At 46.2% G+C, this 230,686-nt stretch carries 215 protein-coding genes, 4 tRNA genes, 4 pseudogenes and 4 riboswitches (1 of these 227 cut by a window edge); of the genes and pseudogenes, 158 read left to right on the forward strand and 65 right to left on the reverse strand.

The window, feature by feature from the left end; translation table 11 throughout:
• Positions 1 to 229, forward strand: a 229-nt coding sequence (locus BR62_RS0100005; RefSeq protein ID WP_032869240.1) for an IS3 family transposase, incomplete at its 5' end; no start/stop codon positions are given.
• A gap of 60 nt (positions 230 to 289) precedes the next feature.
• On the opposite strand, the gene BR62_RS0100010 is transcribed toward BR62_RS0100005, so the two are convergent.
• Positions 290 to 1,219, reverse strand: a complete 930-nt coding sequence (locus BR62_RS0100010) for a manganese-dependent inorganic pyrophosphatase (RefSeq protein WP_004393053.1) — start codon at positions 1,217 to 1,219, stop codon at positions 290 to 292.
• Between the two features lie 206 nt (positions 1,220 to 1,425).
• Between BR62_RS0100010 and BR62_RS0100015 the strand changes: the two genes are divergently transcribed.
• Positions 1,426 to 1,797: a winged helix-turn-helix transcriptional regulator gene (locus tag BR62_RS0100015; RefSeq protein WP_015240961.1), complete on the forward strand. Its 372-nt coding sequence runs from the start codon at positions 1,426 to 1,428 to the stop codon at positions 1,795 to 1,797.
• A 37-nt stretch (positions 1,798 to 1,834) separates the two neighbouring features.
• Here BR62_RS0100015 and BR62_RS0100020 read toward each other — a convergent pair whose 3' ends face one another.
• Complete coding sequence (locus BR62_RS0100020; protein WP_032866871.1) at positions 1,835 to 2,320, reverse strand: spore coat protein; 486 nt, start codon at positions 2,318 to 2,320, stop codon at positions 1,835 to 1,837.
• Positions 2,321 to 2,453: 133 nt separating this feature from the next.
• Here BR62_RS0100020 and BR62_RS19440 point away from each other — a divergent pair, with 133 nt between their 5' ends.
• The 10 genes from BR62_RS19440 to BR62_RS0100070 all read left to right on the forward strand — a co-directional run bounded on the left by BR62_RS19440 (position 2,454) and on the right by BR62_RS0100070 (position 12,561).
• Positions 2,454 to 2,606, forward strand: coding sequence for a hypothetical protein (locus BR62_RS19440; RefSeq protein WP_004393059.1), 153 nt, complete (start codon positions 2,454 to 2,456; stop codon positions 2,604 to 2,606).
• A gap of 243 nt (positions 2,607 to 2,849) precedes the next feature.
• A complete protein-coding gene (locus tag BR62_RS0100030; protein ID WP_032866869.1) occupies positions 2,850 to 3,785 on the forward strand; it encodes a YybS family protein in 936 nt (311 codons plus the stop codon).
• A gap of 30 nt (positions 3,786 to 3,815) precedes the next feature.
• Entirely contained in the window at positions 3,816 to 5,795 is a 1,980-nt protein-coding gene (locus BR62_RS0100035; RefSeq protein ID WP_007407911.1) for a DHH family phosphoesterase, read from the forward strand.
• Positions 5,792 to 6,241: a 50S ribosomal protein L9 gene (gene rplI, locus BR62_RS0100040; protein WP_007407910.1), complete on the forward strand. Its 450-nt coding sequence runs from the start codon at positions 5,792 to 5,794 to the stop codon at positions 6,239 to 6,241. The genes BR62_RS0100035 and rplI overlap by 4 nt, the downstream gene beginning before the upstream one ends.
• Positions 6,242 to 6,247: 6 nt before the next feature.
• A complete protein-coding gene (locus BR62_RS0100045; protein ID WP_080760387.1) occupies positions 6,248 to 6,946 on the forward strand; it encodes a protein kinase family protein in 699 nt (232 codons plus the stop codon).
• Positions 6,947 to 7,033: 87 nt separating this feature from the next.
• Positions 7,034 to 7,690, forward strand: coding sequence for a PIG-L deacetylase family protein (locus BR62_RS0100050; RefSeq protein ID WP_032869242.1), 657 nt, complete (start codon positions 7,034 to 7,036; stop codon positions 7,688 to 7,690).
• Complete coding sequence (locus BR62_RS0100055; protein WP_007407907.1) at positions 7,687 to 9,021, forward strand: glycosyltransferase family 4 protein; 1,335 nt, start codon at positions 7,687 to 7,689, stop codon at positions 9,019 to 9,021. The genes BR62_RS0100050 and BR62_RS0100055 overlap by 4 nt, the downstream gene beginning before the upstream one ends.
• On the forward strand, positions 9,011 to 10,198 hold the full coding sequence (locus BR62_RS0100060) for a carboxylate--amine ligase (protein WP_007407906.1): 1,188 nt from the start codon (positions 9,011 to 9,013) through the stop codon (positions 10,196 to 10,198). The genes BR62_RS0100055 and BR62_RS0100060 overlap by 11 nt, the downstream gene beginning before the upstream one ends.
• A complete protein-coding gene (locus BR62_RS0100065; RefSeq protein ID WP_007407905.1) occupies positions 10,191 to 11,246 on the forward strand; it encodes a phosphotransferase in 1,056 nt (351 codons plus the stop codon). The genes BR62_RS0100060 and BR62_RS0100065 overlap by 8 nt, the downstream gene beginning before the upstream one ends.
• A 22-nt stretch (positions 11,247 to 11,268) precedes the next feature.
• On the forward strand, positions 11,269 to 12,561 hold the full coding sequence (locus tag BR62_RS0100070; RefSeq protein ID WP_032869243.1) for a glycosyltransferase family 4 protein: 1,293 nt from the start codon (positions 11,269 to 11,271) through the stop codon (positions 12,559 to 12,561).
• A gap of 79 nt (positions 12,562 to 12,640) precedes the next feature.
• On the opposite strand, the pseudogene BR62_RS0100075 reads toward BR62_RS0100070, so the two are convergent.
• Positions 12,641 to 12,889: pseudogene (locus BR62_RS0100075) on the reverse strand (hypothetical protein); the annotation flags it as partial.
• An 89-nt stretch (positions 12,890 to 12,978) separates the two neighbouring features.
• Positions 12,979 to 13,122, reverse strand: a complete 144-nt coding sequence (locus BR62_RS18915) for a YycC family protein (RefSeq protein ID WP_007407902.1) — start codon at positions 13,120 to 13,122, stop codon at positions 12,979 to 12,981.
• 118 nt (positions 13,123 to 13,240) lie between these two features.
• On the opposite strand from BR62_RS18915, the gene BR62_RS0100080 reads away from it, so the two are divergent.
• On the forward strand, positions 13,241 to 13,450 hold the full coding sequence (locus tag BR62_RS0100080) for a hypothetical protein (protein ID WP_032866861.1): 210 nt from the start codon (positions 13,241 to 13,243) through the stop codon (positions 13,448 to 13,450).
• A gap of 30 nt (positions 13,451 to 13,480) precedes the next feature.
• Here BR62_RS0100080 and BR62_RS0100085 read toward each other — a convergent pair whose 3' ends face one another.
• Positions 13,481 to 13,678 (reverse strand): DUF2188 domain-containing protein, encoded by a 198-nt coding sequence (locus BR62_RS0100085; protein ID WP_007407900.1) that lies wholly within the window; start codon positions 13,676 to 13,678, stop codon positions 13,481 to 13,483.
• 170 nt (positions 13,679 to 13,848) lie between these two features.
• On the opposite strand from BR62_RS0100085, the gene dnaB reads away from it, so the two are divergent.
• The 20 genes from dnaB to BR62_RS0100185 all read left to right on the forward strand — a co-directional run bounded on the left by dnaB (position 13,849) and on the right by BR62_RS0100185 (position 33,325).
• Positions 13,849 to 15,213, forward strand: coding sequence for a replicative DNA helicase (gene dnaB, locus BR62_RS0100090; protein ID WP_004393100.1), 1,365 nt, complete (start codon positions 13,849 to 13,851; stop codon positions 15,211 to 15,213).
• Between the two features lie 117 nt (positions 15,214 to 15,330).
• A complete protein-coding gene (locus tag BR62_RS0100095; protein WP_007407899.1) occupies positions 15,331 to 15,744 on the forward strand; it encodes a VOC family protein in 414 nt (137 codons plus the stop codon).
• Positions 15,745 to 15,982: 238 nt separating this feature from the next.
• Entirely contained in the window at positions 15,983 to 17,275 is a 1,293-nt protein-coding gene (gene purA, locus BR62_RS0100100; RefSeq protein ID WP_004393102.1) for an adenylosuccinate synthase, read from the forward strand.
• 202 nt (positions 17,276 to 17,477) lie between these two features.
• Positions 17,478 to 17,553, forward strand: a tRNA-Lys gene (locus BR62_RS0100105).
• Between the two features lie 8 nt (positions 17,554 to 17,561).
• Positions 17,562 to 17,633, forward strand: a tRNA-Glu gene (locus BR62_RS0100110).
• An 84-nt stretch (positions 17,634 to 17,717) separates the two neighbouring features.
• Positions 17,718 to 17,794: transfer RNA gene (locus tag BR62_RS0100115), tRNA-Asp, on the forward strand.
• 36 nt (positions 17,795 to 17,830) lie between these two features.
• Positions 17,831 to 17,903: transfer RNA gene (locus BR62_RS0100120), tRNA-Phe, on the forward strand.
• A 336-nt stretch (positions 17,904 to 18,239) separates the two neighbouring features.
• Positions 18,240 to 18,947, forward strand: a complete 708-nt coding sequence (gene walR, locus BR62_RS0100125; protein WP_004393104.1) for a cell wall metabolism DNA-binding response regulator WalR — start codon at positions 18,240 to 18,242, stop codon at positions 18,945 to 18,947.
• A 6-nt stretch (positions 18,948 to 18,953) separates the two neighbouring features.
• Positions 18,954 to 20,789: a cell wall metabolism sensor histidine kinase WalK gene (walK, locus tag BR62_RS0100130; protein WP_032869246.1), complete on the forward strand. Its 1,836-nt coding sequence runs from the start codon at positions 18,954 to 18,956 to the stop codon at positions 20,787 to 20,789.
• Complete coding sequence (gene yycH, locus BR62_RS0100135; RefSeq protein ID WP_032868124.1) at positions 20,779 to 22,137, forward strand: two-component system activity regulator YycH; 1,359 nt, start codon at positions 20,779 to 20,781, stop codon at positions 22,135 to 22,137. The genes walK and yycH overlap by 11 nt, the downstream gene beginning before the upstream one ends.
• On the forward strand, positions 22,124 to 22,963 hold the full coding sequence (locus tag BR62_RS0100140; protein WP_032869247.1) for a two-component system regulatory protein YycI: 840 nt from the start codon (positions 22,124 to 22,126) through the stop codon (positions 22,961 to 22,963). Before yycH ends, BR62_RS0100140 begins: the two co-directional genes overlap by 14 nt.
• Positions 22,964 to 22,977: 14 nt before the next feature.
• The gene (locus BR62_RS0100145) at positions 22,978 to 23,772 is read left to right on the forward strand and encodes an MBL fold metallo-hydrolase (protein ID WP_007407895.1); all 795 of its coding nucleotides are present in this window, start codon (positions 22,978 to 22,980) and stop codon (positions 23,770 to 23,772) included.
• An 86-nt stretch (positions 23,773 to 23,858) separates the two neighbouring features.
• Positions 23,859 to 25,055 carry a S1C family serine protease gene (locus BR62_RS0100150; RefSeq protein ID WP_007407894.1) on the forward strand — a complete coding sequence of 399 codons (1,197 nt, stop codon included), beginning with the start codon at positions 23,859 to 23,861 and terminating at the stop codon, positions 25,053 to 25,055.
• A gap of 492 nt (positions 25,056 to 25,547) precedes the next feature.
• Complete coding sequence (locus BR62_RS0100155) at positions 25,548 to 25,757, forward strand: winged helix-turn-helix domain-containing protein (protein WP_015240949.1); 210 nt, start codon at positions 25,548 to 25,550, stop codon at positions 25,755 to 25,757.
• Positions 25,754 to 27,172, forward strand: coding sequence for a sensor histidine kinase (locus BR62_RS0100160; RefSeq protein WP_032869249.1), 1,419 nt, complete (start codon positions 25,754 to 25,756; stop codon positions 27,170 to 27,172). Before BR62_RS0100155 ends, BR62_RS0100160 begins: the two co-directional genes overlap by 4 nt.
• Before the next feature lie 231 nt (positions 27,173 to 27,403).
• On the forward strand, positions 27,404 to 28,411 hold the full coding sequence (locus BR62_RS0100165) for a ThiF family adenylyltransferase (RefSeq protein ID WP_032869251.1): 1,008 nt from the start codon (positions 27,404 to 27,406) through the stop codon (positions 28,409 to 28,411).
• Complete coding sequence (locus tag BR62_RS0100170; protein WP_032869253.1) at positions 28,408 to 29,730, forward strand: periplasmic substrate-binding domain-containing protein; 1,323 nt, start codon at positions 28,408 to 28,410, stop codon at positions 29,728 to 29,730. The genes BR62_RS0100165 and BR62_RS0100170 overlap by 4 nt, the downstream gene beginning before the upstream one ends.
• Positions 29,731 to 29,748: 18 nt before the next feature.
• Positions 29,749 to 30,939: an MFS transporter gene (locus BR62_RS0100175; protein ID WP_014306161.1), complete on the forward strand. Its 1,191-nt coding sequence runs from the start codon at positions 29,749 to 29,751 to the stop codon at positions 30,937 to 30,939.
• Between the two features lie 27 nt (positions 30,940 to 30,966).
• A complete protein-coding gene (locus BR62_RS0100180; protein WP_032869255.1) occupies positions 30,967 to 32,592 on the forward strand; it encodes an ABC-F family ATP-binding cassette domain-containing protein in 1,626 nt (541 codons plus the stop codon).
• A 13-nt stretch (positions 32,593 to 32,605) separates the two neighbouring features.
• On the forward strand, positions 32,606 to 33,325 hold the full coding sequence (locus tag BR62_RS0100185; protein ID WP_007407887.1) for a cupin-like domain-containing protein: 720 nt from the start codon (positions 32,606 to 32,608) through the stop codon (positions 33,323 to 33,325).
• Between the two features lie 41 nt (positions 33,326 to 33,366).
• On the opposite strand, the gene BR62_RS0100190 is transcribed toward BR62_RS0100185, so the two are convergent.
• The gene (locus BR62_RS0100190; protein WP_015418605.1) at positions 33,367 to 34,782 is read right to left on the reverse strand and encodes a sigma-54 interaction domain-containing protein; all 1,416 of its coding nucleotides are present in this window, start codon (positions 34,780 to 34,782) and stop codon (positions 33,367 to 33,369) included.
• 174 nt (positions 34,783 to 34,956) lie between these two features.
• On the opposite strand from BR62_RS0100190, the gene BR62_RS0100195 reads away from it, so the two are divergent.
• From BR62_RS0100195 to BR62_RS0100225, 8 genes are all read left to right on the forward strand, one after another.
• Entirely contained in the window at positions 34,957 to 35,244 is a 288-nt protein-coding gene (locus tag BR62_RS0100195; RefSeq protein ID WP_015240946.1) for an autorepressor SdpR family transcription factor, read from the forward strand.
• The gene (locus tag BR62_RS0100200; RefSeq protein WP_032869257.1) at positions 35,241 to 35,876 is read left to right on the forward strand and encodes an SdpI family protein; all 636 of its coding nucleotides are present in this window, start codon (positions 35,241 to 35,243) and stop codon (positions 35,874 to 35,876) included. The genes BR62_RS0100195 and BR62_RS0100200 overlap by 4 nt, the downstream gene beginning before the upstream one ends.
• A gap of 229 nt (positions 35,877 to 36,105) precedes the next feature.
• Positions 36,106 to 37,311 carry an ornithine--oxo-acid transaminase gene (locus BR62_RS0100205; RefSeq protein WP_004393130.1) on the forward strand — a complete coding sequence of 402 codons (1,206 nt, stop codon included), beginning with the start codon at positions 36,106 to 36,108 and terminating at the stop codon, positions 37,309 to 37,311.
• A gap of 223 nt (positions 37,312 to 37,534) precedes the next feature.
• Entirely contained in the window at positions 37,535 to 38,935 is a 1,401-nt protein-coding gene (locus BR62_RS0100210; protein ID WP_020958097.1) for an amino acid permease, read from the forward strand.
• Between the two features lie 73 nt (positions 38,936 to 39,008).
• Positions 39,009 to 39,899, forward strand: coding sequence for an arginase (rocF, locus tag BR62_RS0100215; protein WP_007407883.1), 891 nt, complete (start codon positions 39,009 to 39,011; stop codon positions 39,897 to 39,899).
• A gap of 129 nt (positions 39,900 to 40,028) precedes the next feature.
• Complete coding sequence (locus BR62_RS0100220; protein ID WP_020958096.1) at positions 40,029 to 41,144, forward strand: response regulator aspartate phosphatase; 1,116 nt, start codon at positions 40,029 to 40,031, stop codon at positions 41,142 to 41,144.
• On the forward strand, positions 41,131 to 41,265 hold the full coding sequence (locus BR62_RS19930) for a hypothetical protein (protein WP_007407881.1): 135 nt from the start codon (positions 41,131 to 41,133) through the stop codon (positions 41,263 to 41,265). The genes BR62_RS0100220 and BR62_RS19930 overlap by 14 nt, the downstream gene beginning before the upstream one ends.
• A 47-nt stretch (positions 41,266 to 41,312) precedes the next feature.
• Positions 41,313 to 41,786, forward strand: coding sequence for a GNAT family N-acetyltransferase (locus BR62_RS0100225; RefSeq protein WP_020958095.1), 474 nt, complete (start codon positions 41,313 to 41,315; stop codon positions 41,784 to 41,786).
• Positions 41,787 to 41,815: 29 nt separating this feature from the next.
• Here the strand turns inward: BR62_RS0100225 and BR62_RS0100230 are convergent, their stop codons facing one another.
• Entirely contained in the window at positions 41,816 to 42,796 is a 981-nt protein-coding gene (locus tag BR62_RS0100230; protein ID WP_032869259.1) for an aldo/keto reductase, read from the reverse strand.
• Between the two features lie 182 nt (positions 42,797 to 42,978).
• Here BR62_RS0100230 and BR62_RS0100235 point away from each other — a divergent pair, with 182 nt between their 5' ends.
• From BR62_RS0100235 to BR62_RS0100320, 18 genes are all read left to right on the forward strand, one after another.
• Positions 42,979 to 43,728: a YiiX/YebB-like N1pC/P60 family cysteine hydrolase gene (locus tag BR62_RS0100235; RefSeq protein WP_015240940.1), complete on the forward strand. Its 750-nt coding sequence runs from the start codon at positions 42,979 to 42,981 to the stop codon at positions 43,726 to 43,728.
• A gap of 10 nt (positions 43,729 to 43,738) precedes the next feature.
• Positions 43,739 to 44,902 carry a hypothetical protein gene (locus BR62_RS0100240; RefSeq protein ID WP_032869261.1) on the forward strand — a complete coding sequence of 388 codons (1,164 nt, stop codon included), beginning with the start codon at positions 43,739 to 43,741 and terminating at the stop codon, positions 44,900 to 44,902.
• 319 nt (positions 44,903 to 45,221) lie between these two features.
• Positions 45,222 to 45,392 (forward strand): hypothetical protein, encoded by a 171-nt coding sequence (locus tag BR62_RS19645; RefSeq protein WP_004393146.1) that lies wholly within the window; start codon positions 45,222 to 45,224, stop codon positions 45,390 to 45,392.
• A 153-nt stretch (positions 45,393 to 45,545) separates the two neighbouring features.
• Positions 45,546 to 45,716: a CxxH/CxxC protein gene (locus BR62_RS18925; RefSeq protein WP_004393147.1), complete on the forward strand. Its 171-nt coding sequence runs from the start codon at positions 45,546 to 45,548 to the stop codon at positions 45,714 to 45,716.
• An 80-nt stretch (positions 45,717 to 45,796) separates the two neighbouring features.
• Positions 45,797 to 46,276 carry a 23S rRNA (pseudouridine(1915)-N(3))-methyltransferase RlmH gene (gene rlmH / locus BR62_RS0100250; protein WP_013354196.1) on the forward strand — a complete coding sequence of 160 codons (480 nt, stop codon included), beginning with the start codon at positions 45,797 to 45,799 and terminating at the stop codon, positions 46,274 to 46,276.
• A 232-nt stretch (positions 46,277 to 46,508) separates the two neighbouring features.
• Positions 46,509 to 47,585, forward strand: a complete 1,077-nt coding sequence (locus BR62_RS0100255; protein ID WP_032869262.1) for a Wadjet anti-phage system protein JetD domain-containing protein — start codon at positions 46,509 to 46,511, stop codon at positions 47,583 to 47,585.
• Positions 47,586 to 47,593: 8 nt separating this feature from the next.
• Entirely contained in the window at positions 47,594 to 49,189 is a 1,596-nt protein-coding gene (locus BR62_RS0100260) for a hypothetical protein (protein WP_032869264.1), read from the forward strand.
• Positions 49,161 to 49,913, forward strand: coding sequence for a DUF6063 family protein (locus BR62_RS0100265; RefSeq protein WP_032869266.1), 753 nt, complete (start codon positions 49,161 to 49,163; stop codon positions 49,911 to 49,913). Before BR62_RS0100260 ends, BR62_RS0100265 begins: the two co-directional genes overlap by 29 nt.
• A gap of 4 nt (positions 49,914 to 49,917) precedes the next feature.
• A complete protein-coding gene (locus tag BR62_RS0100270; protein WP_032869268.1) occupies positions 49,918 to 54,294 on the forward strand; it encodes a membrane protein in 4,377 nt (1,458 codons plus the stop codon).
• 434 nt (positions 54,295 to 54,728) lie between these two features.
• A complete protein-coding gene (locus tag BR62_RS18870) occupies positions 54,729 to 54,989 on the forward strand; it encodes a hypothetical protein (RefSeq protein WP_050498168.1) in 261 nt (86 codons plus the stop codon).
• 1,091 nt (positions 54,990 to 56,080) lie between these two features.
• Positions 56,081 to 57,772 (forward strand): DUF6119 family protein, encoded by a 1,692-nt coding sequence (locus BR62_RS0100285; protein WP_032869269.1) that lies wholly within the window; start codon positions 56,081 to 56,083, stop codon positions 57,770 to 57,772.
• A gap of 15 nt (positions 57,773 to 57,787) precedes the next feature.
• Complete coding sequence (locus BR62_RS0100290) at positions 57,788 to 58,291, forward strand: hypothetical protein (protein WP_032869271.1); 504 nt, start codon at positions 57,788 to 57,790, stop codon at positions 58,289 to 58,291.
• A gap of 381 nt (positions 58,292 to 58,672) precedes the next feature.
• Complete coding sequence (locus tag BR62_RS0100295) at positions 58,673 to 59,689, forward strand: FUSC family protein (protein ID WP_032869273.1); 1,017 nt, start codon at positions 58,673 to 58,675, stop codon at positions 59,687 to 59,689.
• 68 nt (positions 59,690 to 59,757) lie between these two features.
• Complete coding sequence (locus tag BR62_RS0100300) at positions 59,758 to 60,774, forward strand: XdhC family protein (RefSeq protein WP_032869275.1); 1,017 nt, start codon at positions 59,758 to 59,760, stop codon at positions 60,772 to 60,774.
• On the forward strand, positions 60,771 to 61,391 hold the full coding sequence (locus BR62_RS0100305; RefSeq protein WP_032869278.1) for an NTP transferase domain-containing protein: 621 nt from the start codon (positions 60,771 to 60,773) through the stop codon (positions 61,389 to 61,391). Before BR62_RS0100300 ends, BR62_RS0100305 begins: the two co-directional genes overlap by 4 nt.
• Before the next feature lie 5 nt (positions 61,392 to 61,396).
• Entirely contained in the window at positions 61,397 to 63,727 is a 2,331-nt protein-coding gene (locus tag BR62_RS0100310; protein WP_032869279.1) for a xanthine dehydrogenase family protein molybdopterin-binding subunit, read from the forward strand.
• The gene (locus BR62_RS0100315) at positions 63,714 to 64,556 is read left to right on the forward strand and encodes an FAD binding domain-containing protein (RefSeq protein ID WP_032869281.1); all 843 of its coding nucleotides are present in this window, start codon (positions 63,714 to 63,716) and stop codon (positions 64,554 to 64,556) included. The genes BR62_RS0100310 and BR62_RS0100315 overlap by 14 nt, the downstream gene beginning before the upstream one ends.
• Positions 64,549 to 65,007, forward strand: a complete 459-nt coding sequence (locus BR62_RS0100320) for a (2Fe-2S)-binding protein (protein ID WP_032869283.1) — start codon at positions 64,549 to 64,551, stop codon at positions 65,005 to 65,007. The genes BR62_RS0100315 and BR62_RS0100320 overlap by 8 nt, the downstream gene beginning before the upstream one ends.
• A 39-nt stretch (positions 65,008 to 65,046) precedes the next feature.
• Here the strand turns inward: BR62_RS0100320 and fbp are convergent, their stop codons facing one another.
• On the reverse strand, positions 65,047 to 66,972 hold the full coding sequence (gene fbp, locus BR62_RS0100325; RefSeq protein WP_032869285.1) for a fructose-1,6-bisphosphatase: 1,926 nt from the start codon (positions 66,970 to 66,972) through the stop codon (positions 65,047 to 65,049).
• 299 nt (positions 66,973 to 67,271) lie between these two features.
• A riboswitch (glycine riboswitch) is annotated at positions 67,272 to 67,352 on the forward strand.
• A gap of 145 nt (positions 67,353 to 67,497) precedes the next feature.
• Between fbp and BR62_RS0100330 the strand changes: the two genes are divergently transcribed.
• Positions 67,498 to 68,844, forward strand: coding sequence for an amino acid permease (locus BR62_RS0100330; RefSeq protein WP_032869287.1), 1,347 nt, complete (start codon positions 67,498 to 67,500; stop codon positions 68,842 to 68,844).
• 140 nt (positions 68,845 to 68,984) lie between these two features.
• Positions 68,985 to 70,217 carry a Fic family protein gene (locus BR62_RS0100335; RefSeq protein WP_015240925.1) on the forward strand — a complete coding sequence of 411 codons (1,233 nt, stop codon included), beginning with the start codon at positions 68,985 to 68,987 and terminating at the stop codon, positions 70,215 to 70,217.
• Positions 70,218 to 70,261: 44 nt separating this feature from the next.
• Here the strand turns inward: BR62_RS0100335 and ahpF are convergent, their stop codons facing one another.
• Together ahpF and ahpC are read right to left on the reverse strand one after the other, a co-directional pair.
• The gene (gene ahpF, locus BR62_RS0100340) at positions 70,262 to 71,791 is read right to left on the reverse strand and encodes an alkyl hydroperoxide reductase subunit F (RefSeq protein WP_007407859.1); all 1,530 of its coding nucleotides are present in this window, start codon (positions 71,789 to 71,791) and stop codon (positions 70,262 to 70,264) included.
• A 13-nt stretch (positions 71,792 to 71,804) separates the two neighbouring features.
• On the reverse strand, positions 71,805 to 72,368 hold the full coding sequence (ahpC, locus tag BR62_RS0100345) for an alkyl hydroperoxide reductase subunit C (RefSeq protein ID WP_004393188.1): 564 nt from the start codon (positions 72,366 to 72,368) through the stop codon (positions 71,805 to 71,807).
• A gap of 574 nt (positions 72,369 to 72,942) precedes the next feature.
• On the opposite strand from ahpC, the gene BR62_RS0100350 reads away from it, so the two are divergent.
• From BR62_RS0100350 to BR62_RS0100360, 3 genes are all read left to right on the forward strand, one after another.
• The gene (locus BR62_RS0100350) at positions 72,943 to 73,854 is read left to right on the forward strand and encodes a restriction endonuclease (protein ID WP_032869289.1); all 912 of its coding nucleotides are present in this window, start codon (positions 72,943 to 72,945) and stop codon (positions 73,852 to 73,854) included.
• A gap of 148 nt (positions 73,855 to 74,002) precedes the next feature.
• The gene (locus tag BR62_RS0100355) at positions 74,003 to 74,893 is read left to right on the forward strand and encodes a M48 family metalloprotease (protein WP_032869291.1); all 891 of its coding nucleotides are present in this window, start codon (positions 74,003 to 74,005) and stop codon (positions 74,891 to 74,893) included.
• Between the two features lie 37 nt (positions 74,894 to 74,930).
• Positions 74,931 to 75,617, forward strand: coding sequence for a VOC family protein (locus tag BR62_RS0100360; RefSeq protein WP_032868067.1), 687 nt, complete (start codon positions 74,931 to 74,933; stop codon positions 75,615 to 75,617).
• 36 nt (positions 75,618 to 75,653) lie between these two features.
• Here BR62_RS0100360 and BR62_RS0100365 read toward each other — a convergent pair whose 3' ends face one another.
• The 3 genes from BR62_RS0100365 to BR62_RS0100375 form a co-directional block, all read right to left on the reverse strand.
• On the reverse strand, positions 75,654 to 76,109 hold the full coding sequence (locus tag BR62_RS0100365) for an RDD family protein (protein ID WP_007407857.1): 456 nt from the start codon (positions 76,107 to 76,109) through the stop codon (positions 75,654 to 75,656).
• Positions 76,110 to 76,178: 69 nt separating this feature from the next.
• Positions 76,179 to 77,345 carry an MFS transporter gene (locus tag BR62_RS0100370; RefSeq protein ID WP_007407856.1) on the reverse strand — a complete coding sequence of 389 codons (1,167 nt, stop codon included), beginning with the start codon at positions 77,343 to 77,345 and terminating at the stop codon, positions 76,179 to 76,181.
• A gap of 78 nt (positions 77,346 to 77,423) precedes the next feature.
• Entirely contained in the window at positions 77,424 to 77,735 is a 312-nt protein-coding gene (locus BR62_RS0100375) for an ArsR/SmtB family transcription factor (RefSeq protein WP_007407855.1), read from the reverse strand.
• Between the two features lie 142 nt (positions 77,736 to 77,877).
• Here BR62_RS0100375 and BR62_RS0100380 point away from each other — a divergent pair, with 142 nt between their 5' ends.
• Positions 77,878 to 78,297, forward strand: coding sequence for a DUF5391 family protein (locus BR62_RS0100380; protein ID WP_007407854.1), 420 nt, complete (start codon positions 77,878 to 77,880; stop codon positions 78,295 to 78,297).
• A gap of 130 nt (positions 78,298 to 78,427) precedes the next feature.
• On the forward strand, positions 78,428 to 79,648 hold the full coding sequence (locus BR62_RS0100385) for an outer membrane protein assembly factor BamB family protein (RefSeq protein WP_096335161.1): 1,221 nt from the start codon (positions 78,428 to 78,430) through the stop codon (positions 79,646 to 79,648).
• Between the two features lie 37 nt (positions 79,649 to 79,685).
• On the opposite strand, the gene BR62_RS0100390 is transcribed toward BR62_RS0100385, so the two are convergent.
• On the reverse strand, positions 79,686 to 81,023 hold the full coding sequence (locus BR62_RS0100390; protein WP_032869294.1) for an aldehyde dehydrogenase family protein: 1,338 nt from the start codon (positions 81,021 to 81,023) through the stop codon (positions 79,686 to 79,688).
• Between the two features lie 141 nt (positions 81,024 to 81,164).
• Between BR62_RS0100390 and BR62_RS0100395 the strand changes: the two genes are divergently transcribed.
• The 4 genes from BR62_RS0100395 (at position 81,165) to BR62_RS0100410 (ending at position 85,472) form a co-directional block, all read left to right on the forward strand.
• Positions 81,165 to 82,322 (forward strand): TetR/AcrR family transcriptional regulator, encoded by a 1,158-nt coding sequence (locus tag BR62_RS0100395; RefSeq protein WP_007407851.1) that lies wholly within the window; start codon positions 81,165 to 81,167, stop codon positions 82,320 to 82,322.
• A gap of 249 nt (positions 82,323 to 82,571) precedes the next feature.
• Complete coding sequence (locus BR62_RS0100400) at positions 82,572 to 83,621, forward strand: Delta(5) desaturase DesA (protein WP_007407850.1); 1,050 nt, start codon at positions 82,572 to 82,574, stop codon at positions 83,619 to 83,621.
• A gap of 118 nt (positions 83,622 to 83,739) precedes the next feature.
• A complete protein-coding gene (locus tag BR62_RS0100405; protein ID WP_032869296.1) occupies positions 83,740 to 84,876 on the forward strand; it encodes a sensor histidine kinase in 1,137 nt (378 codons plus the stop codon).
• Complete coding sequence (locus BR62_RS0100410; RefSeq protein ID WP_007407848.1) at positions 84,873 to 85,472, forward strand: response regulator transcription factor; 600 nt, start codon at positions 84,873 to 84,875, stop codon at positions 85,470 to 85,472. The genes BR62_RS0100405 and BR62_RS0100410 overlap by 4 nt, the downstream gene beginning before the upstream one ends.
• 56 nt (positions 85,473 to 85,528) lie before the next feature.
• Here BR62_RS0100410 and BR62_RS0100415 read toward each other — a convergent pair whose 3' ends face one another.
• Entirely contained in the window at positions 85,529 to 86,350 is an 822-nt protein-coding gene (locus BR62_RS0100415; RefSeq protein ID WP_007407847.1) for an SDR family oxidoreductase, read from the reverse strand.
• Between the two features lie 128 nt (positions 86,351 to 86,478).
• Here BR62_RS0100415 and BR62_RS19795 point away from each other — a divergent pair, with 128 nt between their 5' ends.
• Both BR62_RS19795 and htpG read left to right on the forward strand, forming a co-directional pair.
• Positions 86,479 to 86,727, forward strand: a complete 249-nt coding sequence (locus tag BR62_RS19795) for a hypothetical protein (RefSeq protein WP_032869297.1) — start codon at positions 86,479 to 86,481, stop codon at positions 86,725 to 86,727.
• A gap of 171 nt (positions 86,728 to 86,898) precedes the next feature.
• On the forward strand, positions 86,899 to 88,779 hold the full coding sequence (htpG, locus tag BR62_RS0100425; protein ID WP_032869299.1) for a molecular chaperone HtpG: 1,881 nt from the start codon (positions 86,899 to 86,901) through the stop codon (positions 88,777 to 88,779).
• 42 nt (positions 88,780 to 88,821) lie between these two features.
• On the opposite strand, the gene BR62_RS0100430 is transcribed toward htpG, so the two are convergent.
• From BR62_RS0100430 to BR62_RS0100440, 3 genes are all read right to left on the reverse strand, one after another.
• On the reverse strand, positions 88,822 to 90,210 hold the full coding sequence (locus BR62_RS0100430; protein WP_032869301.1) for a sugar porter family MFS transporter: 1,389 nt from the start codon (positions 90,208 to 90,210) through the stop codon (positions 88,822 to 88,824).
• A 121-nt stretch (positions 90,211 to 90,331) separates the two neighbouring features.
• Positions 90,332 to 91,264 (reverse strand): aldo/keto reductase, encoded by a 933-nt coding sequence (locus BR62_RS0100435; protein ID WP_015240911.1) that lies wholly within the window; start codon positions 91,262 to 91,264, stop codon positions 90,332 to 90,334.
• Positions 91,265 to 91,341: 77 nt separating this feature from the next.
• On the reverse strand, positions 91,342 to 92,097 hold the full coding sequence (locus BR62_RS0100440) for a DeoR/GlpR family DNA-binding transcription regulator (protein WP_007407842.1): 756 nt from the start codon (positions 92,095 to 92,097) through the stop codon (positions 91,342 to 91,344).
• 444 nt (positions 92,098 to 92,541) lie between these two features.
• Between BR62_RS0100440 and iolA the strand changes: the two genes are divergently transcribed.
• From iolA to BR62_RS0100515, 15 genes are all read left to right on the forward strand, one after another.
• On the forward strand, positions 92,542 to 94,005 hold the full coding sequence (gene iolA / locus BR62_RS0100445) for a methylmalonate-semialdehyde dehydrogenase (protein WP_032869303.1): 1,464 nt from the start codon (positions 92,542 to 92,544) through the stop codon (positions 94,003 to 94,005).
• Positions 94,006 to 94,078: 73 nt separating this feature from the next.
• Complete coding sequence (gene iolB, locus BR62_RS0100450; protein WP_012118847.1) at positions 94,079 to 94,894, forward strand: 5-deoxy-glucuronate isomerase; 816 nt, start codon at positions 94,079 to 94,081, stop codon at positions 94,892 to 94,894.
• A 23-nt stretch (positions 94,895 to 94,917) separates the two neighbouring features.
• Entirely contained in the window at positions 94,918 to 95,910 is a 993-nt protein-coding gene (gene iolC, locus BR62_RS0100455; RefSeq protein ID WP_007407838.1) for a 5-dehydro-2-deoxygluconokinase, read from the forward strand.
• Positions 95,911 to 95,934: 24 nt separating this feature from the next.
• Positions 95,935 to 97,848, forward strand: a complete 1,914-nt coding sequence (iolD, locus tag BR62_RS0100460) for a 3D-(3,5/4)-trihydroxycyclohexane-1,2-dione acylhydrolase (decyclizing) (protein ID WP_032869305.1) — start codon at positions 95,935 to 95,937, stop codon at positions 97,846 to 97,848.
• A gap of 15 nt (positions 97,849 to 97,863) precedes the next feature.
• Positions 97,864 to 98,760, forward strand: coding sequence for a myo-inosose-2 dehydratase (iolE, locus tag BR62_RS0100465; RefSeq protein WP_032869307.1), 897 nt, complete (start codon positions 97,864 to 97,866; stop codon positions 98,758 to 98,760).
• Between the two features lie 12 nt (positions 98,761 to 98,772).
• Complete coding sequence (locus BR62_RS0100470) at positions 98,773 to 100,068, forward strand: MFS transporter (RefSeq protein ID WP_020958070.1); 1,296 nt, start codon at positions 98,773 to 98,775, stop codon at positions 100,066 to 100,068.
• 22 nt (positions 100,069 to 100,090) lie between these two features.
• A complete protein-coding gene (locus BR62_RS0100475) occupies positions 100,091 to 101,125 on the forward strand; it encodes a bifunctional inositol 2-dehydrogenase/D-chiro-inositol 1-dehydrogenase (RefSeq protein WP_015418570.1) in 1,035 nt (344 codons plus the stop codon).
• A gap of 19 nt (positions 101,126 to 101,144) precedes the next feature.
• Positions 101,145 to 102,014, forward strand: coding sequence for a sugar phosphate isomerase/epimerase family protein (locus BR62_RS0100480; RefSeq protein WP_007407833.1), 870 nt, complete (start codon positions 101,145 to 101,147; stop codon positions 102,012 to 102,014).
• Between the two features lie 87 nt (positions 102,015 to 102,101).
• The gene (gene iolI / locus BR62_RS0100485) at positions 102,102 to 102,944 is read left to right on the forward strand and encodes a 2-keto-myo-inositol isomerase (RefSeq protein WP_007407832.1); all 843 of its coding nucleotides are present in this window, start codon (positions 102,102 to 102,104) and stop codon (positions 102,942 to 102,944) included.
• A 2-nt stretch (positions 102,945 to 102,946) separates the two neighbouring features.
• A complete protein-coding gene (gene fba, locus BR62_RS0100490; protein ID WP_032869309.1) occupies positions 102,947 to 103,819 on the forward strand; it encodes a class II fructose-1,6-bisphosphate aldolase in 873 nt (290 codons plus the stop codon).
• A gap of 107 nt (positions 103,820 to 103,926) precedes the next feature.
• Entirely contained in the window at positions 103,927 to 104,616 is a 690-nt protein-coding gene (gene yxdJ / locus BR62_RS0100495; RefSeq protein WP_004393241.1) for a two-component system response regulator YxdJ, read from the forward strand.
• Positions 104,613 to 105,590 (forward strand): two-component system sensor histidine kinase YxdK, encoded by a 978-nt coding sequence (yxdK, locus tag BR62_RS0100500; protein ID WP_020958066.1) that lies wholly within the window; start codon positions 104,613 to 104,615, stop codon positions 105,588 to 105,590. The genes yxdJ and yxdK overlap by 4 nt, the downstream gene beginning before the upstream one ends.
• Before the next feature lie 143 nt (positions 105,591 to 105,733).
• The gene (gene yxdL / locus BR62_RS0100505) at positions 105,734 to 106,507 is read left to right on the forward strand and encodes an ABC transporter ATP-binding protein YxdL (protein ID WP_007614823.1); all 774 of its coding nucleotides are present in this window, start codon (positions 105,734 to 105,736) and stop codon (positions 106,505 to 106,507) included.
• A complete protein-coding gene (yxdM, locus tag BR62_RS0100510) occupies positions 106,482 to 108,350 on the forward strand; it encodes an ABC transporter permease YxdM (RefSeq protein ID WP_032869311.1) in 1,869 nt (622 codons plus the stop codon). The genes yxdL and yxdM overlap by 26 nt, the downstream gene beginning before the upstream one ends.
• A gap of 13 nt (positions 108,351 to 108,363) precedes the next feature.
• The gene (locus BR62_RS0100515; protein ID WP_012118831.1) at positions 108,364 to 108,711 is read left to right on the forward strand and encodes a YxeA family protein; all 348 of its coding nucleotides are present in this window, start codon (positions 108,364 to 108,366) and stop codon (positions 108,709 to 108,711) included.
• A gap of 40 nt (positions 108,712 to 108,751) precedes the next feature.
• On the opposite strand, the gene BR62_RS0100520 is transcribed toward BR62_RS0100515, so the two are convergent.
• On the reverse strand, positions 108,752 to 109,714 hold the full coding sequence (locus BR62_RS0100520; protein ID WP_025285529.1) for an iron-hydroxamate ABC transporter substrate-binding protein: 963 nt from the start codon (positions 109,712 to 109,714) through the stop codon (positions 108,752 to 108,754).
• Between the two features lie 129 nt (positions 109,715 to 109,843).
• On the opposite strand from BR62_RS0100520, the pseudogene BR62_RS0100525 reads away from it, so the two are divergent.
• A pseudogene (locus BR62_RS0100525) lies at positions 109,844 to 110,235 on the forward strand (hypothetical protein).
• 50 nt (positions 110,236 to 110,285) lie between these two features.
• On the opposite strand, the gene BR62_RS0100530 reads toward BR62_RS0100525, so the two are convergent.
• Both BR62_RS0100530 and BR62_RS0100535 read right to left on the reverse strand, forming a co-directional pair.
• Entirely contained in the window at positions 110,286 to 110,648 is a 363-nt protein-coding gene (locus BR62_RS0100530) for a hypothetical protein (RefSeq protein WP_007407823.1), read from the reverse strand.
• 160 nt (positions 110,649 to 110,808) lie between these two features.
• Positions 110,809 to 111,195, reverse strand: a complete 387-nt coding sequence (locus BR62_RS0100535) for a hypothetical protein (RefSeq protein WP_007407822.1) — start codon at positions 111,193 to 111,195, stop codon at positions 110,809 to 110,811.
• A gap of 110 nt (positions 111,196 to 111,305) precedes the next feature.
• Here BR62_RS0100535 and BR62_RS0100540 point away from each other — a divergent pair, with 110 nt between their 5' ends.
• The 7 genes from BR62_RS0100540 (at position 111,306) to BR62_RS0100570 (ending at position 117,493) form a co-directional block, all read left to right on the forward strand.
• Positions 111,306 to 111,725: a lipocalin family protein gene (locus tag BR62_RS0100540; protein ID WP_007407821.1), complete on the forward strand. Its 420-nt coding sequence runs from the start codon at positions 111,306 to 111,308 to the stop codon at positions 111,723 to 111,725.
• The gene (locus BR62_RS0100545; RefSeq protein ID WP_007407820.1) at positions 111,715 to 112,239 is read left to right on the forward strand and encodes a hypothetical protein; all 525 of its coding nucleotides are present in this window, start codon (positions 111,715 to 111,717) and stop codon (positions 112,237 to 112,239) included. The genes BR62_RS0100540 and BR62_RS0100545 overlap by 11 nt, the downstream gene beginning before the upstream one ends.
• Before the next feature lie 68 nt (positions 112,240 to 112,307).
• Positions 112,308 to 113,120 carry a sugar-phosphatase gene (gene yidA / locus BR62_RS0100550; protein ID WP_015240895.1) on the forward strand — a complete coding sequence of 271 codons (813 nt, stop codon included), beginning with the start codon at positions 112,308 to 112,310 and terminating at the stop codon, positions 113,118 to 113,120.
• Positions 113,121 to 113,190: 70 nt separating this feature from the next.
• Positions 113,191 to 114,141 (forward strand): sugar-binding transcriptional regulator, encoded by a 951-nt coding sequence (locus BR62_RS0100555; protein ID WP_032869313.1) that lies wholly within the window; start codon positions 113,191 to 113,193, stop codon positions 114,139 to 114,141.
• An 80-nt stretch (positions 114,142 to 114,221) separates the two neighbouring features.
• On the forward strand, positions 114,222 to 114,890 hold the full coding sequence (deoC, locus tag BR62_RS0100560; RefSeq protein WP_004393277.1) for a deoxyribose-phosphate aldolase: 669 nt from the start codon (positions 114,222 to 114,224) through the stop codon (positions 114,888 to 114,890).
• 92 nt (positions 114,891 to 114,982) lie between these two features.
• Positions 114,983 to 116,164, forward strand: a complete 1,182-nt coding sequence (locus BR62_RS0100565; RefSeq protein ID WP_004393280.1) for a NupC/NupG family nucleoside CNT transporter — start codon at positions 114,983 to 114,985, stop codon at positions 116,162 to 116,164.
• A gap of 27 nt (positions 116,165 to 116,191) precedes the next feature.
• Positions 116,192 to 117,493 carry a pyrimidine-nucleoside phosphorylase gene (locus tag BR62_RS0100570; RefSeq protein WP_015240894.1) on the forward strand — a complete coding sequence of 434 codons (1,302 nt, stop codon included), beginning with the start codon at positions 116,192 to 116,194 and terminating at the stop codon, positions 117,491 to 117,493.
• Positions 117,494 to 117,532: 39 nt separating this feature from the next.
• Here BR62_RS0100570 and BR62_RS0100575 read toward each other — a convergent pair whose 3' ends face one another.
• The 6 genes from BR62_RS0100575 to hutP all read right to left on the reverse strand — a co-directional run bounded on the left by BR62_RS0100575 (position 117,533) and on the right by hutP (position 124,990).
• Entirely contained in the window at positions 117,533 to 118,951 is a 1,419-nt protein-coding gene (locus BR62_RS0100575) for an amino acid permease (protein WP_007407815.1), read from the reverse strand.
• A 70-nt stretch (positions 118,952 to 119,021) separates the two neighbouring features.
• Positions 119,022 to 119,972, reverse strand: coding sequence for a formimidoylglutamase (gene hutG, locus BR62_RS0100580; RefSeq protein WP_017418560.1), 951 nt, complete (start codon positions 119,970 to 119,972; stop codon positions 119,022 to 119,024).
• Positions 119,965 to 121,230, reverse strand: a complete 1,266-nt coding sequence (hutI, locus tag BR62_RS0100585) for an imidazolonepropionase (protein ID WP_032869315.1) — start codon at positions 121,228 to 121,230, stop codon at positions 119,965 to 119,967. Before hutI ends, hutG begins: the two co-directional genes overlap by 8 nt.
• Position 121,231: 1 nt before the next feature.
• The gene (gene hutU / locus BR62_RS0100590; protein WP_032869317.1) at positions 121,232 to 122,896 is read right to left on the reverse strand and encodes a urocanate hydratase; all 1,665 of its coding nucleotides are present in this window, start codon (positions 122,894 to 122,896) and stop codon (positions 121,232 to 121,234) included.
• Positions 122,893 to 124,431 (reverse strand): histidine ammonia-lyase, encoded by a 1,539-nt coding sequence (gene hutH / locus BR62_RS0100595; RefSeq protein WP_007407811.1) that lies wholly within the window; start codon positions 124,429 to 124,431, stop codon positions 122,893 to 122,895. The genes hutU and hutH overlap by 4 nt, the downstream gene beginning before the upstream one ends.
• A gap of 112 nt (positions 124,432 to 124,543) precedes the next feature.
• Positions 124,544 to 124,990, reverse strand: a complete 447-nt coding sequence (gene hutP / locus BR62_RS0100600; RefSeq protein ID WP_007407810.1) for a hut operon transcriptional regulator HutP — start codon at positions 124,988 to 124,990, stop codon at positions 124,544 to 124,546.
• A 241-nt stretch (positions 124,991 to 125,231) separates the two neighbouring features.
• Between hutP and BR62_RS0100605 the strand changes: the two genes are divergently transcribed.
• Both BR62_RS0100605 and BR62_RS0100610 read left to right on the forward strand, forming a co-directional pair.
• Complete coding sequence (locus tag BR62_RS0100605) at positions 125,232 to 126,638, forward strand: arabinan endo-1,5-alpha-L-arabinosidase AbnB (RefSeq protein WP_032869319.1); 1,407 nt, start codon at positions 125,232 to 125,234, stop codon at positions 126,636 to 126,638.
• Positions 126,639 to 126,817: 179 nt separating this feature from the next.
• Complete coding sequence (locus tag BR62_RS0100610; RefSeq protein ID WP_032869321.1) at positions 126,818 to 127,207, forward strand: (deoxy)nucleoside triphosphate pyrophosphohydrolase; 390 nt, start codon at positions 126,818 to 126,820, stop codon at positions 127,205 to 127,207.
• Here BR62_RS0100610 and BR62_RS0100615 read toward each other — a convergent pair.
• Complete coding sequence (locus BR62_RS0100615) at positions 127,196 to 130,327, reverse strand: DUF3427 domain-containing protein (protein WP_032869323.1); 3,132 nt, start codon at positions 130,325 to 130,327, stop codon at positions 127,196 to 127,198. The two genes, BR62_RS0100610 and BR62_RS0100615, sit on opposite strands and share 12 nt — an antisense overlap.
• Before the next feature lie 649 nt (positions 130,328 to 130,976).
• Here BR62_RS0100615 and BR62_RS0100625 point away from each other — a divergent pair.
• From BR62_RS0100625 to BR62_RS0100730, 22 genes and pseudogenes are all read left to right on the forward strand, one after another.
• Positions 130,977 to 132,812: a beta-glucoside-specific PTS transporter subunit IIABC gene (locus BR62_RS0100625; RefSeq protein ID WP_032867893.1), complete on the forward strand. Its 1,836-nt coding sequence runs from the start codon at positions 130,977 to 130,979 to the stop codon at positions 132,810 to 132,812.
• Between the two features lie 18 nt (positions 132,813 to 132,830).
• Complete coding sequence (locus tag BR62_RS0100630) at positions 132,831 to 134,228, forward strand: aryl-phospho-beta-d-glucosidase (protein WP_032869325.1); 1,398 nt, start codon at positions 132,831 to 132,833, stop codon at positions 134,226 to 134,228.
• 81 nt (positions 134,229 to 134,309) lie between these two features.
• Entirely contained in the window at positions 134,310 to 134,756 is a 447-nt protein-coding gene (locus tag BR62_RS0100635) for a universal stress protein (protein ID WP_007407802.1), read from the forward strand.
• A 146-nt stretch (positions 134,757 to 134,902) separates the two neighbouring features.
• Positions 134,903 to 135,814 carry a DMT family transporter gene (locus tag BR62_RS0100640; protein ID WP_032869327.1) on the forward strand — a complete coding sequence of 304 codons (912 nt, stop codon included), beginning with the start codon at positions 134,903 to 134,905 and terminating at the stop codon, positions 135,812 to 135,814.
• 141 nt (positions 135,815 to 135,955) lie between these two features.
• On the forward strand, positions 135,956 to 137,020 hold the full coding sequence (locus BR62_RS0100645; RefSeq protein WP_032869329.1) for a polysaccharide lyase family 1 protein: 1,065 nt from the start codon (positions 135,956 to 135,958) through the stop codon (positions 137,018 to 137,020).
• A 161-nt stretch (positions 137,021 to 137,181) separates the two neighbouring features.
• A complete protein-coding gene (locus BR62_RS0100650; RefSeq protein ID WP_032869331.1) occupies positions 137,182 to 144,141 on the forward strand; it encodes a DNRLRE domain-containing protein in 6,960 nt (2,319 codons plus the stop codon).
• Between the two features lie 14 nt (positions 144,142 to 144,155).
• Complete coding sequence (locus BR62_RS0100655) at positions 144,156 to 144,602, forward strand: hypothetical protein (protein WP_032869333.1); 447 nt, start codon at positions 144,156 to 144,158, stop codon at positions 144,600 to 144,602.
• 207 nt (positions 144,603 to 144,809) lie between these two features.
• Complete coding sequence (locus BR62_RS0100660; RefSeq protein WP_032869335.1) at positions 144,810 to 145,220, forward strand: WapI family immunity protein; 411 nt, start codon at positions 144,810 to 144,812, stop codon at positions 145,218 to 145,220.
• A 3-nt stretch (positions 145,221 to 145,223) separates the two neighbouring features.
• Positions 145,224 to 145,631: a YxiG family protein gene (locus BR62_RS0100665; RefSeq protein ID WP_032869337.1), complete on the forward strand. Its 408-nt coding sequence runs from the start codon at positions 145,224 to 145,226 to the stop codon at positions 145,629 to 145,631.
• 67 nt (positions 145,632 to 145,698) lie between these two features.
• Positions 145,699 to 146,178, forward strand: coding sequence for a hypothetical protein (locus BR62_RS0100670; RefSeq protein WP_025285510.1), 480 nt, complete (start codon positions 145,699 to 145,701; stop codon positions 146,176 to 146,178).
• A gap of 42 nt (positions 146,179 to 146,220) precedes the next feature.
• Positions 146,221 to 147,048, forward strand: coding sequence for a hypothetical protein (locus BR62_RS0100675; RefSeq protein ID WP_032869339.1), 828 nt, complete (start codon positions 146,221 to 146,223; stop codon positions 147,046 to 147,048).
• 61 nt (positions 147,049 to 147,109) lie between these two features.
• On the forward strand, positions 147,110 to 147,619 hold the full coding sequence (locus BR62_RS0100680; RefSeq protein WP_015240874.1) for a YxiF family protein: 510 nt from the start codon (positions 147,110 to 147,112) through the stop codon (positions 147,617 to 147,619).
• Positions 147,601 to 148,206, forward strand: coding sequence for a hypothetical protein (locus tag BR62_RS0100685; RefSeq protein ID WP_032869341.1), 606 nt, complete (start codon positions 147,601 to 147,603; stop codon positions 148,204 to 148,206). Before BR62_RS0100680 ends, BR62_RS0100685 begins: the two co-directional genes overlap by 19 nt.
• A 1-nt stretch (position 148,207) precedes the next feature.
• Positions 148,208 to 149,053: a DNA-binding protein gene (locus BR62_RS0100690; RefSeq protein ID WP_032869343.1), complete on the forward strand. Its 846-nt coding sequence runs from the start codon at positions 148,208 to 148,210 to the stop codon at positions 149,051 to 149,053.
• Position 149,054: 1 nt separating this feature from the next.
• A complete protein-coding gene (locus BR62_RS0100695; RefSeq protein ID WP_032869345.1) occupies positions 149,055 to 149,420 on the forward strand; it encodes a YxiJ family protein in 366 nt (121 codons plus the stop codon).
• A gap of 16 nt (positions 149,421 to 149,436) precedes the next feature.
• Positions 149,437 to 149,714: pseudogene (locus tag BR62_RS19800) on the forward strand (DNA-binding protein).
• 53 nt (positions 149,715 to 149,767) lie between these two features.
• The gene (locus tag BR62_RS0100705) at positions 149,768 to 150,571 is read left to right on the forward strand and encodes a hypothetical protein (RefSeq protein ID WP_231559572.1); all 804 of its coding nucleotides are present in this window, start codon (positions 149,768 to 149,770) and stop codon (positions 150,569 to 150,571) included.
• Positions 150,572 to 150,634: 63 nt separating this feature from the next.
• Positions 150,635 to 151,096 (forward strand): DUF2716 domain-containing protein, encoded by a 462-nt coding sequence (locus BR62_RS0100710; protein ID WP_032869350.1) that lies wholly within the window; start codon positions 150,635 to 150,637, stop codon positions 151,094 to 151,096.
• A 50-nt stretch (positions 151,097 to 151,146) separates the two neighbouring features.
• Positions 151,147 to 151,512, forward strand: a complete 366-nt coding sequence (locus BR62_RS0100715; protein ID WP_032869351.1) for an SMI1/KNR4 family protein — start codon at positions 151,147 to 151,149, stop codon at positions 151,510 to 151,512.
• Positions 151,499 to 151,834 carry a hypothetical protein gene (locus BR62_RS0100720; RefSeq protein WP_032869353.1) on the forward strand — a complete coding sequence of 112 codons (336 nt, stop codon included), beginning with the start codon at positions 151,499 to 151,501 and terminating at the stop codon, positions 151,832 to 151,834. The genes BR62_RS0100715 and BR62_RS0100720 overlap by 14 nt, the downstream gene beginning before the upstream one ends.
• On the forward strand, positions 151,815 to 152,189 hold the full coding sequence (locus tag BR62_RS0100725) for a hypothetical protein (protein ID WP_032869354.1): 375 nt from the start codon (positions 151,815 to 151,817) through the stop codon (positions 152,187 to 152,189). Before BR62_RS0100720 ends, BR62_RS0100725 begins: the two co-directional genes overlap by 20 nt.
• 54 nt (positions 152,190 to 152,243) lie before the next feature.
• The gene (locus BR62_RS0100730) at positions 152,244 to 153,683 is read left to right on the forward strand and encodes a DEAD/DEAH box helicase (RefSeq protein WP_015418533.1); all 1,440 of its coding nucleotides are present in this window, start codon (positions 152,244 to 152,246) and stop codon (positions 153,681 to 153,683) included.
• A gap of 30 nt (positions 153,684 to 153,713) precedes the next feature.
• Here the strand turns inward: BR62_RS0100730 and BR62_RS0100735 are convergent, their stop codons facing one another.
• Complete coding sequence (locus BR62_RS0100735; RefSeq protein WP_156097756.1) at positions 153,714 to 154,964, reverse strand: MFS transporter; 1,251 nt, start codon at positions 154,962 to 154,964, stop codon at positions 153,714 to 153,716.
• A gap of 171 nt (positions 154,965 to 155,135) precedes the next feature.
• On the opposite strand from BR62_RS0100735, the gene licT reads away from it, so the two are divergent.
• Entirely contained in the window at positions 155,136 to 155,963 is an 828-nt protein-coding gene (gene licT / locus BR62_RS0100740) for a BglG family transcription antiterminator LicT (protein WP_032869358.1), read from the forward strand.
• A gap of 253 nt (positions 155,964 to 156,216) precedes the next feature.
• Entirely contained in the window at positions 156,217 to 156,948 is a 732-nt protein-coding gene (bglS, locus tag BR62_RS0100745) for a beta-glucanase (protein WP_007407782.1), read from the forward strand.
• A 41-nt stretch (positions 156,949 to 156,989) separates the two neighbouring features.
• Here the strand turns inward: bglS and citH are convergent, their stop codons facing one another.
• Positions 156,990 to 158,270 carry a citrate transporter CitH gene (citH, locus tag BR62_RS0100750; protein ID WP_032869360.1) on the reverse strand — a complete coding sequence of 427 codons (1,281 nt, stop codon included), beginning with the start codon at positions 158,268 to 158,270 and terminating at the stop codon, positions 156,990 to 156,992.
• 200 nt (positions 158,271 to 158,470) lie between these two features.
• On the opposite strand from citH, the gene BR62_RS0100755 reads away from it, so the two are divergent.
• The 3 genes from BR62_RS0100755 (at position 158,471) to BR62_RS0100765 (ending at position 161,906) form a co-directional block, all read left to right on the forward strand.
• Complete coding sequence (locus tag BR62_RS0100755; RefSeq protein ID WP_032867874.1) at positions 158,471 to 160,522, forward strand: catalase; 2,052 nt, start codon at positions 158,471 to 158,473, stop codon at positions 160,520 to 160,522.
• 260 nt (positions 160,523 to 160,782) lie between these two features.
• The gene (locus tag BR62_RS0100760) at positions 160,783 to 161,091 is read left to right on the forward strand and encodes a hypothetical protein (RefSeq protein WP_015418528.1); all 309 of its coding nucleotides are present in this window, start codon (positions 160,783 to 160,785) and stop codon (positions 161,089 to 161,091) included.
• Between the two features lie 140 nt (positions 161,092 to 161,231).
• Positions 161,232 to 161,906, forward strand: a complete 675-nt coding sequence (locus BR62_RS0100765) for a DUF3298 and DUF4163 domain-containing protein (RefSeq protein WP_007407777.1) — start codon at positions 161,232 to 161,234, stop codon at positions 161,904 to 161,906.
• A 45-nt stretch (positions 161,907 to 161,951) separates the two neighbouring features.
• On the opposite strand, the gene BR62_RS0100770 is transcribed toward BR62_RS0100765, so the two are convergent.
• Positions 161,952 to 163,145 carry a NupC/NupG family nucleoside CNT transporter gene (locus tag BR62_RS0100770; RefSeq protein WP_007407776.1) on the reverse strand — a complete coding sequence of 398 codons (1,194 nt, stop codon included), beginning with the start codon at positions 163,143 to 163,145 and terminating at the stop codon, positions 161,952 to 161,954.
• Positions 163,146 to 163,284: 139 nt separating this feature from the next.
• Positions 163,285 to 163,385, reverse strand: a riboswitch (purine riboswitch).
• A 362-nt stretch (positions 163,386 to 163,747) separates the two neighbouring features.
• Between BR62_RS0100770 and BR62_RS0100775 the strand changes: the two genes are divergently transcribed.
• On the forward strand, positions 163,748 to 164,629 hold the full coding sequence (locus BR62_RS0100775; RefSeq protein ID WP_020958043.1) for a methyltransferase domain-containing protein: 882 nt from the start codon (positions 163,748 to 163,750) through the stop codon (positions 164,627 to 164,629).
• 34 nt (positions 164,630 to 164,663) lie between these two features.
• On the opposite strand, the gene BR62_RS0100780 is transcribed toward BR62_RS0100775, so the two are convergent.
• The 4 genes from BR62_RS0100780 to pepT form a co-directional block, all read right to left on the reverse strand.
• On the reverse strand, positions 164,664 to 165,800 hold the full coding sequence (locus BR62_RS0100780; RefSeq protein ID WP_015418525.1) for a 5-methyltetrahydropteroyltriglutamate--homocysteine S-methyltransferase: 1,137 nt from the start codon (positions 165,798 to 165,800) through the stop codon (positions 164,664 to 164,666).
• Between the two features lie 78 nt (positions 165,801 to 165,878).
• Positions 165,879 to 165,965, reverse strand: a riboswitch (SAM riboswitch).
• Between the two features lie 84 nt (positions 165,966 to 166,049).
• The gene (locus BR62_RS0100785) at positions 166,050 to 166,526 is read right to left on the reverse strand and encodes an LURP-one-related/scramblase family protein (RefSeq protein WP_022553977.1); all 477 of its coding nucleotides are present in this window, start codon (positions 166,524 to 166,526) and stop codon (positions 166,050 to 166,052) included.
• Between the two features lie 103 nt (positions 166,527 to 166,629).
• Positions 166,630 to 166,797: a hypothetical protein gene (locus tag BR62_RS19650; RefSeq protein ID WP_164833845.1), complete on the reverse strand. Its 168-nt coding sequence runs from the start codon at positions 166,795 to 166,797 to the stop codon at positions 166,630 to 166,632.
• Between the two features lie 576 nt (positions 166,798 to 167,373).
• Positions 167,374 to 168,606, reverse strand: a complete 1,233-nt coding sequence (gene pepT, locus BR62_RS0100790; protein WP_020958041.1) for a peptidase T — start codon at positions 168,604 to 168,606, stop codon at positions 167,374 to 167,376.
• A 210-nt stretch (positions 168,607 to 168,816) separates the two neighbouring features.
• Here pepT and galE point away from each other — a divergent pair, with 210 nt between their 5' ends.
• Positions 168,817 to 169,833, forward strand: a complete 1,017-nt coding sequence (galE, locus tag BR62_RS0100795; RefSeq protein ID WP_032869362.1) for a UDP-glucose 4-epimerase GalE — start codon at positions 168,817 to 168,819, stop codon at positions 169,831 to 169,833.
• A gap of 45 nt (positions 169,834 to 169,878) precedes the next feature.
• Here the strand turns inward: galE and BR62_RS0100800 are convergent, their stop codons facing one another.
• Entirely contained in the window at positions 169,879 to 170,418 is a 540-nt protein-coding gene (locus BR62_RS0100800) for a DUF4352 domain-containing protein (RefSeq protein ID WP_120655388.1), read from the reverse strand.
• Positions 170,419 to 170,764: 346 nt separating this feature from the next.
• A riboswitch (guanidine-I (ykkC/yxkD leader) is annotated at positions 170,765 to 170,865 on the forward strand.
• 65 nt (positions 170,866 to 170,930) lie between these two features.
• On the opposite strand from BR62_RS0100800, the gene BR62_RS0100810 reads away from it, so the two are divergent.
• The 4 genes from BR62_RS0100810 (at position 170,931) to BR62_RS0100825 (ending at position 174,986) form a co-directional block, all read left to right on the forward strand.
• A complete protein-coding gene (locus BR62_RS0100810; protein WP_003150818.1) occupies positions 170,931 to 171,767 on the forward strand; it encodes a YitT family protein in 837 nt (278 codons plus the stop codon).
• A 166-nt stretch (positions 171,768 to 171,933) separates the two neighbouring features.
• Complete coding sequence (locus BR62_RS0100815) at positions 171,934 to 172,827, forward strand: PucR family transcriptional regulator (RefSeq protein WP_032867864.1); 894 nt, start codon at positions 171,934 to 171,936, stop codon at positions 172,825 to 172,827.
• 116 nt (positions 172,828 to 172,943) lie between these two features.
• On the forward strand, positions 172,944 to 174,044 hold the full coding sequence (locus tag BR62_RS0100820) for an ABC transporter ATP-binding protein (RefSeq protein WP_017418599.1): 1,101 nt from the start codon (positions 172,944 to 172,946) through the stop codon (positions 174,042 to 174,044).
• 99 nt (positions 174,045 to 174,143) lie between these two features.
• Positions 174,144 to 174,986 carry a polysaccharide deacetylase family protein gene (locus tag BR62_RS0100825; RefSeq protein WP_032869364.1) on the forward strand — a complete coding sequence of 281 codons (843 nt, stop codon included), beginning with the start codon at positions 174,144 to 174,146 and terminating at the stop codon, positions 174,984 to 174,986.
• Between the two features lie 34 nt (positions 174,987 to 175,020).
• On the opposite strand, the gene BR62_RS0100830 is transcribed toward BR62_RS0100825, so the two are convergent.
• A complete protein-coding gene (locus tag BR62_RS0100830; RefSeq protein WP_032869366.1) occupies positions 175,021 to 176,364 on the reverse strand; it encodes a citrate/malate transporter CimH in 1,344 nt (447 codons plus the stop codon).
• 502 nt (positions 176,365 to 176,866) lie between these two features.
• On the opposite strand from BR62_RS0100830, the gene BR62_RS0100835 reads away from it, so the two are divergent.
• The 5 genes from BR62_RS0100835 to BR62_RS0100855 all read left to right on the forward strand — a co-directional run bounded on the left by BR62_RS0100835 (position 176,867) and on the right by BR62_RS0100855 (position 183,625).
• Positions 176,867 to 178,273 (forward strand): cytochrome ubiquinol oxidase subunit I, encoded by a 1,407-nt coding sequence (locus BR62_RS0100835; protein ID WP_007407763.1) that lies wholly within the window; start codon positions 176,867 to 176,869, stop codon positions 178,271 to 178,273.
• A complete protein-coding gene (gene cydB / locus BR62_RS0100840; RefSeq protein ID WP_032869368.1) occupies positions 178,257 to 179,273 on the forward strand; it encodes a cytochrome d ubiquinol oxidase subunit II in 1,017 nt (338 codons plus the stop codon). The genes BR62_RS0100835 and cydB overlap by 17 nt, the downstream gene beginning before the upstream one ends.
• On the forward strand, positions 179,273 to 180,976 hold the full coding sequence (cydD, locus tag BR62_RS0100845) for a thiol reductant ABC exporter subunit CydD (RefSeq protein WP_032869369.1): 1,704 nt from the start codon (positions 179,273 to 179,275) through the stop codon (positions 180,974 to 180,976). The genes cydB and cydD overlap by 1 nt, the downstream gene beginning before the upstream one ends.
• Positions 180,973 to 182,703, forward strand: coding sequence for a thiol reductant ABC exporter subunit CydC (gene cydC / locus BR62_RS0100850; protein ID WP_032869371.1), 1,731 nt, complete (start codon positions 180,973 to 180,975; stop codon positions 182,701 to 182,703). Before cydD ends, cydC begins: the two co-directional genes overlap by 4 nt.
• Positions 182,704 to 182,794: 91 nt before the next feature.
• A complete protein-coding gene (locus BR62_RS0100855; protein ID WP_032869373.1) occupies positions 182,795 to 183,625 on the forward strand; it encodes an NAD(P)H-hydrate dehydratase in 831 nt (276 codons plus the stop codon).
• 13 nt (positions 183,626 to 183,638) lie between these two features.
• On the opposite strand, the gene BR62_RS0100860 is transcribed toward BR62_RS0100855, so the two are convergent.
• The gene (locus BR62_RS0100860; RefSeq protein WP_015240847.1) at positions 183,639 to 184,997 is read right to left on the reverse strand and encodes a purine-cytosine permease family protein; all 1,359 of its coding nucleotides are present in this window, start codon (positions 184,995 to 184,997) and stop codon (positions 183,639 to 183,641) included.
• Between the two features lie 316 nt (positions 184,998 to 185,313).
• Between BR62_RS0100860 and BR62_RS0100865 the strand changes: the two genes are divergently transcribed.
• The gene (locus tag BR62_RS0100865) at positions 185,314 to 186,300 is read left to right on the forward strand and encodes a choloylglycine hydrolase family protein (RefSeq protein ID WP_032869375.1); all 987 of its coding nucleotides are present in this window, start codon (positions 185,314 to 185,316) and stop codon (positions 186,298 to 186,300) included.
• A gap of 39 nt (positions 186,301 to 186,339) precedes the next feature.
• On the opposite strand, the gene katX is transcribed toward BR62_RS0100865, so the two are convergent.
• From katX to BR62_RS0100930, 13 genes are all read right to left on the reverse strand, one after another.
• A complete protein-coding gene (katX, locus tag BR62_RS0100870; RefSeq protein ID WP_032869377.1) occupies positions 186,340 to 187,953 on the reverse strand; it encodes a catalase KatX in 1,614 nt (537 codons plus the stop codon).
• Positions 187,954 to 188,030: 77 nt separating this feature from the next.
• Positions 188,031 to 189,113, reverse strand: a complete 1,083-nt coding sequence (locus BR62_RS0100875) for a glycosyl hydrolase (RefSeq protein WP_032869378.1) — start codon at positions 189,111 to 189,113, stop codon at positions 188,031 to 188,033.
• Positions 189,114 to 189,132: 19 nt separating this feature from the next.
• The gene (manA, locus tag BR62_RS0100880; protein WP_032869380.1) at positions 189,133 to 190,077 is read right to left on the reverse strand and encodes a mannose-6-phosphate isomerase, class I; all 945 of its coding nucleotides are present in this window, start codon (positions 190,075 to 190,077) and stop codon (positions 189,133 to 189,135) included.
• Positions 190,074 to 190,955, reverse strand: coding sequence for an ROK family protein (locus BR62_RS0100885; RefSeq protein ID WP_032869382.1), 882 nt, complete (start codon positions 190,953 to 190,955; stop codon positions 190,074 to 190,076). Before BR62_RS0100885 ends, manA begins: the two co-directional genes overlap by 4 nt.
• A gap of 19 nt (positions 190,956 to 190,974) precedes the next feature.
• The gene (locus BR62_RS0100890) at positions 190,975 to 192,375 is read right to left on the reverse strand and encodes a glycoside hydrolase family 1 protein (protein ID WP_032869384.1); all 1,401 of its coding nucleotides are present in this window, start codon (positions 192,373 to 192,375) and stop codon (positions 190,975 to 190,977) included.
• Positions 192,376 to 192,404: 29 nt separating this feature from the next.
• Positions 192,405 to 193,724: a PTS cellobiose transporter subunit IIC gene (gene celB / locus BR62_RS0100895; RefSeq protein WP_007407751.1), complete on the reverse strand. Its 1,320-nt coding sequence runs from the start codon at positions 193,722 to 193,724 to the stop codon at positions 192,405 to 192,407.
• An 18-nt stretch (positions 193,725 to 193,742) separates the two neighbouring features.
• Positions 193,743 to 194,060, reverse strand: coding sequence for a PTS lactose/cellobiose transporter subunit IIA (locus tag BR62_RS0100900; protein WP_020958029.1), 318 nt, complete (start codon positions 194,058 to 194,060; stop codon positions 193,743 to 193,745).
• Between the two features lie 14 nt (positions 194,061 to 194,074).
• Positions 194,075 to 194,386, reverse strand: coding sequence for a PTS sugar transporter subunit IIB (locus BR62_RS0100905; RefSeq protein ID WP_020958028.1), 312 nt, complete (start codon positions 194,384 to 194,386; stop codon positions 194,075 to 194,077).
• 152 nt (positions 194,387 to 194,538) lie between these two features.
• Positions 194,539 to 195,837: an arsenical efflux pump membrane protein ArsB gene (locus tag BR62_RS0100910; protein WP_032869386.1), complete on the reverse strand. Its 1,299-nt coding sequence runs from the start codon at positions 195,835 to 195,837 to the stop codon at positions 194,539 to 194,541.
• A gap of 13 nt (positions 195,838 to 195,850) precedes the next feature.
• Positions 195,851 to 196,201 carry an ArsR/SmtB family transcription factor gene (locus BR62_RS0100915; RefSeq protein ID WP_025285481.1) on the reverse strand — a complete coding sequence of 117 codons (351 nt, stop codon included), beginning with the start codon at positions 196,199 to 196,201 and terminating at the stop codon, positions 195,851 to 195,853.
• A 102-nt stretch (positions 196,202 to 196,303) separates the two neighbouring features.
• Positions 196,304 to 197,200 carry an ABC transporter substrate-binding protein gene (locus BR62_RS0100920; RefSeq protein ID WP_007407746.1) on the reverse strand — a complete coding sequence of 299 codons (897 nt, stop codon included), beginning with the start codon at positions 197,198 to 197,200 and terminating at the stop codon, positions 196,304 to 196,306.
• 16 nt (positions 197,201 to 197,216) lie between these two features.
• Complete coding sequence (locus tag BR62_RS0100925; protein ID WP_007407745.1) at positions 197,217 to 198,230, reverse strand: FecCD family ABC transporter permease; 1,014 nt, start codon at positions 198,228 to 198,230, stop codon at positions 197,217 to 197,219.
• Positions 198,231 to 199,229: a FecCD family ABC transporter permease gene (locus BR62_RS0100930; protein WP_042635747.1), complete on the reverse strand. Its 999-nt coding sequence runs from the start codon at positions 199,227 to 199,229 to the stop codon at positions 198,231 to 198,233.
• 242 nt (positions 199,230 to 199,471) lie between these two features.
• On the opposite strand from BR62_RS0100930, the gene BR62_RS0100935 reads away from it, so the two are divergent.
• From BR62_RS0100935 to licH, 7 genes are all read left to right on the forward strand, one after another.
• The gene (locus BR62_RS0100935) at positions 199,472 to 200,062 is read left to right on the forward strand and encodes a DNA-3-methyladenine glycosylase (RefSeq protein ID WP_007407743.1); all 591 of its coding nucleotides are present in this window, start codon (positions 199,472 to 199,474) and stop codon (positions 200,060 to 200,062) included.
• Positions 200,063 to 200,113: 51 nt separating this feature from the next.
• Positions 200,114 to 200,248, forward strand: a complete 135-nt coding sequence (locus BR62_RS19935; RefSeq protein WP_369719122.1) for a hypothetical protein — start codon at positions 200,114 to 200,116, stop codon at positions 200,246 to 200,248.
• A gap of 146 nt (positions 200,249 to 200,394) precedes the next feature.
• Complete coding sequence (licR, locus tag BR62_RS0100940; protein WP_032867838.1) at positions 200,395 to 202,350, forward strand: transcriptional regulator LicR; 1,956 nt, start codon at positions 200,395 to 200,397, stop codon at positions 202,348 to 202,350.
• Positions 202,351 to 202,448: 98 nt separating this feature from the next.
• Entirely contained in the window at positions 202,449 to 202,757 is a 309-nt protein-coding gene (licB, locus tag BR62_RS0100945) for a PTS lichenan transporter subunit IIB (protein WP_003150863.1), read from the forward strand.
• Between the two features lie 15 nt (positions 202,758 to 202,772).
• Complete coding sequence (gene celB, locus BR62_RS0100950; RefSeq protein ID WP_032869388.1) at positions 202,773 to 204,131, forward strand: PTS cellobiose transporter subunit IIC; 1,359 nt, start codon at positions 202,773 to 202,775, stop codon at positions 204,129 to 204,131.
• Between the two features lie 18 nt (positions 204,132 to 204,149).
• On the forward strand, positions 204,150 to 204,482 hold the full coding sequence (gene licA / locus BR62_RS0100955) for a PTS lichenan transporter subunit IIA (protein WP_003150867.1): 333 nt from the start codon (positions 204,150 to 204,152) through the stop codon (positions 204,480 to 204,482).
• Positions 204,479 to 205,807, forward strand: a complete 1,329-nt coding sequence (licH, locus tag BR62_RS0100960) for a 6-phospho-beta-glucosidase LicH (protein ID WP_014419213.1) — start codon at positions 204,479 to 204,481, stop codon at positions 205,805 to 205,807. Before licA ends, licH begins: the two co-directional genes overlap by 4 nt.
• Before the next feature lie 40 nt (positions 205,808 to 205,847).
• Here licH and BR62_RS0100965 read toward each other — a convergent pair whose 3' ends face one another.
• The 6 genes from BR62_RS0100965 to BR62_RS0100990 all read right to left on the reverse strand — a co-directional run bounded on the left by BR62_RS0100965 (position 205,848) and on the right by BR62_RS0100990 (position 211,415).
• Entirely contained in the window at positions 205,848 to 206,936 is a 1,089-nt protein-coding gene (locus BR62_RS0100965; protein WP_014419212.1) for a branched-chain amino acid aminotransferase, read from the reverse strand.
• Between the two features lie 186 nt (positions 206,937 to 207,122).
• Positions 207,123 to 208,307 carry a D-alanyl-lipoteichoic acid biosynthesis protein DltD gene (gene dltD / locus BR62_RS0100970; protein WP_032869390.1) on the reverse strand — a complete coding sequence of 395 codons (1,185 nt, stop codon included), beginning with the start codon at positions 208,305 to 208,307 and terminating at the stop codon, positions 207,123 to 207,125.
• Positions 208,308 to 208,544: a D-alanine--poly(phosphoribitol) ligase subunit 2 gene (dltC, locus tag BR62_RS0100975; protein ID WP_003150875.1), complete on the reverse strand. Its 237-nt coding sequence runs from the start codon at positions 208,542 to 208,544 to the stop codon at positions 208,308 to 208,310.
• A 16-nt stretch (positions 208,545 to 208,560) separates the two neighbouring features.
• Positions 208,561 to 209,742, reverse strand: coding sequence for a D-alanyl-lipoteichoic acid biosynthesis protein DltB (gene dltB, locus BR62_RS0100980; protein ID WP_012118762.1), 1,182 nt, complete (start codon positions 209,740 to 209,742; stop codon positions 208,561 to 208,563).
• Positions 209,739 to 211,250 (reverse strand): D-alanine--poly(phosphoribitol) ligase subunit DltA, encoded by a 1,512-nt coding sequence (gene dltA, locus BR62_RS0100985; RefSeq protein ID WP_012118761.1) that lies wholly within the window; start codon positions 211,248 to 211,250, stop codon positions 209,739 to 209,741. Before dltA ends, dltB begins: the two co-directional genes overlap by 4 nt.
• Positions 211,251 to 211,265: 15 nt before the next feature.
• A complete protein-coding gene (locus BR62_RS0100990; RefSeq protein WP_003150882.1) occupies positions 211,266 to 211,415 on the reverse strand; it encodes a teichoic acid D-Ala incorporation-associated protein DltX in 150 nt (49 codons plus the stop codon).
• Between the two features lie 443 nt (positions 211,416 to 211,858).
• Here BR62_RS0100990 and BR62_RS0100995 point away from each other — a divergent pair, with 443 nt between their 5' ends.
• From BR62_RS0100995 to BR62_RS0101010, 3 genes are all read left to right on the forward strand, one after another.
• Positions 211,859 to 212,794: a 1,4-dihydroxy-2-naphthoate polyprenyltransferase gene (locus BR62_RS0100995; RefSeq protein WP_007407733.1), complete on the forward strand. Its 936-nt coding sequence runs from the start codon at positions 211,859 to 211,861 to the stop codon at positions 212,792 to 212,794.
• A gap of 131 nt (positions 212,795 to 212,925) precedes the next feature.
• Positions 212,926 to 213,558, forward strand: coding sequence for a GTP pyrophosphokinase YwaC (locus tag BR62_RS0101000; RefSeq protein ID WP_007407732.1), 633 nt, complete (start codon positions 212,926 to 212,928; stop codon positions 213,556 to 213,558).
• Positions 213,559 to 213,817: 259 nt separating this feature from the next.
• Positions 213,818 to 214,678 carry a glycosyltransferase family 8 protein gene (locus BR62_RS0101010; RefSeq protein ID WP_007407730.1) on the forward strand — a complete coding sequence of 287 codons (861 nt, stop codon included), beginning with the start codon at positions 213,818 to 213,820 and terminating at the stop codon, positions 214,676 to 214,678.
• A gap of 54 nt (positions 214,679 to 214,732) precedes the next feature.
• On the opposite strand, the gene BR62_RS0101015 is transcribed toward BR62_RS0101010, so the two are convergent.
• A complete protein-coding gene (locus BR62_RS0101015) occupies positions 214,733 to 216,478 on the reverse strand; it encodes a S8 family peptidase (protein ID WP_032869850.1) in 1,746 nt (581 codons plus the stop codon).
• Positions 216,479 to 216,639: 161 nt separating this feature from the next.
• On the opposite strand from BR62_RS0101015, the gene celB (BR62_RS0101020) reads away from it, so the two are divergent.
• Complete coding sequence (gene celB, locus BR62_RS0101020) at positions 216,640 to 217,974, forward strand: PTS cellobiose transporter subunit IIC (RefSeq protein WP_007407728.1); 1,335 nt, start codon at positions 216,640 to 216,642, stop codon at positions 217,972 to 217,974.
• A 26-nt stretch (positions 217,975 to 218,000) separates the two neighbouring features.
• Here celB (BR62_RS0101020) and BR62_RS0101025 read toward each other — a convergent pair whose 3' ends face one another.
• On the reverse strand, positions 218,001 to 218,384 hold the full coding sequence (locus BR62_RS0101025) for a VOC family protein (protein ID WP_032867832.1): 384 nt from the start codon (positions 218,382 to 218,384) through the stop codon (positions 218,001 to 218,003).
• A gap of 94 nt (positions 218,385 to 218,478) precedes the next feature.
• On the opposite strand from BR62_RS0101025, the gene BR62_RS0101030 reads away from it, so the two are divergent.
• On the forward strand, positions 218,479 to 219,666 hold the full coding sequence (locus BR62_RS0101030) for a class I SAM-dependent rRNA methyltransferase (protein WP_032869391.1): 1,188 nt from the start codon (positions 218,479 to 218,481) through the stop codon (positions 219,664 to 219,666).
• A 34-nt stretch (positions 219,667 to 219,700) separates the two neighbouring features.
• On the opposite strand, the gene BR62_RS0101035 is transcribed toward BR62_RS0101030, so the two are convergent.
• The 3 genes from BR62_RS0101035 to BR62_RS0101045 all read right to left on the reverse strand — a co-directional run bounded on the left by BR62_RS0101035 (position 219,701) and on the right by BR62_RS0101045 (position 221,073).
• A complete protein-coding gene (locus tag BR62_RS0101035) occupies positions 219,701 to 219,895 on the reverse strand; it encodes a YwbE family protein (protein ID WP_003150901.1) in 195 nt (64 codons plus the stop codon).
• A 129-nt stretch (positions 219,896 to 220,024) separates the two neighbouring features.
• Complete coding sequence (locus tag BR62_RS0101040) at positions 220,025 to 220,705, reverse strand: CidB/LrgB family autolysis modulator (protein ID WP_032868290.1); 681 nt, start codon at positions 220,703 to 220,705, stop codon at positions 220,025 to 220,027.
• The gene (locus tag BR62_RS0101045) at positions 220,687 to 221,073 is read right to left on the reverse strand and encodes a CidA/LrgA family holin-like protein (RefSeq protein WP_007407725.1); all 387 of its coding nucleotides are present in this window, start codon (positions 221,071 to 221,073) and stop codon (positions 220,687 to 220,689) included. The genes BR62_RS0101040 and BR62_RS0101045 overlap by 19 nt, the downstream gene beginning before the upstream one ends.
• 106 nt (positions 221,074 to 221,179) lie before the next feature.
• Here BR62_RS0101045 and cidR point away from each other — a divergent pair, with 106 nt between their 5' ends.
• The 6 genes and pseudogenes from cidR (at position 221,180) to BR62_RS0101070 (ending at position 225,938) form a co-directional block, all read left to right on the forward strand.
• Positions 221,180 to 222,088, forward strand: coding sequence for a cidABC operon transcriptional activator CidR (gene cidR, locus BR62_RS0101050; RefSeq protein ID WP_003150908.1), 909 nt, complete (start codon positions 221,180 to 221,182; stop codon positions 222,086 to 222,088).
• Between the two features lie 2 nt (positions 222,089 to 222,090).
• Positions 222,091 to 222,909 carry a hydroxyethylthiazole kinase gene (thiM, locus tag BR62_RS0101055; RefSeq protein ID WP_003150909.1) on the forward strand — a complete coding sequence of 273 codons (819 nt, stop codon included), beginning with the start codon at positions 222,091 to 222,093 and terminating at the stop codon, positions 222,907 to 222,909.
• A complete protein-coding gene (gene thiE, locus BR62_RS0101060) occupies positions 222,906 to 223,580 on the forward strand; it encodes a thiamine phosphate synthase (RefSeq protein ID WP_020958016.1) in 675 nt (224 codons plus the stop codon). The genes thiM and thiE overlap by 4 nt, the downstream gene beginning before the upstream one ends.
• A gap of 75 nt (positions 223,581 to 223,655) precedes the next feature.
• Positions 223,656 to 223,974: pseudogene (locus tag BR62_RS19655) on the forward strand (Efem/EfeO family lipoprotein); the annotation flags it as partial.
• A gap of 18 nt (positions 223,975 to 223,992) precedes the next feature.
• On the forward strand, positions 223,993 to 225,249 hold the full coding sequence (gene efeB, locus BR62_RS0101065) for an iron uptake transporter deferrochelatase/peroxidase subunit (RefSeq protein ID WP_007407721.1): 1,257 nt from the start codon (positions 223,993 to 223,995) through the stop codon (positions 225,247 to 225,249).
• 86 nt (positions 225,250 to 225,335) lie between these two features.
• Positions 225,336 to 225,938 carry a DsbA family oxidoreductase gene (locus BR62_RS0101070; protein ID WP_032869393.1) on the forward strand — a complete coding sequence of 201 codons (603 nt, stop codon included), beginning with the start codon at positions 225,336 to 225,338 and terminating at the stop codon, positions 225,936 to 225,938.
• A gap of 20 nt (positions 225,939 to 225,958) precedes the next feature.
• On the opposite strand, the gene BR62_RS0101075 is transcribed toward BR62_RS0101070, so the two are convergent.
• The 3 genes from BR62_RS0101075 to BR62_RS0101085 all read right to left on the reverse strand — a co-directional run bounded on the left by BR62_RS0101075 (position 225,959) and on the right by BR62_RS0101085 (position 227,691).
• Complete coding sequence (locus BR62_RS0101075) at positions 225,959 to 226,633, reverse strand: glycosyltransferase family protein (RefSeq protein WP_032869395.1); 675 nt, start codon at positions 226,631 to 226,633, stop codon at positions 225,959 to 225,961.
• The gene (locus BR62_RS0101080; protein WP_032869397.1) at positions 226,633 to 227,313 is read right to left on the reverse strand and encodes a class I SAM-dependent methyltransferase; all 681 of its coding nucleotides are present in this window, start codon (positions 227,311 to 227,313) and stop codon (positions 226,633 to 226,635) included. Before BR62_RS0101080 ends, BR62_RS0101075 begins: the two co-directional genes overlap by 1 nt.
• A 216-nt stretch (positions 227,314 to 227,529) precedes the next feature.
• Positions 227,530 to 227,691, reverse strand: a complete 162-nt coding sequence (locus BR62_RS0101085; protein ID WP_003150917.1) for an anti-repressor SinI family protein — start codon at positions 227,689 to 227,691, stop codon at positions 227,530 to 227,532.
• Between the two features lie 335 nt (positions 227,692 to 228,026).
• On the opposite strand from BR62_RS0101085, the gene BR62_RS0101090 reads away from it, so the two are divergent.
• The 4 genes from BR62_RS0101090 to galT form a co-directional block, all read left to right on the forward strand.
• On the forward strand, positions 228,027 to 228,650 hold the full coding sequence (locus BR62_RS0101090; RefSeq protein ID WP_014419191.1) for a TetR/AcrR family transcriptional regulator: 624 nt from the start codon (positions 228,027 to 228,029) through the stop codon (positions 228,648 to 228,650).
• A gap of 79 nt (positions 228,651 to 228,729) precedes the next feature.
• The gene (locus BR62_RS0101095; protein ID WP_032869853.1) at positions 228,730 to 229,116 is read left to right on the forward strand and encodes a GtrA family protein; all 387 of its coding nucleotides are present in this window, start codon (positions 228,730 to 228,732) and stop codon (positions 229,114 to 229,116) included.
• Between the two features lie 51 nt (positions 229,117 to 229,167).
• The gene (locus BR62_RS0101100; protein WP_032869399.1) at positions 229,168 to 230,352 is read left to right on the forward strand and encodes a galactokinase; all 1,185 of its coding nucleotides are present in this window, start codon (positions 229,168 to 229,170) and stop codon (positions 230,350 to 230,352) included.
• A protein-coding gene (gene galT / locus BR62_RS0101105; protein ID WP_025285463.1) for a UDP-glucose--hexose-1-phosphate uridylyltransferase crosses the window boundary here: on the forward strand, positions 230,342 to 230,686 show its 5' end (the start). It continues 1,197 nt past the right edge of the window; the window shows 345 of its 1,542 coding nt (coding positions 1-345); it begins with the start codon at positions 230,342 to 230,344; the stop codon falls past the right edge of the window. Before BR62_RS0101100 ends, galT begins: the two co-directional genes overlap by 11 nt.

Genomic DNA, 230,686 nt, shown 5'->3' on the forward strand with positions numbered 1-230,686 from the left:
CATTACCATGAGCATGTCCCGCAAAGGGACGCCCGCTGATAATGCCTCCATCGAATCGTTTCATTCCTCGCTAAAGTCTGAAACGTTCTATCTTAACAGCATTGATCGAACTACGACTGCCATCGTAGAACGCACTGTCATAGAATACATTCATTATTATAACAATATTCGTATTCAAACCAAACTAAACAACCAATCACCGATAAACTATCGGCAATTGGCTGTTTAAAAGGTGTTTTGACCCCTGTCTCAAAAACGGGGGGCAGTCCCGGTTTCCGGGGTGTTTTTGTTATTCTGCAATCGCGTCTGTTAAAACAGGAACGACTTGTTTCTTTCTGGATACGACGCCTTTTAAAAGAGCCGTGTTGTTTTCTAAAGTCACGTTGAATGCTTTTTCCACTTTTGACGCTTGATCACCGATGGCAAGCGCAAGGGAATCGTTTTCCAGAATATCCGTAATCACGAGAAGGAACAGGTCAAGGTTCTTCTCAGCAATTACTTTTGAAAGAGCCGCTTCTAATTCCGGCTGCCGCTTTTTAACATCTTCAATATCAACTGTGTTGACTTGGGCGATTTCGACTTTTTTGCTGCCGAGCGTGAACTCTTTCGCATCAAGAGAAATCAGTTCTTCCACAGTTTTTTTGCTTAAGTCGGCGCCCGCTTTCAGCATGTTTAAGCCGTACTCTTCCGCATCTACGCCGGCAATTTCAGCAAGCTCTTTTGCCGCTGCGATATCTTGCTCCGTGCAAGTCGGAGATTTAAATAACAGAGAGTCGGAAATGATTGCTGACAGCATGAGGCCCGCAATTTCTTTCTCGATTTTCACGTTATTTTCTTTGTACATTTTGTTTAAGATCGTAGCCGTACAGCCGACCGGCTCAGCACGGTAGTAAAGAGGTTCCGCTGTTTCGAAGTTGGCGATACGGTGGTGGTCGATAACTTCAAGAACCTGAACATCTTCGATATCCTTGATGCTTTGCTGGCGTTCATTGTGGTCAACAAGGATGACGCCGTTTACTTCGTTTGCGGCTGTTTCCACCAAACGCGGGCTTTCCTGCTTGAAATAATCAAGCGCGTATTGTGTTTCGCCGTTGACTTGTCCAAGGCGGACGGGCTCAGCATTGAAGCCGAGTTTATTTTTTAGATCAGCGTAGGCAATGGCAGAGCAAATGGTATCTGTGTCTGGGTTTTGATGTCCGAAAATAAGAATTTTTTCCATAATAACTCCTTGTCCTTTTTTGTAGTGTAAACAATCTTTTTATAGTTTAACACGTCTTGAGGAGGGTGTAATCTTCAAAACCTTAAAAATTGATGTGAAAAAGAAGCATTTTTGTTGAGAGGTGGAGAGGATTGCGAGTAAAATACTGGGTAAGTCAGATGCTAATCAGCATATAGTATCAAAAAAGGTACTATGGAGGATGAAAAATGAACATATATCCGAATAAAGAAGGTTGTCCGGTTGAACTGACGCTTTCCGTTATCGGCGGAAAGTGGAAGGGTATTTTGTTTTATCATATGATCGGCGGAAAAAAGCGGTTTAATGAGTTTCGGCGCATTTGCCCCAGCATTACGCAGCGTATGCTGACGCTTCAGCTTCGCGAGCTTGAGGCGGACGGCATCGTGCATCGCGAGGTATATCAGCAGGTGCCTCCAAAGGTGGAGTATTCTCTTACCGAATTCGGCAGGTCGCTGGAACCGATCGTTTTGCAAATGAAGAAATGGGGAGATGCCAACCGGGAGTTTCTCGAGACATACCGGGATAAAACGTCTCCTCAAGATCAGTCCGCTCAAAAATAAGAAGCAGCAAAGGATTAAATTCCTTGCTGCTTTTTTTTTATTTCATCGCGATGGCCTTTCTGGCGTTGCGCACGTCATTTTTCAGCAATTCGCTCAGGTTGTAAGCCGGATATTGACCGCGTTCTTCCATATACTCAAAGACCATTTGATGCCACTTGATGGCCGCATTTAAGTGCTTGACGAAAACGTGTCTTAATTGAGGTGTGGCCGTCTCTGTAATGGCTCCGGCGTAATTGCGCACAGACGTTTTGGCCATGCTCAGCAGGCCGCCGCTGTAAAAGGAGGAATCAGCGCGCTCTTCTGTTTCATCCTCACGAAAAGCGGGAGCTTCAGGGAAGAAAGGAAGCAGTTCACGCAGATTTTGTTCCAGCGAATGGATGGAAAATCTGTAAAGCTGTTTTAATCTGGCGTCGCTTACGTCCCGCTCTGTTCTTTTTAATTTCACAAGTCCGTTTGCCTGGAAAGCCACTAACTCATGCAGTTCTAACGTTTCATGCCATGCTAATGTTCTCCGCTCAGTCATGGTGTAAGAATCTCCTTTATCCTTCATTTTCACTATCAGCATATGCCCCGGTTCCGATGTTGTTCCTGATGTTTTGAAGTTTCCAGAAAGGGAAAATCAATGTAAAGGAAATACGAAATAGAGGTGAAAATATATGTGGGACATGATAAAGAACTTCTTCCTTTTCAGCAGCGGTGTTTTGCAGGCGACCACTCTCTTACTTATCGTTATCGTCTTGTTATATGTACGAAAAACCAAAAAGAAAAACAGAGATACTTCTGGTTTCATGGATGATCAGGATCACTGATACAACGGGCATTCTTTCACTGGGATGTCCGTTTGTCTGTTTTCATGTTTCACATGGAACATTGCGGCTGTCCGCGCTCATTTTACTTGCGATTTCGACTTATGTTAAAATATATACGTGTATTTTGGAGAGTTTATGGAAAATTCAGGTCTTGAAAGAGACATTGCGGCGTCAAAAGAGCAGTCGTCTAAGCTGCTCTTTTCTATTCGTATGTTCGAATGATACAAGGTTTGAGGTGAGTAAGTGAAAAATACAAGGGCTCTAATAGAAGGCGCCATTTTGATCAGTATTTTTGCAATCATTTCCCTTTTGGTCGTGTACCTCCCTTTACTGGGGGCAATTCTTCTCTTTGCTTTGCCGCTGCCGATCATTCTTTACACCATTCGGCACGGTCTGAAGCCCGGGGTATGGATGGGGCTTGCCAGCCTTCCTGTCAGCTTTATTGTAAGTTCGTTTACCGGGCTTACAGGCGCTTTTACGGCGGCCTGTACGGGAATCGCCATGGGATATTATTTTAAAAAGAAACAGTCCGGCTATGCGGTTGCTGCCGGCGCTATGGCGTATGTGCTGTGCGGCGTCGTTTTTTTTGTGGTCAGCATCGTGTTCCTTAACATGAATGTGGTTGATACCACCATGTCCCAGCTTCGGGAGTCGCTGTCTGTGGCTGATACCATGTCAAAACAGCTGGGTTACGGAGACCAGTTCGGGAAGCAGATCAAGCTGATGGAAAGTCAGCTGAGCACGGTTCAATATCTTTTTCCTACAGTGCTCGTATTGACCGGCATCGTTTTTTCTTTCCTCAGTTATGCTATGGCAAGGCCGCTTTTACGGCGATTTTCCCCTGATCTTCCGAAGATGAAGCCTTTTAGAGAGCTCAAACTCCCGCAAAGCGTTGTCATTCTGTATTTTATTGTGACGATATTAGGGTTTCTGCCTTTAGAAAAAGGGCATATGCTGTATTCGGTTTCATTGAATGGGGGATTTATTCTCAGCTTGCTGATTTGTATTCAAGGATTAGCGTTTATTTTTTTCTATTGCCGCGAAATGGAGATGCCGAAAGCCGTTCCTGTATTAGCAATTGTGCTGGGGGTGCTTTTTCCGCTCATCTTGTCCGTGTATCTCCTCTTAGGCATCATTGACATAGGCTTTAACATAAGAAATAAGGTGACGCGAAATTGAGTGTGACTTACAGGTGGGGGGTTGATAGAAATGCCTAGTTTTTATGAAAAACCGTTGTTTCGGTATCCCATCTATGCATTGATTGCATTGTCAATCATCATAATTCTCATCAGCATTTACTTTAACTGGCTGATAGGAGCCATCGGCGTTGTGCTGCTCGCCGTGATCTTGTTTTTCATTAAGCGTGCGGATTCTCTGATCAGAAAAGAAATTGACGATTATATCTCCACGTTATCGTATAGATTGAAAAAAGTAGGCGAAGAGGCATTAATGGAAATGCCTATCGGGATTATGCTGTTTAATGATCAATATTACATTGAGTGGGCGAATCCGTTTTTGTCTTCCTGTTTTAATGAAAGCACGCTCGTCGGACGCTCGCTGTATGACACATGCGAGGCCGTCGTGCCGCTGATCAAGCAGGAGGTCGATTCGGAAACGATCACCTTGAATGAGCGGAAGTTTAAAGTAGTGATTAAAAGAGATGAGCGCCTGCTTTATTTCTTTGATGTGACAGAACAGATTCAGATTGAAAAGCAGTACGAAAATGAGAGAACCGTGCTGGCATATATCTTCTTAGATAACTATGATGACGTCACACAGGGGCTGGATGACCAAACGAGAAGCACGATGAACAGCCAGGTCACCTCATTATTAAATGCGTGGGCGCAGGAGTACGGCATTTTTCTGAAACGGACGTCCTCGGAGCGGTTTATCGCGGTGTTAAATGAACACATTTTAACGGAGCTTGAAAACGCGAAATTTTCGATTTTGGATGAAATCCGAGAAAAAACATCCGTTCACACTGTATCTTTGACCCTCAGTATCGGGATCGGCGCATCGGTTTCTTCCTTGAAGGAGCTTGGAGATCTGGCGCAGTCCAGCCTCGATTTGGCTCTCGGCCGCGGAGGCGACCAAGTGGCGATCAAAATGCCGAACGGCAAGGTGAAATTTTACGGCGGCAAAACGAATCCGATGGAGAAGCGCACAAGGGTGCGCGCCCGGGTGATTTCTCACGCGCTCAAGGAGATTGTCTCAGAAAGCAGCAATGTCATTATCATGGGGCACAAATTTCCTGATATGGACGCAGTCGGAGCCGCAATCGGAATATTGAAGGTGGCGCAGGCCAACGGCAAAGAAGGCTACATCGTCATTGATCCGAACCAGATCGGATCAAGCGTTCAGCGTCTGATTGAAGAAATTAAAAAATATGAAGAGCTGTGGTCGCGGTTCATCACGCCGGAAGAGGCGATGGAAATTTCAAATGACGACACGCTGCTTGTCGTCGTTGATACACATAAACCATCCCTTGTGATGGAAGAGCGTCTCGTGAACAAAATCGAGCACATCGTTGTGATTGACCACCACCGCAGAGGCGAGGAATTTATTAAAGACCCGCTGCTCGTTTATATGGAGCCATACGCTTCATCCACCGCAGAACTCGTGACGGAGCTGCTTGAATACCAGCCGAAGCGGCTCAAAATCAATATGATTGAAGCGACGGCCCTGTTAGCTGGTATAATAGTGGATACGAAGAGTTTTTCCCTTCGCACGGGCTCGCGGACGTTCGACGCCGCTTCTTATTTGAGAGCGAAAGGCGCAGATACGGTTCTGGTGCAGAAAGTTCTCAAAGAATCGGTCGGTTCTTATATCAAGCGGGCGAAGCTGATCCAGCATACGTCTCTTTATAAAGAACATATCGCGATTGCTTCTCTTCCTGAGAACGAAGAGGAGTACTTTGACCAGGTGCTGATTGCGCAGGCGGCTGATTCCCTCTTATCGATGAGTGAAGTGGAAGCTTCATTTGCGGTAGCCAGACGGGATGAGCATACGGTGTGCATCAGTGCGAGATCGCTGGGCGAGGTCAATGTGCAGATTATTATGGAGGCGCTGGATGGCGGAGGGCATTTAACCAATGCGGCAACCCAGTTATCGGGCATTTCTGTCTCAGAAGCGCTCGTCCGGCTGAAGGAAGCCATTGATGAATATTTTGAGGGAGGCGTTCAGAGATGAAGGTTATTTTCTTACAAGATGTAAAAGGTAAAGGAAAAAAAGGCGAAGTGAAAAACGTAGCAGACGGTTATGCACATAACTTTCTCATTAAAAAAGGCCTCGCTGTCGAAGCAAATGCGACAAACATCAGCGCATTGAAAGGACAGAAAGAAAAAGAGAAAAAAGAAGCGATTGCCGAGCTTGAAAGAGCCAAAGATTTGAAAGAAACGCTTGAACAGCTGACTGTTGAGCTGAGTGCCAAATCCGGTGAAGGCGGCCGTCTATTCGGATCTGTCACAAGCAAACAGATTGCAGAAGCGCTGCAAAAAACGCATAAGATTAAAGTGGATAAACGGAAATTGGAGCTCCAAGACGGTATCCGCACACTGGGATATACAAACGTTCCTGTAAAGCTGCACCCTGAAGTTCAGGCTGTGCTGAAGGTTCACGTAAAAGAAGAAGCGTAATACACAATGAAAAACCCGCCGATCCGGCGGGTTTTTTTCATGTCAGCAGACGGCGCAGCGCAAGAAAATGATGAGATTGTTTCATTTCCGATCATCACCAGATTGCATATTATATTACATCATAACGAAGGATGTGTCGGTATGAAACGATTTTTTTCTGAAACATATTTTAATAATCCGGAGAATAAAAAGGCGCTGGAGCACTATCCGCTGATCGGTGATGGAAAAGACGGGGAAGTCTATCGCTTAACACACAACAAATGCGTAAAATACTTCTTTGAAAAAGGGACATGCAAAAAGGAATTGGCAGCTTTAAAGACCGGACAAGGTTCCCCGGTGATTCCAAGACTGTATGAATACGGAGATCGTTATATTGTGATGGAATATGTCCAAGGCACCTCTCTTGCCCGCCATATCAGAAAAGAAAAATCCCTGTCCGTCAAACTGACTGCTGATATTTTAAATATGCTGGATGAATTAAAAAGAATCGGTTTTACCAGATGGGATGCCGAAATCAGGCACATTCTGATCAACGAACACGGAAATCTTAAGGTCATCGACCATAAAAGAGCTTTTTCCGCCATTACCCGGTTTCCCGTAAAACTATTAAAAGGACTGGACAAATACGGCTTGGCGGATGAGTTTTTGAACACTATAAAAAAATTAAATCCGTCACGTTACCTGGAATGGCAGCCGCACATGTAAGTTTCTGAAAATCCGCACATGTAAGTTTCCTTTTTGTAGGGTCGTCATATGATATTTGTAACATTTGTTTGGTGGAGTGTGGAAAAAATGGCAGAATACATTATGGTTATCGGCGCTCATCCCGATGATGAACTATTGGGATCAGCGGGCACCATAAAACGGCTGATCAATGAAGGATATAAAGTAATTTCCGTTATTACGGCATTAGGAAGAAAAGAAGAAGCTCATCATATTAAACAATTAGGCGAACGCGCGAATCAAGAGCTTGGAATTGAGAAAGTCATCTTTTTGGAGCACACGAATTTAGAGCTGGAATGTATCCCTCTTCATAAGCTTGTCAAAGAATTAGAGCAGCTCATTCGCGTCTATCAGCCTGATAAAATCTTTACACATCATTACGGCGATATCAATATGGACCACCAGAGAACATTCCAAGCAGTTTTAACAGCCGCCAGACCGCTTCCGAATCAAAAGCCTATCGAACTGCTTACGTTTGAAACGCTATCTTCAAGCGAGTGGGAGAGGAATACGGCTGATAAACTTTTCAAGCCTAATTACTTCGTCAATATCACAGACACAATGGATGCCAAACTCGCGGCGCTTCACCACTATGACGTAGAAATGAGGGATTACCCTCATCCCCGTTCATATGAAGGCGTAAAACATTTAGGAAGAGTCAGGGGGATGACGGCGGGTGTGGAATACGCCGAAGCTTTTGAAGTCGTGCGGAGGATCTGGAAATGATCAAGACATTTTCCGTCCCCTATCCGTATATGGTCCAGACGCTTGACCGCTACTACGGGGTCAAAACGCGCCCGCGAAAAAAGGCGGCAGTAAAGACACAGTTGAAACATGAACATCATATTCCGCGGTTATACAGGAAAAAAAAGAAGTTATCCATTTTGATTGCCACGTTTTGGGACTACCCGCACACGGGCGGTTTATCAAACTATATTAAAACGCTTAGTGAAGGACTGAAAAAAAGAGGTCATAAGGTGGATGTCATATCCCCTAATCTGTTTCCGTCCGCACAGGTAAAAGAACTGCGGGCGGCTGTTGTTCCGAAATTAAAAGATTTCTTTAAAGACAGATATGGGGTTTATAACGATCATATTTTGAAAAATAATCGGCTGATGTTTATATACGAGCAAATGCTTCAAAAGATTCATTTGGAAAGATATGATGTGTTCCACGCTCAAGATTTATTTACAGCCAATATGTTAGGCAGGTTCAATCAAATCTATAAAAAACCTTTATTTTTCACACCGCATGGCATGTTTACTTTCAACAGACTTAAATTTCACATCTTTAAAAAAGGCTCGGTAGAAGAGATTTATTATAAAAAATTAGAGATGAAAGCCATTGAATACGCAGATCGCCTGATTATTATCAGCGATACGTTCCGCAGCCCGCTCATGAAGCTCGGAGCCGAACAGGAAGACATGACAACGGTGGTCACAGGAATCGATTACGATGCAAAAACAGGCGGGAAAAGAAAAACCCCGTTACCGAAAAATAAGATCATCATCTCGTGTATTGCAAGATTAGGCCCGAGAAAAGGTCACAAATATTTACTGGACGCACTTTCGAGAATTCCATCTGATGTACTTGAGCATGTTGAAGTGCTGATCGCGGGCGACGGAGAGATGAGGAGCGCCTTAGAGGAACAGGCTCGAAAACTGAATCTATCTATGGTTTCCTTTTTAGGAAAAAGAGATGATGTTCCCGCTATTTTGAATGTGACGGACATATTCGTACTGCCGACCATTAATGATAGTCTGCCTATTTCGATTATTGAAGCGATGTTCAGCGGCTCGGCTATCATCGCGACCGATTGCGGGGGTATTCCGGATCTGATCCGCCATAACAAAACGGGGCTTATTGTCGAGCCGGGAAATGCAAAGGTTCTTGCCCGGGCTTTAGCGTTTTTTATCACTAACAAATCTGCGCGGAAGATAGCTGCTTCAAACGCAAAGGCCTACGCAGAGAAATATTTAAGCAGTGAGACGATGATAAAAAATATCGAATCGATTTATCAAAATACCAACAGCTCGGAGGGAGATCATGAAACATGAACATGCAGCCGTTGTACTTGATTTCAGTGCAAACGGGATTGGGATCATTCGCAGCCTGGCCCGAAGAGGAATCGATGTTTACGCGTTTGACACGGAGGGACCTTATCGTATCGGAAAATCAAGGTTGGCAGATTGCGGGATATGTCCCAGCCCTTTAACACAAGAGGAAGAACTGCTGACATTTCTGACTGATTTCGGGAAGCGATTCCAAGCAAAGCCGGTTCTGTACGCAGGATCTGATGATTATGCGGGATTTATATCTAAATTCCGCGAGACATTAGCCGGCTTTTTTTTGTTTTTGCTCCCGAGCCGCTCTCTGTTAGAAACGGTCTTAGATAAAAGCAAAGCATATGAATTAGCGGTCAAGCATCACATCCCCTGCCCGAAAACCTTTTTTCCGAACAACCGGGATGAGCTGGAAGAGGCCATCGCCAATATTGACTTCCCGTGTATTTTAAAACCGGTGGCCGGCCATGAATACAGAAAAAAAGTAAACAAAAAAGCAATTGTAATGAAGGATGCCGCACAATTGCGCAAGGAGTTCAGCTCCTACAGAGAAAATGGAGAACTGCTCGTGCAGGAGATCATCCCCGGAGACAACCAGTGTTTTTATAAAGTCGCCACTTTTTATGATGACCAAATGAAATTAATGGGCTTATTCTCTCTGCAAAAGAACCATCAATTCCCTGCAGATTTTGGCGCGGGGGCCCACGTCGTCAGCAAACGGCTTCCTGATTTAATCAAGAAGACCCTGCCGTTTTTTGAAGCGATTCAGCTGAAGGGAGTAGGCATGGCGGAATTTAAAAAGGATCCCCGGGACAATGTTTACAAGTTTATCGAAATTAATCCGCGCTTTTGGCTCAGCCATAGCCTGACAGAACCGGCAGGCGTTCATTTCGTTTACATGTACTATCTGTATTTGACCGGACAACATGTGAAGCCCCAGCTCGAACAAAAAGACGGAATCAACTGGATTTATGAGGTGCGTTATTTCTTAACGTTTTTGAAGAAACGAAAAAGAGGAGAAATGACGTTCCGGGATTTTTGGAAAGGGTGTAAAGGAAAAAAAGAGTACGCTCTTTTTGCTTGGAATGACCCGATGCCATTTATCAGAAACACTTGGTCTCATCTCAAAAACAGCTGGAAACGGAAGCGGAAGGAAGATCGGCATGTATGAAAAGGATCTTTTGTATGGCGCATTTCAAAAACTGAGAATTGACGAAAAACTGTCGTATTCGTTCGGTGAAAGGGCTGCGGTGAATCCGGATGACATCACATGCCTGAAATCGACGGACAGAAGCGCCATTTATAAACTGTTTGTAAAGAAAAAATCCGGAACTGTTCCGCTGATATTGAAGGTATATAAATCTTCCCGTGAAAAAAATAAGGTCGAGATTAATATATACGGGAAAGCCCGTTCCGTTTTAGGGGATTTGCTGCCGGACATCTATCTTATAGAAGAAAGTGACCATGAAACGTGGATATTTATGGAGTTTGTCAGCCAGATCAGGGGACAGCTTACATTTCACCCGAAGCATTTCAAGTATATTATTCCGTCTGTCGCAGAATTGCACAGCCGCACCTTTGAAAATAAGAATATTTCTGACGGTAAATGGCGGTCGTGGCTGCCGGTATATGAATCGGAAACCATGAGAAAAGGGCGTAAAAAGCAGATCAAAAAGACAGCGGAATTATTGGATAGAGCTCTTAAAGATGAGCGCACAAAAGATATCGTGAAGCCTCATTATCGGCAAATCACAAACTTGCTTGAGCAGGAGGAGCCGGATTTTTTCCCTGAATTGATACAAAACGGCTCAGCCATCACACACGGTGATCTTCATATGCAGAATATCTGCACCCACGATGCGTCCGGGCATGAACCGTGGGATATTCAATTCATCGATTGGGAATCCGCAAAATACGCGCCGGTTTGGTTTGATATGACGGTGCTGGTTGAAATTCTGCTTGGCTTCAGAAAAGATTGGAGCCGGCACGCAGAAGATATTCGGACGTATTGCGTAAAAGTGTATACGAAAGAAATGAAAAAGCGGGGCATTCATTTTCAGACCCCTCCTATGACGCTTTATAAAATGGCTTATTTGCAGAGAACACTTGAAAAAGGGCTTCATACCCAATTGCGGAGAATCTTCGACAATCGGGGAGGAGAACTGCTGCCGTATCATGTTGACAAAGTGTCAAAATGGGGACGGGAATTAGGATTATAAGTTTGAGAGAGGGGGAGCGGATTTGAAAGAAGAGATCGGCAAGCCGAACGGTCTGGTGCCTCTAGCCTTATTGCGCGTCATGGATCAATTTTACGGGATCGAACATCAAAGTGAGCCAGAGATGCTGTATTCGTTCTGTGCGGAAGGAAAAAGCTCCCCTAAACGAAAAAAGCCATTGCGTATTCTGTACGCAACTTTTCTCCGTTACCCGAATGTCGGAGGGTTGGCGAGTTATATCACATCAATTAAGACGGGTTTTGAGCGCATCGGTCATCAAGCGGATGTCATCTCGCCGCTCCAAATGCCGCCATCTTTTTTTCAGGAAGATATCCCGCGGGCCGCTGACGAGATCAGAGCGTTTCTTGTTGGCAGATACGGCGCCGCAAACGAAAAGTTTGTGAAGAATCTCAGCTATTTACATGTCTTTCAAAGATTTTTGAAGGAGAAAGACTTAGAACAATATGACCTGTTTCACGCGCAGGATTTATTTGCGGTATTTTTGCTGGGATACCTTAATCAAACGTACCAGCGTCCTCTTTTTTTCACGCCGCACGGACATTTTACGAAAAGCCGGATGAAGTTTCATAAAATCCAAAAGGGTTCAATAGAAGAGGCATATTTCAGTGAAATAGAAAGGCAGGGTATTCGGGCTTCGGATAAAATCATTACAATCAGCGACTCCTTTCACGAGCCCTTGCTGGAGTACGGAGCGAAGGAGGCCCAGCTGAAGACTGTTCATACCGGTATTCACATTCAGGATGCCCCTGAGTCAAAACGTGCTGAAAAGCTCGTGATCGCGTGCGTTTCCCGTCTGACCGAGCGAAAAGGACATGATGTGATGCTGGACGCTCTCGCCCGCATCCGGCACCATTTATCCGGAGTTGATATATGGATCATCGGAGACGGAAACATGAGAGGGTTTCTGGAAGAGAAGAGACGGAAACTGGGCCTCTCAAATGTGTTTTTCCTCGGAAAACGACGTGATGTGCCGGCGCTTTTGGCTGAATCATCTATATTTGTCCTGCCGACATTGAATGATAATTTCCCTATAGCGATCATCGAAGCGATGTTCTCAGGTCAAGCCATTGTCGCAACTGACTGCGGAGGAATCCCTGAGATGATCCGGCATGAGGCCACAGGGCTTATTTGTCAGCCCGGCAACAGCCGCGAACTTGCTGATGCTCTCGTAATGCTGATTACGGATCAGTCTCTCAGGGAACGGCTTGGAAAAGAAGCGCGCTCCTATGCCGGCCGGCATCTGCGTCAGGAACTGATGGTTTCAAAAATAGAAAGGATTTATCAATCATTTTTCTGAATGATACCGGCGCCGCATGGCAGGTGCTTCAAGAGCAAAATAAAGAGGCCGGCGTTTAACTATCCAGCCTCTTTCCGAACTATTTTTTCATCTCATACAGAGTCTGCTGACTTTGTCCGCCCGGGCCGCCCGTCATTCCTTTCCGGGCTGAGCTTGTTTTTCCGGTGCTGTATTGGTCAGCTGAGATTTTTGTGCCGTTCTTTTTCCTCCATGAGACAAGCTTTGTGTTGCCTGAATTGTTTCCGGATAATAAGAAATATTTCACTTTTCCTTCGTCAACAAGTTTTTTCAGCTGTGAGACGGTTAAAATCGGATCGGTTCCGTTCAAAGAATGTTTTACCAAAATTTTCTTCGCGAAAAAAAGAGGCGGAAAGCCATCGCTTCCGCCTCCCGCACATATATATGAGAGAGCAGCCTTTATTTGTGATCGTTCTCTTTTTGGACTTCAGCTAATTTGGCAAGCAGAATGTGCTGAGGCATGTGCATGATTCTCTCAAGCGGCATATTCAGTGATTCTGCGAGCTTTTGCGCCGTTTCGGCGGAAATTTGCAGCGGTTTCATGTGATCACTCCTTCCGTTTCTTTATTGTACTAAAATCAGAAATCTATCGTAAGAGGATATGACAAAGGAATGGAGGTTTGAAAAGCGGGGCTTTATAACAGAATGGGGGAGGTTTTTTATGCAATCACCATTGATGTTATTACAGCTGAAGCTGGCTGATTATCAGAAAAAAGCCGCAGAACTGCGGACAATTGACGAATTTATTATACTGAAACAGACATTGCAGGACATGATGAAAGTATTCGCCGCCTGTGAAGAATGGGAGCTGTATCAAAAAACGGCCGATCTCATGTCGCAGACGGTGCTGCACATCCGTTTCATCGAATAAGAAAAGCCCTCGCTCGGGCGAAGGCTTTTCTTAAAAGGACCGTTCTTCTTCAATGTTTTTATGCTGATCATAAATGACAAGCTTAGACGGGCTGTTCTCTTTAGCCGTCTGCTCCGCTTTCTCGATCGCCGCGTCCTTTGATGTATAAAGAGCTGTCGGCGCCACATTTTCCACCTTCACAAACCATCCGTCCGCATCAACACTGGGTGTTACTGCATATGTTTTCATCCTTCTTACCTCCTGGTTTCGATTTATTTATTTGTTTCCCGGCATTCGGAATGGCGAAACACGCAGCCGCTGTTTGACAAATACAGGGAAAGAGATGTTTTTCTATTCTTTTTCTTGAGAAATGGTAAAATGAAGTTTGGATATTTTTTAAGGAGAGGACGGTGCTTAGCATGACAGACCTTCTGAATGATCGGCTGCCGCCGCAAAACATAGAAGCTGAGCAGGCCGTGTTAGGTGCTGTTTTTTTACAGCCGTCTGCGTTAACACTGGCTTCTGAAGTGTTGATTCCGGATGATTTCTACAGAATGTCACACCAAAAAATTTACAATGCCATGCTCGTGCTCGGAGACCGCGGTGAACCGGTTGATTTGGTCACGGTAACGTCAGAGCTTGCGAATACCGATTTGTTAGAAGAGGTGGGAGGCGTCTCTTACCTGACGGACATCGCGAATTCCGTTCCGACAGCGGCTAATATAGAATATTACGCGAAAATCGTTGAGGAAAAATCCATTCTCCGCCGTTTAATCAGAACGGCGACCTCGATCGCTCAAGACGGGTATACGCGCGAGGATGAAGTTGAGGATTTATTAAGCGATGCGGAAAAAACGATTATGGAGGTCGCGCAGCGAAAAAATTCGGGCGCCTTCCAAAATATTAAAGACGTGCTTGTGCAAACATACGACAACATTGAGCAGCTTCACAACCGGAAAGGCGATATAACCGGGATTCCGACTGGTTTTATCGAGCTTGACCGGATGACGGCGGGGTTTCAGCGGAATGATTTGATCATTGTCGCGGCCCGTCCGTCTGTGGGGAAAACGGCATTCGCCTTAAATATTGCGCAAAACGTGGCCACCAAAACGGATGAGAGCGTCGCGATATTCAGTCTTGAGATGGGTGCCGAGCAGCTTGTCATGCGTATGCTCTGCGCTGAAGGGAATATTAATGCCCAAAATCTCAGAACGGGAAATCTGACGGAAGAAGATTGGGGCAAGCTGACGATGGCGATGGGAAGCCTGTCAAACAGCGGTATCTTTATAGATGACACCCCCGGCATCCGCGTCAGCGAAATCCGTTCAAAATGCCGCAGACTGAAGCAGGAGAACGGATTGGGCATGATTTTAATTGACTACTTGCAGCTCATTCAGGGAAGCGGCCGTTCAAGCGACAACCGCCAGCAAGAGGTATCGGAAATTTCACGGGCGCTAAAAGCGCTGGCGCGGGAGCTTGAAGTCCCGGTCATCGCCCTGTCTCAGCTCTCCCGGGGTGTTGAGCAGCGGCAGGATAAACGTCCGATGATGTCAGATATCCGTGAGTCGGGAAGTATTGAGCAGGATGCCGACATCGTCGCCTTCCTGTATCGTGATGATTACTATGATAAAGAATCCGAAAACAAAAACATCATCGAAATCATTATTGCCAAACAGCGTAACGGCCCGGTGGGCACCGTCTCACTGGCTTTTGTGAAAGAATACAATAAGTTCGTAAACCTGGAAAGGCGCTTTGATGACGGCGGTGTTCCGGCAGGTGCGTAAAGCCTCAAGCAATGTCTTGAGGCTTTTTTTCATCCGAAAGAATGAGAGAATGCCGTCCGTTCGGCAGACGAAAAAAAGAAGGCGCTTTTATATAATGGCATTAAGGGAGGGATGATGATGACAATTGAATTTCCGCAATTTCAAGCGGCGCAAATCCGGATTGCCCGGCCGACCGGACAGCTCAAAGAAATCATCAGGTTTTATGAAGAGGGCCTCGGGCTGAAGAGGGTCGGCAGTTTTTCCGGACATGAGGGCTACAGCGGCGTCATGTTCGGCCTGCCCCATACGCAATATCACTTAGAATTCACCGAAGAAACCGGCGCGTCTCAGCCGGCGCCCGTTCCGCACGGCGACAGCCTGCTTGTCTTTTACATCCAGGATCAGCAGGAGGTCATCCGCATCAGCACGAAATTAAAGCAGATGGGATATGAGGAGAAAGCACCCGAAAACCCGTACTGGGAAGAAAAAGGCGTGACCATCGAAGATCCTGACGGCTGGCGGGTCGTCCTGATGAATACAAGCGGCATATAAATGACTGTCTGAAGAACCCTGATTACGGGTTCTTTTTCTTGTTAAAGCATGAAAGTTTCGGGAGTAATAGATAGCAAATGAAAGAGAAAACGCTTTTAATCATGTTTAAGGCGAACAAATATAGATTGATAAGATTTAAATGTTCGGATTTACGATTGACTTTCTGTTTCGGCACTGATACACTTAATTTGTTTGAATGAGATATCGTTTTGAAAGGTTAACGGAGGTGCACGGATATATGTCTTCAGTAGTCGTAGTAGGTACGCAGTGGGGCGATGAAGGAAAAGGTAAAATTACAGATTTCCTATCAGAAAATGCAGAAGTGATCGCACGTTATCAAGGCGGAAACAATGCAGGACATACCATCAAGTTTGATGGCGTCACGTACAAGCTTCATTTAATCCCATCAGGAATTTTTTATAAAGAAAAAGCGTGTGTCATCGGGAACGGAATGGTTGTTGATCCGAAAGCGCTCGTAACGGAGCTTGCGTATCTTCATGAACGCAATGTGAGCACGGATAACTTGAGAATCAGCAACAGAGCCCACGTCATTCTTCCATACCATCTGAAACTGGATGAAGTAGAGGAAGAACGCAAAGGGGCCAATAAGATCGGCACAACGAAAAAAGGCATCGGACCTGCTTATATGGACAAAGCGGCGCGGATCGGCATCCGGATCGCAGACCTGCTAGATCGTGACGTGTTTGCAGAAAAGCTTGAACGGAACCTTGAAGAGAAAAACCGTCTGCTTGAAAAAATGTATGAAACGGAAGGCTTCAAAATTGAAGATATTCTGGATGAGTATTATGAATACGGCCAGCAGATTAAAAAGTATGTATGCGATACATCCGTCGTCTTAAATGACGCGCTGGATGAAGGCCGCCGCGTTTTATTTGAAGGCGCTCAAGGGGTTATGCTTGATATCGACCAAGGGACATACCCGTTTGTCACTTCATCCAACCCGGTCGCCGGAGGGGTGACGATCGGTTCAGGCGTAGGCCCGACAAAAATCCAGCACGTCGTCGGTGTATCTAAAGCGTACACAACCCGTGTCGGTGACGGTCCTTTCCCGACTGAGCTGAAAGATGAAATCGGGGATCAAATCCGTGAAGTCGGACGCGAATACGGCACAACGACAGGCCGTCCGCGCCGTGTCGGCTGGTTTGACAGCGTTGTTGTCCGCCACGCCCGCCGCGTCAGCGGAATCACAGATCTTTCTCTGAACTCAATCGATGTGCTGACTGGCATTGAAACATTGAAAATCTGTGTCGCTTACCGCTACAAAGGTGAAGTGATTGAAGAATTCCCGGCAAGTCTGAAAGCTCTCGCAGAGTGTGAACCGGTATATGAAGAAATGCCTGGCTGGACGGAAGATATCACAGGCGCAAAAACATTAAGCGATCTTCCTGAAAATGCGCGCCATTATCTGGAACGCGTATCTCAGCTGACAGGTATTCCGCTTTCTATTTTCTCTGTCGGTCCCGACCGTTCACAAACGAACGTCATCCGCAGTGTATACCGCGCTAACTAAGAATTTGCAGCAAACAAGCCTCCGGTCACGGAGGCTTGTTTTTTTATGTAGGAAAAAAATAATAGATTTTTTTCAAAAAAGTAGTTGCCACTTTCGAATGTTCTATGATATTATAAATCTCGTTGTTACGGAACAGCTTCAATAGAGTACTGCAAGAAAGCTTTTGTCTGAATGCTCTATGATACATAATCCGACACATCAGGAGCCATTAGCTCAGTTGGTAGAGCATCTGACTTTTAATCAGAGGGTCGAAGGTTCGAGTCCTTCATGGCTCACCACTTTTTATGGCCCGTTGGTCAAGCGGTTAAGACACCGCCCTTTCACGGCGGTAACACGGGTTCGAATCCCGTACGGGTCATTGATTTACTTTAGCGTTATTGCTAACTCCTTATTTGTCCTCGGAGGGCCGCCACGATACGGCTCTCCGGACAAATTACTGTAAGGTCCGGTAGTTCAGTTGGTTAGAATGCCTGCCTGTCACGCAGGAGGTCGCGGGTTCGAGTCCCGTCCGGACCGCCATTTTACTTTACTTTATAGTATAGAAAAGAAACATCTGGCTCGGTAGCTCAGTTGGTAGAGCAACGGACTGAAAATCCGTGTGTCGGCGGTTCGATTCCGTCCCGAGCCACTTACCCAAACGCATCTGCAATAGTAGGTGCGTTTTTTCTTTTGTTATAAAAAAGGGAGAGCCGGCTTTTCAGCCGGCCCAGAAGAAGACGTCAAACACTAGACGGCGTTTTTTTTCGTGAGGTTTCAAAAAAATATTATTTTTTAAAAGAAAATAAAAAACATGACAAAAGGATGGCAGTTCAATACGTTTTTGCGCTGTTCTCTTTAATTTTTTTATCTTTTGACCTGAAACCGTTATAATAGATGGGGAACGTTTTTCACGATCCGAATTGTGATCATCATGAAACATCAATAGATGAAATGAAGTCATTCTGGCAGGAGGAAAATCAAGATGATGGATAAGAAAATCCTTGTAGTCGATGATGAAAAACCGATTGCAGATATATTAGAGTTTAATTTAAGAAAAGAAGGCTATGACGTGCATTGTGCGTACGACGGAAACGAAGCCGTGGAAATGGTGGAGGAGCTTCAGCCTGATTTAATTCTTTTAGATATTATGCTTCCGAATAAAGACGGAGTTGAAGTGTGCCGGGAAGTCCGGAAAAAATATGATATGCCGATTATTATGCTGACGGCAAAAGACTCGGAGATTGACAAGGTCATCGGGCTTGAAATCGGAGCGGATGACTATGTCACGAAGCCTTTCAGCACGCGTGAGCTTCTGGCCCGCGTCAAAGCGAACCTGCGCCGCCAGCTTACGGTTGCGCCGGCTGAGGAAGAATCAGCTTCTAATGACATTCATATCGGTTCTCTCGTCATCTTCCCTGACGCTTATGTCGTATCAAAAAGAGAAGAAACGATCGAGCTGACTCATCGTGAGTTTGAATTGCTTCATTACTTAGCCAAACATATCGGACAGGTTATGACGCGTGAGCATCTGCTGCAGACTGTGTGGGGCTATGACTATTTCGGTGATGTGAGAACGGTGGATGTAACAGTGCGCCGTCTCCGTGAGAAAATCGAGGATAATCCGAGCCATCCGAACTGGATCGTCACAAGACGGGGTGTCGGTTATTACTTGAGAAACCCTGAACAGGACTAACCGGCGATGAATAAGGTTGGTTTTTTTCGGTCGATTCAGTTTAAGATCACGCTGATCTATGTGCTTCTCATTATCATCGCCATGCAGATTATCGGCGTGTACTTTGTGAAACAGGTGGAGAATTCTCTTCTCAAGTCCTATGAATTATCGTTAAATCAGCGGATTGACAATCTATCCTATTATATTGAGCAGGAATATAAAGGAGATAATGACAGCACCGTCATTAAAGATGACGTCAAACGGATTTTGAATGATTTTACGAAGAATAATGAAATACGGGAGATTACATTTGTTGATAAAAGCTATGAGGTCGTCGGTTCCTCGAGGCCTTATGGCGAGGAAATAGCGGGGAAACAGACGACTGACCCGATTTTTAAACGGATTTTCTCAACAAAACAGGCCTATTCAAAAAAATATTATGATCCTAAAAGTAAAAACAGAGTGCTGATTTCAGCAAAACCTGTCGTCACAGAGAATCAGGAAGTTGTCGGCGCGATTTATGTCGTAGCCAGTATGGAAGATACCTTTAACCAGATGAAAACCGTCAACTCGATTCTTGCTTCAGGAACAGGCTTAGCCCTTGTTCTGACGGCTCTTCTCGGTATATTTCTCGCCCGCACCATTACCCATCCGCTGTCGGATATGCGTAAGCAGGCGATGGAACTGGCAAAAGGGAATTTCTCCAGAAAGGTGCGGAAATACGGGCATGATGAAATCGGTCAGCTCGCAACGACGTTCAACCATCTGACGAGAGAGCTTGAAGATGCCCAAGCCATGACGGAAGGGGAGAGAAGAAAGCTGTCTTCCGTTATCGCGTATATGACGGACGGTGTCATCGCTACGAATCGCAACGGGGCTATTATTCTTTTAAACAGCCCTGCGCTTGAGCTGCTGAATGTTTCACGTGAAACGGCGTTAGAGATGCCGATTACGTCTTTATTGGGCATAAAAGAGAACTTTACATTTGAGGATTTAGTAGAACAGCAGGATTCCATGCTGCTGGAGATCGAACGTGACGATGAAACGACTGTACTGCGGGTGAATTTTTCCGTTATTCAGAGAGAGCACGGAAAAATCGACGGTTTAATCGCGGTTCTTTATGATGTCACCGAACAGGAAAAACTCGATCGGGAACGCAGAGAGTTCGTTGCCAACGTGTCTCATGAGCTGCGGACACCGCTGACGACCATGCGAAGCTATTTAGAGGCGCTTGCAGAAGGCGCGTGGGAAAATAAAGATATCGCTCCGCGTTTCCTAATGGTGACTCAAAATGAGACTGAGCGCATGATCAGATTGGTGAACGACCTGCTTCAGCTTTCTAAATTCGACAGCAAAGATTATCAGTTTAATCGAGAGTGGATTCATGTGATCCGCTTTATGTCACTGATTATCGATCGTTTTGAAATGACAAAAGAACAGCATGTCGAATTTATCCGCGAGCTGCCGGACAGAAATCTGTACGTGGAGATTGATCAGGATAAAGTGACGCAGGTTCTCGATAATATCATTTCTAACGCACTGAAATACTCACCGGAAGGCGGACATGTCACTTTCTCAGTCGATGTGAATGAGAAAGAAGAGCTGCTTTATATCAGCGTAAAAGATGAAGGTATCGGCATTCCGAAAAAAGATGTGGAAAAAGTCTTTGACCGTTTCTACAGAGTGGATAAAGCGCGCACGAGAAAACTCGGCGGCACCGGACTCGGCCTTGCGATTGCAAAAGAGATGGTTCAGGCGCACGGCGGAGACATTTGGGCCGACAGTGTAGAAGGCAAAGGAACGAAGATTACATTTACTCTTCCATATAAAGAAGAGCAAGAGGATGATTGGGATGAGGCGTGAAAATATAAAAACAGTCATACTGTCAGTGCTGGTCGTCATTAGTCTTGTTTTAACATGGGGAATTTGGACATTCCAGCCCAATTTTTCAGAAGGCACGGCCTCAACCAAATCGACTGTCCGGGAAAAGCATAAAATTGATAAAACGAGCCAAAAAGTGTCGCAAACGGTAAAACCCCGGGATATGTTTATTCATACAAACGGCTCTCATTACAAAGTGGATGATGAGACGCTCTTTAATGACCTGTGGGCGGATTTGCCGCAATGGGAAGTAAAAGGGATGAAGGATATTTCCGATCAATACGACAAGCTCGGTTTTAAAAATTGGCTTTACGGCAGAAACGGCAATTCGGCAAAGCTCGATCTGCAATTCAATGACACCATTCCGATTGATTTCTTCCAATCGATGTTTAAATGGTCGAATCCGTCAATGGAATACAGCTCATTTGACCATATTGTCATTCCGTTTAATGAGAATAAGACGAATAAGAAGATTTACATGGTCTCATACAGCAAGCAGCTGATTTTGGAAGTGACTGTGGAATCGGCGAATTACCGCAATCTGATGAATGAGCTGTACAGCAAAAAGTCGAGTATGCCGTTATACCACCTCTATTCGGTCGGAAAAAGCAAAGAATTTCTCATGCCGAATGCGCGGTTTAATATGAAGGAAAAAGAATTTATCACTGAAACCATTAAGACGAACCTGTTTAAGCAGACGCTTTTTAATGATCCGAGCACGGTCAGAGAAGACCCGAATTACAATCGGAATGTGCTGACTGACGGAATCAGCCGTCTGGAAATCAATTCGACACAGCGGCAGATTCAATTCCAGCATCGGAACCTGGCACAAAGCGCTTCTTACCAAACGGGTGAGCTGATTAAGAAAAGCTATAAATATTTAGAGGATACGGGAAGCTGGACGGATCATTATCAATTTTTCAATGTGAGTGATAACCAGCAGCTGAGTTTCTACATGTTTAAAGACCAAATGCCTGTGATCAACAGCACGTCTAAGCCTTTCGGATCCGGACCTGTTTTGACCCTGCAATGGGCCAATGACGAGGTTCTCAGCTACAAGCGGCCGAACTATGTTCTCGGACCGAATCCGATTAAAACAAAAGACGTGAAAATGATGAGCGGCAATGAGGTTGTGTCTTTGCTGGAGCAGCAGGTTAAATACGACGTGAATAAAATCGACCAGATCTTCCTGTCCTATCAAATGGTATCTTCGTCAACGAATGATCTTGTTGAACTGGAACCCGTCTGGAGTATGAAAATCAACGGGAAGATCGTCCCGATTACGAAAGATCTGCTGGGGAAGGAGGAGGACGATAATGGAGTGGAATAAGACAAAAACGATCTTCATCATTGCCTTCCTCATCCTCGATATTTTTCTAGGCTATCAGTTTTTTGAAAAACGCTCGAGCAGTGAATACGAAGTGATTAAAAATTCAAATGTGGAAAAAGACATGGAGATGGATCACATCACATTCGGAAACCTGTCTTCTGATTCCGCGACGGGCTACCGGCTGACGGCGGGCCAAAAGGTATTTACCGCTGAAGATATTGATGCTTTGAAGGATCAAAAGCCGTTAATGGAGATGCCGGCGGATGATCACAAGGTCACAACGCTGAAAATGAAATTTACCGATCCGGTCGGTTTATCGAAGCAAAAACCGCAGGAGGATGCGGAATCGCTCGTCAGCTCTAAAGTAACCGGCGGTGAAAAATATAAACTGTGGAAAGTCGACAAGGATCAAAAACAGATCATTTTTTACCAGACGTATGACGGACAGTTTATTTATCAGGATTTTGACTCGTCCACGGATGCGATCGGACAGGTGATTCTGCATCTGAACGATAAAAACGAGGTCGTATCTTACGAGCAGACCATGCTGGAGTCATTCAAGCGGATCCAGACGGAGAGCCTGATTCCTGAGCTGGATGCGGTCGAATTATTGTATTCTCAAAATTACTTAAAAGCGAATTGCGCCGTTAAAAGCGTCAAGTTCGGCTATATTGCCCAATACCCGCTGACAAGTACGCAGGTGCTGGCGCCGGTATGGAGAATTACAATTGAAGATAAGTCAAAAGGGACGAAGAAAAAGACACAGCAAACGTACACTGTGAATGCATTGGAAAGCACAGTCATTGATAACAATCAAAATAAATAATGGAGTGAGACACAATGGGCTTGCAATTTAGCGTGCTTGCGAGCGGGAGTACCGGAAACGCGTTTTATCTGGAGACAGAGGAGCACTCTTTTCTGGTGGATGCCGGCCTGAGCGGTAAAGCGATGGACGGGCTGATGGAGAAAATCGGCCGCAAGATAGACGACGTGGACGGCATCTTTGTCACTCACGAGCACAGCGACCATATTAAAGGGCTCGGCGTCATTGCGAGAAAGTACGGTCTTCCCGTCTACGCCAATGAAAAGACGTGGAAAGCGATGGAGAATCAGATCGGCAAGCTGGATACCGGACAAAAGTTTCTGTTCCCGATGGAAAGCGTAAAATCCTTCGGCGGGCTTGATGTTGAGTCATTCGGCGTCTCTCATGACGCGGCCGAGCCGATGTTTTATGTTTTCCACTACCAAGGCAGAAAGCTCGCACTGATGACGGACACAGGGTATGTGAGCGACAGAATGAAAGGCATTATCCGTTCGGCCAATGTGTTTGTGTTTGAAAGCAACCATGATGTCGGCATGCTGCAAATGGGCAGATACCCATGGAGCATTAAGCGGCGGATTTTAAGCGATGTCGGCCACGTCTCCAATGAAGATGCGGCGCTCGCCATGACTGATGTCATCGGCGACGGCACATCGCGCATCTATTTGGCGCATCTGAGCCAAGACAACAATATGAAGGAACTGGCGAGAATGTCCGTGCAGCAGACATTGGCTGCGAAAGGATTTGTCGCCGGGGAAACGTTTCAGTTATTTGATACCGATCCGAAAATCCCGACGCCGCTGTGCGCCGTGTAATTTTTCCAAATGAATCATGATTATTAATCCGCGATCTGACCCACACTATAAGCAAATCGAGTACTCTTGAAAGGATTTGAGATAGGGTGGATTATAATCGCGATGATGAACAGTACGCCTCCGAACAGCCCCGCCGCAGCAAGAGAGGGTACTTTCTATCAAGTCTGATCGGCGTCATCGTCGGGGCCGCGCTCATGGCTTTCCTGCTGCCGTACTGGACAGGCGGAGACCATGGAGAAAGCAGCAAAAGCACCAGCCAGCGTCTCGGCAGCGAACAGGTGAAAACAGTCAACGTAAATGTCAATGACGCTGTCACGAATATGGTCAGCCGTGTATCAGATTCGGTAGTCGGTGTTCTCAATATTCAAAAGACCGATATTTGGGGAGAGGGCGGCGAAGCGGGAAGCGGGTCGGGCGTCATTTACAAAAAGAACGGAAACACTTCTTATATCGTAACCAATCACCATGTCATTGAAGGTGCGACTGAGATTGAGATCAGCCTGAAGGATGGCTCACGCGTGCCTGCTGAACTAATCGGGAGCGACCGTTTGATGGATCTCGCCGTGCTGAAGGTGAAGTCTGATAAAATCAAATCGGCCGCCCAGTTCGGCAATTCTGATCAGGTCAAAGTCGGAGAACCGGTCATTGCGATCGGAAATCCGCTCGGGCTTGAATTTGCGGGATCAGTGACACAGGGGATCATTTCAGGCACGGAAAGGGCGGTGCCTGTTGACTCAAACGGCGACGGACAGCCGGATTGGAATGCGGAAGTGCTGCAGACCGATGCCGCGATTAACCCCGGCAACAGCGGCGGCGCTTTGATGGATATATCGGGCAAGGTGGTCGGCATCAACTCAATGAAGATCGCTGAATCCGCCGTTGAAGGCATCGGCCTGTCCATCCCGTCAAAGCTTGTCATTCCCGTTATTCAGGATTTAGAAAAATACGGAGAAGTCAGACGGCCTTTCCTCGGTATTGAGATGAAATCCTTAACGGATATTGCGAGCTACCATTGGAGCCAGACGCTGAAACTTCCGAAAGGCATTAAAACCGGGGCGGTCATTATGGGTGTCGACGCGTTTTCACCGGCCGGAAAAGCGGGTTTGAAAAAGCTCGACGTGATTACCGGGTTCGACGGACATAAGGTCAATGACGTTGTGGATCTCCGTGAGCGCCTGTATCGCAAAAAGATCGGTGACCGTGTGAACATCACGTTCTACCGTTCGGGAAAGAAAAAAACAGCGGAAGTCAAACTGACAGAAGCGGATCGATTACAGAAATAAAAAACAGCCCGGACATCCGGGCTGTTTTTTATTGATTTATTTGTTAATATTATACTATTGTGAAGCAGGGAGGTGACACACATGAAAACGGCTGATGTGATCATCGTATTGAATGAAATTGAAGGTGAATGTGAAGGAAGAATTATTTTAGAATGCAGAATTTAAGAACATGAAACATGTCATATCAAACGTCCTTTTTCAGGGCGCTTTTTTTATGCCTTTTTTCAGAAGCCATAAAAAAAGAACTGAACGCGGGTCACAACACGTTCAGTTAAAAATGGGTATATTTAGAAAAAGGCAGACATGAATTTAGAACTGGTGCTGCTGAATTGAAGCGGCAGATAATGATTTTTATTTGCAGATTGCTCCGTTTTCAGCGTTTCCTTTCACCAATTCAGCTTAGATTCCGTTTTGTTTCAGATAAAAGCGAATAATAGAAGGGGAAGCGAAAAAAATAAACACAGGCTGATACATCTAAGGAGAGACTGCATCATGGAAAAGTTGAAAGGCATCAAGCTGAGTGCAGACGGCGAGTCTGCACTCATTGATTCTTTAACGATGGGGCTTCATTACGGAACGGTCCTCGGGGAAGACAATATCGTCGAGGTGTACATCCGTTCTTTGCGCGAAAAGCTGAAGGACAAAGAACACAAGGTGATACGCACGGTTCGGGGCGCCGGGTACATGGTGGATCTGGCATGAAACGGCTGTACAGAACCCTGTGGTTCCAGCTCCTGTTCAGGTCACTGGCGATTTTGGCTTTGCTGTTATGTTTCATCGGCGGCACTCAGTACATGTTTTTGACACGGGCGATGTATGAAAATCAGGCGATCAGCATTCAGAGTGATATCAATTCAATGGATCAAAGCGTATGGAGGTCAATCAAAACCCTTGCCCGTTCCGAAACACCGGCTCATCCGAATTTGATTTACCCCGGGGTGACGGTTGCTTTTATCAATCAATCATACAAGATGTCTGTTTTATCAGAAGACCCGCACGCGGGGGCCGCTCCTTCTTTCCCGAAAAAAGTGTACCGGGATGCGCTGACAGATACAATGGCGCTTCACTATCAGGTGGCTCACAATAAGGCGGGTGAGGAAATCATCGTCGTGTTTCAGGCGATTTCCGTTGACGGAAGGCCGGCGGGAGTTGTGCAGATGAGCACGCTGACCCAGCCTCTGAATGATTCGCTTTTCCGCCAGATCAGCATTTTCGCGGTGCTTTCCTTTGCGGCTTTGGTCATCGGCCTGTTTGTTTTTTTGCCGGTGATCCGGCTCACACTCAAGCCGCTGTCCCGCATTGTGCGCATGATGGGTGACATTCATGCCGGCAGTCTCGATAAACGGCTGCCGATCGATAGGAAGCAGGCCGAAATTGAGTCATTGGGTATCTCCATCAATCAGATGCTGGAACGGATTGAAACCTCTTTTCAGGCGGAAAAAGAAGCGAAGGAGCGCATCCGGCAGTTTGTATCAGACGCATCACATGAGCTGAGAACGCCGCTTACCTCCATTCACGGCTGTATCGAAATTTTAATGCGCGGAGCGGCGGAGAAGCCGGAGCAGAAAGAAAAAGCGCTTCAAAGCATGTACGCGGAATCCGCCAGGGCGAATAAGCTGATAGAGGATCTTCTGTTTCTCGCGCAGATTGACCGGGTGCCGAGCTTTGAAATGAAAAAAGGCGCATTGGGAGACGTCATTTTGGAAATGGAGGCTCAGCTGAAGCTGCTCGCGAGAAACCGGAAGCTCGAGTTCTTTGTTGATCAAAAGATAGAAGCCGTTTTTGACAAAGACAAAATGAAGCAGGCCATTCTCAACCTCTTTTACAATGCGGTGCAGCATACGGATGAAGACACGGGTGTCATCACCGTCTCCCTGCAGAAAGACGGAGGAATCATGCTTATGATTGCGGATAACGGAACGGGAATCGCTCCGGAGCATGTGCCTCATTTGTTTGACCGGTTTTACAGGGCGGAAACCTCCCGATCCCGTCAATCCGGCGGCGCGGGGCTGGGTCTTGCCATTACAAAAACCATTATCGACAGCCATAACGGAACAATTGAAGTGAAAAGTGAGCAGGGAAAAGGCTCCGTGTTCATCATCCGGCTGCCGGGATAAACCGGGCAGAAGGAAGAAAAATCACAGTTTATATATAAATTCTAAATTTTCAAAAAATAACTTGTCCTTTTCCAATATTGGTGATAATATCTAGTTATTGGTAAAGGGGGTGTGTACTGATGAAGATTGAAGAACTTGATCTTGATACAGAAACAGCAAGCTTGGTGCATCGTTGCTAGTAAAGCCGTGACTCCCCTCATTGGGGAGTTATTATCTTTCAGGGGGTATGTCATGATGTCAACGGACTGTAAGCGCTGGAAGTTTAAAGACAGCGTGCAGGTGCTGACCTACACGGCGCATATTATCATTCAATATCGAAAGGCGATTAAGCTTGCGCATACGAGTGAGATCAAAGAGGCGGTTGAACGGCTGACCATCGGCTGTGAAAAACAAGAGCTCTCTGATCTTCTGGGAGAGGAAGCGGGAAACCAGTTTTTCGATGCTTTAATGAAATTGGATGCTTTAATAGAGCCATGGCAAAACGGCCGTGAAGGCCGCATCACTGAAAAGCAGCTGTACCATTTTGAGAAATACAACCAAAACCCCAATCTGATCCAAAACAGATTAGACGGCAGCAGGGCAGCGATCGTGGGTCTGGGGGGCGTCGGAACGATCATTCTTCAAAACCTTTTGGCGGCGGGCATGCAGCATTTTATTCTCATTGATTTCGATGCCGTATCAGTACATAACCTGAACAGACAATTCGTCTATAATAAATCTTCTGTAGGCAAATTAAAGATCTCAGAATGCAGAGATTATATTGCGGGTATCAATCCCCATGCGGACGCAGCACTTTACCATCAGGAAATTACACAGCCGCAGGACCTGCGTGTGTTAGATCCGTATGAAATTGATATCGTCATAAATGCCGCTGACAAACCCCATAACATTTCTGAATGGGTTTACCGGTATTGTAAGGAGCGGAATATCGCGTTTATGACCGGGGGTGTCGGCAGCTTCAGCGGCCAATGGGGGCCTCTGCTCACGCCTGAATCCTATCAATCCGGCGTCACCTATGAAAAAAACATGCCGGCCGGACTTCTGAACTGTTACCCCGATGAACCGATCAAAGGTTCCTTAGGAGCGACAAACGGTATTATATCCTCGTTTATGTCTCATGACATTATCACATACCTTGCAGGCGGAAGCCCGAAATCCCTGAATACCCGCATCGGCCTGGACTTTGACGGCCTTCATATTACAGAAACGAAGCTTTCTCAAAAGGAAAGCGCTTTATGAAGACGATGCATCGTACGGCGAGAAAACCGGGCGACCCTCTAAAAATAGAAATCGACACAAGCCCGATACGCTTGAACCCATTAGATACGCAGGATTACACAAGCAAGATGATTTGCAGCATTATGTATGAAAGTCTGCAGGACGGCTATAACTGCCGGATCATCCGCAAAGATCCCCGCACCTGTCAGGTGGACATTCACCCGGACTATTTAGGCGACGCCGAGGGTGTGGTTCAAACGATCATCTATCATCTGACGAAAGAAAATCAAAGCCCCCATCTCGGCAGTTTCCTGAACATAAAACAGGCCGTTCCGTATGTAAAAGGCCTCGTCTCTTCCGATCAGCTCGGGGTGAACGTAACAGGCGAAAAACGCTTTGAAGTCACCTTGGACGAGCCGTCTGATGAAATAGAAGCCGTTTTGCAGAGCAGCTTTCTGATTCCTGGGACCGCCGGGGGCGATGTGCCGGAAAACGGCCCGTACCGATTCAAGCGCACGTTTGAGAAGGGGCTGGAATTTGAGCGGAATCCGCAATATAAAATGACGCCCGCGGATCACCGCACGGTTCAGACCATCCAATTTATTTTGAATGATGATCTGGAAAAAAGCATCGGGCTGTACGAAGCGAATCAAACGGACGTGACCTGCCACACCCAGTTTCATCATTCAAACATGAGGTATCGGCAGTATGCTGATTTTAAAGAAAATCATTTGCCGATGTTATTTACCTTCAAGGTAAAGGACGACATGCGGAGAACTTTCATTCAGCATTATTTTGATAAACAAAAGCTGGCCGGGGATTTGGGGCATATCATCACACCGACTGATTCACTGATCGGTATATGGGAAAGCGGGAGGACACCGCAGAAAGATCCGCCCCTTTTGACAAGAGAAGAACCGATCCGAATCGTTTATGCCGATTATTATCCCAACGGAGAGATCATTGAAAGGCTGGCTGATTTGTTTCGGCGGGCCGGAGCGGACGTGTCCGTCTCCCGCGTCAGTCATTTCAATGATTATTACCATATGGATAAAAGCGGGTTTGATATTGAGCTCCATTTGTTCCTGCCGGCTTACATGCATGAGCTGAGCTATATCAAATATTTCATCCGCGACATCAGCGATCCAGAGAAGAAAAAAACGATCATTGATGCCATAGGATCTGAAAAAAAGAAGGAACTTTTTGGGTTATTCGAGAATACAACTCATTATTGCCCAATTTGTTTTGGGAAAAGTCTGTATCTGCAAGATCCATGTATAGAGGGTTTTAGTGTAAAGACTGACGGGCTCCTTTCTGTTCATGATGTTAAATGCAGATAGCTGGAAAGGGGTATTCATTTGCGGAATCGAAATTTGCTTTACTTCTCCGGTTTTTTCGGAAACTTCTTTTTCGAACGGGGAATTTGGATTTTATATTTAACAAGTATGAATTATTCATTGTTTCTAGTGGGCATCCTGCAATCGGTCCTGAATTTGGCGATGTTTCTGGCGGAAGTGCCGAGCGGCGTCATCTCGGACAGAATCGGGAGAAAAAAATCGCTCTTGCTCGGCCATTTTATGGTCATTGTCTATTTGGTGATGTTCCTGAGCTTCCATAACTTCATCGCCCTCTTCATCGCCCATATTATATACGGTATCGGGCTGACGTTTATATCAGGAACGGATCACGCCTTTTTGTTTGATTCACTGAAAGAACAAGGGAAAGAAAAGTGGTACGGCAAATCCATCGGAAACTATAACGGACTTGTCATACTCGGTCTTGCGATCGCCATGGGCATCGGCGGCTACTTGCAGGAAATATCATGGTCGTATGTGTTTATCGCCGGGATTGTCACTCAGCTGATTGCAATGGCGGTCATTACACAGCTGACGGAAATCAAATTTGAAAACAGTGAACACGAAACGCAGACGGTCGGTGACATCTTAAAAGAAGTCAAAGATTTCTTCAGGCTGAACAAAGCCTTTAAATATCTGGTGCTGTCACTCTCCGTTTTCTTTGCGATTACATCGGTTTTTTATATGTACGGACAAGATTTGTTAAGTCAGGAAGGGCTGTCCGTGCGCAATATATCCATTATTTTTGCGGGACTGTCCATCTTGCAGGCGCTGTGCTCCATCTTTTCTTCCAAGCCGGCGGAAAAATTCACGCCGAGGCGCGTGCTTCTGCTGACATTCTGCATCATCGGGGCGGCCTACCTGTTTATACCTTCGGGCAGTCTGTACGTGACGATTGCAGCTTTTGTCGTCATTAACGCGCTCTATGATGTGATAGAACCCGTATCCAGTCAGGTGGTGAATAATGAGATTCCGTCCAGAACGAGAGCCACGCTGCTGTCCATTATCAGTTTGATGACCTCGCTCTTCATGTTCATTGCCTTTCCGTTTATCGGATTCTTAACGGACTATTTTGATTCAGCTTTGCTGCTGACCGCAATCGGGGTATTATCCATCTTATTGTCGCTGTTTATGATGCTCAGCTTTTACAAACTGAAAGCGAGCGTCGCCATCCAGAATAAAGTCGAGCTTTGAACCAGAATGACAAAGGGATGATGTGAGTTGCTGAATATTCATAATCTTACGGTAAATTTAGCGGGAGATACCATTTTCAAACAAGTTTCTTTTTTCATCAATGAAGGCGAAAAAGTGCTTGTGGCCGGGCCGAACGGTTCCGGCAAAAGCACGCTGTTCAGGGTGCTTTCCGGAGAGCTTGAGGCAGATGAAGGAACGATTGCGATCAACAAAGGGGCGAAGGTCGGTTTGCTGAAGCAGATCGCTGATCCCCATGAAGATCTGACGTTGTATCAATATCTGGAAAAATCATTTGAAGTTCTCGCGGCGATCCAGAATGAAATGAAGGCCATTGAGCTGAAGCTTTCGGAACCGATGAGTGATGACGAGCTGACTGCTTTATTGGAAAAATACAGTCAATACACGGAAACATTTGAGCGGAACAACGGCTACCAGATGCATGCGATGATTGACGAGGTATGCAACGGGCTCAGCCTCAGCGAATTAAAGGATCAGCCGTTTTCAAAGCTGAGCGGCGGCGAAAAAACAAAAGCCGGCCTTGCCGAAATTTTAATCCGCAACGACGACGTTATACTGCTGGACGAGCCGACCAACCATTTGGATGTCCATGCGATTGAGTGGCTTGAAGGGTTTATTAAAAAATCGAACAAAACCATTCTGTTTACGACCCACGATAAAACGTTTGCCGACCAAACGGCGATGAAGGTGCTCGAGATTGACGATACCGAGGTGAAGATTTGGCCTTACGGATTCAGCGAATACTTGAAAAAGCGGGAAGAATTCATCATCGCCCAGTTTGAGAAATATGAAGAACAGCAGAGAAAAATACAGAAGATGAAGGAATCCATCGCCCAGCTGAGAGATTGGGCCAACCGCTCAAATCCGCCGTCTGTCGGCCTGCACAGACGCGCGAATAATATGGAAAAGGCGCTGAAAAGGATCGAGCTGATCAATAAGCCGGTCCGGACGGAGCAAAAATTAAAAAACGCATTTCAGGAAGCGGGCGCCGGTTCAAAAGATATTGTGTTCATTGAAAACGGAAAGGTGACCAACGGATCTTCCCTTTTATATCAAAATGTGAATCTGCGCATAAAGCATAAAGACAGAATCGGCATCGTCGGCAGAAACGGCGTCGGCAAAACAACGCTGATCCGCTGTATCATCGGGGAAAGAGAACTGTCGGACGGCACCATTAAAGTGGGAGAAAATCTTAAGATAGGCTACATTGATCAAAAGAGCCATGTCGGAGATTCGAGTCAGACGATTCTGCAATTTTTTAAAGAAAATCTGCTGACTGAAGAGGGCATGGCCCGGAATATGCTGGCCAAGTACGGATTTTACGGGTCGTCAGTCTTTAAAAAACTTTCCGTCCTGTCGGGCGGTGAGAGAATCAGGCTGAAGCTGTCCATCTTAATGGAAAAAAAGCTGAATGTCCTGATCCTGGATGAGCCGACCAACCACTTGGATATTGAATCTCAGGAAATTCTCGAAAACAGCCTGATGCAGTTTCAAGGCACCATCATCTGCGTTTCTCATGACAGAAACCTGCTGGAGAAGTTCAACAAGATTTTCTGGCTTGAGAATCAAAACGTCACCATCTTTTCAGGTCCATACAGTTACGCCAAACAAAAAAAACGGCAGATTGCCGAATAAAAGGGGAATGGATATGACCATTGACAGACTGACAATCAATGAGTTATCGTACGATCTTTTTGTAAGCGAGTATGCTGATAAGAAACCTTTTATTTTGACGGGGGCAATGGATCACTGGGAATGCAGGCCGTGGACGCTTGAATACATTGACGAACACTATGGAGACAGAATGGTCACCATCCGGAAATCAGATATCGAAGGGGTCAAAACCTTTAAACAAGTAAAGCTTTCCAACTATATCGAGTACATTGATCAGAATGATGACAAATGGTACTGTGACTGGAATTTTACGCAGCTGAACCAAAATGACTTAGACCTTGTCTATTCCGCACCCGAGTATTTTACAAAAGACACATTGAGAGCGGATGAAGAAACGGGACGGGACTGGAAATGGTTCTTTCTCGGTTCTAAGCAGACAGGCACACCGCTGCATCAGGATTTTAACAACACGCACGCGTGGAACGGCGTCATTTTCGGGGAGAAGGAATGGATCTTCTATCATCCGGACGACTCTCCGTATTTGTACGAAGGAAATATCAATGTCTTTGATGAAAAAGACATTGAGCAAAAACCGCTGGTGCAAAAGGCGTCTCCGATCCGCTTCAGACAAAAGGCGGGAGAAATCATTTACGCGCCGCGCCATTGGTGGCATCAAGTCGAGAATACGGAACATACATTGGCAGTGAGTGAGAACTTTTGGTTTACCGGAGAGCGGCTTGCCAATCAGATATAAACGAAAGGCTGAGGAGCATCTCAGCCTTTTTTTGTATGGATTCATTTCATCCGGTCCAGACCGAATTTTTTCAGGCGGTATTGCAGGCTCTGTCTGCTGATTCCGAGCTCGTTTGCCGTTTTGGATATGTTATTGCCGTGTTTTCTCAGGATCTTTTCGATCATGTATTTTTCGAAGTTTTCCATTTTGTCTTTTAAATCGGTGCCGGGCTGGGTGCTTGCGGCGGCTTTGGTTTCCGTGTCAGCCGGTTTGATTTTCATCCGGTATTGGTAAGGCAGGTGGGCCGCCGTAATCGTCGTTTCATCCGTCATAAAGTTCATGGCGCCTTCAATCATATGTTCAAGCTCGCGAATGTTGCCCGGCCAGTCATATTCCAGGAAGAATCGCTGCACATCGTCACTGATCGAATCGACATGCATTTGAAACAGGTGATTGTTTTTCTGGATAAAGACTTCGGCCAGAGGCAGAATATCCTCCTTGCGCTCCCGGAGCGGGGGAATGATCAGCGTGACAACGCTTAAACGGTAGTATAAATCTTTGCGCAGCCGCTCTTCCGAAATGGCGGTGATCGGGTCTTCATTCATCGTGGCGATGATGCGGACGTCAATCGGTTTGTCCTGCGCTGATCCGATGCGCCTGATTTTCTTTTCCTGAAGGGCGCGGAGCAGTTTTGCCTGCAGGCTGAGATTGAGCGAGTTGATCTCATCAAGGAGCAGGGTTCCTCCCTGCGCCTGCTCAAATAAGCCGGGCTGGTCGATGGCTCCGGTAAAAGCGCCTTTTTTCGTGCCGAATAAAATACTTTCGACCAGGCTATCCGGCAGGGCGGCGCAGTTTTGTGAGATGAACGGGGCGCCTGAGCGCTGGCTGCCGTTGTGAATGCTTTGGGCGAACAGTTCCTTGCCCGTTCCCGTCTCGCCGGCCAAAAGCACCGATGATGATGTGCGGGTTGCCCGTTTCGCGTTTTCGATGACTTCCCGAATGACCGGGCTGTTGCCGAGAATACTGTCAAACGTGTAGCTGTTCTGTTCTTTCCTGTGCATGTTCTCCCTGATCAGCCGTTCGAGCTTGGTGACGTCCTTGGCGATTTCCACGGCTCCCTTGATCTCGCCGTTTTGCACAATCGGGAAGGTGTGGTTGATCGTCGTGATTTCCTGGCCTTTGTTATTGAAATAGCTTTGCTTCACGTTTTTAATCGTTTTGCCTTCTTGAAGGGCCTGAACGAGCGTGCTGTCCTGCTGATTGGAAAACATAAATACATCAGTCAGGTTTTTATGCAGGACGTCCCGTTCATCCATATCTTCAATCTGCATCATTTTCTTATTGTAAATGACGGTGCTGCCCTTTTCGTCCACCACATGCAGCCCGACATCAATCTCTTCCAGAATGCTTTGTAACACGAGTGTGTAAAATTCGCTGGTTGTGTGCAGGTCAATTCCCCCTCTCAATCGTCTTAACATTCATTATTTTAAAATAAATCGAACGGGAAACGCAAAAAAATTTTGCGCTTGGACGATGTTTAAAAATAAATGGAAATTAAGGTAATAAAACCATTGACTTTTTTAGGGAAATGGTTGATATTTAGATATATACTTAAATATCTAAATTATGTATGTATGAGAGGGGGAAAGTTTTTGAATAAAGCTTTTAAAGCACTGGCCGATCCTACAAGGAGAAGAATTTTGGATTTATTAAAGAAACAAGACATGACGGCTGGTGAAATTGCGGAACACTTCGACATGTCAAAACCCAGTATTTCTCATCACCTTACCATATTGAAAAATACTGATTTGGTTCACGATGAGAGGAAAGGCCAATTTATTATGTATTCATTAAATACCACTGTATTACAGGATCTTATAGGCTGGTTCTTTTCTCTGACTGATTCAGAACATGATAATAAGAAAGGCGGGGAATCATGAAAAAATATCTCTTTTCGGCAGGAATCATAGTTTTAACTGTTTTCACATGGGTTTGCACATATTCATCTTTACCGGACAATTTGGCGACACACTGGGGATTAAACGGAAGTGCAAATGATTACCAAACGAAAGCTAATGCGATGATGATGCTTATTGGCATCATGATTATTCTATATATTTTAATGGTTATCATCCCTAAGATTGATCCTAAAAATAACTACAAAACATTTATCCGGCCATATATGGCTATATTTAATACAATGTTTGCGGTTCTGTTTGTCATTAATCTGATTACCATCTTGACCGGTCTGGGATATGATCTCCCTATATCTTATTTAGGAAACTTTATAGTGGGAGTCATTTTCATGGTGTTTGGAAACTTCATTCAGATCGTTAAGCCTAATTTCTTTTTAGGGATAAGAACACCTTGGACGCTGAGCAGTGAAAGCGTTTGGAAGGATACACACAGGGTTAGTTCGAAACTTTTTGTCTTAGCGGGCATGCTCATGATGCTTGCAGCTTTTTTGCCGCCGGTGTATAGAGTGTCAGTCATTTTCATGGCTGCAATCGGCTGTATCATATTATCTTTACTATATTCTTACATTGTATATCAGAGACAATTGAATAAATAACTGTTGAGTAGGAGCAATCTAATTGGATTGCTCCTATTTTGTCAGCGGGAAACGCAAAAAAATTTTGCGCTTGGCTGAAGTTTGCACACAAACTGCCGGAAAATTTTGCGGGAAAAGAAAGAATGTTGGCGAAACATCCCGTTTTTTCGGATTGGCACGGAACTTGCTTTATAAAAAGGGAAAGCAAGATCTAATGTTGAATGATTACAAAACAAGGGGGAATCAGATTATGTCAGCTTTCACAAAATCTCAAGAAATTATCAGCCAAACTTCACATTACGGCGCGAACAACTATCATCCTCTGCCGATTGTTATTTCTGAAGCGCAGGGTGTTTGGGTAAAAGACCCTGAAGGCAATCAATATATGGATATGCTGAGTGCTTATTCTGCGGTGAACCAGGGGCACAGACATCCGAAGATCATTCAGGCGCTGAAGGATCAGGCGGATAAAATCACTCTGACGTCACGCGCGTTCCATAATGATCAGCTCGGTCCGTTTTATGAGAAAACAGCCAAGCTGACCGGAAAAGATATGATTCTGCCGATGAATACGGGGGCGGAAGCCGTTGAATCCGCTGTCAAAGCGGCGAGACGCTGGGCATATGAGGTCAAAGGAGTAGCGGATAATCAGGCGGAAATCATTGCGTGTATCGGCAACTTCCACGGCAGAACGATGCTTGCGGTATCCCTTTCTTCAGAAGATGAGTATAAACGCGGTTTCGGACCTATGCTTCCGGGTATAAAATTAATTCCATACGGAGACGCAGAAGCGCTGCGCAGGGCGATCACGCCGAACACAGCCGCTTTCTTATTCGAACCGATTCAGGGAGAAGCGGGCATCGTCATTCCGCCGGAAGGATTTTTACAAGAAGCGGCCGCCATTTGTAAGGAAGAAAATGTGCTTCTGATCGCTGATGAAATTCAGACGGGACTCGGCCGCACAGGGAAAACATTCGCGGTTGACTGGGAAAATATCGTACCGGATATGTTCATCTTAGGCAAAGCGCTCGGCGGGGGCGTCTTCCCGATTTCGTGCATCGCGGCGAACCGTGACATTCTCGGCGTGTTTAACCCGGGTTCCCACGGCTCGACATTCGGCGGAAACCCGCTCGCTTGCGCGGTATCGCTCGCATCTCTTGAAGTCCTTGAGGAAGAAGGGCTGGCAGAGCGTTCCCTTCAGCTTGGCCGTTATTTTAAAGAAGAGCTTGAGAAAATCGATAACCCGATCATAAAAGACGTGCGCGGACGCGGCCTGTTTATCGGCGTTGAACTGACAGAAGCGGCCCGCCCGTACTGTGAAAAGCTGAAAGGCGAAGGGCTTTTATGCAAAGAAACACATGATACCGTGATCCGTTTTGCACCGCCGTTAATGATTTCCAAGGAAGACTTGGACTGGGCGATCCAAAAGATCACAAACGTGCTTCAAAACGCGTAAAACTTTGATGCGGCAATGCTTTCCCTCGGCTTGTATGGAATTTACAAATAAAAAATTCAGCACACTCTATTTGCGCGGCGACAGTATTTTAGTATAATGTATCTTTATGTACGAAAATGAATTTCATATAACATTCATATACAAATAGAGGCTCTTTGGACAGCAAATCGGTTTCAAAGCACCGGCTTGGTTCCAATACAAGTTGCTGAAGGGGTGCAGAATAGTGAATACAAATCAAAAAGAGAATCAGCTTCAGCGCACAATGAAATCACGCCATTTGTTTATGATTTCTTTGGGCGGAGTGATCGGCACCGGGTTTTTCCTGAGTACCGGATTTACAATTAACCAGGCGGGACCGCTGGGCGCGGTTCTGTCTTATCTGGTCGGCGGTTTTATAATGTTTTTGACAATGCTCTGCTTAGGCGAGCTTGCGGTTGCCCTTCCCGTATCAGGGTCGTTTCAGACGTACGCAACCAAATTCATCAGCCCCGCTTTCGGTTTCGCATTCGGCTGGCTGTACTGGCTCGGCTGGGCGGTGACATGCGCCATTGAGTTTTTATCTGCGGGACAATTGATGCTCCGCTGGTTTCCGCATGTTCCCGTATGGGTGTGGTGCCTCGTGTTTGTCGGCCTGATGTTTCTGTTGAACGCCATTACCACAAAAGCGTTCGCTGAGTCGGAATTTTGGTTTTCCGGTATTAAAATTTTAGTCATTCTGCTGTTTATTATTTTGGGCGGCGCCGCCATGTTCGGCCTGATTGACATGAAACACGGCGAGCAGGCTCCTTTCTTCTCTCATTTTTATGAGGATGGATTGTTTCCGAACGGCATTAAGGCTATGCTTATTACGATGATTACCGTAAACTTCGCGTTCCAGGGAACGGAGCTGATCGGGGTTGCCGCGGGAGAAAGTGAAAATCCTGAGAAAACGATTCCGCGCTCTATCCGGCAGACGGTATGGAGAACGCTTGTCTTTTTCGTTCTCTCCATCATCGTCATTGCCGGGATGATTCCGTGGAGGCAGGCGGGAGTGGTCGAAAGCCCGTTTGTCGTGGTGTTTGAACAAATCGGTATTCCATATGCCGCCGATATTATGAACTTTGTTATCTTAATTGCGCTGCTCTCAGTGGCCAACTCAGGCCTGTTTGCATCGACGCGTATCTTATATGCTATGGCGAACGAAGGACAAGCCTTTAAATCGCTCGGCAAAATAAATAAACGCGGCGTGCCGATGAACGCTCTGATCGTGACGCTGGCCGTCGCCTGCCTGTCACTGCTGTCTAAAGTGGCAGCGCCGGAAACCGTTTATATGTTTCTCTTATCATTAGCCGGACTAAGCGCGCAGGTCGGCTGGATTACGATTTCCCTGTCACAGCTGATGTTCAGACGGAAATACATCCGCGAAGGCGGCAAAGTGGAAGACCTGAAGTTTAAAACACCGCTGTACCCGGTGCTGCCTATTATCGGGCTGACGTTAAACACGGTTGTTCTGATCAGCCTCGCATTTGATTCAGAACAGCGGCTCGCCCTTTATTGCGGCATCCCGTTCATGGCGGTGTGCGTTATCGTCTATCATCTGTATGTAAAAAAGCATAAGCAGTCAGAAAAACAGATAGAGCTTTAAATCTTTTCGTGTCCAAGTCATCTTTGAGAAACCCGCACAGGACAACATACAACATGTTGAGGTGGAAAAACGGATGAACAAGAATATCTCAGTTATTGGAATGCCGATGGATTTAGGACAAGCACGACGCGGAGTGGACATGGGCCCGAGCGCCATCCGCTACGCGCATCTCATTGAACGGTTATCTGACATGGGGTATGCGGTGGAAGACTTAGGCGACATCCCCGTCAATCGTGAAAAACTCAAAAATGATGAAGAGCTGAAAAATCTGAACTCTGTGCTCTCGGGGAACGAGCAGCTCGCCCAAAAGGTGGACAGCGTCATTGAGAATGAGCGGTTCCCTCTCGTCTTGGGCGGCGATCACAGCATCGCGATCGGAACGCTGACAGGAACGGCAAAGCACTATAAACAGCTCGGCGTCATCTGGTACGACGCGCACGGCGACTTAAACACCCTGGAAACATCGCCGTCAGGCAATATTCACGGAATGCCGCTGGCCGTCAGCCTCGGCGTCGGGCACGACACGCTGGTGAACCTGGGCGGGTATGCCCCGAAAATCAAGCCGGAGAACGTCGTCATCATCGGCGCGAGATCGCTTGATGAAGGCGAGCGTGAATACATTAAGGAAACAGGCATGAAGGTCTATACGATGCATGAGATTGACCGCCTCGGCATGACAAAGGTCATTGAAGAAACCATTGACTACTTGTCAGACTGTGACGGCGTTCACCTCAGCCTTGACCTCGACGGCCTTGATCCGAGCGACGCACCCGGCGTAGGCACACCTGTCGTCGGCGGCATCAGCTACCGTGAAAGCCACTTGGCAATGGAAATGCTGTATGATGCCGACATCATCACTTCAGCTGAATTTGTCGAAGTCAACCCGATCCTCGATCACAAAAACAAAACCGGCAAAACAGCGGTCGAGCTGGTAGAATCTTTGTTGGGAAAAAAACTGTTATAAAATATGCGCCTCCGCACCTGCGGAGGTTTTTTGTTGCCACGAGGAAACTAGCGGGCTGCCACCCTCTTTTTGAACCTGTAAATATGATATATTTATTACACAAAATGGGAAAGGGAGGTGTCCTGACAGATGGCTGAGGTGATGGCCCACGAAACAGTTGCGAAAAAAATCAGTGACTGGTATGAGGAAATCAAAAAGCACAACACTGAATCGGCTGAGGCGTTAAGAGAACAACTGCTTACGGATCTGCAAAATATGACACAAAATCAAACGGTGCTCCTTTATTTTAATTTAATTGATTCCCGCTATAAGCTTTTGATGGAAGAGTATGAGAAAACAGACGGCATTTTAAAAACGATCCAGCTGAACGCCGATAAAGAAAAAACAGACCAGATGATTCAATACTATTATTATTTCTTTTCCGGAATGCACGAGTTTTACCGTAAACGGTTTATGAACGCCATTAATTTTTACCGGATTGCTGAAAGCAGGCTCCGGCACATACCGAATGAGATTGAAAGAGCCGAGTTTAATTATCAAGTGGCGATTGCCTACTATGAAATCCGCCAAAACTACTTTGCGATGAACCACGCGGAAAAAGCGTTGGAGATCTACAAAGCCAATGAAATGTACGCGGTCAGAGAAGCACAGTGTTTAATGGTGATCGGCTGTAACAGAATGGACTTGTTTCACTATCAGAAAGCCGAAGAGCTCCTGCAGACGGCGGTTCATCAAGCCGCCAAAGCGGGTGATCCGCATATTGAGGCGCTCGCCCACTTTAACGCAGGCATTTGTTATGAAAGACAGGAAAAGCTTGAGGAGGCGCGGGTCGAGTTTGAAACGGCTCTCGATCAAAAGGAGCATTTGCGATCAGCGTATTCGGTGCGGAGTCTGTACATGCTGGCCAGAGTATTGTTGAAGCAGGAAAAGACGGATGAGGGCCGGTTTTGGCTGCATAAAGCGCTGAATGCCGCTGAAGAAAAAAACGAACCCGTATACACCCAAAAGCTGCGCATCTTACAGCATGTCTTTATTGACCGCAATGAAGAAGCGCTTGAATCAGCTTTCGCCGAGTTAAGAAGGAAAGAGCTGTGGAGTGACGTTTCCGACTTGTCGTATCAGGCCGCGGCGCATTTTAAAAAACAGGAGAATTACAAACTGGCGGCGAAGTATTTTCAAGAATCAATTGATGCCAATGACCAAATTTTGAGATTAACGGAGGGGATTCGTAATGAAAACATGTAAATTCATTGTACTCTCAGCAGCCTTGGCAAGTCTCATTTCGATTGGATTATTTGCGCAAACTGGTTCAACGGCACAAGCCGAACAAATCATAAAACCGGCGGAAAACGGAGCCTTCGGATAATACTTCATGATACCGCTTTCAGTCTGTGTTTTGTAAGGAGTGATTCAATGGCTATCACGCTGCAGCCGATGACAGGACAAGAATTTCAGTCCTATCTCGCTCATTCAGCCAAGCATTACGCTGAAGAAAAGGTAAAAGCGGGAACGTGGCTGCCTGACGAAGCGCCGGAGTTAGCGGAGCTGGCGTTTGAAGACCTGCTTCCTGACGGCTTGGAGACGGCCGATCACTATTTATGGACGCTGACATTGGACGGAAAGGAAAATGCCGGCTGGCTGTGGCTGCACGCCGATCCGGACCACCCGCAGCAGGACGCATTTATTTATGATTTCGGCCTTCATCCGCCTTTCCGCGGCAAAGGCTATGCAAAAGAGGCGCTCGCAAGGCTGGAGGACAAAGCCAAAGACCTGGGTGTCCGCAAGATTTCTCTCCATGTGTTCGCTCATAACGAAACGGCGCGGAAGCTGTATGAGAAGACCGGATTTCTGGAGACGGATGTCATCATGAGCAAAAAGCTGTCATGAAAAGAGGCCCGCACGATGGGCCTCTTTTGTTATTCATCTAACAATGTCATCATGTGTTCCGGATAACGCTCGCCGGCCGCGGTGCCGATCGGAAACATCTCATCCAACCGCGCCTTCACATCCTCGGGAAGCACAATGTCGAGAGCGGCGAGGTTCTCTTCCAAGTAGTGTTTCTTTTTTGTACCCGGGATCGGAATGAGATCATCGCCGTTTGCGAGAACCCATGCGAGCGCAAGCTGAGGAGCAGTGATATTCATTTCCCGGGCAATGGCGGTAAGTTTTTGGACGAGCCCTATATTCACCGCCAAATTGTCTCCCTGGAATCTCGGCGTTCTTCTTCTGTAATCATCGGCATCCAGCTGATCGGCCGACGTCATCTTTCCGGAAAGAAAACCTCTGCCGAGCGGACTGTAAGGCACAAAAGAGATGCCGAGCTCACGGCAGGCGGGCAGCACATGCTCCTCTGCTTCCCTGCTCCATAAAGAATATTCCGATTGAAGCGCGGCAATCGGGTGAATGCGGACGGCGCGCCTGATCGTTTCTGCGGAAGCCTCTGACAATCCGATATATCTCACCTTTCCTTCGTCTATCAGCTCCTTCATGGCGCCGACGGTTTCTTCAATCGGCACCCGCGGATCAACCCGGTGCAGATAATAAAGGTCGATATAATCCGTCCCAAGGCGTTTCAGACTGGCGTCACACGCTTTTTTCACATAATCGGGCCGTCCGTTAATTTCGATAAACTCACCCTTTTCGCTTCGGACATAACCGAATTTCGTCGCGAGGCACAGCTCCTTTCTGAATGGGGCGAGTGCTCTGCCGACAAGCTCTTCATTTGCACCCAATCCATATTGATCAGCCGTATCAAACAAATTCACGCCGAGATGAACGGCATGATGCAGGGTGGAAATCGACTCAACCTCACTCTGGCTGCCGTAGTATTCCGACATGCCCATGCACCCTAACCCCATTGCGGAAACCCGCATCGAACCGATCGTTCTGTCCTTCATATGTCCTCCCCCTTTCTTGTATGATAACCGGATTTCCTGATATTTGAAAATGGTTTATGCATATGATTTACATATTGTTATAAAATTTTTAAAAATCTGTAAATTATCTATTTTTTTATCGCAATTCCGTCATATAATACAAATGTGGAAAAATTATACTCAAAGAAAAGAGGCGAAGTAATATGTGTAAAAAGCTGTTCAAAGCCGTCCTCCCGTTTGCCCTGTCATTCACCATGGTTCTGTCGTTCTCCGGTTTGAATGTAAAAGCGAAAGAAACAGAAACAGCCCGCTACGCAAAAGAAATCGCAGACCTTCAGCAGGGCACGACCCCTCAAGACGTTCTCCAATCCGCAAAAGAGCTTGCCAAACAGAAGCACGTTTCAACAGAAGCAATTCTCAAGCAGTTTCATCAAGAAATCACGGCAGACAAGGTGCAGGGAAATGTAATCGCTTCCAAAGAAGGGCTCTCTGCGATGGGCGGATCGTCAGGAACCAAAAAACTTCCGAAAAGCACAAAAGGCAATATTTATTACACGAACTCATACACCGCTTATTACAACCACGGGCATGTCGGCATGTATTCATCCGCTGATAAAATTGTTGAATCCGTGCCGGGAGACGGCGTCCGCCAGATTGCTTATAACGGCAGAGAAGTCGAAGACAATTCAATCGTTCAGACCGTGAAAGTTACCGATGCCCAAAAACAAGCCGCCGCTGACTGGGCTGTATCAAGAGTGGGTGATGAGTACTCCTTCAACTTCGTCAATAACAGAAATACGGGCCATGAAGGCGCCAAAAACTGCTCAAAACTGCTGTGGTCGGCATTCCTCTTAAAAGCCGGGATTGATATCGACTCTAACGGCGGCTTAGGCGTATATCCGCGCGACATCACAAGCTCGTCCTACACAACCACGATTCTGACCATTCACTAAGGAGAACAACGTGAAAAAAATCATCTGGATACCCTTAGTGATCATCGCCGCCGCAGCGGTCTTATGCTTCTTCTATTTCCGCACGGAAGATCCTGCGGAGGTTGCGAGAGACACATTAAATGACCCTGATTTTCTGAAAGATAAAGAGGCGCTGCTGTATTTCTCCACGGCGGCTGACCAAGACACGTTCGGCGGCGGAAAAAGCTACGCCCTCTTCGCCGATGACAAAGGACGGCTCTCTTCTTATCACATGAAGGGGCTTGAGCTCGGATCGGCCAAAGTGCATGACGGCAGCGTGCTGCTGGAGGACAAAAAAGGAATCTATACCGTTCAGGACGGCCTTCACACGTATAAAAGAGCGTACCAGCATACGGGAGACAGCGCGGGATATATCGAACGGGCGAAAGGCTTTTACACGCTGTATAATTCGGGCTACGACAAGAGCGGCGGCAGCTATCGCTCAGAGCTGTACCGCCAGATTGACGGCAAGTGGAAGCAAAACGTCATCCCGCACTACATCCGCGCTTCAGGCTTTTTTAAAGATCATCTTTTCGCGCTCACGCCGACAGATGACGAAAAAGGCTATCACATCCAAGACATTCAGGCCGATAAAGAAAAGCTCCATACAACATCAATCGCGACATGGACATATAAAGAAGGCACGTCTGTCGAATCCCAGCTCGCCGCCGACGACAGCGCCATCTGCTTTGTCACCAGAGGGGAAAAAGCAGATCACATCTATCAAATGGTGAAAGTCATGAAAAACAGCGGCGCCATCAAAACGTATGACATCGCCGCTTATAAAAATGACGAACAGACGATCTATGACTCCATGCCGTTCAGCTTCAAAAAAAGCTTTTTCATGGAGCAGCGCAGCTTCTATTTCGTTGACGGCTTCGGAAACGTGTACCGCATCAACCCTGAGACCGGAAAAAGCAAAAAAGCCTTCAAGCTCCCCGCATCACGAATGAAAGCCGACTTCAAAGAGCTGACGCATCAAAACGGAAAGCTGTATCTGTTTACGTACAGCTACAAAAAGCCCGCCAAAATCGAATCCTTCGACCTGAAAACGGGCAAAAGGCTGAACGACCTGACCATCCCGAACCTGAAAGATATCGTGACGCCGAAAAGCCATCTCAAGCTGTATGATGTGCAGGTGATGGGTGGGTTTTGAAGAGTATAAACATTTCGGAAGAGCTTACCGCTTTCGGTAAGCTTTTTATAATGAAACGTTATCGCAAGAAAGAAGGTGTTCATTTGAAATCATTCAGTATCTTCTTATTGTTGTCCGTCATTTGTATAACCATTGTTTTTGTCATAATGAATATGTTGATTGGATACCCTGATGTGAGTAACGGGGCATTGTTTATGATTGTATATATCGTTGTGACCCTCATGATAAGGCTATATAGCAAGAAAAAAGCCGACCGAACGTAGAGATAGAGGAATTTGAACCGTAAAAGCAGAAGACAGTCAGATGAAGGAGGGAGCCGATGAAGAAAAAGCTTGCCGCGGTGACCGTAACCATTCTCCTGGTTTCCGTGATAACCAACTCTTTTTTAAACGGCGGAAAGCCGGACTGGATTGATGTATGCTGTACGCTGCTGGCGTGTCTATTAGGAATTCTGTTCGTCCTTCGCTTAGAAAAAAGAGAAAACACGTAAAGAGCCGGATGCTGCAAACGCCGGCTCTTTTTGCGCGTGATTTGCCGAATTGTGGATAAAACTCAGCCCGAAGCACTACTAACATGTGTATAAATAGGTTATATTGAAAAGAGAACAATTGCCGCGTGCAAAAGAAAATCGGAGGATGTAACAATGAAAACCGCTTATTATTCTTGTGAAGAACATATCGAAACCGTGCTGGACATGTACATAGATGATCATGAGCTTCCGCCCGAAATCAGAAAAATCGAACATACTAACAGTTTATCCACAGCCTGTGAATTATGTGGGGACACTGCAACATATCTAGTAGGGAACGAATGATCCTACACAAAATACAGAAAAGATATCCACAATTGTGGACAATATATATGAATAACTTGTTTCTAAAGTGGGGATGACCTGTGAATATCAATATTGTGACCATCGGAAAACTAAAAGAAAAATACCTCAAGCAAGGCATTGAAGAATACAAAAAACGACTCTCAGCCTACGCAAAAATCGACATCATCGAACTCCCGGACGAAAAAGCTCCGGAAAACCTGAGCGACCAAGACATGAAAATCGTCAAAGACAAAGAAGGCGAACGCATCCTGGCCAAAATCAGCCCGGACACCCACGTCATCGCCCTCGCCATCGAAGGAAAAATGAAAACATCCGAAGAACTGGCCGATACAATAGATAAGCTGGCGACTTATGGAAAAAGCAAAATCACCTTCGTCATCGGCGGCTCACTCGGCCTAAGCGACGCCGTTATGAAGCGCGCAGACGACAAACTGTCATTCTCAAAGATGACGTTTCCTCATCAGTTGATGCGTCTCATACTTGTAGAGCAGATTTATCGGGCTTTTCGGATTAATCGTGGGGAGCCTTATCATAAGTGAGTGAGGTTATGTATTAACATTCTAAATAAATTTGGTGGTAAATAAATAGGTGATTAACTCCCGTGTTAGTAATTGTTATTTAGAAAACTCTCCATAATGGAACCGAAAAACTGTTTGCGAATTAGTCATTTATAGTAAAACAATCTCAATGGGATATTAAGGTTGTTTTTTATAAGTGTTATTTAGAATTCTTAAATAAATAATATTTAATACTGCTAATTGAGGTGTTTGAATGAGAAGATGGGAAACATTTATCATGGAATATATGAATACATATAGAAAGACCTTTGTGAAAACGGTGGATATTGAACAATATCTTAAAACAATACTCAAACAAGAATATGATGACGGTGGTGGATATTTTAGATTTTCTTCTACGTTGAAGGATATGGTAGAAGAAGAGAAAATTCAACCAGTAAAAGCAAGAGGGCATAATCATCAGACCCCACCTGTATTTAATGAATATAGATTAGTGAAACAAGAAAGAAGAACGAATCCCACTCATATTAAAAAGTTAATGACCAACTATCCATTGTTCAATATGACTGCTTTTTATGATGAAGCAGAATTTGAAAAATGGAAGTTCTATATAGATCGAGTTCATGCATTTCTTACAAACAACAGTGATACCAAAAAGGAGATGTTTAAAGCAAATGAACGTTCCTTTGAACTATTCAGAAATGAAAAATTCCTTTTAGATAAAGAAGGAATAAAATTTTTAGCCAATTTAGGACTCACTCTATCGGATTTAAACTGTCGAAGAACTTATGAACCTTTTGTAGAGTACCAACCATACCCCTCCAGAAAGCCAAAAATCATTTTGATTATTGAAAATAGAGATACCTTCGATTCTGTAAAAGAGTTAATGATGGATGGTATTAACACATGGAGCGGAATTACCTTTGATATGGTGATATACGGGGAAGGGGATAAGATACAAAGAAGCTACTATTTCTTAGAAGAATACCAGCTAGAAGATTACGAAGTCTATTACTTTGGGGATTTAGATGCAAGAGGGATTCATATTTGTTCCGAATTGATCAAAATAGACAACAGAATAAAACCATTTACTCCTTTTTATATCGAACTGTTAAATTGTTACGGTCATGAACCTTTAACGAGAACCATCGAAAGAAAATTGAAACAAACCATTATTGACGATTCATTAAGATTATTTTCAGTTTTTTTTGAAGGGGCCTATATAGATGAACTCAAAAAATATACCAAAATTATTCAAAATGTTCAAACTTATATTCCGCAAGAAGGATTGAATTTAGCGATTCTCCGTGAATTAGGGGAAAGGAGGTAGGATTCTTTTTGAACATAAACATTGAATCCATGCTAGAAGGTTTTAACGAGCGGATGAAGCATATAGCTATGTTTTCACCCATCCTACGATTGGAACAACCAATGAAGTTTAAAGAATTACCTATTCCTACGGTTGCTCTCTATGTACTTCTTTATATGCTCGAAAACAAACTAGCATTTAATAAAAACACGACAAAAGAAGAATTGCAATATGTCATTTTAGAAGTGGTCCGACGATACTGGAATGAAGATTTTACCAAAGCAGAAGCGGACGAGCTCGAAGATTGGTTGGTTTCTAAAAACCTTCGAAACAGAGGAAAAGCTCACACATTTACGTATTACGATTTCGATAAAAGAGAAGAGAAAACTCATTATTTTCATCTGATTGAATATGGAGAAGGCACGAACGTCTTTAGTGATAGAGAAGATAGCCTAGACGATTTCACACTAACTTCAATGGGGTTGGAGCTGCTTTTCAAAACCAAAGAAGTATTTGGAGAGCTTCGAATTACTATTTCTCAATTATTCTTCAAACGACAATTTGAAAAAGGCCTTTTCACCGATGCTTTAAGAAGAATTCACGAAATGCACACTTTGATAGAGGATGAGAAAAAGCGGATTAGAAAGTTACAGTCTACTATCATCAAAGATGCTCTTGGTGTTTCTCAACGTTCTGAACTTGAAGCTATGATAAAAAGAATAGATGAAACCTTAAAAACAGAAAGAGAGCAATTCAAGGATCTGCAAAATTTGGTTGAAGAAAAAATTGATGAATATCATGAAGGCCGATTAACAGAAAAAGAACAAAAAGGAATTCATATCATCCAAGAAATTGAAGGGAAATTACTTCAGGCAATCAGCCTACACGAATCCTTATTTACCGAAAAACAAAAAACTCAAAATATTATGAGCGAATCACTCGAATCTTCCATTATCCATGCGTTTTCGGTTCATTTAGATTTTGAACAAGAAATTCTAAGAGAACTAATAGAAACTCCTACTACAGTAGAAGTGTTAAATGCAATTTCTAAACCATTTCTTCCATTGAGACATCATAAAATTTTTAACCCATTACTCGCAATATCTCCTCAAAAAAGATACAAACAAAAACAACTAAAAGAGGAAGAAATTGTGGAAGTAGACGAAGAAACAAAGAGAATGCAAGAGCAAGAAGAGACGAGGAAAAAAGAAGAAATTGAAAACAAAGAATATCGATGTATAACCGCTTTATTGAAACACTTGGTGGAAAAGGATAAGTATTTACTAAGTGATGTATTCCAAATGATTGAAACCCAAGATGAAAGTCTTTATGAGGATATTCTATACAATCCAGATCCACTGTTAGGGTTAATTGCAGAACTACATCAGTCCGAATACAATCGTTTTGAAAAAGTGACTTCAGATGTGTGGAAAAACCTCCCTGATGATAAAAAGATTAATCGAATGCTAATAAGATTGTCAAGTGAACTATCAACTTTGCAAGAAATAGGGTCCTTTAGTTTATTAGAAACAGATAAATCCCACTATATCGGAACTATGAAATATAAAGATATGTTAATTACAAGAGGTGACTTTTATGGAGTGGACACAAGATACCGTGAGTAAAGGGTTCGGTTTGTATGTGGCCTTGAGTAAAAAAGGGTTTCTTACAAGCAAAGAAGATGAATATTTTCAGTGGTATGAGGAAAGAGTCGTTCAAGATCTTATACGGAAAGTAATTGAACCTACAGGGAAAGTTATGATTTTTCTGGATGAACAAGATGGCGTTATTCAAATGGTGCCGGAGATCGAGAACGAAACCATGTCTTATACGAATGAGGATTTAAAGAAAGAATTAGTCTTTAAGAACAACAAAGAAATTCATCTATTCTACTTTATTTTGTTCATTTTAATATCAGAGTTAGAGCAACCATATGATATGGAGTTTGCTGACCGGATGTATCTCCCAATGGAAGAACTATTGGATAAAATGAATGGATACATCGAGCAGTATAAACGATTGGGCGAAGATAAATTAGAGGAATTAAGTGATAAATATGATGTAGACGTGGCTGGGATTATAGAAGCTTGGGGCAGAATGGCCGACTTTAAAGAAGGGGCTACAAGCCATATCAAAACAAAAGATAATCGACGGATGTATATTGAAAAGACATTGAGCTTCTTAGAAAAAGAAAAACTTATCAGAATAAGAGAACATACCAATATTTCTGTTACCAATAAAATGAAAAATATTATTAGTCATTATTATCACAATGTCGCGAACAAAAGCAAAATTCATGACCTATTGCTTGTAACAAAAGAAGGCACTGTTGGAGAAGAGGAGGAATGATAAAATGCCACGACTAACGAAAGTAAGAATGACCAATATCCAATTAGATGAAGGGAAGAAAATCATCTCAAACAGCTTGTGGGAACCAAACGCTAAAGATGCTCTATTTATCTTAGAAAACGGTGGAGGAAAAACGAGCTTTATTCAACTAATTACTCAAACCATCCTTCCTAACTCCAATTTAAGTAAACGCTTGTTAAAAGAAGTGGTGTATAAAGGAACAACTGGTTATATTATGACGGAGTGGAAATTGGATGGAGAAAATCTTCCGTATGAATATTTATGTTTGGGGTTTACCTATATGAATGGGGAAACCAAAACAGAAGAATTAAACTATTTCACGTATCTGTTCACCTATAACAGAGGAGACACTTTAAACATCAATACCCTTCCTACCACAGAAGACGGGAAGGTAACAAGATTAAATGAGTACCGGAAATTTTTAAGACAACACGATATTCGTATTTTTGAAGTAAATCGTGATTATAAAAAGGAATTAAAACGATTCCACCTTCTTGAAGAAGAATGGAAGATGATACAAAAGATTAACGGGGATGAAGGTGGGGTAGATAATTACTTCAAAACTGCATCCAGCACGTATGACTTATTAGTAAAACTTCTTATCCCAGAAGTGGAAAACACCATCTTTGACAGCGAAGAAAAGAAAAAAGAAATCCAAACGTACTTTAAAGAATACAGTAAGAACTTATTAAGTATTCCGGATATGAAAAGAGACTTAGAGGATTTCCAAAGGATAAAATATTCTGCAGAAGATATGATAAAAGCAGTGGAAGATTTTCAAGTGAAAAAGAAATCCTTTATGGAAACACAAAAGCATGTAGTTACGCTTAAGAAAAGCATTGAACTTCAAATTTTTGACAAGGAAGAAAAAATCATTTCCTTAATTAAGGATATTAAGAAAAACCAATCTTTAATGAATGAGACGGATTGGAAAATTGATAGTTATAAATCTCATACCTTAAAGCAACAGATCGAAGTAAAAGAAACAGAACTCACTACGGTTGAAAATAAACTCAAAATGAAAACAGCTCAACTAAAGCAAGCGGAATCATTATTAAGACAACTGGAAGCAAAGAAAGAATATGCGGATTATCTGGGTATTCATAAGAAGGTACTACAACTAACAGAAAAATTGTCTGCTTTAGCAGCAAGCGATCCTGAATTGGAAAAAAGAAGAAATGAATCTAAAAAACTCTTAACAGAAGCGCTAAATTTCCTCATTGAAGAACAACAATTTGCTTTAGTTAAGCAGAACAAAAACATTAAATATAACGAAGAAGAAATTAATCTTAAAGATAAAGAACGAAAACAATTAGGAAAGGATAAACAAGATTTATTTAGTGAGTTAAAGGATGCAAACAATCACCTAAATAACTATAAAAAAGAAAAAAAAACACTGGTAGATGAATTAGGAGAAGAAGCTGGGAATCATCCATCAATCGTGTTGAAGTCACTAGATGAACAACAAAAACTATCTTCAGCTACCATTATTAAAAAAGAAGAGGAAGGCAAATTAAACGAACAAGAAATGGCTGAAAAAAGGGGGTTTGTAACGAGTCAAAGTGTAATAATCGAAAGCAAGAAAAACCAAATCTCTTTATTAGAATCTGAACAAGAAAAATTCGAAAGGGAGAAAAAAATTTTACTCTCACTTATTTTAGAGGATGGGAAAAGTACAGAAAACACCTTTGAAGATATCGAGAAGTTTCTTCGTTATTATAAGTATTCGAGAGTGGAAGCAGAACAAAAAATAGATAAAATCAAACAGAATATTCATGACTTAACCAAGAAACTTAACCTATGGGAATCACACAATTTCTTTGTTCCGAATGAAACCTTATTAGAGGTTCAACAACATCTGGAACAAAGAGGTGTCATTACCATGTTAGGTAGTGAATGGCTATCGGAAATTTCTAATGAAGAAATGAAAAATCAGTACCTTGATTCCTATCCATTGCTTCCTTATACGTTATTGGTCGAAGAAGCAAACTTATCTGAGGTCAAAAAAGCCTTGAAAAGTTTGAATAACGAACTGTTAAACTTACCATTACTGTTTTATGTAAAGAGTAAACTTCAACTTCAAACGAAAGCTGTAGTTGCAAATAAAAATAAACTTTTCCCGCTATATAATGAGTTATATCTCTATCATCAGTTAGATGTTCAGTGGTTCGCATCCAGAGCTAAAATCCAAGAAATTATTGAAGGATTAAAAAGAGAGCTTTCTCAATATAAAGAACAATTAACTTTTGCAAAATCCACTCTTGATAATTCCAATAAAATATTAACCACATTAGAAACATTCCATACTAGTTATCCTAGTACATTCCTAGAATCCACCATGCAAGCTGTCCAGGAATTATTGGGCGATATAAAAGATTCTCATCAACGAATTAAAGATACAAACGAACAAATTAAGGTATTAGAAAATGAGAACAAATTAATTAGTGAGTTTATCTTAGATGAAAAAGTAAAACTGACAACAAGAAGGTCTCATATAAAGCATCTTCAAAGCTTTATGGAGCTTTATCCAAATCCCGAAGAGTTAGTTGAAAAAGCAAAAAATCTAAAAGACCAACATGACCAATGTGAGACAAAAATAAATCTTTGTGAAGAAGAATTAATACAGCTACGTGATACATTAGATAGACAGAAGGATAAGAAGCGGAACATTGAATCTGTTATGAGTGGATTTGAAAAAGAAAGAAAACAACACCAATTAAACGAGAATCTCGAACCTTCTGATTGCTATACCAGTGAAGAAAAAGATGAGTACGTGGCCCGTTTTAATGCAGTTCAAAAAGAATACTCTAATAAAGACCAAGCGAAAAGTCTTCTTGAACAAAATCATTTAGACAAAATTAATGAACTTGGTAAATCCGAAAGACGAATCAATAATATCGGATTTACTCTAGAAGAAGTAAAAGGGTTTTATGCTGAAGAAGTTAACCTAGAAGAATCCATTATTAAACAAAAAGATATAGCAAACACACTATCTATCTCCGTAAAGGAAAGTGAGTTTAAACAGAGAGAAGTAAAAGAAAATATTAGACTGAAAACAGAACAATTAGATTCCAATAAGAAAGAAATTGAAGACAAGTATGAAAAAGAAGTATTTCTTTATGATGAGTGGCAGCACAAAGAGGAATTCCATCGCTACAATCAGTCAAAAGAACAACTGGGGACAATCAATAAGGAACTTGGATATAAGAAGACACTATTGGAGAATTCTGTAATAGATGCTGAAAAAGCTATGGTACACATGCAGAGTGAAAATCTTCCTTTGTATCTTGAAAGATTTGGATTAATATCTGAAGAAGAAATCATTGCTAAGTCAAAAACCTATCAAAAATATGCACAAACTCATTCTAATGAGTACTCAACAAAGTTGGAAAAGTTAGAAAAGAGCAAAAAAGGTGTATATCTATCATTTGAAACTTATGTAAATAAGATTCAAGAATCTAATAACCCGAAGACCGAACAATTTGCGAATGGTTTTTCAAAATTGAAAACAAGCGACCAATTATTTGATTTTGATTTTATTTTAGAATCGTTTAATCGCATCTTTGACACCATTAATGCTTTTGAAGAAGACTTATATCGAAAGATTGCAGAATGTGAAAAGGATAAAGTGAAAATAGTAGAATTATGTTTCCAACGTGTAGAATCCATTTATAAAAATGTAACCGAAATACCTAAGTTTTCCAAAGTGGAAGTATTTGGCCATGAATTGCAATTGATTAAAATGAGATGGGAACGTTTAAATGATGAAACCACTCTAGGTAATTTACATTATCATGTTCAAATAACACTTGAAACTTTACAAAGAATGAAACGAGAGAACAAACCAGAAAATGAAATGAATGAGTACCTAGTAGAAAGACTGGACAACGTGGTACTTTTAGATAAAATTGCTCCTATCAAGAAGTGCTTTGTAAGTATCTATAAACCACGAAAAAAATCTCTTATGACAACCAGTGCAGAAAACTGGAAACCTTGGGATGAAGTTTCTAAATGGTCTGGTGGAGAAGAATTTAGTTCTTATATGTCTATGTTTATGATACTTGTAACGTATTTACGTAAAAAGGTAAACGCTAAAGACGATTCCTGGAAAGTCATTATTGCAGATAATCCCTTTGGTAAAGCTTCATCAGAACACGTAGTAAAACCAATAATGGAACTAGCTAGAAAGAGTAAAATACAACTGTTTTGTTTAACGGCTCATAACAACGAAGACATTCGTTCTCGCTTTGAATGTGTTATGAGCAATCGCTATTACAATACAGCTGGTATTGAACTACTTCAAGTGAAACACAAAGAAAAAGGAGTATCACTCGGATTGTATGCTTATGAGCATGATTAATATTTTATGAGGGTCATGTAGGCCTCTTTATATATAGGATTTAGAGGTTTCAAATATGTCGAAAGTAGCCATTAACTTACGAGTAGAACAAGAAATGAAAGAGTGTTGGTGATGGAAACAACTATTCATAAAGAGATAGCGAATTCCCACTCACGGACCTCATGAAGTGTCCGGCACGTGGTACAGGAATGGTCATTGGGCGAATAAAAATAAACTGAAAGACGGGATAAAAAATTTTTAGAGTATTATATTTGTGGGACTTGGGAGAAACAAAAGTTCAACCGATTGTCGCTCAAATCGTGTAAGAACTGACTATGCAGATAAGTATGTAATAAAAAAGTTATTCAATATAGCTAACAATGATGTTCTCACAAATTAAACTGTTGAAAGAGAAGGAGAGAGGTTTCTCACCACTTCAACATGAATACGAGACGTTGAAAAAGGAACTGGAAGCCAATCAGCAAAGAAGAGAAAAAGTCCTTTTGTACGAAGATAATTTGTTTCAAAAAGAAGACCTTGTACAACGTTTATCTACTTGGAATGAAGAAAAAGAACGTCTTGAAGAGAGACTCTCTCCTATTGAATTTCAAAGGGGGGAAAGGCGGTACCTGATATTTTTAATGATGAAACAGGTCATGCAGAACTTCAAAGGTGCTATCAAGAATCATTGGCTGGGGAGCAAAGGAAAAGGCTAAGCATCTACTCGTCCGTCAAACTAACAGCAATGAGAACCGACAGATTAATACAATGCAAATACAACTCAATAAAGAAGTTGCAAACACTTCACCTTAAAGGGGAGAGGATTCATCTATTAGGGATGAGTTTTCTCCCCCTTTTTCTATTTTAATGGACCTATGAAAAGAAGCAAATCAATTATGAGGTTTATTAATGTTTTCAGGAATTATATGGAGGAGCATTACCCACATTTAATATGGAAGGACTGGGAAGCATACGTTAGAACTCTTTCAGTGGATGACATAAGAAACGAAGAGGTTAAGGCTACTTATCCCACAAGAGCACAAACAAGAACTAACTTGTTGGGATTCTTCTATGATGGCAGTGCATCGAACGTTGTATACTTATTAAGGTTAAACAAGGTCAGAAGGATATCGGAATTGGTCTATTGAGAGATGGCTATCTTTCTAAGCCTATTAGCTTTATGGGAATAAGTGGAATTAGGAACAGTAGCACAATCAAATATGTGTTTACATGTCAGAGAGGTTTGCTATAAAAGAGTGTTCGTCTCTTTCTTCGTGTTTGATTTTACGGTAAAGGAGGTGACCCTCATGACACCAATTGACTTGTTTAAAGCAGGAGTGGTGTTTGACCTGTCTATTTACATATATGTGGAGAAAAACACTGAATTAACGGAGTTATCACAAAAAACAAATAGGAGCCATCGATAATAGTATTAATTAAGATATTGGATAATTTTCAAAAAATACAAGGTAATTATCAAGAGAAATTTATAGAATATCAAAATATTGGCGAATAAACAGACAATTTTACCCTCTATAACACCGAGAATATGGTAATATTAGAGAATGAAAGAGAATTGTAAATTTTAAAAAAGAAATTGGGATATAGATTTGTGGATGAGGAGAATTTACAAGACTTAGTTACTCTTAGGATTGGTCTCAGACATGAACATGATATTTAGCTTCATTATTGTTTGAAGAGCATCCAAAGAACAATATGAGCTTCAGTCGGAAACGTTGAACAAGGACGATACCCTTATTATGTGTAACCTGCTAGAAGCTTAATATCAGAGGTAGGGGGAAGAGGAATGGAACTAAGTATCTATAAGCAGGTAGCTGCAAGGGATGATTTTATCCAATATTTACGAGAAAAAGAAATGCATAGAATTGGTGAAAGTAAAACATATACAAGTAGAGTCATGATAAATAAGGAGGAAAAAGTAGAACAAGTTGTTATCGATTTTTTCTTTAAGTTAGATTCTGAGCAGACAGTTGAAATAGAGTGGGCTAACTATTGGAGTGGTTTTTTTGGAGATGAGTCTAAAAAGACAAAAACTGTTGAATCGGCTTTTGGAATGATTATTCTTGAGTTGGATAATCATTTATATGCTATTTCCTTAGGAAGAGGTCATAGCTATGCTAGTAACTTTGCTGATATGGACTTTGGCTTCGATATAGCAGAGATAATTCATGATGAAACTTCTATTGAGGTTAAGTCTGCTAAGTTCTTTAAACAATCAAAGAATAAATCTCTTACTCAGTACAATACAAATTCATACGTGACATCAGAGATTGGAGAAAGTCATGAATTGCTAGTAAGTAAGATTAATATGGACGACAAATATTCAAGCTTCCTGTTATATTCGTATGAGGATAAAATGCGGTTTGGTTCAGCTGTAAAATTAGAAATAAGTGATTATACTCCAGGGAATATTATCGATATTGTCCATGAGTTGCACTATATATATTTATATGAAGAAAAGTCAGGAAGTTTGCCAAGAATGAATTTTCTAAAAAATAATGAAGATAACCAACCTATGATTTCTGATTTAAATCGTATGTTATTAGAAGCAATTAAGTCGAGAGAGCCAAGTGTAAGCCTATCATATTTTATGGAAGATGATGGGGGTATATTAATAGAACCAGCAAAAGATGACAGTGTAGAAATTATTTATGATAGAAGAACTCATCTGCTTGATTCTTACTCAATTGAATCTATAGGTCAAAAAATTGATGAGATTGATTGTACTGATGTATCTAAGGTTTCAATAAGACCGATGTCTGACAAAGGTAGCCAAATTAGCTTACTGAAAATCTTAGACTACAGCACTGAATACCGGAGGAAAGATTATTGTTTATATAGAGGGAAATGGGCAAGTTTCAATAAATCTTATATGGATTTTATTGAGCGAGAAATAGTTAAGGTTAATGAGTGTGCAATCTTTATTCCAGGTTATAACCTTACTGATGATGCATTAGAGAAAGGAAGGGAAATTCAAGCATCAAATATTGAAGAATATGACCAAGTAGCGTATGCGGAATATCCTTTTAACATTTATTTAAAAGATGTTTTTAATTATATTTTACTTGATAGAAAGAAAGGTCAACATTTTTATAAAAGCGTTGAGTTTGCTGACCTTTATGATGTTAAAGAAAATGCTCTGATTCATGTCAAAATTGGAAGTACCCCTGATATTCGTTACTGTATCCAGCAGTCGGTTCATAGTGCTGAAATATTTAATACGCAAAGTGATGCATTAGAAGTTCATGGTATAGATAAAGTTAAAAAAGTATCAATGCTTTTAGTGTTGCAGTCTGAAAATATCATTTTAGAAGATGGAACAATCGATTTCTCAATTAACAAATCAATTTACCTCAAGATAGAAATCATCGAGTGGCTAACAAAAATGAGAATATTAGGATATATCCCTGAGATTTTAATTGCTAAAGATGTCAGAGAAACCAAAATTAAGGCAAAGGAAGAGGTTTCTACCACATAAGGGAGATAATAAGGAATGAATCACCATCAAGTTAGCGTTGCTGCAGAGTCGTTTACTGCCGCACTATTTGCCTGGGCTGGATTCGATATTTCTGTTCAGTATGGTCCCAACCAACCAGAGTATGATTTAGTAGTTGTCAATGGCTCACAAATGCTTAAAGTATCTGTAAAAGGTAGTCGGGACGGTGGTTGGGGGCTTACACAAAGTTATAAAAAAGGTAGAACATATCATGAAGCTGCGGATATGTGGGTTAATAAACATACTGCCAAAACTATAGTAAGCCTTGTACAATTTAAAAATGTTGATATTGTCCGAGGAGAACTACCTAGAGTATATTTGGCTACTCCTCATGAAATTGGGATACGACTTAAAGAAAGTCGGCGAGGGGTTGGAGAAACAATTTTAAAAGAAAAACATACTTGGAAAAGTGGAATAGCAGTAGGACATGTCGATAAAATTCCTGATAGTTGGAAATTTAGTAAAGAGAGAATAAATGACTTGTTAAAGTCGTCACTTTAACAAGTTATTTAATAAAACCTCATTTAGATACACAGCGGTAGGCCGTATCATAAATAAATACTTAAAATTTAATTAGAATAAATATATAAAACGTCTAGAATAAACCTTTTTTATGTAATTAAGTCTTGAACACCAAAAATAGAATTGATTATAGCTCCCATCCCGCCAAACTTGCAGCCTCAAGTTTCCTAAAGCCCCTTTGCTGCAAAGAGTCGTCAATAATGCATCATTTTCCAATATTTGATAACCCTAAAAAGAAGCTGTGATTCAAGAATCCCCCCCCTGAATCACAGCTTCTTTTCGCATTTCCCACATGTCAGTATAAATCCCTTTGCGTCACGGAAACCTAGTGGAAAAGGTTTCTGAAAGGAGGGGCGTATGATGAAGAAAAGTAAAAAAAATCAAAATAAAACATCCTTGGTTTGGAAGATGGCGATTGCCTCTGCGGTTTCTTGGGAAGCGGCAAAACTGGCGGGCTCTGATCACCCCTATTTAGCGCCTCTTTCTGTTATTTTATGTTTGCAGCCAACGATAGATCAGTCGATTCGCTTTTCTTTTCATCGTATTGCGGGAACTGCGATTGGGATCATGTTAACGTCCTATCTTTTCGGTCACTTGCCAATGAATGGCTGGATGCTGGGGCTGTTCCTATTAGGCGGTACTTACATTGCGAAGTGGTTGCGAATAGATGTAACGGTTTTACATCAGGTAGCGCTCACCATTTTGTTGGTCTTTACGTTTGAACGAAACGCTAAAGATTATGCATTCGACCGAATCATCGATACGGTAATCGGCGTCATCATTGCCATTCTGGTTCACATGTTCCTTTTTCCGCCGGACTACACAAAAAAGGCAGCGGACTCTTTTCAAACATTGGCTCGTCAGCTTTCCGGCACACTTTCAGACCTTTCCAAATGGGTTCAATCAGAGTGGGGACAAGGAAAAGGAAACCTCATGGCGTATAGAATGAACAATCTTCTGCAAGAGCTGCATACGGCAAAAGAGATGCTGCAAACAGCCTCTGACAGCTTAAAATTCAACCCCGTCAGAAAAAAACATAAAAACATCATTTCAAGCTATCAAATAGAGATGCAAAAGTTGAACGCCGGATTTGAGTATCTATCAAATATAGTGAAAACGTTAAAAGAATGGGAAAAAGAGGGGGAGTTATCTTCAAGTGACAAAATAGAGCTGGCCAATGATTTACAAGTGCTAAGTGAATACTTTGCGGGTTTTAAAGGAATACAGCAGGGTGAAACAGACAATTGGAAACAGAAGGAACAGAGCGTGTTATTGGAATCTCTCCGTTCCGACATGCTGTCGCACCCGCCGCCCGGTCATAAGGTCTATAAAGACTCTTTTTTTTTAGAAACGAAAAAATTGCTGAAGCGTTTGTAATGTTTTCTGGAAAAAAAGAATATGGATTTACAGATGCAGATATGATCAGGTAAAACGGGGGACATGAAATGGATGATATACACCGGATTTTGGATGTCATCGCCACTTCTAAAAAAGCTAAGGTACTGGCTACCATTATTAAAACAGAGGGGTCCGCTTATAAGAAAGAAGGGGCTTCGATGTTGATTTTAGGGGATAAAACAAGAGTCGGAATGTTATCCGCCGGTTGTCTGGAAGAAGATCTCGTTGAACGGTCAGAACAGGTCTGGGCTGCAGGGGAGCCGTTGATTGTCCGCTTTGATATGAGCGCGGAAGACGATTTATCCTGGGGACAGGGCATTGGCTGTAATGGTGTTTTGACGGTTTTACTTGAGCCTGTAAAAGGGGAATTGGAAAGACATCTGATGACAGTCAAGACATGCTTAGATGAAAAAAAGTCTGTGACCCGAATGAAACGATTCACGGGAACGTTAGAGCCCAAGGAAGATCTGTATATAGCTGAAGACGGCAGCGTGTTTGGAACCGGGGATGTGATGGAACAAGGCCGTATTCAAAAACTGAGACAGACGGAAAAGGGAATCAAGAGGGATGAACATACCTCTGATTTATTTTTTATCCATCAGATGGTGCCAAAACCTTGTTTATATGTCTTCGGAGCAGGGGAAGATGCGAAGCCGTTAGTTTCTTTGGCAGCTGGCACTGGCTTTCATGTGACGGTGATTGACTGGCGTCCCGCTTTATGTCATCACGGCCATTTTCCTGAAGCCGGCCATTTGATAACAGGAGCACCGGAAGAAGTCATGGAAGGCCTGAGCATGACCCAAAGAGATTTTGTTGTCATTATGACACACAGCTTTCAAAAAGATCAGATCATTTTACATACATTAAAAAACGAGAATGTGTTTTATAAAGGTGTATTAGGCCCCAGAAGGCGCACTGAACGGCTATTAGGAGGAGCTGAGATTCCGGAGGATATTCATTCCCCTATCGGACTTCCCATCGGGGCACAGGGCCCTGAAGAGATTGCTGTAAGCATTGTCGGCGAGATGATAAAAAAAATGCGAAAACAAAGGTCTCTCTTATGAAAACAGCAGCCATTTACCTGGCAGCCGGTACAAGCAGACGCATGGGGACGGATAAGCGAAGTTTAGTTCTCAATGGAGTTTCCCTTGGAAGTATGGCTCTTAAAAATGCCTTGTTATCTGAATTAGATCATATTTTCGTTATTACGGGAAAGGGAGATCCGCTGCATTGGCTTTCGGATGTTTTCTTTTTAGATCCCATATCAAATAAGTGGAGTCAGGCAGAATGTGAGCAAGCGGATAAGGGCCAAGGCCATTCTATACAATGCGGTTTACAAAAAGCGGCAGAGTATGAGGCTGACGCCGTTATCATTCTCCTTGCAGATCAGCCGTTTGTCACCGCAGATATCATCAATACGTTAATTGATTCCTATCAAAAGGAGCCCTGTTATTCATTTATCGCCGCTGAAAATCATAATCTTCCTATGCCCCCCATTTTATTCTCAAATCAATGTTTTCCGGTATTGCATCAGTTAAAGGGAGATCAGGGCGCCCGGCATGTCATCCGTGAAAGTATGATCAATACGGGAAAAATGATCAGCTTTCAAGACCCTTTGCTTTTTTATGACGTCGATACAGTTGAAGATTATACGCTGCTGCTGAATAAATTCGGGGAGTGAATGAGTTGGAGTATATCGGGAAGAGTGTCATTCGAAAAGAGGCCCTTGAAAAAGTGACGGGTAAAGCGAAATATACGGATGATTTTCAAGAAACAGGCAGATTACACGCAAAAATGCTGGTCAGTCCATATGCTCATGCCGATATTGTGTCTATGGACTTTTCAGAGGCTTGGAAGATTCCCGGCGTGAGAGCGATATTGGGTGATGAACCTTTTCCGCTTGCAGGTGAAGAAATTAAAGACAGATCGCCGATTGCTTATAAAAGGGTCAGATACCATGGTGAGCCGGTTGCTGTTGTTGTAGCGGAAAATCCAATTACAGCTAAAAAGGCAGCGGATGCCATCAAAGTATCCTATAAACCTCTTCCCGTCGTCAATTCCCCCCGTGAGGCCTTTCAAAAGGATGCGCCGCTCGTCCATGAACATGCGGACCGCTATGAGAAGACAAAAGGTGTATTCCCGGTTCCGAAGACAAATATCGCAAACGTGGATAAGGTTAGAAAAGGAAATATTGAAGACGGGTTTAGGGAAAGTGATGTGACAGCAGAATTCCAGATTTCCTTTAACCCTTCTGATCACGCTGCGATGGAAACAAGATGCTCGATTGTTGAAATTCGGGCGGATGAGGAGATTATCATTACCACATCCTCTCAAGCTCCTTTTGCCATTAAAAAATTAATGCAGTGGTATTTTGGAATTGAACCCGGAAAGGTGATCGTCAAAACGCCTTTAGTAGGCGGGGCGTACGGGGGAAAAGCGGCCGTTCAGTTAGAGGTGATTGCCTATTTGGCATCAAAAGCGGTTGGAGGCCGGCCCGTCAAATTGTTTAATACGAGAGAAGAGGATATGATCACATCTCCCGTTCATGTAGGATTGGATGCCATTGTCAAATTAGGGGCTACAAAGGATGGAATCTTAAAGGCGGCGGACATTCAGCTTTTATTTGATGGCGGAGCGTATTCTGATAAAGGAGTGGACATCAGCCGGGCTGCGGTGGTTGATTGTACGGGTCCGTACGCTATCGATCATATACGGTGTGATTCATATTGTATGTATACGAATCATCCATATCCAAGCGCATTCAGGGGCTACAGCCATGCTGAAGTGTTATTTGCCTTTGAGCGGACGATGGATGTATTGGCGGAAAAGCTGAACATGGACCCATTAGAACTCCGCTATAAAAATGCCATTGGCCCCGGTGACACCACACCGACTCAAGTTCTTCTCAATTCAAGCACGGTCGGAAATGTGCCGAAATGCATTGAAAGATTGAAGGAATTAATGAATTGGTCCGAGGGACAGCGAATTGAAATCGATGGCCGGAAGATACGGGCAAAGGGAATCAGCTGCATTTGGAAAACCTCAACATTTGATACAAATGCAACGTCCGGGGTGATTTTAACCTTTAATCCCGATGGAAGCATTAATTTGATGTCAGGGGTAGTGGAAATTGGAACAGGGACAAAAACAGTGTTAGCCCAAATCTTAGCGGAACGAATGAAAATGGATATAAGCAAAATTCACGTAAAAATGCTTATAGATACACAAACAACACCCGAGCATTGGAAAACCGTGGGGAGCAGAGGGACGTTAATGGCCGGAAGAGCCGTACTGAATGCAGCGGAGGAAGCCATTCGAAAGCTGAAAGACGTGGCATCATGTGTATTGCGGGTTCCTGTCGGGGAATTGGAAGTGGCCGACGGAAAGGTTTATTTTATAGATCATCCTTCTGTACATGTTGAAATAAAAGACATTGCTTACGGATATACGTTTCCAAATGGAAATACCATTGGCGGCCAAATCATTGCGAGCGGCAATTACACATTAACCCGAATGACGAATTTAGACCGGGAAACGGGAAGAGGGAAGCCGGGACCCGAGTGGGCTGTCGGTGCTCAGGGAATTGAAGTTGAGTTGGATAAACGGGATTATACGTATCGAATTACAAAAGCCTATTCTGTTGTGGATATAGGAACAGTATTGAATGAAAAAGCTGCAAGGGGTCAAGTGATGGGGGGGATGAGTATGGGAATCGCATTCGGAGGAAGAGAAACCTTTGTATTTGATCCATATGGAAGAGTATTAAATCCTCAGCTTAGAACATACCGCCCCCTTCATTATGGAGAGCAGCCTGAATATATCATTGAATTTGTTGAAACCCCGCATGTGATTGCGCCTTATGGAGCGCGCGGCGGCGGGGAACACGGACTGTTGGGGATGCCGGCAGCATTGGGAAATTGCCTTTCCGCCGCTTTAGGTGTCCAATTGAATCAACTTCCTCTCATTCCCGAACGATTATGGAGAACGCAAGAGGGGTGGAAAGATGATACCGTTTGATTTCGACTATTTTAAACCGAAGACCATTCAAGAAACAACCCGCCTGTTTCACTCGCTTGCGGCCGAAAAGAAAACACCAATGTATTATTCCGGCGGCACGGAAATTATCACGTTAGGAAGGCTGAATATCATCTATACGGATGCGGTGATAGATATGAACGCGCTTCCGGGATTTCAAACCATCCGCTTTTATGAAAATGATTTGGTGATCGGAGCGGGCGTGTCATTAACGAAACTGGAGGAAGAAAATCCATTTCCGCTATTAAGTAAAACAGTCAGTGAAATAGCCGATCGGACGACTCGAAATAAGATCAGCCTGGGCGGAAACATTTGCGGGGGCATCTATTACCGTGAGGCCGTGCTGCCGTTGCTGATTTCTGATAGTTTGATAGGGATTGCAGGGAGAGCGGGGATTCATTACCGTCCCATAAATAAAGTATTTAACAAGGAAATACAATTGCAAAAAGGTGATTTTTTATTTCATGTCGTTGTCGATCGAGCGTACGTTGATCTGCCATTTGTCAGTATCAAAAGAAGACAGCAGTGGAATGTCGGATATCCATTGGTGACAGTCTGTACGCTGAAAAAAGATGATGAGATCAGAATGGCCTTCAGCGGCGTAAGTCCATTTCCGTTTCGTTCTGCTGAAATGGAGGCTGTGCTTAACGATAAAAACCGATCAGCAGAAGAAAGAGTGCGCAGATCTTTACAGTATGTACCCAAACCCGTTCTTGATGACGCGGAAGGCTCAAGTGAATACCGAATATTTGTCTTGCAAAATACAATTTTAGATGCCTTACGGGAATTAGAAGGAGGTCCAAATGTCTGATCCTATTACGTTGAAAGTAAATGGCGAGGAAAGACAGATTACGGTCAGGCCGGCTGATACTTTGTTATTTGCTCTTCGTCTTCGTCTCGGATTAACTGGTGCAAAGCCGGGCTGCTTAAATGGGGATTGCGGCGCCTGTACGGTATTAACGGACGGGGTGCCGATGAAATCTTGCTTAATGCTTGCGGCAGAAGGGGAAGGAAAGGACATTACGACAATTGAAGGACTGATCAATACGCCGATTCAAAAGGCTTTTATTGAAAAATTCGCGTTTCAATGCGGTTATTGCACACCGGGTTTTCTCATGAATTGTCATGCTTTAGTGAATACTGAGCCGAATGCAAGTGATGACACGATAAAAAATTGGCTGGAGTCCAATATTTGCAGATGTACGGGTTATAGGGAGATTGAAGAAGCGGTTAAATCGATTTTACATACAGGGAAACCGTAAAAAAAGAGCCCAGAGAATCATCCCTGAACTCCATATTCTTCACTTCATATACCGATACTCCCGCAGTTTCTCCAAAATCGCCACTTCTTTCATCAGTTCTTCACCGACGTTTGTTTCTTTCACTTTCTTCCGCTCCAGCTCTTTGTCGACTAATCGTTTCACTGTTAAGACGTCGGTTCCGGTGCTCAGCACTTCGGCCTTGGAGTTAAAGTGTTTATGGGCGACGAGCTGCATGCCGTAGGAGTTGTATAAAAGCGTGTAGCCGGCGATGCCTGTTGTGGATTGGTAGGCTTTGGAGAAGCCGCCGTCGATGACGATCATTTTTCCGTTTGCCTTGATCGGATCTTCGCCTTCGATTTCTTTTACCGGTGTATGGCCGTTGATGATATGGCCGTGATCCGGGTTGAGGCCGAATTCCTTCAGGATGTTTCGGCAGGCTGCCTCGTCTTCACGCAAATAGTAATACGGGTTTTTCTTTTCTTTATGCGTTTCCTTCTCTTTAATGAAATACCGCTCAAAGGTTGTCATGGCGCGTTTTCCAAAGAGGGAGGAGTATTCGCCTGTCCATAAGTACCAAGTCATATCTGTCGCCAGATCATCGGTTTCTTCCGGATGGGCAAACGCTTCCCGTAAGAACCGTTCAAAAACATCTAGCAGCTCACGGCCCGCATAAGCTTTATCCTCTATCATCATCGTTTCCATGCTGCCGTTTTCATCGACGGGAATACAGCCGTGAATCAGCAGGTTGCCGTTATATTTTAAATAAAGGCTGCCTTTTTTCATCATAAAATTCATATGGCGGCCCAGTTTTTCGGAGTTCTGAACAGAGAACAGCAGCTTGTCCATGACTTCTGCTTCTTCCTCTAACAGCTCGTCAGGCTGTTTGGGATTCACCGTCGCAAAGCAGGTGTTTTCCAGTTGATATGTTTTTCCGTTCAGCGTGATTTCATTGCGGTCATAATCGATCTTTTCCAGTAACAGCCGTTCCTCCATATTAAAGTTCGGCCGTCTCTTAATAATCGGGCTCTCAAGCTTAAATTGGATCATCGCAATCGCCTGATGAATTTTTGTGATTTGTTTAATCTCATCTTCCGGTCTGTTTTCGTCCGCTTTCGGGCGGAAAGACGGGTTATCATCGTAATATTTTTCAGCAAGGTTCAATAGCGGTCTCAGATTGATGCCGTAAACGTCTTCAATAATATCCAGATTGTCATAGCGGGCACAGATGCGGATAATGTTTGCCAGGCATACTTTTGAGCCGGAATAAGCGCCTATCCAGAGAACATCATGATTCCCCCATTGAATATCCACTGAATGATAGTTGATCAGTTCTTCCATGATCTTATCCGGCTGCGGTCCGCGGTCGTAAATATCGCCGACAACATGCAGATGGTCGACCACCAAACGCTGCGTGCTGTAGGCAAGGCCGGTGATCAGCTGATCGGCCTGGCCGAGCGCAATGATCTGTTCTATGATTTCGGAGTAGTATTGTTCCTTGTTGGCGGCTTGTTCTGTTTTGTACAGCAGCTCTTCAGAAATATAAGCAAATTGGGCGGGCAGCGCTTTGCGCAATTTGGAGCGGGTGTACTTGGAAGAACAATAAGAAACGAGCTTAATCATCCGGTGAATCGTTTCTTTATACCACTCGTTTAATGCCTCTTTCGTATCAAAGTCATGTTTGATCAGCTGCAGTTTGTCCTCAGGATAATAGACTAAAGCCGTCAGTTCATCAATTTCTCTATCGTAAATGACGCCGCTGAAAATATCGCGGATCTTCTCTTTTACCCTTCCTGAACCGTTCCGCAGCACGTGCTGGAATGCCTGATACTCCCCGTGCAGATCACTGACGAAATGCTCGGTTCCTTTCGGCAGGTTCAGTATCGCTTTCAGATTAATGATTTCCGTGACCACTTTTTCTTCACAATCGTATTTTTGTGCGAGCAGATCTAAATATTTCGTTTCCAATCTCGTCCATCCCCTTTTTATTTACGAGCAATTGTATGATAAAGTGAATTTAAAGTATGACATAATGTTTAAATGATTAGACCTTATATGATAGTACCGCATAACGCCTTTTTGAGACAATGAAAACGGAAAATACGGCGCTTCAGGCATCAAAAATTGGACCGGGATAACGCCGTGCAGCTCATCCCTCTATTGACAATGCATTCAAGTTCCATTAAAATAAAAAGTTAGCTGATAGGTATTTCTATCAGAAACTCAATACGTAGCAGGCTATGATTGCTGTGGGTCGAACTACAGCAGGAGCGGCTTCTGGAGAGACCGCGGGTTTTCCGCGGCGCCGAAGGGTTCACAATCTCAGGCAAAAGGACAGAAGAGTACCGAATATGTATTTGTCATGCTGTTGATTGTCAGCGGCGCAGATATAATTTGATATTCTTATGACCATGAGATTGGAGGGCATCCAATCTCTTTTTTTATTGGCTTTTTTTGCTCGTCGTTCACTAGAGAGGTAAGGAGGAGTCAGATGTGGAGCAGCGAGAGCTAAAGAGGGACTTATCGAATCGGCACGTGCAGCTGATCGCCATTGGCGGCACGATCGGCACCGGATTGTTTTTAGGGTCTGGTAAGGCGATTCAGCTGGCGGGTCCTTCTATCATCTTTGCGTATTTTATTGTAGGTATTGCGCTTTTTTTCGTCATGCGGGCGCTGGGAGAACTGCTGTTATCTAAAGCGGGCTACCAATCATTAACGGATATTGCCGAGGCGTATTTAGGGCCGCGTGCAGCGTTTGTCACCGGCTGGACCTACTGGTTTTGCTGGATGATGACGGCTATGGCGGATGTGATCGCCGTCGGTGTGTATGTGAAATATTGGTTTGATATTCCGCAGTGGATTCCGGCACTTATCTGTTTGCTCATTTTATTAGGGCTTAATCTGTTAACGGTTAAGATTTTTGGAGAATTGGAGTTTTGGTTCGCCTTAATTAAGGTAGTCACGATTCTCGCGTTAATTGTCATCGGTGTGGTTCTGCTGGTGATTGGGTTCAAAACGCATACCGGAACGGTCTCAGCGGCGAATCTGTGGGAGCACGGCGGCTTGTTTCCGAACGGATTTTCAGGCTTTTTGCTTTCGTTCCAGATGGTGATCTTCGCCTATGTCGGTGTGGAATTAGTGGGTGTGTCGGCGGCGGAAACGTCAAACCCGAAAAAAAATATTCCGTCCGCTATCAATAAAATTCCATTGCGGATTTTATTTTTCTACGTCGGGGCATTGCTCATTCTTTTATGTATTAATCCGTGGATGCAGCTGAATGCGGCGGAAAGTCCTTTTGTAAAGACCTTCAGTCTGGTCGGCATTCCGTTAGCCGCGGGAATCATTAATTTTGTCGTATTAACGTCTGCCGCTTCTGCTTGTAACAGCGGGATGTTTTCAACAAGCCGGATTTTGTATAACTTAAGCAAAACGAAACAAGCGCCTGCAAGTTTTGCGAAGCTGAATAAAAATCATGTGCCGAGCCGCGCATTATGGATATCGGTTATTGTGCTGTCAGCTGGCGCTCTTTTAAGCAAATTGATACCGGAAGCGGCCTTTGGCATCGTGACCACCATCAGCGCGATTTGTTTCATTTGGGTGTGGGGCGTGATTCTGGTCTGTCATATCAGATACAGGAAAACCCGTCCGGACTTACATGCAAGCTCGTCTTTCAAGGCGCCGTTTGCGCCGTTTATCAATTACGCCGTGCTGACGCTGTTTGCCGTCATTCTGGTGATTATGCTGTTTGCGGATGCAACGCGCCCGGCTTTGCTGCTGACGCCACTGTGGTTTATTGTATTATTTCTTATCTATCGGGCGAGAGGGAGAAAGACAGATTGAATTGCTTCAGACGGTGTACTGCCATGCAGTATGCCGTTTTTTGTTTTGATTGGAAAGCGAGAATATTTGTTAGAAATCAGGCTATAATGATTGTATAATTTAAAAAAAGTGTGTAATTTTAAATTAAGCGAGGTGATAATATGAAGTATGAGAAGTTATCTAAGCTTTTTTATAAAATGGATGCTGATTCATATGAGAAAGAATTTAAAAAGAGAACAAGCAGCTATGGCAGTTATTCAACATCATTAAACATACGGGGGTTCCGAAAAGGCCGACCCACGGAAGATTCATTTGAGCTATTTTATGTGAATACACATAAACTCATGAAGCTGAATAATGAAGTGTTGTTAAACAGTTCCAAAATTTCATCCCTTATCAGTCAGCTCCCTGAATTTGCTGTCAAACCTTATTTTGATAAATTAATTATTAATGAAGCACAGAGTAATAATGAAATTGAAGGAATCCGCAGTACAAAAAAAGAATTGAAAGAGGCTCTTAAAGCGTTAGAACAATCCGAGCCCTCACATAAGCGGTTTGTCGGATTGATGAAAACATATCAATTTATAGACCGAATTCCGTCGTTTACAAGCATTCATGACTTTAGGGAATTATATGACGAGCTGGTCGCAGATGAAATCGGAACAGAAGATGCGCCGGATGGTGAGCTATTCAGAAAAGGCTATGTTGAAGTGAACGATGGGAACATGACCACCCATATCGGCGTTAATTCTGAACAGAAGATAACAGAAGCGCTTGAGGCTTTAATTGCTTATCTTCATGATGAAACACATCCCCAGCTGTATCGTTACATGACAGCTCATTACTACTATGAATACATTCATCCTTTTTATGACGGCAATGGAAGAACAGGACGCCTTATCGTTGGGAGTTATTTGTCCCGATACTTAGAAAAATATTCAGCCATCACTTTTTCTTACGCAGTTAATAAGAACAAAGATAAGTATTATAAGGCATTAGAGGAAATTCCCGCACCTTTAAACCGGGGAGAGCTGACTTTTTATTTAATGGATATGCTGGAATTGCTTCTGTCAGGACAAAAAGGAATTATTGAGGATCTTGAATTTAATTTAATGAAACTGAAACGAATTAGGAACTATATTGATAGCGATCAATGGGCTGATTATAAAGATGAACGTGATATTTTTAATATCATTATCACGATTAATGTATTTGTAAATGATCAGGTTACGCTGTCGGTGCAAGATTTAATGGAGCTCTCAAATAAATCGAGACATAAAATTAACAGAGTAATGGATTATTTAGAACAGCAAGGATTTGTTGAGCTGGTAAGCAGAAGGCCAAAATCTTATAAAATCAGCGAGGATTGTTTAGAGGAAATACTGCCTTCTTAATTAGTATATTTAAAAAAGCCGCCATTCATATGGCGGCTTTCACATTAATTCCGGATCAAATAATCAAATGCGCCTAAAGCGGCAGTTGCACCTGATCCCATGGAGATAATGATTTGGTTGTACGGGCCGTCTGTGCAGTCCCCTGCGGCGAATAGGCCGGGAATGCTTGTCGCGCCGCTCTTATCGACGATGATTTCGCCGATGCGGTTGCGTTCGACCGTTTCGTCTAACCATTCTGTATTAGGCACGAGGCCGATTTGGACGAATACACCTTGGAGTTCAACGTGTTTTTCTTCGCCTGTTTCACGGTCAACGAACGTAATACCGTTTACGTTTTGGTCGCCTGTGATTTCTTTCGTTTGTGCATTTTTGTGCACAGTGACGTTTGGCAGGCTGTAAAGACGTTTTTGCAGGACTTCGTCTGCTTTCAGTTCAGGCGCGAATTCCAGCACAGTCACGTGATTGACGATACCTGCAAGGTCAATCGCCGCTTCGATTCCGGAGTTTCCGCCGCCGATAACGGCTACGTCTTTGCCTTCAAACAATGGTCCGTCACAGTGCGGGCAGTAAGCGACACCTTTGTTTTTGAACTCTTGCTCACCAGGTACGTTGACATTGCGCCAGCGGGCACCTGTTGAAAGGATCACTGTTTTACTTTTCAGTACAGCGCCGTTTTCAAGTTCAAGTTCGAAGAGGTCTTTTTTCTCAAGGCGTTTCGCGCGCTGAAGGTTCATGACGTCAATATCATAATCTTTCACGTGCTCTTCAAGGCTTGCAGCGAGCTTCGGTCCTTCAGTCGCTTTGACGCTGATGAAGTTTTCGATGCTCATGGTGTCGAGTACCTGGCCGCCGAAGCGTTCAGCGACGACACCGGTGCGGATGCCTTTACGCGCCGTGTAGATCGCCGCGCTTGCGCCGGCAGGTCCGCCGCCGACAACAAGAACGTCAAACGGCTCTTTGTCGGCAAACTCAGACGCATCTGCGCCGCTGCCCATTTTTGCGAGAATCTCTTCGATGGTCATACGGCCGCTTCCGAAAGATTCACCGTTTAAGAATACAGTCGGAACAGCCATAATGTTTTTGCTTTCCACTTCTTCTTTGAATGCCGCGCCGTCAATCATTGTATGAGTGATATTCGGGTTGAGCACGCTCATCATGTTTAATGCTTGGACGACATCAGGGCAGTTGTGGCACGTCAGGCTGATATAAGACTCAAAGCGGTATTCTCCGCTAATGTTCTTAATCTGGTCAATGACCTTTTGATCAGCCTTAGGCGCTCTGCCGCTGACTTGAAGCAATGCCAGCACTAATGATGTAAATTCGTGGCCGAGAGGAACACCGGCGAATGTAACGCCTGTGTCTTCTCCGGTACGATTAACGCTGAAGCTCGGTGTTCTGTTTAATTCAGTTTTTTCAACTGAAATTTTAGATGACATGGAAGCCAGCTCGTCAACGAGAGCCAGCATGTCCTTAGAAGTGTCATCGTCACCGGCGCTTACTTTGAGAACAATGTCGTTCTCAATTAGCTGCATGTATTGATTTAATTGTGCTTTGATATTTGCATCAAGTACCAATGGAATGCACTCCTTAGATTTTACCTACCAAATCAAGGCTAGGTGTAAGTGTTTCGCCGCCTTCTTCCCATTTAGCCGGGCAGACTTCACCTGGGTTTTGACGAACATATTGAGCTGCTTTTACTTTGTTTACAAGGTTGCTTGCGTCACGGCCGATACCGCCTGCATTGATTTCAACTGTTTGGATGACGCCATCAGGATCGATGATGAATGTTCCGCGGTCAGCAAGACCAGTTTCTTCGTCAAGAACGTCGAAGTTGCGGGAGATCGTTTGAGATGGGTCACCGATCATTGCGTAAGTGATTTTGCCGATTTTTTCAGAGCTGTCATGCCAGCCTTTGTGTACGAAGTGAGTATCTGTAGAAACAGAGTATACTTCAACACCTAATTCTTTCAGTGCAGCGTATTGTCCTTGAAGATCTTCAAGTTCAGTCGGGCAAACGAAAGAGAAATCCGCTGGGTAGAAGCAGAAAACGCTCCATTGACCTTTCAAATCTTCGTTTGTTACATCGATGAATTCACCGTTTTTGAAAGCTTTTGCTTCGAATGGCAGTACTTCTTTTCCGATTAAAGACATAATATCTTCCTCCTGAAATGTGATTTGAAATATATTAAAAAGACAAAGCATTCACTTTATCTTTCAATAATAATTCTAATTATATATAGATTATTAAATAACATTTATTTTTTGTCAAGCTATATGGGGTATTATTTTCTGCTTTTTTTGCTTTAGACATTTAAAAACGCCTGGTTTAAGCGGTTTGGCGCTGTTTGTCATGATTAGCGCCGGGCGAAAGGGGGATTCTCAATTGGTGCAGAATAATATCAAGAATCCACCCTCTATATGGTAGTATAAACCAAAGAGGGGACGGTCATGCAAATAAAGTAACTTTGTTCAGGAACACTTTTATGAACGGGTGTTAGGTTTTTTAAAAAAATGATCAGTCCGGTGTTCAGAATTTAAAGATATATATTTGTTTTGAACTTATTCAATTATGGATAGCGGATGTTCTTATATTAGCTTTACCTCATATATCATCATGAGATTTAAGTGTGAAATGAAGATGGTTTTACGCAGGGGTGTTAGGAACGCAAAAATAATATAAATATCAAGCCAGTTTTAACAAAGACGTTAAATAGGAGTGTAGAAGTTGACCATACCAGGATATCAAGAATTTATGTACCCTTTTTTAAAAATTCTTTCAGATAAAAAGGAGCACAGATTACAAGACTTATACGTGAAATTAGCAGAAGAGTTAAACCTGTCAGAGGAAGATGCAGAAAAATTATTACCCAGCGGAAACCAAAAAGTACTTCATAATCGAATCGGTTGGGTAAGAACATATTTAAGTAAAGCCGGTTTAATCGACATTGTTAGACGGGGTGTTTTTCAGATCACCAGCGAAGGCTTAGAAATAATTAATGACCCGAGTGTCGCCAGTATAGATAATAGATTTCTAATGAAGTATAAGAGTTTTCAGAGATTCAAGCAGACGGATAAAGACAGCAATCAACAGGAAAGTGAGCCGTCGATTACTTCAGAGCCCAGAACTCCCAATGAAATTATTGAACAGAATTATAATGCTGTTAAAAATGAGATTAAAGAAGAGTTACTGAACCAAATATACAAATGTTCTCCTGCCTTTTTTGAAAAACTAGTCGTAGAATTGCTTGTTGCTCTTGGATATGGCGGTTCATTAACAGATGCAGGCACGGCTATAGGGAGATCTGGAGATGGCGGCATAGATGGAGTTATCAAAGAAGACATTTTAGGGCTGGATATGATTTATCTTCAAGCCAAGAGGTGGAAAGATTCTGTTTCAAGGCCGGAAATACAAAAATTTGCGGGCAGCCTGGATGGGAAAAAAGCGAAAAAGGGTGTGTTTATTACTACATCTGTATTTACTGATGGCGCAAAAGAATATGTTAAAGTGATCGATAAAAAAATTATATTAATTGATGGAGAGAGGCTAACGGATTTAATGTTCAACTATAATGTCGGCGTTAGTTTAGAGAATACTTTTGTTATCAAGAGAGTTGACCTGGATTATTTTGAAGAGTGATTAAAAAGAGGTGCTGTTAAAAACAGCACCTCTTTTTCGGAAAAAAATGGATGATCATCTTTACAATGCTATTTTCGAAACCGATAATAAAAAGACAGTTTAAGTAGTGGTAAACCATTCAAACATAATAAAAAAAGGGTGATCAAAAATGGAAGTTAGAAAAACAAAGTTCAATTATTTATACATTGTTTGGTCCGGGCTGACAGTTTTGATTTCTATTATGATCTTCAGAAAATTATTTCCTTTGGCGCTTTTTCCAACGGTTCTTCTTTTTTTATCCGTTTACGGATTGTTGTTCTTTATGAATTATGGACTTTTTGGAGACTGGAGAAATAGAATAAGGGCTGGGTTAAGGCGCCCGGCAACCATTGGAGAAAAGGAGTACCTTGAAAGGTTAAACGATGAAGTTTTTGTAAGCGTACAAAGACATTATCCTCATGTGAAAAAAGCGGATCTTTTTTTAATAGATGATGAGGGTATTAATGCATTTGCACTGGGGTTTAAAACGATAGGATTGACTTCGGCGGCTATGAGAAATTTAAGTGATGGTGAGCTAAAAGCGGTACTGGCCCATGAGTATGCGCATCTTGCTTTTAAAGACACATTACACCTTGTGATGTTTAATTCCAGTTTTACTATTTTGAGTATCGCACTGTTGCCGCTGTATGTGATGGGATTCTTTATATGTTTTATTCTGGGGTGTATTGAAGGGCTTCTGAACGGCGGATCAAATCCTTCTGTGTCTGGGGGATTATTAAACATATTCTTCAGGCTGGTCGGATGGTGTTACATAACGTACTGCCGTTTGGGGTTTTATTTTGTGAATATCGGAAGCAGAGATTTTGAATATCGGGCAGATGAAGTAGCTGCGAAAGCGGGTTTCGGAGATGAGCTGTTAGAATTTTTCTATCGGATTGAACGTGAAAATATTGACGTTAGAAAAGGTTTTATCGCTATATTAGCTTCCACTCACCCCTATACCGCTTACCGAATTGAGAATATTGAAACATTTTTGAACGGAGTCAGACAAGAATATTGATATATTCATTGTCTTTATAACCAAAGGGGGTATGATCATGCAAATAAATAACATTACTTTGTACAGTTGTGCGTTGGAGGAGACGAAACACTTCTATGAACGGGTGTTAGGTTTTCCTTTAATTGATGAGTCCGGTGATTCGTTTACCATCAAGGCGGGAGAAAGTGAGTTGGAATTCAGGCGCGCCGATTCTCACTCTCATCCGACGTATCATTTCGCGTTTAACATTCCGAATAATCGTTTTGATGAGGCGAAGGCGTGGATGAAGGATAAAGTCGTTTTTCAAACGGAAGATGGGGAGGATGAGGTGTATTTCTCTCATATTCAGGCGCGTTCCTTTTATTTCAAAGATCCGTCCAACAATCTGGCGGAATTCATCGCGAGAGAAACATCGCCGCCAAGCGCGGAACATTTTTCGATTGAGTCCGTTCTGAATATCGGCGAGGTGAATCTGACGGCTGCCGAAGTCGTATCAACCGGGAGGGAGCTGCAGCGTTTCGGCATTCCGGTGAGAAAGCATGCGCCTCTTAGGGAAAATGGGTTTCATTTTATGGGTGATTACAATGATGGGGCGTTTTTGCTTTTAGGGCCGAGCGGCCGCCGCTGGATTTTTTCTGATCAGCATGCGGAGTTCCATCCGCTGTCTGTTATTGTGAACGGGACGATCCGCATTGAGGCTGACGGAAAGGGCGGCATTGACATCAGGCGGGCACAGCCGTCATAAAAAAGCCCGGGCTCAAAAGGCCCGGACTTGGGGACATTATTTATAGACAACACGGGTGCTGCACATGATGTCGTGCAGCGTTTTTTTCTCTCCGAAGGCGCCCATGATGAATCCGATATAAAGAATGAGCTTAGATATGATATATGCGAAAGCGCGTCCGAAGGCCTGGCCGATGGAAATCCGTCCGCCATCCTCATTGACGACCTTAAGGCCGAGCAATGCTTTTCCCAGTGTCCCCTGCATCTTTGAGGTCGTGAGCAGGCTGAAATATAAGATACTGATCACAAAAGAGCTCACAAGAATCGGGATGACGCCGAACACCAGAAAAGAGATGTTAAACTGATTTTCGGTCATGAAGGGGTCAGCCGCCGCAACGCCTGCCGCAAATAAAAAAGAGACCATAAATTGAATGATAAAAATCGGAATTCCTATGATGATTTGATCAATGACGTAAGCCAGAAACCGAATCCAAAATCCTGCCGGTCTTTCCATGTATCTTTTTCTCTCCCTTGCTTTAATCTGGAATATTATACGTAATCATTCCGGATTTTGCAACGGAGCTTAAGCTTCTGCGAGCAGCCTCTTTCCCAATGCCAAGCGTCCCATGATCAGCCCGAAAGCCAGAAGGGCAAACATGATGCCGCACCACATCAGCTGATGGATTCCCAAATGTGAAATAAACCAGCCGCCCGCCGCCGTTCCGATGGTGATGCCGAGGTTGGAAAAAGAGACAAACAGGCTGTTGCCGAATTCGGGCGCCTCCTTTGCTTCCGCAGTAAGCCATGTCTGGCTGACAATGAGACCGCCGGAATGAACGGCGCCCCATACGAAGACGAGGGCGGCCATCGGCGCGAAAGACGTCCCAAACCCGTATATGAGCAAGTAGGCGGCTGTATAAAGAAGCGGAAACAGGATGACGGTCTTTTTCATATTTTTATATAACAAAGCGCCGAAGACGAAATTACCGGCTATCATAATCACTCCGAAGCTCATCAGCATAAAGCTGACCCATGTGCCGTTCATATGGGACACTCGTCCGAGGTACTCCGCAAAATAGCTGTAGACAGAAAACATGGCCGCAAAGAGACAGGTGACGGCAGCGATATTGAGCCACAAAGCCGGTTTGCGAAGGATGCCGAGCTGACTTCTGAAAGACATTTTTTCTGTGACCGGCATGGATGGCAAAAAGAGAAGAATGCCCGTGAATGCGATGAGACTGATGATAGCGCCGAATAAGAAGGCGGCTTCAAGGGAGAGACGCTCCGCCAGATAAGACGTGAAAGGCACGCCGAACGCAAAGCCGGCGGTGATGCCTGAAAAGACTTTCGTTACGGCTTTTCCGGATTGGCCGGCGGGGACAAGCCGGGCCGCGGCCGCAAGCGCTACAGAAAAGAACACCGGGTGGCATAAAGCCGGAATGATCCGAAACGCCAGCATGACACTGAAATGCGCCGTATACGCGTAGACCGCATTTGAAACGGCAAACATCAGCACCGCCAAAAGCAGAATGACTTTCCGGTTTATGCCTGAAGCAAGCAAGGTCAAAAACGGTCCCGACACAGCGACGATGAACGCGAAAATACTGACAAGCCACCCCGCTTTTGAAGCAGAAATATGAAATCTGTCCGCCACTTGCGGAAGAACCCCGATAATGCCCATCTCGGTCGTAATAATCCCGAAAACCCCTAATGCCAAAAATAGAATGAAGACGGAACTGCTTTTTTTCATTGTTATGTATGCCTCCTTTTATAACTACATATACAGAAAAATAGATATGTTATAACAAAAAAATCCCTCCTTTCATGGTTATAGCTGGTGCTGAACATAGTCAGCAAAGGCTTTAATTTGTTTTTCATTCCTTCTGTAATAGGTCCACTTTCCGATTCGTTCGGATTCCAGCAGGCCGGCTTTTTGCATCGTCAGCAGGTAGCTGGAGATGACGGACTGCGCAAGCCCCGACTTTGCCTGAATATCACCGACGCAAATTCCGGTGCGGAAACTGAGTCCCTGATCAAGATAAGGTCTTTCATCAAAATGGTCTTCCGGGTGTTTAAGCCACGTCATAATATCACTTCGTGTTTTGTTAGATAGCGCTTTATGAATCAATATCGGTTCCATAACGTTTATTATATCTATTTTTCTGGATTTGTAAATTCGTTTTTAACAAAACATTCTCAAAGTAACTAAATATCGTGCTAAAATATAACATATTATCAGATTACCGGTAAAAAAGCCGGGTTATTGTCAGGAGGATATTCACATGAATCAAAAGAAAAAAGGTGCGGTTGCGATGACCTTGCTTTCCGCTCTGCTGTTTTGTTTATTGCCGGTCATCGGCTCGCTTTCTCCGTTTGCAGAAACGGGGCCGAACGCGAATCGTTTTAATTCCGCGGGCATGTGGGCCGCCGTCGGTCAGATCCTTTTTATATATGCGGTCCCGCTCATTATGTATATTCTCGGTGTTCGTGTCATGAAAATCATCATGGCCGTTTTTTGCGGAATCGGGCTTCTCATTTGCGCGGCTGTCTTTTTGGTAACGTTATTGGTCGTAACTTCTTTGGAACAGGAGCTGTCTCTTTATTACGGCCTTCTCGTTTGGTCAGGCGCGGCTTTTATCGTCAATGTGGTGTGGTATATTGCCGCGTTTCGATCATCCCCGAAGCATCAGCAGGCTATGTGACATTTGTTCTATAAATCTGCCGAAAATACAAATATTTCATAGGTTAATTATGGTATGATCGAAGTGATATAGCAGCTTTTAATAGAAACGGGAGGAACTGACATTGAAAAAAAAGACAGCTTCATTGCGAATGAAAACATTGGCGGCCGGCGCTGCGGTTGCTGCGGCTTTATCTGTGGGAGCGGTTTCTGATCTGCCGGGGGCAAAATGGCTGCATCCGGCGGCTGCTCAAGCTGCGGAAACGGTATTTAAACAAAATCATGCGGCATCCGGTTTCTTGGCGGGACGGTATGACGCGCAGGCGATGTCTCCGACGATGTTCAACTGGTCAAGAGAAAGCCGGTTTACAAGCACTGCCGATGGCGCGTTAAAATGGGAAAAGAATGTTCCGGCCAATCCTCAAAACGGTGCGGGAGCCGCGGTTGACAGGGACGGCACCGTATTTATTCAATCAAAAGACGGGAAGCTGACGGCGTATCATCCGGACGGTACTGTGAAATGGGTGACGGAAAACCTCGGGACGACCTATACGCTGACTCCGGTGCTCGGAACAAACGGTGTCATTTATCTTCCTTCTCACGATAAAAAACTATATTTCATCGACAAAGAAACCGGAAACATTTTAACATCGGTTCCGCTGAGCGGAGCGCCTAGTTCCGATGCGGCTATCGGCTCTGACGGCACGCTGTATGTGTCGACGCTGGATAACTATATCTATGCGATTAAACCGACGTCGCCTTCGACATGGACGCAAAAGTGGAAGTTTAAAACAAACGGCGTGGTCGGTTCCGCTCCCGTGTTAGCATCAAACGGAACGCTGTATACGGCAACGTACAATAATATCTTTTACGCGATCAATTCCGGAACGGGCCAAGTGAAATGGTCAAAAACGACGTCCAACGGGTTTAAAGGTTATCCGGTTATTGATAGAGACGGCACCGTTTACGCCGGAAACCAGGACGGCAACTTATACGCCTATACATCAACGGGTGCTGTAAAGTGGACGTTCCCGTTAAACGGTTTCTCCAGCTCTTCATTAGCGATCGACCATAACGGCAATGTGTATATCGGTTCCGGAAGCGGCGAGCTGTTTTCCATCAGCAAAACCGGCAATATGAACTGGTCTTTCTATACGGACGGGCCTGTGAGAACGGCGCCGCTGATTGATGCGGACGGCAATGTGTACTTCGGTTCTGACGATAAAAATGTCTATGCGGTTGACGCTGACGGTAATGAAAAATGGCGCTATCAAACAGACAGCAATGTCATTTCCTCCCCGGTTCTGGCTGAAGACGGCACGCTCTATGTCGGCACTTATACGAAACTGCTCGCATTCGGGGCAAAAAAATAATAAAAAAGAATCCGCGTCATCTGCGCGGATTCTTTTTTTATTTAGAGGCTTGAATAAATACGCCTTTTTCATGAGAAAATTCTTTAAAGCCGTACACACCGTGATATGAACCGATCCCGCTCGTATTGACACCGCCGAACGGAAGGTTGACGTCAGTGAAATGAACGACGACATCATTGACAGAAGCATTGCCGGATGTCGTATGCTGCAGCACATAATCGATCAGCTCCTGATTATGGCTGAATACATACAAGGCAAGCGGCTTGTCCCGTTCAGTGATGTAATCAACGGCTTCACTGATATCTTCGTAATTCATAATCGGCAGAATCGGTGCGAAGATTTCTTCCTGCATGATCTTCATATCAGGCGTGACGTTTGTCAGTACGGTCGGAGAAATCGTGCGGTCATGCGCATCGAATACGCCGCCGAACGCCGTTTTCGCCCCTTTTTCAATGGCGTCATCATACAGGGCTTTGACACGGTTAAAGTTGCGGTCGTTGACAATCTGCGTGAATTTGTTGCGGTCAACCGTATGATCATCCTCCATAAAACCTGCATTGACAATGGTTTGCAGGAGATCTGTAAAGGTGCTCTGCACTTCTTTCTTCATAAGGAGATAGTCAGGTGCGATACATGTTTGCCCCGCATTGACAAATTTGCCGACGGCGATTTTTTTCGCCGCGTCCATCAAATCATAGTCGCTGTCGATGATCGTCGGGCTTTTTCCGCCAAGCTCAAGCGTGACGGACGACAAGTGCTTCGCTGCTGCCGTCATGACGATTTTACCGACATTCGTGCTTCCGGTGAAGAAAATGTGGTCAAACGGCTGGTCGAGCAGTTCTGTGGCGACATCGACCTCACCTTCAAAAATGGCGACTTCTTCTTCGTGAAATGCCTCGCGAATAACTGTCGCGGCGATATGGCTCGTCTCCATTGTAAAATCGGACAGCTTCACAATCGCGCTGTTGCCGGCCGCAATGGCAGCTGCAAGCGGAGCCATCGTCAGCATAAACGGATAATTCCACGGGCCGAGAATTAAGGTAAGGCCTTTTGGCTCGTACATTAATACGCCGTCAGCGTCGGGACTGACGGATGAGCCGACGCGTTTCGGCGCCATCCAGGTGTCGAGATTGTTCATATTATGTTTAATCGCCTTAATCGTTCCCTGCGTTTCCGCTCTTTTTACCTCATGATAAGGCTTGCGGACGTCCCGTCTGATCGCCTCGATGATTTCTTCTTCATGTGCGGTGACGGCATCTAAAAAGCGCTGAAGCTTTTCTCTGCGCTGCCCGGCTGTTGAAGCACGCAGCGTTTTTTGATTTTTTTTCTGAAGCTCAAAGACGCGTTTGATGTCTGCTTTTATATGCTGATCCATCGGTCTTCCTCCTCTGGTTGCTTTTTTGTTTCTTCAGGGCCTATTATAATGTGGTGTGTTTTTGCGGCAAAGACAGCGTAAACACATCTATACGTTACCGTACAAATTGCGGTGATCTGTCTAATGAAAGGAGTGTCTCTTATGCCGGATTCTGTGACAACTGACATCAAACAAGCGCTTTTGGCCATGCTTGGAGAGCGGGATATCCGCCGTGTGACCATGAAGGACATCGCCGAACGGGCGCGTGTGAGCCGGGGGACACTGTACCTTTATTACGAAGATAAATATGCGATTTTAGAGGATATAGAGGAAGAAATGAAAGACGGGCTGAGCGAAGCGCTGTATGATTCACTGAAGAATAAAGATGTGCTTCATTTACATGGCGGATGGCAAAAAGTGCATCCGACCCTGTCTTTTGTTGACCGGCATCGGGTGTTTTTCCAAACGATGATGGATCGCAATAAAATGCCCTATTTTCACTTTCATGCTTTTTTAAAAGATGTGTTCCGGCATGATGTGCTGCTGTCACCGGTCAATTCGGATTTCTCACCGACTGAACAGGATATGTACATTCATTACCGCGCTTTATACACGTATGCCATTGTGTTGTACTGGCTGAATGAGGAGCCCGGGGCATCCCCGGAAGCGATCAGCGGACAGGTGTGGGATTTGATTTCTCAAAAACGGTTTTACTGGCTGTTCGGCCGCCGGGTGCCGGAACAAGAAGAAAAAAAGCCCGCCGACCGCCGGGTGACAAGGACGAGGCAGGCCTTGCAAGAAGCCATGATCGGCTTAATGGCGGAAAAAAAAGAGTACGCGGCAATCACGATTTCCGATATTGCCCGTCAAAGCAACCTCCGCCGTGCCACTTTTTATGACCATTACGCCAACAAAGAAGCATTGCTGAAAACGATCATCCATCAATCATGCCGGGATCTGATCGGATTATTGACGGTAAAAGGAGAGCCTGCCGACTGTTCCATGGAAGAAGCGGAATCCGCGCTCGTCGGTCTCTTTTCGGCGCTGTCGGACGGCCTGCCGCTCGTTCATTTTCTGAGAGAGGGTTCGGGAGTGCCTGACGTCATCCCGGAAATGTTCAGAGCGCTGCAATCGTTTTATCTTCATCAGCCCCTGCACATTCAGGCGGGCAAAAAACTCTATGCATATTATGTCGCGTCCATGCTCGCCGGTTTGATTCAATATCGTCTTCATGAAGGAAAAGACCACGCGCCGGATATGCTGGCCCGGGAGTTTCTGCAGTTTTTGGATGTAAAGAAGTATCGGGTGATTTTGCTGTGAGGATGATGAAAAAGAACTCAGCCGAAAACAGGCCGGGTTCTTTTTTGCTGTTTTCTCTTTGAGAAGCGCCGATATGAAGTGTCCGGCTTTATCCCTTATAAAAAAGATACCTTCCATATGACGCCTGATCAGCATTCTGCCGCCAAACATGACAAATGTCATATTCGGGGCATGATGGCTGCTACTACAAAAGCGTCTGGCGCCCCGTTATACTTGGGATCATAATGAAAAAGAAGGGACATGACATTCATGACCAATCACACCGCAACTCAAAAACAAGCATCTTTAAAAAAGCAGGTTGCCGCATTTTCCGGTGCCGATACAAAGCATAGTGTCAATCAGCTTTTCAACACGTTTGTGCCGTTTTTTGCCCTTTGGTTTCTTGCTTACTTCAGCCTCAATGTCTCCTATCTTCTGACCCTCGCTTTTACTGTTATAGCAGCGGGATTTTTGACAAGAATCTTTATTATTTTCCACGACTGCTGCCATCAATCCTTTTTCAAACAAAAGAAGCTGAACCGGCTGTTCGGGTTTATTTCAGGTGTACTGACACTGTTTCCGTTCCTTCAATGGCAGCGCAGCCACTCCATTCATCATGCGACGAGCAGCAACTTAGATAAACGGGGCACCGGCGATATTTGGATGATGACCGTCAAGGAATACAACGAAGCGTCAGCTTGGACAAAAGTACGCTACAGACTTTATCGCAATCCGTTTATTATGTTTATTCTCGGCCCGATTTACGTATTTCTGATTAAAAACCGTTTCAATGTAAAAGGCGCCCGCCGCAAGGAGCGCTGGAACACCTATTTCACGAACGCGGCGATTGTCTTATTGGCTGCTGCGACGTGCCTGCTTGTCGGCTGGGAAAACTTTTTGCTTGTTCAGGGTCCGATTTTCCTTATTTCGGGGTCAATCGGCGTCTGGCTCTTTTATGTTCAGCACACGTTTGAGGATTCTTATTTTGAAGCCGATGAGCATTGGGATTATGTGCAGGCCGCGGTAGAAGGAAGCTCCTTTTACAAGCTTCCGAAGCTTTTGCAATGGCTGACAGGCAATATCGGCTACCATCATGTTCACCACTTAAGCCCGAAAGTGCCGAACTACAAGCTGGAAGCCGCTCATGAGGGGCACGAGCCTTTAAAAAACGTGCCGACCATTACGCTTAAAACAAGTCTTGAATCCATGAAATTCCGTCTGTGGGATGAGGACGAAAAGCAATTTGTCACCTTTCGGGAGGCGCGGAAAAAACCGGCGCCCCATCCGGTGCCGAAAGAACCTTTGAAGAAAAATGCCTGATATGGCGCGCGGCTCTTTCTCTTATCAGAAAGGGCCTTCTCTTCATGCGTGAGGATGCAATGAAGGCGGTGTTTTGATAAAGTGATGGTAGACACAAGCAGCAGAAGGTGGAATAAGGATGAAGAAATATTTTAAATTTCAAAAACTGAACGGGATTTCTCCTTATATATGGATGATTTTTTTCATCTTGCCTTTTTATTTTATTTTTAAAAGCTCTTCTACCTTTGTCATCGTGGCCGGCATCATTTTCACACTTGTTTTCTTTGGCGCATACCGCTTCGCATTTGTTGCAAAAGGCTGGCCGCTTTACTTATGGGCGCTTCTTCTGATCGGCATTTCGACCGGCTCAGTTATGCTGTTCAGCTATATTTACTTCGCCTTCTTTATCGCCTACTTCATCGGCCATATCCGAGACAAAGTTCCTTTTTACATCTTATATTACATTCATATCATCAGTGCGGCGGTTGCCGTCAACTTCAGCCTTGTTCTGAAAAAAGAGTGGTTTTTGACACAAATACCGTTTATCGTCATTACATTGATCAGTGCCATCCTGCTCCCGCTCAGCATTCGAAGCAGAAAGGCACGGGAGCGCCTTGAAGAGAAATTAGAATATGCAAATGAGCGAATCGCCGATCTTGTGAAGCTGGAAGAAAGGCAGCGAATCGCCCGGGACCTTCACGATACACTTGGACAAAAGCTCTCCTTAATCGGACTGAAAAGCGACCTCGCCCGAAAGCTGATTTACAAGGACCCCGAACAGGCCCGCACTGAGCTGAAAAGCGTGCAGCAGACGGCCCGCACCTCCTTAAATGAGGTCAGAAAAATCGTTTCATCGATGAAAGGCATCCGATTGAAGGATGAGCTCGGCAATGTTCGGCAAATTCTTGAAGCGGCAGGAATTGAATTTGTGTATGAAGAAAAAGAAGCGCCAAAACATATCTCTCTGCTGAACGAAAACATCGTCAGCATGTGCATAAAAGAAGCCGTCACCAATGTCGTGAAGCACAGCGGCGCCAAAGTATGCCGCATCACCATTCAGCAGCTTTGGAAAGAGGTTGTCATTACGGTGGAAGATGACGGCAGCTTTCAATGCAAAGAAGATCGCTTTTTTTCAAAGGGGCACGGCCTGCTTGGAATGAGGGAACGTCTTGAATTCGCAAACGGCAGTTTAGCCATCGATACAGCCGCCGGAACAAAGCTGACCATGAGAATCCCGAATGATTCAAAATCAAAAGAAAAGGATGGTAGCAGATGATCAACATCTTCATTGCCGAGGATCAGCAAATGCTGCTCGGCGCACTCGGTTCACTGTTGAATTTAGAAGAGGATATGACGGTTGTCGGCAAAGGCACAAGCGGCCAGGATGCCATCGATTTCGTGGAAAAACATGCGCCCGACATCTGTCTGATGGATATCGAAATGCCCGGGAAATCAGGTCTTGAAGCGGCAGAAGAACTCAAGGACAGCGGTGTGAAAATCATCATTTTGACGACCTTTGCCCGCTCCGGCTATTTTCAGCGGGCGCTAAAAGCAGGCGTCAGCGGGTACATGCTCAAGGACAGCCCGAGCGATGAGCTCGTCAGCGCCATCCGCAGCGTCATGAAAGGAAGACGCGTCTACGCCCCTGAATTAATGGAGGACATCTATAGTGAAGAAAACCCGCTGACCGAACGGGAAAAAGAGGTGCTCGAGCTTGTCGCAGACGGGAAAAACACGAAAGAAATCGCAAACGCCCTCAGCATCAAAAGCGGCACAGTCCGCAATTACGTTTCGATGATCCTGGATAAATTAGAAGTGAAAAATCGAATTGAAGCCATTACCCGATCAAAAGAAAAGGGCTGGTTTAAGTAACCCGCCCTCAGCTTGTTCAGCCAGTGTTTTTGCACTGGCTTGTTTCTTTTTCGCCGTCACTCCGTCTCTTCCTTCCACTTCTTATCAATCAGCATTTTTCCCGGCCAAGTGTATGCCATGATGCCGCCGTCTGCGGTGATGTCTTCTCCCGTGACGTAAGAGCTGTCGTCTGAAGCGAGGAAGAGCGCGACGGCTGCCATTTCTTCCGGTTTTCCGAGCCGGCCGAGCGGCGTGATCCATTTGTTGGCTTCACGGAACGCTTCGCCCATTTCGTCTTCTGTCGTGCCTGCCAATTTATCAATGAGCGGCGTTTCAATCGTCCCCGGCGATAAGGAATTGACGCGGATTCCGCTTCTGGCGTAATCAATGGCCATCGCTCTCGTCAGGTTCGTGATTCCGCCTTTTGCGGCGTTATAGCCTGAGCGGTCAAGGTCTGCGGCCCGGCCGGACATGGAGGAGGTGTTGATGATGGAGCCTCCTTTTTCGAGCATGAGCGGAATCAGGTATTTGCTGCAAAGAAATGTGCCGCGCAGATCGACGGCGATGATCCGGTCAAACAGGTCGACCGGGTATTCATGGACTTTTCCGCCCTCTTGGTCAACACCAGCATTGTTAAACAGAATATCAATTGTTCCGTACTTTTGCTGAATGCCATCCGCAAAAGACTTTACGTTTTCTTCGTCTGATACATCAAGGTGAAAGGCTTCTGCTTCTCCGCCGTTTTTTCTGATGGCGCTGACGGTTTCATTCAGTTCGCTTTCATTGATGTCACCGCAGATCACGCGGGCGCCTTCATCGGCGAAAACCCGTGCCGTCGCTTGTCCGATGCCTGTCGCGGCCCCTGTGATGATTGCGGTTTTGTCTGTTAATCTTCCCATATTGCGATTCCTCCTTTTTTTATATCTGTTCCCGCTGAATAGGGGGATAAACATACGGAGGTCTGTTTCTAAATACCTATTAAATATGTTAATATTATGTATATACATCATTGGGAGGTTTACATATTTTGAAGATACAGCATAAGAAGGAGATAGCGTTTTATTGTTATGCCATTGTTCCTATGGGATTTGTGATTTACACCGTTATCTCTATTCTATTTCAGGACATCACATTTCCTCTCACTGTAAGAAATGTTCTTCATGAGTCTTTGCGAAACTTGGGATCTCTTATCTTATTTAGTTTGTTTTTCTACCCGTCATACATATGGATGAAGAAGGAATTCGGCAGCCGGAAAGAAGCAGAGAGGAGAGGATGATCAACATTCTCTCTTTTTTATTGATAAAATGGGTGAAATGAATCCATTAACATGTTAAATTTACAATATATGCATCTGCTAATCCTAGTTGACAATTGTCACTGTATATGATAAATAGATGCTGAAAAGATTTTACATAACATCAAAGCATAATTAAAGGAGAGATCTGAAGTGCGGAAAAAAAAGTTTAAAGCAGAATCCAAGCGATTGCTGGACATGATGATTAACTCCATTTACACGCAGAAGGAAATTTTTCTCCGCGAGTTAATTTCCAACGCGAGCGATGCGATTGACAAAATCTATTACAAGGCGTTAACCGATGATTCATTAACGTTTGATCAAGACAATTACTACATAAAAGTGACGGCGGACAAAGAAGCGAGAACGCTCACCGTCACAGATACCGGTATCGGGATGACAAAAGACGAGCTTGAACAGCATCTCGGCACGATTGCGAAAAGCGGTTCACTCGCTTTCAAGCAAGAAAATGACACGAAAGATGGCCATGACATTATCGGCCAGTTCGGCGTCGGATTTTATGCGGCGTTTATGGTGGCTGATAAAGTCACGGTGAAAAGTAAGGCGCTCGGCAGTGACGAGGCGTATGTATGGGAGTCGGAAGGGGCTGCCGGCTACACGATCGCGCCGTGTGACAAGGAAACCGTCGGTACGGAAATCACCTTGAAAATAAAAGAAAACACAGAAGATGAAAGCTATGATGAGTTTTTAGAAAACTACCGCATCAAAGCGATCGTGAAAAAGTACTCTGATTTTATCCGCTACCCGATCAAAATGGAAGAGACGGTCAACAAGCCGAAAGAGGGCAGCGAGAACGAATTTGAAGAAGTTCAGGAAGAACAGACGGTCAACAGCATGGTGCCGATCTGGAGAAAAAATAAAAGCGAGCTGACGGATGAAGATTACGAGGCTTTTTACGCCGAGAAGCATTACGGCTTTGATAAACCGCTGACCCATGTGCATATCAGCGTCGATGGAGCGGTGCGCTACAATTCGATTTTGTTTATTCCGGAAAACATGCCGTTTGACTATTATACGAAGGAATTCGAAAAAGGATTGGAGCTGTATTCCAACGGCGTGCTGATCATGAACAAATGCGCCGACCTGCTTCCGGACCATTTCAGTTTTGTAAAAGGCATGGTCGATTCTGAGGATCTGTCGCTGAACATTTCCAGAGAGATGCTGCAGCACGACCGCCAGCTGAAGCTGATTGCGAAAAACATCAATAAAAAAATCAAAGCCGAGCTGAAGAGCCTGCTGAAGAACAAAAGAGAAAAATATGAATCTTTCTATGAATCTTTCGGCAGACAGCTCAAATTCGGCGTCTATAATGATTTCGGCGCGAATAAAGATGTCTTAAAAGATCTGCTTCTCTTCTATTCATCTAAGGAGAAAAAGCTCGTCACTCTGGACGAATATGTGTCCAGAATGCCTGAGGATCAAAAATATATCTATTACGCGTCCGGCGATTCATATGAGCGGATTGAAAAGCTGCCGCAAACTGAAATGGTGGCGGACAAAGGCTACGAAATTTTATACTTCACGGAAGATATTGATGAATTCGCGATCAAAATGCTGACAAGCTATGAGGAAAAAGAATTCAAATCCGTATCAAGCGCCGACTTAGGCATCGACAGTGATGAGGATGAAAAGCAGACTGAAGCCGAAGAGAACGAATATAAAGACCTGTTCGAAAGCATGAAAGAGATTCTTGCGGATAAAGTAAAGAACGTCAGAGCGTCGAAACGTTTAAAATCCCATCCGGTATGCTTTGCGACAGACGGCGAAGTGACGATCGAAATGGAAAAAGTATTAAACGCCATGCCTGACAGCCAGCAGGTCAAAGCGGAAAAAGTGCTGGAAATCAACCCGAATCACGAAGTGTTTGAGGCGTTAAAGAACGCGCACGGACAAGATCGGGAAAAGCTGGCATTATACACAAATCTTCTCTACAATCAGGCGCTTCTGATTGAAGGGCTGCCGATCCATGATCCGGTCGAATTTACGAATGACATCTGCAAAGTTATGGTATGACGCCAAAAAGGAATCGCCCAGCGGGGGCGATTCCTTTTTTTATTACAGTGTGCGCTGTTTAAGAATTTGATTTTGTTTGCTGCGCTTCTTTAAGGAGAACCGTTTTTTCAAGTGCGTTTCGATTTCTTCTAAACTTCTGCCCTTCGTTTCAGGAACGATGTAAGCGGCGAAGAAGAAGGATGAGAGGCAAATGACTGAGAATATTCCGAATACCCAGCCGATGCCCATAGCGCTCAGCATAAGCGGGAATACCAGTGAAACGATCAGGTTGGTTGCCGACAGGATCAATGTCGTAAATCCGGTTGCGGCTCCGCGTGCGTTTGACGGGAACAGCTCCGGCATCAGAACCCATACGACGGGACCCCAGGTCGCCTGGTAGAAGACGATATAGATGCCGAGAAACAGCACGGTCAGCCATGCTGTTGAAGCTGACAGGCCGGCCAGAAGGAGAATGGCTGATAGTGACGCCAGGCTCAAGGTAATGCCGACGCTTCCCCACATCAGCAGTTTTTTCCGGCCGATCCGGTCAATTAAGATCATGGCGGTGATACACATGATGACGTTTAAGACACCGATGCCCATCGTGCCGAGAACGGACGCCGAAGTGCCGAGTCCGGCCTTTGTAAAGATGGTCGGCGCATAGTAAATCACCGTGTTGATACCGACCGCCTGCTGGAAGATGGCAAGGCCGATCCCGATCAGCAGCATAGGACGGATCCATTTGGCTTTCAGCAAGCCGAGCGTAGATTCTTTTTTCTCGGCTTCTCCTTGTTTCATTTCCGCCAATTCAACGGCGATATCCTCTTTGTCGTGGGTCATTTCCATGACTTGTCTGGCTTCCTTCTCACGGCCGCGTTTGACGAGCCATCTCGGAGATTCCGGCATAAACGCGATTCCGATTAATAAAAGCGCCGCCGGTACTGCGGCGAGACCGACCATCCAGCGCCAAGCTTCAAACGGGGTGAATATGTAATTCACGATATATGCGAGTAAAATTCCGGTTACAATCATTAAGTTATTCAATGTGCCGAGCGTTCCGCGTATTTTCGTCGGCGCCATCTCAGATAGATAAACGGGAACAAGCGCCGTTGAGCCCCCGACGGCTAACCCGAGTATGACACGGGAGATAATCAGCATGGTGACGGTTTGCGAAGCCGCACAGGCAAGCGCGCCGATAATAAAAATGAGTGAAAGGACGAAAACCACTTTTCTCCGGCCCCATCGGTCAGAGCATGTCCCGCTTAATGCGGACCCGAAAATCGCACCGAGCAGCAGCATGCTGACGACCAATCCCTCGGTCAGCGTGTTTAAAGGAATATCATTGTTAATAAATAACAAAGCCCCTGAAATCACACCGGTGTCATAGCCGTAAAGCAGCCCGCCTAATGCTCCGAAAAAGTAAATCAGGTATTTTTTGGTGTTTTTCTTCACAGATGATCCTCCTCATCTTTTGGAACGCATAATAGTTTATTTAGATAACTATTTCATTCCCCGAAGAGAAAAATATAAACATAAAAAAAACACGCCCCTTTTAAAAGGCGTGTTTTTTTTCTTAGGAAAACAGCTTGTCGATAAACGCGATTTCTTCAGCAGATAGCGTAATGGAGGCTGCTTTCATGTTGTCTTTTAATTGATCCGCGCGTTTGGCGCCCGGAATCAGGATATCGATTTCAGGTCTCGCCAAGTACCAGGCAAGCACGATATGCGCCGTATCGGCATTGTGCTTTTCGGCAATCGGTTTGAGCTGGTTGACTTTTTTGATGTTTTCTTTAAACTGCTCCCCTTGGAAATGCGCCTGGTCATTGCGCAGGTCGCCTTCAGGGAAGGTTGTGTTCTCGTCGTATTTGCCGGCCAGCAGTCCGGATACGAGCGGGAAGTACGGAATGAATGAGATGCCGTGTTCTGTCGTATAAGGGAAGAAAGTCTTTTCCGCCTCACGGTTCAGCAGGTTGTATTCTCCTTGAATCACGTCGACTAAGCCGTCTTTATTGGCTTCTTTCAGCTGTTCCAAAGAGAAATTGGATACGCCGATGGAACGGATTTTTCCTTCTTTTTTCAGCTCATTCAATGCTTGAACGGCTTCGTCCTTCGGCGTGTGCTCATCCGGGAAATGGATGTAGAATAAATCGATGTAATCAGTCTGCAGGCGTTTCAGGCTGTCTTCGACCGATTGTTTCAAAAAGGCCGGTGAGTTGTCGAAAACAAAGTCATCGCCTTCTTTTCTGTGAGCGGCTTTTGTGGCGATGAAGACATCCTCGCGTTTGCATTCTTTCAGCACCTCGCCGATTAATTCTTCAGAACGGCCCACACCGTAAATATAGGCAGTATCTAACATGGTAACGCCGCTTTTAATCGCTTCCCGGACCAATTCTTTTCCCGTCTCTTCATTCAGATTCGGGTAGAGATTGTGTCCGCCGACCGCATTTGTTCCCAAACCGATCGGAAATACCTTTAGGTCAGTTTTGCCGATTGTTACTTTGCTCATGTTTTCGCCCCCTGAAAAAATTGGATATCATAGCGGCTGCCGGAAAAATACGGCAGCGTTCTCTATTAACTATAACGCTATGCCAAGTGAATGTCGATTTGATGCTCTTGGCAATACTTCGTATATTCCTCATCGAGCTGCTGAGAAGTGACAATGCTGTGAAGCCGGTCGAAAGGCGCGTATGTCAAAAGCGTGGATTTGCCGAATTTGGAATGATCCGCGAGCAGATACACTTCGTTCGCCTTTTCGGAAATTCTCTTTTTCACCTCGTATTCCAGTAAGTCGGAATTCGTCAGGCCGTGGGTGATCGTTGTCCCGGTAGCGGACATGAACGCCTTGTTAATGTTGTATTTATTGAGTGTGCTCGGATCATCAATGCCGACAAACGACCTTGTCTTCCGCTTGTAATTATTGCCGATGATGATCAGGTCGATATTTTTCATGGATGAAGCAGCGTTAATAATATCAAGGCTGTTCGTCAAAACCGTCACATTCTTATCGGGATCAAGCGTCTCCAGCATCGATTTGGTCGTCGTGCCGGAATCAATAAATACAAGATCGTGATCCTCGATAAACCGTGACGCATAGCGGGCGATTTTGATTTTTTCGTCCTGATGTTGAATGGTGCGGTTCTCAAAAGGGACGAGCACAGATTTTTCGGCTGATGTCACGCCGCCGTACACCTTTTTGATAACCCCTTTTTCCGCAAGCTTATTAATATCGCGTCTGACCGTGTTTTTAGAGACGTTGAATACCTCGCACAGCTCATCCAGCGAAGTGGCTCCGTGTTTGAGAATGTAATCTTCCATCTCCTGAATCCGCATCAGTTTCATAAAAAAACTCCTTCTAGAATTCTTAAAGTAATTAAAATATATAATAAACACCAAGAGTTAATCAATAGTTACTTAACAAATGATAAAAAAGAGGGTTCACGCCGTACGATTCGACACGGTTCTCCAAGTTCCTGTTTTCCCGATCAAAAAAAGTATGATAAAAATAATGAAAAAATTTTGATTTTTTAGATTGACTTGAAGATGTGTTGGGCTTACAATGTAACCAAGAAATGACCAAAACATAACCTGTAAAATCAAAAGTGAAAGATGTAACCGTTTGCTTTTTCCGGTACATGACCAACTTTTACATGGAAAGATTGGGAGTCACCATCATTTTAGCATTTGTAAGCGTTTAATTCATGTCTTTTATATGTAAAAGATGAATATATTCATCCGTTATTATCCAGCTGAACAGGATGTTTACTATTTAAGGAGGCAATGAGAATGGCAGAGATCAGAAAACTGAAAAACTACATCAATGGTGAATGGGTTGAAAGTAAGACAGATCAATATGAAGACGTTGTCAATCCGGCTACAAAAGAAGTGATGTGCCAGGTTCCGATTTCTACGCGGGAGGATGTGGAATACGCCGTCCGCTCAGCGTCAGAGGCATTTCAAACATGGTCAAAGACGGCAGTGCCGCGCCGTGCGAGAATTCTATTTAACTATCAGCAGCTTCTCCAGCAGAACAAAGAAGAGCTTGCCCGTCTGATTACTTTGGAAAACGGTAAAAACACGACGGAGGCACTCGGTGAAGTGGGTCGCGGAATTGAAAACGTCGAATTCGCAGCGGGCGCGCCGTCACTCATGATGGGCGATTCACTTGCCTCTATTGCGACGGATGTAGAGGCGGCGAACTACCGCTATCCGATCGGGGTGGTCGGAGGTATCGCACCGTTCAACTTCCCGATGATGGTCCCGTGCTGGATGTTCCCGATGGCAATTTCGTTAGGAAATACGTTCATTCTGAAGCCGTCTGAGCGCACGCCGCTGTTAACGGAAAAACTGGCAGAGCTGTTTGAACAGGCCGGTCTGCCGAAGGGCGTCTTCAATGTCGTGCACGGCGCGCATGACGTCGTAAACGGCGTTCTTGAACATCCGGATATTAAAGCCATCTCATTCGTCGGTTCAAAACCTGTCGGCGAGTATGTTTTCAAAAAAGGCAGCGAACATTTGAAACGCGTGCAGGCGTTAACGGGCGCGAAAAACCATACGATCGTGCTGAATGACGCCCACCTTGAAGATACGGTCGCAAACATTATCGGCGCGGCATTCGGTTCGGCAGGAGAGCGCTGCATGGCATGCGCGGTTGTGACGGTTGAAGAAGGAATCGCCGATGAGTTTATTTCGAAATTACAGGAAAAAGCAGCGGACATCAAGATCGGAAACGGACTGGATGACGGCGTGTTCTTAGGCCCGGTCATCCGCGAGGACAACAAAAAACGCACGCACAGCTATATTGAAAAAGGCATCGAAGAAGGAGCGAGACTTCTTTGTGACGGGCGTGAAAACGCAACGGAAGACGGCTATTTCGTCGGACCGACGATTTTTGACAACGTGACGACGGATATGACGATCTGGAAAGATGAAATCTTTGCGCCCGTTCTGTCGGTCATCCGCGTGAAAAACTTAAAAGAAGCGGTGGACATCGCCAACCAGTCTGAATTTGCGAACGGCGCGTGTCTGTTCACTTCAAATGCGAACGCGATCCGCTACTTCCGTGAGAATATTGACGCGGGAATGCTCGGCATCAACCTTGGCGTCCCGGCGCCGATGGCATTCTTCCCGTTCTCTGGCTGGAAGTCTTCTTTCTTCGGCACATTGCACGCAAACGGAAAAGACAGCGTCGACTTCTATACACGTAAAAAAGTCGTGACGGCACGATACCCGTCTCCTGACTTCAATTGATCTGACAGCCGGCCCGGACGGCTTTGTGATTCCGTCCGGGTTTTCTTTTACCATCCATTAAGGAGGAATAAACATGAGTCATTTGCTGCGCAAACCGCAGGCCGATGAGATTTCTCAAGGCGTGAACATCATACATGACGTCACTTCAGCCAATTCAGACCTCAAATACGTCGGATTTAAAGTCGTTGACCTCACTCCCGGTTCCGCATATACAGAGGATTTGAAAAAGACGGAGTGCTGCATCGTTGCGGTAACGGGAAAAATCACCGTCACTGATTATGATCAGACATTTGAAAGCATCGGCACCCGTGAAAGCGTATTTGAAAGAAAACCGACGGACAGCGTTTATGTGTCCAATGACCGCTCTTTTGAAATCACAGCGGTCAGCGGGGCGAGGGTCGCGCTGTGCTATTCTCCGTCCGAACACCAGCTTCCGACAAAGCTGATTAAAGCGGAAGACAACGGTGTGGAACATCGCGGCAAGCTGGCAAACAAACGAACCGTTCATAATATTCTCCCCGATTCAGATCCATCGGCAAACAGCCTTCTCGTTGTTGAAGTTTACACGGACAGCGGCAACTGGTCGAGCTACCCGCCTCATAAACATGACCAAGACAATCTGCCGGCTGAATCCTTTTTAGAAGAAACCTATTACCATGAAACGGACCCGCCGCAGGGGTTTGTCTTCCAGCGTGTGTACACGGACGACCGCTCGATTGACGAGACGATGACCGCAGAAAATGAAAACGTTGTCATCGTACCGGCGGGCTATCACCCGGTTGGTGTTCCGGACGGGTATACCTCTTACTACCTGAATGTAATGGCGGGACCGACACGAAAATGGAAGTTTCATAATGATCCGGCCCATGAATGGATCCTGGAACGCTAACAAGTGAGGAGTGGCAGACAACGATGAAATATACGTTTAATGAAGAAAAAGAGTTTGATATTGTCGCGATCGGACGCGCGTGTATTGATTTGAACGCGGCGGAATACAACCGGCCGATGGAAGAAACGATGACGTTTTCTAAATATGTCGGCGGTTCCCCGGCAAATATTGCGATCGGCAGCGCCAAGCTCGGATTAAAAGCCGGTTTTATCGGCAAAATCCCGGACGATCAGCACGGCAGATTCATCGTTTCTTATATGCAGGGAAAGGGCGTTGATACGTCACAAATGACCGTTGACAGAGAAGGACGCAAAGCCGGGCTCGCTTTTACCGAAATTCTCAGTCCCGAAGAGTGCAGCATTCTGATGTACCGGGATGACGTGGCGGATTTGTATCTTGAGCCGTCCGAAGTCAATGAAGGCTACATCGCAAACGCGAAAATGCTGCTCGTATCAGGTACGGCGCTTGCGAAAAGCCCGTCGCGCGAAGCCGTCTTAAAAGCGGTGCATATCGCAAAAAAACATGACGTAAAAGTCGTGTTTGAGCTCGACTACCGTCCGTATACATGGCAATCGGCAGAAGAAACAGCCGTGTACTACACGCTGGTGGCGGAACAATCCGATATCGTCATCGGTACGCGTGACGAATTTGACGTAATGGAAAACCGCAGCGGCGGAAATAACGATGAAACCGTCCGCCATTTGTTTGCGCATTCCGCCGATCTTGTCGTCATTAAGCACGGCGTTGACGGATCATACGCATACAGCAGATCGGGAGAAGTTTTCCGGGCGCATGCCTATAAAACAAAGGTGCTGAAGACCTTCGGAGCGGGTGATTCCTATGCGTCAGCCTTCATCTACGGACTTGTCAGCGGCCGGGATATTGAAACGGCTTTAAAATACGGGAGCGCTTCCGCTTCCATCGTCGTCAGCAAACACAGCTCCTCAGAAGCAATGCCGGCTGCCGGTGAAATCATCGAACTGATTGAAGCGCAGCACAGTCTTAACGGTAAATAGAACGTATAAAAGGTGGGATCGTTTGTGGGTAAGACAATTCGCTTAACGACAGCACAAGCGCTGATTCAATTCTTGAACCGGCAGTACATTCATGTTGACGGAAAAGAAGAGCCGTTCGTTGAGGGCATCTTCACGATTTTCGGCCACGGAAATGTGTTGGGGATCGGGCAGGCGCTTGAGCAGGACGCCGGGCACCTGAAAGTCTATCAAGGCAAAAACGAACAAGGCATGGCGCATGCCGCGATGGCATACAGCAAGCAGATGCTGAGAAGAAAAATTTACGCGGTATCGACATCGGTCGGTCCGGGTGCCGCTAACTTGACGGCTGCCGCGGGTACGGCGCTGGCCAATCATATCCCGGTGCTGCTGCTTCCGGCCGATACCTTTGCGACGAGGCAGCCTGACCCGGTGCTTCAGCAGGTGGAGCAGGAATACAGTGCCGCCGTCACAACAAACGATGCGTTAAAGCCCGTGTCCCGCTATTGGGACCGCATCACCCGCCCCGAGCAGCTGATGAGCAGCTTAATCCGGGCGTTTGAAGTGATGACAGATCCGGCAAAAGCGGGTCCGGCGACCATCTGCATTTCTCAGGATGTAGAGGGAGAAGCATTTGATTTTGATGAAAGCTTCTTTGAAAAACGCGTTCATTACATTGACCGGATGCAGCCGAGCGAGCGTGAACTGAAAGGCGCCGCGGAGAGAATTAAGGAGAGCAGCCGTCCCGTCATTTTAGTGGGCGGAGGCGCAAAGTACTCCGGCGCGCGTGAGGAATTAATCGCGCTTTCTGAAACATACGGCATTCCGCTTGTCGAAACGCAGGCCGGCAAGTCAACGGTTGAAGCCGATTTTGCCAACAATCTGGGCGGCATGGGCATCACGGGCACCCTCGCCGCAAACAAAGCCGCCCGTCAGGCTGATCTGATCATCGGTGTCGGCACACGGTACACGGACTTTGCGACATCCTCGAAAACGGCGTTTGATTTTGACAAAGCAAAATTTTTGAATATCAACGTCAGCCGCATGCAGGCTTACAAGCTTGACGCGTTTCAGGTCGTAGCCGATGCGAAAGTGACGCTCGGCAGGCTGCACGGCTTATTAGACGGATATAAAAGTGCATTCGGCACGGCGATTAAAGACTGGAAAGATGAATGGCTTGCTGAACGGGACCGGCTCGGAAAGGTCACTTTTACACGTGACGCGTTCAAACCGGAAATAAAAAACCATTTCTCACAGGACGTGTTAAACGAGTATGCCGACGCGCTCGGGACTGAGCTGCCGCAGACAACGGCGCTGTTGACCATCAATGACACGATTCCTGAAGACAGCGTCGTCATCAGTTCGGCGGGATCTCTTCCGGGGGATCTGCAGCGGCTGTGGCATTCCAATGTCCCGAATACGTACCACCTCGAGTACGGCTATTCCTGCATGGGGTATGAAGTATCAGGCACGCTCGGCCTCAAGCTGGCCCATCCCGACAAAGAAGTCTATTCACTCGTCGGCGACGGAAGCTTTCTGATGCTGCACTCAGAGCTGATTACCGCGCTTCAATATAACAAAAAAATCAATGTCCTGCTTTTTGACAACTCCGGATTCGGCTGTATCAACAACCTGCAGATGGATCACGGGAGCGGCAGTTATTTCTGCGAGTTCCGCACAGAGGACAATCAGATTTTAAACGTTGATTACGCGAAGGTGGCAGAGGGCTACGGCGCTAAAACATACAGAGCCAATACGGTTGAAGAACTGAAAGCGGCGCTTGAAGATGCGAAAACGCAAGACGTATCCACTTTAATTGAAATGAAGGTTCTGCCGAAAACGATGACGGACGGCTATGACAGCTGGTGGCATGTCGGCGTGGCGGAAGTGTCGGAGCAGGAAAGCGTTCAGCGGGCATACGAAGCGAAAGAGACGAAGCTGAAGTCTGCAAAGCAGTACTAGAGGGGAGGCATCACGATGGGCAAACAAGATATTCTGTGGGGCATCGCTCCCATTGGGTGGCGCAATGACGATATGCCGGAAATCGGAGCCGGGAATACGCTGCAGCATTTGTTAAGCGATATTGTTGTCGCCGGCTTTCAAGGTACGGAAGTGGGAGGGTTTTTCCCTGAACCCTCCGTCCTCAATAAGGAGCTGGCTCTCCGGAACTTGCGGATTGCGGGGAAATGGTTCAGCAGCTTTATCATACAAGACGGTATTGAAAAAACGGCTGAACAATTTACAGAACACTGTGATTATTTGCAGAAAGTCGGAGCGGATGTCGCCATCGTTTCTGAACAGACGTACAGCGTTCAGGGCTTGGACATTGATGTATTTAAGGAAAAACCGCATTTCTCAGATGAAGAATGGGATACGCTGTGCCAAGGCTTGAACCGTCTCGGGAAAATCGCTGACGAATACGGGCTGGACCTCACGTTTCATCATCATCTCGGCACAGGCGTCCAGACGGCGGAAGAAGTTGACCGGCTGATGGATGGAACGGACCCGCGGTATGTCCATTTACTTTATGATACCGGCCATGCCTATATCTCGGACGGAGACTATATGACGATTCTCAACAAGCATATGGATCGGATCAGACACGTTCATTTCAAGGACGCCCGGTTTGACATTATGGAGCGGTGCAGACAGGAAGGCAAGTCATTCAGGCAGTCGTTTTTACAGGGCATTTTTACGGTTCCCGGAGACGGATGCATCGATTTTACCGAAGTATACCGAACGCTCGTCCGTCATGATTATTCAGGCTGGATCGTCATCGAAGCCGAACAAGACCCGGCAGTCGCCAATCCGCTTGAGTACGCGCTGATTGCGAGAAAGTACATCGACAGTGAACTGCTTGATCCTGCAAATTAGAGGGGGACTTATATGAATAGTGCCAAGGCGGAATCAGCTTTCAGCAAAAGGACCATCGCCGCAGCATTAGCAAATTACATTGATGCGGGTTCCATTGTGGCAGGATCAGCGGGTTTATCTATGTGGGTCAGCTATTTGAAGCTGTCCGACAGCCAGATCGGATTGCTCGGCGCTTTCAGCGCAAATGCGATATCAGCGGCCATCGGAGCGCTGCTCGGCGGGTATTTTGCTGATAAGGTCGGCCGAAAAGCTGTATACACAAACAGTATGCTCGTCTACGCCTTAGGAATTTGTTTGGTTTTGTTTGGATTTAACTTTCCCATGCTGTTATGCGGATACATGATTATCGGGATTTCTGTAGGCGCGGATATTACGGCTTCATGGACCATTATCGCGGAAAACGCCCCCGAGAAAAACCGGGCGAGGCATTGCGGAGTGGCGCAGGTGGCGTGGGCCGCAGGAGCCGTTGTGGTTCTGCTGTTATCCGTTTTGGTCGGTGACCTCGGGCTTTTAGGAAATAAAATTGTCTTTGCGCATCTATTGGTGATTGCCCTGATCACATATGTGATAAGAAAGCGTTTACCTGAGTCGGATGCCTGGAAAAACAGTGAAGAGCGGCCTGCCGCCGTGAAAAAAACATCTTATTTTGACCTGCTTCAGCCGAAATTTTTCAAGAACATTTTGTTTTTAATGGGTGTGTTTCTCGTATGGAATCTCGCAGCGGGCGTCATGGGATTCTTCATGCCGTACATCTACCAGCAGGTCGGCGGCGTATCCGCAAATACGGCCAACATTCTTCAGATGGGCCTGTTTATATTCACCGGGCTCGGCGTCGCCTGTATCTTCATGCCTTTTGCAGATAAATATCGGAAAACGGTGTTCGGAATCTGCGCATGTATGGCCGTTGTCGGCTGGTCGCTGTTTTTACTGCCGTTTCAGGGGCTCCCGATGCTGCTTTTGTTTGTCTTAGCGATCGGCATCAATAACGGAGCCGGCCAGCAGGCGAACTACCAGCTGTGGGCAAGCGAGCTGTTCCCGACAGAACACAGAGCGTCAGCACAAGGGCTCATGTTCTTTCTCGTCCGTATTTCAATCGGAATTTGGAGTTTATTTGTGCCGGTCATCATGTCACAATTCGGCATCGGTTTTATGGCCGGTATTCTGCTCATATGTGTGACGGCCAGTATGATCATCGGGCTTGTCTTCGCGCCGAATACGTCCGGCAAGTCGCTTGAACAAATACAGGAGGAACTGTACGGTGCTCCTCAGGACGGCAGCGGGAAAAGAAAGACGAGAACCATTATTTGATTATCAGAAGGAGTGGCGATCAATGAATTTACGTATAGGTGTTATCGGAACCGGTGCTATCGGAAAAGAGCACATCAACCGCATCACAAATAAGCTGTCCGGCGCGGAAATTACCGCTGTCACAGATGTGAATCAGGAGGCCGCGCAGCAGACCGTTCAGGATTTCAATTTGAACGCCTCCGTTTATCCTGATGACGACAGCCTCCTCGCTGCTGAAAATGTGGATGCCGTCTTAGTGACAAGCTGGGGCCCGGCTCACGAGTCCAGCGTTTTGAAAGCGATTCAGCACGGCAAGCACGTGTTTTGTGAAAAGCCGCTTGCGACAACGGCAGAAGGCTGTATGCGCATTGTCGAGGAAGAAATGAAGACGGGAAAACGATTGGTGCAGGTAGGTTTCATGCGCAGGTATGACAGCGGTTACGTTCAGCTGAAAGAAGCGATTGACAACCGCGTGGTCGGCGAGCCGCTCATGATTCACTGTGCGCACCGCAACCCGACAGTCGCATCGAATTATTCAACGGACATGGCCGTCGTCGATACGCTCGTTCATGAAATTGATGTCCTCCACTGGCTCGTCAATGACGACTATGAATCCGTACAGGTGATCTATCCGAAGAAATCAAAAAATGCGCTGCCGCATCTGAAAGATCCGCAGATGGTCATCATCGAAACAAAAGGCGGCATCGTCATCAATGCCGAAATCTACGTGAACTGTAAATACGGCTATGACATTCAATGTGAAATCGTCGGGGAAGACGGCATTATCAAGCTTCCGGAACCGTCAAGCATCAGCTTGAGAAAAGAAGGGAAATTCAGCACCGATATCCTGATGGATTGGCAGCGCCGATTTGTGGCTGCGTATGATGTGGAAATTCAAGACTTCATTGATTCGATCCGGAATAAAGGCGAAGTCAGCGGTCCGACGGCATGGGACGGTTATATTGCCGCGGTGACAACTGACGCGTGCGTAAAAGCTCAGGAATCCGGACAGAAAGAGCCTGTGGCGCTGCAAGAGAAACCGGCATTCTACCAATCATTTACGACTGTGAACAAATAATAGATCGGGAGTGAAAGAAATGAAACTGGCCTTAGATCCCTCCATGTACCGCGATGATTTAACGTTAGAAGAAATGGTCTATAAAACGGCGGAACTCGGATACGAATATATCGAACTGTCCCCGCGCGAGGATTTTTGTCCTTTCTATAAATATCCGAAAGTCGATTCAGCAAAAATCAAACAATTGAAGCGCCTTTTAAAGGATACAGGTGTGAAGCTGTCTTCTCTTCTTCCGCTTTACCACTGGGCGGGTCCTGATGAAGACCGTCGTCAGGCCGCCGTGCGCAACTGGAAACGGGCGATCGAAATTGCGGTTGAACTTGAAGTGGATTTGATGAACAGTGAATTCAGCGGTTCAAAATATGATCCTTTGACAAGTGAAGAAAAATTCATCAAATCCATGGATGAACTGCTGCCCGTCTTTGAAAAAGAAGGCGTTAAACTCAATCTGCAGGCTCATCCATACGATTTTATCGAAACGCACAAAGGGGCGATGGATATGATCCGCGCGCTTGACAAGGATTGGATCAATCTTGTCTACTCGACTGCGCATACGTTCTTCTATGATGACGGAAAAGGCGATATTGCGACCATGTTTGATGAAGCCGGCGACCGCCTCACACATGTTTTATTTGCAGATACTTTTAATCATAAAGCGGCGCATGGCCTGCGCTACATCGTCAACCCGCCTGACGCGAAAGTAACGGTTCACCAGCATTTGGACATCGGGCAAGGCGAGGTTGATTTTGAAACGATTTTCAGAAAGATGAGAGAGATGAAATTCGACGGAATTGCGACGAACGCCGTTTTTGCTTGGGTCGGCGAAAGAGCGGATGAATCAAGCCGGACCACGCTTAAGAAATTAAAGGAAGAATTAGGTATGGCATAAGCTGAGTATGGAGTTCGGCGGAGCGGGGCAAAAAAGCCCTCCAGCCGGACTCCCTTCATATCGAAAACGCGGATGGGAGAGGCTGACATGAAACTTTGCTTTAATGAAGCGACTACGCTGGAGAATTCAAACCTGAAACAGGATTTAGAACTGTGCGAAAAGCACGGCTATGATTATATTGAAATCCGCACAATGGATAAACTGCCGGAATACTTAAAAGACCATTCACTGGCCGATCTGGCGGAATATTTTCGCACCCATCACATTAAACCGCTTGCCCTGAACGCACTGGTTTTCTTCAACAACCGTGATGAGAAGGGCTATAGGGAGATCATTTCGGAATTCAAAAGCATGATGGAAACCTGCAGGACGCTCGGCGTGAAATATGTGGTGGCCGTGCCGCTTGTGACAGAGCGGAAGATCTTGAAAGAAGAGATCAAAAAGAGCAGCATAGAGGTGCTGACTGAGCTTTCGGACATCGCGGAGCCGTACGGCGTAAACATTGCCCTTGAATTTGTCGGCCACCCGCAATGTACGGTCAATACATTTGAACAGGCGTATGACATCGTGAACGCTGTCGGCCGCGATAATGTCGGACTGGTGTTTGACAGCTTCCATTTCCACGCGATGGGCTCCAATATTGAGAGCTTGAAGCAGGCGGACGGAAAGAAAATTTTCATCTATCATATCGACGATACAGAAGACTTTCCGATCGGCTTTTTAACAGATGAAGACCGCGTCTGGCCTGGACAGGGTGCGATTGACTTAGACGCCCATCTGTCAGCGTTAAAAGAAATCGGATTCAATGATGTTGTCTCCGTAGAGCTGTTCAGACCTGAATATTATAAGCTGACTGCGGAGGAAACGATCAAAACGGCAAAGGAAACAACGGAAGCCGTCGTATCAAAATACTTCATGAAGGAGGCGTGAACATGGCTTTTGTCACCATGAAACATCTTCTTGCAGAAGCGAAACGGGAGCATTATGCAGTCGGCCAATTTAATATCAACGGCCTCCAATGGACGAAGGCGATTCTGCAAGCGGCGCAAAAGGAGCAATCGCCGGTCATCGCCGCGGCTTCCGATCGTCTGGTCGACTATTTAGGCGGATTTAAAACGATTTCCGCCATGGTCGGCGCGTTAATGGAAGAAATGGCGATTACCGTTCCCGTCGTGCTCCATCTTGATCACGGAAGCAGTGCGGAACGCTGCAGACAGGCCATTGACGCCGGATTCAGCTCAGTGATGATTGACGGCTCCCATCATCCGATTGATGAGAACATCGCGATGACAAAAGAAGTCGCCGATTATGCAGCTAAGCACGGCGCCTCAGTAGAAGCAGAAGTCGGCACGGTCGGCGGTATGGAAGACGGGCTGGTCGGCGGGGTCCGCTATGCCGATGTCGCCGAATGTGAGCTGATCGTCAAAGAAACCAATATTGACGCGCTGGCCGCCGCCCTCGGCTCCGTCCACGGCAAATATCAAGGTGAACCGAATCTCGGATTTAAAGAAATGGAGGCTATCTCCCGCATGACTGATATTCCCCTCGTTCTCCACGGAGCATCCGGGATTCCGCAGGATCAGATCAAAAAAGCCATCACGCTCGGCCACGCGAAAATCAATATCAACACGGAATGTATGGTAGCCTGGACAGACGAAACACGCCGCATGTTTCAGAAAAACGGTGATCTGTACGAACCGCGCGGCTACATGACACCCGGCATTGAAGCCGTGGAAGAGACGGTGCGAAGCAAAATGAGAGAGTTCGGATCAGCCGGTAAAGCCGTAAAACAGCAGGTCGGCTGATGAGAACGGAAACCGCCAAGATGGCGGTTTTTTTGTGCGGTGTTGCGCCCGTACGCCCGAAACGATTATGATGATGGCAGCAGTGTAAGAAACGGGAGTGGTTCAGTTTGAATAAAATCATGATTGTGGAAGATAGTGAAGACATTCGCGGACTATTGCAGAATTACCTTGAAAAATACGGATATCAAACCGTGGCCGCTGCGGATTTCACGGCTGTTCTTGATGTTTTTTTGCGGGAAAAGCCTGATGTGGTGCTGCTTGATATCAATCTGCCGTCTTATGACGGCTATTATTGGTGCCGCCAGATCCGCCAGCATTCTACAAGCCCGATCATTTTCATCTCAGCCAGAAGCGGGGAAATGGATCAAGTGATGGCGATTGAAAACGGCGGAGATGATTATATCGAAAAACCGTTTTCCTACGATATTGTGCTGGCGAAAATCAAAAGCCAGATCCGCAGGGCATACGGAGAGTACGCCGCCAAGCAGGGAGAGAAAGTGGTTGAATATGCCGGTGTGCAGCTCTTTGTGGAACGGTTTGAACTGCGCTTTCAGGACGAAAAAAGCGAGCTTTCTAAAAAAGAAAGCAAGCTTTTGGAAGTGCTGCTGGAGCGGGGAGAAAAGGTGACGGGAAGAGACCGGCTCATGGAAAAAACGTGGGACACCGACATTTTCGTCGATGATAATACGCTTAACGTGTATATCACGCGGCTCAGAAAAAAACTGCGGGAGCTGAATGCGCCTGTTTCCATTGAATCGGTGCGGGGCGAAGGCTACCAGCTGAGGGCGCTGTCATGAAGCTGTTTCTCCGGTCTCATGCCGTGCTGATTCTGCTTTTTCTCCTTCAAGGGCTGTTTGTTTTCTTTTATTACTGGTTTGCGGGTCTTCATTCTTTTTCCCACCTGTTTTACATATTGGGCGTGCAGCTTCTTATTTTGGCGGGATATCTTGCCTATCGCTGGTACAAAGACCGCGGTGTGTATCATTGGCTCAGCTCGGAGCAGGAAGGGACGGACATCCCGTATCTCGGTTCTTCAGTGTTTTGTTCAGAGCTGTATGAAAAGCAGATGGAGCTGACCCGGATGCAGCACCAGAAGCTCCATGAGACCGAAGCCAAGCTTGACGCGCGGGTGACGTATATGAACCAATGGGTGCACCAAGTAAAAACGCCGCTGTCGGTCATTAATTTAATCATTCAGGAAGAGGATGAGCCCGTCTTTGAACAAATCAAAAAAGAGGTCCGGCAGATTGAATTCGGGCTGGAGACGCTTCTTTATTCTTCAAGGCTCGACCTGTTTGAGCGGGATTTTAAAGTTGAAGCGGTTTCCTTATCAGAGCTTCTCCAATCGGTCATTCAAAGCTATAAACGATTTTTTATTCAATACCGCGTCTATCCGAAAATGGATATTCGCGATGATCATCAGATTTACACCGATGCGAAATGGCTCAAATTTGCGATCGGCCAAGTGGTCACAAATGCGGTCAAGTATTCGGCAGGCAAGAGTGACAGACTTGAGCTGAATGTCTTCCGCGATGAAGACAGGACGGTGCTTGAAGTCAAAGATTACGGTGTCGGCATTCCCTCGCAAGATATCAAGCGGGTGTTTGACCCTTATTACACCGGCGAAAACGGACGGCGTTTCCAAGAATCTACGGGAATCGGCCTTCATCTCGTCAAAGAAATTACGGGCAAGCTTAATCATACGGTGGACATCACTTCGTCCTCCGGTGAAGGGACATCGGTCCGATTTTCATTTCTTACAAAAATGTAAGGCTGCGTTAAGAAAACAACATAGCTCGTTTTGTTTCCCCTTGATAACATGGATTTATGTCAAGGGGATTTTTATGTTAAATGCCCCGGCACTACATGAAAGCAGCCCAGACCAACAAGAATAAAACCATAAGGAGGATTTTCATGGCGAATATGCTTGAAGTCAAACATATAAATAAAACCTATAAAGGACAAGTGTCCTATCAAGCTTTAAAACAAATTTCGTTTTCAATAGAAGAAGGCGGGTTCACGGCGGTGATGGGACCGTCCGGCTCCGGAAAAACAACGCTTTTGAATATCATTTCAACGATCGACCGGCCGGATTCAGGCGATATCCTGATTCACGGAGAAAACCCGCACCGGCTGAAGCGGACAAAGCTCGCTCATTTCCGCCGCAAGCAGCTCGGATTTGTGTTTCAGGATTTCAACCTTCTGGACACACTGACAATCGGTGAAAATATCATGCTGCCGTTAACGCTTGAAAAAGAAGCGCCGTCTGTCATGGAAGAAAAACTGCACGGCATCGCGGCAAAGCTCGGAATTGAAGACCTGCTCAACAAACGGACGTTTGAAGTATCCGGCGGACAGCGCCAGCGGGCCGCCATCGCAAGAGCGGTCATTCATAAGCCGTCACTCATTCTGGCCGATGAACCGACGGGAAACCTTGATTCCAAAGCGTCAAAAGACGTCATGGAAACGATGCAGAGCCTGAATCAGGATGATCATATCACGGCTTTGATGGTGACCCATGATCCGGTTGCGGCAAGCTACTGCCGCCGCGTCATCTTTATAAAAGACGGCGAACTGTTTAATGAGATTTACCGCGGGGAAAACCGCCAAGTCTTTTATGAGCAGATTCTTGATGTGCTGTCTATGCTGGGGGGAAACGCAAATGACCTTTCTTCAGTTCGCTTATAAAAACGTCACGAGAAACAAAAGGGCCTATCTTGCTTTCTTTTTAAGCAGCGCTTTTTCCGTTTTGATTTTCTTTACCTTTGCGATGTTCCTGTTTCATCCGGCACTAAAGGAAGGCTACCTGAATAACATCGCCAGAAAAGGCTTAACCGCTGCGGAATGGATGATCTTTGTTTTTTCTTTCTTATTTGTTCTGTATTCGGTTAACGCATTTTTGAAATCGAGAAATAAAGAATTCGGCATCCTGCTGATGCAGGGTATTACGCCGGTGCAGCTGAGAAAGCTCATTACGGCGGAAAACATGATCATCGGCGTCATGTCGATCGCAGCCGGGATTATCGGAGGCTTCATTTTTTCGAAAACGTTCTTTACGGTCGGCGCTTATATTTTAGAAATGGACGCGCTGCCTCTGTACATGCCTTGGAAAGCGCTCGGCATTACGGCCGGCGGATTTCTGCTCTTATTTTTCCTTTTATCGCAGTTCACGATCCTTTTTGTCAGATCAAATACGGTGATCAAATTAATAAAGGGCACTGACAAGATCAAGCCGGAGCCGAAGCCGTCCGTGCTTCTGTCTATATTCGGCATCGCCTGCCTGTGCGGCGGGTACGGCATGGTTCTGAAAGGCAATGTCCACGGGACTCAACCGTTCATCATTTTACTGCTTACCGTCATCGGCACGTATTTCTTTTTCAGCCAAAGCAGCATCTGGATTCTGCGCGCGCTGAAGAAGTGGAAAACCTTTTATCTGCGCGGGAAAAATGTCATTTGGGTTTCTGACCTTGTCTATCGATTAAAAGACAACGCCCGCCTGTTCTTTATCGTCAGCATTATTTCCGCGGTAGCGTTTACGGCGACGGGCGTGCTCGCGATGTACAAATCGACTGTCGGGGCGGAAGAGTCCGGTTATGAGATGGAGTATTTATCTTACAGCGGCAACCCAAAAGAACAGACTCATTTGAAAAAAATTGACCATGAACTGAAAACACACGGCTTTACGTATAAGAAAGACAAAATAAATGTTTCCTATGTCCGCTATCAGGAAGGAGAAACTGTTCCCCCTGTTTACATGATCAGCAAATCGGATGTGTCAACATACTTCCATGTCAAGCTGAACGGCCTGAAACATGATGAGGCTGTCTATTTCCCGGGCACGTATGACCGCAATTTCAAAAACGAAGCGCCGGATCAGCTGAAGCTGCTGAACCAAAAAGGCAAGCCGTCTGACCAAAAACTGACGGTAAAAGAAGTCGAAAAACCGCTGATTTCATTAAATGCCGTCATTGCGGTGAACGATCAAACCTTTGATCAGCTTAAATCACTCGGTGAAAAAGCGTCATTATACGGCTACAGCTATGATCATTGGAAAGACAGTCTTGGGATCAGCCAATCCTTGAAAAATGAGATTTACGGCAACTATATCGACGTGCATTCTGATTTTATGGCAAAAGCCGGGACGTACTATGATACGGTGCAGCTGCCGAGCCTGAGTTTATTTATCGGCCTGTTTATCGCAATTGTATTCTTTGTCGCGGCAGCAAGTTTCTTATATTTCAGGCTGTTCACTGATTTAGATGAGGACCGGGAGCGCTACCGTTCATTGGCCAAAATCGGTCTGAGTGAGCGTGAAATGGCACAAAGCGTGACGATACAATTGGCGATTCTCTTTTTCTTTCCTTTCGTCATTGCCGTCATGCATACCCTGTTTGCCTTGAGAACATTGGCCGTGGAAGGCTATTCCGATGTAGCGGGGCCGCTCAGTCTGACCATCGGAGGGTTTTTCATTTTTCAGCTTCTGTTCTTCCTCACAGTGCGGTCAAGCTATTTGAAAAAAATGAACAAGTAAGGGGAGTGCAAAGATGAAAAAAGCATTGGCAATCCTGGCCGTCTTGGCGGCCGCTGCCGTCATATACGGACTTCTCTTTTTTCATAACGATGTTACAGACAGATTTAATCCGTTTATTCACCAGCAAGATGTCTATGTGCAGATTGATCGAGATGGCAAACATCTTAGCCCGGGCGGTACTGAGTATACATTAGACGGATACAACGCATCCGGGAAAAAAGAAGAAGTGACCTTTTACGCCGCGAAAGACCTTCGGAAGAACGCGTATTTGAAGGTGAAGGCGAAAGGAAAGTATGTCGAGACCTGGGAAGAAGTCAGGTTTGAAGATATGCCGGGCTCCGTACAGTCAAAATTAAAGTGAACAGGAAAAACGGCACAGTGTCATGACTGTGCCGTTTTTTTTATTTTTTATTTTCTTCAGCCCGTTTGATCAGCATGTCGGTGATGATATCCATCTGTTTGCTGACGGCAATCGGGTCATAAGGATAGAAGGTGTTGAAATCGTTGATAAAGACACGATTGTTTTTTACGGCATCGAGATTTTTCCAAACGGATGAATCTTTCAGACGCTCAAATGTTTTGCTTTCTCCATTCGGATTGTAATCGGTAATGAACATATAATCAGCCGCATATTGAGGGATGACCTCTTGGGAAACCTGTTTCATGGCGCCCGTTTTCATGATGTCTTTTTCAATTTTGGCCGGCGCTTTCAATCCGAGCGCGTTATAAACGGCTTGGCCGCCGCGGCCGGAATTGTCATTGAAAATCCAGATTTCGCCTTTATCCGTCGTTTCATAAAGGCCGACTGTCTCGTCTTTGCCGATCACGTTTTTGAGGCGCTTTTGATTCGCTTCGGCTTTTTTGTTGAAGTCTGCCATAAAGCTTTTGGCTTTATCCTTCGCCCCGGCAATGTCGCCGAATAGGCTGACCGTATCTTTCGTATTCTTTGCGGTGTTAAAAGGAATGACAATCGTCGGTGCGATTTTCGATAGTTTCTCGTATTGGTCATCCTTCATCAGCACGATTAAATCAGGCTTCAGCTGCATCACTTTCTCCACATTGACGGGATTGCCGATGTCCGTGGTGTTTTTCAGCTGTTTTTTGATAAACGGATTTTTGAAAGCCCATGAGCCCGCCCCGACGACATTTGCGTCAACGGACAGCAGCTCACCTGCATAAAAGTCAGTGACGATCCGTTTCGGATGTGCGGGTATGTCAATATTTCCTTTTGTTGATTCATATGTACGCATGTCTGTCTTTCCTTTGCCTGATGCCGATCCATTGTTTTCCTTCGCGCCGCTGCAAGCGCTTAATGCGAAAACAAGCAGAAGTGCCAGGCCGATCAGCCATGATTGTTTCTTCATAATGATCCCCCTATTTCAGTGATAATGATTATCATTATTAATATAGCAGGAAGACGTCATTCCGTCTATGTTTTTTATAGAAAACCTTCCTTGATTATCCATGTTATAGTAGTAAAGGAAGAGGAATGAATGTTGATTACGAAAAGAGGGACTTGGTGGGAAGTGCTGCACAGCTGGTGGCTGCTGCTGACTTTTGCGCCGTTTGCGCTGACCGCTTTCTTGGCCTTTTTCTATATCGGCTACCGGGCTAAGAACAAAAAATGGCTGAAATACGGACTTATTATTTTATTATTTTAGCAATTGCTTTTGTGCTGCCGAGCACGCCGGGCGTGTATATCGTGCTGCCTTTATGGGTCATCTCCATCATTCACGGGCTGAAAGTGCGGGCGGCTTATTTGATACAGCTTGATGTGTTTAAACAAAACGTCGAAGCAAGAGCGTATGAAGCGGTAAGGCATGAGGTGGAAGCAAAATTCGGCGGACAACCCGCTCATCGCATTGATCTGACAAAACAGAGATAAAAACAAATGACAAAGCCGGTATCTCGCGCTTTGTCATTTGCATGACCGGCCTATTGCTGGTATGAATGCTGCTGAAACGGTGTGTGATGCTGTGTTTGCGGGAATGAAGAAACATTAGCGTTTGCCATCGGTGCAGGCATGTGTCCGCTTACTTCCTGCTGAAGCTGATTGCACACATTCACGATTTGCTGGCATTTTTGAATGGCCGCTTCATGCCCCTGCAGCGCTTGCTGAATGGTATGAACGGCATGCTGTTCATGGTTAAGCATCTGCTGAAGCATTTGAATGTTTTGCTGTTCCTGCTGGAGCATTTGCTTGTACTGCTGACTGCTTTGCTGTGTCTGCTGAATAAGCTGCTGTGCTGTTTGGCGGCATTGCTGCAGCTGATTTCCGCTGTATTGGTTTTGATACATCATGAAAACCTCCTGGAGTGATTGATTTTACACATTTATCATGTGAAAGAATAGGAGAGGCATTCATGCAAGAAAAGGATTCAAATATTTACCTGTTATGTACAGAGCGGAATACAAGGCTCGGGATGGCCTGTCGAGCTTTGTATTCCGGCCCTTTTTCTCAGAAGCCGCCTTCTGTAGCGTGAAAAGGAATATTGAGTCTGTTTTCGACTGCGCGCAGGCGCTGATTCAAACGGTTTAAGCGGCGGGTATGGATTTCAATGGACTGGCTCAGCCGTCTGATCTGCTCATTCATACGCGTGATTTCCCGGTTTTGGCGCTGGTCTTCTTGTGAGAGGCGGGTGAGCTCTCTCGTTTGCTCGGCGTTTTGTCTTTCAAGCTGGGCGACTCTCCGTTCTAAACCTGTCGGCTGCCGCTCTTCGGACTGAGGGGGCGCATAATAATAGCTTTCCTGCTGCTGATACGGCTCATACTCAACGCGGTTCACTTCGTATTCCTGCTGCTGAGGGAAATAGGCAGGCGGGGTGTAGTACTGATATGGGTTCATTCATCATTCTCCTTATCTAGTGAAGTCTTTATACACTATGTAGTCAATTGCACAGTGCCACGGCATCCGCCTAAGTTACAGGCGTAAAAAAGCTTCAAAGGAAGGTGATCATGTTGCGGAACATACGGATTTTCATCATGACGGTTCTTGTTTTCGGATGCGTCATGATAACAGGCTGCTCGCAAAAGAAAGCAGACGATACCCCTTTTTATTACGGGACATGGGATGCAGGGCTGAAGCCGGGCCCGATGGACGGGGTCAGATCTGAAACCGTCACGTTTACGAAAGACAGCGTGCTGACAAAGCAGGTCATTCAAGGCCGCGGCGAGGTTGCCATGCCCTCAGATGTGTACAAGGTGATCTCACAAAACACGGACGGGACGATCGAGATTGAATACCTCGGACATCCGCACCCCGTCAAAAGCACGTTGAAAAGAGGAAAAAACGGTACGCTCATTTGGAAGATATACGGAGAAACAAAAACAATGACAAGAATAAAAACCGGCGGGGAGGATGCACATGAGAAATAAGGCTGCCGACAGACTCGTTTTGACGGGTGTCATCGTACATATCATTCAATGGTTTTCACTGTTATGGTTATTTTTTATGCTTTTTGATCAGTTCGGGCGTTTTACCATTTACAATCCCAATGTCGTCAACGGAAGCATGCAGTCTTTTTCATTCTTTGATATGATGCGCGCTCTTCTGTTTTCCGGCACGCTGCGGAATACGCTCCTGCTGTTTCTGTTTGCGGCAATGCTCATTTACTTGTGGGTGAACGCTCTGTTTATCCTGCTGGAAATCGTTTCTTATATCATGATCAGGCGGAACAGCCGTTCATTATGGGCATACTTTCCCGCAGCGATGGGAATAAAGCTTGCCCTTCTGGACATAGCGGCCGTCCCTTTCTTTGCGGCGGGGCTGATGCTCTTGAAGCAGAAAACAGATGACGGCGGCGAACAAGCTGACAAGGGGAAAAGACGGCCCCGCATCCGGAGGCAGGCCCGGTTTACGAAGAGAAGGCGGAGAAACTCGTCCGTTTGATTTTTCATTGAAACGAAAAAACGATATGATGAAAGCATAAGAAGAAAAGGATACAAAGGAGATGCAGGATGTACAAGTTAATCGCAATAGATATGGACGGAACACTACTAAACGATCATCATGAAGTGACGGCTGAAGTCCGCGGGGCGCTTGATGCCGCCAAAGCGGAAGGGGTCAATATCGTCCTGTGCACGGGCCGGCCGATCGGCGGCGTGCGTCGGTATTTGGAAGAGCTGAACTTACAGGAAGAAGGCGACTTTGTGATTGCCTATAACGGCGCACTCGTCCAAAATACGTATACAAACGGTGTCGTGGCCGAGCAGTCATTAGGTTATGAGGATTTGAAGTCGCTTTACGAGCTGAGCTTACAGCTGGATACTCCGATGCATTACTTTGACACAGCCAATCTGTACACGCCGAACCGGGATATCAGTGAATACACGGTATACGAATCATACATTACGAAAGTGCCGCTTCATTTCCGCACGATCGATGAAGTGCCGAAGGATATTCTGATTCCGAAAGTCATGTTCATTGACGATCCGGACAAGCTGGAGAAAGCGATCGCTTCCATTCCGGAATCATTCAAGGAAACATACACAATGGTCAAAAGCGCGCCATTCTTCCATGAGATTCTTCACCCGAAAGTCAGTAAAGGAAACGCAGTCAAGCTGCTGGCCGAAAAACTCGGCATTGAACAGAAAGACGTCATGGCAATCGGCGATAACGGCAACGACATGTCCATGATTCAGTGGGCCGGCTGCGGTGTGGCAATGGCCAATGCCATCCCGGAAGTAAGGGAGATAGCTGATTTTGAAACGAAATCAAATAACGAACACGGCGTGGCGCATGCGATTCAGGAGCTTGTGCTGAAAAAATAGGCACCCCATCAGAGGGTGCTTTTTTACCGCGTGTTTTGGTGATATGATAAGCGGAGAGGGGAGGCGCGACATGGATCGTGAAAAACAGCAGCTCAGCATAGAAGCGGCAAAACTATATTATCAATCAGATTACAGCCAGCAGCAGATCGCCGAACGGCTTGATCTGTCACGCCCCACCGTTTCAAGGCTGCTTCAGTACGCAAAGGAAAAAGGGTATGTTCAAATTCGCGTCATGGACCCGTTTGAGGATCTGGACGAACTCGGCGCGAAGCTGGAAGAAAAATACGGGCTGCTTGAGGCGCACGTCGTCTTTTCTCCAAGCGACGATTACCAGGCCATTACACATTACTTAAGCCGCTATGGCGCAGACTATATGCATAAAACCGTAAAGGACGGCGATATACTCGGCGTAAGCTGGGGGACGACGATGTACCAGATCGCAAGCCGCATGGAGCCGAAGCAGGTAAAGAGCGTTGAAGTCGTGCAGCTGAAAGGCGGCATCAGTCATTCCAATGTCAATACGTACTCGTCAGAAACGATTCAGCTGTTCGCCGAAGCATTTCAGACCATGCCGAGGTATTTACCGCTGCCGGTTATATTTGACAGCGCCGATGTGAAACAGATGGTCGAACGGGACAGACATATTAAGCGGATCATTGAAATGGGCAGACAAGCCAATATCGCCCTGTTTACGGTCGGAACCGTCCGGGATGAGGCGCTGCTTTTCAGACTCGGCTATTTCCGGGAAGAAGAGAAACAATTGCTGAAAGCACGCGGAGTCGGCGATATTTGTTCGCGCTTTTTTGACGAGGAAGGCAGGATTTGCAGCAGCAGCATTAACGGCAGGACGATCGGAGTCGAGCTCAGCGACTTGAAAATGAAAGAGCGTTCGATTCTGGTGGCGGGCGGCAGCAGAAAATGCAAGGCCATTCACGGTGCCCTGAAAGGAAAGTACGCCAACGTTTTGATTACCGATCAGCATACGGCCAAAAAACTCATTCAAGATTGTGACAATTCATGAACATAATTTCAATTACCAATTTACATATGTTCAAAATTCGGTTATTCTAAACGTATCCTAGGAAAAAGGAAGTGCATACAATGTCAATTGCAAGTCAAATAGACCATACTGCTTTGAAACCGCATACACAAAAAGCGGATATTTTACAACTGATAAAAGAAGCAAAAGAATATAAATTCGCTTCCGTTTGTGTAAACCCGACTTGGGTCAAACTCGCAGCGGAGGAACTGAAAGGCACTGGAGTTGACGTTTGCACCGTTATCGGCTTTCCTCTCGGCGCAACGACATCGGAAACAAAAGCATTTGAAACGAAGGATGCCATCTCAAAAGGGGCAACTGAGGTTGACATGGTCATCAATATCGGCGCATTAAAAGACGGCGATGATGAAGCGGTTGAAGCTGATATCCGTGCGGTAGTTGAAGCAGCTGATAAAAAAGCGCTCGTCAAAGTGATCATCGAAACATGCCTTTTGACAGATGAAGAAAAAGAGCGCGCGTGCCGCTTGGCGGTATCCGCAGGCGCAGATTTCGTCAAAACGTCTACCGGTTTTTCTACAGGCGGGGCAACGGCTGAAGATATCGCTCTTATGAGAAAAACAGTCGGACCGGACATCGGGGTCAAAGCATCAGGCGGCATCAGAACAAAAGCTGATGTTGACAGCATGATCGCTGCGGGCGCGAGCCGGATCGGCGCAAGTGCGGGCGTCTCTATCGTGAGCGGCGGAGACAGCGGCAGCAGCGACTATTAATCAGCAGTGCGGAAGCTGAAAGCTTCCGCCATCCTCTTTCTTTGTTGATGCATAAAAAATTGTAAGCGAATACAAATAAAAGGAGAACACATATGAAGTATCTCATCGGAATTATCGGAATCATTGTGTTTTTAGGTCTTGCCTGGCTTGCCAGCAACGGCAAAAAAAGAATCAGAATCCGGCCGATCGCCGTCATGCTCGTGCTGCAGCTGATTCTCGGTTATATTCTCCTCAACACCGGTATCGGGAATTTTCTTGTCGGCGGTTTTGCAAAAGGATTTAACTACTTGCTGGAATATGCATCAGAAGGGATTAACTTTGTATTCGGCGGGCTTGTGAATGCGAAACAGACGACGTTCTTCATGAGCGTGCTTCTGCCGATCGTCTTTATATCCGCTTTAATCGGAATTCTGCAGCATTGGAAGGTCCTCCCCTTCATCACGAAGTATATCGGTCTTGCGTTAAGCAAGGTGAACGGAATGGGGAAAATCGAATCTTACAACGCTGTCGCATCCGCGATTTTAGGGCAATCAGAAGTCTTTATCAGTTTGAAAAAACAGCTCGGTTATCTTACTGAACAGCGCTTATATACGCTTTGTGCGTCCGCAATGTCGACGGTCTCAATGTCGATCGTCGGTTCTTACATGATGATGCTGAAGCCTGAATACGTCGTGACGGCGCTTGTGCTGAACTTATTCGGCGGATTTATCATCGCTTCTATCATCAACCCGTACACCGTCAGCAAAGAAGAGGATTTGATCGTCGTTCCTGAAGAAGAAAAGCAATCCTTTTTTGAAGTGCTCGGTGAGTATATAATGGATGGATTCAGAGTCGCCGTCGTCGTAGCGGCGATGCTGATCGGATTTGTCGCACTCATTGCTCTGGTCAACGGCGTTTTTAATGCGGTCTTCGGCATTACATTCCAGGCGCTGCTCGGATATGTCTTCGCGCCGTTTGCGTTTTTAACCGGTATTCCGTGGAATGAAGCGGTGAGCGCCGGAAGCATTATGGCGACGAAAATGGTATCGAATGAATTTGTGGCGATGCAGACACTCTCATCCGGCGATTTCCATTTCAGTGCGCATACACAGGCAGTGGTATCTGTATTCCTTGTCTCATTCGCGAATTTCTCCTCTATCGGAATCATTACCGGTGCGGTGAAAGGGCTGCATGAAAAACAAGGAAACGTCGTCGCGCGGTTCGGGCTGAAGCTGCTGTACGGCGCAACGCTCGTCAGCTTCCTGACAGCGGCGATCGTCGGATTGATTCACTGAACATAAATGAAGGACAGGTGATAGATCATGAGAATGGTAGATCTTATTGTAAAAAAACAAAATGGAAAAGAACTGACAACAGAAGAAATTCAATTTTTCGTAAAAGGATACACGGACGGAAGCATCCCTGATTATCAGGCAAGCGCGCTGGCTATGGCGATTTACTTTCAGGATATGACAGATCAGGAGCGCGCCGATCTGACAATGGCGATGGTGAATTCAGGGGAAACGATTGATCTCTCCGCCATTGAAGGCATTAAGGTCGACAAGCACTCTACGGGCGGGGTCGGCGACACGACAACTCTCGTACTCGCACCGCTCGTCGCGGCGCTCGGCGTTCCCGTCGCTAAAATGTCCGGCCGCGGTCTCGGCCATACGGGGGGAACCATTGATAAGCTGGAAGCGATCGAAGGCTTCCACGTGGAATTGTCAAAAGATGAATTCATCAAGCTTGTGAACCGCGACAAGGTAGCCGTCATCGGACAAAGCGGCAATTTGACGCCTGCCGATAAAAAGCTGTATGCGCTGCGTGATGTAACGGGTACGGTGAACTCCATCCCGCTGATCGCAAGCTCAATTATGAGTAAAAAAATCGCCGCCGGAGCAGATGCCATCGTGCTTGACGTCAAAACGGGAGCCGGGGCGTTTATGAAAACGGATGAAGACGCCGTGAACCTCGCCAAAGCAATGGTGCGCATCGGAAACAACGTCGGCCGCCAGACGATGGCCGTGATTTCTGACATGTCGCAGCCGCTCGGTTTTGCGATCGGGAATGCTCTGGAAGTACAAGAAGCCATTGATACATTAAGAGGGGAAGGGCCTGAAGACTTAAACGAACTCGTCCTCACGCTCGGCAGCCAAATGGTCGTATTGGCGAAAAAAGCTGAGACATTGAAAGAAGCGAGAACAAAGCTTCAGGAAGTCATGAAAAACGGCAAAGCGCTTGAAAAGTTCAAAGAGTTCCTGAGCAATCAGGGAGGAGACGCTTCTGTCGTTGACGATCCGTCCAAACTTCCGCAGGCAGCGTACAAAATTGACGTTCCGGCGAAAGAAGCGGGTGTCGTTTCAGAAATCGTCGCTGACGAAATCGGCGTCGCAGCGATGCTGTTGGGCGCGGGACGTGCGACAAAAGAGGACGAAATCGATCTTGCCGTCGGCATTATGCTCCGCAAAAAAGTCGGTGACAACGTCGAAAAAGGCGAACCGCTCGTCACCCTTTACGCCAACCGCGAAAACGTTGACGACGTGACCGCCAAAGTCTATGACAACATCCGCATCTCAGAAAAAGCGGAAGCGCCGAAACTGATTCATACGCTGATTACGGAATAAGAGAAGAAAGGCACATACCTCATCAGTATGTGCCTTTTTTTATGGCATGGTTTTATCCAAATGAATGTCACGGACGGATTGTTTCGGCTGTTTCTTTCTCAAAAAACGAATGAGATAGCACAGGATCATACAAGGAATTCCGCAGAAGAGGGCGATTCTTTGATTGGGATCAAATGCAAGGCCTACGCATGAAGCGAAACATAAGATCACAGCGGCGATCGGAACGAGAGGGTATAACGGTGTGCGGAAGGTCAGATCCGAGACGCGTCCGCCGTTTTTCACATAATGTTTTCGAAATAACAGCTGAGACAGGGCGATGCTCATCCACACCACGACGCCGGCAAATCCGGCTATTGCCACGAGCACCACGTAGACCGTGCCCGGGGCGGCGATGCTTGAGATCAAGGATATGCAGGAAACGGCCATGCTGGCGAGCAGAGCATTCAGCGGAATGCCTTTTGGCGTGACTTTTTTGAACCGGGCGCTGATCATGTTTTCATTCGCAAGAGACCACAGCATCCGGGTGGAAGCGTACAGTCCGGAGTTGGCGACCGAAAGCAAAGCCGTTAAAATCACGAAATTCATGATATCTGCGGCGTATGGGATACCGATTTGGGAAAAGACCGCGACAAACGGACTTTCAATCACACCGGCTTCCTTCCAGGAGATCAGTCCGGACAGCACAAAAATGGCGCCGATAAAAAAGATGACTGTTCTCCAGGCGACATTCCGGATCGAACGCGGAATATCTTTTGCCGGATTGGCGGTTTCGCCAGCGGTAATTCCGATCAGCTCCGTCCCTGAAAAGGCGAAGCTTACGGAAATCATTGCGATGAAAACCGCAAGAAAGCCGTTCGGAAACAGTCCGCCGTGCGAGGTGAAATTCGACAGCATCGGAGCTTCACCCGAACCGTGCAATGAAATCAAACCGAACATCGCGGCGCCGCCTAAGATGATAAATAAAAGGATGGTAACGATTTTGACGCTGGAAAACCAAAACTCTGTTTCTGCAAACAATTTAACGGAGAATGCATTGGCCGCAAAAAGGAGAGCCGCGAAAATCGCGCTCCACATCCAGACGCTGCTGTGGGGAAACCAGCGCTGCATGAGGATACCGGAAGCTGTAAACTCCGATCCTACCGTCACCACCCAATTCACCCAATACATGATACCGACCATAAAGCCCGTGGACGGCCCGATAAACGTTGTCGCATACGTTTGAAATGAACCGGTCACAGGCATGGCTACTGACAATTCTCCGAGACACTGCATGACAAGATACATCATCAAGCCGCCGATCAGGTAAGCGGCGATCGTCCCGCCCGGCCCGGCCTGGCTCAATGTATACCCTGTGCTCAAAAACAGCCCCGTGCCGATGACCCCTCCCAATGAAATCATAAATAAGTGCCTGCTTTTCATCGTGCGCTTTAGTTGATTGCCGCCTTGATCAACATCCATCGTGATCTCCCCCTTTTTGCGTGGCGTGAGAATCTTCCGGCAGCCGAGAGCACGCGTGCCGGATTTGACTTTAACGTGACAATTTAAATCCCTTTAATGCATGTAAAATGACGTGTGCGGCTGCCCGGCTTGTCATATCGCGAAAATCAAGTGTCGGATCAACCTCAACGATCTCAATACCCGAGATGTCAGCCTCCTGGGCTAAAAACCTGACCGCCTGAAGCAGTTCCTCGGTATACAGGCCTCCGGGGCCGATCGCGGGGCAGCCGGGCGCATGAGCTTGATCCAGCACATCCATATCAACCGAAATAAAAATGGCGTCAGCTCTTTTTTGAACGGCCGGCAAGACCTCTTGTATCGTTCGGAGGAGCCCTTTCTCACGGATCATCTCCATTGTATGCACGTCTGCCTGACGTTCTTTTACATATTGTTCATATGCCAAGCTGTTGCTGAACTCCCTGATTCCAAGCTGAATCAGATTTTGTCCGCTTATGATATTTTCATCTAACAGCCGGCGGAATGGCGTGCCGTTTGTCGGTCCTCCGTCTTCTGTGTTGCGGACGTCGTGGTGGGCGTCGAATTGAAAGACGGCCGTTGTTCCTTTCGTTTCCGCAATGGCTTTAATGGTGGAATAACTGATGGAGTTGTCGCCGCCGAGAATGACGGGCACCCAGTCAGGCTGGTCCGTCAGAATGTCATGAATGGTCCGATAAATGTGTTCGTGAGATGTGACGACATCCGTGACGTGAATCTGAATATCACCGATATCGTAAAGATGGTCAATGACATGCTCCCGCAGCTCCGCGGAATAAGCGGAAATCCCGCCGAGCGCCCGGCGGATCGCACCGGGTGCAAAGCAGGCGCCGGAATGGCTGATTGACGACTTAGAAAGCGGAACGCCGATCAAAGCCGGCCCCTTGATCGTTTGTCCCGCCCACGCTTCCGTCACATCGCCGATCCTTGTCACATGGCGGTCGTTGAAGAGGGAGCCGGCTTTTTGCAGAAACGGATACTTATCCAAGAGCGGCTCCCTCCCTTGAGACAACCGTCTTTCCATTCTTGATGACACGGCGGACATGATTGACGCCGTAATGATACGGGATATACATGTAATTCGGCGCTTCCCAAATGACAATGTCAGCCGCCCGTCCGGCTTTAATTTGTCCGGCCTCTTCGCCTTTTCCGATCGCATACGCGGCATTAACGGTGACAGCGTGCCAGATTTCTTCCGCGGTCATTTTTAAATGAAGCGCGGCAATCGACATAATGAGCTGGAGATTTTCCGTCGGTGAGCTGCCCGGGTTGAAGTCAGTCGCCAAACTGACCCGTACGCCCGCATCAATCATCTCCCGGGCTCTCGCATAAGTGTGTTTGCCGAGATAGAAAGTCGTGCCCGGCAGCAGGACGGCGATCGTTCCGGACGCCGCTAGCTTTTCGATGCCTTCGTCAGACGCCCCCACCAAATGATCGGCAGAAACAGCATGCAGCTCTGCCGCCAATTCCGCGCCGCCGAGCGGGTCAATCTCATCAGCATGGATTTTCAGGCCGAAACCAGCTTCAGACGCCTTTTTCAGGTAGTCCCGTGACTGGCTGACGGTAAAGACGCCTGTTTCTGTGAATATATCGGCAAATTGCGCGAGGCCTTTTTCTTTTATTTCAGGCAAAAGCTGCAGCATGCGATTCAGAAATTCGTCAGGGCTGTTCCGGTACTCAGGCGGAATGGCGTGTGCCCCCATAAAGGTCGTGACAAGGTCGACCGGCTGGCGTTCGCCCAGTTTCTTCGCCGCGGTCAGCTGTTTCAGCTCCGTGTCTTTGTCGAGTCCGTACCCGCTTTTTACTTCTGCCGTCGTGATGCCGTATGACAGCATGCGTCCGAGGTGAAAAAGCCCTTTTTCAATCAGTTCTTCTTCGGAAGCGGCTTTCGTGTCTTTGACCGTTGACAAAATGCCGCCGCCTTGCGCCAGAATATCCAAATAGGACATGCCCTGAATTTTTAAATTCAGTTCTTTTTCCCGGGACCCTCCGAATACAAGATGGGTATGGGGATCGACGAGGCCGGGGGTGACGAGCCGTCCCCCGCAGTCGATGATGTCACTTGCCTCGTATCCATCCTCCGCTCCTTGATGTCCGGCAAAAACAATGCGCCCGTCGGAAATGCCGATGACGGCATCTTCCGTGACATGAAGATCCTGCATGCTTCCGCCTGATCGGGGGCAGCCGGATTCCATCGTCAGCAGCTGGCCGATGTTGGTGAGTATGGTATCTATTTGTTTCGGCATGTTACCGCTCCTTTTTCATCGGTATCATAATGTCTTGTTCCTCGGCGACTTGAGCCGCTTTTTCATAACCTGCGTCCGCATGGCGGATGATGCCCATTCCCGGATCGCTTGTCAGAACGCGGGAAAGCCGTTGTTCCGCAAGGATGCTGCCGTCAGCGACCGCGACCATTCCCGCGTGAAGGGAATACCCCATGCCGACGCCCCCGCCGTGGTGAAAAGAAACCCAGCTTGCGCCTGAGGCCGTGTTGATCAGCGCGTTCAGCACCGCCCAATCGCCGACCGCGTCGCTTCCGTCTTTCATCGCTTCTGTTTCCCGATTCGGAGAGGCGACAGATCCGCAGTCTAAATGGTCTCTTCCGATGACGATCGGGGCTTTCAGCTCGCCGTTTCTGACCAATTCATTGATGGCGAGCCCCATCTTTTCCCGTTCACCGTAGCCGAGCCAGCAAATACGGGACGGCAGGCCTTGGAATGTGACTTTTTTCTGTGCCATGTCAATCCAGCGGTGAAGGGCTTGATTTTCTGGAAACAGCTCTTTTAATAAAGCGTCCGTGCGGTATATATCTTCAGGGTCTCCCGACAGCGCAGTCCAGCGGAACGGCCCTTTTCCTTCACAAAATAAAGGCCGGATGTAGGCGGGAACGAATCCCGGGAAATCAAAAGCATCGGCGAGCCCCTCATCTTTGGCAGCCTGGCGGATATTGTTGCCGTAATCAAAGACGACGGCACCTTTTTTCTTGAAGGCAAGCATGGCTTCCACATGCTTTTTCATACTCTGCTTGGAAAGCCTTACGTATAATTCAGGCTGATCCCGGCGCAGGCGGTCGGCCTCTTCAAGTGAGTATCCTGCCGGAATATAGCCGATCAGCGGGTCGTGAGCGGAAGTCTGATCGGTCACGATGTCAATATGGACCCCGCGGTTCAAAAGCTCATGATGCACCTCAGCCGCATTGCCGAGAAGGCCGATCGATAAAGGCTCTCCGGCTTGTCTGGCTGCTTCGGCCCAGCGCAGCGCTTCGTCAATTGATGCGGTTTTACGGTCGCAATAGTTTGTTTCAATGCGTTTATCAATCCGTGTTTCATCCGCTTCAACGGCGATGACGACGCCATCATTCATTGTGACGGACAGCGGCTGGGCGCCTCCCATTCCGCCAAGTCCGGCCGTCAGCGTAAGGGTTCCTTTCAGACTGCCGCCGAAATGCTGTCTCGCAAGCTCCGCAAAGGTTTCATAGGTGCCTTGCAAAATACCTTGTGAGCCGATATAAATCCAGCTGCCGGCCGTCATCTGCCCGTACATCATCAGCCCTTTTTTCCCAAGGTTATGGAAATGCTCCCAATCCGCCCATTTCGGCACGAGAACCGAATTAGCCAGCAGGACGCGGGGCGCGCGGCTGTGCGTGCGGAACAATCCGACAGGTTTTCCGGATTGGATCAGCAGTGTTTCATCATCTTTTAACATTTTGAGGGAACGCTCAATCGCGTGAAAAGCATCCCAGTTTCGTGCGGCCTTGCCTATGCCGCCGTATACGATTAAATCCTCCGGCTTTTCGGCAACCTCCGGGTCAAGGTTGTTTCGGAGCATGCGGAGCACGGCTTCCTGCTCCCATCCTAAGCATTCAAGTTCGGTGCCGCGGCCGGCGCGGATTGATTTCTTTACATCAGTCATCTTGTAAGTCCCCCTTCATTGGTCATCAGTTTTTGGTGATGCTCATTCGGCAGAAAAGACTCCTTCTTCAGCCAGTCACTCAGATGCTCGATGTCATAAGAAAACACGCGGTCTTCTTGTATGGACGGCACGATGTTTCTCATTTCGTGATAGAGCTGTTTTGTGTACGAGGCGCAATGTTCCGCACCCCGGTACTCCACGGCCTGCAGCGCGCAAATGGCTTCAACGGCAAGCACCCGTCTCGTATTCGCAATGATCTGGTAGGCGTGCCTTGAGGCGATGGTTCCCATGCTGACGTGATCCTCCTGGTTTGCCGATGAAGGAATGGAATCGACACTGGCGGGATGGGCCAGGGTTTTATTTTCTGACACGAGGGAGGCCGCCGCATATTGCATGATCATCGCTCCGGATTGTAAGCCGGGCTGCGGGCTCAGAAAGGGCGGCAGGTCATTCAGCTGCGGATTCACAAGCCGTTCGATCCGGCGTTCAGAAATATTCGCAAGCTCGGCCGCCGCCACTTTGAGAAAATCCATGGCAAAGGCGATCGGCTGTCCGTGAAAGTTTCCGCCTGAGATGATTTTGGCGCCGTCTTCGAAAATGAGCGGGTTATCTGTCGCGGCATTCATCTCAATTTCTAATTTTTCTTTTACATACGCTAATGTCTGCCATGATGCGCCGTGGACTTGAGGAATACAGCGGATCGAATAGGCGTCCTGGACACGCAGCTCCCCTTGGACGGTCGTCAGCTTGCTGTCTGACAAGTAATAGCGGATTCGCTCTGCGACATCCATCTGTTCCTGATAACCGCGGGCGGCATGAATGTCCTCGTCAAACGCATCGATAATACCCTGAAGGCCTTCGATCGTTAAGCTCGCAATCCGTTCCGACTGATAGGCCAGCTTTTCGGCTTCGAGGTAAGCGATCAGCCCCATCGCGGTCATGGCCTGCGTTCCGTTGATCAGCGCGAGTCCTTCCTTAGAGGTCAGGACGGCCGGCTGAAGGGTTGTCTGTTCTAAAGCATGAGCTGTCGGCATCCGGGCCCCTTCGTAAAAGACTTCGCCTTGACCGATAAGCGCCAGTGCGAGATGAGAAAGCGGCGCCAAATCCCCGCTCGCCCCCAGTGACCCTTGCTGCGGGATGACCGGGTGAATGCGATGATTGAGATACGCGAGCAGTTGATCAATCAGCTCAGTCCGCACGCCGGAAAAGCCTTTCAGCAGGGCATTGGCGCGCAAAAGCAGCATGGCCCGCGATACAGATTCCGGAAACGGATCACCGACGCCGCACGCGTGAGAAAGAATCAGATTCAGCTGCAGATCCGCGGCGTCTTCTTTTTGAATCAGCACATCGCTGAACTTGCCGAATCCCGTCGTAATCCCGTAAATGGTCTTCTCCTCTTGAACGATCCGTTCAACCGCCGCCCTGCTTTTTTTCACACGTTCCATGCTTTCGGCAGATGCTTGAACCTCTTCAAAATCAAACAGCACACGCTGGGCATCTGCGGTTGTCAGTGAGGAACCGTCTAACGTCACCATCATTTCAACCCCTTTTCCTTTACTTTGGTAAAGCGCCCATACAAAAAGGAGCTATGCCATGAAAATGATATTTCACGCATAGCCCCCTATCATCTGAAATCTATGGGCTGATTCATATGTGATTAATTCCGACTCCGAATGTTTCGTGCTCAAGCCCCTTAATCGGAGCTCCGATCGTGCCGTAAAGTGAAACGGCGATCCAATCGCCTTCCGCCTCGCTTTCATACGGATTTCCCCGCAAGACGGCAAACTTCAGGCCCACGGTACGAAGCAGCGAGCCAAGCAGCATTTCGCCCCTCGTCACTCCGTGCAAAGCTTCCATTGTAGCGTGATACAGCGCATGTGATTCGCGATAACCCTCAGATTGAATGACGCCGCTCTTTTTGGAAGCGGTTTCAATTGCAGCTACCACCTTATGCGCATCCATTGAACCCACCCTGCCGAGACAGACTTTCCAGCCGTCCCGTTCCAGCCGTCTGATCTGCTGGTTTTCTTCAGTCTCATGAAGCAGAAGAAGGACGGATAAGCGCCCGATGCGGCGGTCTTTGTGTAAGGTCATATATGCTTCACTCAATTCTTAAATATTCTGATAACTAGTAACTGTTTTTTATATTAAGTGTTTGCGAATCAGAAGTCAAAACTTTTTTTCCAGTCTTTCACAAATCAGATTGTTATCGAAGTAAAGCGGTACATCGCGAAGCCGGCGCTGTTGATCACATATTTCCGCCATCCGCATCATAAAATGGAGCGTTGTCTTGAAAGCGTTTTAAGAAAAGAAGAGAGCGAGGAGATTTCAGAAAATGAAAACCAGTTTCTTTCGTGTGTGCCTGGTCTCAGCAGCGGTCATCGGATTCACTCTGCCGCAGGCAAAAGCCCAGCATCCGGTTTTTTCAGAGGTCAGCGTGCATGATCCGTCCGTCATTAAAACAGGCGATACATATTATGTATTCGGCTCACATTTGGCTTCCGCCAAGTCGAAAAACCTGATGCAGTGGCAGCAGATGTCTTCAAGCGTCAATTCCAATAATCCCCTGATCCCGAACGTCTACACCGAATTAAAAGAGACATTCGACTGGGCCCAGTCTGATACGTTGTGGGCGCCGGATGTCGCCCAGCTGGCTGACGGGAAATATTACATGTACTATAACGCCTGTAAAGGAGACTCGCCGCGATCCGCTCTCGGTGTCGCCGTGAGTGACAAAATCGAAGGACCCTACAAGAACAAAGGCATCTTTTTGAAATCAGGCATGGAAGGAAAAAGCGAAGACGGCACGACGTATAATGCAAACGTTCACCCGAACGTCGTAGATCCGCAAACGTTTTTTGACCATAAAGGCAAGCTCTGGATGGTGTACGGCTCTTACTCCGGCGGAATTTTCATACTGGAAATGAATCCGAAAACCGGTTTCCCGCTCCCGAACCAAGGCTACGGAAAAAAACTTCTCGGCGGAAATCACAGCAGAATCGAAGGCCCGTACATCAGCTACAATCCGGAAACGAAATATTACTATCTGTATCTGTCATTCGGCGGACTTGACGCAGCCGGCGGTTATCATATGCGTGTGGCGCGCTCTAAAAATCCGGACGGTCCGTACTATGACGCCGCAGGCCATAACATGCTTGATGCCAAAGGAAAAGACGGCAGTTTCTTCGACGACAAAGCAATTGAACCGTACGGGGTCAAACTCATGGGCGGCTACAGCTTCGCCTCACAATCTGAAAAAGGCACGGGCTACGTATCGCCGGGACACAACTCCGTGTTTTACGACGGGAAAACGAAACGATCATACCTCATTTTCCACACCCGTTTCCCGAACAGAGGCGAAGAGCACGAAGTCAGAGTACATCGGCTGTACATGAACAAAGACGGATGGCCCGTTGCAGCGCCATACCGCTACGCGGGAGAACCGGATACACACATATCGGCATCCGCCGCATCCGGAACCTACAAACTCATCCAGCACGGAAAAGACATTACAGCTACGATCAAAACCCCAAAAAATATCCGGCTTAACAACGACGGCACCATTTCCGGGGAAATGACCGGAACCTGGACAATAACGGACAGCAACAAAGCCCGAATCAACCTGAACGGCACAAATTATGACGGCGTCTTCCTGAAAGAATGGGACTCAGCGAGAGAGAAAGAAGTTGTGACGTTTAGTGTGCTGAGCGGTGATGGGGAGGCTGTTTGGGGAGTGAAGTAAATTAGCACCTACTCCATTTTGGAGGGTGCTTTTTTCTTGCTAATTAGGAGAATGACCTTCTATTGCTTTTAATAAACCATTTGAATTATGATGGATTCAACCTCTATCGTTTACAGTGAACAGTATAAAATTGAAAAATTTGAATACATACCTAAGAAAAAACGAAAGGAAGTTTAATTTTGAAAGAAACAATAAAAGTAGCCGCCGCAGTCATACAAAATGAAAACAATGAAATTCTATGTGCTCTACGTTCTCCAACAATGTCTCTGCCTAATCTGTGGGAGTTTCCTGGTGGAAAGCTTGAAGAAGGGGAGAATGCACGAGAAGCACTTGTAAGAGAAATTGAAGAGGAACTTGACTGTAAAATTGTTGCGGGCGATGTAATAGCCGATATTCATCATGAATATGAGAAGGTCATCGTCAATTTAATTTCAATAAAAGCGAAGATTGTATCAGGGGAGCCGGTAGCAAAAGAGCATGCGGAATTCAGATGGGTGCCTATACGTGAGCTAGAATCACTAGAGTGGGCACCCGCTGATCTTCCGACCGTATCTGCCTTAATTCGTTAAATCCACATACAAGTTTTCTGGGACAGGCTGATGGAGCTTCCATTTGACATTCATTGGCTTGTCTCCGTGGCTTGATACGTAATCCGCTTCTCCTACATAAATAAATGGTAAAGTGATGTTGTGCATTTCAGTGAATTTCCTCACAAATAAATGAATATGGTATCCTTTTTCCTTATGGTGAATAAAGTTTTGCCCTACGCTTGATGTATGTGAGGTTTGGTTTTGACTTTGCCAGTGAAAATGGCTAGCATCAATAAAATAATCTTTATATAGCAAATGATCTTCTACTTTTTCTGACTTATTCAAATTGATAAAGATTAAATAGTGATTTTTAACTCTACGTACACCCTCTCGCCAAGTCCCTTCCTGATCAGTTGACTGAAAAAGATAAATGAGTTCATTTCTTGTATAGGTTTGATACATTGTAAGCTTAATCTCTTTTGAAGCAAGAGCTTCTATATTGTTCATACGTCTAAATTCAATCAGTCCATAGTGGACGCGCTCCTTAATATACGGTCCGAATAATGGATCGTTTAATATCTCGCTCACTTCTGGATCTAACTTGAATGTATCACCTTGTAATGTACCAAAGCGCCAATTCTGTTTTTGATCTGATTTCGTTAAACGCTCCATTGCTCGCTGAATGAGGTCATCATGTGTATCTGTTGTGATTTGAATATGAAACTGTTTTTCTAACGATTCTTTTACATCTTCTATTGTGATGATATTTTTGTGAAAACCGCTCTGTAAAATTAACCATTCATAAGGCCATTTAATAGGTAATTGCTGTTCTAATTTTGCTACTATCCCTACAACCAAGGGGTTATTGAGAATTCCTTCATCTGTAACATTCAAATCGTCCATTTTCTTTTTGGTCTGTACCCACGATTTGTATTTCTTTATAAAAAAGGTAAGCCCAGGTGCCTGTTCAGAGTATAGAAAATCAATTAATTCTGGAGAGCGTCCTAGCTCTTGTTTAAATTGCTTGTATAACGTTTTCAGCATGGCATCTGAATTTAGTTTAATATGATCGATCTTATTTAAAATTTCTTTCTTCGTTACGGCTGAAAGGTCAACATAAGATCCCCCAGGTAAATCTGAAAACTCATGCGTCACGGCCACTCGGAGGGAATCTTTATCAAACGATTTTTGGCTTGTTTGTCCAGATAGTGCGAGTGGAATAACGAATGACTTTTGATAGTTTCCGATAAAATCCAGTATCGTTACAAACTCTTTGTCGTCAGTTTTTCTAAGTCCCCGTCCTAATTGCTGAATGAAAATCGTTGGTGATTCTGTTGGTCTAAGGAACAATAGTAGATTGAGTTTTGGAATATCTATTCCTTCGTTGAAAATATCTACTGTAAATATAAGTTCTAAACTGTGGTGCGGGTCCTCCAAATGACGAATGACCTCTTGTCTTTTTGCAGGAGAATCATTTCCTGTTAAGTAAGTTGTATAAAATCCCAATTTATTAAATTCATCACTCATGTATATTGCGTGTTCGACGTTTGTACAGAAACCTAAGCCAACCATTTTCTCGCCGTGGAATCCATACATGTTGATCATCTTGATGATATATTCTACTCGTTTATGAGTTTTTAAATGATCTACTAGCGATTTCTCTTCGTACAGTCCATTTTTCACTTTTACTTTTTCATAATCTACAGTATGATCTGAAATTCCAAAATAGTGAAATGGTGCAAGTAGCTCTGCCTTTAGAGCATCGCGGAGTCTAATTTCGTAAACAACATTATGATCACAAATCTGAAGCACATCTTTACCGTCAAGACGCTCTGGTGTTGCAGTTAAACCTAATAAAAACTTTGGTGTAAAGTAGTTTAATACAGCTTGATAGGTAGATGCTTCTGCATGATGGAATTCATCAATCACAATGTAGTCAAATTCATCTGGTGAAAAGGATTCCAATGTTTCTTTTTTATGTAGCGTTTGTACAGTGCTAAATAAAAAACGCTTATCTCTTTCTTTTTTCGTTCCAGTCAATAAACCAAAATCTTCATGATTATTGGTGACTTTCTGGAATGTTTCGATTGCTTTTGTAAGTAACTCTTCCCGGTGGGCAAGAAAAAGATATTTATTTGGTTTAAATTGCTCAAAATCAAATGCTGCTAAAAATGTTTTTCCGGTTCCAGTGGCGGCGATGATGACTGCTTTTGTCTCCCCTTCGTTTCTTGTTTTTTTAAGGTTTCGTAACGCTTCCTTTTGCATGGCATTCGGGGACATTTTCGTTTTGTAAAGAGAGTTTTGAGCAGCAAAGGAAGCACTTACCTTTTGGCTTCCTGCTTGGAATTCCTCATAGGCTTGTAAAAATTGTTCGTCAACAGGCTGTGTCTTTTCATTCCAAACAGTGTCAAACAAATCTTTTGTTTGTTGATAAACGGGGAGATATCTGGTTTCAGGTAGTCTAACATTTAACTCATACCCGGTCGTAAGTGCAGCTTGTGATAGATTTGAAGATCCTACAATGACACTATGCTGTCCAGAACAGCGTTCAAATAAGTATGCTTTCGTATGGAAAGATTTTTTATATTCATTTACAATTTTCAACTCAACATTTTCAAATTGAAGAAGATGTCTTAACGCTTTCGGTTCTGTAATACCCATATAGGTAGATGTAATGATGCGTACAGGGACATGTCTTTTAGCAAGCTCCTGAAGCGGAGGGATCAAAAGCTGAACACCAGACCACCTTGTAAAACTAACCATAAAGTCTACCCGATCCGCCGTTAACATCTCGTGTTTTAATGCTTTGAAAAAGTTATCATGAGTTTGATGATTTCCTAGCAGTTTCAGACGATGTAGAGAGAATTCCTCTGAAATAGGAAGTTCCATTTCGTTTAAACTATAAAGCACTGTGGAAAGTGGTAATGAAAAATTCGTATGTTGTCCAAGCTGAGAGGCAACTTTCTCGCTCAGCTGAATCGCTTGTTCATATTGATCTTGATCCACAAGTGTTTGAAATGTCTCGCTCAGTTGTTTTGCCGTATGTAAAGTCAAAACCTCTGCATATTCTTTAGGGCTAACCGGTTGAATGCGATGTGATGTTGGATAAAGTTTTTGTTGTTGCTGAATTTCCTCATGGAAGCCTCTATGATTTCTCATCATAATCTCCTTTTTTATATCAATAATTCCATTTTATCACTACTCTTACCAATAGGTAATACTAAAAAAGAAGAGAATAAAGTCCTATTTATTAAGCGTTTAAAAAATAACGCTGAGGTAGTTTGGTGGAGTATGGAGTATTCTTACATTGAAAATGGGGTTACTGTTGAGGTAATGGGCTTGAATTGACTGCATGATCTAGTATTTGCTCTTATCAACTGGAAGCAGGTACTACTTTAACCGTTGTGGACAAACTAGAGAAGTGTGAAATTAAAGTAGAGAAGAGGAATTAGGGCGCAATTTAACTTAAAACTACTTTATCAGAGGTACTTAACATGAGGGTTCTTTTAGTTAATATAGTAGTTTATATATTTAATTAGTACATCTTTTGAAATGTAAGCGTTGACACCCAATAAATCCAGTGCTAAAGTATACATATCAACCCAATATCATTCACCCAGGATTGTTACTGCAAACCGCAGGCAAAACCTAAATTGCGTCAGACAGGGGGAGACCCCCGTGTTCTGTGCAGTTTGGGTTTTTTTTATACCCTTTTTTCGGAGGTGATGCTGATTTCATAACAAAAAAAGCCGGAGAAAGGCGGGCACCTTTCGTCCGGCGGTTCCCCCATTTTTAAGGAGGTATACTCATGGACTATCATAAAATATCAAAAGAGATTTTACAACTTGTCGGCGGGGAGGAGAATGTTCAGAGTGTCATCCATTGCATGACGCGGCTTCGTTTTAATCTGTATGACAATGCGAAAGCAGATCGGGACGGGCTGGAACAGACGGAAGGCGTGATGGGGACAAATATCAGCGGGGGGCAATTTCAGATCATTGTCGGCAATGATGTGCCGAAGGTGTATCAGGCTTTGATGGAGAGCAGCGGGCTCAGTGATGAAAGCGCAAACAAAACTTCGAAGCAGAAGAAAAATGTGCTGAGTGCCGTATTTGACGTGATTTCCGGCGTGTTTACACCGATTCTGCCGGCCATTGCCGGAGCCGGCATGATAAAAGGACTTGTCGCGTTAGCGGTGACATTCGGCTGGATGTCGGAGAAGAGCCAGACTCACAGCATTCTCACGGCTGTCGGTGACGGTGCGTTTTATTTTCTGCCGCTTTTGCTTGCGGTAAGCGCGGCGAGAAAATTCGGATGTAATCCGTACGTGGCGGCCGCTGTGGCGGGTGCGATTCTGCATCCGGATTTAACGGCCCTGCTTGGAGCAGGGAAAAGCATCTCCTTTATCGGTCTTCCTGTAACCGCTGCCACGTATTCATCGACAGTTATCCCGATTTTGCTGGCGATATGGCTGATGTCCTATGTAGAGAAAGGAATTGACCGAATCACGCCTTCATCTTTGAAATTGATTGCCGTTCCGATGCTTACGCTCGTGATCGTCGTGCCTGTCACCCTGATCACAGTCGGCCCGCTCGGCGCGATTCTCGGGAATTATCTGTCTGTCGGCGTCAATGATTTGTTCAATCATGCGGGCATTGCCGCGATGATTCTGCTTGCCGGCACATTTTCTCTTATCATTATGACCGGCATGCATTATGCGCTTGTGCCGATCATGATCAATAACATCGCCCAAAACGGACATGATTACATTCTGCCTGCGATGTTTTTGGCGAATATGGGGCAGGCCGGCGCGTCATTTGCGGTTTTCTTAAAATCAAAAAACAAAACCTTCAAATCGCTGGCATTTACGACGGGCATTACGGCATTGATGGGCATTACCGAACCCGCGATGTACGGCGTCAACATGAGATTGAAAAAACCGTTCGCGGCTGCTTTAATCGGCGGCGCGGCAGGCGGAGCTTTTTACGGTATAACGGGCGTCGCTTCTTACATTGTGGGCGGAAACGCCGGTCTGCCGAGCATTCCGGTCTTTATCGGGCCGACGTTTCTTTACGCGCTGATCGGGCTTTTTATCTCGTTTGCGGCGGGTATGGCGGCGGCACTTCTGATCGGGTTTGAGGATGTACAGTCTGAACGGGACAAAGCATCTGAAACGCCGGGTGTGACGGCAGGCGGAGAAATCATTCACAGCCCGATTAAAGGCGAAGTGAAAGCATTAAGCGAAGTGAACGACAGCGTCTTTTCCGGTGGAATGATGGGAAAAGGTTTTGCGATTCTGCCTGAAGAGGGCGCAGCGGTTTCTCCCGTAGAAGGGAGGGTGACAGCCGTATTTAAAACAAAGCACGCCATCGGCATTACGAGCACCCGGGGAGCCGAGGTTCTCATTCATATCGGGCTTGATACCGTCCGGCTGGATGGCAGGCATTTTGAGATGCACGTCAAAGAAGGCGATACTGTCGCGCCGGGAGATCTGCTGATTACTTTTGATATCGACGAGATAAAGGCTGCCGGTTTTGACGTGATCACGCCGGTCATCATTACGAATACGGATCAATATTCATTTACAGACGTGAAAAAAAGCGGAATGGTCAAACCGAACGAAGCGCTTCTGGCGTTATCCTGAAAAAGAGGTGGAGAAAACATGAAGAGATTTCCGGAAGGTTTTTTATGGGGCGGCGCAACGGCTGCCAATCAGATTGAAGGAGCTTATAAAGAAGGAGGCAAAGGACTTTCTACGGCGGATGTCTCCCCGGATGGCATTATGTCTCCGTTTCATGAGACAGACGATGCGCTGAATTTGTATCACGACGCGATTGATTTTTATCACCGCTATCAAGAGGATATCGCCCTGTTTGCGGAGATGGGCTTTAAAGCGTTCCGCACCTCCATTGCGTGGACGAGAATCTTTCCGAACGGCGATGAAACAGAGCCGAATGAAGAAGGGCTGCAATTTTACGACCGTTTGTTTGACGAATTGAGAAAACATCAGATCGAACCGGTCGTCACGATTTCTCACTATGAGATGCCGCTCGGTCTTGTGAAAAACTACGGCGGCTGGAGAAACCGCCAAACGGTCGATTTCTATGAGCGGTACGCCCGCACGGTTTTCACCCGTTATAAAGACAAGGTGAAATATTGGATGACCTTCAATGAGATCAACGTCGTTCTTCACGCTCCGTTTACAGGCGGCGGTCTTATATTCCGGGAAGGCGAAAATAAACAAAACACGATGTACCAAGCGGCCCACCATCAATTTGTGGCGAGCGCGCTGGCGGTAAAAGCCGGTCATGAGATCATTCCGGATTCACAGATCGGCTGCATGATCGCCGCGACGACGACGTATCCGATGACGCCGAAGCCGGAGGATGTATATGCGGCTTTGCAAAAAGAGCGGAGCACGCTGTTCTTTTCTGATGTGCAGGCAAGGGGCAGCTACCCGGGCTACATGAAGCGCTTCTTTAAAGAAAACGGAATTACGATCGAGATGAAGGAAGGAGACGAGGCGCTCCTGAAAGAACATACGGTGGATTACATCGGCTTCAGCTACTACATGTCGATGACGGCCAGCACGGCGCCGGAGGATTTGGCGCAATCTAAGGGAAATCTTCTCGGCGGCGTGAAAAACCCGTACCTGAAATCTTCCGAATGGGGCTGGCAGATTGATCCGAAGGGCTTGCGCATCACCTTAAACACGCTGTACGACCGTTATCAGAAACCGCTCTTCATCGTCGAAAACGGACTCGGCGCGGTTGATCAGCCGGAGGAGGACGGAACCATTCAGGATGACTACCGCATCAATTATCTGCGTGATCATTTAATAGAGGCAAGAAAGGCGATTGAAGACGGCGTCGACCTGATCGGCTACACGTCGTGGGGGCCGATTGACCTCGTCAGCGCCTCAACGGCAGAAATGAAAAAACGCTACGGCTATATCTATGTCGACCGCGGCAATGACGGAAAAGGCACGTTTGAAAGAAAGAAAAAGAAAAGTTTTTATTGGTATAAAGACGTCATCGCCACAAACGGAGAAAGTCTGTAAGCGCAATGTTCCGGAGAAAGCCGGCAAAATTGACATTCAGCAAAGAGAGGAGGACAATAAAAGCAGAAAGGCGGGATTCATATGTTTAAAAAAATTCTTGCAGCAGTAGACGGTTCAGACATGAGCAATAAAGCCCTGGACGCAGCGATCCATCTGGCGAAAGAACAGCAGGCTGAACTCACCATTCTCTATGCGGGACGTGAAGCCGTTGTCTCCACATCAGCCTTAACAGGGATTGTCTATGTTCCGGAAAACTTCATTGAAGACATCAAACATGAAGTCGAGCAAAAAGGAGCGGCCATTCTGGAAGATGCCAAGCAGAAAGCGGCAGAAAGCGGAGTAAACGCGGAAAGCCTGTACGTCCAAGGCGAACCTGCGCATCAAATTTTAAACATAGCGAAAGAACAGCATTTCAATCTGATTGTCGTCGGAAGCCGCGGAATCAGCGGATTTAAAGAAATGATGCTCGGAAGCGTGAGCCATAAGGTCTCACAATTGTCTCCTTGTCCTGTACTGATCGTTCATTAAACAGAAGACCCTGCTGATGCGGGGTTTTTTCATGAGAAAAGACCGCCGTCTTTCGAAAAATAGGATGAAATCTTCCTCTGAATCAAGTAAAATGGCTGTTAGTATTTGTCTGAATAAACAGTCAATGATATGGGGGAAGCAAATCAATGCAAGCTGAACAAACATCAAATGCCGTCATCAAAATGGTCATTTCCATGGTCATTTTCGGATCAATCGGCTTTTTCTCAGAACATACGAATGTGCCTTCAATTGAACTGGTCTTTGTGAGATGTCTGTGCGCCTCATTGTTTCTGGGCGTTTGCTGGTTTGGTTCCGGACGGTACCGCACCGAACAATGGAACCGGCGGGAGGTGCTGCAGACACTGGCCTGCGGATTTTTTCTCGTGTTAAACTGGGTGTTTTTATTTAAATCGTTTGAGGAGACATCAGTGACGATAGCGATTTCCGTTTATCATCTGGCTCCGGTTCTCGTCCTTCTCCTGGGGAGCCTTATATACCGGGAGAAACTGCATATTGTGTCCGTCACTTCCATCGTGATTTGTTTTCTGGGCACCGCCCTGATTTCCGGCATTAAAGGGAGTACATCATTTTCTCAGCTGATGGGATCGGGTATTATTTGGGCCGTGCTGGCCGCCCTTTTTTATGCTTTTACGACACTGGCCGGGAAAGGCATCAACAGCCTCAGCCCATACGCCGTCACCTGTTTGCAGACCGGATTGGGCGTTATCATTCTTCTCCCGTTCGTCCGTTTCGGCGCTTTTTCTGATTTGTCGCATGTGAACTGGATCATGATTGTGTCGACCGGTATCATTCATACGGGAATTGTGTATTTGCTCTTTTTTGACAGCTTGCGGTTTTTATCCACCCGGTTTATTTCAATCATCGTATTTCTTGATCCGGCGGTGGCGATTGTGCTTGACACCGTATTTACGGGATTTCGCCCCGACCTTTATCAATCTTTGGGGATTGTGTTGATTTTTGCGGGAATGGCACTGTCCCTGATTCGAAAGCAAAAAGCCGTGCCGGCGGAAACTCAGGCAGACAGCACCCGTATATAGGCGGCCGTACCGGCTGCTTTTTTTATTTTGGGGCTTTTCAGCCATAACGAAAAAGCAGACAAACAGATCATGGAAAAAGAGGATAGCAGTTGTATAATACTTCTTGTGTTTACAATTTAAGAAATTAAAGGAGTGAAGGGAATGATAAAGAAGACGCGTCATCTCGCTTTCTTGGCTGCACTCGGATTTGCGCTTTGTCTGGCCATCGTATGTTCCGTATCAAAACAGGCAGAAGCGGCAGCGGCTTATCCGGATGTGATGCAGGGACTTACCGGATTCGCGGGCAATGCGAAGGATCATAACGGAAAAGCAAAATCCGCCGTAACGGGAGGCCAGGGCGGCCCCGTCGTCTACGTCAGCAATCTTAATGATCTGAAAAACAATGCGGGCGGAACGGACCGCAAAACCATCGTCATCACAAGTGATATTTCTTCCCCGGGTAAAGCCGTTGTGACAGTCGGCGCCAATAAAACCATCGTCGGCTCTTATACCAGCCACAGGCTGACCAACATCTATCTGACCACCGGATCCGGCTCAAACAATGTGATTTTCAAAAATCTCATTATCAGCCATAGTGCCGCCATTACAGGCAACAATGACATTCCGATGTACATAGCGAACGGACAGAATTACTGGATTGACCACGTGTGGTTTGAAGGACACAGCTACAATCCGAACAGCCACAGTGATTTGGGAAAGCTTCTGTATGTCGGCGCCAAAGCGGATTTTGTGACGCTGTCTAACTCTAAATTCACAGACCATCTGTACGGCCTGATTCTCGGTTATCCGAATGATGATAACGAAGGACGCAATTATATCGGCTATCCGCATATGACGATCACCAACAACTATTTTAATAACGTCTATGTGCGTTCACCGGGCCTGATGAGATACGGCTATTTTCACGCGAAAAACAACTATGTGACCAATTTCAATTTAGGATTCACCATTCATACAAACGCGACTGTCTTCTCAGAAGCCAACTATTTCGGTAACGGAAATGAAAAAGGCGGAATGATAGACGACTACGGGACGGCCCAATTCACCGACACCGGTTCATTCCCGTCGCTCAAAGCCCCGAAATCACCGCGCACCGGCTGGAATCCGAGATCAAATTACAGCTATGGCACCCTTTCAGCCCAGGACGCCAAAAACTTCGCCCAATCTTACGCGGGAGCGCAAAATACAAATCTCCGCTATCCATAATACGAAAAACCGCCGGCAGCCGGCGGTTTTTTTATATGAATAAAAGGTTCAAAATCCCTATAATCCTTAAAATAACCTTAAATACCTAGGAAAATATTGATAAACAATTTCAATAATATTACTATTGTTAAGCCTATATTACAAAAGAAGGAGGAGAACCTATGAAAATAGGAAAAAAGAACAAGTGGAAAAAATGGCTGGCCGGCACTCTTGCGGCAACGCTGATGATTTCCATTGCGCCTGCCGATGTGTTTGCGGCAGAAACGCGTGAAAAACAAGATCAAGCGAAAACCGCCGCCATTCCGGCCGCAGACCCGGAAAAAGATCTTCCGGCGGAAAAAGCATCTGAGCAGATGCCTTTTGATCAAAAAGATATCAATCAAGACGGTGAGATCACGTCTGAAAGAACTGAGAATTCAAAGCTTTACTATGAAGGCGAGGGTGTGTACAAACAGGAAATCTACACAGACCCCATTCATACGAAAGAAACCGCCAATGCGGACTGGGAAGACGTTTCCCCTGAATTGAAAACCGGATCAAAGGAAGTCGGGACGGAAAATACAGTGCTGAACTCCGATTTTCTGAAGCAAATGAAAAACGGATTATACGCTACATTTGAACATGATGATTATAAGCTCACATACTCATTAACCGGCGCAAAAGGCCCCGATCAGGCTGCAATCACTCCGACAGATGCCTCAGCAAAAGTCAAGGAAGACAGCAACGAGCTTACGTATCAGCAAGTGTTTCCTGCTATTGATTTACAAACCTACACATTTAACGAAAACATAAAAGAAGACCTTGTGCTTCACAAATATGAAGGCTACAATTCCTTCACCTTTCAAATCAAAACCGACCTTCAGGCTAAAGAACAGGAAGACGGCTCGATCGCGTTTTCTGATGATAAAGACAATGTCGTCTACACCGTGCCGAAGCCCTTTATGACCGACTCAGATCTCGACGAAAAGTCAGGTGAAGTCAGCAGGTCAGAAGATGTCAGCTTCAAGCTTGAAAAAAACAGTGAAGGCTACTTGCTCCATGTAACGGCCGATGAAAAATGGCTGAAAGATCCCAAGCGGGTTTATCCGGTATCTATTGACCCTTCAACATCAGTATCTGTGTCATCCGATACCTTTGTCATGAGCGCGTACCCGACGACAAACTACTCTGCCGCATCGCAGAAATGGGATGCCGGATTGAAAGCGTACGTGCTGAAAACTGGATATTATGACGGCACAACCGGAACGAACTACGCTTTTATGAAGTTTGATAATCTAAAGCCGATCAAAAACATGACGGTGACGAAAGCGACGCTCAAAGCGTACACAGCCCACTCCTATTACGGATCAAAAGCGACGGGGCTTTGGCTCGACACCGTTAACAGCAATTACGACAATGCCAAGATTACGTGGAAGAACAAGCCGGGCTCCAAAAACATCGGCAAAGCCGAGGTCTATAAAGGCCAATGGGCAAGCTTCGATGTCACCTCCGCAGTCAAGTCGTGGAACAGCGGCGGCGCCAATTACGGCTTTAAGCTTCACGCAAACGGCAACGGAAAAGAATATTGGAAGAAGCTGATGTCATCAGCAAACTCTGCTAAAAAACCATACATTGAAGTGACATACACAATTCCGAAGGCGGACACGCCGTCTGTCAAAGCGTATCATAACGGAGATTCGACAGGATTTTTCAATATCAGCTGGAAAAAAGCTGAAGGCGCCAAAAGCTATAAAGTCTGGCTCTATAACGGGAAAGAATACCAGGCCATTCCGGTCGGCAATGCAACCTCTTGGAGCACAAAAGGAAAAAACATCTGGCCGACAAAAGCGGAAATCGACTCCGGCAAATATAAGCTGCATACAGACGGAAAAGGCGGAACTGAATTAGCGCTTAATCCTTCGCCGGTCTATAAAAACGCCGGCGGCAGCTATCCGGCAAGTAAAAATTACTGGGTCGCGGTCAGCGCGGTGTTTGACCAGGGAGAGGGCGCCATGTCTGCGGCCGCCAAGCCCGTCATTCCGAATATCGGAAGAGTTCAGAAACCGAGCACGAAAGGCTTTAATAACAACAACGCCACAGGCTGGTTTGATCTTTCCTGGAAAGCCGTATCAGGCGCAGCCGGGTATAAAATGCAAGTCTTTAACGGCAAAGGCTTTGAAACGCTTGACCTCGGAAATAAAACATCCTGGTCCACAAAAGATCAAAACATCTGGCCGACAAAGGCGGAAATCAGCGCCGGAAAATATGCGCTTCACCTGAAAGACAAAAAAGGCGCGGAATTGCCGATCAACCCGGGCCCCGTTTATAAAAACGCCGGCGGAGATGCGAACCGGAAAACCTACGGATTTAAAGTCATTGCTTATAACAAAGACGGAGAAGCGATCGCCTCACCGGAAGCGAGTCCGGCGCTGCCTGATATCGCAAAGCCGAAAAACCTGACAGGCTATGTCTATACGAACACGAAATCGAGCCAAACGGGTTATGTCAATCTCATATGGGATAAAGTCAAAAACGCCAAAGGCTACAAAATCAACATCTACAACGGAAAAGACTATCAATCATTCGATGTCGGGGATACCGATCATTGGACGACCCAAAACAAACACATCTGGCCTTCAGCCGATGAAGTGAAAGCGGGAAGATTCCAGCTTCACACGGACGGAAAGGGCGGCGAACTGGCGCTTGACCCTTCACCTGTTTACGAAAACGCAAACGGCAATTACAAAGGGAAGAAGAACTATTCCTTCACGCTGACCGCCTATGACGCAAACGGTGACAGCATACCGACGGCACCTTTTAACCCTGTTTTCCATGAAGGGGCGGAATTCCTCGGAACGGAAGAATTCTGGTCTATTATCGACATTCCGGACGGACAGCTGAACGGCGCGACGGGAAATGTCATCGTCAATGAGGAAGATATGTCAATCGACGGACGCGGACCGGGGCTCGGACTCTCCCGGACCTTCAACAGCCTTGACAGCTCTGACCATATGTTCGGCCAAGGCTGGTATGCCGATGCGGAAACGTCGATCCTTTCTGAAGACGGCAGAGCCGTTTATATTGATGAGGACGCGACAACACATGTCTTCACGAAAAAATCTGACGGCACGTATCAGCCGCCGACGGGCGTTTATCTCGAACTTACGGAAACAAGCGATCAATTTGTATTAAAAACAAAAGATCAGACGAACGCTTATTTCAGCAAAAAAGGCGGCAAGCTCCAAAAAATCGTTGACGGACACAACAACACAACCGTATACGAATATAACGACAGCAATCAGCTGACCGCCATAACAGACGCATCAGGGCGCAAGCTGACATTTACCTATGATGAAAACGGCCATGTCACATCTCTTACAGGGCCGAAAAACAAAAAGATTTCATATTCATATGACAAAGACCTTCTCAAAAAGGTGACGGATACTGACGGCAGCGTCACAAGCTACGACTATGATGCCGAAGGGCGCCTCGTCAAGCAGTATTCCGCAAACAGCACGGATGATAAACCGCTGTTCACTGAATACCAATACAGCGGCCACCGTCTGGCCAAAGCCGTCAATGCGAAAAAAGAAACGTACGACTACAGCTATGACGCGGACAAAAAAACGCTGCTCATGACGCAGCCGAACGGCCGCAAAGTGCAGTACGGCTATAACGAAGCGGGCAACCCGATTCAGATGATCGATGATGCCGAAGGGCTGAAAATCACGACCAACACCGTATACGAAGGCAACAACGTCATTCAGGACACCGATCCGAACGACGCGGATGCGGGCAAAGCGACAGAAAGCTATCAATATGATAAAGACGGCAACGTCACAGCCGTAAAAGACAACTACGGCACCGAAACGTATCAGTACAACAAAAACAATGACGTAACGAAAATGAAGGACACCGAGGGGAACGTCACTGACATTGCGTACGACGGACTTGATGCCGTTTCTGAAACGGATCAAAGCGGAAAATCCTCATCAGCCGCCGTGTATGACAAGTACGGAAATCTCATTCAATCAAGCAAAGAGCTGGCAGCTTCGGCAAGTCTGCTGAAAGACGGCAGCTTTGAAGGAACAAAGCTGGGCTGGAATCTCACCGCTACGAGAGACAGCGGAAGCATCGCGTCTGTCAAAGGAAGAAGCGGCGCGCTGTCCGGACAAAAAGCATTGGAGATCTCGTCACAATCCGCTTCAGCCGGAACAGAGCACGGCCATGCGTCCGCAACGCAGGAAGTGCAGCTAGAGCCGAATACGACGTATACACTCAGCGGCCAGATCAAAACGGATCTGACGAAGGCAAGAGCGTATTTCAACATTGATCTGCGTGACAAAGACCAAAAACGCATTCAATGGATTCACAATGAATCAGGCGCATTAGCCGGAAAGAATGACTGGACGAAACGGCAGATCACCTTTACAACACCGGCCAATGCAGGAAAAGCCATCGTCTATATGGAAGTGGATCATAACGACAAGGACGGCAAAGGAAAAGCGTGGTTTGATCAGGTTCAGCTGGAAAAAGGCGAAGTCTCTTCAAGCTATAACCCGGTGCAAAACAGCAGTTTCACGGCCAAAACAGATGGCTGGAGCACAAGCGGAGCCGCCGCTGACCTTGATGAAGGCTTCGATGATGACAGCTCATTAAAAGCGTCCCGCACAAATGCATCACAAGCCAATGCGGCCGCAAAACAAACCGTTACGCTAGGCCAAAGCGCGGACGATAAGCCGGTATATATCACGCTGACAGGGATGTCCAAGGCTGACGGCGTAAAATTAACGAACGACAATGATTACGCTCTTCAGGCTGACGTCACTTATGCGGACGGCACGACGAGCGTCTACACCGCCAAATTCCCGCAGGGGACACAGGAATGGAACCGGGCGGCGGCAGTCATTCCGAAAACAAAGCCGATCAATAAAATCGAACTCAGCATTCTGTTCCAAAAAAGCGCCACAGGAACGGCGTGGTTTGATGATATCCGTTTAATCGAAGGAAGCATCCTGACGAAAAACACCTATGACGAAAAAGGAAACTACGTCACAAAAGAAGAAGACGAACTAGGGTATGCAAGCACTGCTTCATATGACGAGACTGGAAAGAAAATGTCTGAAACCGACGCGAAAGGCGAAACAACCGCCTACGAATACGATCAGGCCGACCAGCTGACAAAGCTGACCCTGTCAAACGGCACATCCATCCTTCACAGCTATGACAAGGAAGGAAATGAGCTGACAAAAACGATTCGGGCCAGCGCAGACCAGACCTATCAATATGAATATGACGTCATGGGCAAGCTCGTCAAAACAACCGACCCGCTCGGCAATGTACTGAAGAGTGAATATGACGCCAACAGTAACTTGACGAAAACCGTTTCCGCCAACGGCAATGAAGTGTCGCTGACCTATGACGGCACCGACCGGGTTAAGTCAAAAGCGTATAACGGCACTGAAAAATACAACTTTACCTATGACAAAAACGGCAATGAAACGTCGGTCACAAACAAAGAACAAAATACAACGAAAAAACGCACCTTTGACAACAAAAACCGCCTGACCGAATTAACCGACCGCGGCGGCAGCCAAAGCTGGACGTATCCGGCTGATTCGGATAAGCTGAAAACTTTCTCATGGAGCCACGGCGGCCAAAAAGGAACAAACAGCTTTACGTACAACAAACTTGATCAAATGATTGAAATGAAAGACGGCACTTCAGCCTATACATTTGATTATGATGAAAACGGCAATGTCCAGACATTCATCAGCGGAAATGAAGTCGGCACGAGCTTCTCATATGATGAGCGGAATCTTGTCAGCTCTCTTCATATCGGAGCGAAAAACGGCGGCAGCATCTTCCGGGAAAGCTATGAATACGACGCCAACGGCAACCGCACGGTCATCGACAGCTCAGCGGGCGGAAAGGTGCAGTACGAATACGGCAAGCTCAACCAGCTCGTCAAAGAAACTCATGAAGACGGCACTGTCATTCAATATACGTACGACGGCTTCGGCAACCGGACAAATGTTACCACCACAAAGGACGGCGCAAGCAAATCAGTCAACGCTTCCTTCAACATCATGAACCAGCTGACGAAGGTGAATGACGAAGACCTGTCCTACGATAAAAACGGCAACCGCACATCCGACGGCAAATTCACATATACGTGGGACGCGGAAGACAACCTGACCGCCGTAACAAAAAAAGGCGAAGACAAGCCGTTCGCAACATACAAATACGATGAAAAAGGAAACAGAATCCAAAAAAACGTCAACGGAAACGTCACAAACTACTTCTACGACGGAGACAGCTTGAATGTCCTGTATGAAACAGACGCAGACAACAACGTCACAAAATCATACACGTACGGTGACAGCGGCCAGCTGTTATCCTATACAAAGAACGGCAAGAAATATTTCTATCACTACAACGCACACGGCGACGTCATCGCCATCTCAGACAGCACCGGAAAAACCGTTGCCAAATATCAATACGATGCATGGGGAAATCCGACAAAAACCGAAGCAAGCGACGAAGTAAAAGACAACCGCTACCGCTACGCAGGCTACCAGTACGATGAAGAAACCGGTCTATACTATCTCATGGCCCGCTACTACGAACCAAGAAACGGCGTGTTCTTATCACTAGACCCAGACCCGGGCAGTGACGGGGATTCATTGGATCAGAATGGATATACTTATGCCAATAACAATCCGGTGATGAAGGTCGACCCAGATGGGCACTGGGCCAGAATTCTATGGGAAGTAATAAAAAGGTCATGGAATGGTGCTCCAGGAAAGTGGGCAAAGAGGAATGTTGGTAAGGCATATAATGCATCAAAGAAATGGACTAAATCAGTTATTAAAAAAGGCGCAAAAAAAATCGCGAAAAGGATTCCATATAGAATTCATAAAGTAGGCCGTATAAAAGGGGATAGAGAAAAAGGAAGAGGTTATTGGGGAATAATCTATTCGAGAAAGAAAAAGACTGGGAGGTCTATATATAGATCTCTAGAGTGGCATACACCACATAATAATCATGGTTATCATTTACAAAGTAATAAGTTTTCTATATATAAAGGGAAATGGAAAAGAGGCAGTGCACAATGGCGATTTACAGTGTATAAAAGATAGAAGGAGAGAATTAAATGTACTATTTTTATGAAATATCAACTCTCAATGACTATGATTCGGTTGAAAAAGAGTATAAAACAATAGAGGATTTAATATTTGTTATATTAAAAAATATGGAAAATAAACAATACGCAATGTATTCTTACTCTGTTTCAAATAAAGATAGTGATACTTGTATATTCTCAGCGAGCTTAAAAACAAATACTTTGTTTAATAAAAAAATCTCATTTATAAAAACCTCAGCAGAAGAGTACAAAAATACAATAATTGCGCATGAAAATATAATCTTATTGGAAAAAGATGTTGAGTTAAAAGATATATTAAATGGAGCCCCTTTAGCAGAGAAAACAATTATTAAAGATTTACTGGATTATGTTCTTTATCATATAGAAATAACAGATTCCGAGACAATCAGAATAGGATCTAGACATAAGGAAAATATTATAAACATTATTAAATAATGGCATTAAATAAAAAATAGATGAGCCTGTTGATCATCTTTTGGTTAACAGGCTTTTTAAAAAAAATTATAGATAATAAGTGGGTAGGTGATTAGAACTGAGACAGTAAAAGGTGACAATCGATTTAAACTTAGCTTGAATTCCAGAGCGTCATTCAAATCATTTACTACTAAATTAAAGCTATTAAGTAGAGAACGAGGAGACAGCATGGCCAAAATCGGAGACGGTTGTCTGGAACTTGAAATAACACCGAGAAGGTATCATGAGGCGAAGGATGATCCATTTATCTCAACAACGTTTGAACTGTTGGAACATAATAAAGCAATCGCCCGCGATTACTCTGCCGTTTTATTAGAAAGTGAATATAAAATGCTGATATCAGATATTGAAGCATTATCAGCAGGCAATCAAGACAGGATACGTTTAGAAACAATTGAACCATTTTTTATCCTAAGTATTGATAAAGAAAACGAACATTACAGATTTATCATTAGATTTATGGAAAATCATTCAAATACAACCTTCTATAAATTGAACTGTAATGAAGAAAAGCTAGAAATTTTCGTGAAGACTTTAAAATCAGATCTCAAAGACTCCAAAACTTTATTAGGGAGATAAACGGTGTACAAGACAATTAATGAATGGGTAGATTATATAGACGGAGGGTGCGCTGTCCTTCATTTTGACTTTCATGTGTTTAAAAAAGAGCTTTCACTGAAGATTCAGGTCGTTGAAAATAAAGCCGAATGTACGCATAACATTCTTTTTCAAAATGCAGCATCTGTTTATTTTAGTGCAGATATTGGTGATATGAGATTAGAAAAAATAGATCCGGAAGAATACAATTGGCAAGTATTTGAGATGAGTTACCACCCGGAAGGAATCGGTAATCTATCAAATGCTGTAATTCCGGAGTATCAATCAAATGCTAATTTTCTCATTGGCATGAACAGCATGCTGATTGCTGTAGAAGCTGAAACAGTTCGCTTTGACGACCAATCATTTTATGCGTATCATCCGAAATCATAAATAAACAAATAAGAGAGGTTCCCAGCCTCTCTTTTCTTACATAACGAAACCGTTTACGGAGGTAAACATGAACACTCCTTTAAATTTACAAAAAGAATCATTGAGGGCTATAGGGAATCTGAATGTGATTAATCCGCTTAAATACAATTCGATTTATTCATGTGATCTAGTGAGTAAAGATACTTTTTCTCAATTAATGAATGACTTAGAGTTCGAAACAGCTCTAATAGAAGTAATGGCATTCCCTTCTTTTATTGAAGAATGGAAGAAGAAGGTTGAAAAGAAAATGATACATATGAATACTGTTTCGAAGAAGTTCATTCATATTGAATGTGCCCTAACCAAAGAACAATTGATGGCAGATCACTTATTAGATGAATTATATTTTTTAGCATCGATCAATGACTTTGTAGTTATAATAGCAAACCCTGCCAAAAATAAGTCCTACATGAACCTGAACACTCAAAAGGTTGATGTAACTACTGAAAATAATGAAAAAATCATTTGGTTTGAATACGATGCAGCAGATTTATATATCATTGATTAATTTAATATAAATTCCAGATTCTTAATCTATGGAGTGTTGCTGATGTTAGAACTTATCGCGGAGCGGGTTGGGTCATATAAAAGAGAGCACATCATTTATTTCAATGCGGGTCGGGATGATCAAGTATTTATTGTGTCGGTGCACGATCACAAAGTAATATTGGAGGTTATGAAAGGCAGCTCTCTTTTAATCAAAAAAGAGTTACACGGATTTTCTGAAGATGCCCATTTCTATCTGGTTGATTCGTATGATGACACTATCGTGATCGTTTACCTGGAAAATCATACGTGTCAATTGGCTGCATACTGCGTAAACAGTAATAAAATCAATCCGATTTGTTCTTTTCTATTAAGCGCTAATGTATTTCTTCTGGGTGAGGATGGATTACTATGGATCGGATTAACGGACGAGGGTATGTATGATGAGAGAAATCCTCAAGGAAAAGCGATATTTGCTTTTCATGCAGAAGACAGAACGTTTTATTTTGAAGACGATTTTAAAGAAATGATGCATGAATGCTATGCCGTACAATCGATCAAATCTGATTTGTATGTATGTTTCGAGGGAGAGGATTGCTGTATCATCGGGCATTATCAGATTGGACGGGACAGAATTCGTACTGTTGCAGAATATGTGCTGGACGGCGATCAATACTCCTATTGTGATCAGCTATCCGTTTCGAAAAAAAGGGTGCTGCTGATTCAGAGTCACGAGGATACCCTATTTGCATTTCATGAAGAGAACAAAGGCTTATCAGAGACTGACGTCATGATACACGGTATTGATAGAAAAGGAGAAACAACGTACAGAGCCGTACAGGACCGCATGTTTATCTTTAGTGATAACGATTTATATCTGGTGAAGTATTAATTACTTCTATGTAGCATACATGCCGGCAGAATGAAAATATCCTGTAAGGAAGTGTTCAGTGATGAGAGAAAAGTTAATTGACAAGCTTGAGGAAAACAAGAGGCATTTTTTAATGAAACAGGTGCGTGCCTCGCTAAGATCTTGTGAAGAATCAGGGTTTGTTTATCAATTAGCTGAGGCAGAACAAAGCAGGCAGATATTTGAGACTATATTATCGAATTCTTTCCCAAGTGCAGTGCGTGAAGTTGATATAAGCGACAAGGAGACAGCCATATCGCTTATTTTAGAAAACATTGCGGATACGGGGGTTGAACGGATGAATGATATTGTTTATCTGTTTCATCCGTATAGTAATGAAGTCGGTGCTATCAAATGTGCGCTGAAGGATTGTGCAAGTCATCTGCACTGTCTCATGGATTTTATAGATTTTGAAGGCCGGCTGCTTTCTAACAGCTTTATTTTAGTGGAGCCGTCCTTCTCATTTTCTGTCTGTTTATTTCACACAGAATACGGCTGTGAGCTTGTGTGTAAACCGCCGAAAAGAGGTACAAGATGCATCCCTTTTTTATAAAGAACACAAAGGAATCGGTAGTCTTTCAATTTCAAATATATTCCTTATTTCATGAAGACAAAGCGTTGCCCGAACAAGTTTTTAAACAACGAAAACATTATTATCTATTCGAAGAATTCCACTGGGTCTTGTCTGAAGAAGGCTGGGAAATGCTCAAAAGTTTGGCGCATCATCATCACGATGAATTTATCTTAATGGCTGTTCTGACACAGCCGGATGATATGAATCGGTTTTACGAGGAATTCGGATATTTTAACTGGTTAAATATTCCTTTAAATATAACCGAAGATGAATATCTTTCAATCTTAACTGATTATCCAAAGCACAGTAAAAATGACAGCATAATGAATATTGCATCCCGTGTCGTATGGGCTTCACCGACTTTAAAGTGGGCGATTTACGGAGAGAGAGATTTTGAAATCTGTATTCTAGGTATTGATCAGGAGATTGCGGGAAAAACGTTAGGATCATGGAGGCCCTTAGACGACCGTGTTTTAGACTGGGTATCTGTTGTATTCCCGGATCAGATTGTTTCGGATGAATTTCAAAAAAAGCTCGCGGCGCATTATAAATACAAAGGGCAATGACATGAAAATAAAAATGAATAAGATACATGACGAATCAATAAAAGGACGTTTCTTCCATTTTGACAACTGCGGGCGTTTGTATCTCGGACGGCATCAGAATGGAGGTCTTTCGTTTACGATCATCGACAAATCGGGCGATACGCGAGTGATTCATATCGATGAACAAATCCCGTATGAGGATATTATGCTGTTTCAACAGAGTTCGGCTGACTGGTATGTGTTGATTTTCTTTGAATCGCATGAGTATAAAGTGAAAGTATTTTCAGCAGAAGGAACAGAACAAAGTGCATTTTCTCTGCCTTCAGGGGTTTCATGCAGTCTTTTGGATGAAAAACAAAACCTGTGGATCGGTTTAAGTGATGAAGGTATTTATAGTGATGAAAATCCTGAAGGGCACAGTGTGCTGTGCTTCACTTTAGACGGGCAGCTAAAGAAAACTCACATTGATCAGCAGCTTTCAGAAATATACGCGCCCGCGGCAGATGACTGCTATGCACTTGCAGAAAAAGACGGACTGATCTACATGCTGTATTACTCTTATACAGTCATTGCTGCGTTTGATGAAACCGACGTGAAACGAGTTTGGATTATTTCTGATAAAACATATTCCGGGGTTTACGACCAGCTAGCGATTTCTGATGACGGGTTTTGGGTATGCAAAGATGATCATTCACTGTCTCTCATTCCGGCCGATGTCAGTCTGCCGATGCAAGAGGTAATGTGCTGTGATGCGGATGGTCATGAGCTTTCCGGGCATCAGCTAAAGCTGACTGGCAATGCCATTTACGCGGTCTCGAATTCGGGGATTTATAAGCGGGATATCAGTAATTGGAAAGCGTCAAAATGAGATGATGAAATCCAACAGATATTCTTTAAATGATGACGTCATCCAAAACCTGAAATTACACAAAAAAGAATTAGAGGGTCCGCTGCCTTCAGATGCTGGGAGATTTGAAGAAGACTTTGAGGGGGCTGACTGCGCGGGGGATTTTTATGAGTATTTCGCGCTTATCTGCGGCAGCTTAGATTTTGTGTTGGCAGATAAACAAATGCCTGCGCGGCAGCGTAAAGCTTTATATAAATCCTTTTTTGAGCTTTATCCGCAATATGCGCAGCTGAAAAATGCTTTAACGGATTATCCGGAGCTCAGCCGGGAAATCGGGAGGCATGAACGGGCCCGGAGGCTGTTAGTCAGCATTTTAAACAAGAAATGAAAGGCAGGATTCTGACGTGACAGAACCCACAAGAGCAGAATGTCTGAAAAAGGCTGGTCTGATCCTGAACGGTCAAGCGGCGAGGGAAGAAGTGTCGGATTGGGCGTCTGAGTATGTGGCTGCAGATGATCCGCGGTTGAGGACGAAACCGTTTGGGAGATGCTCGTATATTTGAGCGGGTTTGATCTGAAAGATTCGCCTGATTCTTATCTGCATACGATAGAAGAATTAAGAGATTGGATGCAGACATATATGAAAATGCATGAAGAAAGGGTGCGTTCATGTCGGAATTAGTCTTTACAAGAATTCATACAAAAATCAACTCAAGCGGCCCAATCATTTTGTCCATGAATGCAACGGAGCTCATCGTACTGGCTCAGGAAAAGCGGCAAGATGAATATATCAACCGCATTTTCATATTCCGGAACAGTGATGGACATTTACGTCATCGCTATCAAATTCAAACATCAATGAATATAATCGGAGTTCAAAAATCGGGGGATTTATTTTTGTTTCTTATTCATAAGGACTATGAAGATGGGGTGATTCAGGAAGATCCGAATATTTATATATGGCACCCGCTCAAAGGGTTTTATCATTCGCTCTACGGGGGACGTTATATCCGGTCAATGACAGTCGATTCTGCGAATAATTTGTGGCTGGGCTACGATGAAGCGGGAATATTTTCTTGCCTGGACGACGATATCAGTTCAAAAGGCGTGGCCCGCTTTCCCTTTGAAGACGGAACTTGGAAATCTTGCAGTGATACTTTCCGTACGGCTCCGCACCTTATTGATCATTTTTACGGAGCGTATGCAAAAAAAGATGCCATGTATCTTCATTATCGTACGCTTGGTGAAGATTATATTCGGAAGGTCGATTTGCAAGGCGAAACGTTAAGCTTTCATAGGGCGGACTTTGACTTTAGTGCACAATTCAAGAAAGATTCATCATATTATTTTTTGATTCGGAATCAAGCTTCGTGCCAAATTGACAAAGCGCTAAAATTTCATAACATGACAAAACAGGCTGGGGAATATCAGCTCACTGATAAAATCTCAAGAAAACCTCTCCGTTTTACGCAAGTGGCTGCTTATCAAGATAAGGCTGCGGGGATTGATGAGAGCAACAGGCTTTACTTGCTGAGCTGACAGGCGGCTTTTAAAAAAGGAAGGGCAGAGGTGAAACGTTTGAAACTGCGGGAGGCAGAATACATGAATTGGCATGGTTTGAGTGAAGAGGAGACAGAGCGCTTGTGGCGCAGGGTGAATCGCGCAGTGAAATGGAAACCGGGCAGTATATTTGCTTCAATGAAACCTCCAAAGCCGTTTCAGGTCTTTGATGTATCTCAAGGATTCAATGGTATCGGTTTTCTGGAAGATGCAGAGATGCAGATTCTAAAGGCATTTCAATCTTGTACGTTAAAGCATGAGTTTATGTATGCGCTGGACTGGCAGCATGAATGTTATCTATTTAATCCTCATGTGCCAATTGATAAAGATGAATTCGGTGAATGGCTTGTCCCCGTTATTCCAAACGGAGACTATGGTTTCTTTATTCACCAGGAGTTTCAGTGGGGGCTGTTGGGGGATCCGCGGCAGCAAACCATTACGATATTTGGCTCACCGCTAATAAGGGCGATAGAAAGAAACGCTCCTGTCTTATTTCAAAAGTGAAGACAGCTTGTGAATGAATCTCATGCTTTTACGGGAGGAGGAATAACAGGATGACAGAAGAAGAGTTCGGAGCTGCGGAACAAAGCTTGAGAGCGTCTTTTCCGAAAGCGTATAAACGGCTGCTTCATAAAAAGAACCCTGCGGAAATCGGAGAATGGATTTTTTTTCCTATCCGTGAACAAAGCCGCTTACAGAAAACTTGGGATGATGTGATCAGGCAAAACAGTGTGTGCAGAGAAGAGAGCATGCCCGACGATATGATCGTAATTGCTGACAACGGAACCGGAGATAAGCTGTGCTTGAAAAAGAAGGACGGTGTAATGGAGGAGACTGTTTATTTGTGGGATCATGAGACTGCCGATGTTGAGTTGTATGCCGCTTCTATAGGAGAATTTATAGAAAATGAAAAAGAATAAGTGGCTGATTCAAGAGCTTTTAGAATTCCGCCTTTTCCGGGAACGAGAGATTTCTGCAATTGAGTTGGTGTTTTCCTTCGAGTATGAACATCAGCTCATTTGTTTGAGGCTCATATGCAAAGACGTTTCTTCCGTTCAAATAAAAGAAATGGAGAGTCATGCTGCTGGTTCAGGCATTGTAACAATTGATCCTGCTGCTGACGGAGATGAGGGACAGCATTTTCTCGTGGAGGAGTGGGAGAACCAAACGTTCCGCTTTTATTGCCGTCAATATGAAACAGCTGAAAAGAAGGAGGCACAAAATGGAGTGGCACAAACATGAGAAAGCAGTTCTGCTGGGGCCGGATTCGCCGGGTTGTTTTGAATTGACGGAGTTTATGTTCTATAACGGGTATAACGAGTATTATGATAAAATCCCGGTGTTTGAGCTGAAGCTGGCTGATGGACAGTATGATGCTGTGCTGCGGTTTGAAGGTGTGAGTGCTGCCCGGCTGGATGATCTGGAGAGCATCACCGACATCCATCTGGATATCAGCCCGGTCGACGGCGGCTGGGAATCGATCCGCTACTATGTCGATGACGGGGAAGGAAGCATGAGCTTTTATTGCGCCAAATGGGTCGTGCTTGACATGAAGAAAAAGCAATCCCCCGAATGGCCCGGCAAAACGTCAGGGTAAAGCGGCGGCATTTCGCGTATAATGAGGGGAGCCGGACAGAGAAGGAGTTTAGTCATGAATGAGTTTAATGAATATGCGATCAGCCCCGAAATCCGACGGGCGCTGAATGGCTTGCAATACACCGAGCCGACTGAAGTGCAGCGGCGCGTCATCCCCGCCGCGCTGCAAAAAAAAGACCTCGTCGTCAAATCGCAGACGGGCAGCGGCAAAACCGCGGCTTTCGGCATTCCGATCTGCGAGCTTGCGGAATGGGAGGAAAACAAACCGCAGGCGCTGATTTTAACGCCGACCCGCGAGCTTGCGGCGCAGATTAAAGAAGATATCACGAATATCGGCCGTTTCAAACGGATAAAAGCCACGGCGGTTTTCGGAAAAGCTTCTTTTGACAAACAGAAAACCGAATTGAAGCAAAAAAGCCACGTCGTTGCCGGAACGCCGGGGCGTGTGCTTGATCATATAGAAAAAGGGACGCTGCCGCTTGAACGGCTGGCGTATGTGGTGATTGACGAAGCGGATGAAATGCTGAATATGGGATTTATTGAACAGGTGGAAGCCATCATTCAGCATCTGCCGAAAAACAGAGTCACCATGCTGTTTTCAGCGACGCTGCCGGATGACGTCGAGAAGCTGAGCCGCACATATATGAAAGACCCTGAATTGATTGAAGTAAAAGCGGAAGGCCTGACGACAAAAGACATCGAGCATTTTGTCACCAGAACAGAAGAAGAGGACAAAACATCTTTGCTGCGTGATGTCCTGATCACCGAAAACCCGGACAGCTGCATTATATTCTGCCGGACAAAAGAAAGAGTCATCCAGTTAACCGATGAGCTGGACAGGCTGGGCTATCCTTGCGATAAAATTCACGGCGGCATGGTGCAGGAAGACCGCTTTGACGTTATGAACGAGTTCAAGCGCGGCGAGTTCCGCTATCTCATTGCGACCGACGTTGCCGCCAGAGGAATTGATATTGAAAACATCAGCCTCGTCATCAATTATGATATTCCGCTTGAAAAAGAAAGCTATGTGCACCGCACCGGCAGAACGGGGCGCGCCGGACACCGCGGACTGGCCGTTACGTTTGTGACGCCGTCTGAATCGCGGTTCCTGAATGACATTGAGACATATATCGGTTTCCGCATCCAAAAGCGGGAGGCGCCGTCCGAGAAAGAAACAGCGGAACGGAAAGCGGCTTTTGCGGAAAAACTGAACGCCCGCCCCGATGTCAAAACAGACAAAAGCGAACAGTTAAACAAAGACATCATGAAGCTGTACTTTAACGGCGGGAAAAAGAAAAAACTCAGAGCGGTCGATTTTGTCGGAACGATTGCGAAAATCGACGGCGTTTCAGCCGATGATATCGGGATTATCACGATTCTGGACAACGCATCGTACGTCGAGATTCTGAACGGCAAAGGCCCGCACGTTCTTGACATCATGAAAAATACGACGGTCAAAGGCAAAAAACTGAAAGTCCATAAAGCTAAGAAATAAAAAAAAAAGCCTGCCGCGCGCAGGCTTTTTTTACGCCGTCTCCTCGGGGACAAACGCAAGGATGCCAATCCCGATTACAAACAAAATGATCAGGCTGAACACGGCGGCTGACGAATTCCCGGTCAGCTGGGCGGTGACGGCAATCAAAAGAGGGCCGATAATCGAAGCGAACTTGCCGAAGATATTATAAAAGCCGAAAAACTCATTGGCGTTCTGTTTGGGGACAAGCTTTGCAAAGTAAGAGCGGCTCAGCGCCTGAATACCGCCTTGGGAAGTGGCGACAAGCATAGCCAAAACCCAGAAATCAAAAGCGGAATCCATAAAATAAGCATACGTGCAGACAATCATATACACGCCGATTCCGGCATAAAGCATCGTTTTTCCTTTAAACCGTTCGGCCAGCCGTCCGTACAAAATCGAAAAAGGCGCGGCGACGACCTGAGTGACAAATAAAACAATCAGCAGATTTGCCGCGCTGATGCCGAGGTCAGCCCCGTATGACGTGGACATCGTAATGATGGTGCCGACCCCGTCGATATAGAAGAAATAGGCGAGCAGAAACAAAAACAGCGCCCGGTGCTTCCTGATCTGCTTCAGCGTGCCGGCCAGCCGTTTAAAACTGCTGATTACAAGCCGCGGCTCCCTCTCGATATAATAGCGCTGGCGGACGCGGAGAAGGAGCGGGATCGAAAACAGCCCCCACCATGCCGCCGTAATCAAAAAGGCAATGCGGCCGGCAGCCTGGGCGGACAGCGGAATCACCTCCGCTTGTGCTGAAAGAATCACGGCAATGCTGAGGAGAAAAGGGATCGTACTGCCGATATAGCCCAGCCCAAACCCTCTGGCGGACACCATATTCATCCGCTCCTTTGCGGCCACATCAACGAGAAACGCATCATAAAACACATTAGACCCGGCAAAGCCGATCGTGGAAATCGTATAACAAATTAATAACAGCATCCAAGATTCGCCGGGAATCAAAGCCAGCGCGGCGGTGCCCGCCACACCGATCAGAAAAAAGAAGGCAAAAAACCGTTTCTTGCATCCTTTGTAGTCGGCAATCGTTCCTAAGACGGGGCCGAGCATCGCCAAAATAAAAGTCGCGGCGGCAATCGTATAGCCCAAATAAGCGGTAGAATCAGCCGCGCTGACACCGTTTTCCGTCGCCGCGGCTTTAAAAAACAAGGGGAATACCGCCGTCATAATAATGACCGAGTAAGCTGAATTGGCCCAATCATACAGCATCCAGCTGCTTTCTTCTTTCGAAAACCGTTTCATCACACACGCTCCTTCCCAAAAACCGGTTCTCTGCATTATATGCGCCGCTGCCTCATCGTTGGACAATGATTTCTGAACGGCGTTTTCTGATTGACCTGGAGATATTGACCTAGTTCAAAAAGGATGTAAAATCAAGGTGTAGCAGGTAAATGGTCAGGCGGGAGGGAGACAGAATTGAAGATTGCGAAAGTCATTAATAATAATGTCGTCAGTGTGCTCAAAGAAGGCAATCAGGAATTGGTCATCATGGGCCGGGGCATTGCTTTTCAAAAGAAAACGGGAGACCCGGTAGATGAAGCCCGCATTGAGAAAGTGTTCACGCTCGATAACAAAGATGTATCCGAAAAGTTCAAAACCCTTTTGTATGATATCCCGATCGAATGTATGGAAGTATCCGAAGAGATTATCAGCTATGCGAAATTACAGCTCGGCAAAAAGCTCAATGACAGCATCTATGTGTCGCTGACCGACCATATTAACTTTGCGATCCAGCGCAATAAGAAAGGGCTGGATATCAAAAACGCCTTACTGTGGGAAACGAAACGGCTGTACAAAGACGAATTTGCAATCGGCAAACAAGCGTTGGCCATGGTAAAAAACAAGACTGGCGTGTCTCTGCCGGAGGATGAAGCAGGCTTTATTGCGCTGCATATTGTCAATGCCGAGCTGAATGAAGAGATGCCCAATATCATCAACATTACAAAAGTCATGCAAGAGATTTTGAGTATCGTAAAATACCATTTTAAGATTGACTTCAACGAGGAATCACTTCACTATTATCGGTTTGTCACTCACTTAAAGTTTTTCGCGCAGCGTCTTTTTAACGGCACACATATGGAAAGCCAGGACGATTTTTTGCTGAAGACAGTGAAAGAAAAGTACCATCGGGCGTATGAATGCACGAAGAAAATCCAAACATGCATTGAGCGGGCGTATGAACACAAGCTCACCAGTGACGAGCTGCTGTATTTAACGATTCACATAGAAAGGGTAGTCAAATAAGCATAATGAAAGCGTTGGCATTTTTGTCCTTGTATTCATTTTTTCTTTCATTCACATATGATCTTGTTAGGATTGTTACTGATAAGCAGGCAAAACCTAAATTACAATGAGCGCTGATCATTTCTGTTTGTGCTGATGGTAATTTAGGTTTTTTTAAGATTCATTATTATCATTATTCTGACCGATGTCCCCTTTTAACAGAATCATGTATGATCAATAAAGAAATCGCTTTCAAAGAAAGGGGAATGCCGACATGTTTTATCGTATGAAACGAGTGCTGCTGCTTCTTGTCACTGGATTGTTTTTGAGTTTGTGTGCGATCACTTCTACTGCATCAGCTCAAACAGGCGGATCGTTTTTTGAACCTTTTAACAGCTATAACTCCGGATTATGGCAAAAAGCAAATGGTTATTCCAATGGAGATATGTTCAACTGCACGTGGCGTGCAAATAATGTATCAATGACGTCATCAGGTGAAATGCGTTTGGCGCTGACAAGCCCGTCTTATAACAAGTTTGACTGCGGGGAGAACCGCTCCGTTCAAACCTATGGCTATGGACTTTATGAAGTCAGAATGAAACCGGCTAAAAACACAGGGATCGTTTCATCGTTCTTCACTTATACAGGTCCAACGGATGGCACTCCTTGGGATGAGATTGATATCGAATTTTTAGGAAAAGACACGACAAAGGTTCAATTTAACTATTATACAAATGGCGCGGGAAACCATGAGAAGGTTGCGGATCTCGGATTTGACGCGGCCAATGCCTATCATACGTATGCGTTCGATTGGCAGCCAAACTCTATTAAATGGTATGTCGATGGGCAATTAAAACATACTGCGACAAGCCAAATCCCGACAAACCCGGGAAAGATCATGATGAACTTGTGGAATGGGATAGGTGTCGATGACTGGCTCGGTTCCTACAATGGTGTAAATCCGCTATACGCTCATTATGACTGGGTGCGCTATACAAAAAAATAATGTACAGAAAAGGATTTCCGCTGGCGGAAATCCTTTTTTAATTAAAACGAAATAATCCCAATCAAAAGCGCCGCAATCGTCATCACAATCGTTGTTCCCACGGCCCATTTGATGGTGGATTTTTGATGATCGCCAAAGCTGACGCCCGCCATTCCGACCAATAGATAGGTGGATGGCACAAGCGGGCTGAGCAGATGCACCGGCTGGCCCAGCAAGGAGGCTCTTCCGATTTCAGCGGCGTCTATTCCGTAAGCGGAAGCGGCTTCGGCGATGATGGGAAGCACACCGAAGTAAAAGGCGTCATTTGACATGAAAAAAGTGAAAGGCATGCTGGCAATCGCAGTGATCAACGGCAGATGCGGGCCCATGGCATCAGGGATGAGGGAAACGAGAGAATGCGCCATCGCATCCACCATTTTTGTGCCGGAGAGAATGCCTGTGAATATGCCTGCCGCAAACACCATTGAGACAACGTTTAACGCATTACCCGCATGCGCTGAAATCCGTTTCTGCTGCTCTTTGACATTTGGATAGTTGATCATCAAGGCGATGGCGAACGCGATCATAAAAAGAACAGGGATTGGCAGCAGGCTGGTGATCAGCGCGGCCATCAGGGCGACAGTGAGCAGCAGGTTAAACCATTGGAGAGCAGGACGCTTGAGCGGCGCCGCCTCCGGATCAGAGGACGGCGCGTGTTCAATTGAAATGACACCGAGCCGCTTCCGTTCTTTTTTTCCGAGGAGATAAGCAACGGCGATCACCCAGAGAACGCCGGCAATCATAGCGGGAATCAGCGGCGTAAAGACTTCCGACGTGTCCAATTTCAAGGAAGCCAAAACCCTCGCCGTCGGCCCGCCCCACGGAATAATATTCATGACTCCTGAACCGAGCATCGCGATCCCCGCCAGCACCAAACGGTTCATGCCGAGCCGTTTGTAAAGGGGCAGCATTGCCGCAATCGTAATCATATACGTTGTTGTCCCATCTCCGTCCAGCGAAATGGTCATCGTCAGAACCGCCGTGCCGATGGCGATTTTTAACGGATCCCCTTTGACAAGCGATAGAATTTTGGCAATGAGGGGATCAAACAGACCTGAGTCAATCATAATGCCGAAATACAGGATGGCGAATAACAGCATAATCCCGGTAGGAGCGAGGTCTGTAACGCCTTGAATCATCATCTCGCCGAGATCTTTGCCAAATCCGCTGATCAGGGCAAACACAACAGGAACGACAATCAAAGCAATAAGAGCGGAAAGCCGATTAGACATAATAAGATACATAAAGACAATCATCATCACAAAACCGAGTATGGCAAGCACGATATGACCTCCCCTGTTCAACAGCTGTATTGGTAAGCGCTTTCACAATTTATTTCTGTGAAAATGGCTTATTTCAAAATGTGTATGACCGCATATGTAAATACAGACCTAAAATCCTAATGAGCGGATCAGCAGTTTATATGAAGAACGCCGCGGGTAAATGTGCTGTAGAATGTTTCGTTTTAAAAGGGGGAACTGACATGAGTGATGATCAAAACAAACGAGTAAATGAACACTCAAAGGACGAACAGCTGGAGCAGTACCGGTCTGATAACAGCGGCAAAAAAATGACGACCAATCAGGGGCTTCGCGTGTCTGAGGATGAACATTCTTTAAAAGCGGGCGTCCGCGGCCCCACGCTGATGGAGGATTTTCATTTTCGTGAAAAAATGACGCACTTTGACCACGAGCGGATTCCGGAACGGGTCGTTCATGCGCGCGGGTACGGCGTTCATGGGCATTTTCAGGTGTACGAACCGATGACGGAATATACACGGGCGAAATTTTTGCAAGACCCGTCCGTCAAAACGCCTGTTTTCGTCCGTTTCTCAACAGTGGCGGGTTCCAAGGGGTCAGCCGACACCGTCCGTGACGCCAGGGGATTTGCGACGAAGTTTTATACTGAAGAAGGGAACTATGACCTCGTCGGAAACAATATTCCGGTGTTCTTCATTCAGGACGCGATCAAATTCCCGGATCTCGTTCACGCCATAAAACCGGAACCGCACAATGAAATGCCGCAGGCTGCGACGGCTCATGATACGTTCTGGGATTTTGTCGCTAATAACCCTGAGTCGGCTCACATGGTCATGTGGACGATGTCTGACCGCGGCATCCCGCGAAGCTATCGGATGATGGAGGGCTTCGGCGTGCATACGTTCCGTTTCATCAACGAGAAAGGAAAAGCGCGCTTTGTAAAATTCCACTGGAAACCCGTGCTCGGCGTTCATTCCCTCGTATGGGATGAAGCGCAGAAAATTGCCGGGAAAGATGCCGATTTCAACCGCCGCGACCTGTGGGAAACGATTGAAAACGGCGGCAAAGTCGAGTATGAGCTCGGTGTTCAGATGATTGACGAAGAAGATGAATTTAAGTTTGATTTCGATATCCTTGATCCGACGAAGCTGTGGCCGGAGGAGTTGGTTCCCGTCAAGCTGATCGGAAAAATGACCCTTGACCGCAATCAGGACAATGTCTTTGCGGAAACGGAACAGGTCGCCTTTCACCCGGGAAATGTCGTGCCGGGCATTGATTTCACCAATGATCCGCTTCTTCAAGGCCGGCTTTTCTCTTATACGGATACACAGCTCATCCGTCTTGGCGGGCCGAATTTTCACGAGATTCCGATCAACCGGCCGGTCTGCCCGTTCCATAACAACCAATACGACGGCTACCACCGGATGACGATTAATAAGGGTCCCGTCGCCTATCATAAAAATTCCCTGCAGAACAATGATCCGTCGCCGGCTTCAGAAGAAGAAGGCGGATACGTTCATTACCAGGAAAAAGTAGAAGGCAGAAAAATCCGCCAGCGCAGCGAGAGCTTCAATGACTATTTTTCTCAGGCCAAGATGTTCTGGAACAGCATGTCTCCCGCCGAGAAAGAACATATCATCTCCGCTTTCTGTTTTGAAGTCGGAAAAGTGAACAGCAAGGACGTGCAGCAGCAGGTGGTTGATGTCTTCAGTCACGTCGACGCCGGGCTTGCCGAGCGTGTTGCGAAAGGAATCGGCGTGAACCCGCCGCCGAAGGACCGTGAATCTGATGAAACGTTCACTTCCCCGGCCTTAAGCCAGGAAAACACGGTGAAGACGGCAGCGACAAGGCAGGTCGCGGTTTTAACCGACCACGGGTTTTCTGATGAGAAAGTCAAACAAGTGCTTGACGCATGCAAACAGGCGGGAGTCAGAGCCGATATCATCAGCCCCGCGCTGGGAACCGTCAAGGGGGAAAACGGCACGGAGCTCGAAGCGTCAGCCACTTTCCTGACAGCGGATTCCGTCCTGTACGACGCTGTTTTCATTCCGGGCGGAAAACAAAGCACAGACAGCCTCAAAGCCCAAAAATCGGCCAGAGACTTCGTCAGCGAAGCTTTCAGCCATTACAAAGCGATCGGCGCCTCCGGTGAAGGAAAAGAACTTCTCGCCCTCGCCGCCGGAACCGAAAACGGCCCCGGCCTTGTTCCGGACGGAAACCATGAACAATTTCTGAACGCCGTGGCTGAGCATCGGCATTGGGACAGAAACATATAAGAATGAAAAAGCGCCTTTTATGAGAGGGGCGCTTTTTTCTTGTGAAAGTGAAATATCTGAACGAAGCATTAATATTGGGAGAAAACGAAAATGGCTTCCGTGCAAATCCGTATCTTCCGCTGTCCGGGACATTCAGACAACAGTTTTAGAGAGTCAGGGCATTGCATTATTTAAAGGGTTCTGACTGATGGTGAAATGATCTTTGGTTTACTTCCGCTCTGTGTTTGTGTATCTTAGGGGTAGATTTTCTGGAGGAGCGAATGATAGTGAAGCCGTTTACCGAAAAACAACTTGAAGAATATTACCGGCGTGACGAAAACATGATGATTTTGGTGTTTGCCCAGTGGTGCGTCAATCATGACCTTGATCCGATGGCCATTTACAGCAAGGCTTATCCCGGACAGCCTTTAAACGAAGAGCTGCGAAAAACGGCTGAAGAGCTTGTCGTGCCGAAGGAGGAATCAGAACCGATTCCTGATCAAACCGTTATCGGCGTTTTGGAGATGTTCGGCAACTCCGATTTGGCGGAAGCCGTTTATGAAGCCATTGCGCAAAGACCTTCACGGTAAAAGAGGCGTGGATTTTCCATGTCTCTTTTTTTCATGGAGAAAATGTGAAAGAAGGCCCAGAAACAATTTGCTGATCCGCGCTGTCTATAGAGTGTAACCCGTTTTCAAAAAGGGAACGGTAATGAAAAGGAGGAGTTGTGATGAAAAAGGCATTCAAAATGATGGCGGCTGTGCTCTTAACCGTGCTGACAGCCGCGCCGTTCGGAGGTTTCGCGCCTTCAGCCGAGGCCGCGCAAACTGCAAAGCCCGTTGTCAAAAGCCATACGTATAAGCATGTAAAACAGCTGACATACCCCGAGGTCACAAATACGGGAAACGCATCTTTTGAAAAGAAAGTCAATCAGGACTTCAAGCGCTATATTGAACAATCGTACAAAGAATATGTGAAAAACAAAAAAGACGGTGAAAAACAAGGCTACAAAGCGGAATACCAAACAGATTTTAAGGTGAAGTATAATCAAGACGGCAAGCTCAGCATTCAGACGGAAGACTACAGTTACACAGGCGGCGCACACGGGCTGACATCCGTTCAGACCTTTAATTACGACCTGGCCGCGAAAAAACGGGTCACACTCGATAATGTGCTGAATACAAAAACGAAAGCTAACAAAACGAGAGACTATCTTTACGGCTACATCAAGAAACATGACGATCTGTTCGATCAGGACGTCAAAAAACAAGAGATCATCCTGAATAATGAAAGACCTTTTTTCTTTACGAAAAACGGCATTGCCGTTGTGTTCGGACAATATGATCTCGGGCCGTACGCGGCAGGAATCCGGGACGTTTTCGTACCTGCATCCGTCTATCAATAAAAAAAAGCGATATCACTCCAAAACGGAGCGGTATCGCTTTTTCTATTACCAGACAAACAATCCGACAATCGCCGCGCTCAATAAGGAAACGGCAATTCCGCTGACAAGCAGCTTCCAGACGTTTTTTCCGATGATGGCTGATTTTTCACCATCAAGCAGAGATTGATAAGATCCGTAGATCATACCGATGGTGCTGAAGTTTGCGAATGATGTCAGGAATGTCGTAGCCACGGCAATCGTGTGCGGCGGAAGTGAATTCAGCTGCCCTTTCAGATCGGCCATTGCCACAAATTCATTCGTCGCGAGCTTGATGCCCATCAGCTGTGCGACATACATCGCGTCATGTACGCCTAATCCGAGAAGGAAGGCAAACGGACTGAAGATGTATGAGAAAATCTTTTGAATGGTCAACCCGTGCATGAACAGCCCGAGTACGCCGTTTAACGCGGCCGTTAACGCCACATAGCCGATTACCATCGCTAAAATGACAATGACCATGTTCATGCCGACAAGCATACTGTTAGAAATCGTGGAGAAGAAGTCTTTTTTCTCCGCTTTTGAAGGAACGTAAATAATATCATCCTCTTTAGAAACGTCCACGGGATTCAGCATATTGGCGATTAAAAGCGCGTTTAAGCAATTCAGCGGGATGGCTGTAAACACATAAGTGGACGGAACCATCGTCAAGTATGATCCGATGATCGAGCCGCTGATGCTGCTCATGCTCATCAGCCCGAATGTCAAAAGCCGATTGTTGCTGACGGCGGCAAGCTGCTGGCGGATGACGGCTAAAGCTTCCGTATTTCCTAAAAACATCATCTGGATGGAGAAAAAGCTCTCCAGCTTCGGCAGACGGGATATTTTAGAAATCAGCCAGCCGATTTTATCAATGAGCCACGGCAGAATACCGAAATACGACAGCATATCAAAGAAGGTCACGACGAAGATAATCGGCAGCAATGCGCTGAAGAAAAAATCAACCGTCGGGTTCGCCATGACAGACGGAAAAGCGAACGCAATCCCTTGACTGGCGCAGGAAATCAGCCATGTAAAGAACGCGCCGATCTTCCCGATGACAAAGCCGCCGACTTTTGTCCCTAACATAAACCAAGTAATCAGAAACTCAAAGACGAGGAGCATGACAATCGGACGCCATTTAATCTTCTTCTTGTTGGGAGAACATAAGAAAACAACAGCCATGACAACAATGAGACCGACAATGTTCAATAAAAAGTACATGTGAGCAACTCCTATAAGGGTATTATGGAAATAAAAAAAGCTCTTATTCGTCACAAATTCCTGAAAGCCAGAAAGTGTGATAAATAAGAGCCAAAAGAAAAGAATAGACTGACAGCATCATATGCTTTTCACTCGTTCAAATTTATGCAAACTTTCTTGTAGTCTAGTCTTTTACGGCACTAGGTAGAAACAATCAGACCATATTACTGATCATATACAAGAATAACGATATTACATGAGATAGCAGTATTTTATCGTTTCAATTTTTGAAAATCAACCTTTTTAGATATTTTCAAAATAATAAATTTATATTATAAATAAAGAAAATAAAGGATGTGCATAAGTAATTGGATAATAAAGGTATAAAAAACCCCTGAAAACCGTTCCGATTCATTGTAAAGACGGGATGCAGCTGATAAAATGGATCTGAGGGCACAGCCTTCAAAAGACGGCAGAAAAGGGGTCATTTTCGTGATCATCCAGTTCATTCGTTACAGATAATGAGAGGTATAGATGAATAGGTTAAACCTTCCGATTTGGCGAGGTTTATTTGTCTATGCCTTTTTCATTTCATCGGAATAACGAATGAATGAGGTGTTTTTTTGACGTCTATAAAAAGAAAACGCGCGGAATTACTGCAATCATGCCAGTCCGTGTTCAGGTGTCCGCTATGCCGGTCGGCCATGGCGGTCTCACAATACCGAAGCTTGATTTGCGGACAGGGGCATACATTTGATATATCAAAACAAGGATATGTGAATTTCCTCAATAAATCGGTCAAAACCCGCTATGACAGGCAACTGTTCGAAGCGAGACGCGAGCTTTTTGACAGCCGGGAATTTTTTGCGCCGGTTCAAAAGGAGATTGCCGCCATCATCACCCATATTCAATCTCCGCAAACATCAGCGGCGATATTGGATGCGGGGTGCGGAGAAGGGTCTCATTTAGCCGCCGTATGCAAATGGCTTCAGCCTGCTTTTTCCGTGACGGGAATCGGCATTGATCTCTCGAAAGAAGGTGTGCTGCATGCCGCAAAGGCCTTCGGGAATCATATGGTTTTTGCCGTCGCTGATGTGGCGGATGCGCCGTTTGCCGACAGCTGTTTTGATGTCGTGATGTCTGTTTTATCACCTTGGAATTACAAGGAATGCAGCAGGCTTTTACGAAAGGGCGGCACAGTCATTAAAGCGGTGCCGCGGCGTGATTATTTGAAGGAAGTAAGGGAATTCTTCTTCGGAGACAGCCCTCGGCTGAATGACACCGCCGATTCTGCGGCCGGACGATTCCAAGCGGGCTTTCAAACCTTTGAGCGCAAACGGCTGTGTTACACAAAGACCTTAGCGCAGCCTGACCTCGAGCGGCTTGTGAAAATGACGCCCTTAACATGGAAATGTACTGATGACAGCATCCAGCGGTTTATCAGCCGGAAAGAGGCTGCTGTCACGATAGATATCGATATTTTAATCGGAACCGGTCTGCTGTAAAACGGAAAAGACACGCTAATCGCGTGTCTTTTTTTTATTTCCAGACTTCTCCGGCAATGTTGACGACATGGCGCAGTTTCGCCCATTGCTGTTCTTCTGTGATCAGGTTTCCTTCCTCAGTGGAGGCGAATCCGCATTGCGGGCTGAGGCAAAGCTGGTCCAGGCTGACATATTGTGAAGCTTCTTCAATCCGGCGTTTAATCGCGTCCTTGTCTTCAAGTTCGCCGTGTTTCGACGTAATCAAACCAAGCACAAGCTGAAGATCAGAGCGTTTGACATAACGGAGCGGTTCAAAGCCGCCGGAGCGGGAATCATCATATTCCAGGAACAATCCGTCAAGGTCAAGCCCGTCAAAAATCGTTTCAGCCGCTGCATCATAGCCGCCTTCAGCCGTCCATGTGGATTGGAAGTTGCCGCGGCAGATATGCATCGTAACCTTCAAATCGTCAGGGCGATCCTTGATGGCGTCATTAATGGAAGCGGCAAACAGCTTACGCAGCTCATCCGGCGTCGTGCCGAAAGCTTCAATCTGACGAAGCCCCGCTTCTGATAAGAAAACGGCCCATGCGGTGTCATCGAGCTGAAGGTAGCGGCACCCGGCGTCATAGAAAGCTTGAATCGCTTTTTTATACGCTTTTGACACATCGTGCTGAAATTGTTTGTAATCATTCTGGTAGGACGCTTTTTCCAATTTTCCGCGGAAAAACAGCATATTCGGACTTGGGATGGTCATTTTCGGAACAGCATCGCCGGCAATGCTGTGCAGGAATTTATAATCTTCGAGCATCGGATGCTGAGAAAAATCAATGTCTCCCGTTACTTTAATGCCGCGCGCTTTCGTCTGTACGTTGTGAAACTGAATGCCGCTTTCAGGCGTAAACGCTTCGACGCCGTCTAAATTTTCGAGAAAATCAAAATGCCACCAGGCCCGTCGGAATTCGCCGTCAGTCACGACATTGAGGCCGGTTTCTTTCTGCTTTTTCACACTGCGGATGATTTCTTTGTTTTCGATTTCGCGCAGCTGTTCTGCCGAAATCTCACCCGCCGCTCTTTGCAGGCGGGCTTGCTTCACAGCCGCCGGCCGCAGCAGGCTTCCGACCTGATCCGCGCGAAACGGCGGGTTTTTTCTTAGAAGCGTATGCAATGGTTGTTCTGTGTTTTGCTGTGACATGAACGATTCCTTCTTTCCTGATGAAATATAAAAAAACTCTTCCCTCGGATAGGGAAGAGCTTGCGTCCGCAAATCTCAACCTTATCTTCAGGATTTAGCACCATTCTGCTGAACAGCGGTTGCCGGGTATCATAGGGCCAGTCCCTCCACCTCTCTTGATAAGGAAATATGCTATTTTTCAGAATAAACTGTAATACTATTAATCTTAGTATGTTTTCTCATATTGTCAATATATTTCGATAAATATTTTTATTTGTCACCCTCAAATAGAATCATATCTATCACAATGGCGATCGCGAGACAAAGAACGATATCCTCTTCCTTTTCAATCTGCAAATGATAGGAATCGCCCCAGCTCATCCATGATTTGGTGACAGTCATCCGGTTTGATTTTCCGTCTGTCACTTGAAAATTCCGGCCCCACACATCGCCGGTAAGATCCCAGCCGAGTCCGGAAATTTCAAATTTCGGTTTGAAAAGCGTGACTTTCTTGATGACTTGGCAGACGGGTTTGCCGCTGACGGAAATCTCGTAACGGGGAACGAGCGACATCAGTTTCTGGTTGACGCTGGCGAGCGTGCGGCCGTCCAAATCAGTGAGTTTCAGTTCATCACCGAATGAAAACAGCTTTCCTTCAACATTGTAGACTTCTTTTCCGCTTTCAAGAAACACTTGAAAACGATTCTTAAACGTAAACATTCGCTCTTTGATGTAAAAATGGTACATAAAAAAACTCCTTTTTTATGTTGTACGAAAAAAGGAGGCGGTTGGTTTCATATCGGCCGGGTGCATTAAAAAAAGGCTGCCGATTTTGCGGCAGCTGTCGTTTTTATGATATCGGCATCCGGCGTTTTTGACGGATCGCATTTAAATCAATGATGTTATTCGTGTCGGCAGCTGTCACCAGCGGGCTTGTCTTTGGCGTTTTCCGGCGGTTGTCCTTACTGAAAGAGAAAACAAGATACCCTGTCAAAGCAGCAAAAATAAGTAGCATCATTTTACATACCTCCCAAAAAAAGTTTTGGTATTATTATTGTACGAAAAAACAAACGAAAAGTATTCAAACAATTGTCACTTTTTTAAAAAATAACGTCATTTTCCGTAAAAATGACTATGGGTTGAAGAAATTTTGCTCTTGTTGTGGTTCTATAGATTGTATCGGCTGATGAATGATGATCGTTTATATAACTTTTTCACTATTTTTTGTAAGCATCAAATTAACTACTTCGTTGTTTTCGTTTGCCCTGTGTTATTCAGTACCCTAAAAAATCTTATAATATGCAAAATAACTGCTTCTAACAGATGACTGCAGGATGACAGCGCTTTCTTTATTTTTTTAAAGAAAACGAGATGTTATCTTAAAAAAATCGTTTGAACATTTTCCGCAGCTTTTTAAAAGGGTTTGATTTCGTCTCCAGAACACGCGGGTCTTTTAAAGTTTTTTTCAATTCTTTCGCTACAGTCCCTCTTGCCATAGTCTTCACTCCTTCTTTCCATTTCATACCTTATATACGGAAAGAAAGAAGGAAAGGTTTCATGTGAAAGAAAAAAACCAAAGCAGGGGGCTTTGGTTTTAAGCGCGCTCTTCAAAGAGCCTGGCGATTTCAACAATGACGTTTACCGCCTTTTCCATATGATCGACGGAAATGTATTCATATTTTCCGTGGAAGTTTTGGCCGCCCGTGAAAATGTTCGGTGTCGGCAGCCCCATGTAAGAGAGCTGTGATCCGTCGGTTCCGCCCCGGATCGGTTCGATAATCGGTTCGATATCGAGGTTTTTCATGGCTTGATAGGCGACATCGACTATCTCTTTGACCGGTTCGATTTTTTCTCTCATGTTGTAATATTGATCACGCAGTTCAAGCTTGATGCTTTCGTTGCCGTATTTGGCCGCCAGCGCATCGGCGGTTTTCTGCATATATTCTTTTCGTTCTGCAAAGCGGTCTCTGTCAAAGTCTCTGATGATGTACGACAGGGCGGCTTCAGAAACGTCTCCGTTCATGGAAAGTAAATGATAGAAGCCTTCATACCCTTCCGTATATTCCGGCGCTTCTTCTTTCGGCAGCGCGTGATGAAATTCCATCGCGATTTTTGAAGCGTTGACCATTTTGTCTTTCGCCGTTCCCGGGTGGACGCTTTTTCCGTAACAAGTAAGCTTTGCGGCGGCTGCGTTAAAGCTTTCATATTGCAGTTCGCCGAGGGGGCCTCCGTCTATCGTGTAGGCGAATGCCGCGTTGAAGCGGCCGACATCGAATTTGTGAGGGCCTCTGCCAATTTCTTCATCGGGCGTGAACGCGACCCGGATCGTTCCGTGTTTGATGTCCGGATGTTTGATCAAGTACGCCATTGCCGTCATGATTTCGGCAATGCCCGCTTTGTTGTCGGCTCCGAGCAGCGTCGTGCCGTCTGTTGTGATCAGCGTCTGGCCTTTATAGCGGGAGAGCTCCGGGAATTGCTCAGGCGACAGGACGACATTGAGTTTGTCATTTAAAACGATATCATGTCCGTCGTAGCTCTCAATAATCTGAGGATTCACATTTTTTCCGGTAAAATCAGTCGCGGTGTCCACGTGAGCCAGAAAACCGACAGTCGGCACGTCTTTATCCGTATTTGCCGGCAGAGTCGCCATGACGTACCCATTGTCATCGACTGTGATTTCTGTCATGCCGATCGACTTTAATTCATCTGCCAGCATGTTGGCCAATGTCAGCTGGCCGGGGGTTGAAGGGCAGTTTTCATTGTTTTCGTCAGACTGTGTATCGACTTTTACGTAAGAGGTAAAGCGTTCAATGATTTCTTTTTTCATACCGTCATCTCCTTTGTCTTATCTTACCATGCGCGGGGGAGGGATTTCTATTTCACAACCCGTTTGAATCGAGGGCTCTGTGTATTACGCGAATGAAAACAAATTATGAAGAAACGATGACTAAACGATTAAACTTTTTGGAAATGGATGATTGAGGAAGAAAAAACCGATATAATATGGTCAATTCATTCAATAGGGGAGGCTTTCTTCATGGCGATTTTAGTGACAGGCGGAGCGGGTTATATCGGAAGCCACACATGTGTCGAGCTGTTAAACGGCGGCTATGACATCGTGGTTCTGGATAATCTGTCAAATAGTTCACCGGAAGCATTGGAGCGTGTGAAAGACATTACCGGAAAAGGGCTTGTGTTTTATGAAGCGGATCTCCTTGACCGTGACGCCGTTCACCGGGTGTTTGCTGAAAATGAGATTGAAGCCGTCATTCATTTTGCGGGATTAAAAGCCGTCGGTGAGTCTGTGGCTGTTCCGCTCCGTTATTATCATAATAATCTGACGGGAACGTTTATTTTATGTGAAGCCATGCAGGCACACGGCGTGAAAAAAATCGTCTTCAGTTCTTCAGCGACGGTTTACGGCGTTCCGGAAACAACGCCGATCACTGAGGATTTTCCTTTAAGCGCCACGAATCCTTACGGGCAGACAAAGCTGATGCTGGAACAGATTTTACGCGATCTGCATAAAGCGGACTCTGAATGGAGCATTGCGCTGCTCCGCTACTTTAATCCGTTCGGCGCGCACCCGAGCGGGCGGATCGGAGAAGACCCGAACGGCATCCCGAATAATTTAATGCCGTACGTCGCACAAGTCGCTGTCGGCAAGCTTGAGCAATTGCAGGTGTTCGGCAATGATTATCCGACAAAGGACGGCACCGGCGTGCGGGATTACATCCATGTCGTTGACCTTGCCGAGGGCCACGTCAGAGCGCTTGAAAAGGTGCTGGACACAACGGGCGCCGACGCCTATAATCTCGGCACGGGAAGAGGCTACAGCGTTCTTGAGATGGTCAAGGCGTTTGAAAAAGTATCAGGAAAAGAAGTGCCGTACCGTTTTGCCGCCCGGCGCCCGGGAGACATCGCCGCATGCTTCGCAGACCCGGCAAAAGCGAAGGCTGAATTAGGCTGGGAAGCAAAGCGCGGGCTTGAAGAAATGTGCGCCGACTCTTGGAAGTGGCAGTCCTCCAATGTGAACGGGTACCAAAAGGTGTAAAAAGAAAGAGACCTTCAAATGGTGAAGGTCTCTTTTATACGGTCATTATTTAATTTTCACTTCAACATCGTTGCTGAATTTAATTTTCCAAGTACCTTTAGAGTATGCGTTTTTATCAACTTCAAAGGCTTTTACGTCAGTAACTTTAATGTTCGGGTTCAAGTCACTTAAAATTTTACTGTTGTCTACTTTTGTTTCTGTTGCATAGCTTGAAGAAGCATCAATATCTGAATCATAGGATGTTCCTTTAGAATCTACTAATTTCGCTCTTGGAATGGAGAAAGAGCTTAACGGCTTGTTTGAAACATTTTTAACTGTGTATTGAACAGCTACGATAACGCCGCCGTCAGATGCTTTTTTCTCGACAAATTGAGAGCCTACTGAATCTCTTTTTTCCACTTTGGTAACAGTAACTTCTGTTTTTTCAGTCTTAACAGTGTCACCGATGTTATACAGTTTTTCCTTGGATTCCGCAGCTTTTGAAGACGCGGTTTTAGATGATGAAGATCCGCCTCCGCCGCCGATGTTTACGAGAATGATAATAACCACTACTGCCAGAAGCAATGTGATAATTTTATGTCTCATAAAAAAGTTTCTCTGATCTTTACCGCAGTTTGGGCATTTTTTAACGCCTTTAGCGATTTCTTTGCCGCATGCCTTACAAGACACCAGGTTGCCTGCCATAATATTTCCTCCTATGTAAACTATTTCTTGAAAACTACATACTATAATGCCTGTAAAATAACCTATAGTCAATGATATTTTGAGAAAAAAAGTATTTTAATGATTTTTTAGTCACGTATTTTAAGGGCCTTTTTTAGTATCGGCAGATCGTTCGAATTTTTTATACGTTTATGGAAAAAAGAGTGGTTGAACATGTTCGTGATTTCCCGTATAATCTTGAAAGATATACAAAAACTGAACATAAAAAACAGTGGTTTTCTAGGGTTCCGCAATGCTGAATTGGTCTGGACCGAGAGAAAACACACAGCAGGTCCTGCTGTGACACGTTGGGATAAAAGCCCGGGAGTTTCTGCTCTTTTAATGAAGAGTGCTCTCCCGGGCTTTTTTGATTTTATATAAAGGGAGTGTCTGGGATGAAAAAGAGATTGCTGGATGTGCTGATGCTGATTATTGGGGCTTTTATCTTTGCTTTGGCCGTTAATTTATTCGCCATTCCGAATGATCTTGGAGAGGGCGGGGTAACGGGAATCACCCTGATCTTGTACTATGTGTTTGAATGGTCGCCCGGGGTGACGAATATCATTTTGAACGGAATCTTATTGATTATCGGATATAAATTTTTAGACGGAAAAACAACGCTTTATACGATCATTACCGTTGTCGCCAATTCACTGTTTCTGCATCTGACGCATGATTGGCACTCGCCTTCACATGAACTCATTATTAATACTATTTTTGCGGGTGTGTTTGCCGGTGTCGGAATCGGGATCATTATTCGAGTCGGAGGCACGACTGCGGGTTCTGCCATTTTGGCGAGGATTGCGAACAAATATCTCGATTGGAATATCAGCTATGCGCTTTTGTTCTTTGATCTGATTGTCGTCTTCAGTTCTTATTTCATCATCGGTGCAGAAAAAATGATGTTTACCATTGTCATGCTGTACATCGGAACGAAGGTGATGGACTTTATCATTGAAGGCCTGAATACGAAAAAAGCGGTGACGATTATATCTGAGCATAAGCACGAAATCGCTGAACAGGTCAACACGCTTATGGACAGAGGGGTCACGCTGCTGTCGGGTAAAGGAAATTACACGGGGCAGTCGAAGGAAATTTTATATATCGTCATCCAGAAACAAGAGCTTTCCATGCTCAAAAAAATTATTAAAAGCTGTGATACAAAAGCGTTTGTCATTGTTCATGATGTGCGTGACGTCTTTGGTGAAGGCTTCGTCGATATCTCTAAATAAAAAGGATCCCTCTGCCGGCGCGGAGGGTTTTTTTCTTATGCCGGCAGAAGCTGTTATGATCCGTTTCCCGGGAAATAGCCTGAAAGCTGTTTCTTAAAACGAAGTGGATACAATCGGCCGGACGTTTTATACTGAAAATATGATAGAGCGATAGAGAGGAGCGCATATGAACCCGTTATTGGCAATTTACCCGAGGGCTGTGTTGTCTGATAAGTGCTGTACGGCGGAGGATGTCTTTTGCTTTTATGATGAGAAAAGGCGGGTCTATGTCGCCATTCCGAAGGAGGATATCACCCCGAAGGAGAAACTGCTTCTGGAATCACTTTTGACGCCCGCTGAAGAAAAAGGCGATTTTTTTCCGGAGACGGCGGCAGCAAAGAGGTGGCGGCGTTTTCTGCTGGAAGAAGGCCCGGTGCCTGATGTCAAGGAGCCGCGTGTCCGTTTTATCCATTATGACTTATTGGGAGAACGGGACTGGGGGGCATTTACGGAAGCGCTGCGCCATTTCTGGCCGGTTTCATATACAGTTGTCCGGACGGGAAGGGATCAGGGCGTGATTGTGGAGGAAGAAAAGCTGGAAGCGCCAGATTCGGATGACATCGCATCTTTTGTGAAGATTCTCGAAGGCGATTTTTATTTCAGTGTCCGTTTTTTCATCGGAAGGTATTACGGCGCGGGAGAACGTCTGCGCCTTCATTATCGGAGAGAACAGCAATATTGTCAGATTGGCCGGCGTCATCTCCCGCAGCTGAGCACGCTGACCGCGGAAACGGTATTTCCGGCTATGCTCATGGAAGAAAGCAGAGAAAAGCTCTCAGCCTTGCTTCACGAAGAAGCGGTGCTGCTGTTTCAGAAAGAACCGGAGCTGAAGCATACGATTCAGACTTTTATTGAACATAACTCGAACATGTCGCTCACATCGAAAAGACTGCATTTGCACCGCAACAGTCTTCAATATCGGATTGATAAATTTGCGGAACGCTCGGGTATTGATATTAAGACATATCGGGGCGCCCTGCTGGCTTATTTCATTTGTCTGCAGTATGAAAAATCACATTAAATGGGAAATGTGCACGAAGGCAGCGGACTTTTTTTATGAACATTGCCTATATCCGCCGCCGTCTGACGCTGTTACAATCCTATTAAAGAAAGCGTTTACAAAAAGGGGGAGATGACATGGCGGAACTTCGGCTGGAGCATATTTATAAGTATTACGATCAAAAAGAAGCGGCTGTCGATGATTTTAACCTTCATATTAAAGATAAAGAGTTTATTGTGTTTGTCGGTCCGTCGGGGTGCGGCAAGTCGACAACATTACGGATGGTTGCCGGGCTGGAAGACATTACGAAGGGCGATTTCTATATCGGTGACACGAGAGTGAATGACATCGCTCCTAAAGACAGGGATATCGCCATGGTGTTTCAAAACTATGCGTTATATCCGCACATGACGGTCTATGATAATATCGCTTTCGGTCTGAAGCTGAGGAAGATGCCGAAACCTGAGATAAAAAAACGGGTCGAAGAAGCGGCGAAAATGCTTGGGCTCACAGAGTATCTGCACCGCAAACCGAAGGCGCTCTCCGGCGGGCAGCGGCAGCGGGTTGCATTAGGCCGGGCGATTGTCAGGGACGCCAAAGTGTTTTTAATGGATGAGCCGCTGTCAAATCTGGACGCAAAGCTTCGGGTGCAGATGCGGGCAGAAATTATTAAGCTGCATCAAAGGCTGCAAACAACCACAATCTATGTGACGCACGACCAAACAGAAGCACTGACGATGGCGACACGCATCGTCGTCATGAAGGACGGAAAAATTCAGCAGATCGGCACACCGAAAGACGTGTATGAACATCCCGAAAACGTATTTGTCGGCGGGTTTATCGGCTCCCCAGCGATGAACTTTTTCAAAGGAAAGCTGACGGACGGCGCCATTCAGATCGGTTCAGCCGCTCTCAGCGTGCCGGAAGGGAAAATGAAAATGCTCCGGGAAAAAGGGTATGCCGGCAAAGATGTTATCTTCGGCATCCGTCCGGAAGACATACATGATGAGCTGATTGTGGTAGAATCCTATAAGAATTCATCCATCACAGCTAAAATCAATGTCGCGGAATTGCTCGGGTCAGAAATTATGGTTTATTCCCGGATCGGGGATCAGGATTTTATCGCCCGGATTGACGCCCGCCATGACATTCATGCCGGTGAAGAATTGACCGTCGCTTTCGACATGAATAAAGCTCACTTTTTTGACAGTGAAACAGAAATCAGAATCCGCTCATAACGCAAAGCCGGACAGCTGGATGTCCGGCTTTTTTGATGTAACAATTTATGACGCATAACCGATATAAAAAGTAAATAGAAGACAGAAAGCAGGAAAACGATGAAACGCATGATCATGTGCATGTGCCTTTTGGCTGCCGTGTTTACGCTTGCCGCCTGCTCGGGTCATGAGGCAAGCGCCGAACAAAGGATTTCGAAGGCAGAAGCGCACCACGATAAAAAGTCTGTAAAGAGGCAAATCAAAAAAGAGCCGGATACGTCCGCCTGGGTTCAAACGAAAGGAACGGCAAGACTGCCGATTCTGATGTACCACAGCATTTCAGAGGGAAACAGCCTGCGTGTGCCGAAGGAAGAATTCCGGCAGCATATGAAGTGGCTTCATGATCACGGCTATTATACGATGACTCCTGAAGAAGCCTATCTGATGCTGACGGAGGATAAGGAGCCGCGTGAAAAATGTGTTCTGATCACATTTGATGACGGCTATACCGACAATGTGAAAGCGGCCTATCCCATTTTAAAGAAATACAAGATGAAAGCGACAATCTTTATGATCGGAAACTTTATCGGGCATAAGAATCATCTGACTGAGAAGCAGATGAAGGAGATGGCCGCCCACGGCATTTCCATTCAGAGCCATACGATGAACCATCTCGAATTGAACGGGCTCACACCGCAGCAGCAGCGACGTGAAATGAAGGACTCTAAGCGTTTATTTGATCAAATGTTCGGGCAGCGGACGTCTATGATCAGCTACCCAGTCGGACGATATAATAAGGAAACATTAAAAGCCGCCGCCGCGTCAGGCTACCGTATGGCGGTTACGACGGAGCCGGGAGCGGCGTCAAGAGATCAGGGGCTTTACGGGCTTCACCGCGTCCGTGTGTCGCCGGGCATGTCCGGCGCGGCATTCGGCTCTTATATTCAAAATGTGATGAAATAACAGAGCCTCCGCATATGCGGAGGCTTTTTTCAGTTTAATAGAATTGATGAAGCAGCAGAAGGGTGACACTCACGGTAATCGCTCCGCCGATTCTGGTCGACACTTGGGCGAACGGCATAAGCTCAAGCCGTTCAGCGGCGCTCAAGATCGCGACGTCGCCGGTGCCGCCCTGGCCGGAATGGCAGGCATTAATAATCGCCGTCTCAATCGGGTACAGATTCAGCCATTTTCCGGTCAGAAAACCGACGGCCATCATCGTGACGACGATTGATAAAATGGTAATGATGTTGCTGATCGTAAACGCCGCAATCAGCTTGTCCCACGGTGTCATTGAAACGCCGATCGCAAATAAGAGCGGATAGGTCACGGCTGTCGAGAAAAAGCGCGAGACGCCGAAGGCTCCGTTTTCAATCGAAGCCGGCGCCAGCCTGAACAGCTTAATGAGAACGGCAAGGACGAGCATCACGACAGGAGCCGGAAGCTGAAAGAAATCATGCGCCAGCATGCCGACCAAATAGAGGGAAACCGCTAAAATACCGCCTGAAGCGAAAAAGGACAAATCAAACGTTTTATCATTGGCCGGCTGTTCCAATGCGGGAGCGGAATGATCAGACTTATCAACCTTCCCGTTGCCCGTCCATTCCGGTTTGCGTTTCCCGATGACATTCAGCAAACCCGATAACATAATGGCGCACAGGCTGCCGAGCATGATGGACGGCAGCACAAGCGCAAAGGCGTCTCCCTGGGACATCGGCATAATATCGGAGTAGCCGATGGATAAAGGAATCGCGCCTTCACCGACACCCCCCGCCATAATCGGAACGACAATATAAAGCAGTGTGTGCTGAAAGCCGAGCCCGAGCAGCGTCCCGACGCATAAGCCGACGATGGCGGCCGCGATCGAGCCGGCGATCAGCGGAATAAAAATCTTAACGAAAGCTTTGACGAGCGTCTCTCTTTTCATCCCGAGAATACTGCCGACGACGATACCGGCAATAAATAGATAGAGAAAGTTGGAGCTTTCTGTGAATTTTGTTGTTGAAGTAATAATGTCTTTCGGAAGCAGGTGGTAGTAGACGACAGCGGATGGAATAAAGGTTGCGAGAATCGCAGGGCCGCCGATGGAACGCACGATCGGAATGGATTTTCCGATCTGGCCGAAGGTAAATCCGAAAAAACTCATGACGGCAATTGATGTCAGAATGTCGCTTTTTACATCACGGCTCATGACAAACACCGTAATAAGCAAGAAAAGCAGGATATAGATAGGAAGAGGAATAATGCCGATTCTTATATTCATTGCTCTGGCAAACCAGTTATCAGTCCGTTCCTGTTTTTGGATTGAATCCGTTTGCAATTTTGGTTGAAGTTCTCCCATGCTTGTTCCCCCAGTCGTTATGTAGTGAAAAAATATCCCCATTTAAAGTATACTAAAAAATTTAAATTGTTCATATATTATGAATTTACTAGGGGGCATGCTTTCTTCACATTTTCTTTCTCAAAATGGCGATTTGGCGGGCTTTTTCACCGAGAAAAGCATTTTGTTCGCCACACGAATAAAAAAGAGGTACGATATCAAAGGGACAAATATCCTAGGTGCTGACATAAAATCTCTACAAATCCGACAATAATCGGTCACAATTTCAGCCTTATTTTAGGTATATTGATCTTTTTTTTTAGGCTGAATCGTTGTAAAGTAATGATATTGAATCATTTCTATGACAGCCGCTGTCCCCCAGGGTGTACAGGCTGATATTTCAATAGTTTTGACGAATTTGTGAAACATTGAGCAAATATATCATTTTTTGTGAAATACCGAGCAATGATTTCGCTATGTTTGTGAAATGTTGAGCAATTTACCAGATTGGAGGAAAAACATCATGAGTGAGTTGGTATTAGCCCGCATTCAATTTGCATCTACAACATTGTTTCACTTCTTGTTTGTGCCTTTGTCTATCGGGCTTGTGTTTATGGTTGCTTTGATGGAGACGCTTTATGTTGTCAAAAAACAAGAGACCTATCTCAAAATGGCTAAATTTTGGGGGCATCTCTTTTTAATTAACTTCGCTGTCGGCGTCGTCACAGGGATTCTTCAGGAATTCCAGTTCGGATTGAACTGGTCTGATTATTCCCGTTTTGTCGGAGACGTATTTGGGGCTCCGCTTGCGATTGAAGCGCTTTTGGCGTTTTTTATGGAGTCTATTTTTATCGGATTATGGATTTTCGGCTGGGACCGTTTATCTAAAAAAGTGCATTTGCTTTGCATTTGGCTTGTATCTTTCGGAACGATTATGTCATCTTTCTGGATTTTGACGGCAAACTCATTCATGCAGGAGCCGGTCGGCTTTACGATTAAAAACGGCCGAGCGGAAATGAATGATTTCGGGGCGCTTTTGACAAACCCTCAGCTTTGGGTTGAATTCCCTCACGTCATTTTCGGGGCGCTTGCGACGGGTGCTTTCTTTATCGCCGGTGTCAGCGCATTTAAATTATTGAAGAAAAAAGAAGTGCCTTTCTTCCATAAATCTTTCAAGCTTTCGATGATTGTCGGTCTGATCGCCGGTATCGGCGTTGCGTTCAGCGGACATATGCAGGCTGAGCATTTAATGGAATCGCAGCCGATGAAAATGGCTGCCAGTGAAGCGCTTTGGGATGACAGCGGTGATCCTGCCGCGTGGACGGCTTTTGCGAACATTGATACGAATAAAGAAAAAAACACATCAGAAATTTCAATTCCTTACGCACTCAGCTACTTGGCTTACCAGAAGTTCAGCGGCAGTGTGAAAGGGATGAAAACACTTCAAAAAGAATATGAAAAAACGTACGGAAAAGGCGACTATATCCCGCCTGTCAAAACGACGTTCTGGAGTTTCCGCATTATGGCGGGAGCGGGCGCGCTTATGATTTTTGCCGCGATTGCCGGCTTTATTCTGAACCGCCGCAAAAAGCTTCATACGAGCAAGTGGTATTTACGGGGCATGATCGCGCTGATCGCATTCCCGTTCATTGCGAACTCTGCCGGTTGGATTATGACTGAAATCGGCCGCCAGCCGTGGACGGTCATGGGGCAAATGACGACCGCACAATCCGTTTCGCCTAACGTAACGACGGGATCTCTGCTGTTTTCAATTATCGGCTTCGGCGTCATGTACTTGATTTTAGGCGCGCTGCTTGTCTTCCTATTCGTTCGTGAAATTAAAAAAGGTGCGGACCATGATGATCACAAGGATGTTCCTGTATCAACGGATCCGTTCAGTCAGGAGGTCTACCATGGGGTCACTTCATGATCTTTGGTTTATACTCGTTTCAGTTTTGTTTGTCGGATTTTTCTTTTTAGAAGGTTTTGATTTCGGTGTCGGCATTTCGACCCGATTTCTTGGCCATAATGAATTAGAACGCAGAGTGCTGATTAACACCATCGGCCCGTTCTGGGATGCGAATGAGGTATGGCTGCTGACAGGTACGGGAGCGATCTTCGCGGCATTCCCGAACTGGTATGCGACGATGCTGAGCGGATATTATATTCCGTTTATCATCATCCTTCTTGCTTTAATGGGACGCGGCGTGGCGTTTGAATTCCGCGGAAAAGTGAATCATTTAAAATGGGTCAAAACATGGGACTGGGTGATTTTCTTCGGCAGCCTTATCCCGCCGTTTGTATTCGGCCTTATCTTCACAAGCTTGTTCCGCGGCATGCCGATTGACGGCCATATGAATATGCATGCGGGTTTTTCAGATATTGTGAACGTGTATTCCGTCCTTGGCGGAGCAGCCGTCACCCTTCTTTCATTCCTGCACGGTTTAATGTTTATCACCCTGCGCACGATCGGTGATTTACAAGAGCGTGCGAGAAAAATGGCAAAACGCGTAATCGGTGTTATCTTTCTTGTTGTACTTGCTTTCTTTGCGATGTCTGCATACGATACGGACATGTTTACACGCCGGGCAAACATCACGATTCCGGTATTCGTGCTGATTGTCATCTGCAACGTTCTTGCTGTTGTGTTCATGAGCAAGAAAAAAGACGGCTGGGCATTCGGTATGACCGGCGCGGGTCTTGCTTTGACAGTTGCGATGATTTTTATCTCTCTGTTCCCGCGCGTCATGGTCAGCTCGCTGAAAAGCGCGTATGACTTAACAGTAGCTAACGCGTCTTCCGGTGATTATTCACTTAAGGTCATGACAATTGCCGCACTGACTCTGCTGCCGTTTGTCATCGGCAGTCAGATCTGGAGCTATTATGTCTTCCGGAAACGCGTCAGCCATAAGGAGCCTATGACTTATTAATGGGAAAAGACCTGTTTCTTTATAAAGGAATGAAGCGGATTCTTGCGATCATTACGGGATTAACGATTATACAAACGGCCGCCATCATCTTGCAGGCGGAATGGCTGAGCCAGGCGGTAACCGGATTATTTAACGGGAAGCGGATTGCTTCTCTTTATCCGGTTATCGGCTTTTTCCTGCTTGCGTTTTTGATCCGGCATGCGGTGACAGCGGTCCGGCAGAAAATCGTGTACCAATATGCCGCGCAAACCGGCGCGGACTTAAGAAAAAGATTTCTTGAGCAATTGTTCCGTCTCGGCCCCCGCTTTGTGAAAAAAGAGGGGACAGGCCGGATGGTGACGCTGGCGATGGAAGGCATCAGCCAGTTCCGCCGTTATTTAGAGCTGTTTCTGCCGAAAATGGTCAGCATGGCGATTGTGCCGGCGGCCGTTGTTATTTACGTGTTTTTTCAGGATAAAACATCGGCATTGATTCTGATTCTTGCGCTTCCGATTTTGATTGTATTTATGATTCTGCTCGGACTTGTCGCACAGAAAAAAGCCGATCGCCAATGGAAGTCCTATCAGACGCTTTCCAATCATTTCGTGGATTCGCTCCGCGGACTGGAGACATTGCGGTTTTTAGGATTAAGCAAATCACACAGTGAAAACATCTTTCATGTCAGTGAGAGATACCGCAAGGCGACGATGAGCACGCTCCGGGTCGCGTTTTTATCTTCATTCGCCCTGGATTTCTTTACGATGCTGTCGGTGGCGACAGTGGCGGTGTTTCTCGGCTTGCGGCTGATAGACGGACAAATTCTGCTCGGGCCGGCATTGACCGCGCTCATTCTCGCGCCTGAATATTTTCTCCCGGTCCGCGAAGTGGGAAATGATTACCACGCGACGTTAAACGGGCAGGAGGCGGGGAAAACCATTCAAGCGATTTTGGCGCAGCCCGGTTTTAAAGAAGAAAAGCCGCTCGAACTTGATACGTGGACTGACCGGGATGAATTACAGCTTACGCGTTTGTCCGTCCGGGAATCGATGTCTGAATTTCATCTGTCCTTTAAAGGGAAGAAGAAAATCGGAATTATCGGGGAAAGCGGTGCGGGAAAATCGACACTCATTGATGTGCTGGGCGGCTTTTTAGAGCCTGCGTCCGGTGAGATCAAGGTAAACGGTGAATCCCGCTCGCATCTGCAGTCGGACGGCTGGCAGAAGCAGCTGCTTTATATTCCGCAGCACCCATACATTTTTGATGACACGCTTTTGAATAATATCCGGTTTTATCATCCTGATGCTTCGCGTGAGGACACGGCGCAGGCCGCTAGATCGGCGGGTCTTTCCGAACTGATCCGTGATCTGCCCGGCGGTCTTGACGGCCGGATCGGCGAGGGCGGACGGGCGCTCAGCGGAGGGCAGGCTCAGCGTGTCGCGCTGGCCAGAGCCTTTTTAGGAAACCGGCCGATTCTCCTGTTGGATGAGCCGACCGCTCACCTTGATATTGAAACAGAATATGAAATAAAAGAAACGATGAAAGACCTGTTTGAAAACAAACTTGTTTTTCTGGCCACTCACCGTCTTCACTGGATGCTTGAGATGGACGAAATTATCGTGCTTGATGACGGCGCGGTGGCGGAAATCGGCACCCACGACGAATTGATGGCGAAACAAGGCGTATACGCCAAACTTGTAAAGGCGCAACTGGGGGAAAGAACATGAGAAAAGAAGAATGGATTCTGCCGTATATGAAGCAAAATGCCCGTTTGTTTGTTCTTGTGATTTTTTTAGGCGCGGTGACGATTTTTTCGGCGGCCTTTCTCATGTTCACTTCCGGTTTTTTGATCTCTAAGTCGGCGGCTAGGCCTGAGAATATCCTGCTGGTGTACGTTCCGATTGTAGCCGTGCGGACCTTCGGGATTGCCCGTTCAGTCTCACGGTACGCCGAGCGTCTGACGGGGCACCATATCATTTTGAAAATCGTGTCCGACATGAGGGTGCGGCTTTACAATATGCTGGAGCCGGCCTCGCTCATGCTTTCATCCCGTTTTCGGACGGGCGACATGCTCGGCATTTTGGCTGAGGATATTGAGCATTTGCAGGATGCGTTTTTAAAAACGATTTTCCCTGCGGTTTCCGCTTTGCTGCTGTATGCGGCATCCGTTATCGGACTCGGCTTTTTTTCCTGGCCGTTTGCCGCTTTTGCGGCGATTTATCTGTTTATATTGGTTGTATTGTTTCCGGTTGTGTCGCTTCTTGTGACGAGAGCGAAAAACATGAGGCTGAAAAGCGGCCGGAATACGCTCTACAGCCGGCTTACAGATGCCGTGCTCGGCGTGAGCGACTGGATGTTCTCGGGACGCCAGGCGGCCTTTATTTCCTCTTATGAAGAGAAAGAGAAGGCATGGTTTGATCTTGAAAGCAAACGTCAGCGGTTTACGAGATGGCGTGATCTCGCCGCGCAATGCCTTGTCGGCGGCTTCATATTGATCATGCTGTTCTGGACGGCGGGTCAGTATGCGGACGGCAGCATTGCCAACACGATGATCGCGGCCTTTGTGCTCGTCGTATTTCCATTGACGGAGGCGTTTCTGCCCCTTTCGGATGCGCTGACGGAAGTGCCTTCTTATCAGGATTCCATCAATAGAATGAGTCAGGCGGCTCCGGAGCTGCGAAGTCGTGAGGTGAAGCAGACAGATGAGAAACTGGATGTATCTGATGTGACACTTACATTTGATAACGTGACGTTTTCTTATGATCAGCACAGTCATGTGCTTGACCGTTTTTCCTTCACTCTCCGCCAAGGTGAAAAAATGGCGCTGCTCGGCAGGAGCGGCTCCGGTAAGTCGACCTCTCTCGCTTTAATTGAAGGCGCCTTAGTTCCCGATTCGGGCAAAGTGATGCTGAACGGGCTGGAAACTGCGGCCGTGCAGGAGCAGATTTCCTCAGCGGTGGCCGTTTTGAATCAGAAACCTCATCTCTTTAACACGAGCATTATGAACAATATCCGGCTCGGAAACGGCAAGGCGAGTGATGAAGATGTTAAGCGTGCGGCTCGGCAAGTGAAGCTGCATGATTATATTGAATCACTGCCTGACGGATATGAAACGTCCGTGCAGGAGACGGGGATTCGTTTCTCAGGCGGGGAACGGCAGCGGATCGCGCTTGCCCGTATTCTGCTCCAAGACACGCCGGTCATTATCCTTGATGAACCGACGGTCGGCCTTGATGCGGTCACTGAACGCGAATTGCTTGATACGATTTTTGATGTCTTTAAAGAGAAAACGATCCTCTGGATTACACACCATTTAGCGGGTGTGGAAACAGCTGATAAAATCGTCTTTTTAGAAAATGGAAAAGCAGAAATGGAAGGAACCCATCAAGAGCTTCTTGCAGAAAACGAACGGTACCGGAAGCTTTACCGTCTTGATGTTCCGATCAGAACATAAACAGCCGCAAACAAGCGGCTGTTTTTTTTGTGCGGTTTAAAATCTCTTCTTGTTTGGAATATAAATAGGAGACAGAAGAGGAGGTACAGAGATGAATATAATGGATTGGACGGAACAGGATGTGAAAGATACGCTGCCGAAGCGGGAGGCAGACAGCCATAAGGGGACGTTCGGGACGGCGTTATTGCTGGCCGGGAGCGATGACATGCCGGGAGCCGCCCTTCTGGCCGGATTGGGCGCGATGAGAAGCGGTGTCGGCAAGCTCGTCATCGGTACATCGGCAGGCGTCATTCCGCTTATCGTCCCGGTGCTGCCGGAAGCGACGTACTGGCGTGACGGCTGGAAAAAAGCCGCGGCGGGCCAGCCCGGGGAAACCATCCGGGCCGCTGCCATCGGACCGGGCCTTCCCCAAACAGACGAAGTGCAGCAGGCGGCTGATCAGCTGCTTTCTGCCGATTATCCCGTCATACTGGACGCGGGCGCCATTACGAAAAGAACCTATCCAAAGAGGAAAGCCCCCGTGATCTTGACGCCTCATCCCGGCGAATTTTCCAGAATGACAGGCCTTCCGATTCAAGAGATTCAGCAGAACAGAGCGGGATATGCCACAGAATGGGCGGAGCGGCTTCACGTCACGATTGTCTTGAAAGGAAACGAAACCATTATCGCTTTTCCCGACGGGGAATGCCGCAGGAATACAACCGGAAACGGCGCGCTTGCAAAAGGCGGGACCGGCGACACGCTGACGGGAATGATTCTCGGCATGCTGTGCTGTCATCAAGACCCGAAGCATGCCGTATTGAACGCCGTCCGCCTTCACGGTGAATGTGCGGAGGTATGGACGAAAGAGCGCTCCGCCCATACCTTATTGGCGCACGAACTTTCTGAACTGCTGCCGCGTGTATGGAAGGAATATGAATAAAGAAAAGGCGTCTTCATAGAGAAGGCGCCTCTTGTTGTTTTACCCTTGATTTCATCAGGACATAATACAGCAGCGACGGAACGGCCAGGCCGATGACCCAGGCAATGTCGCCTCCGCCGAATATTTCAGCGAGCGGCCCAATGTAAAAGGATGTATTGATGAACGGGATTTCTAATATAATCGACAAAACGAAGGCGGCCGCTGTAATCCAATTGACCCTGCCGTATTGCCCGTTGACGTCAAACATCGATTTGACGTGGTATTTTCCGCGGCGGATAAAATAGTAATCCACGAGGTTGATCGCCGTCCATGGAATTAAGAAATAACTGATGAAAAAGATGAAATTTAAAAACAGTTCCATGAAATTGCTTTGGCCCAAGAGACTTAATACAGTACCTGCTGCCGTCACACAAAGGATCATTACCACTCTCGTTTTCGGCGTCACCTTCAGTTTTAAAAACGGCTCCAAGGTAGTCGTGGTTGACATAAAGGCTCCGTATAAATTAAAGACGTTGATCGCCATTTGCCCGAACAGGACGATGATCAGCATAATAAAGGAAAACGGACCGAACAATCGGACAATCTCATTTCCCGCATTAGCGGTAAATTCCGGGAGCGCCGTCGTCAAAATGGCGCCGAGAAGCATCATCCAGATGGAACTGACTGACGTACCTGCGTAGCTGTACCAAAAGGTATGCGATGCCGGTGTTTTGACCGGCAGATAACGGGAATAATCTGCGACATATGGTGCGTATGCCAGCTGCCATGTGGCCACCGCGCTGACCGCCACTAGAAAAACAGGCAGGTCTAATGAGCCGGGCACCCAGCTTCCTGAAGGAATCGGCAGTTGAAAAATAAGAATCGTTGCAGCAAAAAAAACGGCAAAGGAGGTCCAAGAGAGGATTTTCTGCATTTTGTGAATCAGATCATGACCGTAGATCGTGAGTAAAAAACAGATGGCGCTTAAGCCGATAATACACCATGAAGCCGGAATCGGTACAAAGCTGCTCAGTGTACCGGCTGCGAGAATCGTACTGCTCGCAAAGAAGCCCAGGTAGATAAACATGACCAAAAAGAGGGGCAGAATCGCTCCGATCACGCCGAATTGCGCGCGGCTTTGAATCATTTGCGGAATTCCGAGCTGAGGTCCTTGTGCGGAATGAGACGCCATAAAGATTGCGCCGATAAAGGTTCCGATAATAATGGCGGCGATACTCCAAAAGAGATCGAGCCCCATTGTAACGGGCAGTGTGCCTGTGACTAACGTCGTAATATGCATATTCGCCCCGAACCAGACGGGGAATAAATCTTTAGCCTTTCCGTGTCTTTCGTCATGCGGAATATGTTCAATCGTTCGCCTTTCTACTTTCAATAGATAATCTCCTCCGTATGTTCTTCTTTAACATAAAGACATAGCTTAACAGATTGACCTGCCGTTTACAAATTCCAGCATGCAGGAAAAACATTGTAAAGCCTCGTTGACAGCCGTTCAAAAGTTTTTTTGAAAAACGGAACAAACACTGCCGCCAAAACGATTTGCCAGGGTTTAAAAGGCATGGATATGCTTACGGACTAATATGTATTAAGGAGAAATGTGTCAATCTTTTGACGAATGGAGCCATTATTCGTTAAGCTGGAAGAATAGTTTACTTTGTGTAAATTTCATTAATGAAAAGGGGATTGATGATATGTGTACAAGTCTTACATTGAAAACGACAGACGGTAATCACCTATTGGCACGAACGATGGATTTTGCATTTCAGCTCGGTACGGACGTCGTGCTTTACCCTCGTCAGTACAGCTGGAAAAGCGAAGCTGACGGCAGGATGCATAAGACGAAATACGCATTTATCGGCATGGGGAGAAATCTCGGCAATGTTCTGTTTGCCGACGGCGTAAATGAAAAAGGGCTGTCGTGTGCGACGCTGTATTTTCCGGGCTTTGCGGGATACGAGAAAGCGGAACGGGAGGGCACCTGTCACATCGCTCCTCATGAGTTTGTCACCTGGGCCTTATCAAACTGTGAATCTCTTGAAGACATAAAGGAAAAGCTCTCAATGCTGACGATTGTAGAGAAGAAGTTAATGTTATTGGATACGGTGCTGCCTCTTCATTGGATTTTATCAGACCGCACGGGCGGCTGCATTGTCATCGAGCCGACACCGGAGGGAATGAAAGTATATGACAACAAACCCGGAGTGATGACCAACAGTCCGGAATTTCCTTGGCATGTGACCAATCTGCGCCATTATATCGGAATCAGGCCGCAGCAGTCAGAAAGCAAAACATTGGGCGGAATGACATTAACCGCTTTCGGCCAAGGATCTGGAACGATCGGGCTTCCCGGTGATTACACGCCGCCATCCCGATTCATCAGAGCCGCTTATCTGAAAGAGCATTTAGAGCCTGCCGCTCATGAAACGGATGGCGTTACGGCCGCTTTTCACGTGCTGTCCAATGTGAATATTCCAAAAGGCGCGGTGATCACAGAGGAGAATGAAATTGATTATACGCAGTATACGTCGGTCATGTGCTGTGACACCGGGAACTACTACTTTCATCTGTACGACAACCGGCAGATTCACAAAGTAAGTTTATTCCATGAAGATCTTGACTGTCCGGAGCCGAAAGTATTTGCGGCCGCGGCGGAGCAGAATATACAGGAGCTGAATTAGCTCAAAAAAAAACAGGACGCGATTGTCCTGTTTTTTTATTTAATACGGATCAGACGGATGGCTTTCCTGTTCAGCCTGTTTTGCGGCTTGTGCTGTATCAGTAGTGCCGATCGGCCCGCCGCTGTTGCTTTCGGCGGCTTTTTTCAGCCCTTCCGCCACACGTTTTCCGTAGTCCGGATCTGCTTTTGTGAAATTCTCAATCATTTGATCCTGAATGTCTTTCCGGCAGGAAGAAAGCGTATTGACCAGGTTTGTGATCAATTCGTTCCGTTCAAATTCCGAAAATCGGCGGTATGTTTCTCCGGCCTGGCCGAAATTATTCGGCCGGTCGATCGCTTCCCGCTTCACATCGCCTTCGACATGAGGTGTATGGTCTTTCCCATCCTGCTTTGCTTCGTTGAGTCCTCCCATAACGGACGGCTCATAGTTGACGTGCGGGTTTTGTCCTTCTGCCCGATCGACCCGATACTGCATTTGCCCGCCTTCCTGGTTGGTGGCGACATGCTTTTTCGGCGAGTTGATCGGAAGCTGCAGGTAGTTTGCGCCGACGCGGTACCGCTGGGTATCTGAATAGGAGAATGTCCGTCCCTGAAGTAATTTGTCATCCGAAAAATCAAGGCCGTCCACAAGCACGCCCGTTCCGAATGACGCTTGTTCCACCTCGGCATGGTAGTTTTCCGGGTTTTTGTTCAGAACCAATTTACCGATCGGCTTCCAAGGGAAATCGTCTTTATACCACAGCTTGGTCGGATCAAGCGGATCAAAATCCAGCTCGGGGTGTTCGTCATCAGTCATGATTTGCGCATACACTTCCCATTCAGGGTAATCGCCTTTTTCAATCGCTTCATACAAATCCTGTGTCGCATGGTTAAAGTTTTTCCCCTGAATCTCTTCCGCTTCCTTCTGTGTCAGGTTGCGGATGCCCTGTTTCGGTTCAAAGTGATATTTGACGAGCACGGCTTTTCCTTCTTCATTGACCCATTTGTAGGCATGGACGCCTGAGCCCTGCATCTGCCGGTAGTTGGCCGGGATGCCCCACGGCGAAAACAAGAAAGTGATCATATGAGTCGCTTCCGGTGATTGGGAAATGAAGTCGAAAATACGCTCGCCGTCCTGAATGTTCGTAACAGGATCAGGCTGAAATGCGTGCACAAGATCCGGGAACTTCAGCGGATCACGGATAAAAAAGATTTTCAAGTTGTTGCCGACCAGATCCCAGTTGCCGTCTTCGGTATAAAGCTTAACGGCAAACCCCCGGGGGTCACGCAATGTTTCCGGGGAATGCTTTCCGTGGTTGACGGTAGAAAACCGCACAAACGCCGGAGTTTTCATTCCTTTCTTTTGAAACACTTTCGCTCTTGTGTATGTAGAAATCTCCTCGTCTCCAAAACTTCCGTACGCCTCAAAGTATCCGTGTGCGCCGGCGCCGCGCGCGTGAACGACGCGCTCGGGAATCCGTTCACGGTCAAAGTGGCTGATTTTCTCCAAAAAATCATAATTCTCCAATGTCGTCGGTCCTCTATTGCCGACTGTCCTGACATTCTGGTTGTCAGTGACCGGATGGCCCTGCCGGTTTGTCAGCGTGTCTTCTGACTCGCCTTTACCGGTCGTCTTACTGGAAAGCGTTTCTTCGCTGTTTTTGTTATTTTCCATTGTTGAACCCTCCTTTTTGAACGGTAACAATATGCCCAGCAGAGCCGTTTCTTAAAACCGATTTTCAAAAGAAGCAGTTATTCCGCGATCGGCGTCAAGGACCCGCCGTTCCATATTTCGCCCTTGTTCAGCGTCCAGCTGTTTTGATAAAGGGCCTGCGCGCCTTGGTTGGCCGCCGGACTTAATTGTTCATCCCATGTCAAAAAGTACGTGGTCTCAGGATACTTTTGCCTGATCGCATTGATAAAAGCAGCATAATCAAAGCTTCCGATATTGCCGGACGGACCGGTTTCGGCAAAGGCAAACGGTTTTTTCAGAGACAGCATTTCATCATAGCCTGATATCGCATACGGATCAGTGAAGTAAGCGTCCAGACCGGTAATATCCACATAAGATGAGCCTGGGTAAAAGTCTGTTTTAAAGTCTCTGTTGGCATCCGGCGAATACACCCACAAAAGGTTATCCAATCCTCTTGTCTCTGTCATATAGCGGTATATCTTCTTGTAAAGCTCTTTGTACAGCGAGATTCTCTCATTGTCTTTTTGGTTGTAGCCTGTCAGCCCCCACCAGAACCACTCGCCGTTCATTTCATGCAGCGGCCTGAACAGAACGGTGACGCCTTGATTTTTCAGCTGAGTAAGGCCGTCGGCGATTTTGCTGAGCAGCGCCTCAAGCCGTTTTCCTTCAACAGTTGAAGGGTCCAGGATGTTTTTGTACTGGCTGTTTGAGATGGCCGTTTTATAGTTTCCGGATGGAAAAGCCGGATTTGCGAGATGCAGGCTGACCTGAGGGAGGCCGCCGCTTTTCCAGTATGAGATTAAGCTGCTGTTGCAGCTGTAATCGATAGAATCGGTGATATCCGCTGTTTCAAGCCATCCTCTCCCATAGTCACAGCCGTAGATGGCGGGAGACTGTCCCGTCGCGTTTTTCAAGCGGTTTTCCTCTGTCATTGAAAAAGTGACATCGCTGTACCCGCCGAACGCCCCGGACATGACCCTGTTTTCTGAACGGTTGGGCAGGTGCGCCAGCCAGTTCATGATATCTTTTGTCGTCTGCTGGGCATTTGGGTTGACGGGATAAACGGTGTGAGCCGATATCGGACTGGCGGCTCCTAAGAGTAATAAAACGATAGACAGGCAGACTGCTAACTTTTTGAGCATATAAAAGACCTCCTGATTTTTAAGATGATGAAGGATGTGAAACGATAACCTCACAATCTCCTTCTATAACAAACTCTCCGGAATCCGCCGGCACGATAAAGTGATCGCCTTTGTGAATGGGGCATCCATCCAGTTCTCCGCGTCCTTTCATGACGCTTGCGAGTAAATACCGGCCGGGTGCGGGAAATGATGCTTTTCCGCTCACATCCCATTGATAAACTGAAAAGAAAGGTGTTTCTGCGAGTGTTGTAATAAGAGCATCTCCGATCCGATGCTTAGTGCTTTTTACAGTTTCAACGGTATGCGGAATGTCTGTTACGTCAATTGCTTTCTGAAGATGAAGCTCGCGTTTATTCCCGTTCCCATCCGTCCGGTCATAGTCGTAAAGCCGGTAGGTGGCATCAGAGCTTTGCTGGATTTCAAGAACGAGCGTACCTTCACATAAAGCGTGCAGTGTGCCGCTCGGGACATAGAAAAAATCGCCGGGCTTAATGGGGATGCGGCGGAGCAGGTGATCCCACTCGTTTTGTTCAATGAGCCGAACGAAGTCTTCTCTCGTTTGGGCGCGGTGCCCTAAAATGAGCTCCGCGTCTTTTTTGCAGTCCAACACGTACCAGCATTCCGTTTTTCCGAGTTCTCCGTTTTCATGCCGATGTGCATATGCGTCATCCGGATGAACCTGTACGGATAAGTCCATATTTGCGTCAAGAATTTTTGTGAGCAGGGGAAAAGCCTCTTCTTTCGGATGTCCGAACAGGTCAGGGTGTTCACTCCAGAGACGCTGTAATGATGTTCCGGAAAAAGGCCCGTTCCGCACAATGGATGTGCCGTGCGGATGAGCTGAAATCGCCCAGCACTCTCCCGTCCGCTCAGAAGGAATCTCATACCCGAATGTATCGCGCAGCTTCGTCCCGCCCCATAATCTTTCTTTAAAAACCGGTTCCAAAAATAAGAGTTTCGTCATTTTTCCGCCTCCCGGTTTGCCGCCTTTAATGCGCGCTCCGCCAATACGAGCGAACCGGCCGCGCCGGAGTGAATCCCTAATTGAGGGGGAACGATGAAGTGTTCAATGTCGGGCAGATCAATATATTGATTCAGCCGCTTTTTCACGTGCTGACGGATAGAAGAGAACAGCTGCCGCTGCTTCATGACGCCCCCGCCGAGAATGATCTTTTCCGGCGAAAGTATGAGAATATACTGCACAAGCGCTTCGGCAATATAATAGCCCTCAAGCTCCCACACTTCCTGCTGATCCGTGAGCAAAAATGCTTTTTTCCCCCAGCGTTTCTCAATGGCGGGGCCTGCCGCGAGGCCTTCCAGACAATCTGTATGGTATGGGCAATTGCCTTTGTAGCCGTCGTCCGGATGTCTTCTGACATAAATGTGGCCCATTTCAGGATGAGACAGCCCTTGAACAAATCTGCCGTTCATGATGGCGCCCGCGCCGATGCCTGTGCCGACCGTCAAATAGAGGCAGCTGTCCGCGTTTTTGGCCGCGCCGAAAGAAGCTTCTCCGAGCGCCGCCGCATTAACGTCGGTGGTGAAGCCTGCGGGAATACCCAGAGCGCTTTTGATCGTTTGAAGAATAGGGCAGTTCCGCCAGGCTGTCTTTGGCGTCGCGGTGATGCACCCGTATGTTTGACTGTCAGGACGGATATCAATCGGTCCGAACGACCCGATGCCGATGGCTTCTATCGGGAAATCTTTAAAGTAACGGATGACCTGTCTGAGTGTGTCATCCGGTTCTCCCGTCGGAAACTCTACTCTGTCCAGAATGGTGCCGTCTCTTTGTCCGGCGGCACAGACAAATTTCGTGCCGCCGGCTTCAATACCTCCAAGCATGGCCGTCCCTCCTCATCTGTTAAAATCCGTTTTGATCGGAAACGGATTTGAACCAGCGGCCGCTTTTTTTGACGGTCCGTTCGCCCCCGTTTTCCAGATTGACAGATACAAAGCCGTAGCGGTTTTTATAAGCATTTGTCCAAGACCAGTTGTCCATGAAAGTCCACAGGTGATAGCCTTTTACATTTGAACCTTCTCCGATGGCCCGATGCACCCATTTGAGATGTTCCTGGATAAATTCAATCCTGTAATCATCCTGAATGATGCCGTTTTCATCGCGGAAGCGTTCCTCGCCTTCTACCCCCATGCCGTTCTCAGAAATAAAACACTCGATATTTCCGTAATGTTCTCTGAGATTGGTGAGAATGTCGTAGATTCCTTTTTCATAAATTTCCCACCCGCGGTGAGGGTTCATTTTCCGGCCGGGCATGACATACGGGTCGAAGAAACGCTCAGGCAGGAAAGGGGCATGCGGATTCGGAACATGTTCTTTTGCCTTGACGCGCCTCGGCTGGTAGTAGTTCACGCCTAACAGGTCGACCGTATGCTCCTGAATGAGGCGGAGATCTTCTTTCTCATAATGCGGCAGAAAGCCTTCCGCCTTGAGAATCTCGACAAGCTCCTCAGGAAATTCGCCCTTTACGGCGGGATCTAAAAATGAACGGTTGAAAAAGGCGTCGGCAATCCGGGACGCTTTGATATCTTCAGGATGTGAGCTTCTCGGATAAGAAGGCGTCAGATTCAGAATGATTCCGATTTGTCCATCCTGTTTCAATTCTCTGTAGGCTTTGACAGCCCTTGCATTCGACAGCAGGGTATGGAAGCCGGCCTGCACCGCTTCTTGAAAATTAACGTGATTCGGGTAATGAAAATCATATAAATAGCCGCCTTCAATCGGCACAATCGGCTCGTTGTGAGTGAACCATTTTTTCACCTTGTCACCGAATAGCGAAAAGCATGTTTTGGCGTAATGTTCAAATGCGTCAACGGTGTTCCGGCTGACCCAGCCCCCCTTACGTTGAAGGGCGAGCGGCATGTCAAAGTGAAACAAATTGACAAACGGCTCAATGCGATGGGCAAGCATTTCATCGATGACGTCCTGATAAAACGCGACCGCTTTCTGATTGACCTCGCCAGTTCCGTCCGGAATCAATCTTGACCAGGAAATAGACAGCCGGAAGGAGTTATGGCCGATTTCTTTCATCAGCCGGATATCCTCCTTGTATTGATCGTAAAAACGTGACGTGTCGCCGGGGCCGACGCCGTTAAAAAAACGGCTCGGCTCTTTTTCATACCAGTAATCCCATATGTTTTGGCTTTTTCCGTCTTTGTCAGCGGCGCCTTCTGTTTGGGTGGCGGAGGCGGAAGACCCCCACCAGAATCCTTCCGGAAAACGATATTGAATATTTGATTCAGTCAATTGATTTCTCTCCCTTACTGCGATTTTGATTACATACTCATGCTGTCATCCCGGGCATGCTGCTCGGTCTCAGCTTCTTTTTCCTTTGCCATGTTTAATTTGTCCAGCGCTTTAAGAAACGGGAACCAGATGACAAACACAATACAGAGGTTGACCAGCTGCATAATGCCGCCCATGACGGAATTGGTCGCCATAATCCCGTTAATGAAAAGGGGGACGGTCCAAGGCACGGTCACGCCGGTAGGAGGGGGCACGATCCCCGCCGACATGGCCAGGTAGGTGACAAGGGTGACAACCATCGGCGCGATGACCCACGGAATGATAATGATCGGGTTCATCACGATCGGCAAACCGAAAATAACCGGCTCATTGACGTTGAAGATGCCCGGCGCGAGACCGAGTTTGGATATCTGTTTCATCTGTTTGCTTTTCATAAAAAGCAAGATGGCGATCACTATGGCCAATGTCATTCCGGTTCCGCCCATTCCGACGGTGTAAATCTCCATAAACGGCTTAGAAATAATATGGGGAATCTCTTTTCCCGCTGTATACGCTGCCAAATTTTCGACCTGTAATGTATTCCAAATCGGGTCCATCACGGAATTGATAATGATTTGTCCGTGAAGTCCGAAAAACCATAAAATCTGAATAAAGAAAACAGCGATTAATGTAGGAATGATGCCGCTTCCAAGTCCGACAAGCGGTGCTTGAACCGTATGATAAATGACATCATGCAGATTGGTGTGAAAGATCTGGGTGACAGCCGCATTGATCAAGAGGAAGACGGTAAGCGTGATAAAAGCCGGAATCAATGCGGCGAACGATTTAGCAACAGCCGGAGGAACACCGGCAGGCATCTTAATCGTTAAGTTTCTCTGAACGATTCTTCTGTAGATTTCACCTGACAAAAACGCGGTCATCATGCCGAGAAACATCCCTTTTGCTCCAAGCCGGTCAACCGGAATGACGCCTGCGACCGCTTTGCCCGTTTCCGGCTCTGAAACGAACGGGGTGAGCAGCAGAAAAGAAACCAATGCGATCGCTCCGCCGAATACGGCCTCCACTTCGTAGCTTTTGGAAAGGTAATAGCCGATCCCGAAGACGACAAAAATGGACATAATCCCCATCGTCGCCGTCGAAGCGCCGCCAAATCCGGATTGAAAGACAGACAGGGCGGAGCTGCTCATGATTTTGTTTAAAAACGGCAGGTTCGTCAGCACGACGAACACCGAACCGAAAATGGTCAGCGGAAACGCCAGCATAAAAGCATCCCGTAAGACTTGCAAGTAGCGGTTATTGTTTAATTTGCCCGCGATCGGAACAAGGAATTGGCTGATTTTCTCAAACACGTCTTCACCCCCGGCTTTTTATAAATTCTTTGATTGAAATAAGTCGAGCATTTCTTTGACGAGCTCTTTCATTGAAAGCGCTGACATTAAGTGATCTTCAGCATGCATAAAAAGCAGAGAGACATCCGTTTTGGCGCCGCCGGCTTCTTTTTGAATCATCTGAAAATGGATGTCGTGCGCTTTCCCCAGTTCTTCTTCAGCCTTTGTCAGAAAGGTGTCTGACTCATCTGTCCGGCCGTCTTTATAAGCGCGTATCGATTGAATAATATTGCTGCGGGCATTGCCGCTGTGAAGAATCAGCTGAAAACTGATCTGTTCATCCGTGTACGTTTTCATGCTTATCGCCTCCTTTATTTGTTCTCTATCAAGGCAACGGCCTGTTCGTATGCTTTTTTGCCGTCTCCCATGCCGTAAGCCATCATGTCAATCACATCAACGGTGATGTGAAGCGGGTCCGCATCTTTTTGAAGCTCACCTTTTAAAAAACTCATCTGCGGGCCGATCAGTACGACGTCTGCGTCTTTCATCGCTTCTTTTGCTTTATCCTGTCCGACTGCCCAAATCTCGGCTTCCTCACCGATGGAGCGGGCGTAATTCTGCATTTTCGTAACAAGAAGGCTGGTGGACATGCCTGAGCTGCAGGCTAATAAAATTCTTTTCATGAGGAATCCCTTCTTTCATAAAGTTAAAACGTTTTCATGAATATTATAATCTTTTGAAATTAAATGTCTATACTTTTAAAATATAAAGTTTTACTTTTCGGATTTTTGACACAAAAAAACCTTTTAAGATTCAACTTAAAAGGTTTTTCATCTCAAGCGAGCCATAACAGCCATAAATAAAGTCCGATCAAGGTGATGAATAACGTCGGAATGGTTAATATCAGACCTGTCTTGAAATACATTCCCCAGGAAATTTTCACGTTTTTCCGGCTCAGCACGTGGAGCCATAACAACGTCGCCAGCGATCCGATCGGCGTGATCTTCGGCCCGAGGTCAGAACCGATAACATTCGCGTAAATCAATGCTTCTCTCATCAGCCCGTGAGTGTCCGTTCCGCTGATGGCTATGGCGTCAATCATCACCGTCGGCAGGTTATTCATAACGGAGGAGAGGATCGCAGCGATAAAACCCATTCCGAGTGTGCCCGCAAACAATCCGTGATCCGCCGCTTTCTGAATAAGCTGAGAAAGAAGATCCGTCAGTCCGGCATTCCGCAAGCTGTACACGACAACATACATGCCGACAGAAAAAAACACGATGGCCCACGGGGCGTCCTTGATGACTTGTTTCGCAGGGACGGCGGGGCTTCGCTGCGCCAGAATGAGAAAAATGACCGCGATGGAGCCGGCAACGAAGGAAACGGGTATCGACAGCAGTTCGCTGACGAAATATCCGATCAATAAAACGGCCAGCACAGCCCACGATAACCGGAAAAGGCGTTCATCCTTAATCGCGGATGCCGGATGTTTCACAAGACCGGTGTCATACCGTTTCGGAATGTTTTTTCTGAAATAGAGATACAGCACCAAAATGCTTGCCGCCAGAGAAAAAAGGTTGGGCACCAGCATGCGTGATGCATATTCAATGTATCCGATATGAAAGTAATCGGCGGATACAATATTGACCAAATTGCTTACAACGAGCGGAAGCGAGGTGGTGTCGGCGATGAATCCTCCGGCGATAATAAAAGGAAAAACCAGCTTTTCAGGTAAATTCAAAGCCCGCACCATCGCCAGTACGATCGGGGTCAAAATGAGCGCCGCTCCGTCATTGGCAAACAGGGCGGAGACAACAGCCCCTAAGACCGACACATAGAGAAACATCCGCAGCCCGCTGCCTTTGGCCGCCATGGCCATATGCAGCGCGGCCCACTCAAAAAAACCGATACTGTCAAGAATCAATGAAATGATAATAATGGCGATAAAGGCAAGTGTCGCATTCCAGACGATTCCCGTCACTTCCGCGATATCGTGCAGGCTGACTGCTCCGGCGATCAAAGCGAGGACCGCTCCGCCGCAGGCAGACCAGCCGATTGATACATGTTTCGGCTGCCATATGACAAACACAAGTGTCAGCACAAAAATCAGCGCTGATAAAACCGCAACTCCCAAGAATATATCCCCCTTACCGGCATGTAACAGTGACTTCTTTTTGCCGCAATGTCTGTAAAACTTCGTCCTTTTCATCTATCTGCTGCAGAATCGAGCAAACCAGCGCGTATTCCGGACCGGACGGATGAATGGCATAGTACCGCCACTGACCCTCGCGTCTTTCCCGCACAAGGCCGGCGTTCTTTAATTTCCGCAAGTGCTGGCTGATGCCGGGCTGACTTATATGAAAAATAGCTGTCAGCTCGCAGACACAATATTCCTTATCCTTCAGAAGCTTCAGCATCAAAAGCCTCGTCGGGTCGCTTAGAAGTTTGAGGCACTGGCTGATCCCTTCGGAACTTAAAGCATGATGCCTCCGTTCCATGCGCTCACTCCTTTTTTACACTATTATATAAGCAGATGTTTATATAAGTAAACGACAATATAAAAAAGCCGGCCTTGCACTTTTTGCAAAACCGGCTCGTGTTTATTTTTGGAACAGTTTTTTCGCTTCATCCATTGCTAATTTATTTCCCAGTGCTGAATAATCAAGCCAAGGCTGATCGGCAATTTTATAGACGTGGTTTGCTTTCACGGCCTTCAGCCCTTTCCATACAGCGCTTTTTTGCAATTCTTTATAGGCTTGCTGTGACTTGTCGTCTCTGTTAACGACGACGAAAATCGCATCTGCGTTGTAATCAGGCAGCACTTCTTGAGAAATGACTTCATAAGGGCGGGAGGTGTTCATTTCTTTAATGCCGTCAGCCGGTTTCAGCTTCAGATCGTCAAACAGAATCGGTCCCATCGGACGGCGTGTGCTGAAGACGCGAAGCTCTTTTGCGTTCACGCGGATCGCCATGACTTTGGCGTTTTTCCCTAATTCCTTATTCATCATGGATCTGACTTGTTTTGTTTCATCTTCGTAATCTTGAATAAATGTTTTCGCTTCTTTTTCACGGTTGACGATTTTTCCGATGTCTTTTAAATGATCGCGCCATGTGCCTTTATCAAGGTCGAAAACGTGTGTGTTTCCGATTTTCTTGTATTTTGACACATCTTTTCCCGCAAATTCTTTATCAAGATAAATGTTGTCTGGATTCAGCTCAAGTAAAGCTTCCATATCCGGGTCTGAGGCAGGTCCGAGTTTTTTCGTGTCTTTCAGCTGATTTTTCACATGAGGGAGAAAATCTTTTAATTCTCCGCCCACGACGGAACCGGCAGGTGTAACGCCGAGAGCCAGCAGATCATTTGTCAGGTGAATGGACATCGAAGCGATTTTATGATCGCCGGATTTCTTTTTTGACTCCGGCTGTGTTGAATCGGATTGGCAGGCAGCCAATAAGAAAATACACATGAAACTGACGAGCGCAATTATTTTTTTCATGGGAATACTCCTTGTTTTATGATTTGATTTTCATGACGAGATAGAGAAAATACGGCGCGCCGATGGCTGCAGCAACCACGCCGGCCGGAATGGCGTTCGGCTGAAACAAAGACCGGCCGATGGTGTCTGCCGCGACAAGAATGACAAGTCCGATTAATCCTGCAATCGGAATAATATGCTGATGCATGGTGCCGACGAGCCGTCTTGCCAAGTGAGGGGCGGCAAAGCCGATAAAGCCGATTCCCCCGGCCATCGCAACGCTCGCGCAGGACAAGCCGACCGCTATGGCGATCAGCATGATCCTTTTTCTCTGCACGTGTGCGCCGAGCCCCGCGGCTGCCTGGTCACCGAGCATTAAAATATTCAAAGAGCGGGCGTTAAGCCATGCAAGCGGTGCGAGAATGCCGATCCAGGGCAATAGCGACCACACGTGAATCCAATCCCTGCCCCAGACGTTTCCCACCAGCCAGCGGGAAGCGAATGTATAAGTTTCTTCATTCAGGCGCAGCGACATAAACAATGTAACGGCGCTGAAGCCCGCGGAAACGGCGATCCCGACTAACAGCATGCGGATCGTTAAAAAACCGTTCAGCCTGTCGTACGTAAGCACTACGATCAGCAGGGCGGCGAGTGTTCCGCCCGCAAACGTAAACAGCGGGATGAACATCGACGCTTGCGCCTCCAGGGAATGAAAGAATGTGATATACATCATCAAACCGAAGGAAGCGCCGGCATGCAGTCCGAGAATGCCCGGATCGGCAAGCGGATTTCGGGATACACCCTGCAAAATAGCGCCCGACACTCCTAAACCGATGCCGGCCAGCATCGTCACCAGAATCCGGGGAAGCCGGTAATCGAATAAAACGGTTGTGCTTTGAAACGTGCCGTATCCGAACAGCGTTTTTCCCACCGTGAGAGGAGAAAGCCGGAATGAGCCCGTATGCAGCCCGATCAGAATAATGCAAACGGCGATGACCAGCAGAATGAGTCCTGCCGCCGCCGCTTTTTTTGTTTCTTTCTGCACTTTCATTTATAAGTCTCTCCCTTCCTTGCGGGCAATATAAAGAAAGAAAGGGACACCGACAAGTGCGACCATGATGCCTATCGCCAATTCTCTCGGGGGACTGACCGTGCGTGAGGCCAAGTCGGCCAAAATCAAAAGAATCGCGCCGAGTAACGCGGACATCGGAATAATCAGCCTGTACGTAACGCCGACGATCTTTCGCGCGATATGGGGAATGACCAGCCCGACGAAGCCGATCGCGCCGGCAGCGGAAACAGACACACCGGCAAGAACGACGGCGATCATTAATCCGGCGGCACGCGTCAGCGCCGTGTTCACCCCTAAATTCGCCGCCACGTCATTTCCCATTGAGAGAAGGGTGACGGACCGGCCCATGAATGTCGCGAGAATGATGAAGACCGCAATCACGGGAACAAGGACTTGTAAATGAGCCCACTTGATCCCTGACACCCCGCCGGCGTACCAGAAGGCCAAATCCTGGCTTAAATCGTAATAAATCGCCACACCGGTACTGAGTGAATGTAAAAGAGCGGCTACGACCGCCCCGGCAAGCGTTACTTTTAAAGGTGTCATGCTGCCTTTTCCCGCCGCACTGATAAAGAAAATCAAGCCGGTGCTTGCCAGTGCTCCCAAAAATGACATCACCATCAGCAGGGCGTATGATAAATGAGGGAAAAAAGCAAAACTGAGCGCAACAACAAACATGGCGCCCGCGTTTACGCCTAAGACACCCGAATCGGCAAGCGGGTTTCTCGTGACACCCTGCATGAGGGCGCCGGCTGCGGCAAAAGCGGCTCCTGTAACGGCCGCCCCGAGCACCCTCGGAAGACGCAATTCATGAATGATCTGCTGGCCCGTTATATTCGGATTGTAATCAGCAACAGCCGACCAAACCGTATGTAAAGTAATGTCTTTCGCACCGAATGAGACGGCGAAAAAAATAGATACAAGCAGCCCGATCACAGCGATCAGGAAGAAAACCCCGTTTTTTAAGATGCTGATCAGACGGTTTGCGGACCTGACAGAATCGCTCAAAAATCAATTCACCTACTTTTATGATCATTGTCCGGTATTTATTGAACATGAGAATCATTTTCATTTGAACCATCATATTATACCGAGCCGATTTTCAAAACGCAATAGAGCGTTCAACAATAATGTCCTTTTTTTCTCTCATGTTTATATTGTAAAAAAGAAGTGAAAAACGTGAAAGAGGAAATCGCTATATTCAGAAAGGAGGGAGGCAAATGGCGGGAGAACGAAAGCCTTTGCCGATTGAATTTTACCAGAGACCGTCAGTGGAGCTTGCCCCTTTATTGCTCGGCTGTCTCTTGGTGAAGGAGACGGATGAGGGAACGGCTTCAGGTTTTATCGTGGAAACGGAAGCTTATATGGGAGCGGAAGACCGGGCGGCGCACAGCTTCGGCAACCGGCGCACGAAACGGACGGAAATTATGTTCCATGAGGCGGGCCGCATTTATACATACGTCATGCACACTCATACATTAATGAACGTCGTAGCCGCGGACATCGGCATTCCGCAGGCCGTGTTAATCAGGGCGGCGGAGCCTCATGAAGGACAGTTCCTGATGGAGAGCAGGAGACCGGGCAGACCCCCGAGAGAGTGGACAAACGGCCCGGGAAAACTGACGAAGGCGATGGGCATTTCAATGAACGACTACGGCGGCATGATCACGGAACCGCCGCTGTATATTACAGAGGGTTTTACGCCTGAGCATATATCAACAGGCCCGAGAATCGGGATTGACAACAGCGGAGAAGCCCGGGATTATCCGTGGCGCTATTGGGTGACGGGGAACCGGTATGTCTCACGCTGACCATGTTTACAAACGCTGATAACAGGGGAAAGACAAGGTAAAAGAAAGGGGATTCAGACATTGAAAAAATTTTTCAAAACGATTATCAAATGGGCGCCCGTCATCTATCCGATCATCAGAAAAATCATAAAAGAACGGAAGGCATCTAAGCGGAACCGCATGTCCGCATCCCGAACAGCCGGCTGATCCGGCTGTTTTTTTACGGGCTTGGCATCGGATTGCCGCATTGACTTGAAATCCTCCCCATTATAGAATTTACATACATTTACCCCTTCCTCATTCTTTTTGCCCATTTTTCACGTCTGCATCTGATCTGATAGGAGGTTTTTCTCATGCTTCATGGGCGGCTTCGTGAACTTTTGCGCTTGCTTTTAGCTGCTGAAACACCGGTTACAAGCTCAGTCATCGCTGCAAATGTAAAGGTAACGACGCGGACGGTCCGCAATGACATAAAGGAACTGCAAACCATTGTAGAAAAACACGGCGCATCCATTCAATCTGTCAGAGGGAGCGGCTATAAGCTGCTGATCCGGAATGAACAGCCGTTTAAAAACTGGCTTCAGGACAATTTCCAGCAGAACAGCACCGTGCCGATTTTTCCCGATGAACGGATAGATTACCTTATGAAAAGAATGCTTCTGGCCGACGGCTACCTCAAGCTGGATGACTTGGCGGAAGAACTGTTCATCAGTAAATCCACACTTCAATCTGATTTAAAAGAAGTCAAAAAACGGCTCCGCCCCTATGACATCATTTTGGAAACAAGGCCGAACTACGGCTTTAAGCTGCGCGGCGAAGAGCTCCGCCTCCGTTATTGTATGGCGGAATACTTAGTGGACGACCGCGAGCCTGAGCCTGATCTCCTGAGTGAAAAGGCCGGTATTCTGCCGAAAGACGACATTCATGTGATCCGCACAGCCATTATGAAGCAGGTTCGAAACCATAAGATCCCGCTTTCTTTCTTCGGCCTGAACAATCTCATCATCCATATCGCCATTGCCTGCAAACGAATCCGGACAGAAAACTATGTATCTCTCATCCCGGAAGATCTTCATGATATTAAGCTTGAAACAGAATATCAGTCAGCGGAAGCCATCGTAAAAGAGCTTGAATCTGCGCTTTCGGTCACCTTTCCCGAACAGGAAACCGCCTATATCGCCATTCACCTGCTCGGGACAAAGCGCATGACCCAGTCACAACTGGAAGGAAAAGAGCTTACAAGGCTGATAGACGGGGAAACCAGCCGTTTGACGGAGGCCATGATCGAAGCCATTGAGCGGGAGCTGAAGCTCGGAATCACGGACGACAATGAGCTGAAAGCGGGTCTTGCGCTCCACATCAAGCCGGCGATTAACCGAAACCGGTACGGAATGAACCTGAGAAACCCGATGCTCTCCGCCATAAAGGAAAATTATCCGCTCGCATTTGAAGCGGGAGTGATTGCGGGAATCGTGATCAAGGAGCAAACCGGCATTGATATTCATGAGAATGAGATCGGATATTTGGCGCTTCATTTCGGAGCCGCCATTGAAAGGAGAAAGACGGAACGGCCGCCTAAACGCTGCTTGATTGTCTGTGCGTCCGGCGCCGGCAGCGCACAGCTTTTAAGAGAAAAGCTCCGTTCCCGGTTCGCAAAGCGTCTTGAAATCGTCGGAACGGCTGATTACTGCAGCCTTGACCAGCTTTCCTTTGAGTCGATTGATTTTGTGGTCAGCACAGTTCCGATCAAAAAAGACCTGCCCGTTCCCGTATTAAAGGTTCATACGCTGTTGGGCGGCGGGGATTTTACAAAAATCGACGCCATGCTGGAAGAAAAGCGGGAACAATTGAACTTTCTGAAACCGGAGCTGGTATTTTTGCAGCAGGATCTGGAGACGAAGGAGGACGTCATCCGTTTTCTCGGACAGCAGGTTGCAGAAGCCGGCCTCGCTTCTGATTCTCTGACCGATTCTATTTTTGAAAGGGAAACGATTTCTCCTACGAGTTTCGGCAATCTTACGGCGATTCCGCACCCGCTCGTTCCGCAGACAGACACGACGTTTTGGGCGGTATGCACGCTGAAGAAGCCGATTGACTGGGCGGATAAGCGTGTCCAATTTGTCTGCCTGCTCTGCGTCGAGAAAGAAAGCAAAGCCGACCTCCAGCATATGTACAAATGGCTCGGCGGCATGTTAGATGATCCGGCCGCGGTAAGCCGTCTCTTAAAATGCACAACCTATCAGGAGGTTTTACGAGTATTCAGAGACAAACGATCAGAGAAAGACCGGGATACACCTTTTTTCCGTTAACAGCGGAAAAAGCCTGAGTAGTTATGAAAGCGATTTCATAATATGATGGTACTAACATCGAGACATACAAAATATCAAACTTTCAGGAGGTCTTTTACATGAATATATTACTCGTTTGTGCAGCAGGGATGTCAACAAGCTTACTCGTCACCAAGATGGAAAAAAGCGCGCAGGAACAAGGAAAAGAATATAAAATCTGGGCGGTGTCAGGCGATTCAGTCAACCAGCATATTGATAAAGCGGACGTATTGCTGCTTGGGCCTCAAGTCCGTTATTTGCTTCCGCAGCTGAAAAAATTGGGTGAATCAAAAGGAGTGCCGGTTGAAGTCATCAATACCGTCCATTACGGCACATGCAACGGAGCGGAGGTTCTGAAATCAGCGGAACAGCTCGGAAACGCATCGTAGAAAGGGGCGGGCCGTGTGAATAAGGTGAACCAGTTTTTAGAAGAGAAAGTCATGCCCATTGCCGGAAAAATTGCCTCCCAGCGGCATCTGCAAGCATTGCGTGACGGGATCATCCTCACCATGCCGCTTATTATCATCGGTTCATTTTTTCTGATCATCGGCAACCTGCCGATTCCGGGATATGCGGATTTCATGGCAAAGACGTTCGGAAGCGCCTGGTCTCAAAAACTGCAATATCCGGTTGATGCGACCTTTGAAATCATGGGTCTTGTCGCCGCTTTCGGAATCGCCTACCGCCTGGCCGAAAAATACGGGGTGGACGCTTTATCGGCCGGTGCGATATCTTTGGCGGCGTTTCTCTTGGCAACGCCGTACAAAGTTCCGTTTCTGCCTTCCGGCGCCAAAGAGGAAATCATGGTCGGCGGCGGCATCCCGCTGTCTCTCATGGGAAGCAAAGGGCTGTTTGTCGCGATGATCATCGCCATGCTGTCGACGGAAATTTACCGCCTGATCATCCAGCGGAATTTCGTCTTCAAAATGCCGGACGGCGTGCCTCCGGCGGTCAGCAAATCATTTGTCGCTTTAATTCCCGGCTTTGCCGTCATCTTTCTGATCTGGGGTGCGCGTTTAATTGTCGAAGCGACGCCGTTTGAAAGCCTTCATAATATTGTAAGCGTTGTACTGGGGACGCCGCTCTCGATTCTTGGGGGAAGTCTCGGCGGAAGCTTGATAGCCGAAGCGGTTCAAATGCTCTTGTGGGCGTGCGGATTACACGGGGCGAACATAGTCGGCGGCGTCATGGCGCCGATCTGGTTCGGAGCGATGGATGCCAACCGGATTGCGTTTCAGGCGGGCGATGCGCTTCCGAATATTTTCACCCAGCAGTTTTTTGAAATCTGGATCAACATCGGCGGAAGCGGCGCGACACTGGCGCTCGTGGTCACCATGTTTCTCCGTTCGCGAAGCAAGCAGATGAAGCAGCTTGGGAAACTCGCCATCGGGCCGGCCGTCTTTAATATTAATGAGCCGATTATTTTCGGAATGCCGATCGTCATGAACCCGATGCTTCTCATTCCGTTCATTATCACACCGCTTGTCACACTGGTCCTTACCTATATCGGCATGAGCACTGGCCTCGTCGCCAAACCTGCCGGCATTGCCGTCCCATGGACGATGCCGCCGATTTTCTCCGGCTATCTTGCCACGGGCGGAAAAATATCAGGGGCTGTCATGCAGGCGATTAACATCATCACAGCCTTTATCGTGTACTATCCGTTCTTCAGAATGTGGGATTCGCAAAAGCTGAAAGAAGAAAACGAACTTGAACAATCGCAGGCGCCAGCCGTACAAAGAGACGAAAAAGCCGTGCTGTAGAGAAAGGGAGTGAAACACATGAATGAAAAAATGGAACAGACCATTTTTCAGATCATCCTGCATGGCGGCAACGGCAGAAGCGCATCAATGGAAGCCATTGCCGCCGCAAAGCGGGGGGACAGAGCCATGGCGGAAGAAAAGCTTCAGGAAGCCGCAAGGGAACTGACCGAAGCCCATCATTATCAGACAGAACTGATCCAAAATGAAGCCGGCGGAGAAAAAACAGACATGACGCTTTTGATGGTGCATGCGCAAGATCATTTAATGAATGCCATGACCGTGAAAGACTTGGCCGCTGAGTTAGTCGAGATTTACGAAAAAGTGAGTCTGCAAGGGGGAGCAAAAATATGACAAAAGGAATTAAAATTGTAACGATCGGCGGAGGTTCAAGCTATACACCGGAGCTTGTGGAAGGCATCATTAAACGCTATGAGGAACTGCCTGTCAGAGAATTATGGCTCGTCGACATTCCCGAAGGCGAGAAAAAACTCAATATTGTCGGCACGCTTGCAAAACGCATGGTCGAAAAAGCGGGTGTTCCGATAGAGATTCACCTGACGCTTGACCGGAGAGAAGCCTTGAAGGATGCGGATTTCGTAACGACTCAATTCCGCGTCGGCCTTCTTGAGGCCCGCGCCAAAGATGAACGGATTCCGTTAAAATACGGCGTAATCGGCCAGGAGACAAACGGTCCGGGCGGTTTATTCAAAGGGCTGCGCACCATCCCGGTTATTCTGGAAATCGCGAAAGACATCGAAGAGCTTTGTCCGAATGCATGGCTCGTGAATTTCACAAACCCTGCCGGCATGGTTACCGAGGCCTTGCTCCGCTACTCGAATCTCACAAAAGTCGTCGGTCTCTGCAATGTGCCGATCGGCATTAAAATGGGCGTCGCAAAAGCATTGGACGTGGATGTCAGCCGGATCGAAGTGCAATTTGCCGGGCTGAATCACATGGTCTTCGGATTAGATGTTTTCTTAGACGGCGTCAGCGTGAAAGATCAAGTCATTGAAGCCATGGGAGACCCGAAAAACGCCATGACGATGAAAAATATCTCAGGCGCGGAATGGGAGCCTGAATTCCTGAAGGCGCTCGATCTGATTCCTTGCGGCTACCACCGCTATTATTTCAAAACGAAAGAAATGCTCGAGCATGAAATAGAAGCGTCACAGACGGAGGGCACACGCGCCGAGGTCGTGCAGAAGGTTGAGAAAGAACTGTTCGAACTGTACAAAGATCCGAATCTCGCCATCAAACCGCCGCAGCTTGAAAAACGGGGCGGAGCGTACTACAGTGACGCGGCCTGCAACCTGATCAGCTCCATCTATAACGACAAACATGATATCCAGCCCGTCAATACGATAAACAACGGCGCGATCGCCAGCATTCCGAATGACTCAGCGGTCGAAGTAAACTGTGTTATGACGAAAGACGGTCCGAAACCGATCGCCGTCGGTGATCTGCCGGTGTCTGTCCGCGGACTCGTCCAGCAAATCAAATCATTTGAGCGCGTCGCCGCTGAAGCAGCCGTCACGGGAGATTATCAAACGGCGCTACTTGCGATGACGATCAACCCTCTCGTCCCGTCAGACTCCGTGGCAAAGGCCATTCTGGATGAAATGCTTGAGGCCCACAAAGAACATCTGCCTCATTTCTTTAAGTCGATTGAAGCATAAGAGCAGTAAAAAAACCCGGATTCGATTCCGGGTTTTTTGCTTATTTTGATTCGCTTAGTGAGGCGACTTCCGTCGTCCAGCCGAACACGTCGGCTTCCGCGCCTTTTTGAATGCCTGTAATGGTATCATACAATTTCTTCGAGATCTCTCCGGTTTCACCGCTGCCGATGACAAGACTTTCATCATTCCAGATCAGTTCGCCGACCGGAGAAATGACCGCAGCCGTACCGGTTCCGAATGTTTCTTCCAATCGGCCGTCACGATGCGCCTGGATGATTTCATCGATCGAAATCTTCCGCTCAGACACAGTCAGTCCCCAATGTTTGAGAAGGGTGATGACGGAATTTCTCGTAATTCCTTCAAGAATGCTTCCGTTCAGCTCCGGCGTCACGATTTCGCCGCTGATTTTGAAGAAGATGTTCATGCTGCCGACTTCTTCGATGTATTTTTTCTCAATGCCGTCAAGCCATAAAACCTGGGAAAATCCCTTCTCTTCCGCAACCTGCTGCGCCTTCAGGCTTGATGCATAGTTGCCGGCGGTTTTCGCGTTTCCGGTGCCGCCTTTGACGGCGCGCACGAATTCGTTTTCCACGGCGATTTTTACCGGTTTAATGCCTTCTTTGTAATAAGAGCCGACCGGGGAAAGAATGATAAACAGCTTGTACGTATGGGATGCCGCTACACCGAGGAAAGGCTCAGTCGCAATGATAAACGGACGGATATAAAGGGAAGTGCCTTCCGCTTTCGGAATCCAGTCTTTGTCGATGGCTACGAGCTGTTTCAGGCCTTCAAGAACAAGCTCTTCATCAATGAGCGGGATGCAAAGGCGGTCATTTGACTGGTTCAGGCGCTCCATATTTTTCTCCGGTCTGAACAGAAGCACTTCCTGATCCTTCGTTACATACGCTTTAAGCCCTTCAAAAACGGTTTGGCCGTAATGATAAACCATGGCCGCAGGATCCATTGAGATGGACTGATAAGGGATAATCCTCGGATCATACCAGCCTTGATCGGCGTCGTAATCCATAACAAACATATGGTCGGTGAAAATTCTGCCGAACGCAAGGTCATGGGGGTCCGGTTTCGGTTTTTTGGCTGAAGTCAATTCAACACGAATGTCTTGTTTCATATTGTTCTGTCTCCCTATTGGTGTTATTGTCAAACTTATTTGAAAATAATTTATATTCTATTGTATACCTTCAACAAATATTCGCAATAGTTTTCCTCAAATTTGTGAAAAAATCAAATCACATAAAAAGCAGGGGAGAGAATGCCCCCTGCGTGTTCGTTTTTACGTATTCTGTCATCACCGTGCTCAGTGAACCGTCACCTTGCCGGTTTTGTAAAACTGCTCCATTGCTTTATCGACGTACACCCAGCCCTTCCAGGCGATATGGATGGTGTCTTTCATAAAGTACGGATCATATTCGTGCCCGGATAAGTCGGCAACCTGAAAGCCCTTCGCTTTAATTTGCTTAGTGACTTTTTTGTAGTAATCAGTCCGGCCTTTTTTCGGGAATTCGGTGTAGTCGTAAAACTTCCCATTTACGGGAATGACGACAAACATCGGCTTAGCCCCGGAATCCTTCAGAATAGTAAGCATATCTTCAAAATCTCTGAACTCCAGTGACTTTTTATAGGCGTATGTTCTGCCTTTGTTTGAACCTTTGGCTTTAGGCACTTTATTCTTGATTTTTTTATAAACAGAATCGTCTATAAAAAACGGATTAGAACGCGTGTGATCTTTACCATATTGAGCAGCCAGTTTTTCAAGCTGGGACCAGGACTTTCCCTTTAGGTTATTATTAACGAAACGTTTTGGTCCTTGCGGCTCTTCTATCGAATAATAAAGGTCCTTCTTTTCTAAGATATTATAATAAAGCTTCGCAGCCGGTGTTAATGCGTTTACTTTCCATGTCTGACCTTTTACAGCCGCTTTATACAGTTCAGACAGGACTGCATCATTCTGTACAACTTTGTAGTGCAGCATACGCTTCATCATTTGTTTTTTCAGTTTTGGCTCAATGTTGTGATTAAAAGCCAAGTCAAGAGCTTGCAATGATGAGAAATTAGGAGCAAAATGCTGCTCATTTGAACCATGTTTTGTAAACCATTGCGGTGATACAATAAATACCATCTTTCTGCCTTTAAGCTGATCAGCATGAGCGGCAAAATTTATGGCATGAATTAAAGATTGCGAACCGCCTTTTCCGACAAGATAAGGCGTAAAGCCTTGGTTGTTCACTTGGAAATAGTTGGACGGGTGAAACTCATCCAGTCTTGAAAGCTCGGAAGAACCGAAAATCGGCAGATACTTCGAGTCTTCGAACATTTTGTTTTGAAGATAGAGTCCCTGGAACATATTCGGATTTAAGGCTGCCGCCGACTCTTCGACACGTTTTTCAGGAATGAAGCGCGTAAGCCATGAAGCCGGAACTGCGATAGCTCCGACAAACAGGACGAACGCTAAAATAATTGGTCCAAAGAAACGCTTTTTCATTTACTTCAACTCAGTCAGTTTGTTTACAATGTTGTTTGGCGTATTCCACTCGTCACGGTCAAATTCAGTGATCGGCACTGTAATGCCGAAGCGGTTTTCGATGGCGACCAGCAGTTCTACAGTTCCGAAAGAATCAAGCAGTCCTTCTTCAAAGATTTCAATATCAGGATTTTCTTTCACAGCGTCCTCCTGACAAACTTCAGCTAATACGTCTAATACTTCCTGTTTAAATTCCATGTGTTTTCAATCTCCTTTAGTGATGAAATGGTTTTCCTGAGAAAATATAAAATCCGAAACATACGAAATGGAATGTGATGACGATGGCTAAAAAGGCCGTAAAACGATTGGCGGGCAGCCACTTGTATTTCTTATTCCATTTCTCAAAAAAATTATACCCGGTCATTAATACGGCGTGGTACAGGCCGTATACAATATATTGCAGGGCGAGTCCGTGCCAGACGCCCATCAGCATGAACAGCAGGAAATACCCGATGTTTGAGACGGCCATCCGGTTCTTTATCCATTTTTTCTTTGTCATCCAGAATACAAAGCGCATAAATACGTAGTCTCTGAACCAGAAGGATAAGGACATGTGCCAGCGGTTCCAGAAGTCTTTAATGTTTTTGCTGATAAACGGCTTATTAAAGTTTTCCGGAGATTTGATACCCATGATATAGCTTACACCGACGGCAAACATCGTGTAACCCGCAAAATCAAAAAACAGGTACAAGCTGTATCCGTACATGTACAGCACATTACCCCACAGTTTGCTGTGGGTGATATGAGACAGATTCATAATGAAATACGTGTTAATCGCATATCCGATAATGAATTTGTATAAGAAACCGATAAAAATTTTATGAATGCCGGTATACAGTAAATCAGCGTATTCTCCCTTTGTCCATACTTTCTGTTCGTCCTTGGCAAATCTGCGGTATCTGTCGATCGGACCGGAAGAAATGGTCGGGAAAAACATAATAAAGTACAAAAGGCGGTGAAGCGGCATTTTTTCTTTAATCAGTCCGTCTCTCGTTTCCATGATCAGCTGGACGCCTTTAAATGTCAAATAAGAAATTCCTAAGAAACTGATCAGGTTATGAACCGGGTGATGAGGCGCCGGCGGAAAGAAAAACGGCCATAATTTAGATAAAAACAGGGGTAAAATGGACGCGATCACGGCCATACTGAAGACAAAGCCGCTGTTGGCTTTCAGTCTGTAAGCGAGATAACCCCTGATTAAAAGCACCTGCCACAGCGTAAAGATACATAGTGCGATCACGCCGTGCAGATCATGCGCGAAAATCAAAGCCAATACGATGATGGATATAAACATGTTGTATCCTTGGAATCTCTTGCCGTTCAGCCCTAAAATAATCGTCGGCAAAAGAAGGATTCCAAGTAAGATAAAGAAGAAAAACGAGCTGTAAGGCGTCATACAAGAACCTCTTCGCCAATGCGTTTACGGTCGATTTTTCCGTTCGCAGTCATTTGAATGTGGTCCTGATAAATGAATTTTCTCGGAATCATGTAGGCCGGAAGCGAAGCGGCCAGTTCTTTCTTAATGGCGCTTGTCAGCTGGAATTCTTTTTCAAAATCATGTTTTTCAGGCACGATGGCGGCAATTAAATATTCGACAGGTCCGTTAGGCTGATACGGGATGACAACCGCCGTGCGCACATATTGAGACTGCCTTACATGTACTTCGATTTCCTCCAGCTCCATGCGGTAGCCGTGAAGCTTAATCTGGAAATCAAGGCGTCCTTGGCAGAAAATCTGACCATCCTGAACATAACCGGCATCACCCGTGTGATATGCCCACTGGCCGTCGATCGGGAAAAACGCTTTTTCCGTCAGAGAAGGTTCTCCGAGATAGCCTTTGCTTACGCTCGGGCCCGCGATGATGATTTCCCCTTTTTCTCCGTCCGGAAGCTTATTCCCGTTTTCATCCATGATGAAGATATCCATATCGGGTTTTGCAAAACCGACAGGCAGAGATTCATTTTCATCAATGATCTGCTGCGTAATTTCAACGGAGGTGACGGCAACCGTTGTTTCAGTCGGGCCGTATGTATTGAATACGCGGGCCTTCGGAAAACGGTTTAACAGCTCCTGTGCCACGGCAGCCGGAAGCGCTTCTCCGCAAAACATAAATACTTCTGCCTCAGGCAGGAGCTCCTGCGTAAAGCCGGGGTCCATCAGACACATTTGGACGAAAGACGGCGTCGATGTCCAGACGTTCAGTTTGGATTTCTCCAGCTCTTCAAATAGTACTTTCGGTTTATTGATTTTGTCTTTCGTTACGCAGTGCAGCGTACCTCCCGTTTGAAGCGACGGGAAAATGTCCATGACAGATAAATCAAAAGAAAACGGAGCTTGGTTTAAGAATGTCTTACCCTCGCCCACAGGAAAATCCCTGCAGATCCAGTCAGTAAAGCTTTGCAGGTTATCAGCCGATATCTGCACGCCCTTCGGATTTCCCGTGCTGCCGGACGTGTAAATAATGTAAAACGTGTCCAGCTCTTTTACCCAGTTCTCACGGCTGAGGTCTGCATCTCCGTCAGCTGCAAGCTCTTCGGGCGTAACGGTTTTAATCAGATTGCTTCCTGTATCGACTGCATCGCCCGATACGCTGATAAGCAGCTCTGCGCCTGAGCTTTCAATGATTTTGACGATCCGCTCCGCCGGAATGGAAACATCGACAGGGATGTAAGGGCGGCCCGCTTTGACGCTTCCTAAGAAAGAAACGATCATATTCGGCTCCATATGTCCGTAAACCAGGACAGGCGCTTTCGAACCGTCAGCTGTATGTTTTTGAATGCCGGACGCAACCCGCTCCGACAAATCCCATAATTCCCCGTAAGTGAGGGAATGATCTAAGGAACGAAACGCTTCGGCCTGCGGCTTGGCGTCTGCGTATGTTTTTATAGCATCAAGTAGTTTCATAGTTATCCTCCCCGATTAGAAATCGTTGTAAATATAAGTGCCGGTATTCGCTGTATGAAATCCATACATCCAAAAGAGCAATACTAATATCAGAAAATAAAAGCCCGTATGAAACGTCCATTTGATCAATGTATTTTCATAAGCACGTTTTAATTTTTGCATCATATTCAAAATTCCTTCCCCGCGTATTCAATAATTACACCAGTATATGACGATTAGATTAACAAAAAGTTTCAAAATATGTCTAATATCCTAAGCTTAAAATTTCCTTAAAAATGAATGAGAAACAAAAGGATGGAAAACACGCATGTATAAATTGGCAAATGATCATACTAAAAAGGCGCTGTTCAGGCGGGATTTTTAACTTATCGTAAATATAAACGAGGTAAAAAAAATTTGGCGGCTTTTTCTTAAGCAGGCTTGTGCCGAATCCCAATGGAGAAGGGCGAAAAGCCGTTTCCGGCAGGATAGCCGATAAAGCGCCGCATCTTGTGAAATGAGGAAGAAATTATTATGATAGATAAGGTAGCAGAAAACGTGAAAACCCCAATTCAACACTACTGTTATCGGCTGACTGTGAAAGCCTTTTAATAGAAAGGAAGAGGAAAATGAATCAAAACAATATGGGGGGCAGCCAAAAGACGCCCGAGAAAGAAAGCATGGGCCGCATTTTGTGGCAGCTAACCCGCCCTCATACATTGACGGCATCGTTTGTGCCCGTACTTCTCGGCACCGTATTGGCGATGTTTTACGTAAAGGTTGATTTCCTGCTGTTTTTGGCCATGCTGTTTTCCTGCCTTTGGATCCAGATCGCCACGAACTTATTCAATGAATATTACGATTTTAAACGCGGTTTAGATACGGAGGATTCCGTCGGTATCGGCGGAGCGATCGTCCGCCACGGCATGAAGCCGAAAACAATTCTGCAGCTGGCGCTCGGCTCTTATGCGATTGCCCTCGTGCTCGGTGTTTATATCTGCATGAGCAGCAGCTGGTGGCTTGCGGCTATCGGCCTTGCCGGCATGCTGATCGGCTATCTGTATACGGGCGGCCCGCTGCCGATTGCGTATACACCGTTCGGGGAACTGTTCTCCGGCATTTGCATGGGCTCTGTATTTGTCCTTATTTCTTTCTTCATTCAGACAGGCAGAATTAATGAACAAAGCATTTTGATTTCCATCCCGATCGCCATCTTGGTCGGAGCCATTAATCTGTCCAACAATATCCGTGATATTGAGGAAGATAAAAAGGGCGGACGTAAAACCCTGGCCATTTTGATGGGGCATAGAGGGGCCGTTATGATACTGGCCGCATCTTTTGCCATCGCTTACATCTGGATCATCGGTCTTGTCATCATGGGTTACACAAGCCCGTGGCTGTTCCTGGTCTTCCTGAGCGTGCCGAAACCCGTTCAGGCCGTGAAAGGCTTTGTGAAAAACGAAATGCCGATGAACATGATTATTGCGATGAAATCAACGGCGCAAACCAATACATTCTTCGGATTCCTGCTTTCCATCGGACTCCTGATCAGTTATTTCCGCTGATCAAATGAAAGGGCAAATGCCATAACCGGCATTTGCTTTTTTTTATGACATAATCTTCACGATATTGTAAAGAACCTGACCGCGGACTGACACGTCTCATATATGGACAGCAAAGCAAGGAGATGAAAAAAATGGACTTGTCAACAGCCCATATGGATGATTTGAAAACGGTCATGGAAGATTGGAAAAATGAATTATTAGTTTATAAATTCGCTTTAGATGAGCTGGATACGAAGTTTTCTATCATCAGCCAGGAATATAATCTGATTCACGGGCATAACCCGATCGAGCATACAAAATCACGCGTGAAAAGTTTTGAGAGTATCGTCAATAAACTGATGCGCAAAGGCTGCGATGTGACGACGCAGGAAATGAAAGAGCATATTCATGATATTGCGGGTGTCAGGATTATCTGTTCCTTTATTTCCGATATTTATAATGTCGCTGAGGTTTTGAAGCAGCATAAGGACCTGAAGATCGTAAAGGTGAAGGATTATATCAAACATCCGAAGCCGAACGGCTACCGCAGCCTGCATTTGATTATTGAAATTCCCGTTTATTTGACGAATCGTGTGGAATATGTGAAGGCGGAAATTCAAATCCGCACCATCGCCATGGATTTTTGGGCGAGTCTTGAACATAAAATTTATTACAAATTAAATAACGAAGTCCCAAAGCATCTGACCGACGAGCTGAAGGAAGCGGCGGACATTGCCCATTATTTAGACGAAAAGATGCTTGGGATTAAGAAAGAAGTCGATTAAACAATTGATGCATCACAACCAGCCGGACCGCTTTTATGTGCAGTCCGGCTGGTTGTTTTTATGTTTACGTGTTTTCGCTTTCCTGCGCGATATATTCTGACGATGATTCAGGCTGAAATCCTGATTGAATTTGAACAGAGAATGCAAAAGATATCAAATCGCAAACAGCACATTCCCGCAGAAAAAATGTGTAAGATCGAGGTTTACTTTTTTTAAAAAGGGAAAGACATTTGTACAACAAAAAGGGAGATGAATATCAGTGGGAAAGAATGAAACAATGCATATCGTATCATGTGCCGATGATCATTATGCTCGTCATTTGGGTGGGATGTTCGCTTCTTTATTGATGAATATGGATAAAACAAGGGATGCGAAATTATATGTGATCGACGGCGGAATTACTGCCGAAAACAAGGACAAGCTTGAACAGACCGCGATGTCATTCGGGACGCCGCTTGAATTTTTAGAAGTAGACGCTGATCAATACAAGCATGCAGTCGAAAGCAGCCACATTACAAAAGCGGCTTATTACCGCATTTCCATCCCTGATTTAATTAAGGATGAGTCCGTAAAGCGAATGATTTACATTGATTGCGATGCAATTGTGATGGAAGATATTTCGGTTTTATGGGACTTGGATATTTCCCCGGCAATAGTTGCGGCGGTAGAAGACGCCGGACAGCATGAAAGGCTGAAAAAAATGAATATCAGCGACACTGCCAAGTATTTTAATTCCGGTATTATGATTATAGATTTCGAACCTTGGAGAAAACAAAATATTTCCGAAAAGGTGATTGATTTTATTAACGAAAACAGCTCGGAGGATTTTCTCGTGTTTCATGATCAGGACGCGCTTAACGCGATCTTATATGATCAATGGCATGAACTGCATCCGCGCTGGAATGCGCAGACGCATATTATCATGAACGAGAAAACGCCTCCTGAACTGATCGACCGTATACGTTACAGAGAAACACGTGCCGAACCGGCCATCGTCCATTTCTGCGGCAGCGACAAGCCTTGGAATACAGGCACCTCGCACCCGTATCGTGATCATTATTTCCGATATATGTCCTTTACGAAATGGAACACGATCGACCGCCCGGCCATGAACCAATAGGCAGGTGTGATGAAACGCTTGTGAAGCCGTTATCCGGCTCATAAGCGTTTTTTGCTATTTCACCCGAATCGCACGCACGCGTTTTTGCAGGCTGGTCTTTTCGGCAGACGGCTTCAATCGGCTGACTGCCGTTTGCGCCGCTGATTTTGCTTTTTTCGTCTTTGTTTTTTCAGCCGTTTTTACTTTGTCTCTAGCCTGCTGCCGGTTGAGTTTATCTTTTATCCGGTCAAGCCGTTTTTCCAGAGCGGTTTTTTCTTTTCCCGGCTGGATTTCGCTGACTGCTTTTTGGGCTTTTGCGGTGCTGGCCTCAGAGGTCTTTTTTTCCGCCTGCTTGACGCTGGCCTCAGCTGTTTTCAAAAGGCTTGAGTTGACAGCGTTCAGCCGCTTTTGCAGCCCTTTTTTCTCTGAACCGGCCGGTAATTTGCGAATGGCGCTTTGTGCGGCATTGACGGCGGTTTTTTTCTTTTGTTTTTCGGCAGTCCGGACTTTGTCTCTTGCGTCCGTCACATTTCTTGCCGTCTGAACTTTATTGATCCGGGACTCGAGAGCGGTTTTTCCCTTTGACTTGGACAGCTTGCTGACGGCCGTTTTTGCTTGATTGATATCTGCCTGTTTTTTCGTCTTTTCCGCTTTTATTACGGTCCGTTCGGCATAGCTCTTTTGCTTTACATGATATTGCACCAGGCCGTACCCGAATCGGCTGTCACGTCCGGGAGCGCCCAGATCTTTGACGTTTTGCTGCATCTGCTGCCGGAGCTGTGTATTTGTTTCCTCGGGATATTTCTGCCTGAGCAGCGCGAACATGCCGGTGACGTGGGGCGCGGCTTGAGATGTGCCGTCAGCCGTGGCGTACATTTGATTCAGATACGTGCTCGTAATATTGGTGCCGGGTGCGGCAAACTCAATTTGTTTTCCGGTCGTGGAAAAAGCCGCGAGCCCGTTTTTTTCAGTTGACGCTGAGACTGCCGTTACGCTGCTGTAGGCGCCCGGATAATTGACGGGTTTTTTGTTGCCGTCGTTTCCTGCGGCGGCTACGATCACGATTCCTTTTTTGTATGCTTTGTCTACGGCGTCGTGAAGAATTTTGCTGTCTGCGTTAGTTCCGAGGCTCATATTGATGATGTCCATTTTATTGGCGATCGACCAGTCGATCGCTTTAAGAAGGCTTTTAAGATCCCCTGCACCCTTTCTGTCTAATGCCTTAACTGCATATAACCGGACATCCGGCGCGATGCCGTCAATGCCGTATCCGTCATGTTTGGCCGCAATGATTCCGGCGACATGCGTCCCGTGTCCGTTGTCATCTTTGTATGAGGAAGTATAGCTGACTGCGGAATAGCCTCCGGCAATGGAAAGGTCATCATGAGGGTAAATGCCGCTGTCAATGACAGCCACTTTCACCTTTTTTCCCGTCAAGCCTTCTTTCCACGCCTGCTTGACCTGAGTCGGTTCTATATCCCATTGCGGCAGCGCGTAACTGCTGCTTTGGGCCGCTGATAACGGGCGGATATCAGAACCGCCTGCTGCCTGAAAGGATACATTGTCTTCTACATATAAGATGTCAGGGTCCTGTTTCAGGTCTTTCACCGTTTGTGAATCGGCTGACACGGCGACTGCCGGGAGATGCTGATAGGTCTGTTCCACATCCGCTCCGCTGTCTATGGCGGATTCCTTGCCGTTTTGATTTTTGTACACCACGATAACGTCCCGGTCGTGCGTCTCGGCGTGCGCGGGCGCCGCGGCGGAGAACAGGCCGGCGCACAAGGCCGCGGCCATTATCGGTTTCAGGGTGTGATACATTGCAATTCCCCCTTTTTCTTTATATATCGGCAGTGCGGAATTCTTTTTTTCCTGAGGGATAAGGAAAATTTCTGTATGCAAATGTAAGCGTTTCCAAAATATGATGGAGAAAATGCTTTAAGACATCTGCGCAATGAACTCAAAAAGGGGGTTTTTGATAAATGAGTACGTTCAATCGGGTCATGGAAGAAAAAATCATGCCTGTCGCCGGAAAAGTCGCCGGCCAAAGGCACTTAAGAGCTTTGCGGGACGGCATTATTTTGACTATGCCGCTTATCATCATCGGATCGGTTTTTCTGATTCTGACGAGTCTTCCGATTCCCGGTTATGCCGATTTTATGGCTGGTCTTTTCGGTGAAAATTGGGTTGAAAAGCTCGGGTATCCCGTGAATGCGTCCTTTGACATTATGGCGCTTGTCGCCGCCTTTGGGATTGCCTACCGGCTTGCGGAAAGCTATGAGGTGGATGCCCTGTCGTCGGGAGCCATTGCCCTTGCCGCCTTTTTATTGGCGACGCCGTATCAGATTCCGTTTATTCCTGACGGCTCGGCAACAGAGATTATGGTGGGAGGCGGCATTCCGATTTCGCTGCTCGGAAGCAAAGGTCTGTTTGTCGCGATGATCATTGCAATGCTGTCTACGGAAGTGTACCGGTTTATCATACAAAGAAATATCGTCATTAAAATGCCTGACGGAGTGCCGCCTGCGGTCAGCAAATCGTTTGTTGCGCTCATCCCCGGTTTCATTATTATTACGCTTGTATGGCTGGCCCGTCTGTTTATTGAAATAACTCCTTTTAAAAGCCTCCACAATGTCGTAGGCGATCTGCTGGGCACCCCGCTGTCTATTCTGGGCGGGAGTCTCGGCGGAAGTCTTATCGCCGAATTCGTGCAAATGCTGCTTTGGTCGTGCGGCATACACGGCGCGTCCATTATCGGCGGCGTCATGTCGCCGATCTGGTATGGGGCGATGGATGCCAACCGTTTGGCTTTTCAGGCGGGAGAAGCGCTGCCGAGCATTTTTACGACACAGTTCTTTCAAATATGGATTAATGTCGGCGGAAGCGGAGCGACGCTTGCCCTTGTGCTGACCATGCTTGTGCGCTCCAGAAGCAAACAGATGAAACAGCTCGGCCGTCTCGGCATCGGGCCCGCGATTTTTAACATTAACGAACCGATTATTTTCGGGATGCCGCTCGTCATGAATCCGCTGTTAATCGTGCCCTTTATCATTGCGCCGCTCTTGACCATTACGGCGACGTACATCGGGATGAGCACGGGGATGGTGGCAAAACCGGCGGGAATCGCCGTGCCGTGGACGATGCCGCCGCTGATTTCCGGTTATTTGGCGACGGGCGGGAAAATCTCCGGTTCGGTCATGCAGCTGATCAATCTCCTGATTACATTTATCATCTATTATCCGTTTTTCCGAATTTGGGATCTTCAAAAATGGAGAGAGGAACGGGCGGCGGAACAAAACGTCACTGAAGAAACATAAAAAAACGGGCGCTTTCGCCCGTTTTTTTAACGCTGGAAAAATTCGATCCATTCGCCGTCAGGTCCTTCAATGTAAAAGTAGCGGTACCCGTTCGGAAGCGTCGTGATTTCTTCATCAATAAATACGGCGCCCTGACGCTTCGCATGCGTGAACTCCGACGCGATATCTTCTGTCAATAAAGCGACATGATGCACTTTTCCTTCTGCGGGAAGCTCGCTGCTGTAGCCCTGGATCAGCTCAATTTCTGTCTCCGGCCCTTCCTGAAAGCCGAGAAAGGCAAGTTCAATAATGCCGTTCGTATGAGTGATACGATCCTTTAACTGCATACCGAGAACGTCTTGATAAAAGGCGATGGATGTTTCAATATCTTTGACCATAATGCCTGTATGGTCGATTCTTTTGGCTGTCATGGTTTTCCCCCTGTTTTGAATTTTTCGGGACAATGCGGTGTTGATCATGTTTTATGGTACGATAAGAGAAAGCAAAACGAAAGAGGAATGCACAATGAAGCTACTTACAGTGAAAGATACATTTGCCGGAAAGCTGAAAAAAGGATTCCCCCTGATTGAAAAAGACGCTCTGTCCGGAAGCTCGGCTCATTTAACAGAGGGCGATCTTTTTGATGTGACATCCGAGAAGGGTGAGTTTATCGGAAAAGGCTATTACGGTTTGCAGAATAAAGGAGTCGGCTGGGTGCTGTCCCGCGAGAGAGATGAACGGATCGACGGACGTTTCTTTCTGGACAAGCTGAAAAAAGCGGCTGAAGCAAGAGCCCATCTGTTTAAGGCGCCCGATACGACGGCGTTCCGGCTGTTCAACGGTGAGGGCGACGGCATCGGCGGCGTCACGATTGACTTTTATGACGGTTATCTGCTGATTCAATGGTACAGTAAAGGCATTTACGCTTATAAGGACAGCATGATTGAGGCGATTGACGGACTGGAGCTTTCTCATAAAGCGATCTACGAAAAGAAACGATTCGATACGGCCGGGCAATACGTGGAAGACGACGATTTTGTCAAAGGCGAAAGAGGAGATTTTCCGGTCATTGTTCAAGAAAACGGCATCCGATACGCGGTGGATCTAAACGACGGGGCGATGACGGGCATTTTCTTAGACCAGCGTCATGTACGCAAAGCGATTCGGGACAAGTATGCAAACGGCAGACGGGTGCTGAATACGTTCTCTTATACGGGGGCATTTTCCGTTGCGGCGGCGCTTGGCGGAGCTGAGAAAACGACCAGCGTCGATGTCGCCAACCGCAGTCTCGCAAAAACAATTGAACAGTTCAGCGCCAACGGAATTGATTATGAGGCGCATGACATTAAAGTCATGGATGTTTTCAAATACTTCGGCTATGCGGAGAAAAAAGGGCTGGAGTTTGACCTCATCATCCTTGATCCGCCTTCTTTCGCCCGCACAAAAAAACGGACGTTCAGCGCGGCGAAAGATTATAAAAATCTGCTGAAGGAAACGATCGCCATCACCGCAAAAAACGGCATCATCGTCGCTTCGACAAACAGCAGCGCCTTCAATATGAAGAAATTTAAAGGCTTTATAGAGACCGCCTTTAAAGAAACAAATGAGCGTTACGACATTTTGGAAGAATACACGCTTCCGGAAGATTTCAAAACGATTCCCGCGTTTAAAGAAGGGAACTATTTGAAGGTTGTTTTCTTGCGGAAAAAATAAACAAAAAAGCCGGGCGTGAAGCTCCGGCTCTTTTCTATTCAATAATGTGCTGCACCCGGCCGATTCGCCCGTCTTCAAGGCGGACCTTAATGCCGCGCGGGTGGAAGCTTGAGTTCGTCAAAATATCCTTCACGATTCCTCTTGTCAGCTTTCCTGAACGCTGATCGGCTTTCAGGACGATATCGACTTCAAGTCCTTTTCTGATGCTGCTTCGCTGCTGGCCGTTCATATGACACATCCGTTCTTCAGTCTTTTCACTTCATATCTTATCATATCGTGTTTTCGCCATTTTATGAAGGACAGACGAATCAATCCTTCATAGCAAATAAAAAAAGACCGCTCTGTAAGGAGCAGTCTTTTATGACATAAACGAAAGCAAAATCGGGGCCGCGCCCAGCGTCATAATTGCGGCGAGAATCATGGACACGCTTGAGATCGTTCCTGATACGGAGCTGAGCTCAAATGCTTTAGATGTTCCCGCTCCGTGCGCGCTAGTTCCGAGCAGCACGCCCCGGGCAATTTCGTTATCAATGCGGAAATAGCGGATGACCATCGGCCCGATGATCGTTCCCAATAAAGCCGTTAAAATGACGAAAACCGCTGTAACGGCCGGCATCCCGCCGATCATTTCTGAAACGTTCATGGCAATCGGCGTCGTCACGGATCGCGGCACGAGACTGTCGACTAAGCTGCTGCCGAGATGGAACCATTTCGCGATAAAGGCCGTTGACAGAATGGCGATACATGAACCGACCGCTACGTTCAAAATAATTTCCACGGCGTATTTCTTTAAAATCGGGAAATATTTATAAAGCGGGATAGCGAACGCCACTGTTGCCGGCTGAAGCATATCGGTCAGCAGTCCGCCGCCGAGATTGTATGTCTGATACGGGACATTGACAAGAAGCAGCAGTACGACCAAAACAGCGGGCGTAATCAGAAGCGGCGACGTATACACCCGCGGAAAACGAGTGTAGAGTTTTTTCGCGCCCAAATATACTAAGACAGTTAAGAATAAACTTATGATTCCGATGAACACGTTTGTTTTTTCTCCTTTCTTTTTGCTATCAGCTGTGTAAGCGTACCTGTTGAAACCATCACGACAAATGTGCTGATGACGACGACAAGTAAAATGCTTACGCCGAATTTAGACATAATATCTCCGTATTCAATCACTCCGACGGCAGACGGGATGAAAAACAGCAGCAGCTCACCGAGGAGCCATGCTGCGCCAAGCTCAATCCATTCAAGTTTGATAATCTTGAAATGCAATAATGTGAAAAGAATCACAATCCCGATTATACTGCCGGGAATATTTATATGAAGAGCCGCCGTGACCCAATTGATCAGACGCGCAAATATAAACAGCAGAGCGATTTGAATAACGGTAAGCAGCAATTTTTTCATAATGATGCCTCCCTTATATTTATATTGTACAGAAGGTTTTGCTATAGGTAAAATACATATAAAGAATAATGTGTATTCCTTTTGTCTATAGAAAGGATGAAATGTAATGGATATCCGGCACTTAACGTATTTTTTGGAAGTGGCCCGTTTGAAAAGCTTTACGAAGGCTTCACAGTCTCTGTATGTTTCACAGCCGACAATCTCAAAAATGATTAAAAACCTGGAGACGGAGCTCGGCATTAAGCTGTTTTACCGCAATGGCCGGCAAGTTGAACTGACTGACGCCGGGCAGAGCATGTATGTGCAGGCGCAGGAAATCACAAAGTCCTTCCAAAACCTGACGTCAGAGCTGAACGATATTATGGAAGTGAAGAAAGGGCACGTCCGCATCGGTCTTCCGCCGATGATCGGGTCCGGCTTTTTCCCGAGAGTGCTCGGTGACTTCCGCGTCACATATCCCGATGTGACGTTTCAGCTTGTTGAGGACGGCTCTATTAAAGTGCAGCAAGGGGTGGAGGACGGCTCGCTTGATATCGGGGTCGTCGTACTTCCCGCGAATGAAGAGATTTTTCATACGTTCACAATCGTCAAGGAAACCCTTATGCTCGTCGTCCATCCGTCACATCGGCTCGCTGACGAGAAAGAATGCAGTCTCCACGAATTGAAAGAAGAGCCGTTCATATTTTTCAGGGAGGATTTTGTCCTTCATAATCGAATTATGACGGAATGCGTGAAAGCCGGATTCAGGCCTCACGTCATTTATGAAACGTCACAGTGGGACTTTATCAGCGAAATGGTATCGGCCAACCTCGGTATCGGCCTGCTGCCGGAAAGAATCTGCCGCGGTCTTGATCCTGACAAAGTCAGAACCATTCCGCTCGTTCATCCGGTCATTCCGTGGCATTTAGCCATCATTTGGCGGAAAGACCGCTATATGTCCTTTGCCGCCAGAGCCTGGCTGGAGCATACGAAATCGTATTTATGGAATCCGAAAAAGAGAAAAAAGGATGATTAAGCATGGACGCACAAACCGCAGCTCAACACTTGAGTAAAGTACGGGATCAAAACCCGCTCGTTCACAGTATCACCAATAATGTCGTCACGAACTTCACCGCTAACGGACTGCTCGCGCTCGGCGCATCGCCCGTTATGGCTTATGCAATTGAGGAGGCAGCCGACATGGCGAAAATCGCAGGAGCGCTCGTCCTGAATATAGGAACCCTCAGTTCGGCGTCGGTTGAAGCTATGATCGCGGCCGGAAAATCGGCCAATGAAAACGGCGTTCCGGTCATTTTTGATCCGGTAGGCGCCGGCGCCACGCCGTTTCGGACGGCATCAGCCCGCAAGATCATACAGGAGGTCCGCTTGTCCGTCATTCGCGGAAATGCCGCGGAAATCGCCAATATTGCCGGCGCCCCTGATTGGAAGATAAAAGGCGTGGATGCGGGGGAAGCCGGAGGAGATGTGGTTCAGCTCGCTAAGACGGCTGCAAGCGGGCTGAAGACGGTCATTGCGATTACCGGAAAAACCGACGTCATCTCCGACGGCACCGACACATACGCCGTACATAACGGTGATAAACTGCTGACGAAGGTGACGGGGGCGGGATGCTTGCTGACGTCTGTAATCGGAGCCTTCTGCGCAGCGGGGCAGGACGTTCTGCAAGCGGCCGTTTCAGCCGTTTCTGTATACGGAAGCGCCGCTCAGCTTGCCGCTCTGGACACCTCCCATAAGGGGCCGGGCAGCTTCCAGATTGAGCTTTTAAACAAGCTGGCAAGCATCTCAGAACAAGAAGCGGCCGAGCTTGCCGCAATTGAAAGGGTGACAGAAAAATGACGCGTATTTCTCGGGAAATGATGAAGGATATGTTATCGGTTTATTTTATTATGGGATCAAACAATACAAGCTCAGACCCCGTTTCCGTGGTGAAAAAAGCCATTGAGGGCGGCGCTACGCTTTTTCAATTTCGGGAAAAGGGGAGCGGTTCTTTAACAGGGGAGGAACGTGTCCTGTTCGCGAAGCAGGTACAGGATGTCTGCAGGCAGGCCGGGATTCCTTTCATCATTAATGATGATGTCGAATTGGCCTTGCGCCTTGAGGCGGACGGAGTGCATATCGGGCAGGATGACGCAGACGCCGAAGAAACGAGAGCGGCAATCGGCGATATGATACTCGGTGTGTCAGCACATAACGTCTCCGAGGTGAAGCGGGCGGAAGAAGCCGGAGCCGATTACGTCGGAATGGGCCCGGTCTATCCGACCGAAACAAAAAAAGATGCTGAAGCCGTGCAGGGCGTTACATTGATTGAAGAGGTGCGGCGTCAGGGCATCACCATTCCGATTGTAGGAATCGGCGGCATTACGGCTGACAACGCGGCGCCCGTCATTGAAGCGGGTGCAGACGGCGTCAGCATGATCAGCGCCATCAGCCAAGCCGAAGATCCAAAAGCGGCGGCGCGGAAGTTTTCAGAGGAAATTCAGCGCTCCAAAGCAGGGCTGTCCCGATAGGACGGCCCTTTTTCTGTGTGCGCAAAAAGGCAGTGACGGACTTGGAGAATATAAGCCGTATGTCAAGAACAGGGCAATCAGCTTGCAATATCGACCGAAGTGTTTGACGGCTCTATCGCTTCGCTCAAAGTGATGCCTGAACCAATCATTGCCGGCGCCGAAGGCTTAAAAGCCCTCTATGAAACAGTGAAAAGCGCGCAGTGAGAGATCATTTCGAGGTCACGGAAAAACTTGATGCGGAATTCAGCGAATTTGAAGGTTTGATGTCGAAATACAAACGTGCGATCAATCGTATATGTCTTGTGATACATTAAGTACAGATCAAATCAGAGAGATAAGCACGAAGCTGACGGCCCTTTCTGAAACCATGTCGAAGATTGCCGATGTGCTTTAAAAGGAGTTAAGACGCAGCATGAGCGATGAACAAAACAAGGAAAAACAGATCCACAGACGGGATGTCCTGAAGTGGGGCGCCGTCGCGGGCGCCGCCGTTGCTGTCGGAGCGAGCGGCCTCGGAGGACTCGCGCCGCTCTTCAAACCGGCGGCCACCGCTTCAAAGAAGAATGATGAAAAACGTGATCGTGATCAAATCGTTCCTTTTTACGGAAAGCACCAAGCGGGAATCACAACGGCGCATCAGACGTATGTGTATTTTGCGGCGCTTGATGTCATGTCAAGCGACAAAGCCGATGTCATCTCCCTTTTCAAACAATGGACAAGCCTGACGCAGCTGCTGACTTCAGGCGCCGTCCCGTCGGGCGAACAGAAAAATAAATATATGCCTCCGCAGGATACCGGGGAGTCGCAGGATCTGGCACCGGCGAATTTGACCGTTACCTTCGGCTTCGGCCCCGGGTTTTTCGAGAAAGACGGGAAGGACCGCTTCGGACTGAAAGATAAAAAACCGAAGCACCTCGCCGATATTCCGCCGATGCCTAACGACAAGCTCGATAAGAAACAAGGCGGCGGTGATATCGTCATACAAGTCTGCGCGGATAATGAACAAACGGCGTTTCACGCGGTGCGCAACCTGATGAAACAGGCATCGGGGGTGTGCGAAGTCCGCTTTCTCAATAAAGGTTTCTTAAGCGGCGGGAAAAACGGAGAAACACCGCGCAACCTCTTCGGATTTAAAGACGGCACCGGCAACCAAAGCACAAAGGATGAAAACCTGATGAATTCGATCGTTTGGGTTCAATCAGGAGAGCCTGACTGGATGACGGGCGGCACGTACATGGCGTTTAGGAAAATTAAGATGTTTTTAGATATATGGGACCGTTCATCCTTGAAGGAACAAGAGGACACGTTCGGGCGGGTGAAAAGCTCGGGCGCGCCTTTCGGACAAAAAAAGGAAACCGATCCCGTGAAGCTGAATCAAATTCCCGCCGACTCGCATGTCAGCGTGGCAAAATCAACCGGCAGACAGATTCTGCGCCGGGCATTTTCCTATACGGACGGAATTGATCCGAAGACGGGTTATGTTGACGCAGGCCTGCTGTTTATCTGCTTTCAAAAAGACCCGGACCGCCAATTTGTCCCGATGCTGAAGGCTTTGGCGGCAAAGGATGCGCTGAATGAATACACACAAACGATCGGCTCTTCCTTATTCGCCTGTCCCGGCGGCTGTAAAAAAGGAGAATATATCGCCCAAAGGCTGCTGGAATCGTGACACCTTCCATATGGAGGGTGTTTTTAAAAAAAACACTTGTAACTACATATGTTACAACTTAAAATAAAAAGGAAAGGAGACTTACAATGACACTGCAGATTAAAGTATATTCTGATTATGTATGTCCGTTTTGCTTTGTCGGCAAAGCGGCGTTTGAAGAAGCAATCAAGGACAAGGACGTACAGGTGGAATGGATGCCGTTTGAATTGCGTCCGAGCCCCTCGCCGAAACTTGATCCGGTGAATGATCCCGCCAAGCGGCAGATGTGGAAAAACTCCATTGAGCCGATGGCGCAGTCGTTAGGCGTTGAAATCACGTTCCCCCGCGTGTCACCGCATCCTTACACGGATTTGGCATTTGAAGGCTTTCATTTCGCAAAGGAACATGGGAAAGGAAGCGAATACCATACACGCGTTTTTCAGGCGTTCTTTCAGGAAGAGCAAAATATCGGTGACGTTGGCGTGCTGACAAAGCTTGCGGAAGAAGCAGGACTTGACGGCGCTGCCTTCAAAGAGGCGCTTGAGACAAGAGCATACAGACACGTACAGCAGGAAGCGCTCCGCCATGCTTATGAAGAAGCCGGCATTACGGCAGTGCCGACGTTTATCATCGGCGATGAGAGAATCTCTGGCGCGGCGGGAAAGGAAACCTTTGAACAAATCATTGAGCGGGAACTGAATAAACGTTAACCCGAAAAAAGCCCTCTCGATCAGCGAGAGGGCTTTGCCATATAGTGTTTGACAAATGTTTGTCTGTCCGCTTCATATGCCGCGGCGTCAAATGAGTCGCCGCAAAAATGAAGGCACCAAGGGTCTTTCTGGCAGGCGACGCCGACTTGATAGCCGTGTTTTTGAAATTCAAGCGACTGTGATGTGTCGTAAAAATGAAAGCCGCGAAACAAATCCTCCCGCCACTCCACGTCATATTGAGCCGCCATTAACAAGCCGTCAATGGCGTCAGCGGGCGTAAACAGGCCGTCTTCATTGCCGTGCTCAAAGTCCAGCGGGTGATAAGCATTCCCCCGGTATTCAATCACTTTTCCCATCCGCTCTCCGCTTTCCCACCAAATGCCGTTCGGCGGCAGGGTTTTGCAGCCGGCGACACCGAGAAGGCCGAGCTCCTGATGAGATTGAAAGATATGAAGCATGTCATGTAGGAAATGCTGATGAATGATAAAGGTATCCTGATGCAGATAAATTTTATATTTGGAGGGGTGTCTCAGCGCTTTGTTGTAGGACGAGGCCATGCTTGCTGAATCGTATATCGGCATGATATCAACGGAGTATGAAGGGGGGACGGTAAGCTGCATGATATGGCTCTTGCACCGGGAGTAGAGCGGCTCGTCATTCACACAGACGACAAACAGAAATGAATGTGAATCCATTACATGCTCCTCTCGGCCTCAATCACATATTGATACGCCGATGCTTCTGTCATAAAGTCATGCCTTATGCCAAGCTGTACGCATACTTCGTGCAATGCTGCGATGGCTTTGTGGTAAGAGGGGTGATCAACGCGGATCGCCTCAATGCGTTTCACCTCATAGCCGGCGGCTTTAAATAATGAAAGCGTCTCTTCACGGGTAAAAAAACGCAGGTGGGTCTGATCCATTAATCCGGCGTCACTGTAAGTCCATTTGCCGGCTAAAAGCTCCAGCACCACTGAGATGTGGCCGACATTCGGTATGCATGCAAGCACCGTGCCGTCTTTTTTTACATAAGGACGAAGCTTTTTCAGCACGGACCACGGGTCGATAAGATGCTCAAGAACGTCTCCGAACAGCATGCAGTCGAATTGTTCTGATTCGTACGGAAGAATGGCGGATTCAATGTCGCCGCAAAGCACGTGGCTCAATTTGCTTTCCGCCTTTTTTGCGGCTTCGGGATACGCTTCAATGCCGTAAACCGTTATTCCGCGGTCTTCGATCGCCTCTCCTAAATTGCCTGTGCCGCAGCCGACATCAAGCACTGTCCGCCAGTTTTCGTCTATTTTGTTCAATAAATAAGGATTCAGGCCTTCGTAGTAGTTCTGTTGTTTTTCATCATAATAGGGATTCGTATCCATCTGTGTATCACCTCATAAATGGGCATATACACAAGATATGCAGCGGGGGGATCTCATATCACCATGTTTGGCTGTTCAATTGCGGAATGCGGACGGGAATGGTTGTCCGGTATACGGTTTGTTCTCTGATTCCCCTCTTATTGCGGCTGTTCCTTTGAAAACTCGGGTGCGGGCGGACTGTGGCAGGTCATATAGTAAAAGGATCCGCCTGTAATCTTACCGCTGGCGGATGGTGTTTTTCATTGGTGTTTTTTTCTTCACCGCTTTTTCAGTATTTAAGAAGCGCCTCACATCGTCAATGTGCAAACCCATGATTCTAGCCTCTTGAATTAACAATTGCCAATCTTGATCTATATCTTTCATTACATGAGTTTTCATAAGAACCTCCAATTGAAAAATTGATTTGCCCAGCTACAGCAGCCAATGTATAACAAATATCACACATAGTTGGCCGGTAATCCCAAATTGAAGATGAATTCACCTACCTATTCCCTAAGAAAATGACTGAAATAACCAAAATCCTTCAAGAATTCTTACGTATAATAATAAACAAATAAATACTGACTGGATAGTATGCAAATAAAAATAAATCATATGACCTATTAATATTTACCCTCAAAGCGTCGACTAGCATATTCTTTTTGCATAAAAAATACCGCAAAAGAATGATTCGGTGTAAGATAAAGTGAATGATCAAACAGCTGGGGTAAAAAATGAAAAAAAACAAATTTCAAATTAAGAGAGAAGAAACATTTGAAAGTTTTATTGACGCAGGCCTTCATCTCCTGATTGAAAGAGCTTACGATTCAGTCTCAATCGATGACATCAGTAAAGCGGCGGGTTTCAGCAAAGGCGCGTTTTACGTTCATTTTGAAAGCAAGGAAGATTTTCTGAAGCATTTATTAGACAGGCGTCAGATTAAAAAAAGGATCATCACCGGCTATCTCGATGAATTAGAAAAGCAAACAGCGCGGCCGTTGACGCTTTGTGAAGCTGCGGCAAGCGCGGCCAGTCTGTTGATGCGGTTTGTAAACAGCAAGCCTGCCTGGAATGTTGTGTCTTTTGCCGTTCATATGCCTACTTACAAAGTCGTCAGTGAATATGAAGCTTATATCCGTCTTTATAAGTTATGGATAGAAGAAAGCACCATGTACATAAATTGGCTCAAATCGAGAAATTTAATAGAAGACCATATAGATACCGAGCATACCGCTAAAATGATGTGCGCGCTCATCGACGGGATGATTAAGCAATCCAATGTGCTGGGAAGGCCGGTTACTTTCCGCAGCATGTTTGACGCGCTCTATGTTTTTGTCAGCGGCAGAAAATCAGGGTAACGTTCTTCTTGATTTGACAAAAGGTTTAGAAAAGTCTTTCAGAAAGCGAGGAACTGCCATGCGCTACAGAGAAATTATGATGTATATCATTATGGGGATATTCACGACCATCGTGAATATCGCCAGTTTTTACTTTCTGACGTCGGCATTTGAGATGGATTACAAGGCGGCGACCGTCGCTGCTTGGGTTCTGTCCGTTCTATTTGCATATGTCACGAATAAACTGTATGTATTTCAGCAAAAGACCGCGGGGATGCGGAGTCTGATGAAAGAATTGACGGCCTTTTTCAGCGTGCGGGTATTGTCCCTCGCCATCGATCTCGCCATGATGATTCTTCTGGTCAGTCAATTTCATATGAACGAAACGTTGGCGAAAATCGCCGATAACGTCATTATCGTAGTCGTCAACTATGCGGCCAGCAAGTGGATTGTCTTCAGAAAAGCGAAAGAAGAGGGCGTGTCATAACGGTTTCTTTCCGCGCCCCGGGGGAAAGTGTAATAGTGAAAGGGGATGCGTATGAAGCACAAAATAAAGAAAGCGTTTGCTGATGTATTCGGGGAATCGGAGGACCTGCGCATTTTCTTTGCGCCCGGCAGAGTGAATCTCATCGGAGAGCATACGGATTATAACGGGGGCCACGTCTTTCCTTGCGCGCTGACGATCGGTACATATGCAGCCGTCCGGGGGAGAGGGGACAGGCTCGTCAGAATGTACTCTCATCATTTTCAGGAAGCGGGCATAAAGGAATGCAGTCTCGATAATATCCGTTATCAAAAAGAGGACGGGTGGGCCAACTATCCGAAAGGGGTCATGGCAGAATGTCTCGGCAGCGGTTTTTCCCTTCCGCACGGCTTCGATATTGTGTTCTGGGGAAACATCCCGAACGGCGCGGGGCTGTCATCTTCGGCTTCGATTGAACTTGTTACGGCGGTCATTCTCAAGGAATGCCATCAGCTTGAGGCGGATATGCTCGACTTGGTGAAGCTCGCTCAGACGGCGGAACATTCCTTTATCGGCGTCAGCTGCGGAATAATGGATCAATTCGCCATCGGAATGGGAAAGAAACATCATGCGATTCTGCTGAATTGTGGGACGCTCAGCTTTGAATATACAAAACTCGGGCTGTCGGGGCTGTCGATCGTTATTGCAAATACCAATAAAAAACGAACGCTTGCAGACTCAGGCTATAATACGAGGCTCAAGGAGTGCGGGGAAGCGCTATGTGATCTTCAGAAGCATCTTTCCGTTCAATCACTGGGAGAGCTGACCCCTTCCGCTTTTGACGCTCATGCGGAGCTGATTCAGAATGAAGTGAACAGACGCCGGGCGAAACACGCCGTCTATGAAAATCACCGCACAATAGAGGCCGCCGACATGTTCAGTAACAATCAGCTTCATCATATCGGTGAATTAATGAGGGATTCGCATCTCTCTTTACGCGATGACTACGAGGTGACGAGTCATGAGCTGGATACACTGGCTGAAGCGGCCTGGCGCCACGGCGGGGTGATCGGATCAAGGATGACGGGAGCCGGTTTCGGCGGCTGTACAGTCAGTATCGTCAAGGACGATGCGGTTTCGGATTTTATTGAAACGGCAGGGGCCCGCTATGAGGAGAAGACAGGGAGAAAAGCTGACTTTTACACGGCGGATGTCGGAGCCGGAGCGAGAGAACTAAAGGGGGATGACGATGGCAATTGAGCGGCACGTGGAACGTTTAATCCGGTACGGATTGCAAAAAGAGCTGATTTCATTTCTTGATATTGAATATACGAGAAACCGTTTGTATGAAGCTTTGCATATCACCCATCCGGAGGTTCCAGAACAGAAAGAAAATGTATCGGCGGCATCATTGCCGGACATATTGGCCCCGATTTATGAATGGGCGGCAGAAACGGGCCGGATTGCAGCAGATACAGACACCTATCGCGACCTGCTGAGCGCGAAGATCATGGGCTGCTTTGCCCTGCAGCCGTCCGAGATTGTCCGTCGTTTTGAAGAAACAAAGGCGGTGCACGGGCCGGAGCAGGCGACA

Origin of the sequence: Bacillus sp. UNC69MF, assembly GCF_000746035.1 — a bacterium.
Taxonomy (GTDB): domain Bacteria; phylum Bacillota; class Bacilli; order Bacillales; family Bacillaceae; genus Bacillus; species Bacillus velezensis.

Coding starts and splice junctions, on each gene's coding strand:
- BR62_RS0100715 (WP_032869351.1), top strand. CDS start 151,147: ATGACAGAAGAAGAGTTCGGAGCTGCGGAACAAAGCTTGAGAGCGTCT.
- yidA (WP_015240895.1), top strand. CDS start 112,308: ATGTACAAGTTAATCGCAATAGATATGGACGGAACACTACTAAACGAT.
- iolA (WP_032869303.1), top strand. CDS start 92,542: ATGGCAGAGATCAGAAAACTGAAAAACTACATCAATGGTGAATGGGTT.
- BR62_RS0100925 (WP_007407745.1), bottom strand. CDS start 198,230: ATGAAAGTGCAGAAAGAAACAAAAAAAGCGGCGGCGGCAGGACTCATT.
- BR62_RS0100065 (WP_007407905.1), top strand. CDS start 10,191: ATGTATGAAAAGGATCTTTTGTATGGCGCATTTCAAAAACTGAGAATT.
- BR62_RS0100360 (WP_032868067.1), top strand. CDS start 74,931: ATGCAAATAAATAACATTACTTTGTACAGTTGTGCGTTGGAGGAGACG.
- dltA (WP_012118761.1), bottom strand. CDS start 211,250: ATGAAACTACTTGATGCTATAAAAACATACGCAGACGCCAAGCCGCAG.
- BR62_RS0100655 (WP_032869333.1), top strand. CDS start 144,156: ATGTACTATTTTTATGAAATATCAACTCTCAATGACTATGATTCGGTT.
- BR62_RS0100575 (WP_007407815.1), bottom strand. CDS start 118,951: ATGGATGTTGATCAAGGCGGCAATCAACTAAAGCGCACGATGAAAAGC.
- BR62_RS0100435 (WP_015240911.1), bottom strand. CDS start 91,264: ATGAGCAAAGTAACAATCGGCAAAACTGACCTAAAGGTATTTCCGATC.
- BR62_RS0101000 (WP_007407732.1), top strand. CDS start 212,926: ATGGACTTGTCAACAGCCCATATGGATGATTTGAAAACGGTCATGGAA.
- licH (WP_014419213.1), top strand. CDS start 204,479: ATGACAAAAGGAATTAAAATTGTAACGATCGGCGGAGGTTCAAGCTAT.
- BR62_RS0100645 (WP_032869329.1), top strand. CDS start 135,956: ATGATAAAGAAGACGCGTCATCTCGCTTTCTTGGCTGCACTCGGATTT.
- BR62_RS0100145 (WP_007407895.1), top strand. CDS start 22,978: ATGGGCTTGCAATTTAGCGTGCTTGCGAGCGGGAGTACCGGAAACGCG.
- BR62_RS0100370 (WP_007407856.1), bottom strand. CDS start 77,345: ATGAAAAAAAGCAGTTCCGTCTTCATTCTATTTTTGGCATTAGGGGTT.
- BR62_RS0100535 (WP_007407822.1), bottom strand. CDS start 111,195: ATGAACCCATATCAGTACTACACCCCGCCTGCCTATTTCCCTCAGCAG.
- BR62_RS0100820 (WP_017418599.1), top strand. CDS start 172,944: ATGGCGGAACTTCGGCTGGAGCATATTTATAAGTATTACGATCAAAAA.
- BR62_RS0100220 (WP_020958096.1), top strand. CDS start 40,029: ATGGCTGAGGTGATGGCCCACGAAACAGTTGCGAAAAAAATCAGTGAC.
- BR62_RS0101045 (WP_007407725.1), bottom strand. CDS start 221,073: ATGAAAAAATTGCTGCTTACCGTTATTCAAATCGCTCTGCTGTTTATA.
- licB (WP_003150863.1), top strand. CDS start 202,449: ATGAATATATTACTCGTTTGTGCAGCAGGGATGTCAACAAGCTTACTC.
- BR62_RS0100440 (WP_007407842.1), bottom strand. CDS start 92,097: ATGAAACTGATGCGGATTCAGGAGATGGAAGATTACATTCTCAAACAC.
- BR62_RS0100920 (WP_007407746.1), bottom strand. CDS start 197,200: ATGAAAAAAATAATTGCGCTCGTCAGTTTCATGTGTATTTTCTTATTG.
- iolB (WP_012118847.1), top strand. CDS start 94,079: ATGAGTCATTTGCTGCGCAAACCGCAGGCCGATGAGATTTCTCAAGGC.
- dnaB (WP_004393100.1), top strand. CDS start 13,849: ATGACAGACCTTCTGAATGATCGGCTGCCGCCGCAAAACATAGAAGCT.
- BR62_RS0100565 (WP_004393280.1), top strand. CDS start 114,983: ATGAAGTATCTCATCGGAATTATCGGAATCATTGTGTTTTTAGGTCTT.
- BR62_RS0100400 (WP_007407850.1), top strand. CDS start 82,572: ATGACCAATCACACCGCAACTCAAAAACAAGCATCTTTAAAAAAGCAG.
- BR62_RS0100235 (WP_015240940.1), top strand. CDS start 42,979: ATGTGTAAAAAGCTGTTCAAAGCCGTCCTCCCGTTTGCCCTGTCATTC.
- BR62_RS0100020 (WP_032866871.1), bottom strand. CDS start 2,320: ATGACTGAGCGGAGAACATTAGCATGGCATGAAACGTTAGAACTGCAT.
- BR62_RS0100335 (WP_015240925.1), top strand. CDS start 68,985: ATGAAGTATGAGAAGTTATCTAAGCTTTTTTATAAAATGGATGCTGAT.
- ahpC (WP_004393188.1), bottom strand. CDS start 72,368: ATGTCTTTAATCGGAAAAGAAGTACTGCCATTCGAAGCAAAAGCTTTC.
- BR62_RS0101035 (WP_003150901.1), bottom strand. CDS start 219,895: ATGAACGGCCAGCAGCGAAGCAGCATCAGAAAAGGACTTGAAGTCGAT.
- BR62_RS0100395 (WP_007407851.1), top strand. CDS start 81,165: ATGCCGGATTCTGTGACAACTGACATCAAACAAGCGCTTTTGGCCATG.
- BR62_RS0100355 (WP_032869291.1), top strand. CDS start 74,003: ATGGAAGTTAGAAAAACAAAGTTCAATTATTTATACATTGTTTGGTCC.
- cidR (WP_003150908.1), top strand. CDS start 221,180: ATGGATATCCGGCACTTAACGTATTTTTTGGAAGTGGCCCGTTTGAAA.
- BR62_RS0100680 (WP_015240874.1), top strand. CDS start 147,110: ATGAGAGAAAAGTTAATTGACAAGCTTGAGGAAAACAAGAGGCATTTT.
- BR62_RS0100540 (WP_007407821.1), top strand. CDS start 111,306: ATGTTGCGGAACATACGGATTTTCATCATGACGGTTCTTGTTTTCGGA.
- BR62_RS0100905 (WP_020958028.1), bottom strand. CDS start 194,386: ATGAAAAGAATTTTATTAGCCTGCAGCTCAGGCATGTCCACCAGCCTT.
- BR62_RS0100900 (WP_020958029.1), bottom strand. CDS start 194,060: ATGAAAACGTACACGGATGAACAGATCAGTTTTCAGCTGATTCTTCAC.
- BR62_RS0100660 (WP_032869335.1), top strand. CDS start 144,810: ATGGCCAAAATCGGAGACGGTTGTCTGGAACTTGAAATAACACCGAGA.
- bglS (WP_007407782.1), top strand. CDS start 156,217: ATGTTTTATCGTATGAAACGAGTGCTGCTGCTTCTTGTCACTGGATTG.
- manA (WP_032869380.1), bottom strand. CDS start 190,077: ATGACGAAACTCTTATTTTTGGAACCGGTTTTTAAAGAAAGATTATGG.
- katX (WP_032869377.1), bottom strand. CDS start 187,953: ATGGAAAATAACAAAAACAGCGAAGAAACGCTTTCCAGTAAGACGACC.
- BR62_RS0100835 (WP_007407763.1), top strand. CDS start 176,867: ATGAGTGAGTTGGTATTAGCCCGCATTCAATTTGCATCTACAACATTG.
- BR62_RS0100785 (WP_022553977.1), bottom strand. CDS start 166,526: ATGTACCATTTTTACATCAAAGAGCGAATGTTTACGTTTAAGAATCGT.
- BR62_RS0100830 (WP_032869366.1), bottom strand. CDS start 176,364: ATGGGAGAACTTCAACCAAAATTGCAAACGGATTCAATCCAAAAACAG.
- BR62_RS0100630 (WP_032869325.1), top strand. CDS start 132,831: ATGAAGAGATTTCCGGAAGGTTTTTTATGGGGCGGCGCAACGGCTGCC.
- BR62_RS0100990 (WP_003150882.1), bottom strand. CDS start 211,415: ATGATGCAAAAATTAAAACGTGCTTATGAAAATACATTGATCAAATGG.
- BR62_RS0100160 (WP_032869249.1), top strand. CDS start 25,754: ATGAAACGGCTGTACAGAACCCTGTGGTTCCAGCTCCTGTTCAGGTCA.
- fba (WP_032869309.1), top strand. CDS start 102,947: ATGGCTTTTGTCACCATGAAACATCTTCTTGCAGAAGCGAAACGGGAG.
- BR62_RS0100385 (WP_096335161.1), top strand. CDS start 78,428: ATGAAAACATTGGCGGCCGGCGCTGCGGTTGCTGCGGCTTTATCTGTG.
- rocF (WP_007407883.1), top strand. CDS start 39,009: ATGAACAAGAATATCTCAGTTATTGGAATGCCGATGGATTTAGGACAA.
- BR62_RS0100695 (WP_032869345.1), top strand. CDS start 149,055: ATGATGAAATCCAACAGATATTCTTTAAATGATGACGTCATCCAAAAC.
- BR62_RS19645 (WP_004393146.1), top strand. CDS start 45,222: ATGAAGAAAAAGCTTGCCGCGGTGACCGTAACCATTCTCCTGGTTTCC.
- BR62_RS0100515 (WP_012118831.1), top strand. CDS start 108,364: ATGAAAAAAGCATTGGCAATCCTGGCCGTCTTGGCGGCCGCTGCCGTC.
- BR62_RS0100530 (WP_007407823.1), bottom strand. CDS start 110,648: ATGTATCAAAACCAATACAGCGGAAATCAGCTGCAGCAATGCCGCCAA.
- BR62_RS0100635 (WP_007407802.1), top strand. CDS start 134,310: ATGTTTAAAAAAATTCTTGCAGCAGTAGACGGTTCAGACATGAGCAAT.
- BR62_RS0100165 (WP_032869251.1), top strand. CDS start 27,404: ATGATGTCAACGGACTGTAAGCGCTGGAAGTTTAAAGACAGCGTGCAG.
- BR62_RS0100675 (WP_032869339.1), top strand. CDS start 146,221: ATGTTAGAACTTATCGCGGAGCGGGTTGGGTCATATAAAAGAGAGCAC.
- BR62_RS0100875 (WP_032869378.1), bottom strand. CDS start 189,113: ATGCTCAAAAAGTTAGCAGTCTGCCTGTCTATCGTTTTATTACTCTTA.
- BR62_RS0100965 (WP_014419212.1), bottom strand. CDS start 206,936: ATGAAACAAGACATTCGTGTTGAATTGACTTCAGCCAAAAAACCGAAA.
- BR62_RS0101090 (WP_014419191.1), top strand. CDS start 228,027: ATGAAAAAAAACAAATTTCAAATTAAGAGAGAAGAAACATTTGAAAGT.
- BR62_RS0100470 (WP_020958070.1), top strand. CDS start 98,773: ATGAATAGTGCCAAGGCGGAATCAGCTTTCAGCAAAAGGACCATCGCC.
- hutH (WP_007407811.1), bottom strand. CDS start 124,431: ATGGTGACGTTAGACGGTTCCTCACTGACAACCGCAGATGCCCAGCGT.
- BR62_RS0100085 (WP_007407900.1), bottom strand. CDS start 13,678: ATGAAAACATATGCAGTAACACCCAGTGTTGATGCGGACGGATGGTTT.
- BR62_RS0100405 (WP_032869296.1), top strand. CDS start 83,740: ATGAAGAAATATTTTAAATTTCAAAAACTGAACGGGATTTCTCCTTAT.
- BR62_RS0100545 (WP_007407820.1), top strand. CDS start 111,715: ATGAGAAATAAGGCTGCCGACAGACTCGTTTTGACGGGTGTCATCGTA.
- BR62_RS18925 (WP_004393147.1), top strand. CDS start 45,546: ATGAAAACCGCTTATTATTCTTGTGAAGAACATATCGAAACCGTGCTG.
- BR62_RS0100570 (WP_015240894.1), top strand. CDS start 116,192: ATGAGAATGGTAGATCTTATTGTAAAAAAACAAAATGGAAAAGAACTG.
- BR62_RS0100855 (WP_032869373.1), top strand. CDS start 182,795: ATGAATATAATGGATTGGACGGAACAGGATGTGAAAGATACGCTGCCG.
- iolI (WP_007407832.1), top strand. CDS start 102,102: ATGAAACTTTGCTTTAATGAAGCGACTACGCTGGAGAATTCAAACCTG.
- BR62_RS0100305 (WP_032869278.1), top strand. CDS start 60,771: ATGAAAACAGCAGCCATTTACCTGGCAGCCGGTACAAGCAGACGCATG.
- BR62_RS0100670 (WP_025285510.1), top strand. CDS start 145,699: ATGAACACTCCTTTAAATTTACAAAAAGAATCATTGAGGGCTATAGGG.
- BR62_RS0100320 (WP_032869283.1), top strand. CDS start 64,549: ATGTCTGATCCTATTACGTTGAAAGTAAATGGCGAGGAAAGACAGATT.
- yxdK (WP_020958066.1), top strand. CDS start 104,613: ATGAAGCTGTTTCTCCGGTCTCATGCCGTGCTGATTCTGCTTTTTCTC.
- pepT (WP_020958041.1), bottom strand. CDS start 168,606: ATGAAAAAAGAAATCATTGAACGCTTTACCTCTTACGTAAAAGTCGAT.
- dltB (WP_012118762.1), bottom strand. CDS start 209,742: ATGACGCCTTACAGCTCGTTTTTCTTCTTTATCTTACTTGGAATCCTT.
- BR62_RS0101085 (WP_003150917.1), bottom strand. CDS start 227,691: ATGAAAACTCATGTAATGAAAGATATAGATCAAGATTGGCAATTGTTA.
- BR62_RS0100605 (WP_032869319.1), top strand. CDS start 125,232: ATGAAAACCAGTTTCTTTCGTGTGTGCCTGGTCTCAGCAGCGGTCATC.
- walR (WP_004393104.1), top strand. CDS start 18,240: ATGGATAAGAAAATCCTTGTAGTCGATGATGAAAAACCGATTGCAGAT.
- cydB (WP_032869368.1), top strand. CDS start 178,257: ATGGGGTCACTTCATGATCTTTGGTTTATACTCGTTTCAGTTTTGTTT.
- BR62_RS0100170 (WP_032869253.1), top strand. CDS start 28,408: ATGAAGACGATGCATCGTACGGCGAGAAAACCGGGCGACCCTCTAAAA.
- BR62_RS0100615 (WP_032869323.1), bottom strand. CDS start 130,327: ATGAGAAATCATAGAGGCTTCCATGAGGAAATTCAGCAACAACAAAAA.
- BR62_RS0100200 (WP_032869257.1), top strand. CDS start 35,241: ATGAAAAAATATCTCTTTTCGGCAGGAATCATAGTTTTAACTGTTTTC.
- BR62_RS0100770 (WP_007407776.1), bottom strand. CDS start 163,145: ATGTACTTTTTATTGAACATTGTCGGTCTCATTGTTGTCATGGCTGTT.
- walK (WP_032869246.1), top strand. CDS start 18,954: ATGAATAAGGTTGGTTTTTTTCGGTCGATTCAGTTTAAGATCACGCTG.
- BR62_RS0100650 (WP_032869331.1), top strand. CDS start 137,182: ATGAAAATAGGAAAAAAGAACAAGTGGAAAAAATGGCTGGCCGGCACT.
- BR62_RS0100390 (WP_032869294.1), bottom strand. CDS start 81,023: ATGGATCAGCATATAAAAGCAGACATCAAACGCGTCTTTGAGCTTCAG.
- dltC (WP_003150875.1), bottom strand. CDS start 208,544: ATGGAATTTAAACAGGAAGTATTAGACGTATTAGCTGAAGTTTGTCAG.
- BR62_RS0100140 (WP_032869247.1), top strand. CDS start 22,124: ATGGAGTGGAATAAGACAAAAACGATCTTCATCATTGCCTTCCTCATC.
- BR62_RS0101075 (WP_032869395.1), bottom strand. CDS start 226,633: ATGGATTCACATTCATTTCTGTTTGTCGTCTGTGTGAATGACGAGCCG.
- BR62_RS0100885 (WP_032869382.1), bottom strand. CDS start 190,955: ATGCTTGGAGGTATTGAAGCCGGCGGCACGAAATTTGTCTGTGCCGCC.
- BR62_RS0100365 (WP_007407857.1), bottom strand. CDS start 76,109: ATGGAAAGACCGGCAGGATTTTGGATTCGGTTTCTGGCTTACGTCATT.
- BR62_RS0100410 (WP_007407848.1), top strand. CDS start 84,873: ATGATCAACATCTTCATTGCCGAGGATCAGCAAATGCTGCTCGGCGCA.
- BR62_RS0100080 (WP_032866861.1), top strand. CDS start 13,241: ATGCAATCACCATTGATGTTATTACAGCTGAAGCTGGCTGATTATCAG.
- thiM (WP_003150909.1), top strand. CDS start 222,091: ATGGACGCACAAACCGCAGCTCAACACTTGAGTAAAGTACGGGATCAA.
- hutI (WP_032869315.1), bottom strand. CDS start 121,230: ATGCCGAAACAAATAGATACCATACTCACCAACATCGGCCAGCTGCTG.
- hutU (WP_032869317.1), bottom strand. CDS start 122,896: ATGACTGATGTAAAGAAATCAATCCGCGCCGGCCGCGGCACCGAACTT.
- BR62_RS0100480 (WP_007407833.1), top strand. CDS start 101,145: ATGAAACTGGCCTTAGATCCCTCCATGTACCGCGATGATTTAACGTTA.
- BR62_RS0100290 (WP_032869271.1), top strand. CDS start 57,788: ATGAATCACCATCAAGTTAGCGTTGCTGCAGAGTCGTTTACTGCCGCA.
- BR62_RS0100800 (WP_120655388.1), bottom strand. CDS start 170,418: ATGAGACATAAAATTATCACATTGCTTCTGGCAGTAGTGGTTATTATC.
- BR62_RS0100045 (WP_080760387.1), top strand. CDS start 6,248: ATGAAAAACCCGCCGATCCGGCGGGTTTTTTTCATGTCAGCAGACGGC.
- thiE (WP_020958016.1), top strand. CDS start 222,906: ATGACGCGTATTTCTCGGGAAATGATGAAGGATATGTTATCGGTTTAT.
- rplI (WP_007407910.1), top strand. CDS start 5,792: ATGAAGGTTATTTTCTTACAAGATGTAAAAGGTAAAGGAAAAAAAGGC.
- BR62_RS0100915 (WP_025285481.1), bottom strand. CDS start 196,201: ATGGAACGGAGGCATCATGCTTTAAGTTCCGAAGGGATCAGCCAGTGC.
- iolE (WP_032869307.1), top strand. CDS start 97,864: ATGGGCAAACAAGATATTCTGTGGGGCATCGCTCCCATTGGGTGGCGC.
- BR62_RS0101100 (WP_032869399.1), top strand. CDS start 229,168: ATGAAGCACAAAATAAAGAAAGCGTTTGCTGATGTATTCGGGGAATCG.
- BR62_RS0100755 (WP_032867874.1), top strand. CDS start 158,471: ATGAGTGATGATCAAAACAAACGAGTAAATGAACACTCAAAGGACGAA.
- BR62_RS0100265 (WP_032869266.1), top strand. CDS start 49,161: ATGGAGTGGACACAAGATACCGTGAGTAAAGGGTTCGGTTTGTATGTG.
- BR62_RS0100810 (WP_003150818.1), top strand. CDS start 170,931: ATGAAAAAGAGATTGCTGGATGTGCTGATGCTGATTATTGGGGCTTTT.
- BR62_RS0100475 (WP_015418570.1), top strand. CDS start 100,091: ATGAATTTACGTATAGGTGTTATCGGAACCGGTGCTATCGGAAAAGAG.
- cydC (WP_032869371.1), top strand. CDS start 180,973: ATGAGAAAAGAAGAATGGATTCTGCCGTATATGAAGCAAAATGCCCGT.
- cydD (WP_032869369.1), top strand. CDS start 179,273: ATGGGAAAAGACCTGTTTCTTTATAAAGGAATGAAGCGGATTCTTGCG.
- iolC (WP_007407838.1), top strand. CDS start 94,918: ATGAAATATACGTTTAATGAAGAAAAAGAGTTTGATATTGTCGCGATC.
- BR62_RS0100270 (WP_032869268.1), top strand. CDS start 49,918: ATGCCACGACTAACGAAAGTAAGAATGACCAATATCCAATTAGATGAA.
- BR62_RS0100015 (WP_015240961.1), top strand. CDS start 1,426: ATGAACATATATCCGAATAAAGAAGGTTGTCCGGTTGAACTGACGCTT.
- BR62_RS0101095 (WP_032869853.1), top strand. CDS start 228,730: ATGTATATCATTATGGGGATATTCACGACCATCGTGAATATCGCCAGT.
- BR62_RS19930 (WP_007407881.1), top strand. CDS start 41,131: ATGAAAACATGTAAATTCATTGTACTCTCAGCAGCCTTGGCAAGTCTC.
- BR62_RS0101070 (WP_032869393.1), top strand. CDS start 225,336: ATGACACTGCAGATTAAAGTATATTCTGATTATGTATGTCCGTTTTGC.
- BR62_RS0100935 (WP_007407743.1), top strand. CDS start 199,472: ATGGCGGGAGAACGAAAGCCTTTGCCGATTGAATTTTACCAGAGACCG.
- deoC (WP_004393277.1), top strand. CDS start 114,222: ATGTCAATTGCAAGTCAAATAGACCATACTGCTTTGAAACCGCATACA.
- BR62_RS0100815 (WP_032867864.1), top strand. CDS start 171,934: ATGAACCCGTTATTGGCAATTTACCCGAGGGCTGTGTTGTCTGATAAG.
- BR62_RS0100520 (WP_025285529.1), bottom strand. CDS start 109,714: ATGAAGAAACAATCATGGCTGATCGGCCTGGCACTTCTGCTTGTTTTC.
- celB (WP_007407728.1), top strand. CDS start 216,640: ATGAGTACGTTCAATCGGGTCATGGAAGAAAAAATCATGCCTGTCGCC.
- BR62_RS0100825 (WP_032869364.1), top strand. CDS start 174,144: ATGAAACGCATGATCATGTGCATGTGCCTTTTGGCTGCCGTGTTTACG.
- licA (WP_003150867.1), top strand. CDS start 204,150: ATGAATGAAAAAATGGAACAGACCATTTTTCAGATCATCCTGCATGGC.
- BR62_RS0100300 (WP_032869275.1), top strand. CDS start 59,758: ATGGATGATATACACCGGATTTTGGATGTCATCGCCACTTCTAAAAAA.
- BR62_RS0100640 (WP_032869327.1), top strand. CDS start 134,903: ATGCAAGCTGAACAAACATCAAATGCCGTCATCAAAATGGTCATTTCC.
- BR62_RS0100765 (WP_007407777.1), top strand. CDS start 161,232: ATGAAAAAGGCATTCAAAATGATGGCGGCTGTGCTCTTAACCGTGCTG.
- yycH (WP_032868124.1), top strand. CDS start 20,779: ATGAGGCGTGAAAATATAAAAACAGTCATACTGTCAGTGCTGGTCGTC.
- BR62_RS0100415 (WP_007407847.1), bottom strand. CDS start 86,350: ATGGGAAGATTAACAGACAAAACCGCAATCATCACAGGGGCCGCGACA.
- BR62_RS0100095 (WP_007407899.1), top strand. CDS start 15,331: ATGACAATTGAATTTCCGCAATTTCAAGCGGCGCAAATCCGGATTGCC.
- hutP (WP_007407810.1), bottom strand. CDS start 124,990: ATGACCTTACACAAAGACCGCCGCATCGGGCGCTTATCCGTCCTTCTT.
- BR62_RS0100060 (WP_007407906.1), top strand. CDS start 9,011: ATGAAACATGAACATGCAGCCGTTGTACTTGATTTCAGTGCAAACGGG.
- BR62_RS0100285 (WP_032869269.1), top strand. CDS start 56,081: ATGGAACTAAGTATCTATAAGCAGGTAGCTGCAAGGGATGATTTTATC.
- BR62_RS0101030 (WP_032869391.1), top strand. CDS start 218,479: ATGAAGCTACTTACAGTGAAAGATACATTTGCCGGAAAGCTGAAAAAA.
- BR62_RS0100685 (WP_032869341.1), top strand. CDS start 147,601: ATGCATCCCTTTTTTATAAAGAACACAAAGGAATCGGTAGTCTTTCAA.
- BR62_RS18915 (WP_007407902.1), bottom strand. CDS start 13,122: ATGAAACCGCTGCAAATTTCCGCCGAAACGGCGCAAAAGCTCGCAGAA.
- BR62_RS0100190 (WP_015418605.1), bottom strand. CDS start 34,782: ATGTTAAGACGATTGAGAGGGGGAATTGACCTGCACACAACCAGCGAA.
- BR62_RS0100295 (WP_032869273.1), top strand. CDS start 58,673: ATGAAGAAAAGTAAAAAAAATCAAAATAAAACATCCTTGGTTTGGAAG.
- BR62_RS0100050 (WP_032869242.1), top strand. CDS start 7,034: ATGGCAGAATACATTATGGTTATCGGCGCTCATCCCGATGATGAACTA.
- BR62_RS0100055 (WP_007407907.1), top strand. CDS start 7,687: ATGATCAAGACATTTTCCGTCCCCTATCCGTATATGGTCCAGACGCTT.
- BR62_RS0100380 (WP_007407854.1), top strand. CDS start 77,878: ATGAATCAAAAGAAAAAAGGTGCGGTTGCGATGACCTTGCTTTCCGCT.
- BR62_RS0100205 (WP_004393130.1), top strand. CDS start 36,106: ATGTCAGCTTTCACAAAATCTCAAGAAATTATCAGCCAAACTTCACAT.
- galE (WP_032869362.1), top strand. CDS start 168,817: ATGGCGATTTTAGTGACAGGCGGAGCGGGTTATATCGGAAGCCACACA.
- BR62_RS0100230 (WP_032869259.1), bottom strand. CDS start 42,796: ATGAAGGACAGAACGATCGGTTCGATGCGGGTTTCCGCAATGGGGTTA.
- BR62_RS0100375 (WP_007407855.1), bottom strand. CDS start 77,735: ATGGAACCGATATTGATTCATAAAGCGCTATCTAACAAAACACGAAGT.
- BR62_RS0100625 (WP_032867893.1), top strand. CDS start 130,977: ATGGACTATCATAAAATATCAAAAGAGATTTTACAACTTGTCGGCGGG.
- BR62_RS0100555 (WP_032869313.1), top strand. CDS start 113,191: ATGGATCGTGAAAAACAGCAGCTCAGCATAGAAGCGGCAAAACTATAT.
- BR62_RS0101025 (WP_032867832.1), bottom strand. CDS start 218,384: ATGACAGCCAAAAGAATCGACCATACAGGCATTATGGTCAAAGATATT.
- BR62_RS19440 (WP_004393059.1), top strand. CDS start 2,454: ATGTGGGACATGATAAAGAACTTCTTCCTTTTCAGCAGCGGTGTTTTG.
- BR62_RS0100865 (WP_032869375.1), top strand. CDS start 185,314: ATGTGTACAAGTCTTACATTGAAAACGACAGACGGTAATCACCTATTG.
- BR62_RS0100035 (WP_007407911.1), top strand. CDS start 3,816: ATGCCTAGTTTTTATGAAAAACCGTTGTTTCGGTATCCCATCTATGCA.
- BR62_RS0100705 (WP_231559572.1), top strand. CDS start 149,768: ATGAATGCAACGGAGCTCATCGTACTGGCTCAGGAAAAGCGGCAAGAT.
- dltD (WP_032869390.1), bottom strand. CDS start 208,307: ATGAAAAAGCGTTTCTTTGGACCAATTATTTTAGCGTTCGTCCTGTTT.
- BR62_RS0100155 (WP_015240949.1), top strand. CDS start 25,548: ATGGAAAAGTTGAAAGGCATCAAGCTGAGTGCAGACGGCGAGTCTGCA.
- BR62_RS0100730 (WP_015418533.1), top strand. CDS start 152,244: ATGAATGAGTTTAATGAATATGCGATCAGCCCCGAAATCCGACGGGCG.
- yxdL (WP_007614823.1), top strand. CDS start 105,734: ATGGCGAATATGCTTGAAGTCAAACATATAAATAAAACCTATAAAGGA.
- BR62_RS0100010 (WP_004393053.1), bottom strand. CDS start 1,219: ATGGAAAAAATTCTTATTTTCGGACATCAAAACCCAGACACAGATACC.
- BR62_RS0100315 (WP_032869281.1), top strand. CDS start 63,714: ATGATACCGTTTGATTTCGACTATTTTAAACCGAAGACCATTCAAGAA.
- efeB (WP_007407721.1), top strand. CDS start 223,993: ATGAGCGATGAACAAAACAAGGAAAAACAGATCCACAGACGGGATGTC.
- BR62_RS0100760 (WP_015418528.1), top strand. CDS start 160,783: ATGATAGTGAAGCCGTTTACCGAAAAACAACTTGAAGAATATTACCGG.
- BR62_RS0100725 (WP_032869354.1), top strand. CDS start 151,815: ATGGAGTGGCACAAACATGAGAAAGCAGTTCTGCTGGGGCCGGATTCG.
- BR62_RS0100710 (WP_032869350.1), top strand. CDS start 150,635: ATGAATTGGCATGGTTTGAGTGAAGAGGAGACAGAGCGCTTGTGGCGC.
- BR62_RS0100255 (WP_032869262.1), top strand. CDS start 46,509: ATGAGAAGATGGGAAACATTTATCATGGAATATATGAATACATATAGA.
- BR62_RS0101080 (WP_032869397.1), bottom strand. CDS start 227,313: ATGGATACGAATCCCTATTATGATGAAAAACAACAGAACTACTACGAA.
- BR62_RS19650 (WP_164833845.1), bottom strand. CDS start 166,797: ATGATGCTACTTATTTTTGCTGCTTTGACAGGGTATCTTGTTTTCTCT.
- BR62_RS0100225 (WP_020958095.1), top strand. CDS start 41,313: ATGGCTATCACGCTGCAGCCGATGACAGGACAAGAATTTCAGTCCTAT.
- yxdM (WP_032869311.1), top strand. CDS start 106,482: ATGACCTTTCTTCAGTTCGCTTATAAAAACGTCACGAGAAACAAAAGG.
- BR62_RS0100720 (WP_032869353.1), top strand. CDS start 151,499: ATGAAAAAGAATAAGTGGCTGATTCAAGAGCTTTTAGAATTCCGCCTT.
- BR62_RS0101015 (WP_032869850.1), bottom strand. CDS start 216,478: ATGTATCACACCCTGAAACCGATAATGGCCGCGGCCTTGTGCGCCGGC.
- BR62_RS0100995 (WP_007407733.1), top strand. CDS start 211,859: ATGAATCAAAACAATATGGGGGGCAGCCAAAAGACGCCCGAGAAAGAA.
- licR (WP_032867838.1), top strand. CDS start 200,395: ATGCTTCATGGGCGGCTTCGTGAACTTTTGCGCTTGCTTTTAGCTGCT.
- BR62_RS0100185 (WP_007407887.1), top strand. CDS start 32,606: ATGACCATTGACAGACTGACAATCAATGAGTTATCGTACGATCTTTTT.
- BR62_RS0100690 (WP_032869343.1), top strand. CDS start 148,208: ATGAAAATAAAAATGAATAAGATACATGACGAATCAATAAAAGGACGT.
- BR62_RS0100780 (WP_015418525.1), bottom strand. CDS start 165,800: ATGTCACAGCAAAACACAGAACAACCATTGCATACGCTTCTAAGAAAA.
- purA (WP_004393102.1), top strand. CDS start 15,983: ATGTCTTCAGTAGTCGTAGTAGGTACGCAGTGGGGCGATGAAGGAAAA.